A 225,723-nucleotide genomic window follows, 5' to 3' on the forward strand; every position below is an offset into this window, starting at 1 on the left:
GCTACGTTGACGAGTTGATGGCCTCGGGCAAACCGGTGCCGGTGACTTACTTCGAAGGTGACGCGCTCAAGACTTCAGAGGTACAGCCGCCCAAGGTGTTTACCGGCCAGGTCGAGCTGTTCAACAAGCTGATGGAGAATGGCATCGAGGTTTACGTGATGACGGCCGCCTCGGAAGAACTGGTGCGCATGGTCGCGGCAGACCCCAAGTACGGGTACAACGTCAAACCGCAGAACGTAATTGGCGTGAGCACCTTGCTCAAAGACCGCAAGACCGGCGAGCTGACCACGGCCCGTAAACAGATCAGCGCGGGTACCTACAACGAAAAGGCCAACCTTGGACTGGAACTCACGCCTTATCTCTGGACCCCGGCTACCTGGATGGCGGGCAAGCATGCGGCGATCCTGACCTACATCGACCAATGGAAAAAACCGGTGCTGGTGGGCGGCGACACCCCGACCAGTGACGGCTACATGCTGTTCCACGGGGTGGACGTGGCCAAAGGCGGGATTCATCTGTGGATCAACCGCAAGGACAAATACATGACCCAGCTGGAAGGCATGATGGCCCAAAACGCGGCGGCCCAGGCCAGGGAAGGGTTGCCGGTGACTGCGGACAAGAACTGGGTGATCGTCAAACCGGATCAGATCCAGTAACAGGCTTGCACAACCCTCGCTCGGATCGCGGTACTGCTATCGCCGGCAATCCGGCTCCCACAGTGGATTTATGCTGAACATAAAAGCAGGGACTCTGCCCTCCCTGTGGGAGCTGGCTTGCCAGCGATTTGGGCGCTCGGATCGCGGTACTGCTATCGCCGGCAATCCGGCTCCCACAAATGGATTTGTATCGGGCATAAAAAATCCCGGCACATGGCCGGGATTTTTGTTTGACGCGTCGGCTTATGGCACCAGCTTGTCCAGCAGGGCCTTATCACGTACCGCGCCTTTGTCGGCACTGGTGGCCAGCAAGGCGTAGGCCTTGAGGGCGGTGGTGACTTTGCGCGGACGCACTTCCACCGGCTTCCAGCCTTTGTGGTCCTGGGCGACGCGGCGAGCGGCCATTTCTTCGTCGCTGATCAACAGGTTGATCGAGCGGTTCGGAATGTCGATCAGCACTTTGTCGCCGTCCTGTACCAGACCAATCGCGCCACCGGCAGCCGCTTCCGGCGAAGCGTGACCGATGGACAGGCCCGAAGTACCCCCCGAGAAGCGGCCATCGGTGAGCAGGGCGCAGGCTTTGCCCAGGCCTTTGGATTTCAGGTAGGACGTCGGGTAGAGCATCTCTTGCATGCCCGGGCCGCCTTTCGGACCTTCGTAACGAATGATCACGATGTCACCGGCTTTGACTTCGTCAGCCAGGATGCCGCGCACGGCGCTGTCCTGGCTTTCGAAGATTTTGGCGTTGCCTTCGAACACGTGGATCGATTCGTCGACGCCTGCGGTTTTGACTACGCAGCCATCCAGCGCAATGTTGCCGTACAGCACGGCCAGGCCGCCTTCTTGCGAGTAGGCGTGCTCAACACTGCGGATGCAGCCGTTTTCACGGTCGTCATCCAGGGTTTCCCAGCGGGTCGACTGGCTGAACGCGGTTTGCGTCGGGATACCGGCCGGGCCGGCCTTGAAGAAGGTGTGAACAGCTTCATCGTCGGTCTGGGTGATGTCCCATTTGGCGATACCTTCGGCCATGGTCTTGCTGTGCACGGTCGGCAGATCGGTGTGCAGCAGGCCGCCGCGGGCCAGCGAACCGAGAATGGAGAAAATGCCGCCTGCGCGGTGCACGTCTTCCATGTGGTACTTCTGGATGTTCGGTGCCACCTTGCACAGCTGCGGTACGTGGCGCGAAAGACGGTCGATGTCTTTAAGGTCGAAGTCGATTTCGGCCTCTTGGGCTGCTGCCAGCAAGTGCAGGATGGTGTTGGTCGAACCGCCCATGGCGATGTCCAGCGTCATGGCGTTTTCAAATGCCTTGAAGTTGGCAATGTTGCGCGGCAGTACCGCTTCGTCGTTTTCGACGTAGTACTGACGGCACAGGTCGACGATGGTGCGGCCTGCCTGCAGGAACAGTTGCTCGCGATCGCTGTGGGTCGCCAGCGCCGTGCCGTTGCCCGGCAGCGCCAGGCCCAGGGCTTCGGTCAGGCAGTTCATCGAGTTGGCGGTGAACATGCCGGAGCACGAACCGCAGGTAGGGCAGGCGCTGCGCTCGTACTCGGCAACCTTCTCGTCAGAAGCGCTGGAGTCGGCGGCGATGACCATGGCGTCTACCAGGTCGAGACCGTGGCTGGCGAGCTTGGTTTTGCCCGCTTCCATCGGCCCGCCGGAGACGAAAATCACCGGGATGTTGAGGCGCAAAGAAGCCATCAGCATGCCAGGGGTGATTTTGTCGCAGTTGGAAATGCACACGATGGCGTCGGCGCAGTGAGCGTTGACCATGTACTCGACGGAGTCGGCGATGATCTCGCGGCTCGGCAGCGAATACAGCATGCCGTCATGGCCCATGGCGATGCCGTCATCCACGGCAATGGTGTTGAATTCCTTGGCAACGCCGCCGGCGCGCTCGATCTCGCGGGCTACCAGTTGCCCCATGTCCTTGAGGTGGACGTGGCCGGGTACGAACTGGGTAAAGGAGTTGGCAATGGCGATGATCGGCTTCTTGAAGTCGGCATCTTTCATCCCCGTGGCGCGCCACAAAGCGCGGGCACCGGCCATGTTGCGGCCGTGGGTGGAGGTTTTCGAACGATAGTCAGGCATGGAACAACTCCGGGCGGCTAATCAGGTAACAAACAGGGAAGTGAGCTTCTAATGACTGGCGGACTACACAGAAAATGACCACGTGTCAGCAAGCTGCCGTTAACGCTGCGGGATCGCCGCGCGTCAGGGCCTGAGCTCATAAACCCGCCGGGGATGATTGGCGATGAATCCGTCGATTCTACACGGCTGGCGGCGGGAGGGAATGGGGTAGAGGGTTGGCTGCCTGCGTGAGGAGTCATTGCATTTGGCGGGCCGGTAGGCGTTGGCAGTGTTCAGGCTATAGAGTGCAGGCATGATTTTTCGATAAGGACATTCGTATGCTGACCCTCAACCGATCCGTGCGAACCTGCCTGGTCATTGGCCTGGCGCAAGGGCTGCTGCTATGGCTGGCGAGCGCCCTGACCGAGCCGGGGCTCCAGTTTGCCCTGGCCACTGCGGTATTGGTCGGCGGTATCAACCTGGTGCTGCTGGGGCCAGACGTGCGTCAGCGCGGTACGGCCTGGCTGGTGCTTGGGCTGACGCTGGTGATGAGCGCCATCAGCGCCTGGGTGTACTGGGAGGGCGGCGACAGTTTGCGCAGCAGCAGCTGGCTGACCGGCACCTGGGTCTGCTTTGCCGTGGTGATCACTTATATAGTGACGGCTTTCATCCTCAGCTGGCCGAGCCGCGAAGGGCGCTTCCCGCGCTACGAAGACCTGTTCCGCCACGCCTGGGACACGGTGTTTATCGTGTTGCTGGGCTTGCTGTTGAACGGCGTGTTCTGGGCGCTGCTGCTGTTGTGGGGCAGCCTGTTCAAGATGCTCGGGATTGTGGCGCTCAATCAGTTGTTTTCCACCACCGGGTTTATCTGCATCAGTTCGATGATGGTGTTTGCCCTGGGCCTGCAGATGGGCCGCGACAACGATCGTGTCATCGGTCTGTTACGCGGCATTTTGCTGACCTTGTGCCGCTTTCTGCTGCCCCTGAGTTCGCTGATTGCCATTGTCTTCACCCTGGCCCTGCTATTTACCGGGCTGCAGCCCATTTGGGCCACCGGCTATTCGACGCCGATCATGCTGTGTCTGGTGGCGGCCAATCTGTTTCTGCTCAATGGCGTGTTCCAGGTCGGCGAGCAGAGCAGCGGTTATCCGCGATGGCTGTTGCGCATGGTTGACCTGTGCCTGCTGTGCTTGCCCGTACTGGTGCTGCTGGCGGGGTATTCGAGCTGGCTGCGAATCGAACAATATGGCCTGACCCCCAGCCGCATTCTGGCGATGTTGCTGGTGGCGGTGATGCTGGTTCATACCCTTGCCGCGGCCTGGGCGGTGGTGGTGCCTCAGCGTCAGTGGTTGTGGAGCCTGCGCATCAGCAACCCGCTGATTGCGTTGCTCAGCGTGGTACTGCTGTTGGCGATTCATACCCCGTGGTTCAGTCCGTTGCAGATCAGCGCCAGCAATCAGGTAAAGCGCGTGCTGGAGGCTAAAAGTCCGGTAGAGAGCTTTGATGCCGACACTTTGCTCTATCGCTTGGGGCCACCGGGCAAGCAGGCGTTCGAGGCATTGCTGGAGCAAGTCGAGCAGGGCCGGGTGTTGGCAGAACCCGCGCGCGAAGTTTTGTTGAAACGGCTCAAGGATGCCCAGGCCGGTAAAGGTGCGCGGGACTCCGATGGGCGGCTTCTGGAGTGGATCGGGCCTGTCGTGGAAGGCAGCGAGCAGTTCAACGACCCCGGCATTGGCGGGCAGCAGTGCCTGTACCCGGGATGTGCCATGTGGGCGGTCGATCTGGATCAGGACGGGCAGGACGAAGTGCTGCAGTTACCCAAATACAGCTGGTCTGATCCGCTGTACTTCTTCAAGCGTGATGCGCAGGGCAAATGGCAGCGTGCAGGCACCTATACAGGTGTCGAAAACCCGCTGGAGATGATTGAGATGATTCGCCAGGGCAAGGTGAAAGTGGTGAAGCCGCGTTATCAATCGCTGCAGGCCGGGGATGAACAACTGAGCCCGCAACCGGAGATACCGCCGCAGCCTTAACTAGGACACCCCTGTGGGAGCCGGATTTCCGGCGAGGCAGGCGACTCAGTTTGCAGGATGTTGAGTCATCGCCGGCAAGCCGGCTCCCACGAGATATGCTCAGGGCATTTCCACTGTGGGAGCTGGCTTGCCAGCGATTCAGGCGTCTTAGCTGTTAGGCAGCAAACGGCAGGTGATGCTCTTGATGTAGCGCGTTTCTGCAATCGCCGGGTGCACCGGGTGATCCGGGCCCTGGCCGCCGCGTTCCAGCAACTGGATGTTGCGGTCAAGGTGGCGGGCGCTGGTCAGCAGGATGTTCTGCAGGTCATCTTCCGGCAGGTGCATCGAGCACGATGCGCTGACCAGAATCCCGTCCTTGCTGAGCAGGCGCATGGCTTGCTCGTTAAGGCGGCGGTAAGCACCTTCGCCGTTCTTCAGGTCCTTTTTGCGTTTGATGAAGGCCGGAGGATCGGCCACGATCACGTCGAAACGCTCTTCGTTGGCCTTGAGCTCTTTCAGGGCTTCAAATACGTCGCCTTCCATGCAGGTGACTTTCTCGGCAAAACCGTTCAACGCAGCGTTGCGCTCAACACCGTCCAGGGCGAACGAGGAGGCGTCGACACAGGTCACTTCGCTGGCGCCGAAAGCGGCAGCCTGAATACCCCAGCCACCGATGTAGCTGAACAGGTCCAGAACCTTTTTGCCTTTAACGTACGGCGCCAGGCGGGCGCGGTTCATGCGGTGGTCGTAGAACCAGCCGGTTTTCTGGCCGGCCATGACCGGCGCTTCGAACTTCACGCCGTTCTCTTCCAGCGCAACCCACTCCGGCACCAGACCGAAGACGGTTTCGACATAACGCTCAAGGCCTTCAGCGTCACGGGCAGCCGAGTCGTTCTTGAACAGGATGCCGCTTGGCTTGATGACTTGTACCAGTGCCGCGATCACGTCGTCTTTGTGCTGTTCCATGGTGGCCGAGGCCAGCTGAACCACCAGAATGTCGCCGAAACGGTCTACGACCAGGCCCGGCAGCAAGTCGGAATCGCCGAAAACCAGGCGGTAGTAAGGCTTGTCGAACAGGCGCTCGCGCAAGGACAAAGCCATGTTCAGGCGGTGTACCAGCAGCGATTTGTCCAGCGGCAATTTGATGTCGCGCGACAGCAGGCGAGCGCAGATCAGGTTGTTCGGGCTCATGGCAACGATGCCCAGCGGCTTGCCGCCGGCTGTTTCGAGCACGGCCTGGTCGCCGGCCTTGAAGCCGTGCAGCGGGGTGTTGGCTACATCAATTTCGTTGCTGTAGACCCACAAGTGGCCGGCGCGCAGGCGTCGATCGGCATTGGCTTTAAGGCGCAGGCTTGGCAGGGACATGACGTCGCTCCGGGTATTGAAAAGGGCGCGATTATAGCCTTAGACGCACCCTGCAAGCTCAGCTGATTCGCGGTATTGCGTCGGATTACGTGCGCAAATGGCCAGAAATTTCCGCTAGACTCGCCGTCCAATTCAGAGTGCGTCGTTATGCCCCCAGAGCTTTCATCCGAACAGATCAGCCTTGCCCTGCAAGGCATCAGCGTGCCGCCCCAACCGCAAATCATGGTGGATTTGCAGATGGAGCAATACATGCCGGACCCGGATCTGGAAGTGATAGCCGGCCTGATCGCCCAGGACCCGGGGCTGTCCGGGGCACTGCTGAAAATCGTCAACTCGCCGTATTACGGCCTGAGCAACAAGATTGCCTCGATCCGCCGTGCAGTCACGGTGCTCGGCAGCCGGACCGTGATCAACCTGATCAACGCACAGTCGATCAAGGGCGAGATGACAGACGACACCATCGTGACCCTTAACCGGTTTTGGGACACGGCCCAGGACGTGGCAATGACCAGCCTGACCCTGGCCAAGCGCACGGGCACCCAGGCTCTGGATGAAGCCTATGCCCTGGGGCTGTTTCACGATTGCGGCATCCCGTTGATGCTCAAGCGCTTCCCGGATTACATGCGGGTACTGGAACAGGGCTACGCCAATGCCGGGACCGGCAGCCGTGTGGTTGACACTGAAAACCGGCATTTCAATACCAACCATGCGGTGGTCGGCTACTACACGGCAAAATCCTGGCGTCTGCCTGCGCATCTCACAGAGGCGATTGCCAATCACCACAATGCCCTGGCGATTTTCAGCGACGACTCTTCGCGCAACAGCCAGCTTAAAAACCTGCTGGCGATCCTCAAGATGGCCGAACATATCTGTGCCTCGCACACAGTGCTGGGCAACCAGCGTGAAGACCATGAATGGAACAGCATCCGGCACCTGGTGCTGGACTACATTGGTCTGTCCGACTACGACTTTGACAACCTTAAAGAAAGCATTCGCGAATTGGGTGCCCACTAGTCTCGCAGGAGCCTCCCGTGCCTGAATTACCTGAAGTCGAAACCACCCGCCGGGGCATTGCCCCGCACCTTGAAGGTCAGCGGGTCAGCCGGGTGATTGTGCGCGAGCGCCGTTTGCGCTGGCCGATCCCGGAAGACCTGGATGTGCGTCTGTCGGGGCAGAAGATCGTGCTGGTGGAGCGGCGCGCCAAGTATCTGCTGATTAACGCCGAAGTCGGGACGCTGATCAGCCATTTGGGCATGTCGGGCAACCTGCGCCTGGTAGAGGCCGGGCTGCCGGCGGCCAGGCACGAGCATGTGGACATCGAGCTGGAGTCGGGCCTGGCATTGCGCTACACCGACCCCCGACGTTTCGGTGCGATGCTCTGGAGCCTCGACCCGCTGAACCATGAATTGCTGCTGCGCCTCGGGCCGGAGCCACTGACCGATCTGTTTGACGGTGACCGGCTGTTTCAGCTGTCGCGCAAGCGTTCGATGGCCGTCAAGCCGTTCATCATGGATAACGCAGTGGTGGTGGGCGTGGGCAATATCTACGCGACTGAAGCGCTGTTTGCTGCCGGCATTGATCCGCGTCGCGAAGCCAAAAGCATCTCCCGGGCGCGCTATTTGAAGCTGGCGATCGAGATCAAGCGGATTCTGGCCGCGGCGATTGAGCGTGGAGGCACCACCTTGCGCGACTTTATCGGGGGCGACGGACAACCCGGCTACTTCCAGCAAGAGCTGTTTGTTTACGGGCGTGGCTACCAGCCCTGCAAGGTCTGTGGCACCGAGTTGCGCGAGGTCAAGCTGGGCCAGCGCGCCAGCGTGTTCTGCCCGCGCTGCCAGAGCTGACAGGTACACAGCAGGCGCTGGCCGGCAGTCATCGCGGGAGCTGGCTGGCCAGCGATTCAGGCACTGTGGCTTTTCAGGTTCGGCGCATTAAAACAATGGCCGACAAGGTCAGGCCTTGCCGGTGATTGCCTTGTATTTGGCCATCAGCTGTTCTTCGGTTTCCGGGTGGGCTTCATCCAGCGGGATGCAGTCAACCGGGCAGACCTGCTGGCATTGCGGCTCATCGTAGTGGCCCACGCACTGGGTACACAGGTTCGGGTCGATCACGTAGATCTCTTCGCCCTGGGAAATGGCAGCGTTCGGACACTCGGGTTCGCAGACGTCGCAGTTAATGCAATCGTCGGTGATGATCAGGGACATGGGTACTCCTGCCGGGGCGCTCGGCCCGGGCAACTGAAATCGAATGCGGCAATTGTGCCGCATTGGCGCCCGCAGTGCACGCGGGCGCCGCTTCAGCGGTCACTTCTTGCGAAAGCGTTCGGTGAGGGCATCGGCCACGGCCGGGTGCACGAATTTGTTGATATCGCCACCTAATGCCGCGATTTCCCGGACCAATGTCGACGAAATGAACGAATAACGCTCTGACGGCGTGAGGAACAGACTTTCGACGTCGGGGGCCAGTTGGCGATTCATGTTCGCCAGCTGGAACTCGTATTCGAAGTCCGACACGGCACGCAGGCCACGCAGAAAGACATTGGCGTTCTGTTCTTTGGCAAAGTGCGCGAGCAGCGTCGAGAAGCCGACTACCTCCACATTGGGCAGGTGCTTGGTGACTTCACGTGCCAGCTCCACACGCTGTTCCAGAGGGAATAGCGGGTTTTTTTTGGTGCTGGCAGCGACAGCAATGATCACGTGATCGAACAGGCGCGAGGCGCGTTCGACCAGATCGCCGTGGCCCTTGGTAATAGGGTCAAATGTACCTGGGTACAACACTCGGTTCATCGCGTCGTCCTGGCGGGAATCCGTTGGGGAGTCGGATGGTATCGCAGCATTCCCGGTCGGCCAAGTCGCCATTCGCAGAAGAAAGCACTATAGACGTGGCCAATTAACTACTTTTTCACGGATTTTTCAGGCGCGCGGCCAGCTCTGTTGCCAGTTTCGCCGTGAGCCCGTACACCGACAATTGCGGGTTGGCCCCAATGCTGGTGGGGAATAAAGAGCCATCGTGGACCGATACATTACCCAATTGATGATGGCGCCCAAGGCTGTCGGTAACCGCCAGTTGCGGGTTTTCGCCCATTGCACAGCCACCCATGACATGGGCACTGGCAAGGCGGGTGCGATACAACTCAAGGCTCAAACTGTCGATTCGGTCACGTGTCTGGCCAAGGCTGGTCATGTATTGCGCATCACTGTGCAGCGGCATGACGGCGCTGGCGCCTGCCGCGAACTGGATCTCGGCCATGCTGTGGAGGGCACGCTTGAGGCCGTCCCAGACATAGGGCGTGAGGTTGTAATCGAGCACCGGACTGCCATCAGCACGCAACTCGACACTGCCGCCGGGGCTGTCGGGATGAAAACCGTCGCGCATCAACGCCAGCATCATATGGGTATTGGGCAGTTGCGCCATGTGCCCGGCGCTGGTCTGGCCAAAGCTGGCAAAAATTGTGGCTGCCAGGGCCGGATGCAGCGGCGGCACCTCGAGTTTGTAGCCCATGGGCCCGCCGGTGCCGTCTTTCCACTGAAAATGATCGGAGTAAATCGATTGCGGGGCGCCGTAAAACGGATTGATGGCCGCAGGAAACTGCGCCGCAGAAAAGTTGACCAGGTGCAGAAACGTCCGTTTACCGAGTCGTCCGTGGGGGTCGGGTGCCTCGGAACGCAGCAGCAGGCCGGGGGTGTTGATGCCGCCGCCGGACAGCACATAGTGCCGGGCCTTGACCATGATTGTGCGGCCGGTGGGCGCCACGCAGCGGCTGTCCATGGCCTGGCACTCCAGCCCGGTAACCTGGTCGCCGCTGATCAGCAGCCGCCGGGCGCGGGTCAGATACAGCAATTCGCCGCCCTGTTCGAGGGTGGCGGGGATGGTGGTCACCAGCATCGATTGTTTGGCATTGGTCGGGCAGCCCATGCCGCAGTAGCCCAGGTTCCAGCAGCCGCGCACATTGCGCGGGATCACATGCCAGCTGTAGCCGAGCTTTTCGCAACCGGTGCGGATCACCTCGTTATTGGCGTTGGGCGGGATCAGCCAGGGCGCGACGCCAAGCCGCTGTTCCATCTGCTCGAACCATGGTGCCATCTGCGCCTCACTGTGGCCGGCGACCGCGTGTTCCCGGGCCCAGTGCTCCAGGGTGGGGGCGGGGGTGCGAAAGCTTGAAGTCCAGTTGACCAGGGTCGTACCGCCCACGGCCCGGCCCTGGAGGATGCTGATGGCGCCGTCTTTGCTCATGCGCCCGACGCCTTCCTGATAAAGACTGGAGTAGGCCTCGTCTTCCAGCAGCCTGAAATCACTGCTGGTCCTGAGCGGGCCCTCCTCGATCAGCAAGACCCTGTAACCGGCGGCACTAAGAATCTCGGCCGTGGTGCCGCCGCCTGCACCGCTACCGACAATCACTACATCGGCTTCGAGCGTCAGGTCGCTGTCGAGTTGCGAGCCATCCCGGGTTTTCCAGCCTCGGGCCATGCCTTCGCGGAACGGATCAGGTACGGGCATAAAGGACTTCCATGGTGGCAATGGGGTTTGTAGGAGCGAGCTTGCTCGCGAGCTCTTCGTCGCCGCGTTTAACAGCTCGCGAGCAAGCTCGCTCCTACGGGTTGTACGGGGTCAGTCAGATCTTCGGCGGGCCCGGATACCCGCACCCGGCCCAGGATTCGGGGCGTTCGTACCAGCTCATCATCACCAGTTGCACCAGCGAGCCGTGGCCCATGCGCAGCAGGTTCAGGCTGCTGTTTTGCCAGCGTTGCAAAAAATCCTGAATCTGTTCGGGGCTGGCACTCTCCCAGCCACCCCAGACCCCGGTCAACGGGCCCCGTGTTACCGGCATGGCCAGTACATCGAACAATTGCCGAGTCAGCTTGAGCAGTTCGGGGGACAAGTGAGCAAGGTTGTGGTCCAGCTGATGCAAGGTGGCATCGGCCGCACCGGGAACAGCCGGGGCGCCCACGCTACCCGCAAGCATCACCGGGATCAGTGCCCGCAAAAAAGTCAGATCACTGCTGCGCAACAAGGCGAAGCCGCTGGCGCTACTGCCGGGCGAGCAGCCACTCAGACTGGCGCCGAGCCCGGCGCAGGTCAAAAATGCACTGGCCCACAGGCCGACTTTGAGTACGCCCCGACGCGATAGCAGAACCTCTTCAACCCTCAATTCAGGCATGGGCCACCTTCGACTAGCGGATAAACAGCTTCTGGATCAGGCGTACCAGTTGGCGGCCATAAGGCGGGTAAATCATCAGCGAGCTGTTGAGGCGCTGTTTAACCAGCACCCCCTTGGCTTTGCTGAAGGTCACAAAGCCTTCATGACCGTGGTAATGGCCCATGCCGGAATGCCCTGCACCGCCAAACGGCAGGTCGTCGATGGCCACATGCAGCAGGGTGTCATTGATGCACACGCCGCCAGAGTGGGTGTGCAGGATGACCCGCTGCTGCTCGGGCTTGTTGTAGCCGAAGTAGTAAAGCGCCAGCGGGCGCGGTCTGGCATTGATGTAATCCAGCGCTTGCTGCAGGTCGCCGTAGGCCACGACGGGCAGTAGCGGGCCGAAGATTTCGTCCTGCATCACCTGCATCTCGTCGTTTACATCCAGCAGCAGGGCGTGGGGCATGCGCCGCCCCTGGCCTTGCTCGTACAGCGGTATCAGGCGTGCACCCTTCAGAGTGGCATCGGTTTGCAGGCGATCAAGGCGCGCCAGTTGGCGTTCATTGATGATTGCGGTGTAGTCCGGGTTGTCGATCAGGGTCGGATAAAAACTGTGCACGGCCTGGCGGTAGGCCTCAACAAAGTCATCGACCCGGTCTCGCGGCACCAGCACGTAATCCGGAGCGATGCAGGTCTGCCCGGCGTTGAGGGTTTTGCCCCAGGCGATACGTTGGGCAGCATCCTTGAGCGGTACATCGGCCGATACGATGGCTGGCGACTTGCCGCCCAGCTCCAGGGTTACCGGGGTCAGGTTGTCGGCAGCTGCCCGCATGACCTGCTTGCCTACGTGGGTCGAGCCGGTGAACAGCAAGTGATCAAATGCCAGACCGGAGAATGCCACCGCCACATCGGCTTCACCCAGTACTACGGCAACCATGTCTTCGGGGAAGATGCGCCCCAGCAAGTCCTTGAGCCAGTGCCCTGTGGCCGGGGTGAACTCGCTGAGTTTGAGCATTACCCGGTTACCCGCCGCCAATGCCCCGATCAAAGGGCCCATGGCCAGGTACAGCGGGTAGTTCCACGGCACGATAATGCCGATTACGCCCAGGGGCTGATACACCACTTTGGCGCTGGCCGGCTGGAACATCACCCCTACGCTGCGGGACGAGGGCTGCATCCAGCGCTTCAAATGCTTAAGGGTGTAATCAATGCTGTGCAGGCTGGGCATCAGCTCGGCAAACAGGGTTTCGTCAGGGCTGCGGTGGCTGAAGTCCTGGCTGATGGCGTCGATCAGCACTTCGCGCTCATCACTCAGTAACTTGCGCAAACTTTTCAACCATTGCTGGCGCTGGGCGAGTGGCGGATAGGGGTGAGCCGCATAAGCCAGACGTTGGGTGTCGAGCAGGGAATGGAGATCGCTCAGCACGGCTGAGGCGTCTTGGCGGGGGGCGCTGTCGACAGACATGGTTTGCTCCGGGCGGAAGGCTTGCGGGTTATTTTTATTTGAGAGCAATCATGCTTTTAGAGCCTATGCTCTAAGCTGTCAATGAGGGGCGCTTATCCGTGAGGTTTAACGATGACGGGTAAGGTCGTAAGATGTCTTTCGTTTTTCATTAAAGCCCAAGAAGCCCATGGCCCCACGAATAAAAACCAGCCAGCGCATCGTCAATAGCAGTCTGGAGCTGTTCAATCAGCTGGGCGAGCGCAGTGTGAGCACCAACCACATTGCCGCGCACATGGAAATTTCACCGGGCAATCTGTATTACCACTTCCCTAACAAGCAGGCGATCATCTCGGTATTGTTCAGCGAGTATGAGGCGTTGGTGTTGAGGTTTCTGCGCCCGCCCGAAGGGCGTATGGCCAGTGTTGAAGACAAGCGTCAGTACTTGCAGCAGTTGCTGGATGCCATGTGGCGCTATCGCTTTTTGTACCGTGATATCGAGCACTTGCTGCACAGCGACACTGAGCTTGCCGCCCGTTACCGGGTCTTTTCCCAGAACTGTCTGCGTCAGGCGCAAGCGATTTACCGCGGTTTTGTCGATGCCGGGCTTATGTGCATGACCCCCCTGCAAATCGAGTCGCTGACCCTTAACGCGTGGATCATTCTCACCTCATGGGTCAGTTTTCTGTGTACTACCCGGGAGAACAACGATCAGCTCAGTGAGCAGGCCATCAAGCGCGGGGTGTATCAACTGCTGGTCCTGGAATCGGGCTTTGTCACCGCTCAGGGCCGGGCAGACTTCGATGAACTGATCAAGGATTACTACGTCCCGCTGGAGCACGCGCTGCACGTTCAATAAATGCATTTCACCCCCTCACAGGAGTTCCCTATGCCCGTCGCGCAACTGATCAGCCCCCAAGCCCTGAGCGAACGCCAGGAACTGCCCGGTCTGGTTATTCTGGATTGCCGTTTCGCCCTTGAAGACCCCGACTATGGTCGTTGCAGCTATGCCGAAGGGCATATAGCCGGTGCGCAATTTGCTGACCTTGAACGTGATTTGAGCGGCCCCGTGATCAAAGGTGTAACGGGCCGTCACCCGTTGCCCGAGCCACAGGTGTTGCTTGAGCGACTGCGCGCATGGGGCATCAATGACGACAGCGATGTGGTGCTGTATGACGACGGTCCGGGGGTCTATGCCGCCCGGGCATGGTGGTTGCTGACCTGGCTGGGCAAGCGCGATGGAGTGTTTATCCTCGATGGCGGCCTCAAGGCCTGGCATGGTGCAGGTTTCCCGCTGAGTCTGGATGCTGTGGTCAAGCCCCGTGGCAACCTGGAAGGCAAGCTCGACAAGCGTTTGCTGGTCGATGCCGAGCACTTGCACAAGCGCCTGGGCGATCCGGACCTGACCTTGATCGACGCCCGTGCCCGACCACGTTTTCGCGGCGAAGTTGAACCTATCGACCCTGTTGCCGGGCATATTCCGGGTGCGCAATGTGCAGCGTTCAGCGAGAACCTCGACAGCAGCGGGCGTTTTTTACCTGCCGATCAACTCAAAAAGCGTTTCGCCGAGCAGCTCGGCGGTCGTTCTGCGCAAGAGCTGGTGGCCTACTGCGGCTCCGGCGTGACGGCGTGCCATAACCTGTTTGCACTGGGGTTGGCCGGTTATCCGCTGGGTAAGCTCTATGCGGGGTCGTGGAGCGAATGGATCAACGATCCTGAGCGGGGCATTGCTACCGGCGATTGATGCCCGCGCTGTCACCTGGTCGCTGCCCAGGCGCGAAGGCTGCGACTACGGGTGTTTATGGGCACTGGCTGCGCGATAGGCGCCGGGGCCCACACCGTAGACTTTCTTGAATTGCCGGCTCAGATGGCTTTGATCGGCAAAACCCAATTGCGTAGCCACTTGCAGCGGCAAACAACCCTTTTTCAGCAAGGCTCTGGCGTGGGCAATACGTTGCTGCATCAGCCAGGTGTGCGGTGGCATGCCCGTCGCGCGTTGAAACACCCGGGCCAAATGGAACGCCGACAGATTGACCGCCGCTGCCAGCTGTTCCAGGGAGGGTGGTTCGGCGAGACGGGCCTGCAGCAGCTCCTTGGCCTGACGTACGGCGCGATGTTCAATGCCCGGCTTGGCCGGCAATGGCAGGCGGGCATGGCGATTGAGCAGCGCCAGCATCATTTGTCGCCAGACCGTTTGTTGATGCAGTGCCGACTCCGGGCCTTCGAGCAATTGGTGCAGCCGGCACAAGCCGCTGAACAGGTCGGGGTCGTGAATCAGGGTGTCATTGAAGGTCGGCAAGTGCATGCCGGGCAAGCCGAGCTCTTCCAGCAGGCCGTGCAGTTGCGCGTTGTCGGGATAGAACGCCCGGTAGCGCCAGCCGGCATCATGGCCTTTGTGCCCGTTGTGCACTTCGTCCGGGTTGATCAGAACCAGAGTGCCGGAGCAGGCCAGATGCTCAGCCCCGCGATAACGATAGCGCTGGGCCCCGTCCATGATCATGCCGATCACAAAACCATCATGCACATGGGGTACGAAGCGGTGTTCGATATAGCGCGCGGTGAGCAACTCGACACCTGTCAGCGGTGGCGTTTGCCAGAACCGGATCGACTCACCCTGCTCGCTGCTCATTACCCGGGCCCGGGCCTGAGGCTCGCCAGCCATTGCGGGATGCGCCGCTCGAGGTAGTAGCCCGGGGTTTTAAGGGAGCCTTCGATAAATCCGACATGGCCCCCCCTGGCATGCAGCTCAAGTGTGGTGCACCCGGACAGTTCGCTGGCCTCGGGGATGCTGTGTTTGAACACGAACGGGTCGTCCACGGCGTGGATAATCAGGGTCGGAGTGTCGATGGCGGCCAAAAAGTATCGGCTGGAGGCGCGACGGTAGTAGTCATCGACATTCAGGTAACCGTTGAGTGGTGCGGTGACCCGGTCATCGAACTCCCAAAAGGTGCGCATTTTGCGCAGCGATTTCAGGGAGCCCAGGTTGTCCAGCGTGGCCAGCGGCTCATGCCGGGCATCGTGGCGAAACTGCCGCTGCTTGTTCGTGACATAGACCAGCATTTCACGCATGAAATGCGCCTGGTAGACCTTGGAGAAACCCTGGCCAATCCGGTCGGCGCACTGGTCGAGGCGAAACGGCACCGACACCGCCACCGCACCCTGCAAGCCACTCTCGTTGCCGCTTTCACCCAGGTATTTGAGCAATACGTTGCCGCCCAGTGAATAGCCGACGGCGAACAGCGGGGCCAGCGGATGGGCGGCGCGCAAGTGTGCCACGGCTGCCGCCAGGTCTTCGCTGGCGCCGGAGTGATAACTGCGCGCCAGCAGATTGGGTTCGCCGGAGCAGCCGCGCCAGTTCAGGGCGACACTGGTCCAGCCTTGCGTGGCGAGGGCCCGTTGCTGGCCGGCGACATAGTGCGACGCCGATGAGCCGGTCAGGCCATGCAATACCAGCACTATGGGTGCATCGGTTGAAGGGGTGCCGTGCCAGTCCAGATCGAGAAAGTCACCATCTGCCAGCCACAGGCGCTCGCGGCGGTGTTCAACCACCGGCCGTTTGCGCCACAGCGGGCCCCACAGGGTTTGTAAATGGGGATTGCGCAGGCCATGGGCCGCCATGAACGATTCAGGAAGTGATACAGGGGCAGCTAAGGATGGCACTGGAATTCTCTTGCGCTAACTGATGCAGTGATTGGCTAGCTTGCCACAACAGCGGCCCGAGACAGTAGTAGTCGACGAAGTAAGAGGCGGTGAACGCGCCTGATGCACCACGGGGTTTGAATAAACCCCGCGGGCATGGCGTTGTTACTCTGCGGCGGCTGTTGGCGCTGCTTCGCGCTCCCACAGGGCGTAATTCACGCCGCCGGCCTTTTGTTCACGGTGCAGGCGCCAGTTGGCAGGCAGGCCCAGCTCCGAAGGGCGGCGCTCGCTTTCGGTGTAGATCCAGGCGTTGTCAGCCAGCCAACCGTTCTGTTCCAGCAGGTCGCATGCCGGCTTGAGCAGGTCCAGGTTGAAGGGCGGATCGAGGAACACCACGTCAAACACTTCGGTCGCAGGCGTCGCCAGGTAGTTCAGGGCGTTGGTCTGCTGAACTTCGCCGGTGGTGCAGCGCAGGATGCCCATGTTTTCGCGGATGTTGGAAATCGCATCGCGGTTGCTGTCCAGAGCCACGCCCTTGGCTGCGCCGCGTGACAGGGCCTCCAGGAACAGCGCGCCGCTGCCGGCGAACACGTCCAGCACCTTGGCACCGACGATGTCCGGGGTCAGCCAGTTGAACAGGGTTTCACGTACACGGTCCGGCGTCGGGCGCAGACCTTCTACGTGGGGGAAGTCCAGCTTGCGGCTGCGCCATTCCCCGCCAATGATGCGTAACTGACCAGCACCCGAGTGCGATGTGTTTTTAGGCTTTGCCATTAATGCTCCGGAACCCCAAGAGGTTGCTCTGAAGGTTTATCGGTAGGAGGTGGCAGTGGTTTTTGCGGCACAGTTGGTCCGGCGGTCACCACGACCAGTTTGTCGGCGCTCAGGTGCTTGTTCATGGCGTCCTTGACCTGCTCTTTAGTCAGGCTTTGGGACTGCTGCATGAAGGTTTCCAGATAGTCCAGAGGCATATCATAGAAGCCCATTGCGCCCAGTTGGCCGACGATTGCCGCGTTGCTGGCATTTGACAGCGGGAAGCTGCCCGCCAATTCACGCTTGGCATCGTCGAGTTCTTTTTGCGTCGGACCGTTTTTCAGGTAGTCAGCCAGAATGTCTTGCACCAGTTTGAGCGTACCTTCGCTCAATTCGGCACGGGTCTGCAGGTTGATCATGAACGGCCCGCGTGCCTGCATCGGGCTGAAGCCGGAATACACGCCGTAGGTCAGGCCGCGTTTCTCGCGTACTTCAGTCATCAGGCGCGTACCGAAGCCACCGCCACCGAGAATGCTGTTACCCAGGGCCAGTGCGGCATAGTCCGGATCGTCGCGGTCAATTCCCAGCTGGGACAGCAGCAGGTGGGTCTGCTTGGACGGAAATTCGATGTGGGTCTGGCCGGCCTTGGGTTCGCCGGGCTCTACGGTTTTGGCGACTGCAGGGCCTTTGGGCAGCGCGGCCGACACTTGAGCGGCCATGGCTTCGGCTTCTGCGCGAGACAGATCGCCAACGATCGCGATCACCGCATTGCCGGCGGTGTAAGCCTTGTTGTGGAACGCCTTGAGCTGATCGATGGTGACCGCAGCGATGCTTTGAGCGTTGCCATCGCTGGCGTGGGCATAAGGGTGATTACCGTACAGACGCTTGAACAGTTCATCGCTGGCCAGCTTGCCAGGGTCCTGCTTCTGGTATTCAAAGCTGGCGAGCAACTGGTTTTTGATCCGCGCCAGGGAGTCGGCCGGAAAGGTTGGCTGGCCAACCACTTCGGCAAACAGGTTGAGCGCCGGTGTGCGCTTGGCCGGGTCACTCAAGCTGCGCAATGACACTACAGCCATGTCGCGATAGGCCCCGTTGCCGAAATCCGCACCCAGGCTTTCAAAGCCCTGGGCGATGGCCCCGACGTCCTTGCCTGCCACGCCTTCATTGAGCATGGCGTTGGTCAGCAGTGCCAGGCCCGGGGTGTTTTCGTCCTGGCTGCTGCCGGCGGCGAAGGTCAGGCGCAGGTCGAACATCGGCAGCTCGCGGGCTTCAACGAACAGAACTTTGGAGCCTTCGGCGGTTTTCCAGGTTTGTACATTCAATGCCCGATGGCTGGGGGCCTTGCCGTCGAGTTCGGTCAGAGACTCGAGCTTGTGCTCGGCCTTGGCCTGATCCAGTGCCTGGCTGGCCACGGAGACCGAGGGGCTGACGAAATAGTAGCCGAGTACGCCGGCCAGTATTGCAGCGCTCAGGCCGAGCAGGGCGTAGCGGGAACCTTTACGCTCACTCATGGGTTTTCTCCTCGGGCAGTACATGCGCAACGCTGAGGCGGTCGCGAGTGAAATAAGTGCGGGCGGCTTGCTGGATATCGGCCGGGGTGACCTTTTGCAGGTCTTGCAGCTCGGTATCCATCAGCTTCCACGACAGGCCCACGGTCTCCAGCTGGCCAATCGAGGTGGCCTGGCTGGTGATCGAGTCGCGCTCATAAACCAGGCCTGCGATAACCTGGGCGCGCACTCGCTCCAGTTCCTGTGGCGATGGCGGGGTTTTTTTCAGGTCATCGAGCATGCGCCACAAGCCGGCTTCGGCCTGGGCCAGAGTGACTTTTTTCTGGCTGTTGGGCATTGCCGAAAGCATGAACAGGCTGTCGCCACGGGTGAAGGCGTTGTAATTGGACGAAGCGCCGGACACCAGCTCTTCGCCGCGCTCCAGCTGGGTTGGCATACGTGCACTGTAGCCACCGTCCAGCAGTGCCGAAATGAGGCGCAGGGCGTTGGCAGTAACCGGGTCTTTGGCGGTGGCAATGCTTGGCACGTTGAAGCCCAGAATCAGGCTTGGCAGTTGGGTCTGCACGTGGATCTTGAGCAGGCGCTCACCGGGGGTCGGCAGTTCCAGCGGGACTTTGGCGACAGGCACTTCGCGTTTGGCCACCTGGCCGAAATAGCGCTGGGCCAAGGCTTTGACTTCATCCGGTGTTACGTCTCCCACCACCACCAGGGTGGCGTTGTTCGGTGCGTACCAATCCTCATACCAGGCGCGCAGTTCGCCAACGCTCATGCGCTCCAGGTCCACCATCCAGCCGATGGTCGGCGTGTGATAACCACTTGACGGGTAGGCCATGGCGCTGAACAGTTCGAAGGCCTTGCTCATCGGCTGATCGTCGGTACGCAGGCGGCGTTCTTCTTTAATGACCTCGATCTCGCGCTTGAACTCTTCAGGCGGCAAGCGAAGGCTGGCCATGCGGTCAGCTTCGAGCTCGAAGGCAACCGCCAGGCGGTCGCGGGCCAATACCTGGTAATAGGCGGTGTAGTCATCGCTGGTGAAAGCGTTTTCCTGGGCGCCGAGGTCGCGCAGGATCAACGAGGCTTCGCCGGGGCCGACCTTGTTACTGCCTTTGAACATCATGTGTTCAAGAGCATGGGACAGGCCGGTCTTGCCCGGGGTCTCGTAACTGGAACCCACTTTGTACCAGACCTGGGACACCACCACTGGCGCGCGATGGTCTTCGCGCACGATGACCTTCAGGCCATTGTCCAGGCGAAACTCGTGGGTGGGTTGCTGGTCGGCCGCCAGGGCCGAAAGCGGGAGCAAAACTGTGCTGAGCAACAGGCCAGCAGCGCGGCGGGCTAGAGCATTCATTCGTTTTTAAACCTGTTGGGCTGCCCGCTTGGCCTTAGCGTCAGCGGGTGAGGAGGTGCTAGGATACTGATCCGTTTTACTGGCGGCCACGCCTATCAGGCCTTTGACGATCAGACGACGATTGATCGGGCAGTATAGGAGCCAGCCTGGAAGTGTGAATGTATCCCGGTAAATTTAGCTTTTTTGCCGATTTTCCCGTTCCAGTTCCGAGTTAAGACGAAGTTTCAGGGGTGTGCTTTACCCTCTGATCAAGGTGCGTGCGAACGAGCTGACAAAAAAACAGTCTGTTTCACACCGAATATTATTTGCCGGGGCGCCACAGTGGCGCTTCGCTACGATGAGATAGCCGTCCTCCATGTTTGGTTCCAACGACGACAAGAAGAACCCAGCTGCGGCTGGCGAGAAAAAAGGCCTGTTCGGATGGCTGCGCAGAAAGCCGCAGGAAACCGTCGTTGAGCAGCCTGCACCCGCACCCGAAATCACCCCTGAGCCGTTGATTGAGGCCACTGCGGTGGTTGTCGAGCCAACGCCTGAAGTGGTTGTGGTTGCACAGGCGCCTGCTGTTGAATCGCCAGCCGCTGCCGAGCCATGGCCGCCGCTGCCAGTGCCCGAGGAACCCGTTGCGCTGGTCAAGGACCTGCAGGCGCCGTATATCGTGCCTTCCATTCCGGAACCGGAGATCGAGGTCGCGGTCAGCGCCCCGGTCATCGCGCCGGAGCCTGTGGTCGAAGTGCTTGAAGTGCTTGAAACCTTCGTCGAGCCTGTTGCACCAGAGCCAGAGCCAGAGCCAGAGCCAGAGCCGGTCGTAGTTGTCGAGCCGCAAGCTGTTGCTGCGCCTGTGGTCCCTGCTCCAGCAGTTGCGGCTCCGGTGGTGGTAGCTGAAGCTCCAGCTGCGCAAGCCAAGGTCGGCTTCTTTGCCCGCCTCAAGCAGGGGCTGTCGAAAACCAGCGCCAGCATCGGCGAAGGCATGGCCAGCCTGTTCCTGGGCAAAAAAATCATCGATGACGATCTGCTCGACGAGATTGAAACCCGCCTGCTCACCGCAGACGTTGGTGTTGAAGCCACCTCGGTGATTATCAAAAACCTGACTCAAAAGGTTGCGCGCAAGCAGCTGACCGACGCCGATGCACTGTACAAGTCGTTGCAGGCCGAGCTGGCTGCCATGCTCAAACCGGTAGAGCAGCCGCTGAAAATCGAAGCGAAAAACAAGCCATTCGTCATTCTGGTGGTCGGCGTCAATGGCGCGGGCAAGACCACCACCATCGGCAAGCTGGCGAAAAAGCTCCAGCTTGAAGGCAAAAAAGTCATGCTCGCCGCCGGCGATACGTTCCGTGCCGCCGCGGTCGAGCAGTTGCAGGTGTGGGGGGAGCGCAACAATATCCCGGTGATCGCCCAGCACACTGGCGCCGACTCGGCTTCGGTGATTTTTGACGCCGTGCAAGCCGCCAAGGCGCGGGGCATCGACGTGTTGATCGCCGATACTGCCGGACGCCTGCACACCAAAGACAACCTGATGGAAGAACTGAAAAAAGTTCGCCGGGTGATCGGCAAGCTCGACGAAGACGCCCCGCACGAAGTGCTGCTGGTACTGGATGCCGGCACCGGGCAGAACGCGATCAGCCAGACCAAGCAGTTCAATCAGACCGTGGCCCTTACCGGCCTGGCGCTGACCAAGCTGGATGGCACGGCCAAGGGCGGGGTGATCTTCGCCCTGGCCAAGCAGTTCAATATTCCTATTCGTTTTATCGGTGTCGGCGAAGGCATCGATGATCTACGGGACTTTGAGTCCGAACCCTTTGTCCAGGCTCTGTTTGCGGAGCGGGAGCGTCCATGATTCGTTTCGAGCAGGTCGGTAAGCGCTATCCAAATGGACACGTGGGCCTGCACGAGCTGAGCTTTCGGGTCCGTCGCGGCGAGTTCCTTTTTGTAACCGGTCATTCCGGCGCAGGTAAAAGCACCCTGCTCCGGCTGTTACTGGCTATGGAGCGCCCGACCACCGGCAAACTGCTGCTGGCGGGGCAGGATCTGGGGCAGATCAGCAACGCGCAAATTCCTTTCCTGCGCCGTCAGATCGGTGTGGTGTTCCAGAACCACCAACTGCTGTTTGATCGCACGGTGTTCAATAACGTGGCCTTGCCGCTGCAGATTCTCGGGCTGTCCAAGCCTGAAATCGCCAAGCGTGTCGACTCGGCACTTGAGCGTGTGGCGCTGTCGGACAAAACCGATCTGTATCCCGGTGACTTGTCCACGGGCCAGCAACAACGCGTCGGTATTGCCCGGGCCATCGTCCATCGTCCAGCCTTGCTGCTGGCCGACGAACCCACCGGCAACCTCGACCCGCGTCTTGCGGCGGAAATCATGGGCGTATTTGAAGACATCAACCGTTTGGGCACCAGCGTACTGATCGCCAGCCATGACCTGGCGCTGATTGCACGCATGCGCCACCGCATGCTCACCCTGCAGCGCGGGCGATTGATTGGCGACGGGGAGGCCGCGCAATGAGTGCGACACGCGGCTCCAAGGTTTCCGAACGTGTAGCACCCAAGGCCGCAGATCCGCAGCCGGCCAGGAAAAAGCATGACGATGACGATGGCCCTGGTTTCTCGATGTTGTTCCGGGCCTGGGTTGAGGCCCATCGCGCCAGTTTGCTCGACAGCCTGAAGCGTCTTGGCAAGCAGCCGATTGGCAGCTTCTTCACCTGCCTGGTGATGGCAGTCGCGCTGAGCTTGCCAATGGGGCTCTCGCTTTTGCTTAACAACGTCGAGCGTCTGGGCGGTTCGTGGCAGCGTGCGGCGCAGATTTCGCTGTACCTGCAACTGGATGCCGACAGCTCGCAAGGCGAGCAATTGAGTAATCAGATAAAAGGTATGGCTGGCGTGGCTGACGCTGAATTCATCAGCCGCGAAAAGGCCCTTGAAGAGTTCCAGCAGCAATCCGGCTTGGGGGAAGCGCTTAAAGAGCTTCCGGATAATCCGTTGCCGGGCGTGGTGCTGGTGACCCCCAATGAGGTCGATAAAGCCACCCTCGAGGCTCTGCGCGAGCGTCTTTCGGAGTTGCCGAAAGTGCAACAGGCGCAACTTGATCTAGTCTGGGTCGAGCGTCTGGCGGCCATTCTGAAATTGGGTGACCGCTTTGTGTTTGGCTTGACGGTCTTGCTGGTATCGGCTTTGCTGCTGGTTATTGGTAATACGATTCGTTTGCATATCGAGAATCGTCGTATCGAAATCGAAGTCATCAAGCTGGTCGGCGGCACTGACAGTTATGTGCGCAGGCCTTTTCTTTATATGGGTGCGCTTTATGGTTTTGGCGCCGGGGTGCTTTCCTGGGGCGTATTGGCATTCGGCTTGAACTGGCTCAACGACGCGGTAGTCGGGTTGGCCGGGTTGTATGGCAGCAGTTTTGCCCTGGCCGGTGTGCCAGTAGCCGATGGTCTGTCTCTCTTGCTTGGCGCGGTGCTGTTAGGGTATATCGGTGCATGGATTGCAGTAGCGCGTCACTTACGTGAGCTTTCGCCTAAGTAGTTTCTTTTTGCCTGTTGACCTTTTCAGCTTTTTTTGGGAACTTTTTCCTGAGTTTCCGGTCAACTTTCGCAGTGCTGAACTGCACGAGTTATGTGAGACGGAGGTTTATTCGTATGACCACTTCTTTGCAACCTGCGTATGCGTTGGTCCCTGGTGCGAACCTTGAGGCCTATGTAAACACGGTGAACAGCATTCCACTGCTGACACCGGAGCAGGAGCGTGAACTGGCCGAGAGTCTCTACTATGAGCAGGATCTTGGGGCGGCTCGGCAGATGGTGCTCGCCCACCTGCGTTTTGTTGTACACATTGCCCGTAGCTATTCGGGCTATGGCCTGGCTCAGGCTGACCTGATCCAGGAAGGCAATGTCGGCCTGATGAAGGCGGTCAAACGCTTTAACCCTGAAATGGGCGTGCGTCTGGTGTCGTTCGCCGTGCACTGGATCAAGGCAGAGATCCACGAGTTTATTCTGCGTAACTGGCGGATCGTGAAAGTTGCGACCACCAAGGCTCAGCGCAAACTGTTCTTCAACCTGCGCAGCCAGAAAAAACGTCTGGCCTGGCTGAACAATGATGAAGTTCATCGTGTGGCTGAAAGCCTCGGTGTAGAGCCTCGCGAAGTTCGCGAGATGGAAAGCCGTCTGACTGGCCATGATATGGCGTTCGACCCGGCAGCCGAAGCTGACGACGACAGTGCATTCCAGTCGCCAGCCAACTACCTGGAAGACCACCGGTACGATCCGGCACGTCAACTGGAGGATGCTGACTGGACTGATAACTCCACCAGCAACCTGCATGAAGCGCTGGAAGTGCTTGATGATCGCAGCCGCGACATTCTGTATCAGCGCTGGCTGGCTGAAGAGAAAGCTACGCTGCATGACCTGGCACAGAAGTACAACGTGTCTGCCGAGCGGATTCGTCAGCTGGAAAAAAGCGCGATGAACAAGCTCAAACTGTCGATCGCCGCCTAAACGGGCTCGACAAAAAAACGCCCCGGCTCTAACGAGTCGGGGCGTTTTTGTTTGTCCCTGCGGGAGCCGGCTTACTCGGCCCAGGGCGCCTTGCGCGAAGTGTTCAGGGTATCGAGGTAGCTGTCGCCGCCTAGCTGGCGCATTTGTCGCTGTATCCAGCTGGCGCGGCGGCTGACGTACGGGCTAGGTCGACCGGCACTCCAGTTGCGCGGATTGGGCAGTACGGCGGCCAGGTAGCTGGCTTGCTGACGGCTCAATCTGGCGGCACTCACGCCAAAGTGATGCTGGGCCGCGGCCTCTGCACCAAATACTCCCTCATCCCACTCTGCGCTGTTGAGGTACACCTCGAGAATCCGCTGCTTGGGCCAGAGTACCTCGATCAATCCGGTGAACCAGGCCTCCAGCCCTTTGCGCAGCCAGCTTCGACCCGACCATAGAAACAGGTTTTTCGAGACTTGCTGGCTCAGCGTGCTGGCGCCGCGTAACGTCCCGCCCCGTTCGTTATGAGCGAAAGCGGCGCGGATGGCGCTGAAGTCAAAGCCCCAGTGCTCGGCGAATTTCTGATCCTCGCCAGCAATGACCGCGACTTTAAGTTCGTCGCTGATTTCATCCCACGGTCGCCAGCTGCGTTGCAGGTCAATGGGCTCGCCGTCGAACCATGAATCGACCTTGCGCTCGACCATCAGCGCAGTGCCGGGCGGCGGGACCCAGCGAAAGATGAGGACCAGCAATGCGCTGCCCGCTGCGAACCAGAGCAGGGCTTTGAGAAAGCGATGAACAAGAATACGCAGCATAGATGGCTTGGCCGAACCCGTTGAGCGGGCCATTATACAGACCCTGCGCCATTCCATAGTCCTGACGGGAGTTATCCATGTTGCGCGTGTTTCTGATGCTGGCCGCCTTTTTCGGCTTCACCGGTGTGGCCCTTGGCGCATTCGCGGCCCATGGCCTGAAAAGCCGCCTGAGCGAGCAATACCTGGCCATTTTTCATACAGGGGTTACCTACCAGCTGGTGCATACCCTGGCCCTGCTCGGTGTAGCCCTGCTCGCCACTCAGCTGCCGGGTCGCCTGGTGACGTGGTCCGGTGTCTGTTTCGCCCTGGGCATCGTACTGTTTTCCGGCAGTTTGTATCTGCTGACCCTGACGGGTATCAGCAAACTGGGGATCATTACGCCCATCGGTGGTCTGGCTTTTCTGGCCGGATGGTTATGCCTGGGCATTGCCGCCTGGCGCTTGAGCTAAGTCCGCAAGATGAATGGCTTGGGTCGACCTGACTGATCGGGATAGAATGCTGGCCCCTTAAAATGAAGGCAGCGTCGCGCATGCGCATTCAGTTGAACGGTGAACCTTTTGAACTGCCGGACGGCGAGACCGTCGCCAGCCTGTTGGCGCGCCAGGAACTGACCGGGCGTCGAGTGGCTGTCGAGCTTAACCTGGACATCGTCCCGCGCAGTCAGCACGCGGGGACGGTGCTCAAAGAAGGTGACCAGGTCGAAGTGGTGCATGCCATCGGTGGTGGCTAGTCCCCCCGCTTGACCCATTCCCGCGGTGCACACAATTACAGAGGATTCCCGATGAGCAATGTTCGCAGCGACAAGCCTTTTATCCTGGCTGGCCGTACTTATCAGTCGCGCCTGTTGGTGGGCACTGGCAAGTACCGTGACATGGAAGAAACCCGCCTTGCCATCGAGGCATCGGGTGCTGAAATTGTCACCGTCGCCGTGCGTCGTACCAACATCGGGCAAAACCCTGGCGAGCCGAACCTGCTCGATATCCTGCCACCGGATCGCTATACCATCCTGCCGAACACGGCCGGTTGCTATGACGCGGTAGAAGCCGTACGCACCTGCCGCCTGGCCCGTGAGCTGCTCGACGGCCACAATCTGGTCAAGCTGGAAGTACTGGCGGATCAGAAAACCCTGTTCCCCAATGTGATCGAAACCCTCAAGGCCGCAGAGATCCTGGTCAAGGAAGGTTTCGACGTGATGGTGTACACCAGCGATGACCCGATCATCGCCCGCGAGCTCGAGGCCATGGGCTGCATCGCCGTGATGCCGCTGGCCGGGCTGATTGGCACCGGTTTGGGGATCTGTAATCCCTACAACCTGCGGATCATCCTTGAAGAAGCAAAAATTCCGGTGTTGGTGGATGCGGGCGTGGGTACTGCCTCCGACGCCACCATTGCCATGGAAATGGGCTGCGAGGCGGTGCTGATGAACTCGGCCATCGCCAATGCCCAGCACCCGATCATCATGGCCGAAGCCATGAAACACGCCATTGTGGCGGGCCGTCTGGCGTATCTGGCCGGACGCATGCCGAAAAAACTCTATGCCAGCGCCTCTTCGCCGCTGGATGGTCTGATCAAGTAAGAGCCACTGATGACTGAATCACTCGACACCCCAACCCCGGAAGAAGGCGAAGATCGCCAGCACCGTCGCATCAAGAGTTTTGTGATGCGCGCCGGGCGTATGACCGAAGGCCAGCAACGTGGCCTTGACCAGGGCACGCCGCTGTACGTGCTGCCGCTGGCTGATGCGCCTGTCGATTTCGACCAGGTATTCGGCCGCTCGGCGCCGCGGACCCTCGAAATCGGTTTCGGCATGGGCCACTCCTTGCTGGAAATGGCGGCTGCTTCGCCTGAGCAGGACTTTATCGGGGTTGAGGTTCACCGTCCGGGTGTCGGCGCGCTGCTCAATGGCGTACTGACCCAAGGGCTGACCAACCTGCGGGTTTACGATTGCGATGCGATCGAAGTACTGACCCGTTGCGTGGCCGACAACAGCCTGGATCGCCTGCTGCTGTTCTTCCCGGACCCGTGGCACAAGAGCCGTCACCACAAGCGCCGTATCGTGCAGGCGTCCTTTGCCGAACTGGTGCGTTCCAAGCTCAAGGTCGGCGGTGTGCTGCACATGGCCACCGACTGGGAACCCTATGCCGAATACATGCTGGAAGTGATGAACGTCGCGCCGGGCTATCGCAATCTGGCCGAAGATGGCCGTTGTGTACCGCGCCCGACCGAGCGCCCGGTGACCAAGTTCGAACGCCGCGGCGAACGTCTTGGGCATGGCGTGTGGGATCTGAAGTTCGAAAAACTGTAAGCACCAACCTTTGTGGGAGCTGGCTTGCCAGCGATGGCATCAACGCGGTCTGACGGTAAACCGCGTCGTCTGCATCGCTGCCAAGCCAGCTCCCACAATGTTTTCAGTCTTCGCATCAGCGCCGGTCAGCCACAACCCCGATCAACACCAGCACCACCAACAACACCGGCGCCAGGCTGTAGTTGTTGAACTGGCCGAGGCCGCGTTCGACCCAGGGCGTGGCGTAAATCAGAGCCGCACCGCTGCCCACCAGGCACAACAAGGCCATCAGGGGCACACGCAAGGCACCGGCAACACTTCCCAGACGTTGTTCGACCCAACCTTTGAAGTCGGCACCGAACAGCACCAGCAAGCAGCCGATCAGGGCCAGCGAGATCTCCGAGAGGTGGCTGCGGCTCCAGCGCGATACGGTAGCAAGCAGGTCTAGTACCAAGTCCATTCGAGTTCCTTAGATCAGAAAGTGCTGCAGCAAGTCGTTGAGAAACAGCTGGCCCCGGGCAGTTGCTGCCAGGCGTGACGGTTCGACCTGCAATAGGCCGCTTTGTTCGGCAGCATCGCGTCCGCTTTTCAAGCTTTCGAGTGCCAGCCCGGTACGCTCGGGGTAGAGCGCAGCATCGACGCCATCGGTCAGGCGCAAGGCGTTCATCAGAAACTCAAACGGTAGCTCTTCAGCAGTCAGAACTTTCTCGCCCGCCTGGAAGTTTTTGCTCGGGTTCAGGTAATCCTTCGGCAGGCGGGTTTTCCAGGTGCGGATTATGCGGCCATCGGGATGGCTCAATTTGCCGTGGGCGCCAGCACCGATACCGATAAAGTCGCCAAAGCTCCAGTAGTTCAGGTTATGCCGCGCCGGGCGACCCGGCTGGGCGTAGGCCGAAACTTCGTACTGGGCATAGCCGTGTTCGGCCAGCAGTGCCTGACCGGCTTCCTGAATGTCCCACAGAGTGTCGTCCTCAGGCAGGACCGGCGGCTGGTTCCAGAACACCGTGTTGGGTTCCAGCGTCAGTTGATACCAGGACAGGTGTGTCGGCTGCAGGGCGATAGCCTGGCGCAAGTCGCTCAGGGCGTCGTCCAGCGACTGATCGGGCAAACCGTGCATCAAGTCCAGGTTGAAGTTATCAAAGCCGGCCAGGCGCGCCATACCGGCCGCACGTACGGCCTCGTCACCGTTGTGGATGCGGCCCAGTGCTTCGAGCTTCTCTTGCTGGAAGCTCTGGATACCTATCGACAGTCGGTTGATCCCCAGCTTGCGGTAAGCCACGAACTTTTCCTGCTCGAAAGTACCGGGGTTGGCTTCCAGGGTGATTTCGATATCGCTGGCGAACGCAATTCGCGCTTCGACACCCTTGAGCAGGCGCCCCAGGGACCGGGCGCTGAACAGGCTTGGTGTGCCGCCGCCGAAGAAGATCGAACTCAGCTCGCGGCCATACACCGCGTGCAGGTCCTGATCGAGGTCGGCCAGCAGTGCGTCGACGTACTCGTCTTCAGGCAGCACCGGGCTGGCGGTGTGGGAGTTGAAGTCGCAATACGGGCATTTGCGCACGCACCACGGAATATGGATGTACAGCGACAGGGGCGGCAATTGCGTCAACGGCGCGCGTGGCGCCTGCTGAGTAAAGCCAGCCGCACCCAGATAGAGCGGCTGTGGAGGAGTGTCGTGGGTCATTTCAGGCCCAGACGCTGACGCAGCAAGACCATGGCACGGGCCCGATGGCTCAGCTGGTTTTTTTCGCCCGGGCTGAGGTCGGCACTGGAGCAATTGCGCTCCGGAACCCAGAACAACGGATCGTAACCGAAACCGTGCGCACCGCTGGCGGCAGGCAGGATGCGCCCGTGCCACAAGCCTTCGCAGATAATCGGCAACGGATCTTCGGCGTGCCGGACCAACGCCAGCACGCAGACAAATTGCGCGCCGCGTTCGGCTTCGGGTACGTCTTTGAGGGCCTCGAGCAGCTTGGCGTTGTTGGCCGCATCACCCTTGCCGTCGGCGTAGCGGGCCGAGTAAATACCCGGCGCGCCACCGAGAAAATCCACCGCCAGCCCGGAGTCGTCGGCCAGTGCCGGCAAACCCGAGATACGCGCGGCATTGCGCGCTTTAAGAATCGCGTTTTCAACGAACGACAAGCCGGTTTCTTCCGGTTCAACGCTGCTGAATTCTCCAATCGAGCGCAACTGCACCGACTCGCCGAGCATGGCCTGAAGTTCTTTGAGTTTGCCGGCGTTGTGGCTGGCCAGTACCAGTTGCGTGAAGTTGATCATTAGAGCGGAGCGACCTCTTGGGAGTAATCGATGGATTTGGTTTCGCCGTTGACCTTGAGCTCGATATCGAAAATGAAGGTGGCAGGCTGATTGACCGGGAATTGAGCGAAGTAGTCGATCGCACCCTTGTCATCAATCACTTGCTTGAAGGTCAGGGGCCGGGCCTTTTTCTCGCCTTCGACGCGCACGGTACCCTTGACGGTGGTGGCGACTTTTTTACCGGCGGTGTCCAGATTGATATTCAGGCCACCCAGTTGTTTGCTGCGTTCCAGTTTGTATTTGGCTGCAATTTCAGGCGACAGGAAGTCCGACATATAGGCGTTGTAATACACCTTGGTGCCGCCGACCGTGGCCTGGCCAGCCGCCATGGCCTGCATGGCGAAGCACATTGAAAGCATTAGTAATCCAATACGACCCATCGTCTTTCTCCTTGAGCGCTGATTTAAACCGCGACCTGATGATCCTGAAGGCCGGGGCTGCTGACACGATAAATGCCAATCTCGCCCAACAGGTTAGGCCATAACTTGCTGGCCCACCCGTGGCGGTGCTGCTGATCGACAGCAAGGCGGTTGATCACCCGGGCTTCGCGACCTCGGCACAGCTCTTCAAAGTCTTCGAAGGTGCAGAAGTGGATGTTCGGCGTGTTGTACCAGGTGTAGGGCAGAAACTCGGATACCGGCATCCGGCCCTTGCTGGCCAGGTACCAGCGGCAGCGCCAGTGGCCGAAGTTCGGAAAGGTAATGATGCACTGGCGCCCGACGCGCAGCATTTCGTCGAGAATCCGGTCGGGGTAGTGCACGGCCTGCAGCGCCTGGGTCATGACCACGATATCGAAACTGTTGCTGGCGAAGTTGCCCAGCCCCTTGTCCAGATCCTGCTCGATGACGTTGATGCCCTTGGCGACGCACTCGGCGATATTGTCCGGGTCGTTTTCCAGGCCATAGCCGGTGACTTGCTTGTTGTCGCGCAGCCAGCTCAGCAGTTCGCCATCACCACAACCGAGGTCGAGCACGCGGCTGCCGGCGGGGATCCAGTCTTGGATGATTTCCAGGTCGGCTCTCATGGCGTTCTCACAGTTCTATGCGGTTCATGTAATTACTGAAGGCTTGCAGGTAACGCGGGATCGGGATCAGGAAGGCGTCATGGCCTTGCGGAGCATCGATCTCCAGATAGCACACGTCTTTCTTCGCCGCCATCAGGGCATCCACCAGTTCCCGTGAGCGCGCGGGCGAGAAACGCCAGTCGGTGGTGAATGACATCACGCAAAAGCGCGCCTTGGCTGAGGCGAAGGTTTTGGCCAGGTCGTCATCGAAGTTGGCCGCCGGGTCGAAGTAGTCCAGCGCCTTGGTCATCAGCAAATAAGTGTTGGCGTCAAAGCGCCCGGAGAACTCTTCACCCTGATAACGCAGGTAGCTTTCAACCTGGAACTCCACGCTGTGGAAGTCGTAGTTGAGGTTTTCGTTCTTCAGGCCACGGCCAAATTTCTCGCCCATCGAGTCATCGGACAGGTAGGTGATGTGCCCGACCATGCGCGCCAGCATCAGGCCGCGCTTGGGAATTACGCCCTTTTCCTGGAACGAACCACCGTGGAACTCGGGGTCGGTGAGGATGGCCTGGCGAGCGACTTCGTTGAACGCGATGTTTTGCGCCGACAGTTTTGGCGCCGAAGCGATGGCCAGGCAATGACGCAGCCGGTCCGGGTAGCTGATGCTCCACTGCAGCGCCTGCATGCCGCCCAGGCTGCCACCGATGATGGCGGCCCACTGGTCGATGCCCAGCCGGTCAGCCAGGCGTGCCTGGCTGTGGACCCAGTCTTCAACGGTCAGTACCGGGAAATCGGCACCAAACGGGCGACCGGTTTCTGGATTGATACTGCTGGGACCGGTAGAGCCATTGCAGCCGCCGAGATTGTTCAGGCTGACGACGAAGAACTTGTTGGTATCGATAGGCTTGCCGGGCCCGATGCAACTGTCCCACCAGCCGGGCTTGCGCTCATCGATGCTGTGGTAGCCGGCAGCGTGATGGTGCCCGGAGAGGGCGTGACAGATCAGCACGGCATTGCTGGCCGTGGCATTGAGCTGGCCGTAGGTTTCGTAAATCAGGTCATAGGCAGGCAATGAACGGCCGCAGGCTAAAGCCAGGGGTTCGCTGAAGTGCGCCATTTGTGGCACAACCAGACCAACGGAATCGGGGGGAAAGGCGGCTGGCATCGACCCTGCTCTCTTTAAATGAGGCGTAAGTCTAATGAGCGGGGGAGTGGGCGGCAAGCAATGCTCCGGGCTGATTTCGGAGGCGCTCGAAGACTGCCTTTGCGGGAGCTGGCTTGCCAGCGATGCAGCCGACAACTTCGGCCTGGAAACCGCAATGATGCAATCGCCGGCAAGCCGGCTCCCACAGAAGAAACAGTATTCAGGCTGGCTTTGTCAGCCCCGGCAAATCCGGCAGTTTTTTCGGCGCGTGCAAACGCACGCGTTTCTGCCGGTTGAGTTCACCGCTGATCAGGCTGACCTGACTTTTGGCTATACCGAACGCCTTGGCCAGAAAGGCCAGCAGATGGGCGTTGGCCTTGCCTTCTACCGGTGGGGCGGTGAGGCGGATCTTCAGACGTTCACCGTGCAGGCCGGCGAACTCATCGCTGCTGGCCTTGGGTTGCAGGTGGCAGTCGAGAATCAGGTCCTCGCCGTCCCAACGGAAGTAGCTCATCAGATCAGGCCGAACAACACGACCGGCATGCCGACATACATGGCCAAAGGCGGGATCACGTAGCTCTGGATCAGCTGAATTACCATGAACGCCAGGATCGGCGAGATATCCAGCCCGCCCATGCTTGGCAGCATGCGGCGGAACGGCGCCAGGGCCGGCTCGGTGATCTGGTTCACCAGTTCGGCGCCCGGGCTGGTGCTACCAGGAGCAACCCAGGACAGGATCACGCTGATGATCAGGGCAAAGAAGAACACCTTCAAGAACAGCGCGGTCACGCCAATGATGGCCCAGGCCAGCAGCCCCAGAATGTTGAACGACATGTAGCTCAGGGTCAGCACTATGGCGAAGATCACCATTTGCACCAGAATCGCCAGCACCAGCGATGACATGTCCAGGCCAAACAGGCTCGGGATCACACGGCGCAGAGGCTTGAGCAGCGGCTGCGTGGCTTTGACCGTGAACTGGCACAGCGGGTTGTAGAAGTTGGCCCGTACCAGTTGCAGGATGAATCGCAGCAGGACGATCAGCAGGTAGAGGCTACCCAGGGTTTGAATTACGAAAATGGCAGCGCCATTAAGTCCAGACATCATGTGCTCCTTATTGACCCAGTTGTTCGGCCATTTCGGCCGAGCGGTGCGCGGCGGCACTCAATGCTTTTTCGACCGAGGCTGCAAAACCGTCGGCCTGGAATGATTTGATCGCAGCTTCGGTGGTACCGGCGGGCGAGGTTACGCGGCGGCGCAGCTCGGCGGCATCGACATCACTGGCCACGGCCATGTGCGCCGCCCCCAGCGCTGTCTGCTCGGCCAGTTGCTTGGCCACTTCGCGTGGCAGGCCGAGTTTGACCCCGGCGTCGGCCATGGCTTCGATCAGCAGGAAGAAATACGCCGGACCGCTGCCGGACACAGCCGTGACGGCATCGATCTGGACTTCGGTATCGACCCAGACCGCGATCCCGACGGCTGACAGCAAATCTTCAGCCTGCTGGCGCTGTTCGGTGGTAACGGCGGCAGTCGCGAACAGGCCGCTTACACCTTTACCGAGCAATGCCGGAGTATTGGGCATGCAGCGTACCAGCGGCTGGTTGCCCAGCCAGTTCTGCAGGCTGGTGCAGGTGATGCCTGCGGCAATCGAAATAAGCAACTGATGCGGTTCGAGATGCGCGCGCAGGTCCTGGCACACGGCTTTCATGACTTGCGGCTTGACCGCAATGACAATCACGTCAGCGTCCTGAACCGCCTGCGCGTTGTCGGCAAACAGTTCTATACCGTGCTCGGCCGAGACCCTGGCCCGGGTTTCGGCGCCCGGATCGCTGGCGCGGATCTGTGCGGCATCCAGACCTTTGGCCAGCAGGCCGCCGATCAGACTGGAAGCCATATTCCCGGCCCCGATAAAGGCAATACGCATGTTGCTCATAACAGATCCTTATAAAAATTGAGGTCGGTCTTATCAGGCCTGGCCGTAGTCGCGGGCACCAAACAGCGCGGTACCGATGCGTACCCAGGTGGCGCCTTGGGCAATGGCCGACTCCAGGTCGTGGCTCATGCCCATGGAAAGTGTATCGAGCCCCAGGTTCAGGCTTTGTTGCAGATCACGCACTGTTGCAAAGGCCGCGTCCTGCTCGGCCCGGTCCTCAGTGGGCTCCGGTATCGCCATCAAGCCGCGCAACTTCAGGCGCGGTAAGCCGTTGATGGCGGCTGCCAGTGCAGGCAAATCCTGCGGGGTACAGCCGGACTTGCTGGCTTCTCCACTGACGTTGACCTGGATGCAGATATTCAGTGGTTCCAGGTCTGCCGGGCGCTGTTCAGACAAGCGCTGGGCAATTTTCAGGCGGTCCACTGAGTGCACCCACGAAAAATGCTCGGCGATATCGCGGGTCTTGTTCGATTGAATGGGGCCGATGAAGTGCCAACTCAAGGGCAGGTCGGCTAATTCGACCTGTTTGGCACGGGCTTCTTGCAGGTAGTTTTCGCCAAAATCGCGAACCCCGGCGGCATAGGCCTCGCGCAGCGCTGCAGCGGGTTTGGTCTTGCTGACCGCGAGTAAGTGAATGCTCGTCACATCACGTTGCACAGCCAGTGCCGCGGCACGGATGCGTGCCTCAACTTCAGCGATGTTGTCAGCTATCGTGGACATTCGTTAAGCCCGCCGTTGTGAAAGTCTGCGGCATTCTACTGGAATTGGGAGGGGGGATGGATATCGCCGACCTGTTGGCATTGAGTGTCAGTAGTGGCGCTTCGGACTTGCACCTGTCAGCAGGTGTCGCACCCATGCTGCGGGTCGATGGTGAGATGCAGCAGTGCGGGCTGCCGGTGTTCGGGCCAGATCAGGTGCGGGGGCTTATCCACAGTCTGATGACAGACGCGCAGCGCAGCGCTTTCGAAACCGGGCATGAAGCCGATTTCTCTTGTGCACTTGCCGGGCTGGGCCGGTTCCGGGTCAACGCTTTCGAGCAACAGCGTGGCGCGGGGGCAGTGTTGCGCAGCATTGCCCAACGGGTACCGAGCCTTGAGTCACTGGGGCCGGGCGAGGTGTTTCGTCAGCTTTGTCGCCTGCCCCACGGCCTGATATTGGTCACTGGTGCCACCGGCTCCGGTAAATCCACGACCCTGGCCGCGATGATCGACCACCTTAACCGTAGTCGTCAGCAACACATACTCACCATTGAAGACCCGATTGAATTCATCCATCAGCCGGCCCGCTGCCTGATCAACCAGCGTGAAGTGCACCGTGACACCCACAGTTTTTCGGCAGCGTTGCGCTCGGCGCTGCGCGAAGATCCGGATGTGATCATGCTGGGCGAAATGCGCGACCTCGAGACCATCCGGCTGGCCCTGACGGCAGCTGAAACCGGACACCTGGTACTGGCCACGCTGCATACGTCTTCGGCGGCCAGAACCATCGACCGGATGGTGGATGTGTTCCCGGCAGAAGAAAAGGCCATGGTGCGCTCCATGCTGTCCGAGTCACTGCAGGCGGTAATTTCCCAGACGCTGGTCAAGAAGGTTGGCGGGGGCAGGGTAGCGGCTCACGAAATCATGCTGGCGACACCGGCAATCAGGAACCTGATACGGGAAAACAAGGTTGCGCAGATGGTCTCGGCGATCCAGACCGGTGGGGCGGTCGGCATGCAGACGCTGGAGATGAGCCTTGGCAGGCTTAGTGAGGCGAGGGTGATCGAAACGTTGTAGGGGCTGTGGATGAAAAAAGGCTGCGATCTTCAAGATCGCAGCCTTCGTGCCTCGACAGCTCCAGCGAGCAGGTTGGCGCTCTTAGCGCTGAACAACCTGCAGACTGGCTTTCTCTTTCGGCAGTACGCGCTTGGCGACTACGTAATGGCTCTGCCAGTAAGGCTTTTTCAGGGTGTCGATGGTGACCGACTTGCCGCGACGTGGCGCGTGGATGAACCGGTCGTTGCCCAGGTAGATGGCAACGTGGTTGACCTTGCGGCTCTTGATGTTGAAGAACAGCAGGTCGCCGGGTTTCAGATCCTTGCGTTCGACCTTTTGCCCGTGGCCGCTGGCCATTTCGCTGGAGGTACGTGGCAAATCAACCGCTGCAACGTCATTAAAGGCGTATTTCACCAGCCCGCTGCAATCAAACCCTTTACTTGGGCTGCTGCCGCCCCAACGATAAGGGGTGCCCAGCACGTTGACGGCGCGGCTCAATACCGTGCTGCTCTGCATGTTGGCGGCGGTCAGCGAAGCATTGGCGATTTTGCCGGGCGCTTTGCGATGAGCCTTGCTGGACGCAGGACGTGCTACGGTTTTGTTGCTGGTCTTGCTGTTAGAGGCGACATAAGCAGCACCCGCAGATGATTTTGCGGTGTAGCCGGTGAAGCCCGAAGGAAGATGTTGCTCACGATTGGTGGCGTGGGCGGCCAGTGGCATTAACAGGCAAATGGTTAGCCATGTCTTGAATAAAGGACGCATTCGGCAGGGCTCTATGGTGGTAAGCGCGAAACTTTATAACAGCTTTTTTGTCCTTTCTCAGGCCGTTTGTCGATTGGCCCTGGGGGTGAAAAAGCACAAAAGTACTGGCAAATTGTCCCATGGCTGCAGCGCAGGTCAGGTGGTACAAGGCTTTGCGCCATTTTTTGTAAGACACTTTTACCTGTTGCGTGACAGTAAAAAAGTCACAAAAAAATCCACAATATTTTTCTATCAGCACCAAAGAGGGCATTTATGAGCGGCTATCGAGACGATGTACAACGCGATACCCACAGCAAGGTGTTGGGTTATTTGCTGTGGATTTTCGGATTTCTGGGGGCGCATCGCTTCTATTACGGCAAGCCGGTGACCGGGACGATCTGGTTTTTCACCCTGGGCTTGTTGGGAATTGGCTGGCTGATCGACCTGTTCCTGATTCCGAGCATGGATCGCGAAGCCGACCTGCGTTTCACCTCGGGTGAAACCGACTACAGCGTGGCCTGGATTCTGCTGACCTTCCTGGGTGTGCTCGGTGTGCACCGCATGTACATGGGCAAATGGATCACCGGGATCATCTACCTGTTTACCGGCGGGTTCTTTCTGATCGGTATCCTTTACGACTTCTGGACCCTGAACGAACAGATTTCGATCAAGAACGCCGAGCGCCGTTAAGGCACAGCGCAAAACATGCAGAAGCGGTCTTGCTCGCGATCTTTTATGTGTTCAAAAGATCGCGAGCAGCCCGCTTCTGCAGATGCTTAGCCTTCGTAGCTGATCCGGCCATCCACCAGCGTGTAACGCACGGCACTTGGCAGGCAATGGCCAAGGAACGGGCAGTTGTCGCCTTTGGAAAGCCATTTCTCACCGGCCACGGTGGAAGCTGCCGGGTCGAACAGCACCAGATCCGCCGCGCAACCCACCGCCAGGCGTCCGGCCGGCAGGCGCAAGGCATCGGCCGGGCCAGCGCCCAGGCGAGCCAGCAAGGTCGGCAAGTCCAGCAAACCGTCTTCTACCAGGGTCATTGCCAGCGGTAATAACAGCTCAACGCTGCTCATGCCCGGCTCGGTGGCACCGAAGGGTGCAAGCTTGGCATCGCGTTCGTGGGGCTGGTGATGGCTGGAGATGGCTTGCACCACGCCCGACTTCACGGCTTCGCGCAGACCGTCACGGTCGGCCCGGGTCCGCAGCGGCGGTTGCACGTGGTACAGGCTGGAGAAGTCCACCAGCGCCTCATCCGTCAAAATAAGCTGATACAGCGCCACATCGGCCGTCACCCGCAAACCGCGAGCCTGGGCCTGGGCAATCAGGGCCACGCCCCGGGCGCTGGTCAGCTGGCTGAAGTGGGCGCGCACGCCACTTTGCTCAACCAGCAGCAGATCACGGGCCAGCGCTACGGTTTCGGCGGTTTCAGGGATGCCCGGCAAACCGCGGAAGGCGGCCATCGGACCGTCGTGGGCAATGCCGCCTTCAGCCAGATCGCGATCCTGGGAGTGGAAAATCACCGTCAGGTCGAATGTAGCCGCATATTCCAGCGCCCGGCACAGGGTGCGGGTGTTGGTGAAACTGCTGAGACCGTTGCCGAAGGCGACGCATCCGGCGTCACGCAGAGCGATCAATTCGGCCAGCTGCTCGCCTTCCAGGCCTTTGCTCAGGGCGCCAATCGGGAACACCTTGCAGTTTCCGGCTTCACGGGCGCGGTCGAGGATCAGCTCGGTGACGGCCGAGGTGTCCAGCACCGGTTTGGTCTGAGGCGGACAGCACAGGCTGGTCACGCCACCGGCAGCGGCAGCGCGGGTTTCGCTGGCGATGGTGCCTTTGCGGCTGTAGCCCGGCTCGCGCAGGGCAACGTTCAGGTCAACCAGCCCGGGAGCGGCCACCAGGCCTTTGGCTTCGATGGTTTGAGTCGGGGTAAAACCTGCCGGGGCAGCGCCAATGGCAATGATTTTGCCGGCTTCCAGATGCAGGTCGGTCACTTGATCCAGCTTGCTGCACGGATCAATCACGCGGGCGCCGAGAATGCTGAGCTTCACTGGGCGTTCTCCTGTTCGAATTGGCGCTGGGCCGTTTGCCCGCTCATGGTCATGGACAACACCGCCATGCGCACGGCGATGCCATAGGTTACCTGGTTGAGAATCACCGAATGCGGGCCGTCGGCCACCGCCGACTCAATCTCCACGCCACGGTTGATCGGGCCCGGGTGCATGACGATGCAATCGGGCTTGGCCCCCGCCAGGCGGGCCGTAGTCAGACCGAACAGGCGGTAGAACTCGCCTTCGCTCGGCAGCAGGCCGCCGGACATGCGCTCGCGCTGCAGGCGCAGCATGATCACCACGTCGACGTCTTTCAGGCCTTCGGTCATGTCGGTGTAGACCTTGACCCCGTATTGCTCGATGCCGATCGGCAGCAGGGTTTTCGGTGCAATCACGCGGATATCCGGGCAGCCCAGGGTTTTCAGGGCAATCATGTTCGAACGCGCGACCCGCGAGTGCAGGATGTCGCCGACTATGGCTACCGACAGGTTTTCGAAGCCGCCCTTGTGGCGACGGATCGTCAGCATGTCGAGCATGCCCTGGGTCGGGTGCGCGTGCCGGCCGTCGCCGCCGTTGATGATCGCCACCTGCGGGCACACATGCTCGGCAATGAAGTGCGCGGCCCCGGAGTCGCCGTGGCGTACCACGAACATGTCGGCGGCCATGGCTTCAAGGTTGCGCAGGGTGTCGAGCAGGGTTTCGCCCTTGCTCGCGGACGAAGTCGACACATTGAGTGTGATCACGTCGGCGGACAGGCGCTGTGCGGCCATCTCAAAGGTGGTGCGGGTGCGGGTGGAGTTTTCGAAGAACACATTGCACACGGTTTTGCCGCGCAGCAACGGGACCTTCTTCACCGCCCGGGCGCCGACTTCGAGGAACGAGTCGGCGGTATCGAGTATTTCAGTCAGCAGCTCGCGGCGCAGTCCGTCGAGGGACAGAAAGTGGCGCAGCTGGCCCTGATCATTGAGCTGTAGCGGGCGCTTGGCGTCTATGGGCGTCATCGCAAAGGTCTCTTAGGCAAGGTCTTGAAGTTCGAGGGTCAATGGCGCCGGGCCGGACAGTTTTACCCGCTCGGTCGGTTTCAGGGGCAGGGTCGCACCCACCACGTCGGGCCTGATCGGCAGTTCGGCCGCGTCCAGATCCAGCAGGCTGACCAGTGTCACGCTGGCTGGACGACCATAGTCGAACAGTTCGTTAAGCGCGGCCCGAATGGTACGACCGCTCATCAGCACGTCATCGATCAGGACCAGATGCTGGCCTTCAATTTCGAATGGCAGCTCGGAAGGGCGAACCTGCGGGTGCAGCCCGTTCTGGCTGAAATCGTCGCGGTAGAAAGACACATCCAGCGTGCCCAGTGGCGAGTCGCTGTCCAGCGCGCGCAGCAGTGCCTGGGCAACCCAGATACCGCCAGTACGAATGCCAATGAAGCGCGGCTCGGTGATGCCGCGCCGGGCGAGATGGGCCTTGAGGTCGAGGGCCATCTGGGAGATCAGTTCAGCGGGAACAGGCAGGATCATGGTGGCTCCTTAAAAGGCCCGCAAGGCGAAGCCTGCAGCGGCGGGCGCAAACAATGGGGCGCGTCAGTGATACAAACGCAGGGTCAGGCTTTGGATTGAGACTTGGCCAGGAACTCGTCGATCCAGCTTTGCAGCACCAGCCTGGCGGCAATGGCATCCACAGGGTTGTCACGAAAACTGCCGCGCTGGCCGCCCTGGGCGATACGCTCGCCCTTGGCCTCAAAAGTGGTCAGGCGTTCATCGTGCTCATAAGCGGGCAAATTGAAACGGCCATTGAGCCGATTGGCAAATTTTTTGGTCCGTGCGCACAGCGGGCTTTCGCTGCCATCCATGTTCAGGGGCTTGCCGACAATCAGCACGTCGGGTTTCCACTCTTTAATGAGCTTTTCGATCTCTTCCCACTTCGGAATGCCGTTCTCGGCTTTCAGGTTGCACAGTTCACGGGCCTGGCCGGTGATCATCTGGCCAACGGCGACCCCGATGGAGCGGGTGCCGAAGTCGAAACCGAGCACAAGACGAATGTCGTGCCCGGTCATCAGGAATGGCCTGCTTGGGTGCTTAACAAATTGAGGTTCACTCCGAGGTGTTTGGCGGCGGCGTCGAGGCGCAACTCGCTAGAGGTGTCAAACAGGACGTGGGTTGAGTAGGGGCAGGTCAGCCAGGCATTGTCGGCCAGTTCGGCCTCCAGCTGGCCGGCGTCCCACCCGGCATAGCCCAGGCAAATCAGGCTGCGTCGCGGCCCGTGCCCGTCAGCAATACTGAACAGCACGTCGGCAGAGGTGCTCAGGGCCAGTCCGTCCTCCAGCTCGACGGTGGCGTCAAAGCTCATGCCGACCGGGTGCAGGACAAAACCGCGATCAACCATCACCGGTCCGCCGCCGTAGATCGGCACATGCTGGCACAAGGGTGCGCAGGCCGTATCAGGGCGCAGTTGCTCAAGAATGTCCGCCAGACTCAGATCCATTGGCCGGTTGATCACCAGGCCCATGGCACCATTGGCCGTGTGCTCGACGATGTAGGTCAAGGTGTGTGCAAAGTTCGGGTCAGCCATGTGGGGCATGGCGATCAGGAATTGATGCTTGAGGTAGGTCGGTGCGTGCTTTTTCATGAGCCTTAGTGTGGCGCTGGCAAGGTGAACTGACAAGTTTGGCGGATGAAGATTGCTGACTCTGCAGGAGCGAGCCTGGCTCAATTGCTCGACAACCTGTCGCCCTGGGCAAACTTCCAGGTGCGGATGATCTCCAGCCGGTCGATGTCTGCCAGATCGCCAGTGAATGGCGCAAAAGGCGCCGCCAGCCTTACGATTCGTTGCGCCGCCTGATCCAGCAGCGGTTGCCCGGATGACTCAAGTACCAGCACTTCGTGCAGTGAGCCGTCGCGATTGATCGACACCAGCAGCCGCAGCTTGCCGTAGATCTTTTCGCGACGGGCCTGTTCGGGGTAGTTGAGGTTGCCGACGCGTTCGATTTTTTTGCGCCAGTCCTCTTTATACCAGGCACCCTTGTCGCGCATGGTCGAAGCGGCACTCATGCGGTAGATCTTCGGGCGCTTGGCGTACAGCTGCTGCTCGTTGGCCAGTTCGGCTTCGAGGCTGGAAATCTCGCTGGACAGCTGTGAGCTGTCGAACGTGGGAACGCTGGCCTTGGGCGCCGCTTCGGTTTTGACCTTTTGCGGTTCGCGCGGGGCCTTGTTCGGTTTCGGGGCGACGGTGGTGACTGCCGCCTTGGGCGCTGCCTTTGGCTGTTCGGGTCTGGCGGCGGGAGGCGGGGTGACCTTTTTGACCGTATTGTCCTGGAACGGAGCGACCTCTGTGGTCTTGGGCACGGCTTTCTTGTCCAGCGTACCGCTGCCTTGCTGGTTGTCCTGTGCCAGGAAGTCCGCTTTGTCCGGAGCTTTCTCGCTTTTGAACGTCGAGAGGGTGATTTCCAGGGTTTTACTGATTTTCCTGGGCTCGCTCATGCTGAAACCCACACCCAGAATCACTGCGATATGAATCAGCGCCGCGACCATCAGGGTAAAACCCAGGCGATCGGCCGCTCTCACGCCTTTATGGCTGAGTTCGGGGGGCAGGTCGCTGGGGAGTGTCATGACAGAAAGACCAACATTGCGCGTTACACAGGTCGCGCATGATAGCGCAATGTTGGTTTTTAGCTGCAAGGAGGGAAGGGGCAAGCCTCAAGCGGCAAGCTAAAAGCGATACGCCCCAAACTTGCCGCTTCGCTACATTGCGCCTTTAAACTTTCGGCTTGGCGCTTGAAGCTTGCAGCTTCGATGCAATCGCATCCATCAACAGGGCGCCGATATTGGTGCCGAAAGCATTGTCGATCTCGCGGATGCAGGTCGGGCTGGTGACGTTGATTTCGGTCAGGTGTTCACCGATCACATCCAGACCGACGAACAACAGGCCTTTCTCCCGCAGGGTCGGGCCGACCTGGGCTGCGATCCAGCGGTCCTTGTCACTCAGTGGCCGTGCTTCACCACGGCCGCCTGCGGCCAGGTTGCCACGGGTTTCGCCTGCGGCCGGAATGCGCGCCAGACAATAGGGTACGGGCTCGCCGTCGATCATCAGGATGCGCTTGTCGCCGTCCTTGATCGCCGGCAGGTAGCCTTGGGCCATGATTTGCTGAGTGCCGTTGGCGGTCAGGGTTTCGAGAATCACCGACAGGTTTGGATCACCCACCCGATGGCGGAAAATCGAAGTGCCGCCCATGCCGTCGAGCGGCTTGAGGATCACGTCACCGTGGGTGGCGGCGAATTCGCGCAGGACATCGGCGCGGCGGCTGACTACGGTCGGCGGCGTGCACTGGGTGAATTGGGTGGCGAACAGCTTTTCGTTGCAGTCACGCAGGCTCTGCGGCTTGTTGACGATCAATACGCCGTCGCGCTCGGCTTGTTCCAGCAAGTAGGTGGAGTACACGAACTCCATGTCGAAGGGCGGGTCCTTGCGCATCAGGATCACGTCCAGATCGCTCAGGGCGGTATCGGCTTCGGCGTCCAGCTCAAACCATTTTTGCGGATCGGCGAAGACCTTGAGCGGCTTCATCCGCGCCCGGGCCTTGCCTTCGCTCAGGTAGAGGTCTTGCTGCTCCATGTAGAACAGGGTCCAGCCGCGATCCTGTGCGGCCAGCAACATGGCCAGCGAGCTGTCCTTCTTGTAGGAAATGCCCGCAATGGGGTCCATGACAATCCCGACTCGAACGCTCATGGCGAATTCCTCATATAAAATTGGCGAAGATCTCACCCGTAGAAAAGTTCGCGAGCAAGCTCGCTTCTGCGGGTTAGTAAAAGGCTTTTAAAAGTGGCGCCAGAGTGGCGCTGAGCGGGGGCCCGGTCAAGGAAAAACCACCTGCCCCGCGTCACGCCGGGTCGCCCGATAGATTGCAGGTCGTGACTGTGCTAAAAAGGCTCGCACAGTACTTTCAGCCCTTGTCCATCAAGGAGTTGGGTTTTCAAGCCGCACATTTGTAACAAAACGGGTCGCCACGCGACGGTAGAGCACATATGGAAAAGCAGTCCAGCGCCTTGAAGGTGATGGTGATTGACGATTCAAAAACCATTCGCCGTACCGCCGAAACGCTGCTCAAAAACGTAGGGTGCGAGGTCATCACGGCCATCGACGGTTTTGATGCCCTGGCCAAGATTGTCGATCACCATCCGCATATCATCTTTGTCGATATCATGATGCCGCGCCTGGATGGTTATCAGACTTGCGCACTGATCAAGAACAACCGGGCGTTCAAGTCGACGCCGGTAATTATGTTGTCATCCAAGGACGGGCTGTTCGACAAGGCCAAGGGGCGGATAGTGGGTTCTGATCAATTTTTGACCAAGCCCTTCAGCAGGGACGAACTGTTGAGTGCGATCAAGGCTCATGTGCCCGGTTTCAATATTGTCCCGAACGCTCAATGATGCCCGGCCAGCCGGCCGCTTACCTTTTTTAATGGGGAACACCATGGCTCGCATTCTGATCGTCGATGACTCGCCGACTGAAATGTACAAATTGACCGGCATGCTGGAAAAGCACGGTTACGTCGTGCTCAGGGCTGAAAACGGCGCGGACGGCGTCGCCCTGGCGCGTCTGGAAAAACCCGATGCGGTCTTGATGGATATCGTGATGCCGGGCCTCAACGGGTTTCAGGCGACCCGACAGCTGACCAAAGACTCCGAAACCAGCCATATCCCGGTGATTGTCGTCACCACCAAAGACCAGGAAACCGACATGGTCTGGGCTACCCGCCAGGGTGCCAAGGACTATCTGACCAAGCCGATCGAAGAAGAAAAGCTGATTTTGACGCTCAAACAAGTACTCAAAGATAACCCTCCAAAATGACGGAGGCCCTGTGCCGGACTCTCTGACCGCCTTCGAGTTGCTGCTGGAGATAGATCAGCGCTGTCGCTCGCTGGCGGCGGGTCTGGCACCTGCACAAGTCCAGGCCGACAACTGGAGCGGTATCGGTTTCCGGATCGGCGAGCATTGTTTCGTGGCGCCGATGGGGGAAATCGCCGAAATCCTCCATGAACCGCGTTTTACCTTGCTGCCGGGAGTAAAACCCTGGGTCAAGGGCGTGGCCAATTTGCGCGGGCAGCTGCTGCCCATCCTCGATCTGTGCGGTTTCTTCGGCGTGGAACTGTCACCTTTGCGCAAGCAGCGCCGGGTGCTGGTGCTGGAATACCAGGAGATATTTGTCGGACTGCAGGTAGATGAGGTGCTGGGCATGCAGCACTTCGCCCAGGCCGACCTCGATACCGACGTGCAGGCATTGCCCCACCCCATGTTTGCGCCCTACGTGCAGGGGCATTTTGCCGGCAGCCCGGTATGGTGGGTCTTCAGCCCCTTTGCCCTGGCCCAGGCACCGCAGTTCTGGGCGGTGGCGGTGTGAGCCGCCGCCACTTTGTACCTTCAGCAATGACACGGGACCCCGGGACCTGATCGATGACCACAGCCAATACCGCTAAACCAATGGAAGGGTCGCGCAGTCGCTCCCAGATCATCGTGCTTTTTATCGCCCTGATCGTGTTCATCATGCTGTTGTTCGCCAACTTTGCTTACCTCAATACCCAGTCCAACTACGACAAGCAGTACATCAGCCATGCGGGTGAGTTGCGGGTGCTTTCGCAGCGTATCGCCAAGAACGCCACTGAAGCGGCTGCCGGCAAGGCGGCGGCGTTCCGCTTGCTCAGCGATGCGCGCAATGATTTCAGCCAGCGCTGGGGCTTCCTGAAAAAAGGCGACCCGGCCACTGGCCTGCCCCCGGCGCCCCATGCCGTGCACAAGGAAATGCAGGCGGTGCAGCGCGACTGGGAGCAATTGCTGGATAACACCAACGCCATTCTGGCAAGTGAGCAAACCGTCCTGTCGCTGCATCAGGTCGCCGCCACCCTGGCGGAAACCGTGCCGCAGTTGCAGGTCGAGTACGAAAAGGTTGTGGAAATCCTCTTGCAGCGTGGCGCTCCTGCCAGCCAGGTGGTGTTGGCTCAGCGTCAGTCCTTGTTGGCCGAGCGCATTTTGGGCGCGGTCAACACCGTACTGGCCGGTGATGAGAATGCAGCGCAGGCCGCAGGTGCCTTTGGCCGCGATGCCAACCGTTTCGGGCAAGTGCTCAACGGCATGCTGGAAGGGAGTGAGGGGCTGAGAATTACTCAGGTCGAAGACAAGGACGCACGTACCCGCTTGCTGGAAATCTCGGAGCTGTTCCAGTTTGTATCCGGTTCGGTGGACGAGATTCTCGAAACCTCCCCCCAGCTGTTCCACGTGCGCGAAGCGGCGAACAATATCTTCAGCTTGTCGCAGACCTTGCTCGACGAGGCGTCGAACCTGGCCAACGGCTTTGAAAACCTGGCCAGCGGACGCTCGCTGGACATCATCGGCGGCTATGTATTGGGCCTGCTGGCGCTGGCGTCGATCATCCTGATCGGGATGGTGATGGTGCGCGAAACCAATCGCCAGCTGCGGGAAACCGCTGAAAAGAACGAGCGCAATCAAAACGCGATCATGCGCCTGCTTGATGAAATCGAAGACCTGGCCGACGGCGACCTGACCGTGACGGCCTCGGTCACGGAAGACTTTACGGGCGCCATTGCCGACTCCATCAACTATTCCATCGACCAATTGCGCGGACTGGTGGCGACCATCAACCTGACTGCGGGTCAGGTGGCGGCGGCGGTGCAGGAAACCCAGGCCACTGCCATGCAACTGGCTGAAGCCTCGGAACATCAGGCGCAGCAGATTGCAGAGGCATCGGGGGCGATCCAGCAAATGGCCCACTCCATCGATCAGGTTTCGGCCAACGCCTCAGAGTCCTCGGCGGTGGCGGAGCGCTCTGTCGCCATTGCCAACAAAGGCAATGAAGTGGTGCACAACACCATTCACGGCATGGACAACATTCGTGAGCAAATTCAGGACACCGCCAAGCGGATTAAACGCTTGGGCGAGTCTTCCCAGGAGATCGGCGACATTGTCAGTCTGATTGATGACATTGCCGATCAGACCAATATCCTGGCCCTGAACGCGGCCATCCAGGCTTCGATGGCCGGTGATGCCGGACGCGGGTTTGCCGTGGTGGCTGACGAAGTCCAGCGCCTGGCAGAGCGCTCTTCGGCGGCCACGCGGCAAATCGAAACCCTGGTCCGGGCCATTCAGGCCGACACCAATGAAGCGGTTATTTCCATGGAGCAGACCACCACCGAAGTGGTGCGCGGTGCTCGTCTGGCACACGATGCCGGTGTGGCCCTGGAAGAAATCGAAGGTGTATCGCAAAACCTTGCCGATCTGATTCAAAGCATTTCCAACGCCGCCCAACAGCAGACCACCTCGGCGGCGCAGATTTCCCTGACGATGAACGTGATTCAGCAAATCACCAACCAGACCTCATCCGGTTCCACTGCCACCGCCGACAGCATTGGCAACCTGGCCAAAATGGCCAGCCAGTTGCGGCGTTCAGTGTCCGGGTTCACCTTGCCCGCCACGCAAAAACCACGTGAGCCACAGTAATGGTTGACCGGCACGACTACGTAGCCCTCGAATGGGTCAAAGGCGATATTGCCGACACCTTGAAACAGGCACGTGTGGCGCTGGGAGAGGACGGGCAGCCGCCCACTGCCCAGATGCTGGAACAGTGCCTGGACTGTATTCATCAGGTGCATGGCAGCCTGTTGATGGTGGAGTTCTACGGCGCCGCCTTGCTGGCCGAAGAGATGGAGAAACTGGTGATTGCCCTGCAGCAGGGCCGTGTCAGCCAGCTCGACGAAGCCTTGCGCCTGTTGCAGCAAGCGTTCAGGCAGTTGCCCTTGTATCTGGACCGTGTACACAGTGCCCGGCGTGACTGGCCGCTGGTGGTGCTGCCGCTGCTCAATGATTTGCGCACCGCCCGAGGTGAAGCACTGCTCTCGGAAACCAGCCTGTTCAGCCCGCCCTTGCAGCACTTGCCCGAGCTGGACCAGGCCGCATTGGCCCGCTTGCTGCCGCCACAATGGCCGCATCAGCTGCGGGCCCTGCGCCACACCTTGCAATCCGCGCTGCAGGGTTTGCAGCGTGAAGAAGAGGTGCAGGCCAGTCTGGAGCTGATGGCGGGGGTGTTCGCCCGCCTCGAAAGCATGTGCCACGGCGCGCCGCTCAATGCACTGTGGAAAATCTCCGCGGCGCTGGTGGATGGCATGCTCCGCGGGCGGGTGGCCAACAGCCCGGCGTTGCGCAGCCTGTTCAATGAATCGGACAAAGAACTCAAGCGCCTGCTGGAACAAGGCATAGACGGCATCAACCAGCCTGCGCCCGAAGAACTGCTGACCAGTTTGCTGTTTTACATCGCCAAAGCCGAACAGCCGACCACCAAAATGCTCGCGCTGAAAACCCGCTATGAGCTGGACGAAGCCATGCCCGACGCGGCCATGGTGGATGAAGAGCGTGCGCGGCTGGCGGGGCCCGATCGCGATGCCATGCGCTCAGTGGTGGCGGCATTGTGCGAAGAGCTGGTGCGGGTCAAGGAGCGTCTGGACCTGTTTGTGCGCAGCGACCGCTCCCACGTGTCGGAGCTGAGCAGCCTGATGGCGCCTTTGCGGCAGATCGCCGATACCCTGGCCGTGCTGGGTTTTGGTCAGCCGCGTAAAGTCATCATCGACCAGTTGGCCGTGGTCCAGAGCCTGGCCCAGGGGCAGCGTGAGCCCACCGATGCGGTGTTAATGGATGTCGCTGCGGCCTTGCTCTATGTCGAGGCCACGTTGGCCGGCATGGTCGGCAATGCTGAACCGTCGCAGCGCGAAGAGAGCCGTCTGCCCACCACCGATCTGATGCAGATCCATCAACTGGTGATCAAAGAGGCGCGCATCGGCCTCGAAGAAGTCAAAGACCTGATCAGCGACTACCTGGCGGCAGATTTTGATCGCCAGCATCTGCAACCACTGCCCGAACTGCTGACGCAAATCCGTGGCGCCCTGGCGATGATCCCGCTGACCCGTGCCGCCAGCCTGCTCGAGGCCTGCAACCAATACTTGGGCGAACAGCTACTGCTGCCAGCCAGACCGCCGTCTGCGCAGCAGCTTGAACAACTGGCGAATGTGCTGATCAGCATCGAATATTACCTGGAGCGCCTCTCCCAGGACCCCGGGGCCAGCGGCGAACAGGTGCTGGATCGGGCCGAGCACAGCCTCAATGAACTGGGTTATGCCCCGGCAGAGCGCCAGGTGCCAGTGCTCAATGACCGCCTCAGCCCGGCCGAAGTGCTGGCCATGCAGATCTCTCAGACCCTGGAAGGGCCCCTGGTGGCGCAGAGCCTGGCCGATGTTCTGGCCAGCCCGGTGTCAGCGCTCAACCCGCCGGCACAACATATTCCCGGCAGCTTGCTACCGCCCCCGGTAGACGAGGCAGCAGTCGATGAAGAACTGCTGGAAGTCTTTCTTGAAGAGACCGACGAGGTTCTGGTCGCCCTGCATGACTATTTGCCCCAGTGGATAGCCAACCCGGCCGACAGTGCTGCACTGGCCGAACTGCGGCGGGCCTTTCACACGCTTAAAGGCAGCGGGCGCATGGTCCGGGCGCTGGTGCTGGGTGAGCTGGCCTGGGCTGTCGAGAATCTACTCAACCGGGTGATTGAGCGCAGCGTGGCGCCAGGGCCGCAGATCTATCAGTTGCTGGAAGAGGTACTGGTGATTATCCCGGAGCTGGTGCAGGAGTTTGCCGAGCTTAGCCAGCGTCAGCGCGAAGATGTCGACCGATTGGCCGCACGGGCCCACAGCCTGTCAAAAAGTAAGCCGTTGCCGTTGCTGATCGAGCAGGACAGCAGCGGTACTGATCCGCAACTGCTGGATATCTTCCGACAGGAAGCACAAACCCACCTCGGCAGCCTTGACCATTTTCTCGATCAGGCCAGCCAGCAATTACCGTTGCCTGCCAGCGACGACCTGCAACGCGCCATGCATACCCTCAAGGGCAGCGCCCACATGGCCGGTATGTTGCCGATGGCGGAGCTGGCCACGGCCCTGGATCATCTGGTTCGCGAGTACAAGGGGCACCAAATCAGCCTGGACCGGGATGAAATCGAACTGCTGCTGGAGGCTGACAGCTTGCTGCATCGCGGCCTCAAGCAACTGGATGTCGACCCGCAGGCTGAAATCCATGGTGCCCGGCCCCTGATCAAGCGTATCGAGCAATTGATCGCCAGTCGTGTGGATGAATTGATCAATGCTCCCGGGGGCAGTCTGGAACCCAAGCGCGATCCTCAGCGCATCGCCGAGTTTCTGGCCGAAAGCATGGACAGCCTGTTTGACGCCGAAGACCTGCTATTGCACTGGCGCGAGAACCCGCACGAGCGTCAGGGGCTGGATGGGTTGCTCGAGCATCTGACCGGCCTGGCCGAGTCCGCGCATCTGCTGGACTTGCAGCCTTTCGACGCGCTGTGCGAAGCCTTGCTTGATCTGTATGGCGCCGTTGAAGAAAGCAGCTTGGCGGTCAGTGAGCGTTTTTTCACCGAGGCCAATAACGCCCATGAAGCACTGATCAACATGCTCGACCAGCTGGCGGCGGGGCAAGAAATCACCCCGCAGCCGGTGCTGATCCAGACCCTGCACGACCTGTTGCATGAAGGTCTGGCACCTGAAGCCACGGGCCTGATCCGTCGGGAGGGCACCAAAACCCTGGAGATTACCGAGTTGGGCGCCGCCACGGCGCAGCTGGGTGCCAGCCAGGGGCCGGCGAGCAGCATTCAGTCCGACGCGGCCCAAGGCAATGGCGACCCTGAGTTGCAGGACATCTTTCTGGATGAGGCTTTCGACATTCTCGAAAGCTCGGGTGCGGCCTTGGTGCGTTGGCAAGCCGACCCGCAGAACCATATGGAAGTCGAAAACCTGCTGCGGGACTTGCACACCCTTAAAGGGGGCGCGCGCATGGTTGAAGTTGCGGCCATCGGCGACTTTGCCCACGAGCTGGAAACCCTGTTCGAAGATATTTCCGTGGGTTTTCTGGCGCCCGGTGCGGACCTGTTCATGTTATTGCAGCGCTGTCATGACCAGCTGGCGCAAATGCTTGATGCCTTGCGCAGTGGTCAGCCGTTGCCCTCGCCACAGGTGCTGATCGAGCGCATCCGGCAGATCGAGCGCAGCACCCGGCAACCTGGCCCGAGTGCTGTGCCGAGCAAACCGGAGCCGGCTGGCGCGGTGGTGCCGGAAGGCGAGCGTACCGGGCTGGACACGGTCAAGGTGCCGGCCGAACTGCTGGAGGACTTGCTCAACCTGGCGGGGGAAAGTTCGATCATCCGCGGGCGTGTGGAGCAGCAAGTCAACGATGCCCAGGTTGCCCTCAACGAAATGCAGACCACCCTGGAGCGGATGCACGATCAGTTGCGCCGGCTCGACAGCGAAACCCAGGGGCGCCAGCATAATCGTCAGCACACCGAGGGTGACGGGGTGGCCTACGATGAGTTTGATCCGCTGGAAATGGATCGCCATTCGCTGCTGCAGCAATTGTCCCGGGCACTGTTCGAGTCGGCATCTGACTTGCTCGACCTCAAGGCCACCCTGGCCGCGCGCAATCGGGATGCCCAGGGCCTGCTGCAAAAGCAGGCGCGGGTGAACACTCAGTTGCAGGAAGGCCTGATGGGCACGCGCATGGTGCCGTTCGAGCGGGTGTTGCCGCGCCTTAAACGGATTGTCCGGCAAGTGGCCAGCGAGCTGGGCAAGCAGGTGGACTTCAGTGTCATCAATGGCGAAGCCGAGATCGACCGCAATGTGCTGGAGCGGATGGTGGCCCCCCTCGAACACATGCTGCGCAATGCCGTCGACCACGGCCTGGAGCCGGCGCACGTGCGCCGGGCCAGCGGTAAACCCGAGCAGGGGCTGATTACCCTTGAGCTGTCCCATGAAGGCGGCGATGTGGTGTTCGACATGCATGATGATGGCGCCGGAGTGCCCCTTGAAGCGGTGCGGCGCAAGGCCATCCTGCGCGGGCTGCTCGACCCGGCTTCCAGCATCTCGGACCGCGACGTGTTGCAGTTCATCATGCAGCCGGGCTTTTCCACGGCGGAAAAAATCACCCAGATTTCCGGGCGTGGCGTGGGCATGGACGTGGTGCACGAAGAAGTGCGCCAGCTGGGCGGTAGCATGACCATCGACTCGGTGGCCGGCCAGGGCGTGCACTTTCAAATCCGCCTGCCGTTCAGTGTCTCGCTCAATCGGGCGCTGATGGTGCAGTGCGCCGACGAGCAGTACGCCATCGCCCTCAATACTGTCGAGGGCATTGTGCGGGTCATGCCCAATGAATTGGAGGGCTACTACCAGCTCAACCCGCCGCTGTATCACTACGGCGGCCAAACCTACGAATTGCGTTATCTGGGTGAACTGCTGCAAACCGTGGGCAAGCCCAGGCTGGCTGGCGAAAACCATTCGGTACCGGTGTTGCTGGTGCATTGCCAGGACCAGCGGGTGGCGCTGCAAGTCGATGCGCTGGCAGGGTCGCGGGAAATCGTGGTCAAAAGTCTGGGGCCGCAATTCACCGGGGTTCAGGGCTTGTCCGGTGCCACCATTCTGGGTGACGGGCGAGTGGTATTGATCCTTGATCTGCTGGCCTACATTCGCGCCCACCAGGCGCGCCTGCCTTTGTTGCAGGCGCAACAGCGGGCGGTCGGTGCCCTGGAGTTCTCCCCGGCGTTGCGCCCGGCGCTGGTGCTGGTGGTCGATGATTCGGTCACCGTGCGTAAAGTCACTAGCCGTCTGCTGGAGCGCAACGGCATGAACGTGATCACCGCCAAGGACGGGGTTGATGCCATGAGCGTGCTCGAAGAACACACCCCGGACCTGATGCTGCTGGACATTGAAATGCCGCGTATGGATGGCTTTGAAGTCGCCACCCGCGTGCGCAACAACCCTCGTCTTAAAGACCTGCCGATCATCATGATCACCTCGCGTACCGGGCAAAAGCACCAGAACCGGGCCATGGCCATCGGCGTCAACGACTACCTGGGCAAACCGTATCAAGAGTCGGTGTTGCTGGAGCGCATCGCCTACTGGAGCAAGTTCAATGCTTGATCACCGTGTGGGCAGCCTGACCGGGCTGCTGCTGCCGCTGGTGGACCGTTACCTGCTATTGCCCAACGTTGCCATAGCGGAGCTGATCGACTGGCAGCGCGGCGAACCCAGCAGCGACTCGCCGCCCTGGCATCTGCGGCAGATCACCTGGCGCGACCGTGAATTGCCGCTGATCAGTTTCGAAGCCGCGTGCGGCAGCCCGCTGGTGATTGGCGAGCGGGCACGCATCGTCATTCTCAATACGTTGGGGGGCAATCCGCAGCTCAAGTTCATCGCCATGGTGGTGCAGGGCATCCCCCGCTCCTACAAAGTCGATAGCCAATTGAGCTTTGTCGACGTGCCGCTGTGCCCGCTGGAGCGTGCGGCGGTGCAAGTGGGAGATCACGTGGCCAGGATTCCGGATCTGCTGGCGCTGGAGAGATTGGTGATGGGGGAAGAGGTTTAACTGCGCCAGCAAAGTTTCAGCAGGAGCAGCCTTGCACTTCTCGACGATCGCCGCATTGCCCTTTAAGGTCGCAGCCTTGACCCTTATCTCGTAACAAGGTGACACGGTCGCACTATCGGATCTTGAGGGAGTTGCACATGTATCACGGTGAAAAACTCAACGCCTGGACTCATCTGGTGGGGGCGTTGCTGGCGACGGCAGGCAGTATCTGGTTGCTGGTGATGGCATCTCTGGACGGCAGCCCGCAAAAGATTGTCAGTGTGGCGATCTATGGCGTGACGCTGGTGTTGTTGTACAGCGTTTCGACTGTTTACCACAGCGTGCGCGGGCGCTCGAAAGTGATCATGCAGAAGTTCGATCACCTGTCGATTTACCTGTTGATCGCCGGCAGTTACACCCCGTTCTGTCTGGTCACGCTACATGGGCCGTGGGGCTGGTCGCTGTTCGGCATAGTCTGGGGCATGGCGGTGATCGGCATGCTGCAAGAGATCAAGCCGCGCTCCGAGGCGCGCATTCTGTCCATCGTGATTTACGCGGTAATGGGCTGGATTGTGCTGGTGGCGGTCAAACCATTGCTGGCGGCGCTGGGTACCGCCGGCTTTGTCTGGCTGGCCACGGGTGGGGTGATGTACACCGTGGGCATCATATTTTTTGCCCTTGATCACCGCCTGCGTCATGCCCACGGCATTTGGCATCTGTTTGTGATTGCCGGCAGCGTGCTGCACTTTGTGGCGATCGCGCACTACGTGATCTAGCCCTGATATCTGTAGGAGCGAGCTTTGCTGCTTTGAAAAAGCTCGCGAGCAAGCTCGCTCCTACAGGATTTGGCTCAGGTTTTTTGCGGTTTTTGGGTGTCGCTGCGGATTTGGGCGTGGCTGATCAGGGCGAAAATAAAACTTCCGCCGATGATGTTGCCGGCCAGGGTCGGGCCGGCAAAGATCAGCCAGAAATCTTTCCACGGCAACTCGCCGGCAAACACCAGGTATGAGACCTCGGCCGTACCGACCACGATGTGGGTGAAGTCACCCAGGGCCATCAGATAGGTGATGAGGATGATGATCCACATCTTGGCGCTCTCCATCGACGGGATCATCCACACCATGGTGGCAATCATCCAGCCCGAGATAATGCCTTTGGCGAACATCTGGCTGGAGTCGTTTTCCATGACCTTGCGCCCGATTTCGAGAAAGGCCTTATCGGTCTGACTGTCGAAAATCGGCAAGTGCAGCATCGTGTAGGCAACCAGCAGCGTGCCCAGCAGGTTACCCACCAGCACCACCGCCCACAGCCGGAACAGGCGTGCGAAATTATTGAGCGTGGGTTTGCTCATGATCGGCAATACGGCGGTCAGGGTGTTTTCGGTGAAGAGTTGCTGGCGGGAGAGGATGACGGCCAGAAAACCTGCGCAGTAACCGAAGCTGGCAATGACCTTGAACGCTTCGCCGTCCGGCAGGCGCGAGTTGAGCAAGCCCATGGCCATCAGCGACAGGCCCATGGTCAGTCCGGCAGCCAGTGCCGACCAGAACAGGGCGGCAATGCTGCGCTCCAGTTCCATGTCGCCCTGCAGGCGAATGATTTCATGCAGCACGGCTGCCCGTGGCGGCTGGTTTTTGGTGACGTCGTGCTCTTCTTCAGCCGACAGGTTGGGGGTTTTACCGCTTTTTTGAGTGTCCATCGGGCTCGTCACCGTAAGCGTGTGTAAAGCTACGACACGCTGGATTGCAAGCTGTTCACTCAGGGTGCTGCATGGCAGGTGGGAGCTGGCTTGCCAGCGATGCGGTCTTGATCATGCATTCGCCGGCAAGCCGGCCCCCACAAGGCCCGATGTCCGGTCAGGCCTGATCGTCATCCTGGAACTGGTCTTTGACGTATTTGATCTCGGTGCGCCCGTGGGGAGCCGGCAAGCCGTCCTCACCCAGGTTGACGAAGACCATCTTGTCGACTGTCAGGATGCTTTTACGGGTGATCTTGTTGCGCACTTCACAGGTCAGGGTGATCGAGGTACGGCCGAACTCTGTGGCGGTGATGCCCAGCTCGATGATGTCGCCCTGGCGCGAAGCGCTGACAAAGTTGATTTCGGAGATGTATTTGGTCACCACGCGCTGGTTGCCCAGTTGCACGATGGCGTAAATGGCGGCTTCTTCGTCGATCCAGCGCAGCAGGCTGCCACCGAACAGGGTGCCGTTGGGGTTGAGGTCTTCGGGTTTAACCCACTTGCGGGTGTGGAAGTTCATGGCGGCTCCAGGTTTGAGTGTGGCCCTCAGCTTCAAGTTTTAAGCGACAAGCTGCAAGTAGAAGCCGATTCGCTCTTGCTTGCAGCTTGCCACTACCCGGATAAAGACAGCTATAATCCCCCCCGCTTCAAAACGGTCATATTTACCCAGTACCGTTCCCGCCACCTGTCCGAGGGGCGCTGCAGCAGGTTCAACCTGTCAGGCTCGGATGGGGCGTTGTTTGTTCAGGGCTCCCTGTTCAGGCACTAAACGCACAACGGCGCCCATTCGCGATTAAACGAATGGAGGCTCTTGATGAGCGCTGTAAACACGCCTGCAGGTTTTACTGACTATAAAGTCGCTGATATGTCCCTGGCCCAATGGGGCCGCCGCGAAACTTTCATCGCCGAGTCCGAAATGCCGGCTTTGATGGGGCTGCGTCGCCGCTATGCAGCAGAACAACCGCTCAAGGGCGCGAAGATTCTGGGCTGCATCCACATGACCATCCAGACTGCCGTGCTGATCGAAACCCTGGTTGCCCTGGGTGCCGAAGTGCGCTGGTCGTCGTGCAACATCTTCTCGACTCAGGATCAGGCTGCTGCCGCTATCGCTGCTGCCGGTATCCCGGTATTTGCCTGGAAAGGCGAGACCGAAGAAGAGTACGAGTGGTGCCTTGAGCAAACCATCCTCAAGGATGGCGCGCCTTGGGATGCCAACATGATCCTCGACGACGGCGGCGACCTGACCGAGCTGTTGCACAAGAAATACCCGGACATGCTGAAAAAGATCCACGGCGTGACGGAAGAAACCACCACCGGCGTACACCGTCTGCTGGACATGCTGGCCAAAGGCGAGCTGATGATCCCTGCGATCAACGTCAACGACTCGGTGACCAAAAGCAAAAACGACAACAAGTACGGCTGCCGTCACAGCCTGAACGATGCCATCAAGCGCGGTACTGACCACTTGCTGTCCGGCAAGCAGGCGCTGGTGATCGGCTACGGCGACGTGGGCAAGGGTTCGGCTCAGTCCCTGCGTCAGGAAGGCATGATCGTCAAGGTTTCGGAAGTTGACCCGATCTGCGCCATGCAAGCCTGCATGGACGGTTTCGAAGTGGTTTCGCCGTTCATCAATGGCCAGAACGACGGCACTGCCGCCAGCATCGACGCTGCGCTGCTGGGCAAGATCGACCTGATCGTGACCACCACCGGTAACGTCAACGTGTGCGACAAGAACATGCTGGCTGCGCTGAAAAAACGCGCTGTAGTGTGCAACATCGGCCACTTCGACAATGAAATCGACACCGCTTTCATGCGCAAGAACTGGGCATGGGAAGAAGTGAAGCCACAGGTTCACAAGGTTCACCGTACTGGCCTGGGCGAATTCGACCCGCAGAACGACGACTACCTGATCCTGCTGGCCGAAGGTCGTCTGGTGAACCTGGGCAACGCCACCGGTCACCCGAGCCGCATCATGGACGGTTCGTTCGCCAACCAGGTTCTGGCCCAGATCTTCCTGTTCGCCCAGAAATACGCAGACCTGCCAGCCGAGCTGCAAGCCGAGCGTCTGACTGTAGAAGTGCTGCCGAAGAAACTTGACGAAGAAGTGGCCCTGGAAATGGTTCGCGGCTTTGGCGGCGTAGTTACCCAGCTGACCAAGCAACAGGCTGACTACATCGGCGTTACCGTCGAAGGCCCGTTCAAGCCGGACGCTTACCGCTACTAATAGCAGCTGCAAGCTTCAAGCCTCGAGTTGCCAGCAAAGCAGATTGCTTTGGCTTGTAGCTTGAGGCTTGGGGCCAGCTATTGAGTGTAAACAATAATAAGCAGTTGCAAATTGTAAGCCTGCAGCACAAGAGCCTGGCGCATCGCCCTCTTGGCGCTTGAAGCTTGTAGCTTGCCGCTGGAGGTTGCCTCCATGTCTCAAGACCGTCGTTACAGCTTCGAGTTCTTCCCGACCAAGACCGATGCTGGACATGAAAAACTGATGAACACGGCTCGCCAGCTGGCGACCTATAACCCGGATTTTTTCTCCTGCACTTATGGTGCCGGTGGCTCCACCCGTGACCGCACGATCAATACCGTGCTGCAACTGGAGAGCGAAGTAAAAGTACCTGCCGCCCCGCATTTGTCATGTGTGGGTGACAGCAAGGCTGACTTGCGCGGCCTGCTGACCCAGTACAAAGCTGCGGGTATCAAGCGCATTGTTGCGCTGCGTGGCGACCTGCCTTCGGGTATGGGCATGGCCAGTGGCGAGCTGCGCCATGCCAATGACCTGGTGAGCTTCATTCGTGAAGAGACCGCTGATCACTTCCATATAGAAGTGGCTGCCTATCCGGAAATGCACCCGCAAGCGCGCAACTTCGAAGACGATATCAACAACTTCGTGCGCAAGGCCCATGCCGGCGCCGATAGCGCAATCACCCAGTACTTCTTCAACGCAGACAGCTACTTCCGTTTTGTCGAGCGTGTGCGGGCGGCTGGCGTCACGATTCCAATCGTGCCGGGCATCATGCCGATCACCAACTACAGCAAGCTGGCGCGCTTCTCGGACGCCTGTGGCGCTGAAATCCCGCGCTGGATTCGCAAGCAGCTGGAAGCCTACGGCGACGACATCCAGAGCATTCAGGCATTTGGCGAACAGGTCATCAGCGAAATGTGCGAACGCCTGCTCGACGGCGGCGCCCCGGGCTTGCACTTCTACACCCTGAACCAGGCCGAGCCCAGCCTGGCGATCTGGAACAACCTCAAGCTGCCTCGCTGACACACCCCCCTGCGGGAGCGAGTGTGCTCGCTCCCGCAGGGAATGTGCCGTACAGCTCTGCAAAGCCGTTCAGCAGCATGAAATCGGCGCGCCGTGATTGCTCTGTTATACTCCGGGCTTTCCGCCAGGCTTACGCCCGGCCGCTCGTCCTTGTACAAGGCATTCAACCCGGCTACAGCGCAGCTTTCAGCCAGCGCGAGCAGTTTGAATGAGCCTTCAGGACTGGAGCAGGACCGGACGGGATTGCGTCACCTTAAACGCCATTCACGCCAGGCAAGACTATCCCTTTGGGCCAAGCCCTAACTAGAACAGGATTACTCATGTCCTTTGCTTCCCTCGGTCTCTCCGAGGCTTTAGTCCGCGCCATTGAAGCTGCGGGCTATACCGAGCCTACTCCGGTGCAACAGCGGGCCATTCCCGCCGTGTTGCAAGGTCGCGACCTGATGGTTGCGGCTCAGACAGGTACTGGCAAAACCGGCGGCTTCGCTCTTCCGATTCTGGAAAAGCTGTTTCCCAATGGCCACCCGGACAAATCCCAGCGCCACGGCCCACGCCAACCACGCGTGCTGGTCCTGACCCCTACTCGCGAACTCGCCGCCCAGGTGCATGAGAGCTTCAAGCTCTATGCCCGCGACTTGAAGTTCGTCAGTGCCTGCGTCTTTGGCGGTGTCGGTACGAACCCTCAGGTACAAGCACTGGCCCGCGGTGTCGACGTACTGGTTGCCTGCCCGGGTCGTTTGCTCGACCTGGCCGGCCAAGGCAGCGTTGACCTGTCCCACGTTGAAATTCTGGTGCTCGACGAAGCCGACCGGATGCTTGACATGGGCTTCGTCCATGACGTGAAAAAAGTCCTCGCCCGTCTGCCGTCCAAGCGTCAGAACCTGCTGTTCTCGGCGACGTTCTCCAAGGACATCACCGATCTGGCCGGCAAGCTGCTGCGCAACCCGGAACGCATCGAAGTTACGCCGCCGAACACCACGGTCGAGCGTATCGAACAGCGCGTTTTCCGTCTGCCGGCTACCCACAAGCGTGCCTTGCTGGCGCACTTGATTACCGCAGGCGCCTGGGAACAGGTTCTGGTCTTCACCCGTACCAAGCACGGTGCCAACCGTCTGGCTGAATACCTGGACAAACACGGCCTCAGCGCTGTGGCCATCCACGGTAACAAGAGCCAGAACGCACGGACCAAAGCCCTGGCCGATTTCAAGGCCGGTGCCGTACGCATTCTGGTAGCCACCGATATCGCCGCTCGCGGTCTGGATATCGATCAGCTGCCACACGTGGTCAACTTCGAGCTGCCAAACGTCGATGAAGATTACGTTCACCGTATCGGCCGTACTGGCCGTGCCGGTCGTTCGGGCGAAGCGATCTCGCTGGTCGCTCCGGACGAAGAAAAACTGCTGAAAAGCATTGAGCGCATGACCAAGCAGAAAATCGCCGATGGCGACCTGATGGGTTTTGACTCCAGCACAGTAGAAGCCGAAAAGCCTGAAGTACGTGAGCGTCCGGATGTGCGTAACCCGCGCAACCCGCCTCGCGGTCCACGTGGCGACGGTCCGGGTAACCCGGGCGGTGGCGGTGGTCGTAAAGACAAGGGCAAGGAAAAGAGCAAGGAAAAACCGGCAGCTGCTCGCGGCGAACGTCCTGCCCGTGAGCAAAAGCCACGGGAAGCGCAACCTGCCCGTGAACAGCGTCAGCCTGCTCCGCGTTCGGACGCCAACCGCGCGCCGGACGAGTTCCGTGATGACGACGTAGACAACTTTGGTAACCGCGCTGATTACGTCAGCCCGTACCAGAACAAGAACAACCAGAGCCGTGGTCGCCGTCCGGGCGCACCTGCTGCTGGCACCGGTGCTGCACCTGCCCGTACCGGTGGTGCTTCTCAGGGTCGCCAGAACGGCCCGCGTACCGGCAGCGGCGCCAGCACTGGCACTCCGCCAGCCAAGCGCAGCGGCCCACGCAGTGGTGCTCCGCGTGACGGTCAGGCCCGTCGCGAAAACCGTCCGGCCCGTGACGATGCCCGTCAAGAGCCAGCGGTTAAAGGCCCGCGCGAGAACCAGCCGAAGATCATGCACAAGGAGTCGAAAAGCGATCGCTTCCCGACACCTGAGCAGCTGGATCAATTGCCGAACCGCCCTCGTGGCGAGAAGCCAGCGCTGTTGACTCGCAACCGCTGAGTTAACACCGCCTGAAAAAATGCCCCCGATCGAGAGATCAGGGGCATTTTTTTATGCGCGTCTGGCGAGGGTTCTGCAGGAGCAAGCGCCTTTATTCTCCCCGCCATTGCGGGAGCCGGCTTGCCGGCGAATGCGTCAACAGGGTTTAACCTGCAGACCGAATGGGTACAGGTTTATTCCGTACACAAAAAAACGCCCCGGCTCTTGCGAGTCGGGGCGTTTTTTTTAGCCGTATGAAAGCGCGATTACTTGGCTTTCACGCCTTCCAGCGAGATGTCCAGGCTCAGAGTCTGGTCCTTGCTTGGGGATTTGATACCGAAGTCCTGCAGGTTGATGGTGGTGGTCGCGTTGAAGCCAGCGCGCTCGCCGCCCCATGGATCCTTGCCTTCACCGTTGAACGTGGCCTTGAACGTTACCGGCTTGGTCACGCCGTGCAGGGTCAGGTCGCCGGTCACGTCAGCAGTCGTGTCGCCGGTTGGCACCACTTTGGTCGACTTGAAGGTCGCTTCCGGGTACTTGCTCACGTCCAGGAAATCTTTGCTGGCGATGTGCTTGTCGCGTTCGGCGTGGTTGGAGAACAGGCTTGCGGTTTTCAGGGTAACGTCAATTTTGCTGTCTGCAGGCTTGGCTGCATCCCACGAAAAGGTGCCGCTCCAGTCCTTGAAAGTACCGTGAATGAAGCTGAAGCCCAGGTGGCTGATTTTCCAGTCGATGAAGGCGTGCTGGCCTTCCTTGTCGATGGTGTAGTCAGCAGCCATGGCCTGGCCGGCAGTCAGCAGAGCAGTACCGAGAGCCAGTGCAGCGAGGGTCTTTTTCAACATGCGTTCTATTCCTTTTGAGTTGAGGTTGAGCATCAGGCTTTGCGTCCCAGCATACGAGTCAGGGTCGCATCACGATCGATAAAGTGGTGTTTCAAGGCGACCAGGCCATGCAAACCGGCAAAAATCACCACGGCCCACGCCAGCCACAGATGCACGACACCGGCCACATCGGCCTGATCGGGCAAGTTGGAAATCAGAGCGGGTACTTCAAACAGGCCGAAAAACGGAATACCGACGCCTTCGGCAGTGGAAATAAGGTAGCCGGCAAACATCACGGCGAACAACCCCAGATACAACAAGCCATGGCCGAGTTTGGCACCAATGCGCGTTGCCCGGCTGTAGCTTTCAAGTGCCGGCGGAGCGGGGCTGATCCAGCGCCATAGCACCCGTAGCAACATCACGGCGAATAGCGTCAGGCCAATGCTTTTATGCAGGTCCGGTGCTTCCTTGCGCCATGGGCTGTAGTAGTCGAGGCCGACCATCCACAAGCCCAGGGCAAACAATCCGAACACCGCCAGCGCAACGGACCAATGCATGAAAATACTGACCGCACCATAGCGAGAAGACGAGTTACGTAACTGCATTACCGACATCCTGTGGGAACTTGCGCCTAAGACTAATGATTTACCTATCGAATGAAAGCGCATTTATTTGCTGTAAGGCATCGATAAATGCGATCAGTAGCCTGAGAGTGAAAAGTTAAGCAAACGTTAACGATGTTTTATGTCGCTCTTGTATGCCCGTGAGCGTCTCAAAGTTCAACACCCCGGGCTTTGGTGAATAGTAATGGGTTGTTACACGCACGCGCATTGCATAGGCTTGCGCGATTGTTTGCCCGCACACGCCGGGAGCCAGCGCCAGGAGAGTGGATATGGGCCTGAATAATCAGTGGATGCAGCGTGACCTTGCCGTGTTATGGCACCCCTGCACCCAAATGAAAGATCACGAGCAGCTGCCGCTGATTCCGATCAAGCGCGGCGAAGGCGTATGGCTGGAAGACTTCGAAGGCAAGCGCTACCTGGACGCGGTGAGTTCGTGGTGGGTCAACGTGTTTGGCCATTGCAACCCGCGTATCAACCAGCGCATCAAGGATCAGGTCGACCAGCTTGAGCATGTGATTCTTGCCGGCTTCAGCCATCAGCCGGTGATTGAGCTGTCCGAGCGCCTGGTCAAGATGACCCCTGAGGGCCTGACCCGCTGCTTCTACGCGGACAACGGATCGTCCTGTATCGAAGTCTCGCTGAAGATGAGCTTTCACTACTGGCTGAACCGTGGCCAGCCGCAAAAAAAACGTTTCGTGACCCTGACCAACAGCTACCACGGTGAAACCATGGCGGCGATGTCGGTGGGTGACGTGCCGCTGTTCACTGAAACCTACAAAGCGCTGTTGCTCGACACCATTAAAGTGCCGAGCCCCGATTGCTACCTGCGCCCCGAGGGCGTGAGCTGGGAACAACACTCGCGCACGATGTTTCTGGCCATGGAGCAGACACTCGCCGAGAACCACGACACTGTGGCTGCGGTGATTGTCGAGCCGCTGATTCAGGGCGCGGGCGGCATGCGCATGTACCATCCGGTATACCTGACGCTGCTGCGTGAAGCCTGCGACCGTTATGGCGTACACCTGATCCTCGATGAAATTGCAGTGGGTTTTGGCCGTACCGGCACCATGTTCGCCTGCGAGCAGGCCGGCATCACGCCGGACTTCCTGTGCCTGTCCAAGGCCCTTACCGGCGGCTACTTGCCGCTGGCCGTTTGTGTGACCACCGACGAGGTCTACAGCGCGTTCTACGATGACTATCCGACTCTGCGCGCCTTCCTGCATTCCCACAGTTATACGGGCAACCCGCTGGCTTGCGCGGCCGCTCTGGCGACGCTGGATATCTTCGAGCAGGACAATGTGATCGAGAACAACAAGGCCCTGGCCCAGCGCATGGCCAGTGCGACGGCGCATCTGGTTGACCATCCCCATGTCTCGGAAGTGCGTCAGACGGGTATGGTGCTGGCCATTGAAATGGTCCAGGACAAAGCCAGCAAAACCGCTTACCCATGGCAGGAGCGGCGCGGTTTGAAAGTCTTCCAGCACGCACTGGAGCGCGGCGCCTTGTTGCGCCCATTGGGCAGCGTGGTGTATTTCTTGCCCCCTTACGTGATTACTCCGGAGCAGATCGACTTTCTGGCCGAAGTGGCCAGTGAAGGGATCGACATTGCGACCCGCAGTGATATCACCGTGGCCGTGCCGTCGAACTTCCATCCCGACTTCCGTGACCCCGGCTAAGCCCTGTTTTGTAGCCGCTGGCGCAGACGGCGACAAGGGCCGAAGGACCTTCGTTTTTAAAACGGGGTCGCTGCGCAACCCATCGCAGCCTGCGGCAGCGGCGACATAAGTCATTTAATTTTCAGAGAACCTACATGAGATTGTCCCGCTTTTTTATCGATGCACCTTTGAGCCTCGGTGAACACGAATTGCCTGAAGCCCAGGCGCATTACATTGGCCGCGTGCTGCGCATGGCCGAGGGCGATGCCCTGCAGGTGTTCGATGGCTCGGGACATGAGTTCACCGGGCGCCTGCTGGAAGTCGGGAAAAAACGGGTGCGGGTGTTGCTCGACGAAAGCTTTGCCGGGCAAATTGAATCGCCACTGGCCATTCATCTCGGCCAGGGTTTGTCCCGTGGCGAGCGCATGGACTGGGCCATTCAGAAGGCCACCGAGCTGGGGGTCAACGAAATTACCCCGATCATGAGCGAGCGCTGTGAAGTGCGGCTCAAGGACGAGCGCGCCGAGAAGCGCCTGTCGCACTGGCGCCAGGTGGCAATCAGCGCGTGCGAGCAATGCGGTCGTTCGCGGGTGCCGGTCATTCACCCGCCGGTGTTGCTCAGTGAGTGGATCAAAACCACCGAGGCTGATCTCAAGCTGGTGCTGCACCCGGTGTCCGAGCCGTTGGCCAGCCACGCCAAACCCGGGCGTCTGGCGTTTCTGATCGGGCCCGAAGGCGGGCTGACCGACAACGAAATCGATCAGGCCCAGGCCTCGGGTTTCCAGCCTGCGCGCCTTGGTCCTCGGGTACTGCGTACCGAAACGGCACCGGTTGTGGCCCTGGCCGTGGCCCAACAGTTGTGGGGCGATTTCTGATTGCGCGCTGATCCCGGTTTTGGCGCGGACAAGCCTGCGCCTGTGGCTTAAACCATCGGTGCAAAATTCATCCGGAACTGCTGGGGCGATACCCCCAGCCGGCGCATAAATACGCTACGCATATGGTGGGCATCGCGAAAGCCGCATTCGTATGCCACCGTCTTGAGCGCCAGGGTGGCGTTTTCGAGCAGGGCCCGGGCAGCGTCCACCCGGGCTCCTTCCACGAACTGCGCGGGTGTGGTCCCTGTTTCCCGGGCAAATATCCGAGAGAAATTACGTGGGCTCATGGCGGCAGCCTGTGCCAGCTCGGCGATGCTCAGGTCGGTGCGCAGATTCTGCAGCACCAGGCCTTGTACTGCCGCGACCGCTGAAGCGGTATGGGGGGTTGCGGTCAGAAACGGGCTGAACTGCGACTGCCCGCCTGAGCGCTGGGTAAAGACCACCAAGCGTCTGGCCACATTCAGCGCCACCTGCGGGCCGTGATCCTGAGTCAGTACATATAACGACAGATCAATCCCCGCCGTGACCCCGGCCGAGGTGTACAAATTGTCGTCCTGCACATACAGGCGATCCACCTCCAGCACGGCGTCGGGGCACAGACGGGCGAGGGCCGCGACATCACTCCAGTGCGTGGTGACACGGCGCCCGTCCAGCAACCCGGTACGGGCGAGCATCAATGCGCCATTGCAGATCGAGCCATAGCGTCGCGACCGCCGGCATATACCGCGCAGCCAGGTGTAAAACTCCGCGCCGAAATCCTGCCCGGGCAAGGCCGGGCCTCCTGCACATAACACCAGGTCATAGCTGTCTGGTGCTGCAGAAAAATGCCGGTGGGCCTGAATCGACAGCCCGTTCGAGCACCTCAGCAGCCCTGACTCCAGCCCCAGTACGTCAAGCCGGTATTGCTTGTCGGGGGCCAGAAAGGCATTGGCTTCGGCAAACACATCCATGGGACCGGTCACGTCCAGTGCCTGTACGCCAGGAAACACGATCAATGCTACGGTCAGGGTCATCAGAGTCGGCCGTCAGGTGAGTAAGAGATGAAATACCGTAGTCCGCTGCTGTGGACAAGCGCCTGCAGGACGATGGCCGGCATTGCAACCTGATTGGCACGAATCGTCACTGTCCGCTGATTGTTGCCATTGGGGTATGCGCCCACACTAAACATCACGGCGCCAACCCGGCGCTCGCTCGAGGAGTTCGCCATGAGTCAGACCATCGCAGGCATCGTCATCCCGGACAGCGCCCTGGCCAAAGCTACCACCGAATACATCCGCGACGTCGAGTCCGATTTGCTCTACAACCACTCGCGCCGGGTATTTTTGTTTGGCGCCCTGAGCGGGCAGCGCCAGCAACTGGCCTATGACCCGGAACTACTTTATGTGGGGGCGATGTTTCACGACCTGGGGCTGGTCGAAGGCCACCGTACTGAAGACGAGCGCTTTGAAGTGGACAGTGCCAACAATGCCAAAGCCTTTATGAAACCGTTCGGCCTGAGCGATGACGATGTGGAGCAGGTGTGGTTATCCATCGCGTTGCACACCACGCCGGGCGTCACGCAGCACCTGCGTCCGACTGTGGCGCTGGTGACGGCGGGGGTTGAAATGGATGTGCTGGGCATCGACTACGCGGCGTTCCCTGCCGCGCAGCGTGAAGCCGTAGTCCATGCTCACCCGCGGGGCGAAGGTTTCAAAGAGTGCATTCTCTGCGCCTTCGCCAACGGCTTTAAGCATCGTCCGCAAACCACCTTTGGCACGGTTAACGCCGACGTACTGGTGGACTGCGACCCGGGCTTCAAACCGCTGAACTTCGTCGAAATCATCCGCAAATCGCCCTGGGCTTCCTGATCACGGAGAAAATGGAGTGGGGGCCGGCTTCTACTCCACCGGGTCACTCACCGGCGTGGCGATGATCTGTTTCAACTCGGCGGTCATCGGGAATTCGAGATTCAGGCCGTTGGGCGGGATTGGCTGTTCAAACCAGCGCTGGTAGATGCCGGTAATTTCCCCGGACTGGTATAAATCGGCCAGGGTTTTGTTCACCACTGCCAGCAACTGCGGGTCGTCCTTGCGCACCATGCAGCTGTAGATTTCCCGCGATTGCTCGTCACCCACCACGACCCAGTTGTGCGGGTCGCGGGCTTTGGCGCGTTCGCCGTAAAGCAGCGCGTCGTCCATATAGAACGCCGCAGCCCGGCCGGTCTCCAGCATCTTGAATGCTTCGCCGTGGTCCTTGGCACTGATCACGTTCATGTTCATCTTGTGGTCAGCGTTATAGCTTTTGATGAAACGTTCGTTGGTGGTGCCGGCGGTGGTCACCACGTTTTTGTCGCGCAAGTCATCAAAGCCTTTGATGCCACTGTCCTTGGCGGTCAGCAGCTGGCCTTTGACGTAAATGAAGCCGTATGAAAACGCCACCTGCTTTTGCCGCTCGGCAGTCACCCCCGTAGACCCGCACTCCAGGTCGACGGTGCCGTTTTGTACCAGCGGGATACGGGTTTGCGAGGTCACCAGGTTGTATTTGACCTTCAGCGGCTGGTCGCCCAACTGCTGCTGAATGCGCTGGACGATCTTGTTCGCCAGCTCCACCGAATAGCCCATGGGCTTGCCGCTGTTGTCGCCCACATACGAAAACGGCACTGAGGCGTCGCGATAACCCAGGGTAATGCTTCCCGAGTCGGCAATTTTCTTCAGCGTGCCCTGTAATGGCGCTTCGCTGGCGTGCAGTGAGTGGCTGAGCAACAGACCCAGCGTACAACTGATCAAAGTGAGTTTTTTCATCTTCTTGTTCTCCGGTTGCAAACAGGTCAGTGACGAACGGCAATCACGCTGATTTCTACCAGCACCTGAGGCCGCGCCAGTTCGGCTTGCAGGGTGGTGCGTGTCGGCGCCTTGCCCGCCGAGAGCCAGGCTGACCACACGGCATTCATGGCCGCAAAGTCGCGCTCGATGTTTTGCAGGTAAATCGTGGCGTTGAGGATGTGGTCTTTGTCACTGCCGGTCTCGGCCAGCAATGCGTCGATCTTGGCGAGAACTTCCTGAGTCTGCGCAGAAATATCTGTGCTTTGGGTGGGAACCTGTCCCGACAAAAATACCAGCGCCTCGAAGGTCGCAGCGGCGCTTAAACGGTCATTGCTGTTGAGGCGGTGAATCGTCATCGGGGATTTCCTTGTACGTTGAGTTAGGTATTCAGGCGCAGAGACCCTGCATGTCGATGGCGGGTTTACGTTGTCCGATCAGGTCGCTTAACAGGCGCGCGCTGCCGCAGGCCAGGGTGAAGCCCAGGGCTCCGTGGCCGAGGTTGAGCCACAGGTTGCGATATCCGCTGGCACCGAGGACAGGCACGCCGCCAGGTGTTGCAGGACGCATGCCGGCCCATTCGATGGCGTCGTGATAGTTGCCGGCATCCGGGAAGGTGCTGGCGGCCAGTTGGCGCATTTGTGCCAGACGCTTGGGGTCCAGGGAAGTATCGAAACCGACGATGTCGACCATGGCCGCAATTCTCAACTGCTCGCCAATGCGGGCGTAGACGATTTTACGGTCGTAATCGGTGATGCTCACATTCGGCGCTTTTTGCGGGTCGCTCAGGGGCAGGGTCAGGCTGTAGCCCTTGAGCGGGTAAAGCGGCAAATTCAACCCCGGCAAGCTCAGGGCCGGGCTGGTGTGTCCTGCTGAGAGCACCAGTTGATCCACTGGCAAATGCTCATCGCCCATTTGCACGGCACTGACTGCGCCGTTGGCGTGATGGATACGGGTGACGGTTTTACCCAGCAAAAAGGTGCAACGGCCGCTGGCTTGCAAACGGGCGACCAGTTGCTGGCAGAAAGCATGGCAATCACCCACTTCCTCGTCGGGGGTATAGATGCCGCCGATAAACGCCGAGTCCTTCAGGCCTGGTTCAAGGGTTGCGCATTCGCTGGCAGACAGTGCTTGTTGAAATGGGCTGTGGGCAACTCTGGCCCGCGCCTTGTCGAAGCTTTCCGGGTTGCGGAAGGTCACCAGCTTGCCGTTGCGCCGCCACTCAAAACCGCTCAATTGATCTTCTTCACGCCACTGCTGCAAGGTGGCCTGACTCAGGAGCGCCAAGCGCAGCAAGTGCGCAGCATTGCGCTGATTCACCGAGCCCCGGCAGGCGGCGATAAATGACGCCATCCAGCGCCATTGGGCCGGGTCCATGCGGGGCCGCAACTTGAGTGGCGAGTCGCCGCGCAACATCCAGCCCATCGCTTGCCAGGGCACCCCGGCATCGGCCAGCGGTGCCACATAGCGATAGGAAAGCTGGCCGCCATTGGCGAAGCTGGTCTGGCTGGCGAGCGTGGGCCGGGCTTCGATCAGGCTCACTGAAAATCCGTCGCGCACCAGCGCATACGCGGTTGCCAGCCCGATAACGCCACCACCGATGATGCAAACCCGCTGTCCCATGTCAGTCCTTAGCCCAATGTTGTTCGGGCTCAGATTAGGGGTAGGTGACAGAGGCTGAACAATGAATAAAGATGCCTTACCCATAAACAAAGGTTATGGACTACCGCCATGCGTTTGCGACATATCGAAATCTTTCAGGCCATCCGTCAAACCGGCTCGGTGAGTGCTGCCGCGCAACTGCTGCATGTCTCGCAACCGGCGGTGAGCAAGGTGCTGCAGCACGCAGAGCTGCAACTGGGGTTCCCGCTGTTTTTGCGGGTACGCGGCAAACTGCAGCCCACCCCTGAAGCCCTGCTGCTGGAACGCGAAGTCGAGAAGGTCAGCGAGAGCCTGCAAGGGGTTCAGCGACTGGCCGAAAGCCTGCGCCGTGCCCCCGGGCACCGCTTGCGCATCGGCAGTACGCCGGCATTGGCGCTGTCGCTATTGCCGCCGGTGATCAGCGAGTGGACCCGGCGCTACCCGGATATCAGTTGCGAACTGGCCAGTGCCCATAGCCGGGAGCTGGTGCAGAACCTGTTGATGCGCGAGCTGGACGTGGCCCTGACATTCAAGCTGCCTGACCATCCAGGGCTCAAGGCCCAGGCATTGGCCCACGGCGTATTGGTGGCGTTGGCGCCGCGGGGTTACTGGCCGGATGAGAGTGAGGGAGAACCGCTGGCGCTGCATGAACTGGCAGATGCGCCGTTGATCGGCCTGAGCAATGCCGACCCGTTATTCGCGCGTCTGGACAGTTATCTGAAAACCATTGAGCCGCCGCCGCGTATCAGCATTGCGGTGCAAACCTATTCTCTGGCGCGGGCGATGGTGGAGTCGGGAGCGGGGCTGGCGGTGATTGACCCGTTCACGGCGCTGGGTGCTTCGCGGGCGAGCACCCTGATTCGTCCGTTGAGTCCAGCATTGCCGATTACCCTGTATGCACTGACCCGTGCCGATGAAGCACCGGCGCATACGCTGGAGGGGTTGCTGGAACTGTTCGCCGGACGGGCCGGCGAACAGTTGCAGCGGTTGATGGGAGGAAACACATAACCTGTGGGAGCCGGCTTGCCGGCGATAGCATCGCTGGCAAGCCAGCTCCCACAGGGCTCGGTCAGGGCGTGTGGGAGCCCGGCATCATTTCGGCAGTGCGTAGACCACCACTTGATCGCCCACCTGATCTTTCATGATGGAGTTGCCGCCCGCGACAAACGCCACATATTGCCGGCCCTTGTACTCATACACCGCGGGGTTGGCGACAGCAGGTGCCATGACGTTATCCGACCACAGTTCCTTGCCGTCATCCAGGGAGTAGGCGCGCACCTTGGCATCCATCGAGGCACCAATGAACACTACGCCACCGGCCGTGATTGCCGGCCCGCCGATGGTAGGTGAGCCCATGCTTTCAGGCATGTACCAGCCATATTGCTGCACCGCGCCCATCGGACGACGCCATTTCACGTCACCGGTGTGCATGTCGATGGCGACGATTTCACCGAAAGGCGGCGCCCAGCACGGCATGCCGGCCCAGTTCTGCGCATTGAGCAAGGACATGCCATAGGGTGCGCCGATCTGCGGATAGAAGCCGTTTTCGTTGCCTGCTTCCTTGGGTTGTTTGTCATAGGAGGCGCGATCCCACAGCTTGATCATCTGCACGATGTGCGAGGTGTTAACCACTGCCACCTGGCTGACCGGATCGAAGGCTACGCCACCCCATTGCACGCCACCGGCGCTGTCCGGGTAGGCCAGTACGCCGTTACCTTTGGTGGAAGGTGGCGAGTACATGCCGTTGTATTCCAGGCCGTCCCACATTTTCGAACACTGGCCAAAGCCGACAATATCGGCGATTTTCCAGATTGCGGGCTTCTTGGACTGGTCCAGCAACGGAGCAGGTTTGGTCGGGAAGGGCTGCGTGGGTGAGTAGACTTCGCCATCGGCATCGCCTTTTGGCACCGGCCGCTCTTCAATCGGCCACACGTCTTCACCGGTACGACGGTCAACGGTGAACAGAAAGCCCATTTTGGTAGCTTGAACCAGCGCGGCTACAGGTTTGCCATCGACGGTGATGTCCATCAGGGTCGGGGCCGAGTTGATATCGTAGTCCCACAAATCGTGGTGAACCCACTGACGGGACCATACGACCTTGCCCGTATTGATATCCAGCGCGGTTGTTGAGGTACCCAAAGGAATCGCTTTTGGCCGGTTGCCGCCCCAGTAGTTGGGTGAAGGCGAGGAGACCGGGATGTACAGCAGGCCGAGTGCCGCGTCATAGGACATGGCGGTCCAGATATTGGCGGTACCGGTATTGCCGGCCTCATCATCGGGAATCGGTTTGAATTCCCACTCCAGCTCGCCGGTACGGGCGTTGAGAGCAAACAGCGAGCCTGGTGATTCGACTTCGTACTCCCAGTCCTTGCCGGCCCAGCCGACGATCAGCTTGTCACCGATAACGGTCGGCGGCTGCAGGACCGACAGCGGCCATTTGGCGTTGAGCTTGTTCCACTGGTTGATATCAACCACGCCGTTTTTGCCAAAGTTTTCGCATGGCTTGCCGGTGTCGGCATCCACTGCAAACAACTGGGCTGTCATATTCCCCAGGTACACGACTTTCTGACAGGCAACCCCGGGTTGCGGGTTTTTTTCCTGCCAGTAGGCTACGCCACGGGATTTCAAGGCCGGCTGGGTGAGGGCCTCCAGCGGCGACTTGGTGTCATAACTCCACTTTTCTTTACCCGTCTCAGGCTCAAGGGCAATGATCCGGTAAAAAGGCGTGCCGACGTACAGCGTGTCATTGGCAAAGATCGGGGTGGCGGACCATACAGTGGCAGGGGTTTTACCGGTCCCGTCCGACATGTCGCCGGTGAAATACTGCCAGACCTTGGTCAGTTTTCCGACGTTGTCCTTGTTGATCTGGTTCAGCGGCGAATATTTTTGCGAGCTTAACTGGCCATGGAACGAGTCCCACTCCTTGCCATTGGGCACGGGTATTCTGGCGTCTTCGGCGGAGATACTGGATGGCGCCAGCAGGGGCGTGGGCACTATGTAAGCGGTGTCAGCGTGTGCGGTTGAAATACCCGCGATCATGCAGATGACCGGTGCCGTGAAAAGATGTTTTTTTACTTTATCCATGTCACGCGCTCCTTGTTGGCTTGCCGCAAAAAGTTTCGATGACCACCCCTGCGGCGCACACCACCAGCACCAGAGCTGTCCACCAGCCATGCAAGAGGACCGCGCCAAACAGCGTCCCGATGACCGCGAGCCAGCTAAGAACAACGAAGAAACTTCTTAGTCCCCCGAATTCATGCTTGATCAGCAACAGGCCAAGAATGAACAGAACGAATTCGCCCAGCATCGTTACCATCGCGCCGCCGGAGTCAGTCACGCCCGACAGTGGCGTAAAAAATCGCCATGCCGTAATGGCCAGGGCGATCAGTGCGGTGATAACTATGATGTAGGCGCCTGTATGGCGCCTGGGCGGTGCATAGCCAGCAGAAGTACTCATCCCTTTCTCCTTTACGTTTTATGCTCTCAGGCATTAGGAAAAAGAGTGTAGCCAAGCTGGCAGGAAACGCCGGGACGAGGTGCCCCGACAGTTTCGCAGTCGCTACCGGGGGGGGGCGGTGGCAGCGAGATTGCGGGCTTCAGATCAATGCGCGGGATCCGTCTCGACCGGAGCCGGTGCATCTTTGGTCACATGCTTGACCAGTTTGCCGATGGTCAAACCCTGGAACAGGATCGACGACAGCACCACGATGTAGGTAATACTCAGGATCAGGTCGCGTTCCGGCCCCAGTGGCAAGGCCAGAGCCAGGGCTACCGAAACCCCGCCGCGCAAACCACCCCAGGTCAGGATGCGGATGGTGCCGCGGGGCACCGTACGCCAGCGGCGCAGCAGCACAATGGCCGGGGCCACGGTCAACAGGCGCGAGAGCAGGATGGCCAGGGCCAGCACGCTCGCTGCCAGCAAGTGCAACCATGAGAACGGCAGCAACAGCAGTTCCATGCCGATCAGGGCAAACAGCAGCGCGTTGAGCATGTCATCGAGCAACTCCCAAAAACCGTCCATGTAGCGCCGGGTCATCTCGTTCATGGCCTTGTTGCGGCCCAGATTACCGATGATCAGACCGGCGACCACCATCGCAATGGGTGCCGAGACATGCAGCTCGCTGGCCATGGCGGAGCCGCCGATCACCAGCGCCAGGGTCAGCATCACTTCGATCTGGTATTGCTCGATGCTTTTGATCATTCGATAGACCAGATAGCCGATCAAACCGCCAAACACCACGCCGCCAATGGCTTCATGGGCAAACAGCATCGCGGTGGCGCCCAGGCTCGGGGTTTCGCCCAGTTGCACAATGCCCAGCAATACGGTGAACACCACAACGGCGGTGCCGTCATTGAACAGCGATTCACCGACAATCGTGGTTTTCAGCGGTTTGGATGCGTTGGCGGTACGCAGCACGCCAAGCACGGCGATCGGATCAGTGGGCGAAATCAGGGCGCCGAACAGCAGGCAATACAGGAAGCTGATATGCCATCCAAACAGGCCAAAGATCCAGTACGCCAGGCTGCCGATCACGGTGGTGGCAATCAGCACACCGACGGTGGCCAGCAGGCCGATGGGCCAGCGGTAGCTGCGTACGTCGTTGAAGTTTACGTGCAAGGCGCCGGCAAACAGCAGGAAGGAAAGCATCCAGTTCATCAGCAGATCGCCGAAATCGATCTGGCCGATCAACTCCTGCACGCGATCTTCGAGACCGGGATAGCCAATAAAGCTCAAGCCTTGCAACAGCAGGGAAAACATGAGGGCGGTGACCATCACACCAATGGTTGGCGGCAGGCCGATAAAACGGAAGTTCACGTATGTCAGCAGTGAGGTCAGGCAGATAAACGCAGCAACAAGTTCAAGCATCCGGGATCCTGTAGTGGCGGGAGTCAGTGGAGACCCTGATCGGGTCAGGTCTTGTTTGATGAAAAAGCAGACGGCAGCGACACATATTCGCGGCACAGTCATGAATACCGTATAAAAAAGATGCCGATCCATAAAAATAAAGGAGGTAACGGTGCTGGCAACCACGTTGGTGCTGATCGCGGCTGTGTTACATGCGATCTGGAATACCCTGATTAAGTTCAGTGGCGAGCGTTTGCTGGTGATCGCGTGCATGGACACGGTTGCGCTGCTTCTGGTTGTTGCGCTGGTGGGGTTTGTGGCATTTCCGCCCATGGACATCTGGCCGTGGATTTTGGCATCTGCCGTATTCGAACTGCTTTACCGGGTGCTGTTGATTCGCGCCTATCGGGTGGGTGATCTGGGATTAGTCTATCCGCTGATGCGCGGGCTTTCGCCACTGGTGGTGCTGGCGTTGACCCTGACGTTTGCCGGCGAAGCCCTTACCGGTCAGCAAATCATCGGTATCCTGCTGATCCCGTGCGGCATGGCCTGCCTGCTGTGGCAGGGCGGTGGCGGTGATCGGTTGCCTTGGTCGCTGCTGCCAGTGGTTGCACTGATTGGCCTGTGCATCGGCTGCTATACCTTCCTGGATGGTCAGGCCCTGCGGCGCTGGTCGCACCCGCTGGATTATCTGGTTTGGGTAACCCTGATCAGCGCCTGGCCGTTCCCGTTGCTGGCGCTGACCCGCAGGCGTACCGCGTTTAGCCTGTTCTGGCGTACGCAATGGCGTTTGGGGGTGGCAGTAGGGATTTGTGTTCTGGCCAGCTATGGCCTGGTGTTGTGGGCCATGCAGCTGGGCTCGATTGCCGAGGCCGCGGCATTGCGTGAAGTCAGTGTGATTCTGGTGGTGCTGTTCGGTATGCGTTACCTCAAAGAACCTTTTGGTGGGCCGAGGCTCTTAGCCTGTGGGCTGGTGCTGATCGGCATGCTCGTGATGAAACTCTAAAAAGGAAATTCCAATGACGGTTGCCTTCTGGTGTGTACTGATTGCCCTTTGCCTGCCCTATGTCTGTACCGCCTTTGCCAAGTTCAGCGACGGCAAGTTCGGGCCGCGGCAGAACCATGATCCACGGACGTTTCTCGACGGTCTGCAAGGATTTGCCAAGCGCGCCCATAGCGCCCAGCTCAACAGCTTTGAAGTGACCCCGGCGTTTGCCGCCGCGGTGATCATTGCCGATATCGTGGGCAATGCGCAGCCCGTGACCATCGACGTGCTGGCGGTGCTGTTTGTTACCAGCCGCCTGCTGTACATCATCTGTTATCTGGCCGACTGGGCCATGATGCGTTCGGTGGTCTGGTTTATCGGCATGGGGCTGGTGGTCAGCTTCTTTTTTGTGTCGATGTAAGTTCAGGCTGAAAATGCAGGAGCGAGCTGTTCGCGATCACGGGACCATGTTGAAGCGCCCGCGAGCAAGCTCGCTCCTGCACCAGGTTACTGTGGCAACGCCGCGCCTTTAGGCCACAGCAGCCAGATATTGCCCTTTTGCTTCATGTCGCCGGCTATTTGCCCGGCCTGGGGGCCGGTGCCGACGAAGAAGTCCGCGCGAACCTCACCGGCAATTGCACCGCCGGTGTCCTGGGCCGCAACCGGCCGGACTATGGGTTGGCCGTCGGCCTGGGTGGTCGACAACCACAGCAGGCTGCCCAGCGGAATGACCTTGCGATCCACCGCCACGCTATAGCCGGCCGTGAGCGGCACGTTCAGTGAGCCGCGCGGGCCTTCGTTGCTGTCGGGGTTCTGGGTGAAAAATACATAACTCGGATTGCTGGCCAGCATTTCGTGAACGCGCTCCGGGTGCGCCATTGCCCAGGCGTGAATGGTACCCATGGTCACGTCTTCTTTTTTCAGCTCGCCTTGCTCTACCAGCCAGCGGCCAATGGGTTTGTACGGATGACCGTTCTGGTCGGCATAGCCGATGCGCAGCTGGCGACCATCGTCGAGTTGCACTCGGCCCGAGCCCTGGATCTGCAGGAACTGCAGGTCCATCGGATCAGTGAGCCACGCCAGCACCGGTGCGTTCAGACCTTTGCTGTTGATGGTTTCGGCGGTGTCGTAAGGCTTGAGTACGCGGCCTTCAAGGCGACCGCGCAGGCGCTTGCCCTTCAGTTCGGGGTAGATACTGTCCAGATTCACCACAATCAGGTCGGACGGAATGCCATAGATCGGCACATTCGCGGCCTGGGTGGGTTTCAGGCTTCCGGGGTAAACCGGCTCGTAATACCCGGTGATCAGCCCGTCACTGCTGCCTTCGGCCGAGCGCAGGCTGTACACATCGAGATGAGTCTGCAGAAAGCTGCTGATTTGCTCTACGCTCGGGCTGGCAGTCAGCTTGGCGGCATCGCTGCACACGCTTCCCCAGTTAGGGTCGGCCTTGAGTCGGGTACAGGCACTGCGCCATGAGGCAAACCCGCTTTGCAGGTCGCTGCCTGTCACTTGCGGCAGGGCACTCCATTCAGCTTTGCTGTAAGTGGTGTGGGGCTCCGGTTTGGTGCTGCCCTTGTCAGCATCCTTGTCGGTGCCATTGCATCCGGCCAGTAACATGACAACGGGCAGTGCCCAGGCCAGAGGCTTGAAAAATGTACTCATCAGCAGGTTCCTTCGAGATTTGCCGAGTGACCTTCAAGGCAAACCCTATATTCAATAGGGCTATTGGTCTTTGTGTGTGACGCGAGGATACTGGCGGCCGATTCCCGTGACGTGAGCCACCATGATTGTTAAACGACTGACTGTTGTATTACTGGCCTGCCTGACGTTATCGGCGTGTGGCGGGGTTGATCCCGATTCGCCGCTGGGCCAGCGTAAAGCGATTTTCAAGCAAATGCTCAAGACCAGTGAAGACCTGGGCGGCATGTTGCGTGGCAGGATCGCCTTTGACGGACCACGCTTTGCCGAGGGTGCAGTCAAGCTCGATGCCCTGGCTTACGAGCCGTGGAAGCATTTTCCTCAGGTGAAGGAATCCGATCAAACCAGCGCCACCGACGATGTCTGGCAAAAACAGGCACGTTTTCAGGAGTTGGCTCGCCAGTTGGAAGCTGCCACAGGCGAGCTGGTTGTCGCTAGCCGGATACAACCCTATAAAGCCAGCAACCTGACCCCTGCAATGCAAAAGGTCGAAGACACCTGCAGTGCGTGTCACAAGGAATTTCGTAATCACTGAGTGAACCGCAACTGCAATCCGTCCTGCAGGAGCGAGCTGTTCGCGATCACGCAGTCACGTGATCATGTTGAAGAGCTCGCGAGCAAGCTCGCTCCTGCAGAGGGGGCTTATTTATCCAGCTGATCCAGCGCCTCTTGCAGCTCTTTGCGCGACTCGGCCAGTTTGGTTTTGCGCTTGTCGATTTTTTCCGGATCGCCTTTCTTCATGGCTTTGTCCAGGTCGGCCTGGCGCTGGCTGACTTCGTGCTTGGCTTCCAGCACCTTGTTCTCGCGTTCTTTCTTCAGGCCCGCGTCGGTGCAATGTTCAGTGACTTCGCTCAGGGCTTTTTCCAGGCCGGCAATCTGGCCGGAATTGTTGTGGGCGCGAGCTTGTTCAAGCTGCAGGCTGATGGCCTGTTTCTTGGCTGCGCAGCCCGTCAGTTCCGGCGCAGGCTCTGCGGCCATCAGCGGAGCAGCCAGCAGGCTGCAGACAGTTAACAGGGCGAGCGGGGAAAGAAGTTTCATAAAGAGCTCCATGACAAAAGATGACAATAAACACAATTTTCAAAAGTAATGCTGCGGCCTGGGGTTTCTAGTCGAAACCGGCAATACCGGCAGCGCGTAATTCTTCACTCAAAGCCTGCACGTTCGGATCGCGAAAAAAAGAACTCAACTGCACCGCGCGACTGGCTCCAATGCCTGGTTGTGCCTGCCAGGCCAAGGTGTCACGTGCCGCCAGCGCTTGCCACGACTGGCCCAACGGCGCGTCTGCAGTCGGCGGCAGGCCAATGGCCCGCAGCCAGCGTTCGAACGGTTGTAACCGGGCTGCATGCAAACTGCCGAGCAAGCGGGCGGTGCTACGCTCGCCCAAGCCATCAATGTTAGCAAGCTGCGCGGCATCCAGGGTCAACCAATCGGTCAGGTTGTTGATTCGCCCTGCCTGAAGCAATGCATTCCAGGTTCCGGGGCCGACATGTTGCATGGCCAGACCTTTTTTACCGCTCAGCCAGCTCAAACGGGCCAAAAACTGGCCCTCGCAGCCTGGTGACAGCTGCCAGCAACTGAGGCCGTGGAAATTATCGGGATCGGGTGCCTGCACTTCAACCCTTTTACTGGTACGAAATACGACACTGTCCAGTCGCGGGATGGTCATGCCTGCCAGGCTGATGGCCACGTGATCCCCGGGGCGGATGTCCAGGGCCTGCCAGCGCTTGAAGGAACCGGCACTGATGCGTTTGATGGTGCGGTCGTCGAGGCGCACCGGGATCAATTCCAGCATCGGGGTTATGCGTCCGGTGCGGCCAATTTTGAAGGTCACCTTGCGAACTTCGCCCAGGGCTTGAGCGTGCGGGTATTTCCAGGCGGCAGCCCAGTTCGGCGGTTTTGCCTGCCAGCGTTCAGCCGCAGGGCGCCGGCTCTGGCGCAGCACCAGACCGTCGCTGGCGAACGGTAGCGGGTTGTTGTACCAGTGTTCGCGCCACTGCCGGGCCTGTTCGAAACTCTCTATCGGCTGGCTCAAGGCCTGGCTGTCGGCAAAACCCAGGGTGCTCAGTCGGGCGAGCCGCCCGTCCTGGGTGTCGGGGCCTTCAGGCCAGTCCCAGACAAACAGGCCGATGCCTTGCCCTTGCCCGGCACTCAATTGATGACGCGCCATAAGGCCGGCGACCGTGCTGCGGGCATTCACGCCGCCGGATCTGGCCTGGATATGTCCGGGCAGCCGCCAGTACAGTTCGCCTTGCAGCACGATATCCACAGGTTGCAGCAATTGCTGGGGGATGGCGCTGATGGCCCGTGCCGCCCGGTTCCAGTTTTGCCCGGTTTGCCCGTCTCCCCGGCTGATCACCTGGTGCAGTTGCCCTTGTCGATACACCAGGGTGACGGCTACGCCATCGACCTTGGGCTGAACCCAGAGCTCCTGGCGCCCCTGGATCCACTGTTTGACGGCCTTCTCATCGGGCAGTTTCAGCAGGCCGGTATGGATCACGGGGTGAGGCACACTGCCGCCCGCGGTTTTTAGCGGGTTATCCACAACAGCAAATTTGAAACAGTGCTGCCAGCCTTCAAAGCGCGTGCGGGACTGGTCGTAAACCGCGTCGCTGACCTGTGAAATACCCAGGCGGTGATAGCTGTCGTCCCAGGTTTCCAGCTGTTGCTGCAGAGCCTGGTATCGAGCCCGGTCGGGGCAGGTGTCAGCCAGTGCGTTGAGTGCCAGTAGCGCGAGCCAGAACCCGCAGATAAATCGAAGTGAGGCGAGCATCATGAGCGTCCTTGCCCGGGGTGAATGCTTAAGCCTAGTGAAGGTATTTTGCGTCTCGCACCAGGAGCTTTGCCGGGTATTTCAAACGAACCGGCTCCCGCGTGCAGATAACAAAAAGCCCCGGACAGTCACCTGTCCGGGGCTTTTGGTGCAGCAGGTTCAGTTAGAAACCGGCAGCGGTGCGCAGCTCTTCAGCACGGTCGGTACGTTCCCACGTGAACGTGGTGAAGGTATCGTCACCGACAGTCTTGACCTGCGGTGTACGGCCGAAGTGGCCGTACGCAGCAGTTTCCTGGTACATCGGGTGCAGCAGGTCAAGCATGGTGGTGATGGCGTATGGACGCAGGTCGAACACCTCACGTACCAGCTTGATGATTTTGTCGTCGGAGATTTTGCCGGTGCCAAAGGTGTTCAACGAAATCGAAGTCGGTTGAGCGACGCCGATAGCGTAGGAAACCTGAATTTCGCAACGCTCGGCCAGGCCGGCTGCCACGATGTTCTTGGCCACGTAACGACCGGCATAGGCCGCCGAACGGTCAACCTTGGATGGATCCTTGCCCGAGAACGCGCCGCCGCCGTGACGGGCCATGCCGCCATAGGTGTCAACGATGATCTTGCGTCCGGTCAGGCCGCAGTCGCCCACCGGGCCACCGATGATGAACTGGCCGGTCGGGTTGATGTGGAACTGGGTGTCCTTGTGCAGCAGCTCGGCTGGCAGCACATGCTTGACGATCAGCTCCATCACGCCTTCGCGCAGATCTTTGTAGGAGACATCCGGGTTGTGCTGGGTCGACAGTACGATGGCGTCGATCGCCACAACTTTGCCGCCTTCGTAGCGGCAAGTGACCTGGGACTTGGCGTCCGGACGCAGCCACGGCAGCAGGCCGGATTTGCGGGCTTCAGCCTGACGCTGAACCAGCTGGTGGGAGAAAGTGATCGGCGCCGGCATCAGCACGTCAGTTTCGTTGCTGGCGTAGCCGAACATCAGGCCCTGGTCGCCGGCACCCTGATCTTCAGGCTTGGCACGGTCAACACCCTGGTTGATGTCGGGCGACTGCTTGCCGATGATGTTCATCACGCCGCAGGTCGCGCCGTCGAAGCCAACGTCGGAGCTGTTGTAGCCGATGTCGGTGATCACATCACGGACGAGCTGCTCCAGGTCAACCCAGGCCGAGGTGGTGACCTCGCCCGCGATGATTGCTACGCCGGTTTTCACCAGAGTTTCGCACGCCACACGGGCGAACTTGTCTTCAGCAATGATGGCGTCCAGCACCGCATCAGAAATCTGGTCGGCGATTTTGTCCGGATGCCCTTCAGACACGGACTCGGAGGTGAAAAGGGAGTATTCGCTCATCTCGACGGTTTCCTAATATTTACCGATGGTGAGTGTCGCCAGCCGGCCGCTGAAAGTGGCGGACCTGAATCTGGAAACCATTACGTAAGCCTACATAGAGGCTTTCCCCGGGAACGAGTCCCGCAGCGGTGGCCCAATGGGCCAGATCATCTTGTTCAAAACCCAGCCACAGATCACCGCAGGCTTCGCGGGCCCATGCCTGATTATGGCTGCACAACTCTGTTACCAGCAGGCTACCGCCAGGGCGCAACAAGTTGGCCAGTTGCCTGAATGCTTCGGCCGGTGCGGCGAAATGGTGCAAGACCATGTTCACAACGACACAATCGGCTTGGATCTGTGCATCCTGCAAAGCGTCAGCGAGGATCAGGCTGACGTTCTCCAGTGACTCGCGTTCACACAACTGGCGGGCCAGTTCAAGCATCGCCGGGCTGTTGTCCAGTGCCGTGACCTGGTGAAAGCGACGGGCCAGGTCAGGCAAGAAACTGCCATCTCCGGGGCCCACTTCCAGGGCCGTGGCCGCTGGGTTGAAGCTTAGTTTGTCGAGCAAGGCCAGGACGCTATCCCGGTACTGCGGCAAACCTGCGATCAAATCCTGTTGAGCGCGAAACTTTTCGGCGACCCGCGAGAAAAAGTCCTGACTGGCCGCAGCACGTTGCCCATGGACGGCACTGATACGTGCCTGTACATCGGTGGGCAGGGTCAGGTTGTCGACTTCTTCCAGCAGCGCTGCGTGCAACTTCCCGCCCGGCAGTTCGGTGTGGGGCAGGGCACGGCGATAAAAAATGGCATTGCCTTCGCGTCGGGTTGCCACCAGTTGCGCCTGTGACAGCACCTTGAGGTGGTGGCTCATGCCTGACTGGCCGGTGGCGAAAATATGGGTCAACTCCAGCACGCCAAACGAATCATTGGCCAGCGCGCGCAACACATTCAGTCGCAGCGGATCGCCTCCGGCCTTGCACAGGGCCAAGAGCTCATCGCAATCGTCGTGGCGGATTGAAGGCGCGTGTAGGTTCATGGGGCCGCAGTCTAGTTACCCCGTTCGCGGCCCGCAAGTTCAATATCAAAACTTTTCGATATTGGGTGATGGATGGCGCGTTTGTCGGATGGGTTGTGTCTATTAACGAAACGAAATGTCCGATCCTTAACAGCTTGAACGGTTAAGCACAGGAAAAACGCCCCAAGTGACTATCTGTCATTGCCCCGAGGGCAGTGCCTGAGGGAAAATGCTCGCCTTTTTTGCGTTCCGTTTTATTTAAGTTCGTATTTACCAAACCTAGGAGAACAGCGATGCCCAGCCGTCGTGAGCGTGCCAACGCCATTCGTGCACTCAGCATGGATGCCGTGCAAAAAGCCAACAGCGGCCATCCCGGTGCCCCTATGGGTATGGCGGATATCGCCGAAGTACTGTGGCGCGATTATCTGAAGCACAACCCGAGCAACCCTTCATTCGCTGACCGTGACCGCTTCGTGCTGTCCAACGGCCACGGTTCGATGCTGATTTACTCGTTGCTGCACCTGACCGGCTATGACCTGTCGATCGAAGACCTGAAAAACTTCCGTCAACTGCACAGCCGTACCCCGGGCCACCCGGAGCTGGGCTACACGCCGGGCGTTGAAACCACCACCGGTCCTCTGGGCCAGGGTTTCGCCAATGCCGTGGGTTTTGCTCTGGCAGAAAAAGTCATGGGCGCGCAGTTCAACCGTCCTGGCCATAACATTGTCGACCACCACACCTACGTATTCATGGGTGATGGCTGCATGATGGAAGGCATTTCCCACGAAGTTGGCTCGTTGGCCGGCACCCTGGGCCTGAGCAAACTGATCGCGTTCTACGATGACAACGGCATCTCCATCGATGGCGAAGTTGAAGGCTGGTTCACCGACGACACGCCAAAGCGTTTCGAAGCCTACAACTGGCAAGTGATCCGCAACGTTGACGGTCACGACCCGGAAGAAATCAAAACCGCGATCGAGACTGCACGCAAAAGCGACAAGCCAACGCTGATCTGCTGCAAAACCACCATCGGTTTCGGCTCGCCGAACAAACAGGGTAAAGAAGACTGCCACGGCGCTCCATTGGGCCTGGAAGAAATCGCTCTGACCCGCAAGGCGCTGAACTGGAACCACGGTCCTTTTGAAGTCCCGGCCGATATCTACGCCGAATGGGATGCCAAGAAAGCCGGTGCTGTTGCCGAGTCCGAGTGGGACAAGCGCTTCGCCGCCTACGCCGCCGAGTTCCCGGAGCTGGCTGCAGAACTGTCCCGTCGCCTGAGCGGCAAGCTGCCAGCTGACTTCGATGCCAAGGCTACTGCCTACATCAATGAAGTGGCTGCCAAAGGCGAAACCATCGCCAGCCGTAAAGCCAGCCAGAACGCCCTGAACGCCTTTGGCCCGCTGTTGCCTGAACTGCTGGGCGGCTCTGCTGACCTGGCCGGTTCCAACCTGACCCTGTGGAAAGGCTGCAAAGGTGTTTCGGCTGAAGACGCCAGCGGCAACTACATGTACTACGGCGTACGTGAGTTCGGCATGAGCGCCATCATGAACGGCATCGCCCTGCACGGCGGCCTGGTGCCTTACGGCGCTACCTTCCTGATGTTCATGGAATACGCCCGTAACGCCATCCGCATGTCGGCCCTGATGAAGCAGCGTGTGATCTATGTATTCACCCACGACTCCATCGGTCTGGGCGAAGACGGCCCGACGCACCAGCCGGTGGAGCAACTCACCAGCCTGCGTACCACGCCGAACCTGGACACCTGGCGTCCGGCCGACGCGGTGGAATCTGCCGCGGCCTGGAAATTCGCCCTGGAGCGCAACGACGGTCCGTCCGCGTTGATCTTCTCGCGTCAGAACCTTAACCATCAAACCCGTGATGCTGCACAAATCGCAGACATCAATCGTGGCGGTTACGTGCTCAAGGACTGTGCAGGCGAGCCTGAACTGATCCTGATCTCGGCCGGTTCCGAAGTGGGCCTGGCGGTTCAGGCTTACGAGAAGCTGACCGAACAGGGCCGCAAGGTGCGCGTGGTTTCGATGCCATGCACCAGCGTTTACGAAGCTCAAGACGCAGGCTACAAGCAGTCGGTTCTGCCGCTGCAGGTCAGCGCGCGGATTGCGATCGAAGCTTCCCATGCAGACTACTGGTACAAGTACGTGGGCCTGGAAGGCCGCGTTATCGGCATGACCACCTACGGCGAGTCGGCGCCTGCGCCTGCCTTGTTCGAAGAGTTCGGTTTCACCCTGGAAAACATCCTGGGTCAGGCTGAAGAGCTGCTGGAAGACTAAAAGCGCCAGATCGCGAGCAAGCTCGCGCCTGCAGGATGGTTATTCATTCTGCAGGCGCGGCCTTGCTCGCGATGGCATTAGCGTCACCCGACAATTCGAGAACCCCATGCCTCAACCGCGTCCTTACAAAGTTGCACTCAACGGCTACGGCCGGATTGGTCGTTGCGTCTTGCGTGCGTTGTTTGAGCGAGGGGCCGCTGCCGGGTTTGAAATTGTTGCACTCAATGACTTGGCCGATATGGCCAGCCTCGAATATTTGACGCGCTTCGACTCCACCCATGGCCGGTTCCCCGGCGAGATACGGATCGAAGGCGACTGCCTGCATATCAATGGCGACTGCGTGAAAGTGTTCCGCAGTGCCACCCCGGAAGGGATCGACTGGGCCGCGCTGGGCGTTGACCTGGTGCTGGAATGCTCCGGCGTCTACAACACCCGCGCCGACGCCCAGCGCTTTCTTGATGCCGGGGCTCCCCGCGTATTGTTTTCGCAACCGATGGCCAGCGACGCCGATGTCGACGCCACCATCGTGTACGGCGTCAACCAGCACACGCTGACCGGCGAAGAGCGTCTGGTGTCCAATGCATCCTGCACCACCAACTGCGGCGTGCCGCTGTTGCGCTTGCTGGATCAGGCGTTTGGTCTGGAGTACGTGTCGATCACCACCATTCACTCGGCGATGAACGATCAGCCGGTGATTGATGCCTACCACCACGAAGACTTGCGTCGTACCCGTTCGGCGTTTCAGTCAGTGATTCCGGTCTCCACCGGCCTGGCCAAAGGCATCGAACGTTTATTGCCGGAACTTGCCGGCCGAATCCAGGCCAAAGCAGTTCGGGTGCCGACGTTAAACGTGTCGTGCCTGGACATTACCCTGGTCACGGCGCGCGACACCGACGCCGTGGAAGTCAACCGCGTGCTGCGCGAGGCTGCCACCAGCGGCCCGCTCAAAGGCTTGTTGGCCTATACCGAATTGCCCCACGCCAGTTGTGATTTCAACCATGATCCGCATTCGGCGATTGTTGATGCCAGTCAGACCCGGGTTTCCGGCCCACGGCTGGTGAACCTGCTGGCCTGGTTTGACAACGAATGGGGTTTTGCCAATCGAATGATCGATGTGGCAGAGCACTATTTGCACGTTACCCACCCCAACCCCGCTCTCTAACATTAGAAACTCAGGAACTGCGACCCATGACCGTGTTGAAGATGACCGACCTCGATCTGCAAGGTAAGCGCGTACTGATCCGCGAAGACCTCAACGTCCCGGTAAAGGACGGTGTAGTCACCAGCGATGCGCGCATCCTTGCTTCGCTGCCGACCATCAAGCTGGCGTTGGAAAAAGGCGCGGCTGTCATGGTCTGCTCGCACCTGGGACGTCCGACTGAAGGCGAGTTCTCGGCTGAAAACAGCCTCAAGCCTGTCGCCGAGTACCTGAGCAAAGCCCTTGGCCGCGACGTGCCGCTGGTCAGCGACTACCTCGATGGCGTCGACGTTGAGCCCGGCAACATCGTGCTGTTCGAAAACGTGCGCTTCAACAAGGGCGAAAAGAAAAACGCCGACGAACTGGCCAAGCAATACGCCGCCCTGTGCGACGTATTTGTAATGGATGCGTTCGGTACTGCGCACCGTGCCGAAGGTTCGACCCACGGCGTAGCCAAGTTCGCCAAGGTTGCAGCGGCAGGCCCGTTGCTGGCGGCCGAGCTGGAAGCACTGGGCAAGGCCCTGGGCGCCCCGGCCAAGCCAATGGCGGCGATCGTTGCTGGCTCCAAGGTGTCGACCAAACTTGAAGTGCTCAACAGCCTGAGCCAGATCTGCGATCTGTTGATCGTGGGTGGCGGTATCGCCAACACCTTCCTTGCCGCTGCGGGTCACCCGGTGGGCAAATCGCTGTACGAGCCGGATCTGCTGGACACTGCCCGCGCCATTGCGGCCAAGGTCAACGTGCCTTTGCCGACTGATGTGGTGGTTGCCAAGGAATTCGCTGAGTCGGCTGTAGCGACGGTCAAACTGATCGCTGACGTGGCAGCAGACGACATGATCCTGGATATCGGTCCGCAAACGGCCGCGCACTTCGCAGAACTGCTGAAGTCGTCCAAAACCATTCTGTGGAACGGCCCGGTGGGCGTCTTCGAATTCGACCAGTTCGGCGAAGGCACCAAAACGCTGGCCAAAGCGATTGCCGAAAGTTCGGCATTTTCCATCGCTGGCGGCGGCGACACCCTGGCGGCCATCGACAAGTACGGTATTGCCGATCAGATTTCTTACATCTCCACCGGCGGCGGTGCATTTCTCGAGTTCGTTGAGGGCAAGGTATTGCCTGCCGTTGAAATCCTGGAAAGCCGCGCCAAAGCCTGAACATGACTCAGGCCCTGAAAGGAAGCATCGACATGGTCAAGTTGTTACCGCTGTTAATGATTGCGGGCTTTTTGGCCGGTTGTGCCGGTTCGAGCAAGCCGACGCCCGAGGCTGCAACCCCTGAAGAGAGTGGTTGCTACCAGGCAGAATGGCAGGCGCAGAGTGTGCCGCTGGTGAATAAACGCTCAGGGCCGGAGGCGCTGGAGAAATACGAGTCGCCCCAACCTTCAAAAGAGCACGGGTGCCCGTAAAGCGGGTGAGAGATATTGTGGCAGCTGGCCTGCCAGCGATGGCATCGAGGCGGTTTGCCTGACAGACCGTATTACCTGCATCGCTGGCAAGCCAGCTCCCACATTAAATAGCGAGTAGCTATAGCTGAAGCTGTAACGTTTCAGCTCAACAGAATTCGCATTTCAGGGGCGCGCCCCCGATCTGCAATAACTTGAATAGCAGCCGCCGCTACGGCAGGCTTGCACGATTAACGACCCTCGTCCGGGAGAGACACACACAATGGCACTTATCAGCATGCGCCAGATGTTGGACCACGCCGCCGAATTCGGCTACGGCGTTCCAGCCTTCAACGTCAACAACCTTGAGCAGATGCGCGCCATTATGGAAGCCGCTGACAAGACTGACTCCCCGGTGATCGTTCAGGCTTCGGCCGGTGCGCGTAAATACGCAGGTGCACCGTTCCTGCGTCACCTGATCCTGGCGGCAATCGAAGAATTCCCGCATATCCCGGTGTGCATGCACCAGGACCACGGCACCAGCCCTGACGTCTGCCAGCGCTCGATCCAGCTGGGCTTCAGCTCGGTGATGATGGACGGCTCGCTCGGCGAAGACGGCAAAACGCCGACCGACTACGACTACAACGTGCGTGTCACTCAGCAGACTGTTGCCCTGGCTCACGCCTGCGGCGTATCGGTTGAAGGCGAGCTGGGCTGCCTGGGTTCCCTGGAAACCGGCATGGCTGGCGAAGAAGACGGCATCGGCGCAGAAGGCGTTCTGGATCACAGCCAGATGCTGACCGACCCGGAAGAAGCGGCTGACTTCGTCAAGCGCACCCAAGTGGACGCCCTGGCTATCGCCATCGGTACTTCCCACGGCGCTTACAAGTTCACCAAGCCACCTACCGGTGACGTGCTGGCCATCGACCGGATCAAAGAGATCCACAAACGTATCCCCAACACTCACCTGGTGATGCACGGTTCGTCGTCTGTGCCACAAGAGTGGCTGGCGATCATCAATGAATTCGGCGGCGACATCAAAGAAACCTACGGTGTGCCGGTAGAAGAAATCGTTGAAGGCATCAAGCACGGCGTGCGCAAGGTCAACATCGACACCGACCTGCGTCTGGCATCCACTGGCGCCATGCGTCGCCTGATGGCCACCAACCCGAGCGAGTTCGACCCGCGCAAGTTCTTCGGCGCAACCGTGACCGCCATGCGTGACGTGTGTATCGCACGTTACGAAGCCTTCGGTACTGCCGGTAATGCCTCGAAGATCAAGCCGATCTCCCTCGAAGCCATGTACCAGCGCTACCTCAAAGGTGAGCTGAACGCCAAGGTCAACTAAGACCCTGGCGTTTAAAAAAGCCCGCTGCGATTCGCAATGCGGGCTTTTTTGTGGGCGTCATCCGGGACGCTGTAATTGCTCCGGGTCGACGCCGTTGCCCTGGAGCAGTGCATCCACCAGCGAACGGGCCATTTCCACCGAGTGCACCAGCGACCACACCAAGCCGCGCTCGATGCCACTGGCCATTTCAGTGATCTCGTCCGAGACCTCTTCTGCGCTCTTGAGCATCACTGAGACATGCACCAGGGCCTCCAGTGCAGGGATGTCGGGCAACACTGCAAAGGGAGAGCGGGGGCTGATTTTCCGGGGCCGGGTAGGTTCAAGCTCATCGAGCAGGGCGGGCGCAGCGCGCAGGCGGTCGAGAATGCGCCGGGTTGCTTCATCGTATTGATGATCATCGCGCTTGATACGTTTGGGCTTGGAAGCTTTCATGGGTTTTCCACGCAGGCCATCATTCGAGCCAAGACTGAGGCGACTCAAGAAGATAGCCCCGTGACTTTCAACGCAGCAAGTGGCACTCGAGGCGAAATTACATTCTAGGAAACGTCCTACGCGTTTCAGAGTAAGTTCTGACTTTGCGGCCCGGATGTCAGAGCTTGTTGTGGTGAATATCCAGTTTGCTGAACGCTCAGGTTCCAGGTTGCCAAATCAATCATGACTAGCCTTTAAAAATGGCCAGTTGAAGTGATGGCACTGCTTAATCCTGAATTCGCTACACTGGCGCACCTTTACGTTGTACGTTGGCGCCCCATGACTGTCCTCAAATACCTCCAGGCTTATCCCCAGACCTTGCAAGATCAGGTGCGTCACCTGATTGAGCGCGATCAGCTGGGCAGTTACCTGAGCGAGCGTTATCCACAACGTCACGCGGTGCAAAGCGACAAGGCCTTGTATGCCTATGCGCTGGAACTGAAGCAGGAACACCTGCGCAATGCGCCGTCCTTCGACAAGGTGCTGTTTGATAACAAGCTGGATCTGACCCACCGTGCGCTGGGTTTGCACACCACCATTTCGCGGGTGCAGGGCGGCAAGCTCAAGGCCAAGAAAGAGCTGCGCGTAGCTTCGTTGTTCAAGGAGGCGGCGCCAGAGTTTTTGAAAATGATCGTGGTCCATGAGCTGGCACACCTCAAGGAGTCAGATCACAACAAGGCGTTTTACAAGCTGTGTGAATACATGCAGCCGGGCTACCACCAGCTGGAATTTGACCTGCGGGTGTATCTCACGTGGCGTGACATGCAGGCTGGTCGATGACAGCCTGCAGGCGCCTGCAGAAGTAGTCGCCAAGTACAGATATCAGGAGTTCTGAATGGAAGTCAGCAAAACCAAAAGCAGCTTTTACCGGCGCCTGTATGTGGCCTGGTTGATCGACAGCCAGACCGCCAGCAGTGTTCCAGCCCTGACCGAGGTCACCGGTATGCCGCGCCGTACCGCCCAGGACACCATCGCCGCGCTGGCCGATCTGGACATCGTCTGCGAATTCGAGCAGCAGGATGGTGCCCGCAATCATGCCGGCCGCTATCAGATTCACAGCTGGGGCCCGGTCGACAAGGCCTGGATCGGCCAGCATCTGGCGCAGATCAAGCAGGTACTCGGTTATCCCTGAGGTGTTTGATTACGGCGCATGCCGATATGCGGGATGTCATCTTCAAGATAGATTTCGCCCTCGGCGCTAAACCCGTGTTGCTCATAGAACGGCTGCAAATGAGCCTGGGCTGACATGAACACGGGTTGCCCGGGCCAGTAGTCATCGATATTTTCCAGTGCTTGAGCCAGCAGCTCGTGCCCCAGCTTTTGCCCGCGGCCCGCGGGGGCAATGATCACCCGGCCAATGACCACATCACCGCCCTGGGAATCAGGATCGAGCAGCCGGGCGTATGCCACCAGCTGGTTGTTCTGCCAGCCCATCAGGTGCAGGGTATCGCCACTGAGGTCTTGTCCATCGACGTCCTGATAGGCGCATTTTTGCTCGACGACAAATACCTCCGAACGCAGCTCCAGTATGGCGTAGAGCTGCTCCTTGCCCAGATCGGTGTGGTGTTTGCAGAGCCAGTCAGTGGTCACGGTCCAGTCCTTGTGCGAGAAAACGATCAGCGGATAGTAGGCCCGAAGCCCGGTGGCGCCAAGCGCTAAGGCGCTTTGATCAAATGCGCAGCCAGGGTCCGCAATGGCCCCAGCTGACGGCAAATCAGCGCCAGCTGGGTTTGCACCAGGCGCTGGCTTTCGTCGAGCTCATCCGGCATCTGTTCCAGCTCATTGGCCAGCGCTTCTTCTTCGTCACTCTGCACCGCCACGGCCTGTTTGGTGGTCAGGCCTTGAGCGATCAGGTCGATGCTGTCAGCGATCCTGCGCCCAGCGCCTTCGATCAAGTGCTCGCGAATGTCGCTGGGCAACCGGGTATCGCGGTGCGCGCCCAGGCCCGACAAATAGCTGAGCAGGGTGTGTGAAAGCACCAAAAAGCGGAAGCCCATATCGGCATCCTTTCGGAAGTGCCCCGGCTCCATCAGCATGTTGGCCAGTGTGGTCGACAGGGCAGCATCGGCGTTGTGGGCGTTGCGCCGCGCCAGACGATACGCCAGGTCGTCACTTTTGCCCTGGGCGTACTGGTGCATGATTTGCCGCAGGTATTGACTGTTGCAACTCAAGGTATTGGCCAGCACCTGATTCAGGCGTCGGCCCTGCCAGTCAGGCAAGAACAGGAACACCGCTGCGGCAGCAATCACGCTGCCCACCAGGGTATCGAACAGTCTTGGCAGAAACAGCCCGTAACCGTCGCCCACCTGATTGAAGCAAAACAGAATCATCAGGGTGATGGCGGCAGTGCTCAAGGTGTAGCGGGTAGTGCGGTTGATAAAGAACACCACCCCGGCCACCACCGCGAACATCGATTGCACCAGCGGGTTGGGGAACAGGTCGAACAGCGCCCAGCCCACGGCCAGGCCGATGGCCGTACCTATGATCCGCTGGCTGAACTTGCGGCGTGTCGCGCCGTAACTCGGCTGGCACACAAACAGCGTGGTGAGGATGATCCAGTAACCCTGGCTGGGGTGAATCCAGTGCACCATCGCAAAGCCGATGGACAACGCCAACGGCAGGCGCAGGGCGTGGCGGAAAATCAGCGAAGTGGGGGTGAGGTGCTGGCGCAAGCGCGACCACACATCCTTGAGGTTGCGCGGCGAACGATCCAGCAGGCTGCTGTCGGTGGCATCGGCAAGGCTGTCAGGGTTGCTGGCATCGCTTAGCAGGCGGTCCAGCGTACCGAGGTTGGCGGCCAGCGCCCGCAGTGAACGCAACAGCCCGCGCCAGGCCGGGTTGCTCTGGATGCGCAGATGCTCCAGGGAGGCGTGCAGATCGCCCAGGGCCTCGGCAAAGCTGTCGTCATAGACGAATGGCTGGCGCAGCTTGATCGACTCTGACAAGCGCTGGCAGGCCACGCCTTGCTGGCGCAACAGACGCTGGCAGCGGAACATCACATCGCTGTGAAAGAACGCCTCGGCCAGTGCGTTGTACGGGTAATGGGAGGAGCTGGCGCGCTCGTGGATGTCCTGCGCGAGGAAGTACAACTTGAGGTAGCGGCTGAGCTTGGACCCCGGCCTGGAGTTGCCGACCCGGTGCAAAATGATTTCCTTGGCGCTGTTCAGGGCGGCCACCACCTTGCCGTTCTGGCGTGCCAGTTCCAGCCGGCCGGCCTCGACATCCAGCTTGCGCACGGGCTCGAACAGCGAGGACTTGATCTTCAGATACAGGCCCAGCTCCCAGAACAGCCGCGCCAGGCTTTGCTGTACCGGCTGGTGGGAAAACAGGGCCTGCCACAGTACCGACAGCAGCCCGTACCAGGCCGCGCCCGCCACCAGCAGCAAGGGCTCGTGCCAGAAATTGAGCACTTCCCCGCCGCGCTGATCGACACCGATCATGGTGTACACGGCCAGAATCAGCGTGGCTGAGGCAATCGCCCCGTAGCGCTCGCCCAGCGCCCCGAGCATGGTCAGGCCGAAGCTGGCCAGCGCCAGTGCGCAGACCATCAACCAGGGGTAGGGGAAAAGTAATTCGACACTGAAGGCCGAGGCACTGAAACACACCAGGGTCACCAGCAACGCGTTCAGTCGGCCTTGCCAGCTGTCATCGGTCTCGGACAGGGCGCTGGCGATAATCCCCAGGAACAGCGGGATCAGCAGTGACATCTCGTCCTGATACCAGCAAAAAGCCATGCTGCCGGTCAGGGCGATAAATACGCGAACGCTGTAACTGAACTTGTCCCGTGCCCACAAGCGGCGCAGGGACTGACTGAAGGAGGTCGATGACATGGAGGTGGCGGTGCCTGGCTCGTATTTCGCTAAATTGAGCCAGATAAGACGACAGCGCAATGACACTCTTCACATCGGACACAAAATATTTTTTGACTCAGACTCTGTAGCCGCAGCCTTCGACAGCGGCCACAGGGTGACGTCGTCAGACGAACTGCGCCGCGGCGTACCCCGAAGCCCACGCCCACTGGAAGTTGAAACCGCCCAGATGGCCGCTCACATCCAGCACTTCACCGACAAAGTACAAGCCGGGGCTCTTCAGCGACTCCATGGTCTTGGATGACACTTCACGGGTATCGACCCCGCCCAGTGTCACTTCCGCGGTGCGATAGCCCTCGGTGCCGGCCGGTACCACTTTCCAGCACGCCAGCCTGTCAGCCACTTCCGCCAGCTCGCCCGGGGTGTATTGCTTCATGGGCTTGGACACAAACCAGTGCTCGGCCAGCAAGTTGGCCATCTTCTTGGTGAAAATCTCACCGAGCAGAGTCTTCAGTTCGCTGTTCGGGCGTTCGGCCTGCTGGGTGTGCAGCCAGCTCAGCGCGTCGAGGTCGGGCAGCAGGTTGATTTCAACCGTATCGCCGGAGTTCCAGAACGACGAAATCTGCAAGATCGCCGGTCCGCTCAAACCGCGGTGGGTGAACAGGATATTTTCCCTGAAGCTCTGATCGTTGCAGCTCACCAGGCAGTCCACCGAAGTACCGGAGAGCTCGGTGCAAATCTCTTTGAGCTGATCGGTGATGGTGAAGGGCACCAGACCTGCGCGGGTCGGCAGCAAGGTGTGACCAAACTGTCTGGCCACTTGATAGCCGAAACCGGTGGCGCCGAGGGTCGGAATCGACAGGCCGCCGGTGGCGATCACCAGCGACTGACAGTTCAACTGATCCAGGGTGGTGTTGAGGCTGTAGCCGGTTTCGGTTTTTTCGATCTGCTCCACCGAGGTGTCCAGGTGCAGGCTGACGCCGGCCTGTTGGCACTCGCTCAGGAGCATTTCGAGGATGTCGCTGGATTTGTTATCGCAAAACAGCTGGCCGAGTTTCTTCTCGTGGTAGGGCACGCCGTGCTTGCTGACCAGTTCGATGAAATCCCATTGGGTGTAACGCGCCAGCGCCGACTTGCAGAAGTGCGGGTTCTGCGACAGGAAATTGTTCGGTTCGGTGTACATGTTGGTGAAGTTGCAGCGGCCACCGCCCGACATCAGGATCTTCTTGCCCGCCTTGTTGGCGTGGTCAATCAGCATCACCTTGCGCCCACGCCCGGCAGCGCTCAGCGCGCACATCAAACCTGCGGCGCCAGCGCCAATAATCACAACGTCGGTAGAGCGCAAAGCGGTGTCCTCACAAAAATTCTCTGTTTAAAAGCACTGTGGGAGCTGACTTGCCAGCGATGCAGGCAACCCGGTCCGAGGTGCTGACATCGCCGGCAAGCCAGCTCCCACAATGAGTGTGTCGTTTGGGTTTACAAAACCCGGACGCGCAGTACGCGGCCTTTGATTTTGCCTTCGCTCAGGCGCTGGGCCGCTTGCTTGGCAATAGTGCGGTCAACGGCCACGTAGGCCTGGAAGTCAAAGATCGCGATCTTGCCGACCTGGGCGCCGGGGATGCCCGCGTCGCCAGTCAGGGCGCCAAGGATGTCGCCCGGGCGAACCTTGTCTTTACGGCCTGCACCAATCACCAGAGTGCTCATGGCCGGCAGCAATGGCGCGCCGCCCTGGGATTTCAGGGTGTCCAGGGTTTCCCAGTTCAGCGGGGCTTTCTGCAGTTGCTCGATGGCCTGGGCGCGGTGCGCTTCGGACGGAGCAACCAGGCTGATCGCCACCCCTTTTTCGCCCGCACGACCGGTACGGCCGACACGGTGAATGTGGATTTCCGAATCGCGGGCCAGTTCGACGTTGAGCACCATGTCCAGTGCATCGATGTCCAGACCACGGGCGGCAACGTCTGTGGCTACCAGTACCGAAGTCGAACGGTTGGCGAACATCGCCAGTACCTGGTCACGGTCGCGCTGTTCCAGGTCGCCGTGCAGGCCGACGGCGGAAATGCCCTTGGAGGTCAGGTGATCAACGGTTTCCTGAACCTGCTGCTTGGTGAAGCAGAAAGCCACGCACGATTGCGGACGGAAATGCGCGAGCACTTTGGTCACGGCGTCCATGCGCTCTTCAGGCGAGATTTCGTAGAAACGTTGCTCGATCTGGCTGTCAGTGTGCAAGGCCTCAGCTTTTACCTGCTGCGGGTTGCGCATGAACTTGGACGACAGTTGCTTGATACCGACCGGGTAGGTGGCCGAGAACAACAGGGTCTGACGGCGTTCCGGAGTCTGGCGGATGATGTCTTCGATGGCATCGTAGAAGCCCATGTCGAGCATGCGGTCAGCTTCGTCGAGTACCAGAGTGTTGAGGCCGTCGAGTTTCAGCGAGCCTTTGCGCAAGTGCTGCTGGATGCGCCCCGGGGTGCCGACGATGATGTGCGCGCCGTGCTCCAGCGAACCGATCTGCGGGCCGAAGGACACGCCGCCACACAGGGTCAGCACCTTGATGTTGTCTTCGGCGCGAGCCAGACGGCGGATCTCTTTGGCAACCTGGTCAGCGAGTTCGCGGGTCGGGCAGATCACAAGGGCCTGGCAACCGAAGAAACGCGGGTTGATCGGGTTCAGCAGGCCGATGCCGAAGGCGGCAGTTTTGCCGCTGCCGGTCTTCGCCTGGGCGATCAGGTCCATGCCTTTGAGGATCACCGGCAAGCTCTGCGCCTGGATCGGCGTCATCTGGGCATAACCGAGGGAGTCGAGGTTAGCCAGCATGGCGGCGGACAGAGGCAGAGAGTTAAAAGCGGTGGCAATGGTGGTCACGAGACTGGCCTGCAAAACAAAATGTCGCGCAGTGTAACAGCCCTATGCCCTTAGCCTGAACATTCTGGACGAGTTGTCATCTGAACCCTGACAACTCTGTAGGAGCGAGCTGTTAAAAAGCTCGCTCCTACAGGTGTTGCGTTCTTAATGCTCCAGGTCGTGCTCCGAGTTGGCCTTGGGCTTGCGCCCGTCCTTGGGTGACAGCTGCAGGAAGATCGCGGCCGCCAGCATTGCCATGATGCCCACTGTCAGGAAGGTCAGCTGGAATGCTCCAAGTACCGTATCCACCCCCTCATCGCCGCCATCGCCGGTAAAACCGCCGAGCAGGGCCCCGGCGCACGCCACACCCAGGCTCAAGGACAGCTGCGCGACCACCGACAGCAAACTGTTGCCGCTGCTGGCGCTGGCGTCGTCGAGGTCGATCAGGGTCACAGTGTTCATGGCCGTGAATTGCAGCGAGTTGATCGCGCCCAGAACGGCCAGCATCCCCAGCAGCAGCGGGTACGGCGTGTGCTCGGTGACCAGGCCCATGCTGGCCAGCATCAGGCCCAGGGCAAAGGTATTGGTCGTGAGCACGGTGCGATAGCCCACGCGCTCGATCAGCGGCCGCGCCACCCACTTGGCCAGCATTGCGGCGGCCGCCAGTGGCAGCATGCTCATCCCGGCCTGGGACGGCGAATAGCCCAGGGCGACCTGCAGCAGCAGCGGCACCAGAAACGGCAAGGCGCCGCTGCCGAGCCGGGCAAACAGGTTGCCCAATATACCCACGGCAAAGGTCCTGGTTTTAAACAGCACCGGCGAGAACAGCGGGTTGCTGATATTGCCTGCCCGCAGCCAATAGGCCGCCAGGCACGCCAGCCCCGCGAACAGCAGCAACATCACCCGCAGGTGCGGCATGTGCAATTCGCCCAGGCCTTCCATGGCAATGGTGATAAACACCATCGCGGCGCCAAACAGCACAAAGCCCAGGGTATCGAAGCGCGTACGCTCGCTGCCGCGCAGGTCCGGGATGAAGTGCCAGACCGCCCAGCAGCCGAGCATTCCGACGGGCAGGTTGATCAGGAAAATCCAGTGCCAGCTCAGGTACTGCACCATCCAGCCGCCCATGGTCGGCCCGATCAGGGGGCCGAGCAAACCGGGGATGGTGATAAAGCCCATGATCCGCACCAGCTCCGAACGCGGATAAGCCTTGAGCACCACCAGTCGCCCGATGGGCAGCATCAAGGCACCGCCCAGGCCCTGGACGATACGTGCGCCGATCAGCTCGTTGAGCGTGCCGGACAGCGCGCACAGCAACGAACCGAAACTGAACAGGAGGATGGCGCTGAAGAAGATCTTTTTGGTGCCGAAGCGGTCGGCGATCCAGCCTGATGCCGGGATCAGCAGTGCAACGGTAAGCATGTAGGCGACGATCACGCCCTGCATGCGCAGCGGGTTTTCTTTCAGGTCGCTGGCCATGTCGGGCAGTGCGGTATTGAGGATGGTGCCGTCGAGCGACTGCATGAAAAACGCGATGGCCACTACCCAGGGCAACCAGCGAAGGACTTCAGGACTTAGAACCGGACGTACGGGCATAGGACCTCTTTTTATGAACAGTCGAGAACCCGCTGCGGGGCCGGTTGGCCCCACTCTGTGGGAGCCGGCTTGCCGGCGATGGTCAGGAAAGCCCAGTTGCACCAATCGCCGGCAAGCCGGTTCCCACAGTGGGCAGGGGGGTTAAAGCGTCAATGTCAGTTTTTTTACCAGTGCCCCCGGCAACAGGTTTGACGCGGTCTGGCGCTGGTCATAGGTGCTGGCCGACAACAGCAGCTCGCGCTCCACGGTCAGTGCTTCAAGTTGTGAACCCAGCAGACTATAGACGCTGTCATCAAAGCGCATGGTGTTGACCGGTGCCTTGATTTCGCCGTTTTCCACCCAGAACGTGGCGAAGCGCGTCATGCCGGTCAGGCGTGCCGCCGACTGGTCGGAGTAGTTCAGGTACCACAGGTTGCTGATGTATAGCCCGGTACCCAACTGCTTGAGGATATCGGCCTGTTCCAGGCTGCCCGCTGCCATCGCCAGTGCGCTGGGCCCTTCACCCCAGGGCGCGCCGTTGACCTCGAGGCCGTACTCGGCAGCACTGCGCGAGCCCACCAGTTGCTGGTTGGCCTTGCCGTGCCTGACCAGCGACAGGTCCTGGCGCGGATAACCCTCAGCGGAAAACGCCGGGCTCAGGGACTGGCTGACCTGTTCGTCCAGCGACACCAGCGTGCTCAGCTGCGCATCGCCGGCGTAGAGTTTTTGCAGCGGGCTGTACTTGCTGGCCAGGGCCTGGGCCGAAAACCCACCCCAGCTCAACATGCTCATCACTTCTTCCAGTGCCGCCGGAGCCAGATAAGCACGGTATTCGCCGGGTGCCAGGGCATGTAACGGACGATCCAGATAGGCCAGCTGTTCGCGGGCCGATTGCATGCGCCGGGCAAAGCCCTCGCTGTCCCAGTCGGCCCCGGCGTAGCTGGCTTTGACCGCCTGGCCGTTGCTGTGGAACAGGCTCCAGTCAAAATTGAAACTGTTGGCCTGATGCCAGCCCAGTGCGCCTTCGGAGCTGGCGTAGCCATAGCTGATCGGGCCGCTGGCATAAAAGCCCACCAGATCGATGCCCTCGGCGGCGCGGCGGATTTCCTCCAGCACCCGGGCGGTGTCCGGCAACGGCTGGTCCTGCACATTGTGGCTTTGCCACGGCTCGGGGTTGAGCAGCAGCCAGGGATCAACCGGCAGCAGGGGCAGGGTGTCGCGCAATTGTTGCAGTGCTTCGGACAAGCGCTGCTGATCGACCTCCAGTTCACCGGCGAGGGTGATGCTGACGTCAGCGTGACGCCCGTTGTCGATCAGCTTCAGGCTCAGGCTCGCCTGCTGCACCAACCCTGCCTGGCGTACCTTGCCCTTGTTGAAACGAATAAATTCCGAGGCTTCGGCATTGTAGTCCAGGGTGAATTGCTCGGGACTGCGCAGCGCATCGCGCAGCCACTGCACCAGTGCCTTGAACTGCCCGGCCTGACTCATTGGGGTACTCATCAGGCATCACCTCCAAACACGTCGATATTACTGAACACGCAGGCCGGGGATGCATGGCCCACCCGGATCACCTGATTGGGTTCGCCTTTGCCGCAGTTGGGGGTACCCAGCACCTTGAACGTGCTGGCGTCGCCCACGGCGCTCAGGTTGCGCCAGAACTGCTCGGAGATACCGCGGTAGTTGGGGTTCTTGACCACGCCCTTGAGTTCACCGTTTTCGATCAACTGACCCCATTCGCAGCCGAACTGGAATTTGTTGCGCGCATCGTCAATCGACCATGAGCGGTTGGTGGCCATCAGGATTCCGTTTTCGATATTGCCAATCAGTTGCGCCATCGACTGGTCGCCGGGTTCGATATTGAGGTTGGCCATACGGTCTATCGGTGGACGATTCCAGCTGCAGGCGCGGCTGTTGGCTACGCCGTCGAGACCTGCGCGAAATTGCGACAGCGCTCCGCCCAAAGGCCGCAGCAGCAAACCTTCACGGATCAGGAACTCCTTGTGCGCCGGGGTACCGTCGTCGTCAAAGCTGTAGCTGGCCAACTGCTCGGCAATGGTCGGGTCGAAGGTCACGTTGAGCAGCCTGGAGCCGTATTGCAGGTTGCCGAAGTCACCGGCCTTGACGAAGCTGGTGCCCGCGTAATTGCGCTCGTCGCCCAGAATGCGGTCAAGCTCCAGCGGGTGGCCGATGGACTCGTGAATCTGCAGAATCATCTGATCGGGCAGCAACAGCAGATCGCGCTGGCCCTGGGGCGTGTTGGGCGCAAGCAGCAACTGCAGGGCTTGCTCGGCGACCTGGGGCGCGGCGCCGATCAAGCCGCAGCGGCCAATCACATCCACGCCGCCTTGCTGGCCAAAGTTTTCCCGGCCCAGGCTGCGGGTCTGGCTGTCATTGCCGTCATAGGCGGTGACGCTCATGCCCGGAAACACGAAGCGCTGGGCCCGGCGCAACTCGGCGCCGGCGCTGTTGAGATAAATCTGCTCGACGTGATTGAGTCCCAGGGACACGTCCCAGCTCACCAGTCGCGGGTCTTTGGGCACGGCTGCCGACTCGGCGCCCAGCAGCTCAAAGCACTGGCTGAGGGACGGGAATGTCTGGTCCAGATCGGGCGAGTAATAGTCGGCGCGTTCCCGGGATACCGGTTCCAGGGTCAGGTCGAGCAACGCGTGGGGCGTGATCAGGCGGGCCTGGGCCTCGGCACGATCCAGGGCGGCCTGCAAACCGGCCTGTGACAGGTCGTTGGTGGCGGCATAGGCTTCAACGCCCTTGACCCGCACGGTCAGCATCGCGCCCTGGTCGTGACTGAAGGCAGGAGGTTCTGCAACGTTCTTGCGTACCGACAGGTGTTGCCCGGACTCGCGCACATAACGCAACGAAAAGAACTCGGCCCGGGTGCGCAACGCGGCAAAGCGCTGCTTGAGCTGAGGGTAGAAATCGAACATGCACAGACCTCCGAACATCGGAAAGTGTATCGAAGCTTGGGTTTGGGAACTGAAGCGAGGCACTAGAGTAGGCCTGCGTTGAGGCCGGGACAAGCGGGGAGGGATGAAACTGCAGCGGTTGCGGGAGCGGGCTTGCCCGTGATGCGCACGACCCGGTACTTCAGGCAAATCGAGGTGATGCTATAGCGGGCAAGCCCGCTCCCACAGCAGCAGGAACGGGCTCAATCGCAATCGCGGTTACTGCGCGGTACGGCTCACATCACGCAGCGGCTTGCCGCGTACCGGTGCATCGCCTGCAACGTAGTAGCTGGCTGTGCTGCGCGGCAGTGGCGCACGACCACGGATCTTGTCGGCGATTTTCTCGGCGATCATGATCGTTGGTGCGTTGAGGTTGCCGGTGGTGATCAGCGGCATGATCGACGCATCGACTACCCGCAGACCCTGCATGCCATGCACCCGGCCTTCGCCGTCCACTACGGCCATTTCGTCGGTACCCATCTTGCACGAGCAGGAAGGGTGGAACGCCGTTTCCGCGTGTTCACGGATAAAGGTGTCCAGCTCTTCGTCAGTCTGCTTGTCGATACCCGGGCTGATTTCACGGCCACGGTAAGCGTCCAGAGCCGGTTGCTGCATGATTTCCCGGGTCAGGCGGATGCCGTCACGGAATTCCTGCCAGTCCTGCTCGGCCGCCATGTAGTTGAACAGGATGCTCGGGTACTCGCGCGGGTCCTTGGACTTGACGTTGATCCGGCCCCGGCTCGGCGAACGCATGGAACCCATGTGTGCCTGGAAACCGTGCTCTTTCACACCGTTGCTGCCGTTGTAGTTAATCGCAACCGGCAGGAAGTGGTACTGGATGTTCGGCCATTCGAACTCTTCGCGGGTACGGATAAAACCGCCTGCTTCGAACTGGTTGCTGGCGCCGATGCCTTTGCCCAGGAACAACCACTCGGCACCGATGGCCGGCTGGTTGTACCACAGCAAGGACGGGTACAGCGAAACCGGCTGGGTGCATGCGTATTGCAGATACAGCTCCAGGTGGTCCTGCAGGTTCTGGCCGACGCCCGGCAGGTCGTGAACCACCGGGATATCGAGGCTGTTGAGCAGTTCGGCCGGGCCGACGCCGGAGCGTTGCAGCACGGTTGGCGAACCGATCGCGCCGCTGCACAGCAGCACTTCTTTACGGGCCTTGGCCAGAATGCGGGTGTCGCTGTCGCCGACCATGTAGGAAACGCCAACCGCACGCTTGCCTTCAAACTCGATCTTGTCGGTCAGGGCGTGGGTGACGATGGTCAGGGTCGAACGCTGCTTGGCGGTGTCCAGGTAACCGCGAGCGGTACTGGCACGACGACCGTTTGGCGTGACGGTACGGTCCATCGGGCCGAAACCTTCCTGCTGGTAGCCGTTCAGGTCTTCGGTACGCGGGTAGCCTGCCTGTACGCCGGCTTCAACCATGGCGTGGAACAACACGTTGTTCCCCGCTTTTGGCGTAGTCACGCTGACCGGGCCATCACCGCCGTGGTAATCGTTGGCGCCGATGTCGCGGGTTTCCGCTTTACGGAAGTACGGCAGGCAGTTCAGGTAATCCCAGTCTTCGAGGCCTGGCAGTTTTGCCCAGCCGTCGTAGTCCATCGCGTTGCCACGGATGTAGCACATGCCGTTGATCAGGGAAGAACCGCCCAGACCTTTGCCACGGCCACATTCCATGCGGCGGTTGTCCATGTGGGGTTCCGGATCGGTTTCAAAGGCCCAGTTGTAGCGACGGCCTTGCAGCGGAAACGCCAGAGCCGCGGGCATCTGGGTCCGGAAATCTAAACGGTAGTCCGGGCCGCCTGCTTCGAGCAGCAGCACGGTGACGCCTTCGTCTTCAGTCAGACGGGTCGCCAGGGTGTTACCGGCAGAGCCGGCACCAATGATGATGTAATCGAATTCTTGGGACATAAAATGCACCCTCTTTGAAGTTGGTCAGGTCATGGCGAGCGCTTTGCCCTCGATCGCCGGCAAGCCGGGCTCCCACAAAGTGCGTGGGAGCTGGCGTGCCGGCGCTGGGGGCGCTGGCTTAGAACACCGAAACGTAATCGCCCAACTCAACCTGTACCGATTTGATCTGGGTGTACTGCGCCAAGGAGCTGATACCGTTTTCGCGGCCAATACCCGACTGCTTGTAGCCGCCTACCGGCATTTTTGCGTCGGACTCGCCCCAGGCATTGATCCAGCAAATGCCCGCTTCCAGCTGATGAATCACGCGGTGGGCGCGGTTCAGGTCTTTGGTCACGACACCGGCAGCCAGGCCGAACTCGGTATCGTTGGCGCGACGGATCACTTCTTCTTCGGTGTCGTAGGTGAGGATGCTCATCACCGGGCCAAAGATTTCTTCTTTGACGATGGTCATCTCATCGGTGCAGTCGGTGAACACGGTCGGTGCCACGAATGCGCCCTTGGCCAGGTCACCCTGGGTCAGACGTTCGCCGCCGCACAGGAGGCGGGCGCCTTCTTCCTTGCCCTTGGCAATGTAGCCCAGCACGCTTTCCATATGAGCAAAGCTGACCAGCGGACCGAAGTTGGTGTTTTCGTCTTCCGGGTTGCCGATACGAATACGGGCAACGCGCTCCAGAATCTTGGCTTCGAACGCTGCTTTCAGTGCGGTCGGTACGAACACGCGGGTGCCGTTGGTGCACACCTGGCCCGAGCTGTAGAAGTTGGCCATCATCGCGGTGTCAGCCGCGCGATCCAGGTCGGCGTCGTCAAAAATGATCAGCGGCGACTTGCCGCCCAGTTCCATGGTCACTTCTTTGAGCGAAGAGCTGGTGGCGCTGGAGGTGACTTTCTTGCCGGTGTCGGTGCCGCCGGTGAACGAGATTTTCTCGATGCGCGGGTGCTCGGTCAGCCAGGTGCCGACTTCGCGGCCGCTGCCGGTCAGTACGTTGAACACGCCGTCCGGTACGCCGGCAGCGGTGTAGATCTCGGCCAGTTTCAAGGTGGTCAGGGAAGTGACTTCACTTGGCTTGAAGATCATCGCGTTACCGGCGGCCAGTGCCGGTGCGGATTTCCACAAAGCGATCTGGATCGGGTAGTTCCATGCGCCGATACCGGCCACAACGCCCAGCGGCTCGCGACGGGTGTAAACGAACGAAGTGTTGCGCAGCGGGATCTGCTCGCCCTGAATGGCGGGCACCAGGCCTGCGTAGTATTCCAGTACGTCGGCACCGGTCACGATGTCCACGTAACGGGTTTCGGAGTACGACTTGCCGGTGTCCAGGGTTTCCAGGGCAGCCAGTTCATCGTTGCGCTCGCGCAGGATGTCCACGGCCCGGCGCAGGATGCGCGAACGCTCCACGGCAGTCATGGCAGCCCAGATTTTCTGGCCTTTTTCGGCGCTGACAACAGCGCGCTCAACGTCTTCTTTAGTCGCACGTTGCACTTGCGCAAGGACTTCGCCGTTAGCCGGGTTGATGGCATCGAAGGTTGCATCGCTGCTGGCGTCGGTGTAGCCGCCGTCGATGTAGAGTTTTTGCAGTTCGAAACGGGCCATAAAATCCTCGCAAGTGCATAAGTGGTTGGCGTTCATCGTGAACCTGGATGCCATCTAACTGGGGCAACTCAGATTCACGACAGTTCAGGGGTTAAGCATTGATTGAGGCCTAACTCACCTTTTTCGCCAGTTGTAGATCCATGTATTCGTAGCAGATGCGTTGTGCCTGTTCGGTGTCGAAAGCGTCTCCCGACAGGGCACCCCGCAACCATAGACCATCGATGAGAGCTGCCAGGCCCCGTGCTGCATTGCGGGCTTGGGCCTGCGGCAAAACCCGGCGGAACTGGCAGCACAGATTGGAGTACAAGCGGTGATCGTTGATCCGCTGCAATCTGTGCAAAGACGGTTGGTGCATGCTGGCGGCCCAAAAGGCCAGCCAGGTTTTCATTGCCGGGCCACTGACCTGGCTGGCGTCAAAGTTGCCTTCAACGATTACCTGCAGGTGAGCCCTGGGGCTGTCATCGCTCAGCGCCTGGCGGCGGGCGGTGACGTTGTCGATCAAGACGTTCATCAAGTACCGCATGGTGGCGGCAATCAGACCGTTCTTGTCGCGAAAGTAGTGACTGATGATGCCATTCGACACACCGGCCAAACGGGCAATCAGCGCAATGCTGGCATCGGCCATCCCGACCTGATCGACTGCCGTTAACGTGGCTTCGATCAACTGCTGGCGGCGTATGGGTTGCATCCCGACCTTTGGCATCTTGCAAATCTCCTTGGGCCTGCGAGCAGTGCAAATCGATCACTGAGCGAAGACCAGTCTATTTTGTTTTGATTGAACGTTCAATCAACAAAGAATAAGCTCTGCGACAAATCGTCGCGATTTATGCCGTTTGCCTGGGCATCAATGGCGCAAAACGACACAGCAAACATCGCTGGAACCCCGGTTTTGTGTAGGAGCGAGCTTGCTCGCGAGCCCTGTAACGCGATTAAAAAGCTCGCGAGCAAGCGCGCTCCTACAGAAACAGCAGGGTCCGGGCGGGTCCGGTTTTTTTAGCGGTGTCTTTATATCACTCGACCGTTGGTCGCTATCTAAGCGTTTGGTCGAGTGGTGCGTAGCCTCAAGTCTTTCTCTCGCGCTGCCTGGAGCATCCGTGCCATGAGTTCTGCTTCTCTTATAAAGACCCCACCGCAAAAGGTGACGGTCAACGGTTGGGTGTTTTACACCTCCACTGCCTTGATATTGTTGCTGACTGCCATTTTGATCATCGCCCCCGAAGAAGCAGGCCGCGTACTGGGTGTTGCCCAGGAATGGCTGTCGCGCAGTTTCGGCTGGTACTACATGGTGGTGATCGCCGCTTACCTGATTTTCGTCGTGGGGCTGGCGTTTTCGTCCTACGGCAAGCTGAAACTGGGGACCAAGCAAGACACCCCCGACTTCAGCTACGGCGCTTGGGCCGGGATGCTGTTCTCGTCCGGTATCGGTATTTCGCTGTTGTATTTCGGCGCTTCCGAGCCCCTGGATCACTACTTCAATCCCCCTGAAGGGGTATCGGGCAGCCACGAGGCCGCGCGCCAGGCGCTGCAACTGACTTTCCTGCACTGGGGTCTGCACGGCTGGGCGATTTACGCACTGGTCGGTCTGGCCGTGGCTTACTTCGCCTATCGTCACAACCAGCCGCTGGCCCTGCGCTCGGCGTTGTATCCGTTGATGGGTGAACGCTGGGTCAAAGGCGCTGCGGGCCACGCAGTAGACGGCTTCGGCATGTTCGTGACGTTGCTTGGCCTGGTGACCAATCTGGGCATTGGCTCGATGCAAGTGTCGTCGGGGCTTGAGAACCTGTTCGGCATGGAGCACAGCAACACCAACTTGCTGATCGTGATCATCGTGATGAGCACCGTGGCCACCATCGCGGCGGTCTCGGGCGTTGAGAACGGCATTCGCCGTCTGTCCAACCTGAACATCGTGCTGTTCAGTGGCTTGCTGATTTTCGTGCTGTTGTTCGGCCCGACCCTGCACCTGCTCAACGGCTTTGTGCAAAACACCGGCGACTACCTCAACGGTATCGTCATGAAAACCTTCGACCTGTATGTCTATGAAGGCGACACCAAGAAGACCGAAGGCTGGTTGGGTCTGTGGACCCTGTTCTACTGGGCCTGGTGGATTTCCTGGGCCCCGTTCGTCGGCATGTTCATTGCGCGTATTTCCCGCGGGCGGACCGTGCGTGAACTGGTAGCGGGCGTATTGCTGATTCCGTTGGGCTTCACCCTGGCCTGGCTGTCGATCTTCGGTAACTCGGCCCTGGACCTGGTGGTTAACCAGGGGGCGGTGGAGTTGGGTAAAACGGCGCTCGAACAGCCGTCGATGGCAATTTACCAACTGCTTGAGCACTACCCTGCCTCGAAAATCGTGATCGGCGTGTCGATCTTTGTCGGCTTTGTACTGTTCCTGACCCCGGCGGATTCCGGCGCGGTAATGATGGCCAACCTGTCCTGCAAAGGCGGCGATGTGGATGAAGACGCCCCGCACTGGTTGCGCATCTTCTGGTCGGTGGTGATTACCCTGGTGACCATCGGTCTGTTGTTTGCCGGTAACTTTGCCGCCATGCAAACCATGGTGGTGCTGGCCGGCCTGCCGTTTTCGGTGGTGCTGATCCTGTTCATGTTCGGCCTGCACAAAGCGATGCGCCAGGACACCCAGATGGAACAGGAACAGGCTGAACTGGCGGCCCGTGGTCGCAGCGGCTTTTTCAGCGAGCGTTTGACCGCCCAGGACCTGCAGCCGACCCAGGCAGTGGTGCAGCGCTTTATGGACAAGCACGTGACTCCGGCACTGGAAGAAGCCGCCACGCAACTGCGTGCCCAAGGCTTTGATGTACAGACCCTGCTGGGTAAAGCCAAGCGTTGCATGGGCGTGCGGGTCGAGATGGAAGAAGGCAACCCGTTTGTCTACGAAGTCAGCCTGGACGGCTACATGGCGGCACCGGGCGAGTCTGGTCAGGATGAAGTGCGCAACCGTTACTACCGGGCTGAAGTGTATTTGCATAACGGCAGCCAGGAATACGACCTGATGGGCTTCACCCCAGAGCAAATCAGCCGTGACGTGCTCGACCAGTTTGAAAGCCATCGCCAGCTCCTTGGGCGGGTTTACAGCTAAATTAACGTCCCTCCTGCAGGAGCGGGCCTGTTCGCGAGCCGGTTTGAACAGCTCGCGAGCAAGCTCGCTCCTACAAGGTCAGTTACGGGCACCTAGCCCAGGTTTTTGCCCAGCAGCGCGTGATACAGCTCGGTATCGCCGAGTATCCCCACCACTTTCTGATTGTCGTGCAGCACCAGCTTGTTGCCGGTCTGATAACGGATTTGCAGCGCGTCGCGCATGCCGATTCCCGAGTCCACCAGGGTCGGGCCACGCCCCAGTCCTTCCACTGCCTGCCCATGGCTCCAGTGCTGCAAGTCCACGTTGCTGGCACCCTGGCGCACGCCCTTGATGGTGTTGCCTTCTGCCAGATCAATCCACGAGTCGTCCCCCGGATCTATGCACACCGAGCCGTTGATGCGTTTGCAGTTGTCCAGCGTGCGCATCAGGCTGCGCCCGCACAGTACGTTCAGGGGGTTGGTATGGGCGACGAAGGTACGCACATAGTCGTCTGCCGGGTTGAGCACGATTTCTTCAGGTTTGCTGTACTGAATGATCTTGCCGTCTTTCATGATCGCGATGCGGCTCCCCAGTTTCAGGGCTTCGTCCAGATCGTGGCTGACAAACACAATGGTCTTGCTGAGCTTGCGCTGTAGCTCCAGCAATTCGTCCTGCAAGCCCTGGCGAATCAGCGGGTCCAGTGCCGAGAAGGGTTCATCCATCAGCAAAATATCGGCGTCCATGGCCAGTGCCCGGGCCAGGCCGACCCGCTGCTGCATGCCGCCGCTCAGTTCATCCGGCTTTTTGTTGCGCCACTGGGTCAGGCCCACCAGCTCCAGCTTTTCGTCCACCAGCGCGCGGCGTTCCTTCTCGGGCCGGCCCTGCATCTCCAGACCAAAACTGATGTTTTCGCGTACGGTCAGCCATGGCATCAGGGCGAACTTTTGAAACACCATGGCGATGCGCTGGGTGCGCATCATTTTCAGTTCGGCCGGGGTGCAGGATGCGATATCGATCTGCTTGCCTTCATGCTCCACATACAACTGGCCACGGCTTACGGTGTTAAGCCCGTTGATACAGCGCAGCAAGCTGGATTTACCCGAGCCGGACAAACCCATCAGCACGCAGATTTCGCCTTTGTCGATGTCCAGGCTGGCGCTCTCGACGCCGACAATCTGCCCGGTCTTTTTCAGGATCTGATCCCGTGACAGCCCTTGGTCCAGCAGGCCCAGGGCCTCGCGCGGATCTTTGGCAAAGATAACGTCAACCTTGTCGAAGCGGATAATGCTCATGCGTCAGCTCCTTTCTTGGCTTCCGGCTGCTTGCAGATCCGGTCGAGCATGATCGCCAGCAATACAATTGCCAGCCCGGCCTCAAAGCCCAGGGCGATGTCTGCGGTGTTCAGTGCGTTGACCACCGGTTTGCCCAGGCCGTCGGCACCCACCAGGGCAGCAATCACCACCATCGACAGCGACAGCATGATGCATTGGGTAATCCCGGCCGCGATGCTGGGCATGGCATGGGGCAGTTCGATGCGTGTGAGCAGCTGGCGGCGCGAACAGCCAAAGGCCTTGCCGGCATCGAGCAGTTCATGGGGTACATCGCGAATGCCCAGGTAGGTCAGGCGAATCGGCGCGGCAATGGCAAAGACCACGGTAGAGATCAGTCCCGGCACCACACCCAGCCCGAACAGGGTCAGGGTCGGGATCAGGTAAACGAATGTCGGCACGGTCTGCATCAAGTCCAGTACCGGGCGCATGAAGGTGTAGAACATGGGTTTGTGCGCCGCCAGAATGCCCAGCGGCACCCCGATGATCACGCAGACAAAGGTGGCGAACAGCACCTGCGCCAGGGTTTCCATGGTCTCTTGCCAGTACCCCAGATTGAGGATCAGCAGAAACGACAGTGCCACAAACACCGTCAGCCCCCACTTGCGTTGAATAAAGTGCGCGAGCAGTGCAATCAGTCCGATAAACACAAAGGGGTTGAACCAGGTCAGCGCGAACGTCACGCCATGGATCATGGTTTCCAGCGTCAGCGCAATGGCGTCGAAGGTGCTGGCGCCGTGTTTGGTCAGCCAGTCGACGAAGCTGGCGATGTACTCGCCCAGAGGGATCTTGTGATCAATCAGCATGGTAGTGAACGTCCGCATGCAGGGGAATTGAAACGGAGCCGGGCGAGCGTGCCGCCCGGCGCCCGAGCTTACTTCGCGAGACTGGCCTTGACGGCCTCAAGGCCCGGCTTGCCGTCGATAGTGGTCACGCCCGCCAGCCAGGTGTCGAGCACTTGCGGGTTCTGTTTAAGCCAGGCTCTGGCCGCCACGTCCGGTTTGGTCTTGTCATCGAGCACCTTGCCCATCAGGGTGCTTTCCATGTCCAGGGTGAACACCAGATTCTTCAGCAACTGGCCGACGTTCGGGCATTCCTGGGTGTAGCCCTTGCGGGTGTTGGTGTAGATGGTTGCCTGACCATAATTGGGGCCGAAGAACTCATCGCCACCGGTGAGGTATTTCATCTTGAAACGGGTGTTCATCGGGTGCGGTTCCCAGCCCAGAAACACCACCTCGGTGCCACGGCGCTGGGCGCGATCGACTTGTGACAGCATTCCGGCTTCGCTCGACTCCACCACCTTGAAGCCTGCGTCCTTAAGGCCGAAGGCGTTTTTGTCGATCATGGTCTGGATCATGCGATTGCCATCGTTGCCGGGTTCGATGCCGTAGATTTTGCCGTCCAGTTCCTTCTTGAATCTGGGCAGGTCGGAGAAGTCTTTCAAACCCTTGTCATACAGCGCTTCGGGCACGGCCAGGGTGTATTTGGCGTTCTCCAGATTGGCCCGTACGGTCTCCACCGTTCCGGCATCGCGGTAAGCCTTGATGTCGTTTTCCATGGTGGGCATCCAGTTGCCCAGAAACACGTCCATGTTCTTGCCATCGGCCAGTGACTTGTAGGTGACGGGTACTGAAATCATGGTGGTTTTGGTTTTGTAACCGAGGGCCTTGAGCACCTCGCTGGTGACGGCGGTGGTGACGGTGATGTCGGTCCAGCCGACATCCGAGAAGTTAACGGTGCTGCATTGCGCCGGCTCGGCAGCCTGGACGATCACGGGCAGACTCAACAGTGCAGCCAGCAACAGCGACGGGGAATGTTTCATGGAACGACTCCTGGGTGTCTGGGTGGCGGTTTCCGAATCGAAAAGCCGCACGTATCAGTTGCGGTTGGGCGATGCCCGGCAGGGGTTTGGCCGCGCATCTGGCAATCGAGTCGAGACTGATCATGTAACAGTGAAATTCAAACGCCTACAGGGTGCGTCGCATCCAGTACAGGGAGGGTCGTATCTGGTACTTGGGAGGTCGTATATGGAAAATTCCGCTGCTGAAACTGCCTTTTCCAGCTGTCTGCACCGTATAAAACGGCGAGGGCGCTGGCAGGCAAAGCCGGGTCGTAGCTGGACGTTTTAGCTGATTGAAAACCGCCCATAGTGCGGGCATTCACCCCCGAGGCTTTGTGCTCATGGCTATCAGCGTGTTTGACCTGTTCAAGATCGGCATCGGTCCCTCCAGCTCCCACACGGTCGGGCCCATGCGGGCGGCGGCGCTGTTTGTGCAGGGCTTGCGCGAACGCGGCCAGCTGCAACAGGTACGGCGTATCGAAGTGCAGCTTTATGGCTCGTTGTCTGCCACCGGGATCGGCCATGGCAGCGACAATGCAGTGATCATGGGCCTGATGGGCGAATGGCCGGACGTCATCGACCCGGCCTGCATTGGCCAACGCATCGAACAGTTGCGCGAGACCCGGACCCTGCTACTCGACGGTTATCTGCCAGTCCCGTTCGAGTGGGCGCAAGACATGCGCCTGATCGACGAAAACCTGCCGTTTCATCCCAATGCCATGACGCTGGTCGCCGCCAGTGAACAGGGCGAGCTGCATCGCGACAGCTATTACTCGGTGGGCGGCGGCTTTGTGGTGGACGCTGCGCAAGCGGCCAGCGGTGTGCTGGACATGGACCGGACCCTGTTGCCCTATGACTTCTCCAGCGCTGGCGAGCTGCTCGAACTGTGCGCCAGACATCACCTGAGCGTGGCGGCCCTGATGATGGCCAATGAACGCACATGGCGCAGTGAAGAGGAGATCCGCTGTGGCCTGATCAAGCTCTGGCGCGCCATGCAGGACTGCGTGGAGCAGGGGCTGAAGCATGAAGGCATCCTGCCCGGCGGTTTGTATGTGCGTCGCCGCGCGGCGCGCCTGCACCGCAGCTTGCAGGAATTGGGCAAACCCAATGTCATCGGCTCGACCCTCAGCGCCATGGAGTGGGTCAACCTGTTTGCACTGGCGGTCAACGAAGAAAACGCAGCGGGCGGGCGCATGGTCACGGCGCCCACCAACGGCGCGGCGGGCATCATCCCGGCGGTACTGCACTACTTCATGAAATTCAGCGACGAGGTCAGCGAAGCCCATGTGGTTGACTATTTATTAAGCGCGGCGGCGATCGGCATTCTGTGCAAAAAGAACGCCTCCATTTCCGGGGCCGAAGTCGGGTGCCAGGGCGAGGTCGGTTCAGCCTGCGCCATGGCCGCCGCCGGGCTGGCGCAAATCCTGGGTGCCACCCCCGAGCAACTGTGCAACGCGGCCGAAATCGGTCTGGAGCACAACCTGGGCCTGACCTGTGACCCGGTGGGCGGGCTGGTGCAAGTGCCCTGTATCGAGCGCAACGCCATCGCTGCAGTCAAAGCCATCAATGCGGCCCAAATGGCCTTGCGTGGCGATGGCCAGCACTTTATCTCGCTGGACCGGGTGATCCGCACCATGCGCGATACGGGTGCCGACATGCACGACAAATACAAAGAGACCTCACGGGGCGGGCTGGCCGTCAGCGCGGTGGAGTGCTGAGCACCGGATCACTGGGTCGCCCCCTCCTGTAGGAGCGAGCTTGCTCGCGAGCTTTCAAGATCAAAAGCTCGCGAGCAAGCTCGCTCCTACAGGTTTGTAGTCAGGTTTTCCGCGCGCTGTTTCAGCGCACACCGATCTCTTTTGGCGCATTCGTGCGCTTGGTGACATTCCGTCACGGCTCTGTTTCTGCCGCCTTCCCACAAGTGCTACCAATGTGCTCAAAAGCGCCGGGCTGTGCGTGTCGGGTCCTTTTAAACAATGCTTGTCAGCGGTTTGGTCAATACCCGCGCAGACACATTGCGACGTCGTTTTCAGGCTTAGTTGAATGGTCATTCAAGTTTAGGCATGGCATTTGCGTTGTGATTGCAAAGCCCCGTCAAACGAGGGCAATAACAAGAGCCTGTGCCTGGGGCCATCACCCGCATTGTGTGAGGAGATATCGCGATGACGTCGTTCAACTCCGGGGTTCAACCCCAGAACCGTACGCCTCAATCCATCGGCTTTCTGCTGCTGGACAATTTCACGCTCATTTCCCTGGCTTCCGCGATAGAACCCTTGCGCATGGCCAATCAGCTGTCCGGTCGCGAGTTGTATCGCTGGAGCACCCTCACCGCAGATGGCAGTCAGGTATGGGCCAGCGACGGCCTGCAAGTAACCCCCGATGCAAGCATGTACAAGGCCCCGGCACTGGACATGGTGATTGTTTGCGGCGGTATCGGTATTCAACGCACTGTTACCCGCGAGCACGTTTCATGGTTGCAAAGCCAGGCGCGCCAATCGCGCCGTCTGGGCGCCGTATGCACCGGCAGCTGGGCCCTGGCCTACGCCGGTCTGCTGGACGGCTTTGATTGCAGCGTGCACTGGGAATGTCTGGCCTCCATGCAGGAAGCCTTTCCGCGGGTCGCCATGAGTACCCGCCTGTTTACCCTCGACCGTAGCCGCTTTACCAGTTCGGGCGGTACCGCACCGCTGGACATGATGCTGCACCTGATCAGCCGCGATCATGGCCGTGAGCTGTCGGCGGCCATTTCGGAAATGTTTGTGTATGAACGCATTCGCAACGAACAGGACCATCAGCGGGTGCCGCTCAAGCACATGCTTGGCACCAACCAGCCCAAGCTGCAGGAAATCGTGGCATTGATGGAGGCCAATCTCGAAGAGCCCATCGACCTTGATGAGCTGGCGGTGTATGTCACCGTATCGCGACGTCAGCTGGAGCGCCTGTTTCAGAAGTATTTGCACTGCTCGCCATCGCGTTACTACCTCAAGCTGAGGCTGGTACGGGCGCGGCAGTTACTCAAGCAGACACCCATGTCGATCATTGAAGTGGCAGCGGTGTGCGGCTTTGTTTCTACCCCGCATTTCTCCAAGTGTTACCGCGAGTATTTCGGTATTCCGCCACGGGATGAGCGAGTGGGCTCCAACACCGCGCAACAGACAACCCTGATCCCGATTCCGCAGTCACTGCTGATGACGCCGCTGGCCGGCCCCATGTCTGCCTTGAATCAGGCGCGCAACGAATCGACCTTTGCCAGCGTACGACTGTAACGCCGCAAAGCCTTCTGCAGGAGCGAGCTTGCTCGCGAGCATTTCAGCGAAGAGCTCGCGAGGCAAGCTCGCTCCTGCAGAGGTTGGGGCAGGCAGAGGTGGGGTCAGGCCATTTTGCTTTGCTTGAATTGCGCCAGCCCCGGCAGCAGCTGTTGATCTATGGCCTGGCGCACCGCCGGCAAAATGGTCGCGCTGCCGGTGTAGAGTTTTTCTACCAGGCCCTTGAGTGCGCGAGCATTGGTTTCATTCAGTCCACAGACCACCGTCGTACAGGCTTGCTCGGCGCTGCCAGACACCTCAAACCCCAGTGAGCGCAGTTGGCCCAGCAGGTCTTGCTCATCAATCAAATCCGCGTGCATCATTTTTTTATCCTTCTACAGAGGCGCGATCGAACTCGATTCTGGTACGGCTTGGGCAAGGGGGCAAGGGGCGGTCTGACGATATGTCCGGGATGCCTAAGCGCAGGTCGTTTTCGGCTAAGTGCCGGTGCACTGGGCTGTGCACACTGACTTTCGCGGCATCGTCGATGGTTTGGTCACCCTCTCGGCATCACACAGAGTTAGCCCCGAACCTGTCACGGCAGGTCCGGGGCTTTTTTCATGCCCTGGCGGTGCCGGGCAAACCGATCACCCTGCCCACATAAGCCGGTTTGGGCAGGTCTCCCTGGCGGGTTTCTATTGCCTGCAACAACGCCAGTGAATGTTCGCTGAACGGTGCCGAGTGCGGACCTGCAAGGTCGACATGCAGCAGCATTTGCTCATTGCCGGCCAGGGTTTGCTCTTCGCCGATCAGGTGCAGGCTGTGATAAAGATGCAGGCGCTTTTTATCATGGCCGATGATCTGGGTGCGCACTTCGACCCGGGCGCCGAGCTTCACTTCGTGCAGGTAGTTCATGTGCACTTCCAGGGTGAACAGCGAATGGCCGCTGGCTTCGCGATTCTGGCTGTCGAGTCCCAGGTGGTCCATCAGCCCATCGGTGGCATAGCTGAAAATCAGCAGGTAAAACGCGTCCCGCAAATGGCCGTTGTAATCGACCCACTCTTCAAGAACGGGGGTGCTGTAGGTGGTGAGGATGGGCATGCAGAACCTCGCTCAATCGTTGATGGCAATGCCGTGTTTGAGTTTGGTCGCGTTCACCGCTTCCATCACCGCCAGCAGGCAATCGTCACGATAGCTCTCCAGCGCGGCAATGCTGTGGCTGCCCAGTTGTTCAGTTGTACCTTCAACCACGTCGTCGATCAGTTTTTCGCTGAGTTCCGGCGCCGGCAGGTAGGTCCACGGCAGTTTCAGGGCCGGGCCGAACTGGTTCATGAAGTGCCGCATGCCCGCATCGCCACCGGCCAGGGTGTAGGTGAGGAATGTGCCCATGAACGACCAGCGCAAACCGGCGCCAAAGCGAATGGCATCGTCGATCTCGCCAGTGGTTGCCACCCCGTCATTGACCAGGTGCAGCGCCTCGCGCCACAGGGCTTCGAGCAAGCGGTCAGCGATAAAACCCGGTACTTCCTTGCGCACATGCAAGGGGCGCATGCCCAGGGATTTATAGACCTCGATCGCAGCCGCAATGGCTTGTGGTGCAGTTTTTTGTCCGCCCACCACTTCCACCAGCGGCAGCAAGTACACCGGGTTGAACGGGTGGCCGACGATGCAGCGCTCGGGATGGGTAGATGTCTCGTAGAACTCGCTGGGCAGCAGGCCCGAGGTGCTGGAGCCGATCAGTGCATCGGGTTTGGCGGCAGCGCTGATTTTGCTGTGCAGCTCGAGTTTGAGATCGAGCCGCTCGGGTGCGCTTTCCTGAATGAAATCGGCGTCGCGTACACATTCTTCAATGGTGCTGACAAAGCGCAGGCGGTCCTGGGACGCGCCTTTGCCGAGGCCGCTTTTTTCCAGCGCCGGCCAGGCCTTGGCCACGCGCTTGCGCAGGGCGGCTTCGGCGCCGGGGGCAGGGTCCCAGGCCACCACGTCGAGGCCGTGGGCCAGTGCGCGGGCGACCCAGCCGCTGCCAATGACACCGCTGCCAAGGGCGGCGAAGGTTTTGATGTTAGTGATAAAGGTCATGGGCGATTCCTGATCAAAATTCGGTCGAAAACCTGTAGGAGCGAGCTTTTCGCTGTTTCGCTGTTTCGCTGAAGAGCTCGCGAGGCAAGCTCGCTCCTACAGGGGGGGCAGGTGGGCCGGGTAAAGATGGGTTAGTGGCGCTGGCTCAAACCCATCTTTACCCGGCCTTCAGCCGGGGTCAGCACCCTGGCGCCAAGGCGGCTGAGGATTTCTGCGGCACGCTCCACCAGCTGTCCGTTGCTCGCCAGTACCCCGCGATCCAGCCACAGGTTGTCTTCCAGCCCGACCCGGACGTTGCCGCCGAGCAAGACCGCCTGGGCAGCCATGGGCATTTGCATGCGACCAATGCCGAACCCGGCCCACACCGCATTGGCGGGCAGGTTGTCGACCATGGCTTTCATGCTGGTGGTGTCTGCCGGAGCACCCCAGGGGATGCCCAGGCACAGCTGGAACAGCGGATCGTCGAGCAGGCCTTCCTTGATCATTTGCTTGGCGAACCACAGATGGCCGGTGTCGAAAATCTCCAGTTCGGCTTTGACCCCCAGCTCCTGAATGCGCTTGGCCCCCGCCCGCAGCTGCGCCGGGGTAGAAACGTAAATGGTGTCGCCGTCACCGAAGTTCAGGGTGCCGCAGTCCAGGGTGCAGATTTCCGGCAGCAAGGCTTCGACGTGTGCCAGACGGGTCAGCGGCCCGACCAGATCGGTATTGGGGCCAAACTCCATCGGGTTCTCGCCGGGGCCGATGTGCAAGTCACCGCCCATCCCGGCCGTGAGGTTGACGATGATGTCGATGTCGGCCTCGCGGATGCGCTCCATCAGTTCGCGGTACAGCGCCACATCACGGCTGAACTGACCGGTTTTCGGATCACGCACATGGCAATGCACCACTGTGGCTCCGGCCTTGGCCGCTTCCACGGCGGCGTCGGCAATTTGCTTGGGCGTGATCGGTACCAGGTGGCTGCGGGCGCTGGTGTCGCCGGCACCGGTGAGTGCGCAAGTGATGATGACGTCGTGGTTCATGGGGCATTTCCTTTGGGCGTAGAGCGCCACGCCGCTGCCGTTGCAGGCGGCGGCCGTGGGGCTCGGTGTTGAATTATTTGGCGCTGAGTTTCAGGTTCCCTGCAGCGGGTTTGCCGTCCGCTGTGGTAACACCTTCGAGCCAGCGCTGCTGGTCTTGCGGGTGGTCCCTGAGCCACTGGCGGGCCGATGCCCGGGCGTCTTTGTGATCCAGCAACGGCTGCATCATGCGGCTCTCGTCATCGGCGCTGAAGGTCAGGTTGCTCAGCAAGCGGCTGACGTTCGGGCAGCGGCTGGCGTAGTCCGGCGTGGTCACTGTCCACACCGTGGCCAGGCCTTCATTCGGGCCCAGTGCGTCTTCACTGCCGGTCAGGTAGGTCATTTTCTGGTTGATGTTCATCGGGTGCGGGGTCCAGCCAAAGAACACAATCGGTTCATTGCGGTTGACCGCGCGGGTCACGGCCGAAAGCATCCCGGCCTCGCTGGATTCCACCAGCTGGAACTTGCCCAGGCCAAAGCGGTTTTGCTCGATCATGGCCTTGATCTGGGTGTTGGCACCGGAGCCCGGTTCAATCCCGTAAATCTTGCCCCCCAGTTCTTTTTCGAATCGGGCAATGTCAGCAAAGCTTTTAAGCCCCTTGTCGCTCATATAGGTCGGCACGGCGAGCATGGCCTTGGCATCTTTAAGGCTGGGCTCGGCCAGCACCGTCACCTGTCTGGCATCGACAAAGGGGGTGATGCTCTGGTTCATGATCGGGTTCCAGTAGCCCAGAAACATGTCCAGCCGGTTGTCACGTATCCCGGCGAAGATGATTTGCTGGGAGGCGCTGGTCTGTTTGGTTTTGTAGCCGAGACCGTCGAGCAGGGTTTGCGCCATGGCGCTGGTGGCGATCACATCGGTCCAGTTGACCACGCCCATGCGTACGTTCTTGCACGATGGATCTTCGCCAGCCAGCACATAGGGGCTGAGTACCAACAAGCAACAGCTGATCAGTCGTTTCATGGAGCGGGCCTCGGCAGGTTGTTATTAGGTAGCCGGTGTCTTTGTGCACCGTGACGCCAAGTTACCGAGGTCGGGTATTGCTTAACCGCACTGGAGCGACGGGCTTTTGCACTGTAGCGACCTGAGTGTGTTTCAATCCTGCGAACTGACTGCACGAGCGCCTCCATGCCCAAGGACTTCTATTTCCTGCTGCTGCCCGGCTTTTCCTCGTTGGGCTTTATTTCTGCGATTGAGCCGCTGCGGGTGGCCAACCGCTTTCGCGGCGAGCTGTACCGCTGGCACGTGCTGAGCAGCGACGGTGGCGCGGTACCGGCGAGCAACGGCATGTCGGTCAATGCCGAGGCAGGGCTGGAGGCGCTCACCGCAGGGGCGACGTTACTGGTGGTGGCCGGTTTCGAGCCACTGGCCCATGTCACGCCGGCACTGATTCACTGGCTGCGGCGTCTGGACGGCGAAGGGGTAAGCCTGGGCGGGATCGATACCGGCAGTTTTGTGCTGGCCGAGGCGGGCCTGCTCGACGGCTATCGTCTGACCCTGCACTGGGAAGCGCTGGAGGCGTTCAAGGAATCATGGCCGCGGTTACAGGTCACGCAAGAGCTGTTTGAAATCGACCGCCGACGGATTACCTGCGCGGGCGGTACGGCCTCTATCGACATGATGCTCGATCTGATTGCCCAGGCGCACGGCCCGGAACTGGCTATCGAGGTATCAGAGCAGTTCGTGCTCGGGCGTATCCGCCCGCGCAAGGATCACCAGCGCATGCAAGTTGCCACGCGTTACGGCATCCGTAACAAGAAGCTGGTGCAGGTGATTGGCGAGATGGAGCAGCACACCGAGCCGCCCCTGAGCATTTCGCAACTGGCACTGAGCATCAACGTCACCCAGCGCCAGCTGGAGCGCCTGTTCCGCCTGCACCTGAACGATACTCCGCGCAACTTCTACCTTGGCCTGCGCCTGCACAAAGCCCGGCAACTGCTGCGCCAGACCGACATGAGCGTGCTGGATATCAGCCTGGCCTGCGGTTTTGAATCACCGTCGTACTTCACCCGCAGCTATCGCGCGCGATTTGCCTGTGCACCGCGACAGGACCGGGTCGGTTAACCCTTGAGCAGCGCCGCACACGCAGCCTTGTACGCATCATGCTGATATTTGTTCAGCGAGGCGGGCAGCTCGAAAGCGTGCTTTTTGAATTGCGCGTTGAGGGTTTGCGGTGACAGCAATTGCACCTCACAAGCGTCCAGCAACTGGATGATGCCTTCGATTTTGAAGGTGGTCGGCCCGCCGGCGAACTCGCCTTTTTTGCTGCGCTTTTTAATCGCGATGCGGGTGATGGCGTTGGTCTTCACAAAGGCTGTGACCTGCGCGGCGAAGGCTTTGACGTTGAGGGCATCGTCATCATCGTCGAGGGCGATTTTCTTGGTCGCAATGGCTAGATGTTGAAGACCGTCGGGGCCCTGGGTGGCGACGGCGAAGATCGCTTCGCTGCCTTTGATATCGATACCGCAAATAGTCATAAAAACCCTGGATTTAAATAAGGCATCTGATCTGTGGGAGCAGGGTGGTTATTCCTGCCCGATCGATTCCAGAAACTCCGAACGATCATCGCTCATGCGGGCCATGCAGTCGTTCTGGGCAATGTTGAAGGTCTCGGTGCCGGATGTGGCAGGGAACACCACAATCGCGCAGTCGGCGTCACGCTGGTGCAACCACAGCGCCTGAGCGGTCTTGATCTTGCTGATGATGTTATTGAGCTGAGTTGCGTTTGAGCCGTACATCGAGTTCATTCGCGTCTGCAGGGCTTCGTAATTTTCGGTCAGCAACAGCTCGGCCGCATTCTTGCTGTACGCCGAACACGCCAGTGTTTGCTGGTCGTTTTCCACCGCATCGCACGGGTTGTAGTCGGCATCATCGGCTGCGTACGCACCGCTTGTGATCAACGCCAAGGCCAGGAGAATCGATTTCATTGCGGCTTCCTAATCCATAGATGGGACGGATTCTGGCTTAAGCGTGGGCCAAAGAACAGCCACGCAGCATAGGTCATTACTTTGGCGCCGAGGGCTTTGTCGCGGATTGACGCTTTCGGCAATTGCGCTGTCGCTTTTGCACCCGGCTGTTTTTAACCCCGAGCCTATGCTGGCCCCAAAGCGCCGGCAGACGATTCGGCGCCCATAAGGGGACGCCTGATGAGCCCAGCCGAGTTGCACGCAGACAGCATCGTTATCGACGGGCTGATCATTGCCAAATGGAGCCGCGAACTGTTCGAAGACATGCGTAAAGGCGGCCTCACAGCAGCCAACTGCACGGTGTCGGTGTGGGAGGGTTTTCAAGCCACGATCAATAATATTGTGGCCAGCCAGACCCTTATTCGCGAAAACAGCGACCTGGTGATCCCGGTAAAAACCACTGCGGATATTCGTCGGGCCAAGGAGCAGGGCAAGACCGGTATCATTTTTGGCTTCCAGAACGCCCACGCCTTTGAAGACCAGCTGGGCTATATCGAGATCTTCAAGCAGCTCGGAGTTGGCGTGGTGCAGATGTGCTACAACACGCAAAACCTGGTGGGCACCGGCTGCTACGAACGTGATGGCGGGCTCTCGGGCTTTGGCCGCGAAGTGGTGGCCGAAATGAACCGCGTCGGGATCATGTGCGACCTGTCCCATGTGGGTTCAAAAACCTCGGAAGAGGTGATCCTCGAATCGAAGAAACCGGTCTGCTACTCGCACTGTCTGCCGTCCGGCCTCAAAGAGCACCCGCGCAACAAATCCGACGCCGAACTTAAATTCATCGCCGACCACGGCGGGTTTGTCGGGGTGACCATGTTCGCGCCATTTCTGGCCAAGGGCATCGACTCCACCATTGACGACTATGCCCAGGCCATCGAGTACACGATGAATATCGTCGGCGAAGATGCGATCGGTATCGGCACCGACTTCACCCAGGGTCACGGTCAGGACTTCTTCGAAATGCTGACCCACGACAAGGGCTATGCCCGGCGTCTGACCAGCTTCGGCAAGATCATCAACCCGCTGGGCATCCGCACTGTGGGTGAGTTCCCCAACCTCACTGAAACCCTGCTCAAGCGCGGTCACCCCGAGCGCGTGGTGCGCAAAATCATGGGCGAAAACTGGGTCAACGTGCTCAAGGACGTCTGGGGCGAATAGCCGAACAGCTCCTCGTAGTCGCTGCCGAAGGCTGCGATGAGGACTTCTTGAAAAACGGGCTGCTTCGCAACCCTTCGCAGCCTGCGGCAGCGACTACATAGATTTGTTGAATTTCTGGAGTTTTGTTCCATGGCTAAAATCGCCCCGCAATTGCCTATCGAAGTCGACAGTGAAACCGGTGTCTGGACCTCTGACGCCCTGCCCATGCTCTATGTGCCACGGCATTTTTTCGTCAACAACCATATGGGCATCGAGGAGGTGCTGGGCGCTGACGCCTACGCCGAAATCCTCTACAAGGCCGGCTACAAATCCGCCTGGCACTGGTGCGAAAAAGAAGCCGAGTGCCACGGCCTGGAAGGGGTCGCGGTGTTCGAGCACTACATGAAGCGTCTGTCCCAGCGTGGCTGGGGCCTGTTCGAAATCCAGGACATCGACCTCGATAAAGGCACTGCCACCATCAAGCTCGAGCACTCCTGTTTCGTCTACGTGTACGGCAAGGTCGGGCGCAAGGTCGATTACATGTTCACCGGCTGGTTTGCCGGCGCCATGGATCAGATTCTGCAGGCCCGTGGCAGCCACATTCGCACCCGCGCCGAGCAGATTTATAGCGGATCGGAAGAGGGCCACGACCACGGCCTGTTTATCGTCAAGCCGTTGTAAGTCGAGGATCGGGATATGGCGTTCGAAGCAATGTTTGAGCCGATTCAAATCGGCAAACTGACCATCCGCAACCGCGTGCTCAGCACTGCCCACGCCGAGGTGTATGCCACCGATGGCGGCATGACCACTGAGCGCTACGTGCAGTACTACGAAGAAAAAGCCAAGGGCGGTATCGGCCTGGCGATTTGCGGGGGCTCATCGGTGGTGGCCATCGACAGCCCCCAGGAGTGGTGGAGCTCGGTCAACCTGAGCACCGACCGCATCATCCCGCATTTCCAGAACCTGGCCGATGCCATGCACAAGCACGGCGCCAAGATCATGATCCAGATAACCCACATGGGCCGCCGCTCACGCTGGGACGGCTTCAACTGGCCGACCCTGATGTCGCCGTCCGGGGTGCGCGAACCGGTGCACCGTGCCACCTGCAAAACCATCGAGCCAGAAGAAATCTGGCGCGTGATCGGCAACTACGCCAGTGCGGCAGGGCGCGCCAAGAAAGGCGGGCTGGACGGGGTCGAACTGTCGGCGGTGCACCAGCACATGATTGACCAGTTCTGGAGCCCGCGGGTCAACAAACGCACTGATGAATGGGGCGGCAGTTTTGAAAACCGCATGCGCTTCGGCCTCGAAGTGCTCAAGGCCGTGCGTGCCGAAGTCGGCCCGGATTTCTGCGTCGGCATTCGCCTGTGCGGTGACGAATTTCACCCCGATGGCTTGAGCCACGAGGACATGAAACAAATCGCCAAGTACTACGACGACACCGGCATGCTCGACTTTATCGGCGTGGTCGGCTCGGGTTGCGATACCCACAACACCCTGGCCAACGTGATCCCCAACATGAGTTTTCCACCGGAGCCGTTTCTGCACCTGGCCGCCGGGATCAAGGAAGTGGTCAAGGCCCCGGTGCTGCATGCGCAAAACATCAAGGACCCGAATCAGGCCACGCGGATTCTGGAAGGCGGTTACGTGGACATGGTGGGCATGACCCGTGCCCACATCGCCGACCCGCACCTGATCGCCAAAATCAAAATGGGCCAGATCGACCAGATCAAGCAATGCGTGGGCGCCAACTACTGCATCGACCGTCAGTACCAGGGCCTGGACGTGCTCTGTATCCAGAACGCCGCCACCTCCCGGGAATACATGGGCGTGCCGCATATCATCCAGAAAAGTACCGGGGCCAAACGCAAGGTGGTGATAGTCGGCGCCGGGCCTGCCGGCATGGAGGCGGCGCGGGTAGCCGCGGAACGGGGTCACGACGTGACCCTGTTCGAGAAAAAGGATGTCATCGGCGGGCAAATCACTACCGCCTCCAAAGCCCCGCAACGGGACCAGATGGCCGGCATTACCCGCTGGTTCCAGCTGGAACTGGCGCGCCTGAACGTTGATCTGCGCCTGGGTACTGCGGCAGACCCGGCGACCATTCTCGATCTGCGTCCCGACATCGTGGTGCTGGCCGTGGGCGGGCATCCGTTTGTGGAACAGAACGAACACTGGGGCGCTGCCGAAGGGCTGGTGGTCAGCAGCTGGGACGTGCTCGACGGCAAGGTCGAGCCGGGCAAGAACGTGCTGGTGTACGACACCATCTGCGAGTTTACCGGCATGTCCGTCGCCGACTTCATGGCCGACAAAGGTGCCCAGGTCGAGATCGTGACCGACGACACCAAGCCCGGGGTGGCGATTGGCGGCACCTCATTCCCCACCTACTACCGCAGCCTGTACCCCAAGGAAGTGATCATGACCGGGGACATGATGCTGGAGAAGGTCTACCGCGAAGGCGACAAGCTGATTGCCGTTCTGGAGAACGAATACACCGGCGCCAGGGAAGAGCGGGTGGTGGACCAGGTGGTGATCGAGAATGGCGTGCGTCCGGATGAAGAGTTGTATTACGGGCTTAAACCGGACTCGCGCAACAAGGGCCAGATCGACGTCGAAGCGCTGTTTGCGATCAAGCCGCAACCGTGCCTGAGCGAGCCGGGGGACGGTTACCTGCTGTTCCGCATCGGTGACTGCGTGGCCCAGCGCAACGTACATGCCGCGATCTATGACGCACTCAGGTTGTGCAAGGATTTCTAAGCACGTGTGAATAACTCCGGGAGCTGGCTTGCCGGCGATGAGGCATAGGCAACTGCCAGCAACATCGCCTGCAAGCCGGCTCCCACAGGATTTGCGCAACCCCTGAGGTCTTCGGGAGCTTCACCATGCTCAATATTGTTCTCCCAGTTCTGTTATTCGCTGCCCTCGGTCTGGCCGTCATCGGCGCCGTGCGGCGGATGCATATGTGGCGTCGTGGCCGCCCGGCCAGGGTCGATCTGCTCGCTGGCCTGCTGGCCATGCCCCGGCGTTATATGGTTGATCTGCACCACGTGGTCGCCCGTGACAAGTACATGGCCAATACCCACGTTGCCACTGCCGGGGGTTTTGTACTGGCGGCGTTGCTGGCGATTCTGGTGCATGGCCTGGGGCTGCATAACCGCATCCTCGGATACGCCCTGCTGGTGGCCACGGCGCTGATGTTTGTCGGCGCGCTCTTTGTGTTCAAACGTCGCCTCAATCCACCGGCCCGCCTGTCCAAAGGCCCGTGGATGCGGCTGCCAAAAAGCCTGCTGGCATTTTCGCTGAGCTTTTTTATCCTCACCTTGCCGGTCGCCGGTTTGCTGCCCCAGGACTTTGGCGGCTGGTTGCTGGCAACCCTGCTGGGGGTGGGAGTGCTGTGGGGCGTGGCGGAGCTGTTCTTCGGCATGACCTGGGGCGGGCCGATGAAGCACGCCTTCGCCGGGGCTTTGCACCTGGCCTGGCATCGGCGCGCCGAGCGCTTTGGCGGTGGCCGTTCTACCGGCTTGATGCCTTTGGACCTGGATGATCGCAGCGCGCCCCTGGGGGTGGAAAAACCCAAGGACTTCACCTGGAACCAGCTGCTGGGTTTTGACGCCTGCGTGCAATGCGGCAAGTGCGAAGCGGCGTGCCCGGCCTACGCTGCGGGCCAGCCGTTGAACCCGAAGAAACTGATTCAGGACATGGTGGTGGGGCTTGCGGGCGGTACCGATGCGCACTTTGCCGGCAGCCCGTACCCGGGCAAACCCGTTGGTGAACATGGCGGCAACACGCATCAACCCATAGTTGACGGTCTGGTGGATGCGGACACCCTGTGGTCCTGCACCACCTGCCGTGCCTGTGTTGAGGAGTGCCCGATGATGATCGAGCACGTGGATGCCATCGTCGACATGCGCCGCTTCCTGACCCTGGAAAAAGGTGCAACCCCGAACAACGGCGCCCAGGTGCTGGACAACCTGATCGCCACCGACAACCCCGGCGGTTTTGCACCGGGCGGGCGGATGAACTGGGCTGCAGACCTGAACCTTGATCTGATGCGCGATAAACCCTCGGTGGACGTGCTGTTCTGGGTCGGTGATGGCGCCTTCGACATGCGTAACCAACGCACCCTGCGGGCATTCGTCAAGGTACTGAAAGCCGCCGGGGTCGATTTTGCGGTACTGGGGCTCGAAGAGCGCGACAGCGGTGACGTGGCCCGGCGTCTGGGCGACGAAGCGACCTTTCAGGCGCTGGCCCGACGCAATATCCAGACCCTGGGGCAATACCGTTTCAAACGCATCGTGACCTGCGATCCCCACAGTTTCCACGTACTGAAAAATGAATATGGCGCCTTTGGCGGTGAGTACCTGGTGCAACATCACAGCACTTACATGGCCGAACTGATCGACCAGGGCGCTCTTGCCCTGAACGCGGATACGGGCGGCAGCGTGACCTATCACGACCCCTGTTATCTGGGGCGTTACAACGGCGAATACGAGGCTCCCCGCGCGGTATTGCGCGCGCTGGGCATTGAAGTCAAAGAGATGCAGCGCTCGGGCTTTCGCTCACGCTGCTGTGGCGGCGGCGGTGGTGCCCCCATTACTGACATCCCCGGCAAACAACGGATTCCCGACATGCGCATGGACGACATCCGCGAGACCGGCGCCGAGCGTGTGGCGGTGGGATGCCCGCAATGCACGGCCATGCTCGAAGGCGTGGTCGAGCCACGGCCGCTGATCAAGGACATTGCCGAACTGGTGGCTGAAGCTCTGATTGAACCGATCGTGCCCGCCAAAGCGCCCAGCCGCGCAGCCCCGGAGGTGATGGTATGAGTGACATTATCCGCCGCGACCCGCGGGCCGAGTGGATCGCCCGCAACCGCCTGCACCCGCTGCATGCCGCCATGCAGCCGGCATCCGCCAGCTGGATGGGGCCCAACGGGGTGCTGCGCAAAAATGTACATGGGCTGGGGTTTATCGGCCCCAACGGCATCAAGCGGATCGATCGCAGTGGCGCGCAACAGGGCGGCACGGTCAAACGCGCGGCCAGTGAGCAAGTGCAATTGCCGCTGCATCAGGTGCCGGCGCCGGCGTTTTATATCTGCGTGGTACCGGATATGGCCGGTGGCCGCCTCGCCAGTCACGACCGCGATGTGCTTGGCCTGGCCCGGCAACTGGCGGGCAGCGACGGCGCGGTGCTGGCAGTGGTGTTTGGCGAGTGCAAAGAAACGGCCTTTGCCAGGGCCGGGGTAGACCGTTTGTTGTTACTGGACAGCGAAGGTTATGCACCGGAGCAACGGGTTCACGATTTACGGGCTGTGGATAACCAGTTCGCGCCCAGACACTGGTTGCTGCCCGACAGCCGCAATGGCGGTGCAGAACTGGGCCGTCGTCTGGCTGCGAGCCTGGGCCAGCGCCCGGCCACCCGGGTGTGGCAAATCAAGGACGGAACCTGTCTGGGACGAGCCGGGGCCGGCTTGCAGGATCTGGCGCAGCCATTGCCACGGTTGATCCTGGCCGCTGCCGAGTGCGCCGAGTCGGTCAGTGAAACCCTGCATGAAGCATTGCCTGTGCAGTTATCCACAGATGCGCCGCGTTGCCTGCCCCGGATTGAAGACCTGGGTGCGGTTGCGGTGGATCCTGCGGCGACGCCCATGGCAGAGGCCGAGTTTATCCTCAGCGGCGGTAACGGGATCAAGGACTGGGGACTTTTCCACAGGGCTGCAGCAGCGCTGGGGGCCACCGAAGGCGCGTCACGGGTGGCGGTGGATGACGGCTTTATGGGGCGTGAGCGTCAGGTCGGGGCCAGCGGTACCTGGGTTACCGCCCGGGTCTATGTTGCGGTCGGCATCAGCGGCGCGATCCAGCATCTGCAAGGGATTGGCGGGTGCGACAAGGTGGTGGCGATCAACCTTGATCCGGGTTGCGACATGATCAAGCGCGCTGATCTTTCGGTGATTGGTGACGGTGCGGCAATTCTGCAGGCGTTGATTGCGGCTGTGGATAACTGGCGCAAGAGCGCCAGGCGCGATGCCGCCTGATTGTCCTGAACCCCTGTAGGACCGAGCTTGTCTCGCGAGCTTTTAAACAGATCGCGAGGCGAGCTCGCTCCTACAGTCTGTTTACAGTTTTGGAGATTCGCTTATGACCATTGCCACCGTTGCACTGGTTTCAATCGGCGCCCACCCGGCTTCCGGCCGGGCCCGCCGCGCTGAACAGGATGCCCGGGCTGTCGAACTCGGCCTGCAACTGGCTGGGGATAACCTGCATGTACTGCATGCGGGCAACCCCCATGAGCCGGCGCTACGCGCGTATCTGGGCATGGGCCTGGAAGAGCTTCACGTACTTGAGCAGGCGCACGGGGCCGATGCGCTGCCGGTATTGCGCGACTACATCCGCGAAGCCGGGGTGCAGGTGGTACTCGCGGGCAGCCAGGCGGAAACCGGCGAAGGCTCGGGCATGTTGCCGTATCTGCTGGCCGAGCAACTGGGCTGGCCGCTGGTGGTGGGGGTGGCTCAGGTTGAATCTATCCACAACGGTGTCGCGCTGGTGTTGCAGGGATTGCCCCGTGGTCAGCGGCGCCGGCTCAAGGTGCGCCTGCCGTTCATGGCCACTGTGGATAACGCCGCCCCCAAGGCCCGCCAAAGTGCCTATGGCCCGGCTACCCGTGGGGTGGTCGATGCCGAAGTGGTTGAGGTGATTGTTGATGAGTTATCCACAGTGGGTGCTTTCCAGCCCGCCAGACCCCGGCCAAAGCGTCTCAAAGTGATCAGGGCCAAAAGTGCCGCCGACCGTATGAAAGCAGCCACAGCCAAGGCCACTGGTGGTAGCGGTCAAATACTCAAAGGCTTGAGCAGCGAAGAGGGTGCACAGGCGATTTTGAAGTTATTGATCGAAGAAGGCGTGGTGCGCTGAGTTGCCCACAAAGTCTGTTAGCGCTTATGTGGATAAGTTGTTTGCTGTCGGCTAAGCGCTATACGGATCAAGGCTTACAGGCTTCTGATCAAAAAACACTCAATTGCTCCGGTTATCCACTGTTCGACACTCAAACCCTTTAAAAATCGGGACTTTAAAGGGTTTTCCACAGTAATGGGGGGCGGTGCATAAGTTGCGCACAATCTCTGTTGGCGGATATGTGGATAAGGTGTTTGCGGTTGCTTGCAGGCCATGTACCCCGTGGCCTGTAAGGTTTTGTACAAAAAATAGCCAATCACTGTTTTCGGGATAACTTACCCACTTCCCCACAATTGCTGTGGGTGTGACTGTGGATAAGATGTTGGTGAAGGGCTGCGGGCCTTTGATTGTATGGGGTGTAGCCAGCTGGTCAAAAAATAGCCAGTAGGAGCGAGCTTGCCTCGCGAGATTTCAACAGCTCGCGAGCAAGCTCGCTCCTACAGGTATGGTCGGACGGTTACTGGGCGAGCACGCCTTTGAGGTAGGGCGCCGGCTCCGCGCCCAGATTGCTCAACAGGCGCTCGCTGTACCAGTCGACGAAGTTGACCACGCCGAACTCATAGGTTTGTGAGTACGGCCCCGGCTGATAGGCCACGGAGTTGATGCCGCGCTGGTTCTCTTCAGCCAGGCGCCGGTCCTGGTTGTTGGTGGCGTCCCACACGTTGCGCATGCGCTCCACGTCGTAGTCCACGCCTTCTACTGCATCCTTGTGCACCAGCCACTTGGTGGTGACCATGGTTTCCTGGGCGCTGATCGGCCACACGGTAAAGACGATGATGTGGTCGCCCATGCAGTGGTTCCACGAGTGCGGCAGGTGCAGGATGCGCATCGAGCCCAGGTCCGGGTTTTTAATCCGCCCCATGAGTTTTGCGCAGCCCTGTTTGCCATCCAGGGTCATGGATACCGTGCCCTTGAGCAGCGGCATGCGCACGATGCGGTTGCGCAGGCCGAAGCTGGCGTGGGCGTAGGGGATTTTTTCCGCATCCCAGGCCGCTGCCGAAGCCGCCACATGGTCCTTGAAGGCCTGATCGGCCCGGGGATCGGTGACGTCGTCCCATTCCAGCAGGGTTTTCAGCAGCTCCGGGTGCGACGCGTTGCAGTGATAACACTCGCGGTTGTTTTCCAGCACCAGCTTCCAGTTGGCCTTTTCCACCAGGGTGGTATGAATCGCCACCTTGGTGTTTTCCATGTCGTAGGGTTCCATGTAGTGGTTCAGGGTGGCCAGGAACTCGTCGATTGCGGGCGGGTTTTCGGCCAGGCTGATAAAGATGTAGCCACCTGCGGTTTTGACATTCACCGGCTTGAGGCCGTATTGCTTCATGTCAAAGTCGGCGCCCATCTCGGTGCCGGCAAACAGCAGGCGGCCATCGAGCTCATAGGTCCACTGGTGGTAATGGCACACCAGCTTGGCAACCTTGCCCTTCTCGGAAGTGCATAGCCGCGAGCCGCGATGCCGGCATACGTTATGGAATGCATGGACCTGACCCTCGGCACCGCGAATCACGATGATCGGGTTGTTGCCCACTTGCAGGGTCAGATAATTGCCCTTGGTCGGGATCTCGCAGGTCATGCCTGCAATCAGCCACTCCTTCTGAAAGATCTCCTGCATGTCGATTTCGAACAGGCGCTCGTCGTTATAAAACGGCTGCGGCAGCGAAAAAGTACGCTCACGGCTCTGCAACATCTCGGCGGTGGCCTTGCGTGCGGGTTCCAGTGGATCGCCCAGGCTCAGGGTTGCGGTGATGTCCATCGTTGTAATCCTCATGGCCATTCTATGTGGCCGAAAGTAGCTGCTCAGGGGTGCGACGCAAGGCAAAGCAATTAACGCTATCAGTGGCGATGAGTGTGCGTTCCGGCCGGGCCGATGCCATATCTGCGGGCGACATGGCCCAATCTGTTCCCGACGCGCCAGCCCCTGTTTCAAGGGGCTGGTCGCGATAAGTATGTGAATGTCGCGAATAGGTAAATGGCCGCCCCGGGGCATGCGCAGAATCGCCAGCAAGAGGCCGGTTGTCGGCCGTGGAGAAGCCCATGTCCAACAGCTTTCTGAATCCGGTAACCACCCAGACCTGGGCCAACGGCCGACACATCGTGCGCTGCGTCAAAGTGATTCAGGAAACCTGGGATGTGCGCACCTTCTGCTTTATGGCTGACCAGCCGATCCTGTTCTTTTTCAAGCCGGGGCAGTTCGTGACCCTGGAGCTGGAAATCGACGGCGATCCGGTGATGCGCTCGTACACCATTTCCAGTTCGCCTTCGGTGCCGTACAGCTTTTCGGTGACCATCAAGCGCGTGCCGGGCGGGCGCGTCTCCAACTGGCTGCACGACACCTTGAGTGAGGGCCAGGAGCTGGCGGTACACGGCCCGGTCGGGCTGTTCAACGCCATCGACGCGCCGAGCCCCAAGGTGCTGTATCTGAGCGGCGGGGTCGGCATTACCCCGGTGATGTCCATGGCGCGCTGGTTTTACGACACCAACGCCAATGTCGACATGGTGTTTATCCACAGCGCCCGTTCACCGAAAGACATCATTTATCACCGCGAGCTGGAGCACATGGCTTCGCGCATCGACAACTTCAGCCTGCACCTGATCTGCGAGAAGCACGGCCTGGGCGAGCCCTGGGCCGGCTACCGCGGCTATTTGAATCACAAGATGCTGGAGCTGATGGCGCCCGACTTCATGGAGCGCGAGGTGTTCTGTTGCGGCCCCACGCCTTACATGAGCGCGGTCAAGCGGCTGCTGGAAGCCAACGGTTTTGACATGAGCCGGTACCACGAAGAGTCTTTTGGTGCGACCCCGCCCGAGGCCCGGGCCGATGCGGTGGAGCAGGCCGAACAGGCGGCAGATGCGCCGGAGCTGGATCTGGCGGACCTCAACCAGGTGGAGTTCACCGCGTCGGGCAAAAGTATCCGCGTGGGCCCGGCCGAAACCGTACACGCTGCGGCAGCCAAGCTGGGGCTGTTGATTCCCAAAGCCTGCGGCATGGGCATTTGTGGCACGTGCAAGGTGTTGAAGCTGGGCGGCGAAGTCGAGATGGAGCACAACGGCGGCATCACTGACGAAGACGTGGCAGAAGGCTACATCTTGTCTTGCTGCAGCGTACCCAAGGGCGATGTGCGGATTGAATTCTGATACCTGTAGGAGCGAGCTTTTTAAAACCACAGCTCGCTCCCACAGTGGGTGTTTGGGGGAGGACGGGAACAAAGATTGGAAACCACAGTCTTTAGGGGGCTTAAAGGCCGGTTGCCGCTAGCTTAGCCGGTGACTTTTCTTTATCGTACGCGCCCTCTGAAAACAGCTTGAGATCACCACCATGATGGAATCATCCCTTAGCAAACTGGAACAACTGGTCAGCGACCTGGTTCAACAAAAGCAGGAGCTGTTGGACACCAACGCTGCGCTGAACGCTGAACTGGCCCAGGCCAAAGACGACAACGAAAGCCTGCAACTGAGCCTGATGGAACAGGAAGAGAAGCAAGGTGCAACCGCTGCACGCATCCAGGCACTGGTTGAACGTGCGAGCACTGTCAGCGCATGAGCGAAGACAGAGACGGAATAAAAGTCGTCTCGATTCTGGGCAACGACTATTCGATCAAGGCGCCTGTGGGGGAGCTGCAAACCCTGGTGGCCGCATCGGTGATGTTGAACACTGCCTTGGCCGATACGAAAAGAAAGTACCCGAGCTTGATCGGGGACAAGTTGCTGGTGCTGGCCGCGTTGAATCTGTGTTCACAACAGATTGAACTCAAACAGCAGCACAAACAGGAAATCGACCGTTATCAAGAGCAAGTCAGCGCCACGGTCGAAGTGATTGAGCGGACTCTCGGGCAATCCTGAGTCTCGCAAAAAACAATCATCTTCTGTGGGCGCGAGCTTGTTCGTGAGCTGTTAGAAGCTCGCGAGCAAGCTCGCCCCTGCATTAATTTGCGCCCATCACTTCGCGGATATCCGCAGCCAGTTCCCGCACCCGCGCCTCTTCGGTGTCCCACGAGCACATGAAGCGTGCGCCGCCCTTGCCGATAAAGGTGTAAAAGCGCCAGCCCCTGGCTGTCAGCGCTGCCACAGCCGGTTCCGACAGTTGCAGGAACACGCCGTTGGCTTCCACCGGAAACATCAGCTCAACCCCCGGAATGTCACTGACCAGCTGGCTCAGCAATTGTGCGCAGTGGTTGGCGTGGCGTGAATGTTTGAGCCAGGCGTCGTTTTCCAGCAAGCCGACCCAGGGGGCTGACAGAAAACGCATTTTCGACGCCAGTTGCCCGGCCTGTTTGCAGCGATAGTCAAAATCCACTGCCAGGGCGTGATCAAAGAACAGAATCGCTTCGCCCACCGCCATGCCGTTTTTGGTCCCGCCAAAGCACAGCACATCAACCCCGGCCTTCCAGCTCAGTTCCGCAGGCGTGCACCCCAGAAACGCGCAGGCGTTGGAGAAGCGGGCGCCGTCCATGTGCAACAGCAGGCCCAGCTCCTTGCAGGTAGCGCTGATGGCGCGGATTTCTTCCGGGCGATACACGCTGCCGACTTCGGTGGCCTGGGTGATGGTGACGACCCGCGGCTTGGGGTAGTGAATGTCTTTGCGCTTGAGGGCGATTTCGCGGATCGACTCGGGGGTGATCTTGCCGTTTTCAGTACGGGCGAGCAGCAGCTTGGAGCCGTTGGAGAAGAACTCCGGGGCACCGCATTCGTCGGTTTCGACGTGGGCGGTCTCGGAGCAGATCACGCTGTGGAAACTCTGGCACAACGACGACAGGGCCAGTGAGTTGGCAGCGGTGCCGTTGAAGGCGAAGTACACCTCGCAATCGGTTTCAAACAGTTTGCGGAAATCGTTGGCGGCGCGCAGCGTCCACTCGTCATCACCATAGGAACGCTGGTGGCCGTGGTTGGCCAGCTCCATGGTGGCCCAGACTTCGGGACAGATACCGGAGTAGTTGTCGCTGGCGAATTGTTGGCTCTTGTCAGTCATTTCCCGGTTCCATGGTCGAAGATCGTGCTGCACTTTATCCAAGAATCCGGCGGGTGCACAGAATGCTCGACAGACTTCTTGTGGGAGCCGGCTTGCCGGCGATGGCAGATCAGGTATCGCCGGCAAGCCGGCTCCCACAGGGCATGAGTGATACCCGCTTTTGTCCCATGTCGTAAACGCACCTTTGTGTGGCGTCCATAGGCATTTGATCCGGGGGCGCCAGCTCTACCATCTGGCTCAAAGGGCAAGCCCTAACCGAGACCAAAGGCGCGCTGGCGCTGGGAGAACGCAATGTTCAGCAAGCAGGATCAGATTCAGGGCTACGACGATGCCTTGTTAGCGGCCATGAATGCCGAAGACCAGCGTCAGGAAGATCACATCGAACTGATTGCCTCCGAGAACTACACCAGTCGGCGCGTGATGCAAGCCCAGGGCAGCGGCCTGACCAACAAGTACGCCGAAGGCTACCCCGGCAAGCGTTATTACGGCGGCTGCGAGCATGTGGATAAAGTCGAGCAGCTGGCCATCGACCGTGCCAAACAACTGTTCGGTGCCGATTACGCCAACGTGCAACCGCACTCCGGCAGCCAGGCCAACGCAGCGGTGTATCTGGCGTTGCTCAATGCCGGGGACACCGTGCTGGGCATGAGCCTGGCCCACGGCGGTCATTTGACCCACGGCGCCAGCGTGAGTTTTTCCGGCAAGTTGTACAACGCCGTGCAATACGGCATCGACACCGCCACCGGCCTGATCGACTACGACGAAGTCGAGCGTCTGGCCGTTGAGCACCAGCCGAAGATGATCATTGCCGGGTTCTCGGCTTACTCCAAGTTTCTCGATTTTCCGCGCTTCCGGCAGATCGCCGACAAGGTGGGGGCTTACCTGTTTGTCGACATGGCCCACGTGGCCGGTCTGGTGGCGGCGGGCCTGTACCCGAACCCGCTGCCGTACGCTGACGTTGTGACCACCACCACCCACAAAACCCTGCGCGGGCCACGTGGCGGTCTGATTCTGGCCAGGGCCAACGAAGCGCTGGAGAAAAAATTCAACTCGGCGGTGTTCCCCGGCGGCCAGGGCGGGCCGTTGATGCACGTGATCGCCGCCAAGGCCGTGTGTTTCAAGGAAGCCCTGGAACCCGGCTTCAAAGCCTATCAACAACAGGTGATCGACAACGCCCGGGCGATGGCCGAGGTGTTTGTGAAGCGCGGTTACGACGTGGTTTCGGGCGGCACCGACAATCACCTGTTTCTGCTCAGCCTGATCCGTCAGGGCCTGACCGGCAAAGACGCCGATGCAGCCCTGGGCCGGGCCCATATCACGGTCAACAAAAACGCCGTGCCCAACGATCCGCAATCCCCCTTCGTGACTTCGGGCCTGCGCATCGGTACCCCGGCGGTCACCACCCGCGGTTTCAAAGTGGCGCAATGTACGGAGCTGGCCGGCTGGATCTGCGACATCCTCGATCACCTCGGCGATGCCGATATCGAGGCTGATGTGGCGCGCCAGGTAACGGCACTGTGCAAAGACTTCCCGGTTTATCGCTGAGCGCGGTTTTGGAGTAATCCCTATGCAACGGTATTCAGGCTTCGGCCTCTTCAAACACTCCCTCAGCCACCACGAAAACTGGCAGAAGATGTGGCGCACGCCGACCCCGAAAAAGGTTTACGACGTGATCATTGTCGGCGGTGGCGGCCACGGCCTGGCCACTGCTTACTATCTGGCCAAGGAGCACGGCATTACCAATGTAGCGGTGGTGGAAAAGGGCTGGCTGGGGGGTGGCAACACGGCGCGCAACACCACCATCGTGCGTTCCAACTATTTGTGGGACGAGTCGGCGCATCTCTACGAACACGCGATGAAGCTGTGGGAAGGCCTGTCCCAGGATCTGAACTACAACGTCATGTTCTCCCAGCGCGGGGTATACAACCTGTGCCATACCCTGCAAGACATCCGCGATTCCGAGCGCCGGGTCAGCGCCAACCGCCTCAACGGGGTGGACGGCGAGTTGCTGAATGCGAAACAGGTGGCAGACGAAATTCCGTACCTGGACTGTTCAAAAAACACCCGCTACCCGGTGATGGGCGCCACCGTGCAACGACGTGGCGGCGTGGCCCGGCATGACGCCGTGGCCTGGGGCTTTGCCCGGGCCGCCGATGCGCTGGGGGTGGACTTGATCCAGCAAACCGAAGTGCTGGGCTTTCGCAAGGAAAACGGGGTGTGCATCGGCGTCGAAACCAGTAAAGGTTTTATCGGTGCCAAGCGCGTAGGCGTGGTCACGGCCGGTAATTCCGGGCACATGGCACGCCAGGCCGGCTTCCGTCTGCCGATTGAATCGCACCCGCTGCAGGCACTGGTGTCGGAGCCGATCAAGCCGATTATCGACAGCGTGATCATGTCCAACGCCGTGCACGGCTATATCAGCCAGTCCGACAAGGGCGACCTGGTGATCGGTGCCGGTATCGACGGCTACAACGGCTATGGCCAGCGCGGCTCGTACCCGGTGATCGAACACACCATTCAGGCCATCGTCGAGATGTTCCCGGTGTTGTCCCGGGTGCGCATGAACCGCCAGTGGGGCGGCATCGTCGATACCACGCCGGACGCCTGCCCGATCATCTCCAAAACTCCGGTGCCGAACCTGTTCTTCAACTGCGGTTGGGGCACGGGCGGGTTCAAGGCCACACCGGGCTCGGGCAACGTGTTTGCCGCCAGCCTGGCCAAAGGCGAAATGCACCCGCTGGCTGCCCCGTTTTCCATTGACCGGTTCCACAACGGCGCCCTGATCGACGAACACGGCGCTGCCGCTGTCGCCCACTAACAGGAGAATCACCCATGTTGCACATCTTCTGTCCCCATTGCGGCGAGCTGCGTTCCGAAGAGGAATTTCACGCCAGTGGCCAGGCCCACATTCCGCGTCCGCTCGACCCTGGCTCCTGCACCGATGCCGAGTGGGGCGACTACATGTTCTTTCGCGACAACCCCCGTGGCCTGCACCACGAGTTGTGGAACCACGTGGCCGGCTGTCGCCAGTTTTTCAACGCGACCCGCAATACCCTGACCTATGAAATTCTTGAAACCTACCTGATCGGCAGCAAGCCGCAGTTCACCGAACAGGCTGCACCACTGACCACCACGGCCACTCGCGAGCTGGGAGAAAAGGTATGAGCCAGACCCACCGCTTGCCTAACGGCGGCCGCGTCGATCGCAACAAAGTGCTGACCTTCACCTTTAACGGGCAACAGTACAAAGGCTACGAAGGCGACAGCCTGGCCGCTGCCTTGCTGGCCAACGGCGTCGACGTGATCGGTCGCAGCTTTAAATATTCCCGGCCGCGGGGCATTTTTGCCGCCGGTGCCGAAGAGCCCAATGCGGTGCTGCAAATCGGCGCCACCGAAGCCACCCAGATCCCCAACGTGCGCGCCACACAACAGGCGCTGTATCAAGGGCTGGTGGCCACCAGCACCAACGGCTGGCCCAACGTCAACAATGACGTGATGGGGATTTTGGGCAAGGTTGGCGGCAAGCTGATGCCGCCCGGCTTTTACTACAAAACCTTCATGTACCCGCAGTCGTTCTGGATGACTTACGAGAAATACATCCGCAAGGCGGCGGGGCTGGGGCGTTCGCCAACCCAGAACGACCCCGATACCTACGACTACATGAACCACCATTGCGATGTGCTGATCGTCGGTGCCGGCCCGGCCGGACTGGCCGCCGCCCTGGCAGCAGCGCGCAGCGGCGCACGGGTGATAGTGGCCGATGAACAGGAAGAGTTCGGCGGCAGCCTGCTGGACAGCCGCGAAAGCCTGGACGGCAAACCGGCGATGGAGTGGGTAGCCGGGGTGATTGCGGCCCTCAAGGCGCTGCCGGACGTGTTGCTGCTGCCACGGGCCACGGTGAACGGCTATCACGACCACAATTTCCTGACCATTCACGAGCGCCTTACCGACCACCTTGGCGACCGCGCACCCATCGGCCAGGTGCGTCAGCGCATCCATCGGGTACGGGCCAAGCGCGTGGTGCTGGCCACCGGCGCGTGCGAGCGGCCGCTGGTGTATGGCAACAACGACGTGCCGGGCAATATGCTTGCGGGTGCGGTGTCGACCTATGTGCGCCGCTACGGCGTGGCTCCGGGTAAAAAACTGGTGCTGAGCACCAACAACGACCATGCCTATCGCGTGGCGCTGGACTGGCTCGACGCCAGTCAGCAAGTGGTGGCCATTGCCGATGCCCGCAGCAATCCCCGCGGTGCACTGGTCGAAGAGGCACGGGCCAAAGGCATCCGGATTCTGACCGGCAGCGCGGTGATCGAAACCCGCGGCAGCAAACATGTAATCGGTGCCCGTGTGGCGGCGATTGACCTTAAACAACACAGCGTCGCCAGCCCTGGCGAATGGCTGGAGTGTGATCTGGTTGCGACCTCCGGCGGCTACAGCCCGGTGGTGCACCTGGCCTCGCACCTGGGTGGCAAGCCGACCTGGCGTGAAGACATTCTCGGCTTTGTTCCCGGCGAAGCGCCGCAGAAACGCGTCTGCGTGGGCGGCATCAATGGCGTCTACAAGCTCGGCGACAGCCTGGCCGATGGCTTTGAAGGAGGCGTTCGGGCGGCCAGTGAAGCCGGGTTCAAGCCGGTTGAGGGCGTGTTGCCCAAAGCCCTGAACCATCATGAAGAAGCCACCCTGGCGCTGTTTCAGGTGCCCCACGAAAAAGCCACCGCACGGGCGCCGAAGCAATTCGTCGACCTGCAAAACGACGTCACTGCAGCGGCCATTGAACTGGCCACCCGTGAAGGCTTCGAGTCGGTGGAACACGTCAAACGCTACACCGCCCTGGGTTTTGGCACTGACCAGGGCAAGCTGGGCAACGTCAACGGGCTGGCCATTGCGGCGCGTTCGCTGAACGTGACCATCCCGCAAATGGGCACCACGATGTTCCGCCCCAACTACACGCCGGTCACATTCGGCGCGGTGGCGGGCCGCCATTGCGGGCACATCTTCGAGCCGGTGCGCTACACCGCGCTGCAGAGCTGGCACGTCAAGCAAGGTGCCGAATTTGAAGACGTCGGCCAGTGGAAGCGCCCGTGGTACTTCCCGCGCAATGGCGAAGATCTGCACGCGGCGGTCAAGCGCGAGTGCCAGGCGGTGCGTGACAGCGTCGGCATTCTGGATGCTTCCACCCTCGGCAAGATCGACATTCAGGGCCCGGATGCCCGGGAGTTCCTCAACCGCATCTACACCAACGCCTGGACCAAGCTCGATGTGGGCAAGGCCCGCTACGGCCTGATGTGCAAAGAAGACGGCATGGTGTTCGACGATGGCGTGACCGCCTGCCTGGCCGACAACCATTTTGTGATGACCACCACCACCGGCGGTGCGGCCCGGGTACTGCAATGGCTGGAGATCTATCAACAGACCGAGTGGCCGGAGCTTAAGGTGTACTTCACCTCGGTCACCGACCATTACGCGACCCTGACCCTGTCCGGCCCCAACAGCCGCAAGCTGCTGAGCGAAGTGACCGACATCGACCTGGACCGTGAGGCTTTCCCGTTCATGACCTGGAAGGAAGGTCTGGTGGGCGGCGTACCGGCGCGGGTGTTCCGTATCTCGTTCACCGGCGAGCTGTCGTATGAAGTCAACATCCAGGCTGACTACGCCATGGGCGTGCTGGAAAAAATTGTCGAGGCGGGCAAGCAGTACAACCTCACCCCGTATGGCACCGAGACCATGCACGTGCTGCGGGCCGAGAAGGGTTTCATCATCGTCGGTCAGGACACCGACGGTTCCATGACCCCTGACGACCTGAACATGGGCTGGTGTGTGGGCCGCACCAAAGCATTTTCATGGATCGGCTGGCGCGGGATGAACCGTGAAGACTGTGTGCGTGATCAGCGCAAACAACTGGTGGGCCTCAAGCCGGTGGACCCGACCAAATGGCTGCCTGAAGGCGCACAGCTGGTGTTCGACACCAAGCAGGCGATCCCGATGAGCATGGTCGGTCATGTGACCTCCAGCTACACCTGCGGCTCGCTGGGTTACTCGTTTGCCATGGGCGTGGTCAAAGGCGGCCTCAAGCGCATGGGCGAGCGGGTGTTCGCACCGTTGGCGGACGGCAGCGTGATCGAGGCTGAAATCGTGTCTTCGGTGTTCTTCGACCCCAAGGGCGAACGGCAGAATATTTGAATCAAGACCATCGCTGGCAGCCAGCTCCCACATGGGTTGCATTGCAAGTGTGGGAGCTGGCTTGCCAGCGATAGCGGTCGATCCTACATAACATTGCGAACGGGTGATTCATGACCACAGCCAACGTGTACCAACAACGCCCTGACTCGGGCGCGAAAGCCGAGTCATCGTTACACCACGCCAACCTCGCCGGGCTGATTGGCAAAGGCCGTAAAAATCCCGGTGTCATCGTGCGCGAGAAAAAACTTCTGGGGCATCTGACCCTGCGTGGCGACGCCAAAGACCCGGCCTTTGCCGAAGGTGTGCACAAGGCCCTGGGCCTGGAATTGCCGGTGGCCTTGAGCCTGGTGGCCAAGGATCAGACATCGCTGCAATGGATGGGCCCGGACGAGTGGCTGCTGATTGTGCCCGGTGGCCAGGAATTCGCTGTGGAACAAGCCCTGCGCGCAGCGCTGGCGGGGCTGCATATTTCGGTGGTCAATGTCAGTGGCGGCCAGCAACTGCTGGAGCTGAGCGGGCCCAACGTGCGTGAAGTGCTGATGAAGTCCACCAGCTATGACGTGCACCCCGACAACTTCCCGGTGGGCAAGGCCGTGGGTACGGTGTTCGCCAAATCGCAGCTGGTCATCCGCCATACCGGCGAAGACACCTGGGAACTGCTGATCCGGCGCAGCTTTTCGGACTATTGGTGGTTATGGTTGCAGGACGCAGCGGCGCAATACGGGCTGAGTGTCGAGGCCTGAGCAACGCGCGATCACATAACTGATTGTGGGAGCTGGCTTGCCAGCTCCCACAAGGGTTACGCCATTCCACACAATTACAAGGAACCCCCCCATGAGCCGCGCCCCGGATACCTGGATTCTCACCGCTGACTGCCCCAGCCTGTTGGGTACGGTGGATGCGGTGACGCGTTATCTGTTTGAGCACCGCTGCTATGTCACCGAGCACCATTCGTTCGATGACCAGCGTTGCGGACGGTTTTTCATTCGTGTCGAGTTCCGCCAGCCCGATGGCTTCGACGAGCACGAATTCCGCGCCGGCCTGGCCGAACGCGGCGAAGCCTTTGGCATGAGGTTCGAGCTGACCCCGCCTCACTACCGGCCCAAAGTGCTGATCATGGTGTCCAAAGCCGACCACTGCCTTAACGACTTGCTCTACCGCCAGCGCATCGGCCAGTTGTCGATGGATGTGGTGGCCGTGGTGTCCAATCACCCGGACCTTGAGCCGCTGGCCCAATGGCATGGCATTCCTTACCACCACTTCGCCCTCAACCCCGCCGACAAACCGGCGCAGGAGGCGAAGGTCTGGCAAGTGATCGAAGACACCGGCGCCGAGCTGGTGATTCTCGCCCGCTACATGCAAGTGCTGTCGCCTGAGCTGTGTCGCAAACTGGACGGCAAGGCGATCAATATCCATCACTCGCTGCTGCCCGGTTTCAAAGGCGCCAAGCCCTATCACCAGGCTTACGAGAAGGGGGTCAAGCTGGTGGGCGCCACTGCGCACTACATCAACAACGACCTGGATGAAGGCCCGATCATCGCCCAGGGGGTCGAGGTGGTGGATCACAGCCATTACCCCGAAGACCTGATCGCCAAGGGCCGCGACATCGAGGCGCAAACCCTGGCCCGGGGCGTGGGGTATCACATCGAGCGGCGCGTTTTCCTAAATGGAGGTCGTACGGTGGTGCTGTAACCGCAGCAGCCCGTTCTAAGCTGCAAGCTGCAAGTCACAGCAGACTGCTTGCGGCTTTTAGCTTGCCGCGTGCAACTGCCCTCAAATAACAACAAGGGTGAACTCGATGGCTGACAATCGCGGTGTGGTGTACCTGGGCAATGGCCAGGTGGAAGTGCAAAGCATCCCTTTCCCGAAGATGCAGAACCCGCAGGGCAAACAAATCAATCACGGCGTGATCCTGCGAGTGGTATCGACCAATATCTGCGGTTCCGACCAGCACATGGTGCGCGGACGCACCACGGCGCAAACCGGGCTGGTGCTGGGGCATGAGATTACCGGGGAGGTGATTGAGGCCGGACGCGACGTGGAGCATTTGAAAGTTGGCGACCTGGTATCGGTGCCCTTCAACGTGGCATGCGGCCGTTGCCGCAGCTGCAAGGAACAAAATACCGGGGTGTGCCTGACCGTCAACCCGGCCCGTCCCGGCGGCGCTTATGGTTACGTGGACATGGGCGACTGGGTCGGCGGCCAGGCCGAATATGTGCTGGTGCCCTATGCCGATTTCAACCTGCTCAAGTTGCCGAACCGTGACGCGGCGATGGAGAAGATCCGTGACCTGACCTGCCTTTCCGACATTCTGCCCACTGGCTACCACGGTGCCGTGACCGCCGGTGTCGGCCCTGGCAGCACGGTGTACATCGCCGGTGCAGGCCCGGTCGGTCTGGCAGCGGCGGCTTCGGCGCGACTGTTGGGCGCGGCCGTGGTGATTGTCGGCGACGTCAATCCGATTCGTCTGGCGCACGCCAAGGCCCAGGGTTTTGAAATTGCCGATTTGTCCAAAGACACTCCGCTGCACGAACAGATTGCCGAGCTGCTGGGCGAGCCCGAAGTGGATTGCGCGGTCGATGCGGTGGGCTTTGAGGCCCGTGGCCATGGGCATGACGGGGTCAAGCACGAAGCCCCGGCCACGGTACTCAACTCTCTGATGGGAGTGGTGCGGGTAGCGGGCAAAATCGGTATCCCTGGCCTGTACGTGACCGAAGATCCGGGTGCTGTGGATGCGGCTGCGAAAATGGGCAGCCTGAGCATTCGCTTTGGTCTGGGCTGGGCCAAGTCCCACAGTTTCCATACTGGCCAGACTCCGGTGATGAAGTACAACCGCCAACTGATGCAGGCCATCATGTGGGACCGGATCAAAATCGCCGACATCGTCGGCGTTGAAGTGATCAGTCTGGATGATGCTCCGCGTGGCTATGGCGAGTTTGATGCGGGGGTACCGAAGAAATTTGTGATCGATCCGCACAAACTGTTCAGCGGGGTCTGATCCCTGCACACACTGGCGCAGCGAACCGCTGCGCCAGTGATGCTTACAACGCAGCCAACGGGCCCTGGTACAACACTGGCCCGCTCGGCTGACCGGTGGTTGAGCCGCCCTTGGGCTCAAGACTCACGGCCAGCACAACATGGGGGCCAAGCAATTGCTGCTGGCTTTTGCTCAGACCGATCATACCGTCCCCGCCCGTGGGGATCAGGCCCAGTGATACAGGCTTGCCATCCACCGGAATCGCCCACAACTCCAGACTGCGCCCGGCATCGAGGGCTGCCAGTTGCAGCGGTTGAACCTGCAGATAGTCGGTGTGAGCTTCGATCCGCAAGCCCGGTAGCTCGGTGCCGCTGAGCAGGGTGGCCTTGTACTGGACGTTGTCGCGGGTATAGAGCAGGCCCACGGTGACGGCAATCAGCAAAGAGCAGATCACAGCCCCCGTGCGTAGCCAGGTCCAGAACGGACGCCTGGCCGGCACATGCAGTTTTTGTGGTTCGATGCGCGAGACGATGGCCTGCCATACGTGCTCGGGTACGGGCTGCGCAGACAGGGGTTCGGCCAGGCTGGCGAGATGGGTGTCCCACTGCGCCAGTTCGGCGCGCAAATGCGGGTCGTCCAGCAGCAGCTGTTCAAAACGTTTGCGGGCAGTGGGCGGCATCAGGCCAATGGCATAGTCGCCAGCCAGAGCCCGGCGCCGCTCGGCAGTTTGATAGTTCATGATTCGAGGCACCTGCGCAGACGTTCCATGCCCCGGCGAATCGAGGATTTGACTGTGCCCAGAGGCGCTGCCAGTTGCGTGGCCAGTTCGCTGGCACTGAAGCCATGGAAGTAGGCAATGGTAATGGTCTGGCGCTGCATGCCGTCCAGTTGCTCAAGGCAATGATTGAGGGCACGGGAGGAGCGGGCGCTGTCCAGTTGCTCATCGGCGCCCGGGGTGTCATCGGCCACGGCGTTCTGTTGCAGATCGCTTAACGGCAACTCCCGGTGTTTGCGCAGTTGGTCGATGGCCAGGTTGCGGGTGATGGTGATCATCCAGGTCAATGGCGCCGACAAATGAGCTTCATAACGTGAGGCGTTGTGCCAGATACGCACAAAGCTTTCCTGCACCACTTCTTCAGCAAGGTCGCGTCGGCCCATGCAACGCAGGGCTACGCTGTGCAAGCTGGGAGCAACGCTGCGGTAAAGGGTTTCGAAAGCGCGTCGATTGCCCAACGAGCATTGGGCCAGCAGCTGTCTCAGGTTCTCGGTGTTGGCAGTTAAAATACCGGTTCTCCCTACATGACTGGGGATGGCTCCATGCCAGTTGTCGGTTGAGATTAGTTGAGCATATAGAGTTATTCCATTCATAGCGGGGTTCCCATTGACCGGCCGCTTACCCTGGGTGCCCACCGGCCGGGCAGGCATGCACTATTCAGGCATCAGCACTTTGTCGACAGTTGCTGGCGGCAACAACCAGCCTCAGAAGGCTGGCAATCAACGGGGTTCTGATCGAGTTGCGTTTCATGGTCTGTGCCCTTGTCGGTTGGCAGGCGGTCAACAAGGTCTGTCCGTGCTTGATATACGCAGGCGAAGGCAAAGCGGATGCAGCGCGGGCAAACAATTTTTCAATTAAGATTGCGTGCCGTTTGATCCCGTAGTGGCATTTGGGAACATCTGCCGGTTTTTCGGGTCTTACACACAGTTTTGCCGTCGCGTTAATTGACGCGCGGCTCTTTGGATATAGAGGTTGATGCGATGAAAAAGTTGAGCGCAGTGGCACTGGCAACATTTATGACCGTGGCCGCAAGCCCGGTGTTTGCGGGTTTCAGCTTGAGCGATGTGGCTGGCGTCGCGGCTCAAATGCAGGGCGCCAACGGTAACGGCGCGACCACTGACAAGTCGGCACAAGCGGTACAGTTGCTGAGCAAGGTCAACGAACTTGGGGTCAAACCCGAGCAGGCGGCTGGCGGTGTTGGCGCGATGTTGAGCCTGGCGAAAAACCAGCTGACCTCAAGTGACTATTCCGAGCTGACCAAGCAAGTGCCGGGTGTTAACAAACTGGCTGGCGCCGGTGCTCTGGGTCAACTGAGCCAACTGGGCGGTTTGCTGGGCAAGACCAATGGTGTGTCCGAAACCGCGACCAGCGCTGTGAGCAACGTGGCCAATACCAGCCAGCTTGATGCTGCGTTCTCTGCGCTGGGCATGCAGGACGGAATGGTCGCCAAGTTTGCTCCGGTCCTGCTGGACTACTTCAAAGGCCAGAACGTCAGCACTTCGCTGCTGAGCAAACTGGGTAGCGCCTGGGGCGTTTAAGATCAATCGCGCTCGGCACGCAAGGTGCTGATGCGCTGATCTTTCTTGATCCAGAGCTGGTTGACCCAGCTCTGGATCTGCTGGCGAAACAGCGGATCATTCTCGTAATCCCCCTGACATAACGCCGGGTCCAGTTGGTGGATCTGAATGTCGACAATCACCTTGGGCACTTGCCCGCTGATCAATGCCCAAAAGCCCGGAATTTTTGCCTGTGGATAAACCACGGTCACATCGAGCACGGCATCCAGCTGTTCGCCCAGGGCGGCCAGTACAAACGCCACGCCGCCCGCCTTGGGTTTGAGCAGGTAGGTGTAGGGCGATTGTTGCCGGGCGCGCTTGGCCGGGGTGAAACGCGTGCCTTCAAGGTAATTGACCACGGTCACCGGCTGGCGCTTGAACAGCTCGCAGGCTGCCCGGGTGATTTTCAGGTCTTCACCTTTGAGTTCCGGGTGTCTGGCGAGGAAGGCTTTGGAGTAACGCTTCATGAACGGGTAGTCGAGCGCCCACCAGGCCAGGCCCAGAAAGGGCACCCAGATCAGTTGTTTTTTGAGGAAGAATTTGAAGAACGGCGTACGCCGGTTAAGGCCCTGCATCAGCGCCGGGATATCCACCCAGGATTGATGATTGCTGATCACCAGGTACGAGGTATCGCGGCTCAGGCCTTCAGCGCCGCGAATGTCCCATTGGGTGGGCAGGCACAGGGCGAAAATGCGTTTGTCGATTTCAGACCAGGTCTCGGCGATCCACATCACGGCCCACGAATTGTAATCGCGCAGGCGACCCGGCGAGATGAGTTTGAGCAGGGCAAACAGCATCAAGGGGCCAAACAGGATGAGGGTGTTGCACAGCAGTAGCAGTGTGACCAGACAGCCGGTGAGCAGGCGGCGCATAAGTAACTCTTGAACGTTTAATGACAGGCAATGATAAGCAGAGCCTTGCCGAACGCCAAATCGGCGTATCGACAAATGTTTCACGCGCCAGCCGCTATCGTTCAACCGACACTGTAGAAGCGGGCTTGCTCGCAATAGCATCACCACGGCAAATGAATTAAACGAGTTGCCAGCATCGCGAGCCAGACTCGCCCCTGCCGGCAGCGTCAAACCGAAGGAAACTGTCTTTATGAAGTCTGTTCTAGCCTTGCTCTCTGTATTGGCATTGCCGGTGATGGCCGCCGAGCCGACCCTGTACGGGCGCTACGAATACATCAAGTTGCCGGAAATCGGTGAAACCCTGAAAGCCAAGATGGACACCGGTGCCCTGACCGCGTCGCTGTCGGCCAAGAACATCCAGACCTTTACCCGCGATGGTGACGACTGGGTACGCTTCCAGCTGGCCACCGAAGGTGCGAGCAGCAAGGTGTATGAACACAAAGTGGCACGCATCAGCAAAATCAAAAGCCGCGCCGATGAAGACGAAGACAAGGACGCGAGCGAAAGCGCCAAGCGCCCGGTGGTCGATCTGGAAATGTGCCTGGGCAATGTCAAACGCACGGTTGAGGTCAACCTCACCGACCGCAGCAGCTTCAACTACCCGCTGCTGATCGGTGCCAAGGCGTTGCGCGAGTTCGGTGCCGCGGTTAACCCGGCCCGTCGTTATACGGCAGACAAGCCTGATTGCTGATGCAACCTGGCCCTACCCTGCGGGGTAGGGTCAACGCTTGAGCAAGCCTCGCAGGCTGATCCACGCCGGTATGCCCAGCCCTATCCAGCTCAGCGAATCCCAGGCGCCATCGTCCAGCAGTGCGCAGAACAACCCGGTGGCGCCCACCAGGGCTATCGCCAGCGGAATGGAAAACACCTTCCAGAAACTCGACTGACGCGGTTTCATCGGGTGCTCTCCTGTGCCGCGCGACGACGTACCCACCACAGGTACAGGCCACTGCCCAGGACCACGATGGTCAGCAGGTCGAGTGCCGCCCACAGGATTTTCATCGGCATGCCGCCGTAGTCGCCAAAGTGCAGCGGCTGCGACATGCCCATGGCATCCATGTACCAGGGCCGTCCGGCCACGGCGGTGACTTCAAGGTTACTGGCGTCGATCAGGACCGGAGTCAGCAGGTGTGAGGTCAGATGAGTACTGCCTTTCATGAACACCGAGTAATGGTGTTCGCTGGAGAACCGGGTGCCGGGGAAGGCGATAAAGTCCGGCTGCATGTCGGGTGCCGCCCTGGCAGCGATGTGCAATAGATCACTGGCAGGTGCCAGGTGAGTCAATGGCGGGGCGTCGCGGTAGGGTTCGATCATGGCGCTGAGGGTTTCAGCACGCCAGGCAGCGATGATCAGGTCGGCGCTGGCGCTGATCACCCCGGTCACGCCCACCACCAGTGCCCAGGTCAGGGTCACGACGCCAATCAGGTTGTGCAGGTCGAGCCAGCGCAGGCGCCGGGATTTGTCGGTGCGCACGGTGGCGAAGTCATGGCGGCGCATGAACGGCAAGTACAAAACGGTGCCCGAGATGATCGCCAGTACGAACAGGATGCCCATGAATGCCAGCAGCAGTTTGCCGGGCAGGCCGGCAAACATGTCCACGTGCAGACGCAGCATGACCATCATGATGCCGCCGTTGGCGGAGGGCACATCAATCGCCTCGCCGGTGCGTGCATCGAGCATGAAGGTATGGGACGAATTGGGTTCGGTACCTGCGGTGGGGGCCATGATGGTCAGGACGGCGTTGGGTTCATCGTCGTCCCAGCCGAAATACTGCATGACCTCGCCCGGCCGGTGGGCCTGCGCGGCGAGCACCAGTTGTTGCAGATCGAGGGTTGGAGTACCGGCGGGCAATTCCTTGACCTGCGGGGCGTCGCCCAGCAGATGGTCGATTTCATGGTGAAAAATCAACGGCAGGCCGGTCAGCGCCAGCATCAGCAAAAACGCGGTGCAAATCAGGCTGGTCCAGGTGTGAATGAAGGACCAGCGGCGGATGGTTTTGCTTTTCATGACATTCCCAAATGCAAAAACTCCCCTGCAGGAGCGAACTTGTCTCGCGATGCCGGCCCCTCGGTCGGGGGATGATTTCATCGCGAGGCAAGCTCGCTCCTGCAGGTGGGTATTGGTGTTGCGTTTAGCGGGTTACCACTTGTAGTTGACGCTGGCCATGATGTTGCGGCGGTCGCCGTAGTAGCAGTAGAAACCATCGCAGGTCGACAGGTATTGCTTGTCGAACACGTTGTTGGCGTTAACCGAAACCGTGGCGCCCTGCAGTGATTTGTTCATCTTGCCAAGGTCGTAATGCACCGCCGCATCGTAGACGGTATAGGCGTCTGTATGACCGTAGGAAGCGTCCGGTACATAGGCCATGCTGCCAATGGCGATGTTGTCGGTCTCGCCGATGTAGCGGGCACCAAAGCCTACGCCGAAGCCTTCCAGCGCGCCTTTGTGCCAGGTGTAGTCAGCCCAGATAGAAGCCTGATGCTCGGGGGTCAGCGGCAGTGGACGGTTCTTGTCCAGCGGGTCGGACACCTTGGTCATTTTGGTGTTGGCGTAGGTATAGGCTGCCGTCAACTTCAGGTTCTCGTTAACGTTGCCCACCGCTTCCAGTTCCAGGCCACGCACGTTGGCTTCACCCAGCGGACGGCTGACGCCCAGCGTATCGCTCAGCACAATGTTCTTGCGGGTCAGGTCATAGACTGCGGCGGTAAACAGCATGTCGCTGCCCGGTGGCTGGTACTTGAGGCCCAGTTCGTACTGCTTGCCGGTGCCGGGCTTGAATGATTTTCCGGCAAAACCGCCCGGTTCGGCCTGGAAGGATTCGGCGTACGAAACATAAGGCGTGAAGCCGGAATCGAATACATAGCTCAGTGCGGCATTACCGGTAAAGGCGCTGTCGTCACGTGTGTCGCGGGCATTTTTCTCGTTGTAGAACGTGGTGTCGGTGTGCAACCAGTCCTGACGTCCGCCAAGGGTCAAGCGCCAGTTGTCCAGAGCCATCTGGTCTTGCAGGTAAAGACCGGTGTCGCGGGTTTTCTGGTTGTAGTCGTTGTAGGTGGTGTATTTGACGTTGCTGAAATCCTGCCCGTAGATCGGGTTGATGATGTTGCTGGCAGGCGCGGCGCCGTAATCCCATTTGTAGTTGGTATTGACGCGCTGATGGTCGAGACCGATCAACACGGTGTGCTTGATTGCGCCGGTGTCGAAGTCGGCCTGGAAATTGTTGTCCACGGCGAACTGGCTGATGTCTTCATCCACCACGTTGGCCCCGCGCTCAACCGTGCCATCGTCTGCCACCGAGCCGTAGTAACCGCCCGCCGTGATGCCCTGGAAGGCCAGATCGCTTTTGGTGTAGCGCAGATTTTGACGGAACTGCCACACGTCGTTCAGGCGGTGCTCAAACGCATAGCCCAGTGCGTAGTAGGTCTTGTCGTAGAACTCCCACTTCGGATCACCGAGGTTTTCGTGATACTTCACTTTGCCCGCAGGCGTGGACACCTTGGTGCCTTGCAGCGGCAAGAACTGGCTGGTGATCCCGGTGTCATCACGGTTGAACTGGCTGAGGAAGGTCAGCTTGGTGTCTTCGTCAATGTTCCAGGTCAGGCTCGGTGCAATGTTGTAGCGCTTGTCTTCGTTGTGGTCGATGGCGGTGTTGCTGTCACGCACCACGCCGCTGACGCGGTACAGGAAACGTCCTTCATCATCAATCGGGCCGGTGCTGTCGAAGCTGATCTGCTTGCGCTGATAGCTGCCGATCTGCATCTGTACTTCGTGGCTGGCGCTGTCTTCCGGGCGCCGGCTGACCATATCCAGCAGGCCGCCGGCAGGTGTCTGGCCGTAGACCGATGACGCCGGGCCGCGGAGCAGGGCCACGCGTTCCAGGTCCCAGGTTTCAAGCTTGGGCATGGCATAGGTGCCCTTGGGCAATGGCAGGCCATCGAGGAACTGGGTTGGCTCGAAACCTCGCACCTTCAGCCATTCTGCACGGCTGTCGCTGCCATAGCTGCTGGCCGTTACGCCCGGCATGTAACGCACCGCATCATCCAGGTTCTGCACTGCCCGGTCCTGCATCTGGCTGCGGGTGGCGACGGAGATCGAGCGCGGGGCTTCGAGCAGGGACGTATCGGTCTTGGTGCCGGCGGCGGTACGTTGGGCGAGGTAGCCGTCCACCGGGCCCCACGGGCTTTCATAGCTGCTCTGGCCGCTGATGGTGGTGGCTTCCAGCGCCACCACCCCTTCAGGAATGGCGATCAGGCTGAAGCTGCCGGCGCTTCCCGGCACCAGTTGCAGGCCACTGTCGCGCAATGCCTCGCGCAATGCAGTGCTGGCCTCGAACGAACCCTGGACCGGGGCTGACGTTTTACCTGCAACCAGGGCCGGATCGATGGCCAGGGTTATACCCGACTGGCTGGCGATCTGGTTCAGGGTGGCGGCCAGCGGTCCGGCGGGCAGGTTGTAGCTGCGCGCAGTCGGGGCCTGTTCGGCGGCGATGACGCAGGTGCTGGTCAGCGGGATGCTGAGGGCGATGGCTACGGCTAACAGGCCAGGGCGCAAAAAGGTGTCGAGGGAGCGGGACATTCGGCGGGTTCCTGAATGGAAATGTTTCTCAATGACTATCTGCCGAACGAGATCCGAAAAGTGATAGGGCTGATTGAAAATAATTTAGATTTAGTTTTTTTCCGGCCTGGCGCTGATGGTGACCCACCACGGGGTGTGCTGTTCAATCTTCACCGGCAAGGCGGGCAGCAGGGCATTGAGGGCCAGCTCGACGTTGTTCAGCGCGAAGCTGCCGCTGATGCGCAGGTCGGCGACGTCGGGGTCGACGCCCAGGTGGCCGCGTCGATAGCGCTTGAGTTCGTGCACCATGTCGGCCAGGCGTACGTTGTCGAGCACCAGCATGCCGCGGGTCCAGGCGTCTGCCCCGGGGTTGACGGCGAGCATCTGGCCCAGGTAATCGCGGTGCATCAGCACTTGCTGACCTTCGGTGTAGATGATTTCGTCGACGCTGTTTTCGGGATGCGCTGCAACCCGCGACTGCAGCACGCTGAGGCGGGTGCCGTCGTCTTCGCGCCGGACCAGAAACCGCGTGCCCAATGCTCGCAAGCTGCCATCACGGGTTTGCACGACAAAAGGCCGGGGGTCGCCATGGCCGGTCTCGACCATGATTTCGCCTTCTTGCAGGACGATGCGTCGCGTCGTGCCATCAAAGCGCACATCGACTGCGCTGTGGGTGTTGAGGTTCAGCAGGGTGCCATCGGCCAGGCGTAACTGGCGTTGCTCGCCGGTGGCGGTGCGGTGATCGGCCATCCAGTAATCAACCGGCAGGTAGTCTTTGCTGGCGAACAAGGTCAGCCCGCACACCAGCGCAATACTGGCCAGGCCGCCGCCGATTTTGCGCACCTGTTGCTGTACGCCGCTGCGGGCCTTGAGCAAGGCGTTACGCGCCGGGACACTGGTGCTGCTGAAGCGGTGATCGAGCATGCCCAGTTGCATCCAGGCCCGCGCGTGCTCTTCGCTGGCGCTGTACCACTTGTTGAATTCGGCTTGCTCCAAGGCGCTGCCATTGCCGCAGTCCAGGCACAGTTGCCAGGCAATGGCAGCATCCAGCACGGGTGCCGATACCGGTTTGGAGCTGACCGGGCTCATGCCGGCTCGCCATACAGGGCGATGTAGCACTGGCGGATGCCCTGGGCCAGATACTGGCGCACGCGGGGCACCGATACGCCGAGGCGTTGGGCAATTTCAGCGTGGGTCAGGCCGTCGATACGGCTATAGAGGTAGGCCGCCCGGGATTTGCTCGAGAGTTTGGCCAGCAGGCGGTCGATGGCTTTGAGGTCTTCGAGGATCAGTTGCTGCTCTTCGGGCGAGGGTTGCTCGGCATCGGGGATCAGCATCAGCTCGTTGAGGTAGGCCTGTTCCAGGGCAGCGCGGCGAAAATGGTCAAACAGCAGGCCTTTGGCAATGGCGGCCAGAAAAGCCCGGGGTTCGCGGGGGGCCTTGAGGTCTTCACGGCCTAGCAGGCGCACGAAAGTGTCCTGGCTCAAGTCTTCCGCCCGTTGCGGGCAGGCCACATTGCGTCGCAACCACGCCAGCAGCCAACCGCGATGGTCGCGGTAAAGCGCTCCAACCAGTTCACTGTGGGGGGTTTGGACTGACGACAAGGGCATCACCGAATACATGCATTAACTAACGATAACTATTCGCGATTGTGTCAGAGGCAATGGGCATGCGCAATTGACACTCATCGGAAGGTAAACAGCCTGCAGGCGCGAGCTCTTTGGCGCAGCCATGAAAGGCGCGCGAGCAAGCTCGCTCCTACAGGTGTGAAGTCAGCTGTGGTGTCGGTTCAGGAGTCGAGTCCGGTGTCAGAAGCTATGGGCTTGTTTGCGTCGCTGCCATTGGTTTAGCCGCTGCTGCAGGGCCAGGGGGCTGTCGATCTGTTGCGTGCGTGCGCGGTTGAACAGGATCAACGCCAGTTCGGCTGTGACCAGGGCGTCGGCGCTGGCGTTGTGGCGGTCTTCGACTTGCAGGTTGAAGTGCCGGATCCAGTGATCAAGCCCCGCCTCTCGCGGATTGACCTGCGGGCACAGCATCGGCGCCAGGGCCGCCACATCCAGAAACGGGTGCTGCAGGCGGTAGCCCAGGCTGTCTTTAAGGGCACGCCCCAGCATGTGCTGGTCAAATGGGGCGTGAAAGGCCAGCAGCGGGCTGTCACCGACAAAGGCCATAAAGTCCAGCAGGGCATCCACCGGATCACTGCCCGCGGCAATTGCTTCCGGGCTCAGACCATGCAGCAACACGCTGGGGTTGAGGGTGTTGTCGGGGCGCAACAGGGTGCGTTCGAACGCCTGGCCCAGATCGATGGCACCATCTTCGATGACCATCGCGCCAATCGACAGCACCTGGTCGCGATTGAGGTTCAGGCCGCTGGTTTCCAGGTCGACCACCACCCAGCGCTGTTGGCGCAGTGAGGCCTCGCTCAGCCCGGGTGGTGCCGGCAGTTGCAGCACCCGTTGTTGTTGCTCAGGGCTCAAGACCGGCTTTTTACGCGGCAGCAACCAGGACAGCAGGCTCATAGTTGATACCGCAGGGCCAGGCTGCTCTGCAGGCGCTGGGCCTGGCGCAGGGCTTCACGCAGGATGCGCCGGTCCAGCTGGTTCAGGCTGTCCGGGTCGACACGGTTGGAATACGGGCGGTTTTCCCGGGTTTGCAACTGGTGCTGTTGCATGCGGGTTTGCTGGATGAAGTGGTAGGCCTCTTCATAGGCCGCGCCGTCCAGTGCCTCGATCACTTCCTGGGTCACCAGCTGGCGCAGGCGTTCCAGGGTGTTGTTGGCTTCCACGCCGTGGGCCAGTGCCAGCAGCCGTGCACCGTCGACGAACGGCGTGAGGCCCTGCACCTTGAGGTCCAGGGTGGCTTTGTCGCTGCCTTTGCGCTCCAGTACAAACTCACGGAAACGCCCCACCGGCGGGCTATGGCGCAGGGCGTTGGCGGCCATCATGCGCTGGAACAGGCGGTTGTCGGCCACTTGTTCGAGAATGCCGCGGCGCAGTTGCTGGCAGCCCTGTTCGTCACCCCAGACCACCCGCAGGTCGAAATAGATGCTCGAGGCCAACAGGTTTTCGGGGGTTGCCTCGCGAATGAAGGCGGCGAAACGGCGGGCCCATTCGGCGCGCGACAAGCACAGTTCCGGGTTGCCGGCCATGACATTGCCCTTGCACAGGGTAAAGCCGCATGCCGCCAGATGATGGTTGATCTGCTGTGCGATGGGCAGCAGGCGCTGGCGGATTTCAGCGGCCTGGGTGGCGTCCCTGGCCTCGAATAAAATGCCGTTGTCCTGGTCGGTATGCAGGGTTTGCTCGCGTCGCCCTTCGCTGCCAAAGCACAGCCAGCTGAAGGGCACGCCAGGATCGCCACGGTCGGCCAGCACCAGCTCGATGACCCGGCACACGGTGTGGTCGTTGAGCTGGGTGATGATATGAGTGATCTGGGTTGAGGACGCGCCGTGGGCCAGCATGCGTTCCACCAGTTGCCCGATCTCGCCGCGCAGGCTGATCAGGTTTTCCAGCCGGGGGGCATGGCGGATGGTGCGGGCCAGATGAACCAGGTCAACCCGTTGCAGAGAAAACAGATCGCGCTCGGAGACTACGCCGCACAGGCGCTGATCCTTGACCAGGCACACATGGGCAATATGGCGCTCGGTCATGGCGATGGCGGCGTCGAAGGCGCTGTGATCGGGGGACAGGTAAAACGGCCCGGGGGTCATGTACAGGTCGATGGTTTGGGCGAAATCCTGAATCCCGCTGGCCACCACCTGGCGCAGGTCGCGCAGGGTGAAGATGCCCAGCGGCGCTTTGTGCCCGTCCACCACCACAATGCTGCCCACCTGCTGTTCGTGCATCAGGCGCACAGCTTCACGCAGCGCGGTGTCCGGCAGACAGGTCACCGGGTGGCGCATGGCCAGTTCACCGAGGCGGGTGTTAAGTGAATATTGCGTGCCGAGGGTTTCTACGGCTTTTCGCTGCACCTGTTGATTGACCTTGTCGAGCAAGCTGCTGACGCCACGCAGGGCAAAGTCGCGGAACTCGTCGGACAGGGCGAACAATTTGATAAATGCAGGCTTGTTCAGTTGCAGGCAAAAGGTGTCTTCGGCGGCCAGATGTTCGGTACGGGTGGCGCGCTCGCCCAGCAACGCGGCCAGCGGAAAGCACTCGCCGGCAGTGATTTCAAAGGTGGTCTCGGCGTCTTCACGGCCTACATGGGTCCGTTCACCCACCACCCGGCCCTGCTTGACGATATAGAAGTGATCCACCGGCCCGTCAGTCGGTCGGATGATGCTCTCACCGGGCCCGTAGAAGCGCAGCTGGCACTGCTCCACCAGGAATGCCAGGTGCGTATTTTCCATTTGGTTGAAGGGCGGGAATCGCTGCAAGAATTGCATGGTGCCGTGAATGTTCTGCAGCACCGCAGTTTTCCCTGCCTGGAGAAATGCATCCGATTTACTCATTACCATTACCGCATTGTTGTTATGACGGGACGGGGCGGGCCCATGGCGTGTTGTGACCCTCATGCTCGGTTGTCTGGGCGCGGGTGCCCATTGGACGTAAGTCTATGGGGAAGAGGCCTGTTGAAGTTTTTGCGAATGCTTACAGACTATTTCCTTGTTTACCCTGATGCCGGACTTGGAATTACTCTGATCTGGGTGCACATTGATCCGATCAAGGATTAACCGACTTTAACGCTGGGATATTTGACCGGCAGGACAGTTTACGAGAGCCGCATGACTGAACACGACATATTGACCGACGCCGAACGCGAGGCCTTGAACGAGGTGATGCGAACACCTGTGCCGGAGCAGCATGGGGTGTTGATTGTTGACGATGATGAGTTGGCCTGCGAGTTGCTGGCGGAGTTTTTGACCTTGAGCGGCATTGAGTGTGTGACCGCAAGAAATGAACGTCAGGCGCTGGCGTTGTTGAAGTCTGAACACTCCATCGGGCTGATACTCACCGATTTGCGCATGGTGCCCCACGATGGCCTGCACCTGATCCGCAAAGTGCGCGCATCCGAGCGGGCAAGCTTGCCGATCATCATCATGTCGGGCGATGCAGGAGTGCGTGATGCCATCGATGCGATGCACCTCAACGTGGTGGATTTCCTGCTCAAACCTATCGACACCGCCAAGTTGCTCAAGCTGATCAAGCAGGAACTGGCGTTGTAGCCCGGCACATGGCCGCAATGCGGTTCGCTTGAACAACGGCGATCTCAACTGCAGGGGCGAGCTGGTGCGGGAGGGCTTTAAACAATAACGCCGTGTTTACAGGGTAAACACGGCGTTATTGAGAATATCCCGGGACCCGCAAGCCCCTGCAAAGACAGCGCTCTGCAGGGGCTTGCGGTTTTCGGGGTTTGTTACAAACCATTCCTGGCTTTGAACTCGCGACGACGACGGTGCAGAACAGGCTCGGTGTATCCGTTTGGCTGTTTGCTGCCTTCGATCACCAGTTCAACCGCTGCCTGGAAGGCGATGTTGCTGTCGAAGTCCGGTGCCAGCGGACGGTACAGCGCGTCGTTGGCATTTTGACGGTCGACCACCGGAGCCATGCGCTTGAGGCTTTCAAGTACCTGGGTCTGGTTGACGATGCCATGGCGCAGCCAGTTGGCGATGTGCTGGCTGGAAATGCGCAGCGTCGCACGGTCTTCCATCAGGCCGATGTCATTGATGTCCGGTACTTTCGAACAACCAACGCCCTGGTCGATCCAGCGCACCACGTAACCGAGAATGCCCTGGGAGTTGTTGTCCAGTTCGTTCTGGATCTGCTCGGGCGTCCACTGCGGGCTAACGGCCAGCGGGATGGTCAGGATGTCGTCCACGGAGGCCGGGGCGCGTTTGGCCAGTTCGGCCTGACGGGCGAACACGTCAACCTTGTGGTAGTGCAGCGCATGCAGGGCGGCTGCCGTCGGCGAAGGTACCCAGGCGGTGTTGGCGCCGGCCAGCGGGTGAGCGATTTTCTGCTCCAGCATGGCAGCCATCAGGTCGGGCATGGCCCACATGCCTTTACCGATTTGCGCACGACCTTGCAGGCCAGTACTCAAGCCGACATCGACGTTGTTGTTTTCGTACGCGCTAATCCATTTTTCGGACTTCATGTCCGCCTTGCGCACCATTGGCCCGGCTTCCATCGAGGTGTGAATCTCGTCGCCAGTACGGTCCAGGAAGCCGGTGTTGATAAACACCACCCGCTCGCTGGCGGCCTTGATGCAGGCCTTGAGGTTGATGGTGGTGCGGCGCTCTTCGTCCATGATCCCGACTTTGAGCGTGTTGCGTGGCAGCTTCAGGACATCTTCGATGCGGCCGAACAGCTCGTTGGTGAACGCCGCTTCTTCAGCGCCGTGCATTTTCGGTTTGACGATGTACACCGACCCGGTGCGGCTGTTGGTGCGGGTCGCTTTGCCATTGAGGCTATGGATCGCTGCCAGGCTGGTCAGCAGGCCGTCGAGAATGCCTTCAGGTACTTCGTTGCCGTCTTTGTCGAGGATCGCATCGATGGTCATCAAGTGACCCACGTTACGCACGAACAACAACGACCGGCCGTGCAGGCTGACAGTGCCGCCGTCGGGCGCGGTGTATTCGCGGTCCGGGTTCATGGTGCGGGTGAAGGTTGTGCCGCCCTTGGATACTTGCTCGCTCAGGTCGCCCTTCATCAGACCGAGCCAGTTGCGGTAGATCACCACCTTGTCGTCAGCATCGACGGCGGCGACTGAGTCTTCGCAGTCCATGATGGTGGTCAGCGCGGCTTCCATCAGCACGTCTTTGACCCCGGCAGCGTCGGTCTGGCCGACCGGGCTGGCAGCGTCGATCTGGATTTCGAAGTGCAGGCCATTGTGTTTGAGCAACACGGCGGTCGGTGCCGCGGCCGCGCCGTGGTAGCCGGTCAGTTGCGCAGTGTCGCGCAGGCCGCTGCTGGCGCCGCCCTTGAGGCTCACCTGCAAGGCGCCGCCAACAATGGCGTAGCCTGTGGCGTCAACGTGGGAACCTGTTGCCAGGGGCGCGGCGTCGTCGAGGAAGGCGCGGGCGAAGGCGATCACTTTGTCGCCACGGACCTTGTTGTAGCCTTTGCCCCGGGTGGCGCCATCGGTTTCGCTGATGGCATCGGTGCCGTACAACGCGTCATACAACGACCCCCAGCGGGCGTTCGAGGCGTTGAGGGCAAAGCGCGCATTCATCACCGGGACCACCAGTTGGGGACCTGCCATGCGGGCGATTTCGTCGTCGACGTTCTGTGTCGTTGCCTGGAAATCCGCCGCTTCTGGCTGCAGATACCCGATGTCTTGCAAGAAGGCTTTATAAGCCACGGCGTCATGGGCCTTGCCGGCCTGAGCCTGGTGCCAGGCGTCGATCCGCGCCTGCAAATCATCGCGTTTGGCGAGCAGTGCTTTGTTCTTGGGTGCCAGGTCATGAATAACCTTGTCGGCACCGGCCCAGAACTGGTCGGCGTCGAGGCCGGTACCGGGAATGGCTTCGTTGTTTACGAAGTCGAACAGGACTTTGGCGACCTGCAGGCCACCGACGTGAACGTGTTCAGTCATTGCTTGCCTCACTCATTTTTATTTAAAGCCTGGAGCGCTTCTTAAAACACCGCGTTAGCTCATGCTGGCGGGGTTGTGCGGGGTGTAGCAGACGCCTTGGCGAACCATATTACAAATTATGTAGTGGTCGCCAAGGGATACTACATGATCAATTGCAGATGTGAAAATCAGACTAATCACGTCGTTCTGCGACCATTTGTACGCTATCGGTCATACAGAAGAACAGGATGTTCTCAAGAATTGTACAGCTTGTTCCAGATAATTCTAAAAACAGTACACAATTTGTTTTTTCGAGGTGTTTTTGTGGCACCTGAAGTGGCACCCGAGGTCTTGCCTATACTCATCCGACCCCTAACAAGAGAGTCCCCGCCATGAACCATCTTGTGATTACGGTCTTTGCCCCGGACAAGGCCGGGCAGGTCGAACGTATTGCCCAATGCATCGCCGAGCATGGCGGCAACTGGCTGGAAAGCCGGATGTCACGGATGGCCGGGCAATTCGCCGGGATCTTGCGCGTAGGCGTGCCGGCTGAAGCCCATGATGAATTGATCGCTGCGCTGCACGGCCTGGCGCCGGACGGGATTCGGGTGTTGATCGCCGAAAGCGGGATCGAGCAGTCTTGCACCTGGAAGCCGATTGCCATGGACCTGGTGGGAAATGACCGTCCGGGCATAGTGCGCGACATTACCCGGGTGCTGACGGAGCAGGGAGTGAATCTGGAGCGTCTGGTGACGGATGTGCGACCCGCGCCCATGAGCAACGAGCCGCTGTTTCATGCCGAGGCCATTCTGGCGGTACCGCTGACGCTCTCGCTGGAGGTGTTGCAGGCGCGCCTGGAAACCCTGGCCGACGAGTTGATGGTCGGGCTCGAGTTGCGCCCCGAGGACTAGGGGCCGGCCCTGCTGTTGCGCAGGGCCGTGTTGCGCGAAGCTGGTTTGGAATGATTCAGCCTCGCTTCCCGCGCTGCACAACAGCAGAACCTGCGTGCTGTGGAAACTGATTGGGCACGCCCCCTATCCCCGGCGCAGGGTCAGCACTGCATCAAGGGTATAGATCGCCAGACCGGCCCAGATAAACATAAAGGCCATCAGTGTGGCTTCTGACAGATGCTCGCCAAACACCCACACCGCCAGAATCAGTACCAGTGTCGGCGCGATGTACTGCATAAAGCCCAGGGTGGTGTAAGGCAAGTGCCTGGCGGCGGCGTTGAAGCTCACCAGCGGGATCAACGTTGCCGGACCTGCAGCCACCAGTAGCCAGGCTTCCTTACTGCTCCAGAACTCTGTATGGGCACTGTTGGCCTCGGGGTGCATGAGCAGCCAGCCAATGGCGATGGGCACCAGAATCCAGGTTTCGACCACCAGCCCGGGCAGTGCCTTGACGGGCGCCTGTTTGCGTATCAGCCCGTAAAAGCCGAAGCTCAGCGCCAGCACCAGGGACACCCACGGCAGGCTGCCCACTTGCCACACCTGCTGCGCCACGCCAAGGGCGGCAAGCCCTACGGCCAGCCATTGCAGGCGGCGTAAACGCTCCCCCAGCAGCAGCATGCCAAGCAATACATTGACCAGCGGGTTGATGTAGTAGCCGAGGCTGGCTTCCAGCATGCGGTCGTTATTGACCGCCCACACATAGGTCAGCCAGTTGACCGCAATCAACAGCCCGCTGATGGCCAGCACGCCGAGGCGCCTGGGGTTGTCGCGCAGTTCCTGCCACCAGCCGGGGTGTTTCCAGAACAGCAGCAACAAAGAGCCGAACAGTGCGGACCAGAGCACCCGGTTTACGATGATCTCGGCCGCGGGGACAGTGGCCAGGAGTTTGAAGTAGAGCGGGAAGATGCCCCAGATGATATAGGCGGTGAGGCCTAAAATGTACCCGCGACGCGGGTTGGCGGCTTGCATGCAGAGTCCTTGCTTAGGCAACTAACGGATACGGAACAGGCCAAGAGTGTAAGCAGGTTTTACAGATTGCGAGCAAAGTTTTTGTAGGTCCGGGCTGTTCGTTTACCGGGTAGTTAAAAACCCGCGAACAAGCTCGCACCTACAGAGAACGGAGGGGGTCAGAACAGCTTCAGCGGTTCTTCATTGAGCGCTGACAGTTGCTCGCGCAAAGCCAGCACCTGGTCGCCCCAGTAACGCTCGGTGCCAAACCACGGGAAGCTGTGGGGGAACGCCGGGTCGTCCCAGCGGCGCGCCAGCCAGGCGCTGTAATGCATCAGGCGCAAGGCCCGCAGCGGTTCGATCAACGCCAGTTCCCGCGGGTTGAAGTCATGGAACTCGCTGTAGCCGTCCATCAATTCTGACAACTGGCCCAGGCATTCCTGACGATCACCTGCAAGCATCATCCACAGATCCTGCACCGCAGGCCCCATGCGGCAGTCGTCGAGGTCGACGATATGGAACACTTCATCACGGCACATCATGTTGCCGGGGTGGCAATCACCGTGCATGCGGATGTTGGTGTGCGGGGTGGCGGCGTACACGTCTTCGACACGCTTTAGCAGGTCACGGGCCACGGACTCGTAGGCCGGCAGCAGGCTGCGCGGGATGAAATTGCCTTCGAGCAGGGTGGTGAGGGAGTCGTGACCAAAGTTCTTCACCCCCAGCGCTTCGCGGTGTTCAAACGGCTTGGTTGCCCCCACGGCATGCAGGCGCCCCAGCAGTTGCCCCAGACGGTACAGCTGGTCGAGATTGCCGGGCTCCGGCGCACGGCCGCCCCGGCGCGGAAACAGGGTGAAGCGAAAGCCTGCGTGTTCAAACAGGCTCTGACCGTTGTGAATCATCGGTGCGACCACCGGGACGTCAAGGTCGGCGAGCTCGAAGGTGAAGCGGTGTTCTTCGAGGATGGCTTCGTTGGTCCAGCGTTGCGGTCGGTAGAATTTGGCGATCAGCGGTTCCGAGTCTTCGATGCCGACCTGGTACACGCGATTTTCGTAGCTGTTGAGCGCGAGCACGCGGGCATCGCTCAGGAAACCGATGCTTTCGACGGCGTCGAGCACCAGATCAGGGGTAAGTGTTGCAAACGGATGAGACATGCTGACTCCTGCGCGCAGCAGGCTGCCGCGTCCGGCCATGCATGTTAGCGCAGACCGGGAACGATCTGGCACTAAACCTGTGGCTACCGGCGATTGAGGCACAACGCCGGCTCCCACAGATGGGCCTGCGGTCATCAGGCGCCGATGATGCCGCCATCTTCGCGACTGATGGCCATGACCGAAGAGCGTGGCTTGCCGTTGGGCAAGTGCTCGGGGAAGGTCGATCCACCGTTTTCACCGGGATGCTGGATGCCGACGAACAGGGTTTTCTGGTCTGGCGAGAAGCTGATGCCGGTCACTTCGCAACCGATCGGCCCGACCATGAAACGGCGGATTTCACCGCTTGCCGGGTCGGCACAGAGCATCTGGTTATTGCCCATGCCGGCGAAGTCCCCGCTATTGCCGGAATCGCCATCGGTCTGGATCCACAGGCGTCCGGCGTCGTCGAAGCCCAGACCGTCGGGGCTGTTGAACATGTTTTGCGGGGTGATGTTGGACGAGCCGCCCTTGGCTTTTCCGGCATGCACCAGCGGGTTGCCGGCGACTACAAACAGGTCCCAGTCGAAGGTGTCGGTGCCGTGATCGTCGTTGTGGGCTTTCCAGCGCAGGATCTGTCCGTAGACATTCTTCTCCCGGGGGTTGGGCCCGCCGACCGGTTGCCCGTCTTCGCCGCGCTTGGCGTTGTTGGTCAGGGTGCAATAGACCTGCCCGTCCTTGGGGCTGACCACTATCCATTCCGGGCGGTCCATGCGCGTGGCATTCACCGCGCTGCCTGCCAGGCGTGCGTGAATCAGTACTTCGCCCTGGTTGGCGAAGCCGCCGGCGGAATCGATGCCGTTTTTGCCATGGCTCAATTCAACCCACTGACCCTGCCCCCTGGGCAGGTCGGGGTTTTTGTCGCCGCCGTCAAAGCGGGCAACGTAAAGGGTGCCGTGGTCCAGCAGGTCGCGATTGGCCTTGGGGTCTTTATGGTTGATCCGGTCGCGGCTGATGAATTTGTAGATAAATTCGCCGCGTTCGTCATCGCCCATATAGACCACCGCCCGGCCATCGGCGGTTTCGGCCAGGGCGGCGTTCTCGTGCTTGAAGCGGCCCAGCGCTGTGCGTTTGACGGGCATCGAGTGCGGGTCGAACGGGTCAATTTCCACCACCCAGCCGTGGCGATTGAGTTCGTTGGGGTTGACCGCCAGATCGAATCGCGGGTCATGGGGGTGCCAGTTGATTTCTTTGCTGGCGGCCACGGCGCCATAGCGTTTTTGCGCGGTGTCGAAGGCTTGCCTGGGGTCAGAACTGCCGAAACAGTCGGTGAAGTTCTCTTCACAGGTCAGGTAGGTGCCCCATGGGGTTTTGCCATTGGCGCAGTTCTGGAAGGTGCCCAGGGCCAGGGTGCCGGTGTTGTCGGCCCGGGTGCGCAGCAAGGCATGACCGGCCGCCGGGCCACCCAGGCGAATTGGTGTATTGCCATGTATGCGCCGGTTGAACGGTGAGCCCTGGGCAAACGCCCATCCGTTGCCGGTGCGGCGGATTTCAATGACCGATACGCCTTCACTGGCCTGGGCTTTATGCACTTGTTCAAGGGAGGCGGGCATGCCGCCGTGGGGGTACAGATAGCGGTAGTTGGTGTACTCGTTGTTGATGGCCATCAGGGCGCGGTTCGGGTCATCGGCGAAGGCGAACAGGCTCATGCCGTCATTGTTGTCGCCGAATTGCACTTCCTGGTCCCTGGCCGAGCCGTTACCGTCGGGGTCGAACGCCGGGCCTGCGGCGTGCAGTGGCTGACCCCAGCTGATCAGTACGCTGGAGCGATAGCCGGGTGGCAGGCTGATACTGTCAGTGGTGGCCGCCTTGATACTGTCAAAACCCAGCAACGGGCTGGAGGCGGCGCTGATGCCGGTAGCCAGGGCGCTGCGGCTCAGCAGGCCGCCGCCCAAAAACATGGCAGCACCGCACAAGGCGCCGGCGCCGATAAAGCCACGTCGACTGAGGCCGATGATCTGCTCAAGGTCGGTGGGTTGGTCTTCTTTTAACAGGGTCATGTCAGGCTCGGCTCGCAGACGATTTTGCCAGCCACCATAAGCCGCGGGTATGACAGCCGTGTTGCAAACGGCCGTGGTGGCGTTACAGCGGGGTGCCCAACAACACCAGCGACGGCGAGAACTGCACCTGGGTTGCATCCCCCGTCTTTGCGCCAAGTATTTCAAGGTGTTGCGGCTCGCTCAGGGCGCACAAAACCTGGCCGCCGGACAGGCTGATGCGCACTTCGCTGGGGCCATCGTCGGCGTGGAGGATTTGCTCAATGCGCCCCTGCAGATGATTGTGCCCCGGGGCGGGCACCTGTTTGGCAGCCACCAGTTGCAGCCAGCCGGCCTTGATCAGGGCGACCACCGGGCTGCCGATCTGCAGTTCCAGGCGCAGGGTACTGTCGCGGGTGATTTGCGCGTGCAGGCTCAGATCGCCCGCCAGGGCGAGCTCAATCATGTCGTTATGGCCATGGCTGGATATGGCAGTCACGTTGCCGTGCAACTGGTTGCGGGCGCTGGTTCTGAGCATCAGGCGCCCCAGCAGGTCGAGGTCTTCGGTGTCTTCGGCGGCATCCAGCACCTGGCTCTGTAGCACCTGCAAGCGCTGGTAAAGACGCAGTACCCGCTCTCCGGCAACGGACAGCCGCGCCCCGCCCCCGCCTTTGCCGCCAACGCTGCGCTGAACCAGTGCGGTTTGCGCCAGGTTGTTCAGTTCATCAATGGCATCCCATGCTGCCTTGTAGCTGATGCCCGCACTTTTGGCCGCCGCAGTGATCGAGCCCTGTTCGGCAATGTGCTGTAACAGCGCAATACGCTGCGGGCGGCGGACCATGTGTTGTGCAAGCAAGGAGGGCAGGTGCATGACGGCGGATTCGCAAGGCGGCTGGAAGCCCGGAAAGTGCCTGTTCAACCCGGGCCCGTCAAGGCGCTCCGTCAGGTTTCGGGGTGCGGGCCAGGCAATATACGTCGACCCGCCGCGCCCCGGCTTTGAGCAGCAGGCGCGCCAGGCTTTCAGCGGTGGCGCCGGTGGTCAGTACGTCATCAATCAGCGCCAGGTGCAGGCCCTGGACCTGCGCTCCCGGGCTCAGGCCGAAGGCTTGCAACAGATTGCGCTTGCGGGCTTTGGCGTCCAGCGCCTGTTGCGTGGGGGTGTCCTGGGTGCGCAGTAACCAGTGTTCACGGCACGGGATGTTCAACCGGGCACTGAGCCAGTGACTGAGCATGGCTGCCTGGTTATAGCCACGTTGGCGCAGGCGCTGAACGGACAGCGGAACCGGCAGCAAGAAGTCGGGTCGCTCTTGGCCGCAGTTGAAGCTATCAAGCAGGCATTGGCCGAGAAGTTCGGCCAACAGCCGGCCATAGGGCCATTTACTGTTGTGTTTGAAACCCACGATCAGGCTGTCGACCGGAAAGCCGTACGCCCAGGCCGCATGCACCTGCTCGAACGCAGGCGGTTGCTTGAGGCAGTCACCGCAGGTCAACCGGGCCGCCGGGAGTGGCAAGGCGCAGCGCAGGCAGCAATCACCCAGCCAGGGCAGCTCAGGCTCACAGGCACGGCAGATCGGTAAAACGCCCTTGAGCGCCTCATCGCACAATAAACAGGTCTGGTTGTTAAATAACCAGATGTCAACCAGTCTAATCAAGTGTGGTTGACAGTTCATCTTGCATCCTTAAACATGCCGGGCATCCGTGCCGTGTCTGAAGCCCTTGCTTCAGGTTCAAGTCAAAGCATAAATCAAGAGAAACGCCGATGAGCGCCAGCACCCTTGCCAACTTGCGACATGATTGGTCCTTAGCCGAAGTTCGCGCATTGTTTGTTCAGCCATTCAATGATCTGTTATTCCAGGCACAGACCGTTCACCGCGCACATTTCGACGCCAATCGGGTGCAGGTTTCGACGCTGCTTTCGATCAAGACCGGGGCCTGCCCGGAAGATTGCAAATATTGTCCGCAGTCAGGCCATTACAACACCGGCCTGGCCAAAGAGAAGTTGATGCAGGTCCAGGCAGTGCTGGAAGAAGCGGCACGGGCCAAGTCGATCGGCGCCACCCGTTTTTGCATGGGTGCAGCCTGGAAACATCCTTCGGCCAAGGACATGCCCTACGTGCTGGAAATGGTCAAAGGGGTCAAGGCGCTGGGGCTGGAAACCTGCATGACCCTGGGCAAGCTCGACCAGGAGCAAACCAGCGCGCTGGCCCACGCCGGGCTCGATTACTACAACCACAACCTCGACACCTCGCCCGAGTTCTACACCAGCATCATCACCACCCGCACTTACAGCGAGCGCCTGCAAACCCTGAGTTACGTGCGTGATAGCGGGATGAAAATCTGCTCCGGCGGGATCCTGGGCATGGGCGAGTCGCTGGATGACCGGGCCAATCTGCTGATCCAGCTGGCCAACTTGCCCGGGCATCCGGAATCGGTGCCGATCAACATGCTGGTGAAAGTGGCCGGTACGCCGATGGAAAACGCGGAAGATATCGACCCGTTTGATTTCATCCGCATGCTGGCGGTGGCGCGGATCATGATGCCGCAGAGCCATGTACGGCTATCGGCGGGGCGTGAAGCGATGAACGAGCAGATGCAGGCACTCGCGTTCTTTGCCGGGGCCAACTCGATTTTCTATGGCGATAAATTGCTGACCACGGCCAACCCCCAGGCCGATAAGGACATGCAGCTGTTCAGCCGCCTGGGCATCTTGCCCGAGGCCGGTGAGGACCACGCTGACGAAGTGCATCAGGCAGCCATTGAGCACGCGCTGATGGATCAGAAATCCAGCGAACAATTTTATAACGCTGCGGTTTAAACCCGAGCCCCACCCTCTGTAGGAACGAGCTGTTTCAGGTTGTTTAAAAGCTCGCGAGCAAGCTCGCTCCTACAGGGGGCAGCTCGCTCCTGCAGGTTGTGCGCCATCTGTTTTCGAGGCCAGCATGTCTTTTGATCTAAGCGCCCGCCTGGCCGCGCGTCGGGCCGACCACTTGTATCGCCAGCGCCCGTTGCTTGAGAGCCCGCAAGGGCCACAGGTAGTGGTCGACGGCCAGCCGTTACTGGCTTTTTGCAATAACGACTATCTCGGTCTGGCCAATCATCCCCAGGTCATCGAAGCCTGGCAGGCCGGGGCATCGCGCTGGGGCGTGGGCGGCGGGGCATCCCATCTGGTGATCGGCCACAGCACACCTCATCACGAACTGGAGGAGGCGCTGGCCGAGTTCACCGGTCGCCCGCGGGCGCTGTTGTTCAGTAATGGCTATATGGCCAATCTGGGCACGGTCACGGCATTGGTGGGGCAGGGCGATACGGTGCTGGAAGACCGTCTCAATCACGCTTCGCTGTTGGATGCCGGTTTGTTGAGCGGCGCGCGTTTTAATCGTTATCTGCATAACGATGCGCTCAGTCTGGCCGCGCGGCTGGAGAAGGCTTGCGGTAATACGCTGGTGGTGACTGATGGCGTGTTCAGCATGGACGGTGATCTGGCTGACCTGCCTGCCCTGGCCCGCCAGGCCAGAGCCAAAGGCGCATGGCTGATGGTCGATGATGCCCATGGTTTCGGCCCGTTAGGCGCCAATGGCGGCGGGATTGTCGAGCACTTCGGCCTGAGCGCGGACGATGTTCCGGTGCTGGTCGGCACCCTGGGCAAGGCATTTGGCACCAGCGGTGCGTTTGTGGCCGGCAGCGAAGAGTTGATCGAAAGCCTGATCCAGTTCGCCCGGCCTTACATCTACACCACCAGCCAGCCACCGGCGCTGGCCTGTGCCACGCTGAAAAGCCTCGAGCTGTTGTGCACCGAACACTGGCGCCGTGAACACCTCAAGCAATTGATTGGTCAGTTCCGCCGTGGTGCCGAGCAGATTGGCCTGCAACTGATGGACAGCTTTACTCCGATCCAGCCGATCATGATTGGCGACAGTGGCCGGGCGATTCGCCTGTCACAGATGCTGCGCACACGCGGATTGATGGTGACCGCGATTCGTCCGCCAACGGTGCCGGCAGGCAGTGCGCGATTGCGCGTGACGTTGTCGGCCGCTCACACAGAGGCGCAGGTGCAGCTATTGTTAAATGCACTCGCTGACTGTTGGCGCAAGCTGGAGCCCGACCATGCGTGACCGTTTGATTTTGCTGCCGGGCTGGGGCCTTGGGGTTTCACCGCTGGAGCCCCTGGCCGCAGCGTTGCGAGGCCTGGACGAGCACTTTCGGGTTGAAATCGAACCGCTGCCGGTGCTGGCGTCGACCACGTTGCAAGACTGGCTCGATGAGCTGGATGCAACACTGCCCGACAACGTCTGGCTGGGCGGCTGGTCGCTGGGCGGCATGCTTGCCACGGAGCTGGCCGCCCGCCGGGGTGAACGTTGTTGCGGGCTGGTGACCCTGGCCAGCAACCCCAGCTTTGTCAGCCGTGACGACTGGCCCAGTGGCATGCCGGCAGCTACCTTCGAGCTCTTTCTTGGCGGTTTTCGCGAAGCACCCAACACCACCCTGAAACGCTTTTGTCTGTTATGCAGCCAGGGCTCGGCCGAGCCCCGTGCATTGGCCAGCCAGCTGTTGGGCGGCGCGCCCAAAGCGCAGCCGGACATCCTGCTCGCAGGCCTGGAATTACTGGGCAAGCTCGATACGCGCAGTGCCTTGCAGGCGTTCAACGGTCCGCAATTGCATTTGTTCGCCGGGCTTGACGGCTTGGTGCCGGTGCAGGCCGCAAGCGATGTGCTGGCGCTGTTACCAGATGTCGAAGTGGGTCTGATTGAACAGGCCTGTCATGCATTCCTGCTGGAAGCCCCCCACGAATTGGCGGCGGCGATCCAGGGTTTTTTACATGAGTCGGGCGATGACTGATTTGAGTGTTGCAACCCACGCCAATCCCTTGCCGGACAAGCGTCAGGTGGCCGTTTCGTTTTCCCGGGCGGCAGCCAGCTACGACAGCGTGGCTGAACTGCAGCGTGCAGTAGGTCATGAACTGGCCAGCCGCTTACCGGCAGATCTCAAGCCTGAGCGGTGGCTGGACCTGGGCAGTGGCACGGGCTATTTCAGCCGGGTGCTGGGGCAGCGTTTTGCTCACAGTGAGGGGCTGGCGCTGGATATCGCCCAGGGCATGCTGGCGTTCGCCCGGCCCCAGGGCGGTGCCCAGCATTTTATTGCAGGGGATGCCGAAAGCCTGCCGCTGCAGTCCGGCAGTTGTGACTTGATTTTTTCCAGCCTGGCGTTGCAATGGTGTGCCGATTTCAATGCCGTGCTCAGCGAAGCCCGGCGGGTGCTCAAACCCGGAGGCGTGTTTGCCTTTGCCAGTTTGTGCGTGGGTACATTGCGCGAGTTGCGTGACAGCTGGCGGGCGGTGGATGGTCAGGTTCACGTCAATCGCTTCCGTGAATTCGAGACCTATCAACAGCTGTGCGCCGGTAGCGGCCTGGCTGTACTCGGCCTGCACAATCAGGCGCATGTGCTGCACTACCCGCAAGTGCGCCAGTTGACCCATGAGCTGAAAGCTCTGGGGGCGCATAATCTCAACCCCGGTCGCCCCGAAGGGCTGACCGGCAGGGCACGGCTTCAGGGATTGGTGGGTGCCTACGAGCAGTTTCGTCAACCTGCGGGACTACCGGCAACCTATCAGGTGGTCTACGGGATTCTGGAGAAAGCGCGATGAGCCCTGGGTACTTCATTACTGGCACCGACACCGACGTTGGCAAAACCACGATCGCAGCAGGTTTGTTGTATGCCGCACGCGAGGCCGGATTGAGCACGGCGGCGGGCAAGCCGGTGGCTTCGGGCTGTGACAACACCCCTGAAGGTTTGCGTAACGCCGACGCGCTGGCACTGATGGCAGAGTGTTCAATCAAGCTCAGCTATGACGAGGTCAACCCCGTGGCATTCGAACCGGCCATCGCTCCGCACATTGCTGCGCGCGAAGTCGGGGTGGTGCTGACGGTGAAATCGTTGTTGTCGCCCATGCGCCAGATTTTGGCCCGGCAGGCGGATTTCACTCTGATTGAAGGCGCCGGAGGCTGGCGCGTGCCGCTGTCCGGGCAAGACAGTTTGTCGGATCTGGCCCAGGCACTGGATCTGCCGGTGATTCTGGTGGTGGGCGTACGCCTGGGTTGCATCAGCCACGCCTTGTTGACGGCCGAGGCGATTGCCCGGGATGGCCTGCAACTGGCCGGTTGGGTGGCCAACATCATTGGTCCGAAGACCTCCCGCCTTGAAGAAAACCTCGCCACCCTGGCCGAGCGTCTCCCGGCTCCCTGCCTGGGCCGTGTGCCAAAGCTCAAGAGCGCCTCGGCGCAGGCTGTGGCCGAGCATCTGCAGCTGGATTTGCTGGACTAAGCTCTGTTCCCCATGTGACTGCTCCCTTCAGGCGCTGGCTAGCCAGCGATCCTGGGGACGGGTGCGCCTGTGGCAATACGCTGAAGCGATGGCCGGCAAGCCGGCTCCCACAATTTGCTGCCGGGCCCGATATAAAAGGGTATCGATCATGCCCAAGACGAACGGCGGCATAGCGCTGCTTGACAATAAATGGGCGTAAACGTATGTTTCAAACAACTGTTTGACCGCTATAACAAATTCACGCGGTTGTTCATCCCCGGATTCATCAGCAGAGGTTTATCGCTATGCCTGACTACAAGGCCCCCTTGCGTGATATTCGCTTCGTTCGTGACGAACTGCTCGGTTACGAAGCGCATTATCAGAGCCTGCCGGCTTGCCAGGACGCTACTCCAGATATGGTTGACGCCATTCTTGAAGAAGGCGCCAAGTTTTGTGAGCAAGTGCTGGCACCGCTGAACCGCGTGGGTGACATCGAAGGCTGCACCTGGAGTGAATCCGGGGTTAAAACGCCTACCGGCTTTAAAGAAGCCTACAAACAATTCGTTGAAGGCGGCTGGCCTAGCCTGGCTCACGACGTAGAACACGGCGGCCAGGGCCTGCCGGAGTCTCTGGGTCTGGCAGTCAGCGAAATGGTGGGTGCGGCCAACTGGTCGTGGGGCATGTACCCGGGCCTGTCCCATGGTGCGATGAACACCATCTCTGAGCACGGTACTCCCGAGCAGCAGAATACCTACCTGAGCAAGCTGGTTACCGGCGAGTGGACCGGCACCATGTGCCTGACCGAGTCCCATTGCGGTACCGACCTGGGTCTGCTGCGGACCAAGGCTGAACCTCAGGCTGATGGTTCCTACAAAATCTCCGGGACCAAGATTTTCATCTCGGCCGGCGAACACGACATGGCCGACAACATCGTCCATATCGTTCTGGCGCGCCTGCCGGATGCACCGGCGGGTACCAAAGGTATTTCGCTGTTTATCGTGCCCAAGTTCAACGCTAACGCCGATGGCAGCCTCGGTGAGCGCAACGCGGTGTCCTGTGGCTCCCTTGAGCACAAAATGGGGATCCACGGTAACGCCACCTGTGTGATGAACTTCGACGGTGCAACAGGTTTCCTGATCGGCCCGCCGAACAAAGGGCTGAACTGCATGTTCACCTTTATGAACACGGCCCGTCTGGGCACTGCCCTGCAGGGTCTGTCCCACGCCGAGATCGGTTTCCAGGGCGGCCTGAAGTACGCTCGCGACCGCCTGCAAATGCGTTCGTTGACCGGGCCCAAGGCACCTGAAAAGGCTGCTGACCCGATCATCGTTCATCCGGATGTACGTCGCATGCTGTTGACCATGAAGGCATTCGCCGAAGGCAACCGTGCGATGGTTTACTTCACCGCCAAGCAAGTCGACATCGTGAAATACGGCGTTGATGAAGACGAGAAAAAGAAAGCCGATGCGTTGTTGGCGTTCATGACTCCAATCGCTAAAGCGTTCATGACTGAAGTCGGCTTTGAATCCGCCAACCATGGCGTACAAATCTATGGCGGCCACGGCTTTATCGCTGAGTGGGGCATGGAGCAGAACGTTCGCGACAGCCGCATTTCGATGCTGTACGAAGGCACCACCGGTATCCAGGCACTCGATCTGCTGGGCCGTAAAGTGCTGATGACTCAAGGCGAAGCGCTCAAAGGCTTCACCAAGATCGTGCACAAGTTCTGCCAGTCCAATGAAGGTAACGAAGCCGTTCAGGAGTTCGTGACACCTTTGGCTGCACTGAACAAGGAATGGGGCGAGCTGACCATGAAGGTCGGTATGGCAGCCATGAAAGACCGCGAAGAAGTGGGTGCGGCCTCGGTCGACTACCTGATGTATTCCGGTTATGCCTGCCTGGCGTATTTCTGGGCTGACATGGCGCGTCTGGCGGCTGAAAAGCTGGCAGCGGGCACGTCCGAAGAAGCGTTCTATAAAGCCAAGTTGCAAACGGCACGTTTCTACTTCCAGCGCATCTTGCCGCGTACCCGTAGCCACGTTGCCACCATGCTTTCGGGCGCAGGCAACCTGATGGACATGAAAGAAGAAGACTTCGACCTGGGCTACTAAGCCCGGCGAGTCATCTGAAAAAGCCGCTTCTCCCCAGGGGACGCGGCTTTTTTATTGTGCGCCATCCACATCCCCCCTTGTAGGAGCGAGCTTGCTCGCGAGCTTTTTATAAAAACGCCTCGCGAGCAAGCTCGCTCCTGCAGGGCATGACTTAAATATTATGTCTGGTCACAGCTTGACCCTATGTATCACTATCGTCGTTAAGCTAGACTGAGTGCCGGTTTCAATTGCCCTACGGGCTCCAACGTTTACAGATTACGAGGTTTGCCATGGCTGATTACAAAGCGCCCCTGCGCGATATGCGCTTCGTCCTCAATGAGGTTTTCGAGGTCGCCTCTCTTTGGGCGCAATTGCCTGCATTAGCAGAAACCGTCGATGTTGAAACTGTTGAAGCCATTCTTGAGGAGGCGGGCAAAGTAACTGCCAAAAGCATCGCGCCGTTGAGCCGCAGCGGCGACGAAGAAGGCTGCCACTGGAAAGACACCGTAGTCACGACGCCAGCCGGTTTCGTCGATGCCTACAGGACCTACGCTGAAGGCGGTTGGGTCGGCGTGGGCGGCGCCCCCGAGTTCGGCGGAATGGGCATGCCCAAGTCGGTATCGGCCCAGGTTGAAGAAATGATCAACTCCTCCAGCCTGGCTTTCGGCCTGTATCCCATGCTGACGGCCGGGGCCTGTGTATCGATCAACGCTCACGCCAGTGAAGAGTTGAAAGCCACTTACCTGCCCAATATGTATTCGGGGGTGTGGGCGGGCTCCATGTGCCTCACCGAGCCACATGCCGGTACCGATCTGGGGATTATTCGCACCAGGGCCGAGCCTCAGGCTGATGGTTCCTACAAAGTCAGTGGCACCAAGATTTTCATCACCGGTGGCGAGCACGACCTCACCGAAAACATTATCCATCTGGTCCTGGCCAAACTGCCGGATGCTCCGGCGGGGCCCAAAGGCATTTCGCTGTTTCTGGTGCCCAAGTTCATGGTGCATGCCGATGGCAGCCTGGGTGAGCGCAACCCGGTTACCTGTGGTTCCATCGAACACAAAATGGGAATTCAGGCTTCAGCCACTTGCGTCATGAACTTCGACGAAGCCGTGGGTTATCTGGTGGGCGAGCCCAACCGTGGATTGGCCGCGATGTTCACCATGATGAACTACGAGCGTCTGGGCGTCGGTATTCAGGGCCTGGCCTCGGGCGAACGCTCGTATCAGAACGCGGTGGAATACGCCCGCGACCGCCTGCAAGGGCGTGCTGCAACCGGCGCTCAGGCCAAGGACAAAGTGGCTGACCCGATCATCGTTCATGCTGACGTACGCCGCATGCTCCTGACCATGAAAGCCTGCAACGAAGGCGGACGTGCATTTTCCACCTATGTCGCCAATCAGCTGGATATTGCCAAGTTCAGCGAAGACCCGGCGGCGCGTGAACGGGCCGATGCCCTGGTGGCGTTACTGACCCCTGTGGCCAAGGCCTTTTTGACCGATCTGGGGCTGGAAACCACCGTGCATGGCCAGCAAGTGTTTGGCGGCCATGGCTATATTCGTGAGTGGGGTCAGGAGCAACTGGTGCGCGATGTGCGTATCACCCAGATCTACGAAGGCACTAACGGCATTCAGGCGCTGGATCTGATGGGCCGCAAGGTGGTTGGCAACCGCGGGGCTTACTACCGGATGTTTGCCGATGAAATCCGCCAGTTCATCGCAGCGCAATCCAGCGACTTGAGCGAGTTTACCCAGCCCCTGGCGGCCGCTCTGGACACCCTTGACCAACTGACAGCCTGGGTTCTGGACCGCTCGCAAAATAATCCCGATGAAATCGGCGCGGCATCGGTCGAGTACCTGCAGGTTTTTGGTTACACGACCTATGCCTACATGTGGGCATTGATGGCCAAGGCTGCTTTGGGCAAAGAGTCCGAAGAAGCCTTTTATGTCAGCAAACTGGGCACTGCACGCTTCTACTTCGCGCGTTTGCTGCCACGTATTCACTCGCTGAGCGCCTCGGTCAAGGCTGGTAGCGAGTCGCTTTACCTGCTGGATGAAGCGCACTTCTGAAATCATTTCAGAGCCATGTAAGCATTTGCTTACATGGCGTACTGCCATTCGCCCATATCGCCAGATTGGATCCATGGGTAATCTACTTATCAGGGACGTAGAGCAGGAAGCTCAAAGCAACAACAGGGACACGTAGGATTCTGCCAGGAAGGCGGAGTGAAAAGGATGTCAGGGAAACAGTCTGCAAAACCCCGCCTAGGCGGGGTTTTCTTTTTTGTGCGTCTGAATTTTGCTGGGCCCCGGCCGACAATAGATGTCCTGCGGGAGCCGGCCTGGCGGCGATGGCATCATCGTTTTTGTTCAGATGGCCGCCCTTGCTGCACCGCTGCAAGCCGGTTTGCACTACAACAGCGCTGCATCCTTGGGATGCCTCACGTCTTCCAGCAATGTGCGCAGTAATTCGAGCGTCGCTTGCTGGCGCTGTACATCGCGACACACCAACCCCACCTTCAGCGGCACCCGCGGTTCACTGAGGGGCTTCCAGAGCAGTACTTGATTTTCATGTTCCTGGCGCGAGCGCCCCGGCAGTACGGTCGCCAGCCTGGTATGGGGCAGGCTTTCGAGAATTCCGGCCATGGTGTTCAGCTCAGCCTGAACCTGTGGCCGACGGCCCAGGCTCGCGAGCTGGCTCTTCCAGATTTGCCGCACCTGAAACTCCTCCCCCAGCAGCAACATCGGCAGTTCGGCAGCCTGGGTCAGTGACACCTTCTTGAATTCGCGTAACGGATGGTCGGCCGGAATCACCAGTTGCAACTCGTCTTCGTACAGCAACATGCCGTTCAGCCCCGGCTGACGTGGCGGCAGATAGCTGATCCCGATGTCGAGGGAACCATTGAGCAGGCGCCGTTCAATCTCGATGCCGGTCAGTTCGTAGATTTGCACCACCAGATGCGGCTGGGCCTGACGCACGCGTTCGAGCATTTGCGGCACCAGGCTGGTATGCACGGTTTGCAGCACGCCGATGGCAATGGTGCGCAGGGCCTGGCCCTGGAAGTTGCTTAGAGCCTCTTTGGCCCGTTGCAGACCATCGAGTAGTGGCAAGGCGTGGTTGTACAAGGTATGCGCAGCGAGCGTCGGTAGCAGGCGTTTACTGCTGCGCTCAAAGAGGCTGACGTCGAGGTTGTGCTCCAGGTGGCGTATCTGTTGCGAGAGCGCCGGTTGCGAGATGGACAAACGCTCGGCAGCACGGCCCACATGGCCTTCTTCGTAGACCGCGACGAAATAACGCAGTTGCTTGAAATCCATAAGTAATGCTTATCGAAAATGCTTAAAAAACGAAATGGCTCAAAGGCCCGACGACGCCTAGTCTACCCCCATTCCACAAGGGCCGTAGAGCCTGAGAGCCAGAAGATTACTGATTTGCACGAGGTTTTTTGCATAGGAAAGGCAATAGGTTTTGCCGGTGGCGTTGTCACCCATGCACAAGACTCACGGTTGCAAATCGGATCTGCTTATGAGCACAAGGTCTGCCTGCATGAACCTGTTCAACCTGCGTCGCCCCCGATCCAGCCATCACCTGCTGGAGGCTGAGTCCGTTCCGTCAGTTCATGACAGCCGCCAGTCCCGGGCCTGCCTGATGCCCAGCGTGGAGCGCGCGGCTCAAGTCTTTGTGCGGGGCCAGGGGTCGTGGCTGTGGGACAGTGAAAGCCGTGCTTATCTGGACTTTTACCAGGGCGGTGCAGTCAATAGCCTGGGGCATAGCCCGGCCGTATTGATCAAGGCGATGGCAGATCAGGCGCAGGCACTGATCAATCCCGGGTCGGCTTTTTACAATCCGGGCATGTTGGGCCTGGCCGAGCGCTTGTGCGCAAGCACCGGCAGTGACCAGGTGCATTTTCTCAATACCGGAGCCGAGGCCAACGAGGGCGCGATCAAACTGGCGCGCAAGTGGGGCCAGTTGCATCGTGGCGGTGCCCACCGAGTTATTACCGCCACCCAAAGTTGCCACGGTCGCAGCTTTGGCGCGATGTCCGCCTCAGGCTGCGGCACCTTTGATAATCGCTTTGAACCGCAATTGCCGGGCTTTATCAACGTACCGTTCAACGACCTGCCGGCGCTGCACGCCGCCGTCGATGCGCAGACCGTGGCCATCATGCTGGAGCCGGTACAGAGCGATGCCGGTGTGATTCCGGCGACCGGGCATTACCTCAAGGGCGTCGAACGCCTGTGTCGCGAGTTGGGCATCTTGCTGATTCTGGATGAAGTCCAGACCGGTATGGGCCGCTGTGGCACCTTGCTGGCAGAACAGAACTACGGCGTACGTGCCGACATCGTAACCCTGGGCAAAGGCCTGGGCGGCGGCGTGCCATTGGCCGCGTTACTGGCGCGGGGCAAGGCCTGTTGCCTGGAACCGGGAGAGCTGGGTGGCACCCATCATGGCAATGCATTGATGACCGCTGCCGGTGGTGCGGTGCTTGAGACGCTGCTGGAAAAAGGTTTCTTGCAACAGGTGCGGGACACTGGTCACTACTTGCGCGAGGGGCTGGCCCGTCTGGCAAGCCGTTATGCCCAGGGCGAACTGCGTGGTCAGGGCATGTTCTGGGGGCTGACCCTGTCGGATGATTCGGCGCAGGCAGTGGTAAAGGCGGCGTTATACGAAGGTTTGCTGATCAGCGCTCCGCAGCCCGATTGTCTGCGCTTCACCCCTGCGCTGTGTGTCAGTAAAGGCAACATCGATGAGATGCTGCTGCGTCTGGCCCGGGCGTTTGCCCGGGTACGGACAGCACAATTGCAGTGCCGCAGAACCTAGAGCCATACAGAATTTAATGAACCGTCTCGCGGTGTACCGCGCGCCCTGTGCCAGTTTTGTTTGGCACGGGGCGTTTTTTTGTCCCGGATGAGTGCCGACTGAACCTTTTAATCACGTGCGCAGTCGATTAACTGTAGGGCCCGATTGGGCCCGCTATTAATTGGGAGCTGAACTCATGGACCTTATTAAAATCATTTTTGCGATCTTGCTCCCTCCACTTGGCGTGTTCATGCAAGTGGGATTTGCCGGCGCATTCTGGCTGAATATTCTGCTGACCTTGTGCGGATACATCCCGGGGATCGTGCACGCGGTGTGGATCATCGCCAAGCGCTAACCTGTGGCCGGAACTTCCTGATGCGCCGCTGACGTTGCAGGAGCGAGCAAGCTCGTTCCTGCAGGTGGTGTGCAGTCCAAGGGTTATCTGGCCAGCAACTCGTTATAAAACAACCATTCCTGTTCCAGTGCGTGTTCCTGGTTTTTGGCCTTGCGAAACCCGTGGTGTTCATCGGGATAGTAATGCGCCCGGGCCGGGATGCCGTTGTCTTGCAGCGCCTCGAGCATGTCCCGGGTCTGCTGCGGGACCACCACGGCGTCCAGCTCGCCCTGGAAGAAAATCACCGGCACGCGGATCTGGCTGGCGTGCAGTAACGGGGTGCGGGCCGCGTAGCGTTCGGCATCCCGTTGCGGGTCGCCGATCAGCCAGTCGAGGTAATCGCCCTCAAACTTGTGGGTGCTGCGTGCCAGGGCGACCGGATCGCTGACCCCGTACAGACTGGCGCCCGCGCGGAAGACATTGTGGAATGCCAGCGCGCACAAGGTGGTGTAGCCACCCGCGCTGCCGCCACGAATAAACGCGCGTTCGCCATCGATCAAGTCCTGTGCCGCGAGGTAGCTGACCACGGCGCAGGCGTCTTCAACATCCACTTCACCCCATTGCAGATGCAGGGCCTGGCGATATTCCCGGCCATAGCCACTGCTGCCGCGATAGTTCAGGTCGGCGACGGCAAAGCCGCGTTGGGTCCAGTACTGGATACGCGGGTCAAGCATCGGGTAGCAGGCCGATGTCGGGCCTCCGTGAACAAACACCAGCAATGGCGGTTTGGTTTCGCCGTGCATTGCCGGGTAGAAAAAGCCATGGGCTTCGCCGCCCCCGGACGGGTAGCGTAGGGTATGTGGCCGGCTGATTTGCCCGGGGGGGAGCGGCGCAATGCCACCGGCCAAAACGTTGATCTGTTTGTCGTGGCGGCGGATGGCAATGACGGCCGAGGGGCTGACCGGTGATGCGGCAATGCAATAGATGAACTCATCATCCAGCGCCAGGGAGCGAAAGCGGCTGTAGTCTGCGGTGTAATCTTCAAGATGGCCGTCAGGCGTATGGATGCCCAGGCGTCCGAAACCGGCCTCGGTCCAGCTGGCCAGATAGGCCTTCTCGCCCAGGGGCAGCCAGGTACTTGCGCCCAGTTGCCAGGGTGCCGGGGCGTGATCGGCAGCGGCACTTGGCGCAGGTATCAGGCCTTCGGCAAATTGTGCCCAGGGCTGCCAGAAGCCGGCGCGATCGGTAAGGCAATACAGGCGACTGTATTCGTCGAAGCGCGGCTGTTGCAGTGACTCTTCGCGCAGATCTCCGGCGATGCAGCGTGGGGTATTCCAGTGCCCATCGATGTTGCCTTCCGCCAGCATCAGGCGGGTCGACGTCCACGGCTGATGCGGCCGGCTCCATTCGATCCAGGCCAGGCGTTGACCGTCTGGGCTCAGGGTGGGCGCCGCGTAGAAATCGGCGCCTTCAGCCAGTACCCGGCGCTCAAGGGTCTTGAGGCTGATGCTCACCAGTCGATGGGTTTCGACATTTTCCTCGACGGCCAGTATGTGCCCGTCAGCGTATTGCACATCGCCATAGCGGCAAATGCCCCGGGTCAGGGCCTGGGGGGCCTTGTCATCCAGGGTTTGCAGATACAGTTGCTGGTCGGATTCGTTGACGAACACCACCCCGTTATCGCTCAGGCAGAACGCGCCGCCGCCGTACTCGTAGACCCGGCTGCGAACACTGAAACCGTCGGGTGTCAGGCAATGTGCCTGGCCGTCGCGCCAGTGCCAGATGCGACAGGCCGCGTCGGTGGGGCGGTACTCATTCCAGAACAGCCCTTTTGGGCCGACCCGCAGCTCTGCGAAATCGACCCCGGCGGCTACGGCGAGTGCGGCACTGAAAGGTTCAGCCTTTTGCGATGAGACGTGAGTTTCGATCATTTCGGAACGCCAGTTGTTCGATGGTCTGGGTGGCGTGCTCGGCTTCTTCGCGCGCCTTGAGAATCAAGTCGTGTTGTGGCGATTTGCTGCAAACCGGGTCCGCATTGCTGGCATCGCCCGTGAGCATGAAGGCCTGGCAACGACAACCGCCAAAGTCCTTTTCCTTCTCGTCGCACGAGCGGCAAGGCTCGGGCATCCAGTCATAGCCTCGAAAACGATTGAAGCCGAAGGAGTCATACCAGATGTGTTGCATGCTGTGGTCGCGTACGTTGGGGAACTCGACCGGCATCTGCCGTGCACCATGACACGGCAAGGCGGTGCCGTCAGGTGTCACGGTCAAAAAGATGCTGCCCCAGCCATTCATACAGGCCTTGGGTCGCTCTTCGTAATAGTCCGGGGTGACGAAAATCAGTTTGCAGGGATGGCCTTCGGCGGCCAGTTTGGCCCGGTATTCATTGGTGATGCGCTCCGCCCGCACCAGCTGTTCTTTGGTCGGCAGCAGTCCGACCCGGTTGAGCTGGGCCCAGCCGTAGAACTGGCAGGTGGCAAGCTCGACGAAGTCGGCCTCAAGGGCGATGCACAGCTCGATAATGCGATCTATCTTGTCGATATTGTGCCGATGGGTGACGAAGTTCAGCACCATCGGGTAGCCGTGGGCCTTCACGGCGCGGGCCATTTCAAGTTTTTGCGCGAAGGCTTTTTTCGAACCGGCCAGCAGGTTGTTCACCTGTTCGTCACTGGCCTGGAAACTGATCTGGATATGGTCCAGGCCGGCCTTTTTGAAGTCGCTGATTTTCTGCTCGGTGAGGCCGATGCCGGAAGTGATCAGGTTGGTGTAGAAGCCCAGCTTGCGGGCTTCGGCGATCAGCTCGGCGAGGTCCTGACGCACCAGCGGTTCGCCCCCTGAAAAACCGAGCTGGGCGGCGCCCATTTCCCGGGCTTCACGGAACACCTTGAACCATTGCTCGGTGCTTAGCTCTTTGCCCTGCTGGGCGAAGTCCAGCGGGTTGGAGCAATAGGGGCATTGCAGCGGGCAGCGGTAGGTCAATTCGGCCAGCAGCCAGAGCGGCAGGCCGATTTCCGGTTTGGGCGGGATACGGCTGTCAGGCAAGTTCGATCCAGTGCTCTGCACGAGCGACCTCCATAAATTGCTCGATGTCTGCGCCGAGCTCGGGTACGCCGGGGAACTGTTGGTCCAGTTCACCAATAATGGCGGCTACGTCACGCTGGCCATCTATCAGGCCACCGATCAATGCCGCGCTGTCGTTGAGTTTGATCATGCCTTCGGGGTACAGCAGCACATGGCCTTTTTGCGCGGGCTCGTATTGAAAGCGATAGCCCTGGCGCCAGGTCGGGATTTTGCTGCGATCGAAGCTCATAGGGTGATTCCTTTGTGCCAGACCCGTTGGTCGGTCACGCTGTGATAGGGCGGGCGGTCCAGCTCGTAGGCCATGGTCATGGCATCGAGCATGCTCCAGAGAATGTCCAGTTTGAACTGCAGAATCTCCAGCATGCGTTGCTGACCCTGGTAAGTGGTGTAGTGCTGCAAGGTAATCGCCAGCCCATGTTCCACATCGCGCCGGGCCTGGCCCAGGCGGGTGCGGAAGTACTCGTAGCCGGCAGGATCGATCCACGGGTAGTGCTGCGGCCAGCTGTCGAGCCGTGACTGGTGGATCTGCGGCGCGAACATCTCGGTCAGGGAGCTGCTGGCGGCTTCTTCCCAGCTGGCGCGGCGGGCGAAATTGACATAGGCATCCACGGCAAAGCGAACGCCGGGCAGGACCAGTTCCTGGGAACGCAGTTGCTCCGGGTCCAGCCCTACTGCCTGGCCCAGCCGCAGCCAGGCTTCGATACCGCCGTCTTCGCCGGGGGCGCCGTCGTGGTCGAGCATGCGCTGAATCCACTCGCGGCGTACTTCCCGGTCGGGGCAGTTGGCTAGAATCGCGGCGTCCTTGAGCGGGATATTCACCTGATAGTAGAAGCGGTTGGCGACCCAGCCCTGAATCTGCTCGCGGGTCGCGCGGCCTTCGTACATCGCCACCTGATAAGGGTGATAGATGTGGTAATAGGCGCCCTTGGCCCGCAGGGCGGCTTCGAATTCGGTGGTGCTGAGAGGGGCGTGGGTCATGGTGCCTCCAGAAAATATGTTTTTGCAGTCGCTGCCGCTGGCTGCGACTACAGGGTTTTGCGGGTTAGAGCTCGATACTCATGCCGTCAAAGGCCACTTCAACCCCCCGGCGGGCCAGTTCGGCACGTTCGGCAGAGTCTTCGTCGAGGATCGGGTTGGTGTTGTTAATGTGGATCAGGACTTTGCGCTGCCCGGGCAATTGCTCAAGCACTTCGAGCATGCCACCGGGGCCGTTTTGTGCCAGATGGCCCATTTCACGACCTGTACGGGTGCCGACGCCACGGCGCTGCATTTCGTCGTCGTCCCACAGCGTGCCGTCCACCAGCAGGCAGTCGCTGCCGGCCATGATGTCCAGCAATGGCCCGTCGACCTTGCCCAGCCCCGGGGCGTAGAACAGTTTGCCGCCGGTGCGCAGGTCTTCGACGATCAGGCCGATGTTGTCGCCGGGGTGCGGGTCGAAGCGATGCGCAGAATAGGGCGGCGCAGCACTGCGCAAGGGCAGTGGACTAAAGCGCAGGTTCGGGCAGGCCGGGATGGTGAACGTGCCTTCAAGCTCGATGCGGTGCCAGTTGAGACCGCCGTTCCAGTGCTTGAGCATGTTGAATAACGGGAAGCCGGTGCTCAGGTCTTCATGAACCATGTCGGTGCACCACACGTCATGGGGACAGCCTTCGCGCAGGCTCAGCAGGCCTGTGGTGTGGTCAATCTGGCTGTCCATCAGAACAATGGCGCTGATCCCCGTGTCACGCAGGGCGCGGCCTGGCTGCATGGGGGCAAAACTTTGCAGTTGCGCACGAATGTCGGGTGACGTGTTGCACAGAACCCAGTTCACGCCGTCATCGGAGATTGCAATCGAGGACTGGGTTCGGGCCTTGGCGTTCAGCGTGCCATCGCGAAAACCCGCACAGTTGACGCAGTTACAGTTCCACTGCGGGAAGCCGCCGCCAGCGGCGGAACCTAGAATCTGGACAAACATGGCATGCTCTCTTGCAATTCTGAAAATAAAAACGCCCCGGCGAACCGAGGCGTTGGGTTGCTCTGCTCAGCTCTGTTGTGCACAGAAGCAGCGCAGATCAACGGCTAGCGAAATACATGGTGACTTCGAAGCCAATACGCAGATCAGTGTAAGCAGGTTTTGTCCAAGCCATGAGGTAACTCCTTCAGCGGTAGTGGGTGGGGTCTCTAACGTTAGTCCGGCTCCCGAGGGAGTCGTTCCTGTGCTTAGGCGATCATGTTACTAAATCAGACCGTTCTTGAACGACCAATGTCGGAAAAAGCTCGTTACACAGATGGTAACGATCAGCTTCTCCCCTGATAAAACGTTTCAGTTGCAGTGTGTGTTGCGAGGCACAAGTAGCCGATATCAGCCTGGGCAATGTGCTGTGCCGCTTTCAGTGTAGTGCCTGGTTCCAGCGCCAGAAGCGCGGCGTAGAGGGCCTCGAGGTAATCCGACGGGTGGCCTGCCAGTTTGGCTTGCCACAACAGCTTAGCGGCCTGGAGCGCGCCCAGGGCCTCGGTCGAGAATTGCCGTGCCAAGGCATCACGAGCCTGGGTGAAAGAAGTTTCATCCAGCGAGCTGACCAATTGCGGCAAATCGGCGAGAAAGGTCCGGATGTGCCCGAAGATTTCAGCCGTTGAGGCGTGGGGTGATTGCACGCCGAACAGCAGGCCGGTCTGGCCATTGATTTGGCGCAAACCACTGAACACCGCGTAGCCCAATTGCAGCTCGCCCCTTAGCCGCTGATAGAACGGGGTTTGGGCGATATGGGCCAGCAGGCGCCAGGCCGCTTCAGCGCCAAGGTTGCCCACTGGCGAAGGACAAAATAGTAGCAGGGCCTGTTCGCTGGAATCGCAGGGTTCGGTGCGCCAGAAGTGCCGGTTTGCAGATTCGGGCTCCTGCCTGATCTGTGCATCCGGGGTGCCGGGAACTCTGGCCAGTGCCGCTGTGATCAGCGACTGGGTGGCGGCGGGCAAACCGACAGCCAGCCCGTCCCACTGCGCCGTGGCCCAGCACTGCTGCAGATCGCCGGCCACATAGTCGCTACCAGGCTGGCAGACCTCTGGCAGGCGCTTGAGCAATTGGCGAATGGGTATCAATGGCCTGGCAGGGGGGGCGTTAGTCAATGGCCCGGTCGAGGGCGTAGCCAGTGCGCGCAGAGCGTGTTCGAGAATGGCGGGCATGGGCATCTGAAAGCCCTGCAGTTTCAGCAGCCAGTCATTGCCGCAAGGGCTGAACGACAGTTCGACACCGGCCGCGCGGGCATCTTGCTGCAGTGGGCGCAGGCTGTTTTCCAGGCCTGACAGCACGCCTTCTGCAGGTGTTGCGTGCAAGCGCCAGCGCAGGTAAATCGCTGCTTCGCCGTTATGGGCAGGCACCGCCGAACTGAAGTTCATTGCGGACATATCGCGACGGCTGCGCAAACGGTCCTGGGCAAAGGTGCGCAAGCCACGGTGAGCACTGGTTTGCCCGCGAATCAGGCCGGCACTGACCGGCTCTTTTGGTGCGCGCAAAAATGGATTGGCCGCCGGCAATTGCCAGGTGTACCGGCAGGTCGAGACCGGCACGGGCTGCATCTGCCCCAGTATGGCTTTAAGGACCGCCACGGCTTGATCCGACAACGGCCCCTCAGCTTGCTCGCAGTCCAGGCGGGCCAGTTCCATTGCGCCACAAACTTCCATCTGACGCTGCTGCAGTAAACGAAACTCCTCCCGCAGAGCGGGCCAGTCTTGTTGAGTGCTGAAGAACGCCAGCCAGTCGTAGAACATCTCGCTTATCTGTGTTGCGGTCTGAGTGATCTCGGCAGCTGCGCTGAACTCGATTTGCAACAGGGCCTGCCCCTTGAACTGATACAGCACCGCAGCTTTCAGGTTAGTGATCAGTTGCTCCTGGCATAGCCGGGCCACCAGGCCGTCGGGTTTATCGGCATTGATCCAGTGGCACAGAAAGTCCAGGGCCTGTCTGGAGGCGGGCGGCAGCTGCTCGAAGGCGAACATCAGGTTCAGGTGCTGGCCGTCGATGTGTTGATAGCCCGGCCCGGCATCAGTCATCAATTTGGGGGGCGCACTCTGTACAACGGTTTCTGCACGTCGTAGATCGGCGCAGCTATGTTCAGCCAGTGCGGTCAGTTGGTCTACGGATAACGGCCCCGTCAGGCTGAGGCTCATTTGCCCGGTTTGATAGAACGCTTGGTAAAAGTCCTGCAGCGCCTGCTGAAAACTCTGGCGAGGTATTGGCAGGCTGTAACGGTTACCGGCATGGAAAGCCCTGAGCGGATGTGCCGGATTAAGGGGTTGCAGCAGTTTTAGCTGGTGCTGTGCCGAGGGCTCACGAGCCCAGGCGATAAATTCGGCATGCAGTACTTCGCGTTCGCGCAGTTGCTCATCCAGATTCATGCGCGGATGCGCGAGCATGTCGCACAAGCGCTCAACACCGCCGGCAAAGGTATCGGCTGACAGCTCAAAGAAGAAGTCGGTGTGACGCTCGCTGGTTCTGGCATTCACTTGGCCGCCATGGCGTTGCACGTAGGCCATGAGGTTGTCTTGTGCCGGGAAGCGCTCCGTGCCGAGGAACAGCAAGTGCTCCAGAAAATGCGCGAGGCCGGGCCAGGCGGCGGGCACATCGTGACTGCCTGCGGCAACGCGCAATACGGCCGCGCAACGCTTGAGGCGCGGCTCATGGCGTACAGAAAGACTCAGACCGTTGTTCAGGGTCGAGCGTTGGGTGTGAGGGTGGTTCAGCGCAGGCATGGGCACTTCCGGAACAGAGAAGCGCTCATGCTAGCGGATTACGGGCAATTAGCGCTTGGTCAGCTCGTTGTAAAGTTCTGGGCGGCGATCGGCGAGGTAGGAATTGGCGGTTTTGGCAGCCAGCAGTTGCGGGTGTTCGAGGGTCGCAGCAATCAAGGTTTCGTCCTGTTTTGCCAGGGCAACCTGCCGGCCGTTGGGGGCGGCGATACTGCTTTGACCACAGTAATGGATATTTCCTTCATGCCCGCAATAGTTGGCGTAAGCCACGAAGCACTGGTTTTCGAAGGCGCGGCAGCGCACGGTGACATCGGCGATAAAGTCGTAGGGCACCATGTTGGCAGTGGGCACCACAATCAGTTCTGCACCGGCCAGGGCCAGACGCCGGGCATTTTCCGGGAACTCCAGGTCATAGCAAATCAGCAGGCCGAGCTTCCAGCCATTGAGCTCGACAACCGGGAACGCATCGGGACCCTGGCTGAACATGGAGTGATCCAGTTCACCGAAAAGATGGGTCTTGCGGTAGTTGCACAGGCTTTTGCCATGGGCATCGATCAACTGCACGCTGTTATAGATGTGCCCGTCGGCACCGCGCTCGGGGTAGCCGTACACGATCGCCTTGTTGGTGGTTTTGGCCAGCTCGGCAATTTGCTGCGCAGCGTCGCCGTCGTGGGTCTGTGCGAGTTCGGCCACGGCCCTGGCGCCGATGTTGTAGCCCGTGAGGAACATTTCGGGCAGCACCAGCAAGTCGACATCTTTGGATTGCCGCGCAATATTGCCTAAGCGCTGCAGGTTGCCCGCGATATCCAGCGGCAGGGGCGGGCATTGATAAAGGGCGACGCGCATGGGGTTCTCCGGTGTAAGTGCTGACTGTTTGTGGCGGTGACTTCCATAACCCTTGGGTCAGCCAGACTCAAGGGTCATGGGAGTATCACGGCGGTGTTCAGTCCGGAAGGGCGATCGGGCCGATTTCATGGAATACATCGCCTGGCCCCGGGTTCTCGGCATGGGTGCTGCCGCCGAAGTGGGTCATGATGCCCCATACCGCATTCAATGAGGTCTGCACCGCGCCTTCCACCCAGGCGGGGGTCCAGGACACATCATCGCCGGCAATGAAGATTCCGCGCTGCTCGTCGGGTAAATCCTGCTGCATGAAGTGTGCATACATGCGCTGGTTGTAGCGATAGTGCCCTGGCAGCGCCCCTTTGAAGGCGCCAAGGAAGTGCGGATCGGCTTCCCAGGACACGGTGATCGGGTCACCAATGATGCGGCTGGCGATATCCACCTTGGGGTAGATTTTCTTCAGCGAGTCGAGCGCCAGTTTCACGCGCTTTTCTACGGGGTGTGGCAGCATTTTAAGTGCATCGCTCATCCACGAATACGACAGGCAGATGACCCCCGGCTTGTTGTCGCCGTTATCAAACAGGTAGGTGCCACGGGTCAGGCGATCGGTGAGGGTCATGCTCATCAGGTCGCGGCCGGTCTCCGGGTCTTTGTCTTTCCAGAACGGGCGGTCAACCATGACAAAAGTTTTCGAGGACTGCATGTAGCGTGTGCGGTCCAGGGCCATCCACACTTTTTGCGAGAACAGCGATTCTTCGCATTCGATCTGGGTGGTCAGCAGCCAGCTTTGGCAGGTGATCAAAATGGCTGCATGGGAGCGCACTACACCGAGGTTGTCGGTGACGCAGAACTGTCCGTCAGATGCGCGGGAGATGGCTTTGACTCCGGTGCGCGGGGCACCGTTATGCAATGAGCTGAGGCTGGTGCCCTCGGGCCAGTGGGCGCAGCGCTCGGGTGCATGACGCCAGATGCCCAGCGGGACTTGCTCAACTCCGCCAACCACCAGGTGTTGATGGTCGTCACAGTTGGTCATCACGACACGAAAGATCTCGAGCATCGAATTCGGGAAGTCGGAGTCCCATCCGCCAGTGCCAAAGCCGACCTGGCCAAATACCTCACGGTGCTGGAACGACAGTTTGGCGAAGGCTTTTGACGTGGCGACAAAGTCGTAGAACGTGCGGTCGTCCCACAGCGGAACCAGAGTGTTCCACAGCTCTTTGAGGCGAGGTACGTCACGGTCGCGGATGGCTTGCTGAATATCACCAAAGCGCGAACCTGACTCAAGCGCATCGGCCCAGGCGTCGGCGACTTCCTGGAACAGTGCAGGCAAGTCCGCCATTTTCTGTGCGTAGAAAGTCTGGCCTTCGAGGTCGATAACGGTGCTGCCCGACGCGGGCGTCAATGGGTTGGGGAACGGTTTGGTTTCCAGTCCCAGCTTGTCGACGTAGTGGTAAAACGCGGTCGAGGACACCGGGAAACGCATACCGCCCAGCTCGGCGATCACCCCTTCACTGCCTTCAAAGGCCTGCGAGCGCAGGCGTCCACCCATCTTTGAGGCTTCATACACTACGGGTTTGAGGCCCAGCTTCATCAGTTCGTATGCCGCTACCATTCCGGCCATGCCGGCGCCGACGATCGCGACTTCGGTCCCCAGCTTGTCGGCCGGGATACTGCCCAGGCCAGCCGGGTGTTCAATCCAGTCATCAAAGGCAAACGGAAAGTCCGGGCCGAAGATGGTGATGGGTTTTTTTCCGTCGATGGGGTGGCGATTATTCTTGTTCATGGCTGACCTGCTGGCGACCCGCGTTTAACGCTGAGTATAGGAAAAGACAGGCACCATGATAGGGAGCGCAGAACACGTTAATAAGGCGCAATGTGTCGTCGTTATGACTGTTTATTGGTCAATGTGACGAATATGGACTGCATATTGCTGTGTATGACGGTTGAAAAGTTACCCGCGGTCGACTTTGCTGCTGAGAATGATCGAGGTGGTGGTTTTTTCAACACCTTCGACATTGCCAATCTGATCCAGCAATTGATCCAGCTGCTCGGGAGAGTCGCTGCGAAGCCAGGCCACATAATCGAACTCGCCACTGACTGCACACAGTTGCTGGACCTGGGCCATGGCGCTCAGGCGTCTGACCACCTCTTTGCCCGCGCGCGGCTGCACGGTGATGCCTACATAGGCCTGCAGTCCGCCATCAATCAGTCGCTGGCCCAGGCGAACGCCATAGCCGGTAATCACTCCGGTTTTCTCCAGTCGTGCCAGGCGCGAGGTCACCGTGGTGCGCGCGATCCCCAGCTGGCGAGCCAGCATTGCCACGCTTTCGCGGGCATTGAGTTGCAGGGCCCCGATCAATTGGCGGTCGGTTTCATCCAGCGCGGGCGGGTGGGCATCAGACAAGGGAGGGCTCCTGTGGCATTGGTGACGCGGGTGGTCATGGTACATGGCCTGACGGCTCGTGGTTGCAGGCGCCATAGATCAGCCTGTTGTTTTAAGCGCCCGGGACTTTCAGATGGCGGAAGAAGTGTTGGCCGCAGGCGAGCCAGCGCTGCTGCGCTGGAGCCAGAAACACGAAAGCCGCGCAGTGCGCGGCTTTGAGTATGGTGGGCCCAGTAGGACTCGAACCTACGACCAAGGGATTATGAGTCCCCTGCTCTAACCAACTGAGCTATAGGCCCTCAGTAGGTCGCGGATTATAACGATGGTTTCTCGTGAGTGCTATCCGAAAAGTCTGAAATAGAGGCGTGAACAATGGTCTCTGCGATTTTTTGCGGTTTGCGCCGTGCTGGCGATGTGGGTCTGTGTCTGTTCGCAGCTTTGTGCAGCAAGAAAATCCTGTGAACCCAGGTCTCGGCACTCGTCGCTAATGATGGTTTTGTCGGGGGTTTCTTCGCAGGCAGGGGGCAAGAGGTTGCAGTCGTGGAGTGGTCTGCGGACGTGACATGCGCCTGGCAGGCGAAAGAACGGGGAGGGCAGGTTGCTATAAAGCAAAACCCCCGGCAGGGCCGGGGGTTTTGGTATCACTCGTCGAGGAAGGAGCGCAGATGCTCGCTTCTCGTCGGGTGGCGCAGCTTGCGCAACGCCTTGGCTTCGATCTGACGAATCCGTTCACGGGTAACGTCGAACTGCTTACCAACCTCCTCAAGGGTGTGGTCGGTATTCATGTCGATGCCGAAGCGCATGCGCAGTACTTTGGCTTCACGTGCGGTGAGGCCGGAGAGTACGTCGCGTGTCGCTTCTTTAAGGCTCTCAACGGTGGCTACATCGATTGGCGACTGCATGGTCGAGTCTTCGATGAAGTCGCCCAGATGGGAGTCTTCGTCATCACCGATCGGGGTTTCCATGGAGATCGGCTCTTTAGCGATCTTCAATACCTTGCGGATTTTATCCTCAGGCATTTCCATGCGTTCGCCCAGCTCTTCCGGGGTCGGTTCACGACCCATTTCCTGCAACATCTGGCGGGAAATGCGGTTGAGCTTGTTGATCGTCTCGATCATGTGCACCGGAATACGGATGGTGCGGGCCTGGTCGGCGATCGAGCGAGTGATCGCCTGACGGATCCACCAGGTGGCATAAGTCGAGAATTTGTAGCCGCGGCGGTATTCAAACTTGTCTACCGCTTTCATCAAGCCGATGTTGCCTTCCTGGATCAAGTCGAGGAACTGCAAGCCACGGTTGGTGTACTTCTTGGCGATGGAGATCACCAGACGCAAGTTGGCTTCAACCATCTCTTTCTTCGCGCGGCGGGCCTTGGCCTCACCGATCGACATGCGACGGTTGATGTCCTTGATCTCGGCAATCTTCAAGCCGGTTTCAGCTTCCAGTGCAGACAGCTTCTGCTGGCAACGGATGATGTCCGGTTGCAGGCGACCAATGGCTTCAGCGTATTTGCTTTTGCCTTTGGCCAGCGCGTCGCTCCAGCTTTCGTCGACTTCGTTACCCGGGAACAGGCGCAGGAAGTCGGTGCGCGGCATGCGTGCATCACGTACACACAGCTGCATGATGGCGCGCTCTTGTGCACGCAGACGCTCCAGGGCGCTACGAACACGCTCAACCAGGCCTTCGAATTGCTTCGGGACCAGTTTGATCGGCATGAACAGCTCGGCCAGTGCAACCAGCTCGGCAATTGCCTGCTTGCTGCCGCGACCGTGCTTTTTCAGTGCCTTGCGAGCGATTTCCATCTGATCGGAAACGGCGCCGAAACGCTGAGCCGCGATGATCGGGTCAGGGCCGCTTTCGACCTCTTCCTCTTCTTCGGTGGACTCTTCCTTTTCGTCCTCTTCGTCGTCACCTTCGGCTTTCACCTTTGGGTCGACAGGAGGCGGTACTTCGGCTGCGGGCGGCGCAATACCGTCGTCCGGGTCGATATAACCGCTCAGAACGTCGGACAGGCGGCCACCTTCGGTGGTGACGCGAGTGTACTCGGAGAGAATATGGTCAACCGTGCCAGGGAAGTGCGCAATTGCGCCCATCACTTCGCGGATGCCTTCTTCGATACGCTTGGCGATTTCGATTTCGCCTTCACGTGTCAGCAGTTCTACCGTGCCCATTTCACGCATATACATGCGTACAGGGTCGGTAGTACGACCAATGTCGGTCTCTACTGCCGCCAACGCGGCAGCTGCTTCTTCAGCAGCTGCTTCGTCGGTGTCAGCATCGGCCAACATAAGGGCGTCCGCATCCGGAGCACTCTCGTGTACGGGGATCCCCATGTCATTAATCATGCGGATGATGTCTTCCACTTGCTCCGGATCTGAAATATCTTCGGGCAGGTGGTCGTTGACCTCTGCGTAAGTCAGATACTTCTGCTCACGGCCGAGGGTGATCAACTCTTTGATACGAGACTGCTGTTGCGCTTTTCCGGACATAACACCCTATCCACTGAAGGTCTTGGCGGGCAAAAAACAAGCCGAGGATTATACCTTAGCTATGACCTCACGCGCCAGTTGAGGTCGGGTTTGATGCGGGATTATTGCGACTTAGAAGGTCGCGTAACTGATTTTTCTCCTCGGTACTGAGCTCGCCTTGACGTGCTTTTCGAAGAAGTTGCTCTAGATTTCGCTCGCGTTGGCGAGCTGACAGGCTAGTTATAGTGTCGAAAAACTGTTGTTCAAGGTTGTCGGCATCAATTAACCATTCCTTTTCCAGCAATCTTTGCAATAAACGACCCTGTTCAGTCCCGTGCCAACGGGATAACAACTGAATAGAGCTTAGCTTAGGATTTTTCTGTACGGCCTCGACCAGAGCGATCAGCAGTTGATTATTAGTCTGGTCTTCTGCGGCAAAGTGCCCGGCATCTTCAACTTTCGCAGCCAGTTGCGGGTGATGCAGCAGTGTGCGCAGGGCGGCCAGGGTTGGCGGCTCGACCGCTGCCGGGATGCGTGGCCCGCGGGGCTGGTCATTGTCGCCGCCGCGCTTGGATTTTTTGTCCCAGGGCTTGTTTTCCCACTTCTTGCCGCCAGCGCCAGGTTTTTTCGGCGCCCACTCCTGTTGGGGGAGGTAGGTGTCCGGTTGCTGGAAGTCGCTGTAGTCAGGCATGCCGTCGTAATCAATGCCCGGGTCATAAGCAGGTTGCGCCTGCGCCTTTGCGGGTGCGTTCTGCGCCAGCTGGCTGACGGTTTCACTGGTGAGGCCGGTTATCTCGCTCAGGCGTTGGCGCATCAGGGTCCGCAGGTTGGTCCCCGGGACTTTATCGATCAGCGGTGCTGCCAGGGTTGCCATGTGGGCCTTGCCTTCAAGCGAGCGCGGGTCGGACTCTTCTGTCAGTTGCTGGAAGAAATAATCGGCCAGCGGCTGTGCATGCTGGTTGATACGCGCCTTGAAGGCGTCAGTGCCTTCGGAACGCACCAGCGTGTCCGGATCTTCGCCTTCGGGCAGGAACAGGAAGCGCGCGCGACGGCCGTCCTGCAGGCAAGGCAGGGTCGCCTCCAGTGCGCGCCAGGCAGCGTTGCGGCCGGCCTGGTCACCGTCAAAGCAGAACAGGACGCTGGGCACCACGCGGAACAGGCGCTTCATGTGTTCTTCGCTGGTTGCCGTGCCGAGTGTGGCCACGGCATTGCGCAGGCCTTGCTGGGCGAGAGCGATAACATCCATGTAGCCTTCGACGACGATGATTTCGTCGAGGCTGCGGTTGAATTTGCGCGCTTCGAACAGCCCGTACAGTTCCTGGCCTTTATGGAAGACCGGGGTTTCGGGGGAGTTCAGGTATTTTGGTTTGTCGTCGCCCAGTACCCGGCCGCCGAAAGCAATGATGCGGCCACGACTGTCGCGGATCGGAAACATGACTCGATCGCGAAAGCGGTCATAACGTTTGCCGGTTTCGGCATTTTCGACCAGCAGGCCGGCGTCGATCATGGCCTTTTGTTGCAGCGTGTCGCTGCTCAGGTGCTTGTACAGGTTGTCCCAGCCGGGCGGGGCGAAGCCCAGTCCGAAGTCGCGGGCTATTTCGCCGGTCAGGCCGCGTCCCTTCAGGTAGTCCACGGCCGCTTTGCGTGCCGGATGGCCTTTTAGGGCCTGGCGATAAAAGTCGGCTGCGGCTGTCAGAAGCGGGTAGAGCGGAGAGTCGGTGGGCTGCCTTGGCTTGTGTGGGCGGCCGCTTTCTTCCCGGGGGATTTCCATGCCCGCGGCTTTGGCCAGTTCCTCTACAGCCTGGGGGAAGTCCAGGTTGTCGTGGTCCATGATAAAGCCTAGGGCATTGCCTCCTGCGCCGCATCCGAAGCAGTAATAGAACTGTTTGTCGGGGCTGACGCTGAAGGATGGTGTTTTTTCTTTGTGGAAGGGGCAGCAGGCGGTGTAGTTCTTGCCGGCTTTCTTCATTTGCACGCGTGAGCTGACGACATCGACGATATCGGTACGGTTAAGAAGGTCGTCAATGAAGCTCTGGGGGATTAACCCGGCCATGGCGTTCTCGTCATCTCTGCGCAGAAATTAACCCGCATGAGGGCTTGGTCGTCGTACGTGCAGGCAAGTGTGCTGCCAGATCGCGGGACGTCTGCTCAATCATGTTGGGGGAGTGTATCTGTCGAAACGTCACTGATTTATTTTTAATCAGGGTAAATGGCTTCGATAGGTGTCGCGCTCTGAGTCCGGCATTGACCAATGGCTGGTCTCGGATAGCTCATAAGCAGGTACTGGAGAGGTACCTTGGGCTGATCGTCTTTGGGAAAATCAGAGGGGTGTGCTCGTCGGTAGCCTTGGAAGGCTCGTCAGTAAAGACGTGCACCGCTGGCTATTAGGCCAGGTCTGACGTGATGTAGCGTTTTGTCGCGGTCGCATCTGCGGCCTTGACAATAAAACATGTAACTAAAGCTGCAACTGCCTACGGCCCGGCTTTAGGCCGGGCTTGGCAGAAGCGTGCTTCGAACGTCTGTGTATTAGTACAGACGAACGGCGCGGCGCTGCTCGCGCTGAACTTTCTTCGCGTGACGCTTAACAGCAGCTGCTGCTTTACGCTTACGCTCAGAAGTCGGCTTCTCGTAAAATTCGCGGCTGCGAACTTCAGCCAGAACACCGGCTTTTTCGCAGGAGCGCTTGAAACGACGCAGAGCTACGTCGAAGGGTTCGTTCTCTTTTACTTTGACGGCTGGCATCCAGAGCTACCTTCATTCATTACCGGGGTCAACGTCTCAAGGCAAAATCGCGTTGGAAGACGTCGGTTTTTAAGGGTTGCGGATGTTAACCCCTCATCGCCCGGAATGCAAAGCCTCTGATCGAAAACCGCTGGCCGGGGGCGGGAGTGGCGACTATTATGCGCGCCTTCGAATTTAGCCTCTACAAGGCGTAAACCCATGCTAGTACTGGGATTAGAAACCTCCTGCGACGAGACCGGCGTCGCGCTTTACGACAGTGAACGCGGGCTTTTGGCCGACGCACTGTTCAGTCAGATCGACTTGCACCGCGCTTATGGCGGTGTGGTTCCGGAGCTGGCTTCAAGGGATCACGTCAAGCGCATGCTGCCCTTGATTCGTCAGGTGCTGGCTGAGGCTGGCTGTGTGCCTACAGAGATTGATGCGATCGCCTACACGGCAGGGCCTGGATTGGTCGGAGCCCTTCTGGTTGGGGCTTCATGTGCCCAGGCGCTGGCGTTTGCCTGGGGTATTCCGGCCTTGGGTGTGCACCACATGGAGGGCCATTTGTTGGCTCCAATGCTGGAAGAGCAGCCCCCGGAATTCCCGTTCGTCGCTTTGTTGGTGTCGGGCGGTCATACGCAGTTGGTGCGTGTGGATGGCATCGGCCAATACGAGTTGTTGGGCGAGACCCTGGACGACGCGGCCGGAGAAGCATTCGACAAGACGGCGAAGATGATGGGGCTCAACTACCCGGGCGGCCCTGAGATTGCGCGACTGGCCGCTCAGGGCGTTGCGGGGCGGTTTGTGTTCCCCAGGCCCATGACTGACCGTCCGGGGCTGCAATTCAGTTTCAGCGGCCTTAAAACCTTTGCCTTGAATACCTGGCAGCGCTGTGTGGCGGCTGGTGATGACACAGAGCAGACCCGTTGCGATATCTCTCTGGCGTTCCAGCAGGCGGTGGTCGAGACCTTGACCATCAAGTGCAAGCGGGCTTTGAAGCACGCAGGCATGAAGCGTCTGGTGATTGCGGGCGGGGTCAGTGCCAATAAGGCGCTGCGGGTTTCGCTCGAAAAAATGCTCGGCGAAATGAATGGCAATGTTTACTACGCCCGACCGGAGTTTTGTACGGACAACGGCGCAATGATTGCCTTTGCCGGCTGCCAGCGGTTGCAGGCCGGTCAGCATGAAAGCCTGGCGATCAGTGTGCAGGCGCGCTGGCCGATGGAGCAATTGAAGCCGCTGTGAGTGCGGGGCGTAAGGCATGAGTCGGTGTTGCGTGAGCGTATTTCATGCGCGCTATTCAGAAATGCCGTTCGCGCCCGGCCATCAGGTCGCGTAAATTGCTGCGGTGGCGCCATACAATCAGCGCCGTCAAGGCGCACATGGGCAGCAGGGCAGCAGGCTCTTGCCAGGCCAGCAATGGCAGGGTCAGAGGTGTGGCTATCAACGCTGCCAGTGAGCTGGTGCGGCTTAGCTGGAAGGTCAGTAGCCATGCGGCAACGGCCAGCAGGGCGGCAGGCGGGTAGAGTCCCACCAGCATGCCTGCGGCAGTGGCAACGCCTTTGCCGCCGCGAAAGCGGAAGTACAACGGGTACATGTGGCCGAAGACGGCGCAGATACCGATCCAGGCTTGTTGCTGGAGCGGGAGACCGAGCTGGTTGGCCAAAAGTACAGGCAGCAAGCCTTTGCACAGGTCGCCGAGCAGAGTCAGGACGGCGAGCTTTTTGCCGGCAAGGCGCAACATATTGGTCGCGCCGGCATTGCCCGAGCCACTCATTCGCGGGTCGGGATTTCCCGTCAGGCGGCTGAGCAAAATGGCGAAGGACAGAGAGCCAAGCAGGTAGGCGAAAATCGCCAGTAACCAAAACATGCTAACTATTCCGGGCGAGGACGCCCTGATTCTAACGGCGCATTGCGCCCTTGTCGTGCTGCGGAGAAAAGTGCTTGGACAGAGTGTTTATCGAAGGCCTGGAAGTTGACACCGTGATCGGTGCTTATGACTGGGAGCGTGGCATCCGCCAGTGCTTGCGGCTTGACCTGAGTTTCGCGTGGGATAATCGCCCGGCTGCGGCCGGTGATGACCTGACGCTGGCCCTGGATTACGCGAGTGTTTCTTCGCGAATCCAGGCATTTGCCGAGGCAGCTCAGTTCCAGTTGGTGGAGACTTTTGCTGAGCGTCTGGCCGAAGTGCTGATGACTGAATTCAATATTCCGTGGTTGCATCTGAAGCTGACCAAGCCCGGCGCCGTTTCGGCGGCCACCGGTGTGGGCGTGGAGATTGAGCGCGGATGTCGCTAACTCAGGTTTTCCTCGGGCTGGGCAGTAATGTCGAGCGTGAAAAGCATTTGTGCGCCGGGCTTGACGCCCTTGCTGGATTTTTGCAGGACATGAGCTGTTCTGCAGTGTTTGAAAGTCAGCCGGTGGGCATCAGGAGCGGGCCTTTTTTCAACCTGGTGGTGTCGGCAAAAACTGACTTTCCGCTGGCTGAACTAAGTCGACGTTTGAAGTTGATCGAGGCGGATAACGGACGTTATGCCCAAGATCGCAAAGGTTTGCCTTTGGATATCGACGTGTTGTTTTACGGTGATCTGGAAGGCAACTTTGATGGCTTGATTTTGCCCCGTGCAGAGATTCTCAAAAATGCTTTTGTCTTGTGGCCCTTATCGTTGATAGCGCCAGACAAGGTGCATCCGGGCGTGGGCAAGACTCTGGCTCAGATGTGGGCAGAAGCACAGATCGATCAAGTTCTGGCGCCTGCAGCATTTGAATGGCGGGGGGAGCAGTTGACCCCGGCCGGGATGCTTTTGCCTTAGTAGTCGCTGGTGCAGGCTGCGATGGGTTGCCTGGCGACCCTGCTGTGAAGGTCCTTCGGCCCTTAGCGCAGCCTGCGCCATCGACTACAAGAGCGATGTCTCAGGCTTTTGCTGCTTCTTTGTAGGCTTGCAGCGCCTTTAGCCGTTCGTGCTTTAGCGCTTCCCCGAGTTCAGGGCCTTTGAAACCCTGCTCAAGTAAAGGCTGGACGGCCACGGCCTGGGCAGCCTTGGCAGCTCCGCGCAGGTAATCGGCCTGTGGATACGGGCGATTCTCCAGTCCCAGGCGCCCTTTGGCGTCCATCTCGCAGGCTACGATAAACTCCTCAAAACGCTGCGGTCGACGATATACGTCAAAGCGCTGCAGCAGTTCCAGTAGCGTTGATGCCTTGAGTTCCAGAGCGCGGTGGCCGTGGGTGTGATATTCGCCCACAAGGAGTGCCAGTTCCTGACAGTCGCGCGGCACTTTGTAGCGCTCGTTGACCGCTTTGATCAGGCGCAGCCCTTTGTGCTCGTGGGCAATGTGTCTTGGCCAGTCCTTTTCAGGTGTAAGCCCTTTGCCCAGATCATGCAGCAGGCAGGCCCAGCGCACGGTCAGTGGCTGATTGTGCAGGGCTGCCTGCTCAAGCACGCTCAAGGTGTGTACGCCGCTGTCGATCTCCGGGTGATGTGCAGCAGGCTGGGGTACACCAAACAGGGCATTGATCTCCGGTAGCAGCACTTCCAGAGCCTCGCAGCTGCGCAGTACTTCCAGGAATACCTGAGGCTGATCTTCCATCAGGGCCCGGGAGATTTCTTTCCAGCAACGCTCCGGGGTCAGCGCTTGCAGTTCGCCTGAGCGAGACAGTTGGCGCATCAGCTCCAGGGTCTCGGGTGCGATGCTGAAACCGAGTCCGGCATAGCGCGCGGCGAACCGGGCAACTCGCAATACCCGGAGGGGATCTTCGGCGAATGCGGGTGAAACATGGCGTAAAATCCGCGCCTCAAGATCGCGTTGACCATGGAAAGGGTCGGTCAAATTGCCTGAGTCGTCCTCAGCCATTGCGTTGATGGTCAGGTCGCGCCGGATCAGGTCTTGTTCAAGGGTAATGTCGGGGCTTGCATGAAAGATGAAGCCGCCATAGCCCTGGCCGCTTTTGCGCTCTGTGCGGGCCAGTGCGTATTCCTCCCCGGTTACAGGGTGAAGAAATACCGGAAAGTCCGAGCCCACGGGGCGAAACCCTTTGCTGAGCATTTGTTCGACTGTTGCGCCGACCACTACCCAATCTATATCTGTGACGGGCTTGCCCAGCAGGCGATCCCTTACGGCACCGCCAACTTTATAAATCTGCATAAAAAACCTCCGTTAGCACGACAGGATAACGCTTGCGCCGTGAGAGCGGAGGTTCCCGTGTTACAGGTGAATGGCGCTCATATCCAAACGCCCGTAGTCAGAGTCTGAATGTTCTCCTTTTGGCGGGACATGGTGGACTTTCATGACCTGGTCGCCTTGAAGGGTTTCAAGATGAATATCGAACCCCCACAGGCGATGCAGGTGTTTGAGCACTTCGTCAGTGGAGTCGCCCAGGGGTTTGCGGTCATGTTGCTGGTGACGCAGGGTCAGAGAGCGATCGCCGCGGCGGTCGATGCTCCAGATTTGCACGTTGGGTTCACGATTGCCCAGGTTGTACTGAGCCGCCAGGGTTTCACGAATGGTGCGGTAGCCGTTCTCGTCATGAATGGCAGGTACTAGCAGGTCGTCCTTTTGATCATCGTCCATGATGCTGAACAGTTTCAGGTCGCGGATGACCTTGGGTGACAGGTATTGCAGGATGAAACTTTCGTCCTTGAAGCTGCTCATGGCGAATTTGATGCTCGATAGCCAGTCGCTGCCAGCCATGTCCGGGAACCAGTGGCGGTCCTCGTCAGTTGGATGTTCGCAAATGCGCCGGATGTCGCAATACATTGCAAAACCCAGTGCGTAGGGGTTGATCCCGCTGTAGTGAGGGCTGTCAAAGCCTGGCTGGAACACCACGCTGGTATGGGAGATGAGGAACTCCATCATAAAGCCCTCGGTAACCAGGCCTTCATCGTAGAGGTCGTTCATCAAGGTGTAGTGCCAGAACGTCGCCCAGCCCTCGTTCATTACCTGGGTTTGTCGTTGTGGATAAAAGTACTGGGCAATCTTGCGCACGATGCGTACGACTTCACGCTGCCAGGGCTCGAGCAGGGGAGCGTGTTTTTCGATGAAGTACAGGATGTTTTCCTGGGGCTCGTCGGGGAATCGTGCGCTGTCCTTTTCGCTGAACTTGTCTGCACCTTTGGGAATGGTGCGCCACAGATCATTGATCTGTTTTTGCAGGTGTTCTTCACGGTCCTTCTGCCGCCGACGTTCTTCTTCGGCTGAAATCGGATAAGGCCGTTTGTAACGATCAACGCCGTAATTCATCAGGGCGTGGCAGGAGTCGAGCAGGTCTTCAACGGCATCGATACCGTGGCGCTCTTCGCATTGCATGATGTACTGCTTGGCGAACACCAGATAGTCGATGATCGAACTGGCATCGGTCCAGGTGCGAAACAGGTAGTTACCCTTGAAGAAGCTGTTATGGCCATAGCAGGCATGGGCCACCACCAGGGCCTGCATGCAGATGGTGTTTTCTTCCATCAGATAGGCGATGCATGGATCTGAGTTGATCACGATCTCATAGGCGAGTCCCATCTGGCCGCGGCTATAGGACTTTTCGGTGCTCAAGAAATGTTTGCCGTAGGACCAATGGTGGTAGCCCAGCGGCATGCCCACAGAGGCATAGGCATCCATCATTTGCTCGGCGGTAATCACCTCGATCTGGTTGGGGTAGGTATCCAGGGCATAGCGTTCGGCCAGGCGGCCGATTTCGCGGTCGTAAGCCTGGATCAGTTCAAAGGTCCACTCGGAGCCAGTGGAAATGGGATGGCGTTTATTCTCTTTGGCGGTCATGTCACTAACCTGCGCTGGAAGAGTTCACGGAAGACCGGATAGATGTCGCCGGCCGAGACCAGTTGCTGTTGGGCGAAGGTATCTGAATACGCTTCGCTGATACGTTCGTACTCGTACCAGAGGGCCTGATGTTCGCGCGGGGTTATTTCTACATAAGTGTAGTACTGCACGAACGGCATGATCTGATTGATCAGAATATCCCGGCAAATGGGTGAATCATCGTTCCAGTTATCGCCGTCTGAAGCCTGCGCTGCATAGATATTCCACTCATTTGTGGGATAGCGCTCAGCCATGATTTCCTGCATCAGTTTGAGTGCGCTGGAAACAATGGTGCCGCCGGTCTCCCTCGAATAGAAAAACTCCTCTTCATCAACCTCCCGTGCACTGGTGTGATGGCGAATAAACACTACGTCAATCTTGTCGTAGTTACGCTTCAGGAACAGGTACAGCAGGATGAAAAAACGCTTGGCGATGTCCTTGGTGGCTTGGGTCATGGAGCCGGAAACGTCCATCAGGCAGAACATGACGGCCTTCGAGCTGGGGTTGGGTTGCTTGACCAGCAAGTTGTACTTGAGGTCAAAGGTGTCGAGGAATGGCACGCGATGGATGCGTGCGCTGAGTTTCTCGATTTCAGCCTCTACTGCCTTGATATCGCCGAAGTTGTCCGGTTCTTCGCGCTTCAGTCGTTCAAGTTCGGCTTTGGCTTCCTTGAGTTTTTTCCGGCTGCTGCCGGACAGGGCAATACGCCGTGCGTGAGCCGAGCGCAGGGTTCGAATGATGTTGATGCGCGACGGGTTGCCTTCGTTGCTGATGCCCGCACGCACCGTTTTAAAGGTGTCGGTCCCCGTAAGGTTGCGTTTGACCAGGTTGGGCAGTTCGAGGTCTTCGAACATGAATTCCAGAAACTCTTCCTGGGTGATTTGAAACACGAACTCATCCATGCCTTCGCCGGAGTTGCCTGCCTTGCCGGGGCCGCCACCCCCTCCCGCGCCACCTTGTGGGCGTTGAATGTGTTCGCCGCTGGTGAACTCCTTGTTGCCAGGGTGCACCACCGTTTGCTTGCCACCGCGGCCGTGGTGAAGCACCGGCTCATCGATATCGCGGCCGGGAATGCTGATTTGTTCGCCATGTTCCATGTCGGTAATGGAACGGCGGCCCACGGCCTCTTCTACGGCCTTCTTGATGTGGTCACGGTAACGTCGCAGGAAACGCTGGCGGTTCACCGTGCTCTTGTTCTTGCCATTGAGGCGTCGGTCGATCACATAGCTCATTAGGCCCTCCGGGCAGCTTCAAGTTGTGAGCTGCAAGCTGCAAGTCGAAGCGGTAGCGCGTGCTTCTTCTTGCAGCTTGAGGCTAGAGGCTTACAGCTGCCTCACTGCGACTTTCTGACCCGCAGGTACCACTCGGAGAGAAGCCGTACTTGTTTGTCGGTGTAGCCACGTTCGACCATTCGAGTAACGAAGTCGTTGTGCTTTTGTTGATCCTCTTTGCTTGCCTTGGCGTTGAAGCTGATAACCGGAAGCAGGTCCTCGGTGTTTGAGAACATTTTTTTCTCGATAACCACCCGCAGTTTCTCGTAGCTGAGCCAGGTCGGGTTTTTGCCGTTGTTGTTGGCGCGGGCCCGCAGTACGAAGTTGACGATTTCGTTGCGGAAATCTTTCGGGTTGCTGATGCCGGCCGGTTTTTCGATTTTCTCCAGCTCCTCGTTGAGGGCTACGCGATTGAGGATTTCTCCGGTCTCCGGATCGCGGTATTCCTGATCCTGAATCCAGAAGTCTGCGTAGAGCACATAGCGGTCGAAGATGTTTTGCCCGTACTCGCTGTAGGACTCCAGATAAGCGGTCTGGATTTCTTTGCCGATGAATTCAATGTAACGCGGTGCCAGGTACTCCTTGAGGAAGCGCAGATAACGCTCGCGGGTTTCCGCCTGGAACTGCTCTTGCTCGATCTGTTGCTCCAGGACATAAAGCAGGTGCACTGGGTTGGCTGCAATTTCGTGCGGGTCGAAGTTGAAGACCTTGGACAGGATCTTGAAGGCGAAACGGGTGGAAAGGCCATTCATGCCTTCGTCGACGCCTGCGCTGTCGCGGTATTCCTGGATCGATTTGGCTTTCGGGTCGGTGTCTTTAAGATTTTCACCGTCGTAGACCCGCATTTTCGAGTAAATGTTCGAGTTTTCCGGCTCTTTAAGACGCGACAGAACCGTGAACTGGGCAAGCATTTTCAGGGTGTCGGGCGCGCAGTGGGCTTTGGCCAGCGAGCTGTTGAACAACAGTTTGTCGTAGATCTTCACCTCGTCACTGACGCGCAGGCAGTACGGAACCTTGACGATGTAGATCCGGTCGATAAACGCTTCGTTGTTCTTGTTGTTGCGGAAGGTGTGCCACTCTGACTCGTTGGAGTGGGCCAGCAGGATGCCGGTAAACGGGATAGCGCCCAGACCTTCGGTACTGTTGTAGTTGCCCTCTTGGGTTGCGGTCAGCAAGGGGTGCAGGACCTTGATCGGCGCCTTGAACATCTCCACGAATTCCATCAGGCCCTGGTTGGCCCGGCACAGTGCGCCTGAATAGCTATAGGCATCGGCGTCGTTCTGTGGGTACTCCTCGAGTTTGCGGATATCGACCTTGCCCACCAGTGCCGAAATGTCCTGGTTGTTCTCGTCTCCCGGCTCGGTTTTGGCCACGGCGATCTGATTGAGAATCGAAGGATAGAGCTTCACCACGCGGAACTGGCTGATGTCGCCACCAAATTCGGCCAGGCGCTTGGTTGCCCACGGCGACATGATGGTGCTCAGGTAGCGTTTCGGGATGCCGAAGTCTTCTTCGAGAATTGCGCCGTCTTCGGTGGCATTGAACAGCCCCAGTGGCGATTCAAAGACCGGCGAGCCCTTGATTGCATAAAAGGGGACTTTCTCGATCAGTTGCTTCAGTTTTTCTGCCAGCGATGATTTACCGCCGCCCACCGGGCCCAGCAGATAGAGAATTTGTTTTTTCTCTTCCAGGCCCTGCGCAGCGTGGCGGAAGTAGGAAACGATCTGGTCGATGCATTCTTCCATTCCGTGGAAGTCTTCAAAGGCCGGATAGCGGCGAATCACTTTGTTGGAGAAGATTCGCGACAGGCGAGAGTTGTTGGAGGTGTCCAGCAGTTCCGGTTCACCAATGGCCAGCAGCAGCCTTTCAGCGGCAGAGGCGTAAGCGCTTTTGTCTTGTTTGCACAGTTCAAGATATTCCTGAAGGGTCAGTTCTTCTTGGCGTGTGGATTCAAAGCGTTGTTGGAAGTGGCTAAAAATACTCATGACGTCACCTCGCTCGATACGTGGAGCCGGCGATAGATCGGTCAGTTCGAGTGCTGGCATGCAGCAGCATTTCAGCTGCTGTGTACCCCCCAGGACACCATCAAGGTGGTTAACTCCTTGAACTTACTACTGATAATCCATACGCCGGAGTACCGGCTCTCCCCAGATTCGGATGGCCTGATCTAAAGGATAGTTGGTAATCGGAGAGGTCAAGGCGCGATGCGAGATTTGTTACGTTCGACCGTTGGTCAGGCAGGGCGCCAGCCCGCGGATAACGGGGGCTGGCGCTGATAAAAAATTATTCTGCGGGGAGCTGGGAGGTTTCTTGCGGATAAGTCGCACGCCACAACTCGAAACCGCCATCAAGGCTGTACACCTCGCTAAAGCCCTGGCTCACCAGGTAAGCCGCAGCGCTCTGGCTGGAGTTGCCGTGATAGCAAGCAACGATCAGAGGGGCATCGAGATCGGCGTGGGTGATGAAATCGTGCAGCGAGTGGTTATCCAGATGTTTCGCACCGCTGATGTGGCTGGCAGCGAAAGCCTGCGGGTCGCGGACATCGACCACCACGGCGCCTTTTTCGCGCAAGGCCTGTGCTTGTTCGGGCGGGATACGTTTGAATTCGGTCATGGAGGATTCCTGTGGCCTGACTGCGGGCGCGGCTAGACGGCGCCCAAGGGTTGGGAAGGTTGGTCGGGGAGCGCGATGGTCGAGTGGGCTGCAAGGCCAAGGTCGTCGCAATCACAGCTGAGGCGCTGGCCAGAGTCGACGTTGAGCAGGGTCATGGCTCCTCCCCAGACACAGCCGGTGTCGAGGGCGAAAATCCCGGGCTCCTTGCAGTTGCCTTCAAGTGCCGCCCAATGACCAAAGATGATCTTCAGGTCCTGGGTCTTGCGTTCTTTATAGCTGAACCACGGGGCATAGCCGGGGGGAGCGCTGCCCACGCCTTCTTTGCTTTTGAGGTCGAGTTTCCCGTCGCGGGTACAAAAACGCATACGGGTGAAATAGTTGGTTATCACCCGCAGACGGGCGACACCGGTGAGGTCGTTGTCCCACTTGGCAGGTTCGTTGCCGTACATGCCATCCAGATAGGGGCCAAGCAGGTTGTCGTCACGCAAAGCGTGTTCGACTTCGCTGGCGCACTTCAGGGCCTTTTTCAGGCTCCATTGCGGCGGTATTCCTGCATGTACGAGGGCGACGTTGCGTTCGGCATCGTAATGCAGCAAAGGTTGCTGGCGCAGCCAGGACAGCAGTTCATCGCAATCGGGAGCTTGCAGAATTTCACGCAGCGTATCGCCTTTCTTCAGACGCTCGATATTGTGCGCTGCGGCCAGCAAGTGCAGGTCATGGTTGCCCAGTACGCACACCAGCGATTCGCGGATGCGGTATAGAAAGCGCAGCGTTTCCAGCGATTCGGGGCCACGGTTTACCAGGTCACCCACCAGCCACAGTTTGTCTTTGGCAGGATCGAAAGCTACGCGTTCCAGCAGGCACCTGAGTGGCTGCAGGCAGCCTTGCAGGTCGCCAACGGCGTACACCGGCATCAGTGCAGTGCCCCGGGCACGGCGAGGCGGAAAGGGGCAATGATGGCTTTGAACTCGTGACCATCTTCGGCATGCATCAGATAGCTGCCTTGCATGGTGCCGACTTTGGTGGTGATCACCGAGCCGCTGCTATAGACATGCTGCCCGTCCGGCTCGATCAATGGCTGCAGACCGACGACGCCAGCGCCACGGACTTCTTCGACATGACCGTCGCCATCGGTGATCACCCAATGCCGGGACAACAGCTTCGCGGCTATCGATCCCTTGTTGTGCACCGTAATGGTGTAAGCAAAGGCGAAGCGCTGAAGTTCAGGTTGGGATTGTTCTGGCAGGTAACGCGTGACGACGTTGACGTCGACCAGATAGCGGGGATCGGGCATGCGAGAGGCCTTACTTGAAAGCGTAGACACAGTTCGGGATAAAACTGATGCCTGAGTCTAGGCCAAGTAATGGTGACTAGGCCAGCCGGTTAAGGCGTGGCAGCTGCAGGAGTCGCCGGTTGACGCTCCTGCACAGGCCTGGCACTTGGCCCGGAGATGATCAGTCTTTTTCTTGGCTTGCCACAGCTTGTTCGCTGAGTACGTCGGCCAGGCGCACAAAGGCGGCGAGGTCGAGTTGCTCTGGACGCAAGCTGCCGTCAACACCAGCCGCTTCGATCTCGGCGTTGCTGAGCAAGGCCTTGAGGGTGTTGCGCAGGGTTTTGCGGCGCTGGTTGAAGGCTTCCCGAACCACGCGCTCAAGCAGGCGATGGTCTTTGGCCGGGTGTGGCAGCACTTCGTGTGGCACCAGGCGGACAATTGCCGAATCTACTTTAGGCGGCGGATTGAACGCGCCTGGACCTACGTTGAACAGGTGTTCCACGCGGCAGTGATACTGAACCATGATTGACAGACGGCCCCAATCGCCACCGCCCGGGCCGGCAGCCATGCGCTCAACCACTTCTTTTTGCAGCATGAAGTGCATGTCACGGATTAGGCCGGCATTTTTCAGCAGGTGAAAAATCAGCGGAGTGGAGATGTTGTACGGCAGGTTGCCGACAACCCGCAGGGTGCGTGGTGCAGCGCCCAGGCTGTTGAAATCGAACTTCAGGGCATCGCCCTGGTGCAGGGTGAAGTTGCTCATGCCTGCGAATTGTTGCTTGAGGATCGGGATCAGGTCTTTGTCGAGCTCCACGACATCAAGCTGGCCGCCACTGTTAAGGATGCCTTTGGTCAGAGCGCCCTGTCCCGGACCGATTTCCAGCAAACGGTCAGTAGGCTTGGCGTTGATGGCGCGCAGGATACGGTCAATGACACCCGCATCGTGCAGGAAGTTCTGGCCAAAACGCTTACGCGCCTTGTGTTGGAATTGCTCGTTCATATACGGGTCTCGGACATCTGATAGGCGGTTTCCAGCGCGACTTGCAGGCTGCCGGTATCGATCTTGCCGCTGCCTGCCAGATCCAGGGCGGTGCCATGGTCGACAGAGGTGCGGATGATCGGCAAGCCCAGGGTGATGTTGACAGCGGCACCAAACCCTTTGTATTTCAGTACGGGCAGGCCTTGGTCGTGGTACATCGCCAGCACTGCATCGCAGTGCTCCAGATATTTGGGGGTAAACAGAGTGTCGGCGGGCAGCGGGCCATGCAAATCCATACCTTCGCTGCGCAGGCGCTCCAGAGTTGGTTCAATAATGTCGATTTCTTCATGGCCCAAATGGCCGCCTTCGCCGGCGTGGGGGTTGAGCCCACAAACCAGGATGCGGGGCCGGGCAATGCCGAATTTTTGTTGCAGGTCGGCGTGCAGAATGCGGGTAACCCGCATCAGTCGCTCAGGGGTGATTGCGTCGCTCACCTGGCGCAGGGGCAGGTGAGTGGTAACCAGGGCTACGCGCAGGCCGTGCGTGGCGAGCATCATCACAACCTGCCCGGTGTGGGTCAGGTCTGCGAGGAATTCAGTGTGACCGGAAAATGGAATCCCGGCCTCATTGATGATGCCCTTGTGTACAGGGGCGGTAATCATGCCCGCGAAGTGCCCGTCGACACAACCCTGGGCAGCCCGGGTCAGGGTTTGCAGGACAAACCCGGCGTTGGCTTTGTCCAGTGTGCCGGCAATTACCTTCGCTTTCAGCGGGGTATCCCACACATACAGGCTGCCTGCAGGGGCTGGCTGATCAGGCCAGTTGTCCGGGCTCACCGGCAGCAGGTTGACAGCCACGCCCAGTTGCACGGCCCGCTCAAGGAGCAGGTCGTGGCTGGTAATGGCAATCAGGGGGTGCGGCTGGCGTTGTGAGGCGAGTAGCAGGCACAGGTCTGGACCTATGCCTGCCGGCTCGCCGGGTGTCAGTGCAAAACGCTGTGTTTTCACTGCGCTGCCTGGTTTCCGCTCTCTTGCGAGGTGGCGCCAGGAAGTTTGATCTCTACATAGGCTTCGTCACGGATCTGACGCAACCAGGTTTGCAGCTCTTCGTCGTACTTGCGGTTACGCAGTGCGTTCATTGCTTGCTGTTCACGGGCCTGGGTGGTGCTGTCGGTGGCGCGGCGGCCAAGGACTTCCAGAACATGCCAGCCGTATTGAGTCTGGAACGGCTTGGACAATACGCCCTGGGGCGTGTCGGCCATGGCCTCACGGAACTCGGGTACCAGAGAGTCCGGATTGACCCAGTTCAGGTCGCCGCCGTTAAGGGCAGAACCCGGATCCTCGGAGTAAGTTTTGGCCAGGGTGGCAAAATCTTCGCCCGACGTGATGCGCTCGTAGATTTTGTTGATCAGTTCCTTGGTCTGCGCTTCGCTACGGATTTCGCTCGGCTTGATCAGGATGTGACGAACATGGACTTCGTCCACCACCACGGTTTCGCCGCCGCGTTTGCCGTTGAGCTTGAGGATGATAAAGCCGCCCGGTGTACGTACCGGAGGCGTCACTTCTCCTACTGGCATTTTGCTCAGCATGCTGTCGAACGGTGGTGGCAATTGAGCGGCTTTACGCCAGCCCATGTCACCGCCTTCCAGTGCGGTATCGCTGCCGGAGCGGGCGATGGCCATTTGACCGAAGTCGGCGCCTTTCTTGAGCTGGTTGTAGATCTCTTCAGCCTGTTTGTAAGCCGTCTGGACTGCTTCCGAATTCGCGCTTTCCGGCGTTGGAATCAGAATATTGGCCAGATTGAATTCTTCGGACATTTGCATTGCGCCCATAGGCGATGCGAGGAAGTTCTTCACTTCCTGTTCTGTCACCTGAATGCGCTCGCCCACACGACGCTGGCGCACACGGCTGATGATCATCTCGCGACGAACCTGCTCGCGGGCATCTTCATAGGACAGGCCGTCGTGAGCCAGTGCCTGGCGGAACTGGTCAATGGTCATGTTATTGCGCTGGGCAATGGTGCCAATGGCCTGGTTCAGCTCTTCATCCGTGATCCGGATGCCTGAGCGTTCGCCGAGCTGCAGTTGCAGGTTTTCGACGATCAGACGCTCAAGTACTTGCTGATCCAGAACGCTGGCAGGCGGCACGCCCTGGCCACGCTTGGCAATGGTCTGCTGAACTTCGTGGACACGCTGGTCCAGCTGGCTCTGCATGATCACGTCGTTGTCGACGATGGCCACAACCCGGTCAAGGGGTTGTACTGCAGCGTGTACTGCAGTACCCAGAAACAACGCGCCCAGCACTAGCGGGCGCAGACACTCAGAAAGCTTGATCTTCACGTTCACGATAACCTTGGATGCCTTTGTCGAGGAAGCTCTCTACTTTGGTGCCGACTACGCCACCGAGACCTTTCAACACAACTTGGAGGAAGAGACCATGATCGCCCTTCTCGTTTTGAGGGGCTTCTTGGGTGTACTCGTCGTTGGATACCCAATAACGGCTGATCAGACGAAGCTTCCAGCAGCAGTTGTCGTATTCAAAGCCACCGAAGGCTTCCAGAGTACGGTTGCGGTTGTAGTCGTACTGCCAGCGGCTGATGGCGCTCCACTGCGGCACGATCGGCCAGATAACCGAGAAGTCGTGCTGCTGGATCTTGTAGTAATCCTTGATGTAACCGTTTTGCCCCGGGGTCAGGTAATCACCGCCCATTTGCCACTTGCCGGTGTACTGGTTGTAAATCACCTGGTCGTTGCGATAGCGATAGCCCAGGTTGACCACCTTGTTCGGGTTGTCTTCAGGCTGGTAGTGCATCATCGCGCTGCCGGAACGCGGGCTGCGGGTTTCCGGATCCCAGTTGTAGTCGGCAGTGGCGCGCCAGTCGCGGTTGAAGCGATAGGCGTATTCCAGAGCATAAGGCGAGACGCTGGAGGTTGAATCCTTGCGATCGTCGGCAATGCCCGGCAATTGAACCTTGCGATCCTGGAAATAATACGCCTGGCCGATGCTGACACGCTGGCGCTCAAAGCCGTTGTCTTCGATCCAGCGGCTGGTCAGACCCAGCGACAGCTTGTTCTCGTCGCCCACGCGGTCGGAACCGCTGAACCGGTTGTCACGCCACAGCGAGGAATAGCTGAAGGTGTTTTCGCTGGTGTCGAAAACAGGAATGTCTTCCTGATTGCGCTCAGGGACATACAGATAGAAAGCGCGCGGTTCCAGGGTCTGGCGGTAGTTGGTGCCGAACCAGTTGGTATTGCGGTCGAAATACAGGCCGCTATCGACGCTGGCAATAGGCACGCTACGGTTTTGCGAGCTCTTGTAGTCCTCACCGGCGAGCAAGGTACTTTTGCCCTGGCTATCCAGATCAAGATCGTACTGGGTGTACATGTACTTCAGGGTTGGAGTCACAAAGCCGTAGCTTGACGTCATCGGCAGGCTCATGCTCGGCGCCAGATTCAGACGTGTGCCGTTGGCTCGTGCCAGACCAACAATATTGTTGTCGAGTCGCGGGGCAGTAGTGCCGTCTTCGTTGGTGTAATTACCGTTTTCCAGACTGCGCTCAAACCGCACCAGTTCGGAGCCGTAGCTGAAGTTCACGCCGCCAGGGTGAAACGGCAGCGCACCGTCGAGGGTGAGTTGCGGCAACTTGTTGTAAGGCGTGACCTGGGTAACAGTGGCCAGTTGATAGGCCTGGGCATTCAACCGGGCGGTGTAGCTGTCGCCCCGATAGCTGACGGCAGCTTGCTGGTTCAGGTAGTCGCGGTTTTCGACGCCGATCTGATCAGTTTGCAGATCCTGGAAGTAATACGGATCGCTGATCTTGGTGTAGTCGACTTCTGTCAGTACCCGCGAATCCAGGCCACCCTTGTGCTGCCAGTTAAGCATGTAGCGCTTGTCGGAGTAGTCGGTTTGACCCTTGCGCTTGGTGTCGTCGTCGTTGAGGTAAGCGGCGCCGAACTGCCCTTCGCTGGACTCGGTCAGGTAGCGGAACTCGCCTTCCATCAACAGGCCGCGCTTGGTCATGTAGCGCGGGTACAACGTGGCATCGTAGTTCGGCGCCAGGTTGAAGTAGTACGGGGTCACGAGCGTAAAGCCGGTGTCGGTACTGCTGCTGAAGGATGGCGGCAGGAAACCGGACTGGCGGCGATCGTCGATCGGGAAATAGATGTACGGGGTGTAGAAGATCGGGATGTCTTTAACCCGCAACGTCACGTTGGTCGCCGTACCGAAACCGGTGGCAGGGTTCAGCGTGATGTTGTTGCCCTTGAGCTGCCAGGCGTTGCTGCTCGGCTCGCACGTGGTGTAAGTACCATCCTTGAGACGGATGATGGCGTCTTCGGCGCGCTTGGCATACAGCGCGCTGCCGCGGATGCGCGACTTGTGCAAAACGTATTCGGCGTTGTCGACCTTGGCCGCACCAGTGTCCAGCTGCACATCGGCGTGGTCGCCAACGATCAGTGCACCGTTGTCCCGCAGACGGACATTGCCATTGAGTTCGCCACGGCTTTCAGCCTGATACAGGCTGGCCTCGTCGGCCTCGACCTGCATGCTGCCCTGACGCATGACGACATCGCCGGCCAGGGTCGCGACCTGTTCTTCCTGCTGATAGCGGGAAGCTTTAGCGCCAACAAAGGTCGGGGCATCGCTTTTACTGGTGGGGTCGTTCATGCCCGGACGGATGGGCTCGACGTACGAGCCGGAGCAATAAGGTCCGGTTTCGGCCAGTTGCGCCGGTGTCAGCTTCTCCCGGGGCACCCAGTCCAGGTGGCTGTAGTCGGCGCTGCGCGCGCTCAGCCCACGGCCCTTGGCTTCAGTAACCAGCGGGATGGGCGCGACTTGCTCGCTGGCCTCACCGCTGGCTTCCGCCAGGACACCCTGGTGCGCCGGACGCGGCGGCAATTGCGCGGCGTTGGTTTTTGGCGTGCAATCCCAGCCACCCGTAGCCGACACGGAACAGTCATACTGTTCCTCGGCAACAGCGAACGGCATGGCTAGAGGTTGCATGGCCAGCAAACTGCCGGTTACCAGCAACGGAAATTTTTTACGAAACGCGGGGGATTTCAATGCCATCTTATTAGTCCGGGCTTCCTGCGTGCCATCAGCCCGCGGTGGGGGACCGCAACGCCTATCGATGGTCTGGAAAAGATGCTGGATAATAAAGCATGACCCGCTTGACGGCTAGCACCGTCGGAGACCCTTGTAATGCCTGACCAAGATGTACGCCTGCAACACCTGAAAGTTTGGCTGGATGAGCAGTTGGTAACCTTGTATGAGGACCAGGGTTGGGGTGTCGTACCCCCGGCCACGTTGACTTCGGCCAGTAGCGACGCGAGCTTCAGACGCTATTTTCGCTGGGAGGGCGAGGGTCGGACTTTTGTCGTCATGGACGCGCCGCCCCCCCAGGAAAACTGTAAGCCATTCGTCGATATCGCTGATTTGCTGCGTATCAGCCAGATAAATGTGCCAAAAATTTATGCCCAGGACCTCGAGCGCGGTTTTCTTTTGCTCAACGACCTGGGCAATAAAACATTCCTCGACGTGATTAACAGCACCAATGCCGATGAGTTGTTCAAAGACGCCATTGAAGCCTTGCTGGCTTTTCAGCAACTGCCGATGAAAGCACCTTTGCCCAGCTATGACGTTGCTTTGCTGCGTCGCGAACTGGAGTTGTTTCCCGAGTGGTACGTGCGCCGTCATTTGGGGGTAGAGCTCGATGAGCAGCAACAGGCTGCCTGGCAGCGGGTCAGCGCGCTGTTGATCGACAGTGCGTTGCAGCAGCCCCAGGTACTGGTCCATCGCGACTTTATGCCGCGCAACCTGATGCTCAGTATCCCCAACCCCGGGGTTCTGGATTTCCAGGACGCGGTGTATGGCCCGGTCACTTACGACATTACCTGTCTGTTCAAGGACGCCTTTCTCAGTTGGCCAGAAGAGCGTGTGCGCGCCTGGCTGCGCGACTACTGGGAACTGGCCTTGCCACTGGGCATCCCGGTGGGGGCGGATTTCGAGGCGTTCCTGCGAGCCAGTGATCTGATGGGTGTGCAGCGACACCTGAAGGTGATCGGTATCTTTGCGCGCATCTGCCATCGTGATGGCAAACCACGCTATCTGGCTGACGTGCCGCGGTTCTTCTCTTATATAGAAGCGGTGCTGGCACGCCGTCCTGAACTGGCGGAACTGGGCGAGCTGTTCCACAGCCTGGGCCTGCGTGCCGGGGCGGACCTATGAAGGCCATGATTCTGGCAGCGGGCAAAGGTGAACGCCTGCGGCCGCTGACCTTGCATACTCCCAAGCCGTTGATACGGGCTGGCGGCGTGCCTTTGATCGAGTACCACCTGCGGGCGCTGGCGGCGGCGGGCTTTACCGAGATCGTAATCAACCACGCCTGGCTGGGTCAGCAAATAGAAGATCATCTGGGCGATGGTTCGCGTTTTGGCGTGAGTATCCAGTACTCCGCTGAAGGCGAACCGCTGGAGACCGGCGGCGGCATTTTTAAAGCATTGCCGTTACTGGGCGACCAGCCCTTTGCAGTGGTCAATGGCGATATATGGACCGACTACGACTTTGCAGGCTTGCGTCAGCCGCTCACAGGCCTGGCGCATCTGGTTCTGGTCGATAACCCGGCACACCATCCGGGCGGTGACTTTTACCTGCAGGGCGCGCAAGTTCTCGATGCGCTGCCGGGTGTCGACGCCCTGACCTACAGTGGCATCGCAGTGCTTAGCCCCGGCTTATTCGCGGGGGCTACGCCTTGCGCATTCAAACTCGCCCCCTTGCTGCGCAAAGCCATGGCCGACGGACAGGTGACGGGCGAGCGTTTACAGGGGCATTGGGTCGATGTGGGGACCCATGAGCGTTTGGCCGAAGTTGAATCGTTGATCAAGGGCAAACACTAAAATGTTGTGGCCAGGGACTCTTGTCGGAGCCGGTGCCGGCTTTTTCATTGCCAGCATTCCGGGGGCCATGCTCGGTGCTTTACTGGGGCAGGCGCTGGACCGGCGTCTGCAGTTGCACAGCTGGGCGCAGTTGCGTGAACGCTTGGGCGGTCGCCCGGCGTTGCGCAACGACGAGTTGTTGTTTGTGCTGCTTGGACGGCTGGCCAAAAGCGGCGGCAGGGTGGTGGACAAGCACATTGAGCAGGCGCGCCAGGAAATGCGTCAGCTCGACATGTCCGGCCCGGCGCAGCAGCGGGCCATTGCCGCGTTCAATCGTGGCAAATCGCAGAATGACTCCCTGCGCGGCTATCTACGACGCCTGAAAGCCCAGCCCCATGCAGCAGAAGGTGTGCTGCGCGCCGGGTGGAGGATGATTTTGGCTGACGGTCGTATCGATCCCCGGGAGCGCGAGTTGATCGTGTTGTGGGGGCACTGGCTGGGCTGGACGGCGCAACAGGTGCAGGCGCTGGGCCCAGACTATGAACCGCATAGAAAACCACTGGCCACCCGTGATGGCACCTACCAGCAATCGTTAGTCCTGCTGGGGGTAACGGCGAGTACGGAGCCGGATCAGATCAAACGCGCCTATCGGCGTTTGCTCAGTCGTCATCACCCGGACAAGGTTGCCGGCAGCGGCGCGAGTCCGGCCCAGGTGCGCGAGGCCACGGAAAAAACCCGCGAACTGCACCACGCCTACGCCATGATTCGCGAGCAGCGCGGGTTTCGTTAACGGCCTGGCGGCTACTTGTAGGCAGGCTGCGGGCTGAGCCAGCCGCGTACTCGGCGAAACAGCTGTTCCTGCTCGGCTTCCTTATTGCCCGGGATGGCGTTCAGGGCAACTTGAGTGAAATTCGTACGGCTTACCCGTTGGCTGGCCTGTCGTCGTTGCAAGGCGGCCTTGCGGGCCAGCGGCTGGTCTTTGTAGAAGATATCCAATTGCGCCAGCGAGAGATTCGGCGTCAATTGGCTCAAATCAGGTTCAACTCCGGTCGGTGTCTGCGCGGCGATCAGGATCAGTCTGGGCAGCTGGGCTGGTTGCTTTTCGCTCACATAGCGCGCAGCCCAATAGGCGCCGGTACCGTGGCCAAGCAGCACCAGGCTGCGCATGTTTTGCTGTTGGGCGAAGGCAATGGCAGCGTCAATACGGGCGTAGATCCGCTCGGCATCCGCTTTGCTCATGGCCTCAAACGTCTCGGCCGGTGGTGCTTCAGTCGTGTTTTCGGTGCCGATACTGGCCGCCTGCTCGATGGGTTTGGCTGTGGTGCTGGCCTCTTTGCTGCTAGTGTTCGGCGCCGGGGGTGCGGGAGGTGCCTGTGGTTCGGCCTGGCGCGGCTGGCTGGCCTGGCTTTGCATGTCCGGCAAGCTCAGACTCAGGCTGGCCCAGTTGGCATCCGGCAGTTTGTTGCGCAGCGGGCCCACAGTCAGTGGCCAGTCTGCACTTTCGCCTGCTCCCGGTACGATAATCACCGCGCCACTGGGGTCGCTGCTATTGGCGGGCTTCCAGAGTGCGAGAAAACTGTCTTGCCCGGCCTGCAGTTGTTGTTGCTGGTTTTTCGGTAGCTGGCGCTCAAGAGCCGTTTCGTCTTCCATGCTGCGTTCGGGCAGCTGTGGGCGTATTTCCGGCTGAGCTTGTGCAGGCTCTGGCGCCGGCTCCGGATCAGCCGCCAGTACCGGCAAGGCGTGTGGCAGGAACAACCACAGGCACAGCGCTGCAAGTGCCGGGCGCAAAGAAGACATAGGTGATTCCAGGCCAGAAGTAATCCAGGCAGCCTAATGGGTTGATCAGCATTTGTCAGGGTATGAGTGTTCCGATGAAGCGTTTTTGCTATCTGTTAATGATCGGCTGGTTATCGTTGCCCTTGATGGTCAATGCCGCGTCCATGCCTGCGGCGCAGTTGAGCCCGGAGCAACAGCAATGGCTGGCGCAGCACGGGCAGCTGCGCGTCGGCCTGGTGTTACAGGCGCCCTATGCCAAATTTGATCAACGTTTGCAGCGATTGTCCGGGGCCAACGTCGAATTGATGAAATGGCTGGCGCAGAGTCTGGGCATCGACCTGGTCTGGCATAACTATGCCGATCTGGCGCAACTGGAGCAGGCCGCCCGAGCCGGCGAGATCGACCTGGCGCCCGGGCTGACGCAGACCCCGGCGGGCTTGCGGCTGTGGCTTTTTTCTGACCCTTACATGCGGGTTCCGCATTTGTTGGTGGGCGAGCGCAACGCCGGCGGCTCTGTGGACCTGGAGCGGGTGGACAGCCAGGTCCGGGTCGCGGTGCGAATGCCCAGTTCTGCCGCCGATTATCTGCGCAGCAGCTATCCCGGTCTCAATCTGCAGGGCGTGCCCCTCGAACGCCAGGCCTTGCAGTTGTTGTTGAGCCAGCAAGCGACCTACGCGGTGGTTGATGAAGCGCAACTGACCCGGCTGTCGGCCGAGCCCGAGTTCGCCGGGCTGGCGGTGGTCGGTGATATTGGTTTGCCACAGTTGTTGCGGGTGGCCACCCGCCGCGACTGGCCGCAACTGGCCGGTATCGTGGAGCGCGGGCTGCATGCCATTCCTGCACGGGACATGGAGCAACTGCACAGCCACTGGCTGCAACCCAAGTACCCTAAACTCGGCCCGTCTCCCGGCTTCTGGCAGAACCTGTGCTTGTTGATCGGTGTGCTATTGCTGGCCTGCATGGCAATCATGTTCTGGCAGCGTCGCCAGCAGACGGCCCTGGAGCGAGCACTGCTCCGTGCCCGTGAAGACATTGCCTTGGGCACCGCCAGTGCTGAAGCCTTGCGCTTGACTCAGTTTTCTATCGATCAAAGCCCGATGGGGATTTTGTGGGTTAACTGGGACAGTCATGTGCGCTATGCCAATCAGGCGGCAGAAGACATGCTCGGGTATCCGCCGGGGGCCGTGCTGGATCGCCCCCTGAGAGATTTTGAGCCGGGCCTGGACATGGACCGCTGGTTGACTTTATGGCGCCGCGCCCGTGCCAGCGAAGAAGCAGTGCAACGGATCGAAACCCATTGCATCCGCGCCGATGGCAGCGAGTTTCCGGCCGACGTGACCTTGAGTTTTCTGCGCTTCAAAGATGCTGAATACCTGGTGGTTTACCTGAATGACATCACCGAACGCCGCCGGGTACAGGCTGCCTTGCAGGAAAGTGATGCGCGTTTGCAGGGTATTGCCGCCAATGTCCCGGGACTGGTCTTTCGCCTGGAGCGTTCGTTGCTGACCGGCGAGCTGGACTTCCCCTACATCAGCGAAGGCAGCGAGAGCCTGGCGGGGTATTCCCCGACTACCTTGCGTCAGCGTGAAGTGGGGCTGCGCAGCCTCGTGCATCCGGATGACCGGGCGGATTACCACCGGGTTCAGGACCTGGCGCTGGACAGCGACAGCGACTGGTCATGGCAGGGCCGCATCCTGACCCGTCAGGGCCAGCAACGCTGGGCCGAGATCAAGGCCATCACCCGCAGCCTGGAAGATGGCACCGTGGTCTGGGACGGCATCGTCTGGGACATCAGCGAGAGCAAACGCATTGAGCTGGAACTGGATAGTTCGCGCGGACAGCTGCGAGAGCTGTCGGCCCACCTTGAAAGTGTGCGCGAAGAGGAAAAGGCCCATATTGCCCGTGAGGTTCACGATGAGCTGGGGCAGATGCTGACGGTCCTCAAGCTGGAGACCTCAATGTGCGAGCTGGCCTATGCCGAGCTGGATCCGGGGCTGCGCGAGCGCCTCAACAGCATGAAAAAGCTGATTGCGCAGTTGTTCCAGCTGGTACGTGATGTGGCCACGGCCCTGCGTCCACCGATCCTGGATGCCGGCATCAGTTCCGCCATCGAATGGCAGGCCCGGCGTTTTGAAGCGCGCACGCAAATCCCTTGCCTGGTGCAGGTGCCGGAATATTTGCCGGCGCTGGGGGGGGCCAAGGAAGTCGGCCTGTTCAGAATCATGCAGGAGGCCCTGACCAACGTAATGCGCCACGCCCACGCCCAGACGGTAGAGTTGACCTTGAGCCTGGAGGGCAACGACTTGTGCCTGAGCATCAGCGATGATGGCCAGGGTTTTGTGCCCGCCACCGGCAAGCCGACTTCATTCGGCCTGGTCGGTATGCGCGAGCGCGTCCTGATGTTGGGCGGTACCCTGACTTTGCACAGTGTGCCGGGTGAGGGGACGCTGTTGAGTGTGCGGGTGCCGCTGCTTCCGGCGTCTTGAGTGACCTTTGAATAAGGAAATATCCGTGATTCGAGTACTGGTAGCTGAAGACCACACCATAGTGCGCGAGGGCATCAAACAGTTGATTGGCCTGGCCAAGGATCTGCTGGTGGTGGGCGAGGCGAGCAACGGCGAACAGTTGCTGGAAACCCTGCGCCATGTGCAGTGTGAGGTGGTGCTGCTGGATATATCCATGCCCGGGGTCAACGGCCTGGAAGCTATTCCGCGGATTCGCGCCCTGAACAACCCGCCGGCCATACTTGTGTTATCGATGCATGACGAAGCGCAAATGGCGGCCCGCGCCCTGAAGTTCGGTGCCGCCGGTTATGCCACCAAAGACAGTGATCCGGCGCTGTTGTTGATGGCGATTCGCAAGGTTGCGGCGGGCGGGCGCTATATCGATCCGGACCTGGCCGACCGCATGGTATTTGAGGTCGGATTGACAGATGAAAGGCCATTGCACGCCTTGTTGTCCGAGCGTGAGTTTTCTGTTTTCGAGCGCCTGGCCCAGGGCGTGAATGTCAACGAAATCGCCCAGCAACTGGCCCTGAGCAGTAAAACCATCAGCACCCACAAAGCGCGCTTGATGCAAAAGCTGCATATCAACTCATTGGCGGAGCTGGTGAAATACGCCATGGAGCACAAGTTGCTCTGAATGTAACCTGGCCGGTCGCGGTACTGCCGATCGCAGCTTGCGGCCGCGACGGCATATCTCGCGCATACCTGATTACGACACTTTCATGAGGTGTCTTTGCCCAGCCACTGGGCCCGCCCCAATCAACCATCCAAATCGCGACAACCCTGTAGGGCTATCCCTACAAGAAGCCTTCCAGCCTCCTGATGTGAATCTCTCCTGCGCCCCGATTTCTGTGGGCTGGCGCCTTCTTTAGTCTTGGGCTACGGCAGTCCAAAACAAAAGGTGTGGCTATGAGTGAGGTCGGTGCAAGCGCTGGGGCGAGTGAGATACTGGTCAGCTTCCGTGGCGTGCAAAAAAGCTACGACGGCGAAAACCTGATCGTCAAGGATCTCAATCTGGATATTCGCAAAGGCGAATTTCTGACCTTGCTCGGGCCGTCCGGTTCGGGCAAAACCACCAGTCTGATGATGCTGGCCGGTTTCGAAACGCCAACCGCCGGCGAGATTTTACTGGCCGGGCGCGCGATCAATCACGTGCCACCGCACAAGCGCGACATCGGCATGGTGTTCCAGAACTACGCACTGTTCCCCCATATGACCGTGGCGGAAAACCTTGGTTTTCCGCTGTCGGTGCGCGGCCTCAATCGAACCGATATCAGCGAACGGGTCAAGCGCGTGCTGAGCATGGTGCAGCTGGATGCCTTCGCCCAGCGTTACCCGGCCCAGTTGTCCGGTGGTCAGCAACAGCGGGTCGCGCTGGCGCGGGCGCTGGTGTTCGAACCGCAGCTGGTGCTGATGGATGAACCGCTGGGGGCTCTGGACAAACAACTGCGCGAGCACATGCAGATGGAGATCAAGCATCTGCATCAACGTCTGGGCGTGACGGTGGTCTATGTCACCCATGACCAGGGCGAAGCCTTGACCATGTCCGACCGGGTAGCGGTATTCCATCAGGGTGAAATCCAGCAGATTGCCCCGCCCCGTACTCTCTACGAAGAGCCGAAAAACACCTTTGTCGCCAACTTCATCGGCGAAAACAACCGCCTCAGTGGCCGTCTGCACAGTCAGGACGGTGAGCGCTGCGTGGTCGAGCTGGGGCGCGGTGAGAAAGTCCAGGCACTGGCGGTAAACGTGGGGCGAACGGGTGATCCGGTGACCCTGTCGATACGGCCTGAGCGCATCTGTCTCAATGGTTCCAGCGAAGCCTGCGCCAACCGTTTCTCGGGCCGCGTCGAAGAGTTTATTTATCTGGGCGATCACGTCCGGGTGCGCATGGAAGTGTGCGGCAAGACCGATTTTTTTGTGAAACAGCCGATTGCTGAACTGGACCCCTCCCTGGCCGTCGGTGACGTCGTGCCGCTGGGCTGGCAGGTCGAACATGTACGTGCGCTGGACCCTCTCTTAGAGGCGAATTAATCGCCCCGGCTTCACCAACCCTGCACAGTGGAGAACAAAAAATGCATACATCCCTGAAGTTCACGGCCTTGAGTCTGGGTCTGATGTTCGCAGCCAATGCCCTGGCCGCAACCGATCTGACCGTGGTGTCGTTTGGCGGTGCGAACAAGGCGGCTCAGGTCAAAGCCTTCTATGCACCCTGGGAAGCCAAAGGCGAGGGCAAAATCATCGCCGGTGAATACAACGGCGAAATGGCCAAGATCAAGGCCATGGTCGACACCAAAAGCATTTCCTGGGACCTGGTAGAAGTCGAATCGCCGGAGCTGTCCCGCGGTTGCGATGAAGACATGTTCGAAGCGCTGGACCCGGCCCTGTTCGGTAATCCTGAGCAGTACGTCAAAGGGGCGATTCAGACCTGCGGTGCCGGCTTCTTCGTCTGGTCCACCGTCCTGGCCTACAACGCCGACAAGTTGAAAACTGCGCCCACCAGCTGGGCAGACTTCTGGGACACCAAAACCTTCCCCGGCAAACGCGGCCTGCGCAAGGGCGCCAAGTACACCCTGGAATTTGCCTTGATGGCCGACGGTGTAGCGCCCAAGGATGTGTACAAGGTGCTGGCGAGCAAGGAAGGGCAGAACCGCGCCTTCAAAAAGCTGGATGAACTCAAACCGAGCATCCAGTGGTGGGAAGCAGGCGCACAGCCGCCGCAGTACCTGGCTTCCGGTGATGTGGTGATGAGTTCGGCATACAACGGCCGCATCGCAGCCGTGCAGAAAGAAAGCAATCTGAAGATTGTGTGGAACGGCGGGATTTATGACTTTGATGCATGGGCCATTCCCAAAGGCCTGAGCAAAGACAAGGCCGAAGTGGCGAAGAAGTTCATCGCTTTCACCCTGCAGCCGCAACAGCAGAGCCTGTACTCGCAAAACATCGCCTACGGCCCGGCCAACAAGGAGGCCATGCCCCTGTTGCCTGAAGCCGTACAGGCAGACATGCCGACCGCTGCACAAAACATCGCCAATCAGGTGCAGATCGACGTCACCTTCTGGGCTGACAACGGCGAGCAGCTGGAGCAGCGCTTCAACGCTTGGGCTGCCAAGTAAGCAGTGCTGACATGCGGCGCAGCTGATCAGGGCGCGCCGCCATCGTTTAAAGATTTTCGGAGTTCGCCATGGCCATCGCCGTTCCCCTGAACGAGGTCTCCAGCCCCACGTTGAAGAAGCGCCTGGCGCATGCCGAGCGGATTAACCGCTGGAAAGCGCAGGCGCTGATTGCACCGTTGGTTATTTTTTTGCTGCTGGTGTTCCTGGTACCAATCGCGGCCCTGCTCTACAAAAGTGTCGGCAACCCGGAAGTAGTTGGGGGATTGCCACGCACGGTAGTGGCGGTGGCCAGTTGGGATGGCAAAGGCCTGCCCGCGGAACCGGTCTACCAGTCCCTTAGCGAAGACCTGGCCGAGGCCCGCAAGAATCAGGTTCTGGGCGACTTGTCCAAGCGCCTGAACATGGAGCTGGCCGGTTATCGCAGTTTGCTGATGAAAACCGCCAAGGCGCTGCCGTTCAAGGCGGTACCCGAGTCATATAAAGACGCGATGGAAGCCCTCGACGAGCGTTGGGGCGACCCGGCGTACTGGCAGGCGATCAAGCGCAACACTTCAAGCGTGACCCCGTTTTATCTGCTGGCGGCTGTCGATCATCGGATCGATGACCTGGGCGAAATTGCTCCCGCCACACCGGACCAATCGATCTATCTGGATATTTTCGCCCGTACCTTCTGGATGGGCCTGGTGATCACCTGTATCTGCCTGGTGCTGGCCTATCCGCTGGCGTATTTGCTGGCCAATCTTCCCGCTCGGCAAAGCAACCTGCTGATGATCCTGGTGCTGTTGCCATTCTGGACCTCGGTACTGGTGCGGGTCGCGGCCTGGATTGTGCTGCTGCAGTCAGGGGGGCTGATCAACAGTGCGCTGATGAGCCTGGGGGTGATCGATCAGCCGCTGGAGCTGGTGTTCAACCGTACCGGGGTGTACATCTCGATGGTGCACATTCTGCTGCCGTTCATGATCTTGCCGATTTACAGCGTGATGAAAGGTATTTCACCGACCTATATGCGGGCGGCGATCTCATTGGGCTGTCATCCATTTGCGAGCTTCTGGCGGGTGTATTTCCCGCAAACCTATGCCGGAGTCGGGGCGGGCTGCTTGCTGGTCTTCATCATCGCCATCGGTTACTACATCACCCCGGCGTTGCTCGGCAGCCCGAATGATCAAATGGTCAGCTACTTCGTGGCGTTCTACACCAACACCAGTATCAACTGGGGCATGGCGACGGCCCTGGGCGGTTTGTTGTTGCTGGCGACCGTGGTGCTGTATCTGATTTACAACTGGCTGGTGGGCGCTAGTCGCCTGCGTTTGAGTTAAGGAGACCGCCATGCTTAGCCCTTATATGTCACCTGTCGAGCGGGTCTGGTATTACAGTTTGCGCATTCTTTGCGGGCTGATTCTGTTGTTTCTGATCTTGCCGGTGCTGGTGATCATTCCGTTGTCGTTCAACTCGGGCAGCTTTCTGGTGTATCCGTTGCAGGGGTTCTCGCTGCACTGGTATCAGGACTTTTTCGCTTCGTCAGAATGGATGCGGGCCTTGCGCAACAGCATCATCGTGGCGCCGGCGGCCACGGTGCTGGCAATGGTCTTTGGCACGCTGGCGGCCATTGGCCTGACCCGCAGCGACTTCCCCGGCAAGGCGCTGGTCATGGCGCTGGTGATATCGCCCATGGTGGTGCCGGTGGTGATTATCGGTGTGGCCAGCTACCTGTTCTTTGCACCGCTGGGGTTTGGCAACAGCTTCCTGTCCCTGATCGTGGTGCATGCGGTGTTGGGAGTGCCATTCGTGATCATCACGGTCTCGGCCACTTTGCAGGGGTTCAATCAGAATCTGGTGCGCGCTGCAGCCAGTCTGGGGGCTTCACCTCTGACCGCCTTTCGCCGGGTGACCTTGCCGCTGATTGCGCCGGGAGTCATTTCGGGCGCGCTGTTCGCTTTTGCAACCTCGTTCGATGAGGTAGTGGTCACCCTGTTCCTGGCGGGTCCGGAGCAGGCAACGTTGCCGCGGCAGATGTTCAGCGGCATCCGTGAAAACCTCAGTCCGACCATTGCTGCGGCAGCTACCTTGCTGATCGCGTTCTCGGTGGTATTGCTGCTGACGCTCGAGTGGTTGCGCGGGCGCAGCGAGAAACTGCGCACGGCCCAGGCCTAGCCCTTAGATCCAGCAGGCATCCCACAGGGGGTAATCCCCGATCCGCGTGGCGAGACCTGCGCGGATCGGGTTTTTGACGATATGACGGGCGGCAGCCTTGAGGTCTTCCTCCTGGCGTAATGCTCTGTCGTGATATCCCTTTTGCCATAGACGACCGCTGGATTGAGCGGCCTGATTGATTGCCACGCAACTGCGTGACTTGATCCGGCACATCAGTTCGCCCAGTGTTTTGCTGCGTAATTCGATTAACCAGTGACAATGATCTGGCATGACCACCCAGGCAATAGAGTTGACGATGCCTTCGTCGTGGGCGTCCCTGAGTTGATTGACCAGCAGGCGCCCTGACTGAAAGTTTTCGAATACCGGGCGCCGATTGTCGGTGACTGTTGTGAGCAGATAGATCCGGCCATGTTCTGAGTAGCGACCTTTCAATAGTTGATGACTGCTAAATGAGTGTGGCATTCCTTTGCCCTCATGATGGTGGGTGTTGTTTAACTTAAGACTGCAACACAACAGACGACCGCTTCTTGGTTCACAAGATATTTCTGGAAGGTTCTTCGGCCCTTTTCGCAGCAGGTTAATGATCGGTTACGGCTCTGTAGTTGCTGCCGAAGGCTGCGATCGGGTGCGAAGCGGCCGTATGAGATGCGTCGTCACGCAGTCAATCATCACCGCCCGGTGTTCGGGGCTCGGGTCGGCGGTATACAATGCGCGCCACCGTGTTTTGCTCACTAAAGGTGCGTTATGCAGCCCTTCGCTATTGCCCCATCGATTCTTTCCGCCGATTTCGCCCGTCTTGGCGAAGAGGTCGACAATGTGCTCGCCGCTGGCGCTGATATCGTGCACTTCGATGTCATGGACAATCATTACGTGCCCAACCTGACCATCGGCCCGATGGTTTGTGCTGCCTTGCGCAAGTACGGCATCACCGCTCCCATCGATGCTCATTTGATGGTCAGCCCGGTAGACCGGATCATCGGCGACTTTATTGAAGCCGGCGCGACTTACATCACGTTCCACCCGGAAGCCACGCAACACGTTGACCGTTCCCTGCAACTGATCCGTGAAGGCGGCTGCAAGGCGGGGCTGGTGTTTAACCCGGCAACGCCACTGGACGTGCTCAAGTACGTGATGGACAAGGTCGACATGGTCTTGCTGATGAGCGTCAACCCTGGCTTCGGGGGGCAGAAATTCATCCCCGGCACCCTCGACAAATTGCGCGAAGCCCGTGCCCTGATTGACGCCAGCGGACGTGACATCCGCCTGGAAATCGACGGCGGCGTCAACGTCGGCAACATCCGTGAGATCGCTGAGGCCGGTGCCGACACATTCGTCGCGGGTTCGGCGATTTTCAATACACCTGACTACAAAGAAGTCATTCAAAAAATGCGCGCCGAGCTTGCGTTGGCCCGTCCATGAGTGGCTTTGAGCAGCTGCTTCAGGGGCAGCTGCCAAAACTGGTGATGTTCGATCTGGACGGAACCCTGATCGATTCGGTGCCGGATCTGGCAGTCGCCGTGGAGACCATGCTGCTCAAGCTGGGCCGCCCGCCCGCAGGTATAGAGAACGTGCGGATGTGGATTGGCAACGGTGCGCCCATGCTGGTGCGCCGTGCTCTTGCCGGCAGCCTGGAGGCTTCGGGGGTCGATGACCCTGAAGCCGAACAGGCGCTGGAAATTTTCATGGACGCCTACGATGGTGGCCATGATCTGACCAGGGTTTACCCTGGTGTACGCGAAAGCCTCAAATGGCTGCAGAAGCAGGGCGTCGAAATGGCGTTGATCACTAACAAGCCCGAGCGCTTTGTGGCGCCGTTGCTGGATGAGTTGAAGCTGGGCCGGTTTTTCCGCTGGATCATTGGCGGAGACACCCTGCCACAAAAGAAACCTGATCCCGCCGCGCTGTTGTTTGTGATGAAAATGGCCGGTGTGGCACCTGAGCAGGCATTGTTTGTCGGTGATTCGCGCAATGACGTGCTGGCAGCCAAAGCCGCAGGCGTGAAGTGTGTAGCCCTGAGTTACGGTTACAATCACGGCCGGCCGATTGAAGAAGAGTCACCCGATATGGTGATCGGTAACCTTCATGAGCTTATAGCCGGTTGCTTAGATTCTGCGCCTGAGATAACGTTGGGCAATTCTGTTCACCCCTCTCGAAGAGATTCCATCGTGGTGGTCACTCGCAAACTCTGGATGAAAGTTATCAAGGCCCTGGCCCGTTGGCGTTGGCGCGCCTGACTTGAATCTGGCCGGAGATCCGGCACGTTTGCATACCTGACTGTTTGACCCTCAGACCACGAGGCACCTCATGATCCGCGAAGAATTCCTGCGTTTGGCCGCTGCCGGCTACAACCGTATCCCCCTTGCACGTGAAACCCTTGCTGACTTCGACACACCCTTGTCGATCTACCTGAAACTGGCTGACCAGCCCAACTCCTATTTGCTGGAGTCGGTGCAGGGCGGCGAGAAGTGGGGGCGTTATTCGATCATTGGCTTGCCATGTCGCACTGTACTTCGCGTGCATGAGCAGCAGATCCGGGTGACCCATGACGGCGTCGAAATCGAGTCTCTTGAAGCGGATGATCCACTGACCTTCGTTGAAGAGTTCAAGGCCCGCTACAACGTACCGACCATCGCCGGGCTGCCACGCTTCAACGGCGGGCTGGTGGGCTATTTCGGTTATGACTGCGTGCGCTACGTGGAGAAACGTCTGGGCAAGTGCCCGAACCCGGACCCGCTGGGGGTGCCCGATATTTTGCTGATGGTGTCCGACGCGGTGGTGGTGTTCGACAACCTGGCCGGCAAGATGCACGCCATCGTACTGGTCGACCCTGCGCAGCCTGATGCCTACGATGCAGGCCAGGCCCGCCTTGAGGCGTTGCTTGAACAGTTGCGCCAGCCGATTACGCCGCGTCAAGGCCTGGATTTCACCAGGCAGCAAGCAGCCGATCCGGTGTTCCGTTCCAGCTTCACCCAGTCTGATTACGAAAAAGCCGTCGACACCATCAAGGACTACATCCTGGCGGGCGACTGCATGCAAGTAGTGCCGTCGCAGCGGATGTCCATCGACTTCAAGGCTGCGCCGATCGATCTGTACCGCGCGCTGCGTTGCTTCAACCCGACGCCTTACATGTACTTCTTCAACTTTGGCGACTTCCACGTGGTGGGCAGTTCGCCGGAAGTGCTGGTGCGGGTCGAAGACAACCTGATTACCGTGCGCCCGATCGCCGGTACCCGTCCCCGTGGCGCAACCGAAGAGGCTGACCTGGCGCTGGAGCAAGACCTGCTCAGCGACGACAAGGAAATCGCCGAGCACTTGATGCTGATCGACCTTGGGCGCAATGACACAGGGCGTGTTTCGGAAATCGGCTCGGTCAGGCTCACCGAGAAAATGGTGATCGAGCGTTACTCCAACGTGATGCACATTGTGTCCAACGTCACCGGCCAGCTCAAAAGCGGGCTGACGGCGATGGATGCGCTGCGGGCGATTCTGCCGGCGGGAACCTTGTCAGGTGCGCCGAAAATCCGCGCGATGGAAATCATCGACGAGCTGGAGCCGGTCAAGCGCGGTGTATATGGCGGCGCAGTCGGTTATTTCGCCTGGAACGGCAATATGGACACGGCCATCGCGATTCGTACTGCGGTGATCAAGAACGGTGAATTGCATGTGCAAGCCGGCGGCGGCATTGTCGCCGACTCGGTACCGGCCCTGGAGTGGGAAGAGACGCTGAACAAACGCCGCGCGATGTTTCGTGCCGTAGCGCTCGCTGAACAAACCCCCGCATCCGACGCCTGAGGAGCTTTGCCATGTTGCTGATGATCGATAATTACGACTCTTTTACCTACAACGTTGTGCAGTACCTCGGCGAGCTGGGTGCAGAGGTCAAGGTGGTGCGCAACGATGAGCTGAGCATTGCTCAGATCGAAGCGCTGAAACCTGAGCGCATTGTGGTCTCGCCCGGCCCGTGCACGCCGAACGAGGCGGGTATCTCGCTTGAAGCCATCAAGTATTTTGCCGGCAAGCTGCCGATTCTGGGGGTATGCCTGGGCCATCAGTCCATCGGGCAGGCCTTCGGTGGTGATGTGGTTCGCGCCCGGCAAGTGATGCACGGTAAAACCAGTCCGGTGTATCACCTGGATACCGGGGTGTTCCAGGGATTGAACAACCCGCTGACCGTGACCCGTTACCACTCGCTGGTGGTCAAGCGTGAAACCTTGCCTGAGTGCCTGGAGCTGACGGCCTGGACGCAACACGCCGATGGCTCGGTGGACGAGATCATGGGCTTGCGCCACAAAACGCTGAACATCGAAGGGGTGCAATTCCACCCCGAGTCGATCCTGACCGAACAGGGTCATGAACTGTTTGCCAACTTTCTTAAACAAACCGGCGGCACGCGCTAAGGACTTTATATGGATATCAAGACTGCCCTGAACCGTATCGTCGGTCATCTGGACCTGACCACCGAAGAAATGCGCGATGTGATGCGCGACATCATGACCGGTCAGTGCACCGAGGCGCAGATTGGCGCGTTCATGATGGGCATGCGCATGAAAAGCGAAAGCATCGACGAGATTGTCGGTGCTGTGACGGTGATGCGCGAGCTGGCGGACAAGGTTGAACTCAAGACCCTGGACGGTGTGGTCGACATTGTTGGCACCGGCGGCGATGGTGCGAATATTTTCAACGTGTCCACGGCTTCCGCTCTGGTAATTGCGGCCGCAGGCTGCACTGTAGCCAAGCACGGTAACCGCGCCGTGTCGGGTAAAAGCGGCAGCGCTGATTTGCTGGAGGCCGCCGGTGTGTACTTGAACCTGACGCCCGTGCAAGTCGCCCGTTGTATCGACAGCGTGGGCATCGGTTTCATGTTTGCCCAGTCCCACCACGGTGCCATGAAGCACGCGGCCATTCCGCGTCGCGATCTGGGCCTGCGGACTTTGTTCAATATGCTTGGCCCGCTTACGAATCCGGCCGGCGTAGTGCATCAGGTCGTAGGTGTATTCAATCAGGCGCTGTGCCGACCGCTGGCTGAAGTGCTGCAGCGTCTGGGTAGCAAGCATGTGCTGGTGGTGCATTCGCAAGATGGTCTGGACGAGTTCAGCCTGGCGGCCCCGACCTTTGTTGCGGAACTGAACAAAGGCGAGATTACTGAATATTGGGTGCAGCCTGAAGATTTGGGTATCAAGAGCCAGAGCCTGTTCGGTCTGGTGGTCGATAGTCCGGAACAATCGCTGGAGCTGATCCGCGATGCCCTGGGCCGACGCAAGACAGAAGCAGGCCAGAAGGCCGCCGAGATGATCGTGCTCAATGCCGGGGCCGCGTTGTATGCCGCTGATCTTGCCTACACTCTCAAAGAGGGTGTGGCTTTGGCTCACGATGCGCTGCATACAGGTCTGGCTCGGGAAAAACTCGAAGAGCTGGGTGCCTTTACCGCCATCTTCAAACAGGAGAACCAAGCATGAGTGTGCCTACCGTTCTGGAAAATATTCTGGCGCGTAAAGTTCAGGAAGTGGCCGAGCGTAGCGCTCGTGTGAGCCTGGCCGAACTTGAACGTATGGCAGCTCAGGCTGATCCGGTGCGCGGCTTCGCCAGGGCCATGCTGGCGCAGGCCAAGTTGAAACAGCCAGCGGTCATCGCCGAGATCAAAAAGGCTTCGCCAAGCAAGGGCGTAATTCGCGAGCACTTTGTGCCTGCCGAAATTGCCCAGAGTTATGAAAAAGGTGGCGCTACCTGTCTGTCGGTACTCACCGATATTGATTTTTTCCAGGGCGCCGATCTGTACCTGCAGCAGGCTCGCGCTGCCTGCAAGCTGCCAGTGATCCGCAAAGACTTCATGATCGATCCGTACCAGATCGTCGAAGCCCGGGCCTTGGGCGCAGACTGCGTGTTGTTGATCGTCTCTGCGCTGGATGACGTGAAAATGGCCGAGCTGGCTGCCGTTGCCAAAAGCGTTGGGCTGGATGTCCTGGTCGAAGTGCATGATGGCGATGAGCTTGAGCGTGCACTCAAGACCCTGGACACGCCATTGCTGGGGATCAATAACCGTAATCTGCACACTTTTGACGTCAGCCTGGAAACCACCCTGGATCTGTTGCCGCGTATCCCGCGGGATCGACTGGTGATTACCGAGAGCGGGATTCTCAACCGGGCAGACGTGGAGCTGATGGAAATCAGCGACGTGTATTCGTTCCTGGTGGGCGAAGCCTTTATGCGTGCAGAAAACCCGGGTAATGAACTGCAGCGTCTGTTCTTCCCGGAGCGGGTTGTGCAGGTAACGGGCTCTACCCTGGATTAACCGGCGCTCTGCAGGCATCGGTTGCCTGCATCGCAAGACGATTTGGTCGGTGCTGGACAAGGACACCTATGACACTCATCCAGCAACTCAGTGTAGAAGCCTGCCTCAAGGCCGAGCAGGATTTACTGGCTTCGGTATGCGCCGCAGAGCTGGAGGCGGGTGTCTTGTTCTGGCAACCCACGGACCGTGCGCTGGTGATGCCGCGGCGCTTGAGCCGGTTACCGGGTTTCGAGCAGGCCAGTGCAGAACTGGCGGCCAGCGGCTGGCCCATTCTGTTGCGCGAAACCGGTGGTGAGCCTGTCCCTCAGTCAGCAGCGACGATCAATATCGCTCTGGTCTACGCACCGGCGCGTACTGAAGGTGATCAGGGACGTATCGAAACGGCCTATCGACGGTTGTGTGAGCCGATCTGCGATTTACTGACAGAGCTGGGGGGCGTGGCGTCTTTGGGGGAAGTCGAAGGCGCGTTTTGCGATGGTCGCTTCAACGTCAACCTGAATGCGCGAAAGCTGGTGGGAACTGCGCAGCGTTGGCGGCAGAGCCAGGGCGGGCAGCGGCCTGTGGGCCTGGTTCACGGAGCATTACTGGTTGAAAACGAGCGCGACTCGATGGTGGCTGCAGTCAACCGCTTCAATCAGTTATGCGGGCTGGAGCAGCACTGCCGTGCCGAGAGTCATATCGCAC

At 59.7% G+C, this 225,723-nt stretch carries 206 protein-coding genes, 1 tRNA gene and 1 riboswitch (2 of these 208 cut by a window edge); of the genes, 92 read left to right on the top strand and 115 right to left on the bottom strand.

Annotation, left to right across the window (positions count from 1 at the left end; genetic code table 11):
- Window positions 1-656, top strand: the 3' portion of a protein-coding gene (locus tag FEZ21_RS04820; RefSeq protein WP_160626565.1) for a haloacid dehalogenase-like hydrolase. It extends 400 nt beyond the left edge of the window; only the last 656 of its 1,056 coding nucleotides appear in the window; its start codon lies off the left edge, out of view; its stop codon occupies window positions 654-656.
- Between the two features lie 243 nt (window positions 657-899).
- Here the strand turns inward: FEZ21_RS04820 and ilvD are convergent, their stop codons facing one another.
- Window positions 900-2,747 carry a dihydroxy-acid dehydratase gene (gene ilvD / locus FEZ21_RS04825; RefSeq protein WP_004419765.1) on the bottom strand — a complete coding sequence of 616 codons (1,848 nt, stop codon included), beginning with the start codon at window positions 2,745-2,747 and terminating at the stop codon, window positions 900-902.
- Window positions 2,748-3,064: 317 nt separating this feature from the next.
- Here ilvD and FEZ21_RS04830 point away from each other — a divergent pair, with 317 nt between their 5' ends.
- Window positions 3,065-4,759: a DUF4153 domain-containing protein gene (locus FEZ21_RS04830; protein ID WP_004419764.1), complete on the top strand. Its 1,695-nt coding sequence runs from the start codon at window positions 3,065-3,067 to the stop codon at window positions 4,757-4,759.
- A gap of 147 nt (window positions 4,760-4,906) precedes the next feature.
- On the opposite strand, the gene FEZ21_RS04835 is transcribed toward FEZ21_RS04830, so the two are convergent.
- Complete coding sequence (locus FEZ21_RS04835) at window positions 4,907-6,103, bottom strand: class I SAM-dependent rRNA methyltransferase (RefSeq protein WP_004419762.1); 1,197 nt, start codon at window positions 6,101-6,103, stop codon at window positions 4,907-4,909.
- Window positions 6,104-6,304: 201 nt separating this feature from the next.
- Between FEZ21_RS04835 and FEZ21_RS04840 the strand changes: the two genes are divergently transcribed.
- On the top strand, window positions 6,305-7,117 hold the full coding sequence (locus FEZ21_RS04840) for an HDOD domain-containing protein (protein WP_177412988.1): 813 nt from the start codon (window positions 6,305-6,307) through the stop codon (window positions 7,115-7,117).
- 17 nt (window positions 7,118-7,134) lie between these two features.
- Complete coding sequence (mutM, locus tag FEZ21_RS04845) at window positions 7,135-7,947, top strand: bifunctional DNA-formamidopyrimidine glycosylase/DNA-(apurinic or apyrimidinic site) lyase (protein WP_160626567.1); 813 nt, start codon at window positions 7,135-7,137, stop codon at window positions 7,945-7,947.
- A 108-nt stretch (window positions 7,948-8,055) separates the two neighbouring features.
- Here the strand turns inward: mutM and FEZ21_RS04850 are convergent, their stop codons facing one another.
- The 5 genes from FEZ21_RS04850 to FEZ21_RS04870 form a co-directional block, all read right to left on the bottom strand.
- A complete protein-coding gene (locus FEZ21_RS04850) occupies window positions 8,056-8,307 on the bottom strand; it encodes a YfhL family 4Fe-4S dicluster ferredoxin (protein ID WP_004419756.1) in 252 nt (83 codons plus the stop codon).
- A gap of 99 nt (window positions 8,308-8,406) precedes the next feature.
- Window positions 8,407-8,889, bottom strand: coding sequence for a pantetheine-phosphate adenylyltransferase (gene coaD / locus FEZ21_RS04855; protein WP_004419754.1), 483 nt, complete (start codon window positions 8,887-8,889; stop codon window positions 8,407-8,409).
- 115 nt (window positions 8,890-9,004) lie between these two features.
- Entirely contained in the window at window positions 9,005-10,600 is a 1,596-nt protein-coding gene (locus FEZ21_RS04860) for a GMC family oxidoreductase (protein WP_160626570.1), read from the bottom strand.
- Between the two features lie 115 nt (window positions 10,601-10,715).
- Window positions 10,716-11,261 carry a twin-arginine translocation pathway signal protein gene (locus FEZ21_RS04865; protein WP_160626573.1) on the bottom strand — a complete coding sequence of 182 codons (546 nt, stop codon included), beginning with the start codon at window positions 11,259-11,261 and terminating at the stop codon, window positions 10,716-10,718.
- Window positions 11,262-11,274: 13 nt separating this feature from the next.
- Complete coding sequence (locus FEZ21_RS04870) at window positions 11,275-12,705, bottom strand: coniferyl aldehyde dehydrogenase (protein WP_160626575.1); 1,431 nt, start codon at window positions 12,703-12,705, stop codon at window positions 11,275-11,277.
- Between the two features lie 166 nt (window positions 12,706-12,871).
- Between FEZ21_RS04870 and FEZ21_RS04875 the strand changes: the two genes are divergently transcribed.
- Window positions 12,872-13,540, top strand: coding sequence for a TetR/AcrR family transcriptional regulator (locus tag FEZ21_RS04875; RefSeq protein WP_004419748.1), 669 nt, complete (start codon window positions 12,872-12,874; stop codon window positions 13,538-13,540).
- A 30-nt stretch (window positions 13,541-13,570) separates the two neighbouring features.
- Window positions 13,571-14,425 (top strand): sulfurtransferase, encoded by an 855-nt coding sequence (locus FEZ21_RS04880; protein WP_004419746.1) that lies wholly within the window; start codon window positions 13,571-13,573, stop codon window positions 14,423-14,425.
- A 45-nt stretch (window positions 14,426-14,470) separates the two neighbouring features.
- Here FEZ21_RS04880 and FEZ21_RS04885 read toward each other — a convergent pair whose 3' ends face one another.
- The 5 genes from FEZ21_RS04885 to FEZ21_RS04905 all read right to left on the bottom strand — a co-directional run bounded on the left by FEZ21_RS04885 (window position 14,471) and on the right by FEZ21_RS04905 (window position 19,932).
- Entirely contained in the window at window positions 14,471-15,310 is an 840-nt protein-coding gene (locus FEZ21_RS04885) for an AraC family transcriptional regulator (RefSeq protein WP_178092362.1), read from the bottom strand.
- On the bottom strand, window positions 15,310-16,299 hold the full coding sequence (locus tag FEZ21_RS04890) for a hydrolase (RefSeq protein ID WP_160626659.1): 990 nt from the start codon (window positions 16,297-16,299) through the stop codon (window positions 15,310-15,312). The genes FEZ21_RS04885 and FEZ21_RS04890 overlap by 1 nt, the downstream gene beginning before the upstream one ends.
- A 186-nt stretch (window positions 16,300-16,485) precedes the next feature.
- Window positions 16,486-17,094, bottom strand: a complete 609-nt coding sequence (rsmD, locus tag FEZ21_RS04895) for a 16S rRNA (guanine(966)-N(2))-methyltransferase RsmD (protein WP_004419741.1) — start codon at window positions 17,092-17,094, stop codon at window positions 16,486-16,488.
- Window positions 17,094-18,584: a pitrilysin family protein gene (locus FEZ21_RS04900; RefSeq protein ID WP_010656713.1), complete on the bottom strand. Its 1,491-nt coding sequence runs from the start codon at window positions 18,582-18,584 to the stop codon at window positions 17,094-17,096. Before FEZ21_RS04900 ends, rsmD begins: the two co-directional genes overlap by 1 nt.
- Entirely contained in the window at window positions 18,577-19,932 is a 1,356-nt protein-coding gene (locus tag FEZ21_RS04905; protein WP_160626579.1) for a pitrilysin family protein, read from the bottom strand. The genes FEZ21_RS04900 and FEZ21_RS04905 overlap by 8 nt, the downstream gene beginning before the upstream one ends.
- Window positions 19,933-20,287: 355 nt before the next feature.
- Here FEZ21_RS04905 and ftsY point away from each other — a divergent pair, with 355 nt between their 5' ends.
- The 4 genes from ftsY to rpoH all read left to right on the top strand — a co-directional run bounded on the left by ftsY (window position 20,288) and on the right by rpoH (window position 24,421).
- Window positions 20,288-21,766, top strand: a complete 1,479-nt coding sequence (gene ftsY / locus FEZ21_RS04910) for a signal recognition particle-docking protein FtsY (RefSeq protein ID WP_160626581.1) — start codon at window positions 20,288-20,290, stop codon at window positions 21,764-21,766.
- Window positions 21,763-22,434, top strand: coding sequence for a cell division ATP-binding protein FtsE (gene ftsE, locus FEZ21_RS04915; RefSeq protein ID WP_004419735.1), 672 nt, complete (start codon window positions 21,763-21,765; stop codon window positions 22,432-22,434). The genes ftsY and ftsE overlap by 4 nt, the downstream gene beginning before the upstream one ends.
- The gene (ftsX, locus tag FEZ21_RS04920) at window positions 22,431-23,453 is read left to right on the top strand and encodes a permease-like cell division protein FtsX (RefSeq protein ID WP_004419734.1); all 1,023 of its coding nucleotides are present in this window, start codon (window positions 22,431-22,433) and stop codon (window positions 23,451-23,453) included. Before ftsE ends, ftsX begins: the two co-directional genes overlap by 4 nt.
- Before the next feature lie 113 nt (window positions 23,454-23,566).
- Window positions 23,567-24,421, top strand: coding sequence for an RNA polymerase sigma factor RpoH (gene rpoH / locus FEZ21_RS04925; RefSeq protein ID WP_004419731.1), 855 nt, complete (start codon window positions 23,567-23,569; stop codon window positions 24,419-24,421).
- 71 nt (window positions 24,422-24,492) lie between these two features.
- Here the strand turns inward: rpoH and mtgA are convergent, their stop codons facing one another.
- Window positions 24,493-25,248, bottom strand: coding sequence for a monofunctional biosynthetic peptidoglycan transglycosylase (mtgA, locus tag FEZ21_RS04930; protein ID WP_004419728.1), 756 nt, complete (start codon window positions 25,246-25,248; stop codon window positions 24,493-24,495).
- Between the two features lie 44 nt (window positions 25,249-25,292).
- On the opposite strand from mtgA, the gene FEZ21_RS04935 reads away from it, so the two are divergent.
- The 4 genes from FEZ21_RS04935 to trmB all read left to right on the top strand — a co-directional run bounded on the left by FEZ21_RS04935 (window position 25,293) and on the right by trmB (window position 27,520).
- A complete protein-coding gene (locus FEZ21_RS04935) occupies window positions 25,293-25,664 on the top strand; it encodes a DUF423 domain-containing protein (protein WP_004419725.1) in 372 nt (123 codons plus the stop codon).
- An 80-nt stretch (window positions 25,665-25,744) separates the two neighbouring features.
- Window positions 25,745-25,945 (top strand): sulfur carrier protein ThiS, encoded by a 201-nt coding sequence (gene thiS, locus FEZ21_RS04940; protein WP_004419723.1) that lies wholly within the window; start codon window positions 25,745-25,747, stop codon window positions 25,943-25,945.
- Between the two features lie 51 nt (window positions 25,946-25,996).
- On the top strand, window positions 25,997-26,791 hold the full coding sequence (locus FEZ21_RS04945) for a thiazole synthase (protein WP_004419719.1): 795 nt from the start codon (window positions 25,997-25,999) through the stop codon (window positions 26,789-26,791).
- Between the two features lie 9 nt (window positions 26,792-26,800).
- Window positions 26,801-27,520 carry a tRNA (guanosine(46)-N7)-methyltransferase TrmB gene (gene trmB / locus FEZ21_RS04950; protein WP_004419716.1) on the top strand — a complete coding sequence of 240 codons (720 nt, stop codon included), beginning with the start codon at window positions 26,801-26,803 and terminating at the stop codon, window positions 27,518-27,520.
- A 115-nt stretch (window positions 27,521-27,635) separates the two neighbouring features.
- Here the strand turns inward: trmB and FEZ21_RS04955 are convergent, their stop codons facing one another.
- The 10 genes from FEZ21_RS04955 to FEZ21_RS05000 form a co-directional block, all read right to left on the bottom strand.
- Window positions 27,636-27,959: a DUF3392 domain-containing protein gene (locus FEZ21_RS04955; RefSeq protein ID WP_004419711.1), complete on the bottom strand. Its 324-nt coding sequence runs from the start codon at window positions 27,957-27,959 to the stop codon at window positions 27,636-27,638.
- A gap of 9 nt (window positions 27,960-27,968) precedes the next feature.
- Window positions 27,969-29,183 carry a radical SAM family heme chaperone HemW gene (gene hemW, locus FEZ21_RS04960; protein WP_160626583.1) on the bottom strand — a complete coding sequence of 405 codons (1,215 nt, stop codon included), beginning with the start codon at window positions 29,181-29,183 and terminating at the stop codon, window positions 27,969-27,971.
- Window positions 29,180-29,776 (bottom strand): RdgB/HAM1 family non-canonical purine NTP pyrophosphatase, encoded by a 597-nt coding sequence (gene rdgB / locus FEZ21_RS04965; RefSeq protein WP_004419705.1) that lies wholly within the window; start codon window positions 29,774-29,776, stop codon window positions 29,180-29,182. The genes hemW and rdgB overlap by 4 nt, the downstream gene beginning before the upstream one ends.
- Window positions 29,776-30,195 carry a DUF4426 domain-containing protein gene (locus FEZ21_RS04970; RefSeq protein ID WP_010656710.1) on the bottom strand — a complete coding sequence of 140 codons (420 nt, stop codon included), beginning with the start codon at window positions 30,193-30,195 and terminating at the stop codon, window positions 29,776-29,778. Before FEZ21_RS04970 ends, rdgB begins: the two co-directional genes overlap by 1 nt.
- A 23-nt stretch (window positions 30,196-30,218) precedes the next feature.
- Complete coding sequence (metW, locus tag FEZ21_RS04975; protein WP_004419699.1) at window positions 30,219-30,839, bottom strand: methionine biosynthesis protein MetW; 621 nt, start codon at window positions 30,837-30,839, stop codon at window positions 30,219-30,221.
- Window positions 30,840-30,846: 7 nt separating this feature from the next.
- On the bottom strand, window positions 30,847-31,986 hold the full coding sequence (locus FEZ21_RS04980) for a homoserine O-acetyltransferase (protein WP_004419696.1): 1,140 nt from the start codon (window positions 31,984-31,986) through the stop codon (window positions 30,847-30,849).
- Between the two features lie 199 nt (window positions 31,987-32,185).
- Entirely contained in the window at window positions 32,186-32,479 is a 294-nt protein-coding gene (locus tag FEZ21_RS04985; RefSeq protein ID WP_004419693.1) for a DUF167 domain-containing protein, read from the bottom strand.
- Window positions 32,479-33,066: a YggT family protein gene (locus FEZ21_RS04990; RefSeq protein ID WP_004419690.1), complete on the bottom strand. Its 588-nt coding sequence runs from the start codon at window positions 33,064-33,066 to the stop codon at window positions 32,479-32,481. The genes FEZ21_RS04985 and FEZ21_RS04990 overlap by 1 nt, the downstream gene beginning before the upstream one ends.
- A 10-nt stretch (window positions 33,067-33,076) precedes the next feature.
- Window positions 33,077-33,895 (bottom strand): pyrroline-5-carboxylate reductase, encoded by an 819-nt coding sequence (gene proC / locus FEZ21_RS04995; protein ID WP_160626585.1) that lies wholly within the window; start codon window positions 33,893-33,895, stop codon window positions 33,077-33,079.
- Between the two features lie 33 nt (window positions 33,896-33,928).
- Complete coding sequence (locus FEZ21_RS05000) at window positions 33,929-34,615, bottom strand: YggS family pyridoxal phosphate-dependent enzyme (RefSeq protein WP_004419686.1); 687 nt, start codon at window positions 34,613-34,615, stop codon at window positions 33,929-33,931.
- Window positions 34,616-34,671: 56 nt separating this feature from the next.
- On the opposite strand from FEZ21_RS05000, the gene FEZ21_RS05005 reads away from it, so the two are divergent.
- Window positions 34,672-35,670 carry a type IV pilus twitching motility protein PilT gene (locus tag FEZ21_RS05005; protein WP_004419683.1) on the top strand — a complete coding sequence of 333 codons (999 nt, stop codon included), beginning with the start codon at window positions 34,672-34,674 and terminating at the stop codon, window positions 35,668-35,670.
- Window positions 35,671-35,751: 81 nt separating this feature from the next.
- Here FEZ21_RS05005 and FEZ21_RS05010 read toward each other — a convergent pair whose 3' ends face one another.
- Entirely contained in the window at window positions 35,752-36,411 is a 660-nt protein-coding gene (locus tag FEZ21_RS05010) for a C40 family peptidase (protein ID WP_004419681.1), read from the bottom strand.
- A 252-nt stretch (window positions 36,412-36,663) separates the two neighbouring features.
- Here FEZ21_RS05010 and FEZ21_RS05015 point away from each other — a divergent pair, with 252 nt between their 5' ends.
- Window positions 36,664-37,080, top strand: a complete 417-nt coding sequence (locus FEZ21_RS05015; protein WP_004419677.1) for a TM2 domain-containing protein — start codon at window positions 36,664-36,666, stop codon at window positions 37,078-37,080.
- Window positions 37,081-37,166: 86 nt separating this feature from the next.
- On the opposite strand, the gene FEZ21_RS05020 is transcribed toward FEZ21_RS05015, so the two are convergent.
- The 7 genes from FEZ21_RS05020 to gshB form a co-directional block, all read right to left on the bottom strand.
- A complete protein-coding gene (locus FEZ21_RS05020) occupies window positions 37,167-38,438 on the bottom strand; it encodes a dihydroorotase (RefSeq protein ID WP_004419675.1) in 1,272 nt (423 codons plus the stop codon).
- Window positions 38,435-39,439, bottom strand: coding sequence for an aspartate carbamoyltransferase catalytic subunit (locus tag FEZ21_RS05025; RefSeq protein WP_004419674.1), 1,005 nt, complete (start codon window positions 39,437-39,439; stop codon window positions 38,435-38,437). The genes FEZ21_RS05020 and FEZ21_RS05025 overlap by 4 nt, the downstream gene beginning before the upstream one ends.
- Window positions 39,440-39,451: 12 nt before the next feature.
- Window positions 39,452-39,955, bottom strand: coding sequence for a bifunctional pyr operon transcriptional regulator/uracil phosphoribosyltransferase PyrR (pyrR, locus tag FEZ21_RS05030; RefSeq protein ID WP_004419672.1), 504 nt, complete (start codon window positions 39,953-39,955; stop codon window positions 39,452-39,454).
- Window positions 39,956-40,038: 83 nt separating this feature from the next.
- Window positions 40,039-40,491 carry a Holliday junction resolvase RuvX gene (gene ruvX / locus FEZ21_RS05035; RefSeq protein WP_160626587.1) on the bottom strand — a complete coding sequence of 151 codons (453 nt, stop codon included), beginning with the start codon at window positions 40,489-40,491 and terminating at the stop codon, window positions 40,039-40,041.
- Complete coding sequence (locus FEZ21_RS05040; protein WP_160626589.1) at window positions 40,491-41,063, bottom strand: YqgE/AlgH family protein; 573 nt, start codon at window positions 41,061-41,063, stop codon at window positions 40,491-40,493. The genes ruvX and FEZ21_RS05040 overlap by 1 nt, the downstream gene beginning before the upstream one ends.
- A gap of 80 nt (window positions 41,064-41,143) precedes the next feature.
- Window positions 41,144-42,043 (bottom strand): energy transducer TonB, encoded by a 900-nt coding sequence (locus FEZ21_RS05045; protein ID WP_004419668.1) that lies wholly within the window; start codon window positions 42,041-42,043, stop codon window positions 41,144-41,146.
- Window positions 42,044-42,188: 145 nt separating this feature from the next.
- Window positions 42,189-43,160 carry a glutathione synthase gene (gshB, locus tag FEZ21_RS05050; RefSeq protein WP_004419666.1) on the bottom strand — a complete coding sequence of 324 codons (972 nt, stop codon included), beginning with the start codon at window positions 43,158-43,160 and terminating at the stop codon, window positions 42,189-42,191.
- 296 nt (window positions 43,161-43,456) lie between these two features.
- Here gshB and pilG point away from each other — a divergent pair, with 296 nt between their 5' ends.
- The 7 genes from pilG (at window position 43,457) to FEZ21_RS05085 (ending at window position 53,665) form a co-directional block, all read left to right on the top strand.
- On the top strand, window positions 43,457-43,864 hold the full coding sequence (pilG, locus tag FEZ21_RS05055) for a twitching motility response regulator PilG (protein WP_004419664.1): 408 nt from the start codon (window positions 43,457-43,459) through the stop codon (window positions 43,862-43,864).
- Between the two features lie 43 nt (window positions 43,865-43,907).
- On the top strand, window positions 43,908-44,285 hold the full coding sequence (gene pilH / locus FEZ21_RS05060; RefSeq protein WP_004419663.1) for a twitching motility response regulator PilH: 378 nt from the start codon (window positions 43,908-43,910) through the stop codon (window positions 44,283-44,285).
- Window positions 44,286-44,295: 10 nt separating this feature from the next.
- Window positions 44,296-44,835 carry a chemotaxis protein CheW gene (locus tag FEZ21_RS05065; protein ID WP_004419661.1) on the top strand — a complete coding sequence of 180 codons (540 nt, stop codon included), beginning with the start codon at window positions 44,296-44,298 and terminating at the stop codon, window positions 44,833-44,835.
- 53 nt (window positions 44,836-44,888) lie between these two features.
- Window positions 44,889-46,946, top strand: coding sequence for a methyl-accepting chemotaxis protein (locus tag FEZ21_RS05070; RefSeq protein ID WP_004419659.1), 2,058 nt, complete (start codon window positions 44,889-44,891; stop codon window positions 46,944-46,946).
- Window positions 46,946-52,465, top strand: coding sequence for an Hpt domain-containing protein (locus FEZ21_RS05075; RefSeq protein WP_160626591.1), 5,520 nt, complete (start codon window positions 46,946-46,948; stop codon window positions 52,463-52,465). The genes FEZ21_RS05070 and FEZ21_RS05075 overlap by 1 nt, the downstream gene beginning before the upstream one ends.
- On the top strand, window positions 52,458-52,910 hold the full coding sequence (locus tag FEZ21_RS05080) for a chemotaxis protein CheW (protein ID WP_160626593.1): 453 nt from the start codon (window positions 52,458-52,460) through the stop codon (window positions 52,908-52,910). The genes FEZ21_RS05075 and FEZ21_RS05080 overlap by 8 nt, the downstream gene beginning before the upstream one ends.
- 137 nt (window positions 52,911-53,047) lie before the next feature.
- Window positions 53,048-53,665 (top strand): hemolysin III family protein, encoded by a 618-nt coding sequence (locus FEZ21_RS05085; RefSeq protein WP_004419653.1) that lies wholly within the window; start codon window positions 53,048-53,050, stop codon window positions 53,663-53,665.
- Between the two features lie 74 nt (window positions 53,666-53,739).
- Here FEZ21_RS05085 and FEZ21_RS05090 read toward each other — a convergent pair whose 3' ends face one another.
- Window positions 53,740-54,585, bottom strand: a complete 846-nt coding sequence (locus FEZ21_RS05090; RefSeq protein WP_127196529.1) for a formate/nitrite transporter family protein — start codon at window positions 54,583-54,585, stop codon at window positions 53,740-53,742.
- A 157-nt stretch (window positions 54,586-54,742) separates the two neighbouring features.
- Complete coding sequence (locus FEZ21_RS05095; RefSeq protein ID WP_004419651.1) at window positions 54,743-55,144, bottom strand: acyl-CoA thioesterase; 402 nt, start codon at window positions 55,142-55,144, stop codon at window positions 54,743-54,745.
- Window positions 55,145-55,309: 165 nt separating this feature from the next.
- A riboswitch (S-adenosyl-L-homocysteine riboswitch) is annotated at window positions 55,310-55,416 on the top strand.
- A gap of 22 nt (window positions 55,417-55,438) precedes the next feature.
- Here FEZ21_RS05095 and ahcY point away from each other — a divergent pair.
- From ahcY to FEZ21_RS05110, 3 genes are all read left to right on the top strand, one after another.
- Window positions 55,439-56,848: an adenosylhomocysteinase gene (gene ahcY / locus FEZ21_RS05100; RefSeq protein ID WP_004419650.1), complete on the top strand. Its 1,410-nt coding sequence runs from the start codon at window positions 55,439-55,441 to the stop codon at window positions 56,846-56,848.
- A gap of 192 nt (window positions 56,849-57,040) precedes the next feature.
- Window positions 57,041-57,886 (top strand): methylenetetrahydrofolate reductase [NAD(P)H], encoded by an 846-nt coding sequence (metF, locus tag FEZ21_RS05105; RefSeq protein ID WP_004419648.1) that lies wholly within the window; start codon window positions 57,041-57,043, stop codon window positions 57,884-57,886.
- Between the two features lie 320 nt (window positions 57,887-58,206).
- Window positions 58,207-60,063 (top strand): DEAD/DEAH box helicase, encoded by a 1,857-nt coding sequence (locus FEZ21_RS05110; RefSeq protein WP_004419646.1) that lies wholly within the window; start codon window positions 58,207-58,209, stop codon window positions 60,061-60,063.
- Window positions 60,064-60,308: 245 nt separating this feature from the next.
- On the opposite strand, the gene FEZ21_RS05115 is transcribed toward FEZ21_RS05110, so the two are convergent.
- On the bottom strand, window positions 60,309-60,884 hold the full coding sequence (locus FEZ21_RS05115) for a YceI family protein (RefSeq protein ID WP_004419644.1): 576 nt from the start codon (window positions 60,882-60,884) through the stop codon (window positions 60,309-60,311).
- A 32-nt stretch (window positions 60,885-60,916) separates the two neighbouring features.
- On the bottom strand, window positions 60,917-61,468 hold the full coding sequence (locus FEZ21_RS05120) for a cytochrome b (RefSeq protein WP_004419642.1): 552 nt from the start codon (window positions 61,466-61,468) through the stop codon (window positions 60,917-60,919).
- A 287-nt stretch (window positions 61,469-61,755) separates the two neighbouring features.
- On the opposite strand from FEZ21_RS05120, the gene FEZ21_RS05125 reads away from it, so the two are divergent.
- Window positions 61,756-63,162, top strand: coding sequence for an adenosylmethionine--8-amino-7-oxononanoate transaminase (locus FEZ21_RS05125; protein ID WP_160626595.1), 1,407 nt, complete (start codon window positions 61,756-61,758; stop codon window positions 63,160-63,162).
- Window positions 63,163-63,296: 134 nt separating this feature from the next.
- Entirely contained in the window at window positions 63,297-64,016 is a 720-nt protein-coding gene (locus FEZ21_RS05130; RefSeq protein WP_004419638.1) for a 16S rRNA (uracil(1498)-N(3))-methyltransferase, read from the top strand.
- Window positions 64,017-64,063: 47 nt separating this feature from the next.
- On the opposite strand, the gene FEZ21_RS05135 is transcribed toward FEZ21_RS05130, so the two are convergent.
- Window positions 64,064-65,029 carry a GlxA family transcriptional regulator gene (locus FEZ21_RS05135; protein WP_004419635.1) on the bottom strand — a complete coding sequence of 322 codons (966 nt, stop codon included), beginning with the start codon at window positions 65,027-65,029 and terminating at the stop codon, window positions 64,064-64,066.
- 192 nt (window positions 65,030-65,221) lie between these two features.
- Here FEZ21_RS05135 and FEZ21_RS05145 point away from each other — a divergent pair, with 192 nt between their 5' ends.
- Window positions 65,222-65,863: an HD domain-containing protein gene (locus FEZ21_RS05145; RefSeq protein WP_004419632.1), complete on the top strand. Its 642-nt coding sequence runs from the start codon at window positions 65,222-65,224 to the stop codon at window positions 65,861-65,863.
- Window positions 65,864-65,893: 30 nt separating this feature from the next.
- Here the strand turns inward: FEZ21_RS05145 and FEZ21_RS05150 are convergent, their stop codons facing one another.
- The 3 genes from FEZ21_RS05150 to FEZ21_RS05160 are packed head-to-tail and all read right to left on the bottom strand — an operon-like array spanning window position 65,894 to window position 68,437.
- On the bottom strand, window positions 65,894-66,796 hold the full coding sequence (locus tag FEZ21_RS05150) for a transporter substrate-binding domain-containing protein (RefSeq protein ID WP_004419631.1): 903 nt from the start codon (window positions 66,794-66,796) through the stop codon (window positions 65,894-65,896).
- 26 nt (window positions 66,797-66,822) lie between these two features.
- The gene (locus tag FEZ21_RS05155; protein ID WP_004419629.1) at window positions 66,823-67,173 is read right to left on the bottom strand and encodes a RidA family protein; all 351 of its coding nucleotides are present in this window, start codon (window positions 67,171-67,173) and stop codon (window positions 66,823-66,825) included.
- 31 nt (window positions 67,174-67,204) lie between these two features.
- A complete protein-coding gene (locus FEZ21_RS05160; protein ID WP_127196525.1) occupies window positions 67,205-68,437 on the bottom strand; it encodes a D-amino acid dehydrogenase in 1,233 nt (410 codons plus the stop codon).
- Between the two features lie 108 nt (window positions 68,438-68,545).
- On the opposite strand from FEZ21_RS05160, the gene FEZ21_RS05165 reads away from it, so the two are divergent.
- The gene (locus FEZ21_RS05165; RefSeq protein ID WP_004419625.1) at window positions 68,546-69,463 is read left to right on the top strand and encodes a LysR family transcriptional regulator; all 918 of its coding nucleotides are present in this window, start codon (window positions 68,546-68,548) and stop codon (window positions 69,461-69,463) included.
- A gap of 84 nt (window positions 69,464-69,547) precedes the next feature.
- Here FEZ21_RS05165 and FEZ21_RS05170 read toward each other — a convergent pair whose 3' ends face one another.
- The 3 genes from FEZ21_RS05170 to FEZ21_RS05180 all read right to left on the bottom strand — a co-directional run bounded on the left by FEZ21_RS05170 (window position 69,548) and on the right by FEZ21_RS05180 (window position 73,322).
- On the bottom strand, window positions 69,548-71,539 hold the full coding sequence (locus FEZ21_RS05170) for a pyrroloquinoline quinone-dependent dehydrogenase (protein ID WP_010656700.1): 1,992 nt from the start codon (window positions 71,537-71,539) through the stop codon (window positions 69,548-69,550).
- 1 nt (window position 71,540) lies between these two features.
- Window positions 71,541-71,912 (bottom strand): hypothetical protein, encoded by a 372-nt coding sequence (locus FEZ21_RS05175; RefSeq protein WP_004419622.1) that lies wholly within the window; start codon window positions 71,910-71,912, stop codon window positions 71,541-71,543.
- A gap of 144 nt (window positions 71,913-72,056) precedes the next feature.
- Window positions 72,057-73,322, bottom strand: coding sequence for a sodium:proton antiporter (locus FEZ21_RS05180; RefSeq protein WP_004419620.1), 1,266 nt, complete (start codon window positions 73,320-73,322; stop codon window positions 72,057-72,059).
- A 151-nt stretch (window positions 73,323-73,473) separates the two neighbouring features.
- Here FEZ21_RS05180 and FEZ21_RS05185 point away from each other — a divergent pair, with 151 nt between their 5' ends.
- Entirely contained in the window at window positions 73,474-74,307 is an 834-nt protein-coding gene (locus tag FEZ21_RS05185) for a DMT family transporter (RefSeq protein ID WP_160626599.1), read from the top strand.
- A 13-nt stretch (window positions 74,308-74,320) separates the two neighbouring features.
- Entirely contained in the window at window positions 74,321-74,707 is a 387-nt protein-coding gene (locus FEZ21_RS05190) for an MAPEG family protein (protein ID WP_004419617.1), read from the top strand.
- Window positions 74,708-74,793: 86 nt separating this feature from the next.
- Here the strand turns inward: FEZ21_RS05190 and FEZ21_RS05195 are convergent, their stop codons facing one another.
- Window positions 74,794-75,948: a murein transglycosylase A gene (locus FEZ21_RS05195; protein WP_160626601.1), complete on the bottom strand. Its 1,155-nt coding sequence runs from the start codon at window positions 75,946-75,948 to the stop codon at window positions 74,794-74,796.
- 121 nt (window positions 75,949-76,069) lie between these two features.
- Here FEZ21_RS05195 and FEZ21_RS05200 point away from each other — a divergent pair, with 121 nt between their 5' ends.
- Window positions 76,070-76,519 carry a cytochrome c gene (locus FEZ21_RS05200; RefSeq protein WP_004419615.1) on the top strand — a complete coding sequence of 150 codons (450 nt, stop codon included), beginning with the start codon at window positions 76,070-76,072 and terminating at the stop codon, window positions 76,517-76,519.
- A 107-nt stretch (window positions 76,520-76,626) separates the two neighbouring features.
- Here FEZ21_RS05200 and FEZ21_RS05205 read toward each other — a convergent pair whose 3' ends face one another.
- From FEZ21_RS05205 to FEZ21_RS05220, 4 genes are all read right to left on the bottom strand, one after another.
- Window positions 76,627-77,022, bottom strand: coding sequence for a DUF1090 domain-containing protein (locus FEZ21_RS05205; RefSeq protein ID WP_004419614.1), 396 nt, complete (start codon window positions 77,020-77,022; stop codon window positions 76,627-76,629).
- A gap of 67 nt (window positions 77,023-77,089) precedes the next feature.
- Complete coding sequence (gene ligB / locus FEZ21_RS05210) at window positions 77,090-78,754, bottom strand: NAD-dependent DNA ligase LigB (RefSeq protein WP_160626603.1); 1,665 nt, start codon at window positions 78,752-78,754, stop codon at window positions 77,090-77,092.
- 163 nt (window positions 78,755-78,917) lie between these two features.
- Window positions 78,918-80,108, bottom strand: a complete 1,191-nt coding sequence (metK, locus tag FEZ21_RS05215; RefSeq protein ID WP_004419612.1) for a methionine adenosyltransferase — start codon at window positions 80,106-80,108, stop codon at window positions 78,918-78,920.
- Between the two features lie 19 nt (window positions 80,109-80,127).
- Complete coding sequence (locus FEZ21_RS05220) at window positions 80,128-81,123, bottom strand: metalloregulator ArsR/SmtB family transcription factor (RefSeq protein ID WP_004419611.1); 996 nt, start codon at window positions 81,121-81,123, stop codon at window positions 80,128-80,130.
- A gap of 272 nt (window positions 81,124-81,395) precedes the next feature.
- Here FEZ21_RS05220 and tkt point away from each other — a divergent pair, with 272 nt between their 5' ends.
- The 5 genes from tkt (at window position 81,396) to fba (ending at window position 87,320) form a co-directional block, all read left to right on the top strand.
- The gene (gene tkt, locus FEZ21_RS05225; protein WP_010656696.1) at window positions 81,396-83,393 is read left to right on the top strand and encodes a transketolase; all 1,998 of its coding nucleotides are present in this window, start codon (window positions 81,396-81,398) and stop codon (window positions 83,391-83,393) included.
- A 106-nt stretch (window positions 83,394-83,499) separates the two neighbouring features.
- A complete protein-coding gene (gene epd / locus FEZ21_RS05230; protein WP_010656695.1) occupies window positions 83,500-84,555 on the top strand; it encodes an erythrose-4-phosphate dehydrogenase in 1,056 nt (351 codons plus the stop codon).
- 26 nt (window positions 84,556-84,581) lie between these two features.
- Window positions 84,582-85,745, top strand: a complete 1,164-nt coding sequence (locus tag FEZ21_RS05235; protein ID WP_004419608.1) for a phosphoglycerate kinase — start codon at window positions 84,582-84,584, stop codon at window positions 85,743-85,745.
- A 32-nt stretch (window positions 85,746-85,777) separates the two neighbouring features.
- Window positions 85,778-85,996, top strand: coding sequence for a hypothetical protein (locus FEZ21_RS05240; protein ID WP_004419607.1), 219 nt, complete (start codon window positions 85,778-85,780; stop codon window positions 85,994-85,996).
- A 259-nt stretch (window positions 85,997-86,255) separates the two neighbouring features.
- Window positions 86,256-87,320: a class II fructose-bisphosphate aldolase gene (fba, locus tag FEZ21_RS05245; protein WP_004419605.1), complete on the top strand. Its 1,065-nt coding sequence runs from the start codon at window positions 86,256-86,258 to the stop codon at window positions 87,318-87,320.
- A gap of 57 nt (window positions 87,321-87,377) precedes the next feature.
- Here fba and FEZ21_RS05250 read toward each other — a convergent pair whose 3' ends face one another.
- On the bottom strand, window positions 87,378-87,752 hold the full coding sequence (locus FEZ21_RS05250; protein WP_010656693.1) for a hypothetical protein: 375 nt from the start codon (window positions 87,750-87,752) through the stop codon (window positions 87,378-87,380).
- Window positions 87,753-88,070: 318 nt separating this feature from the next.
- Between FEZ21_RS05250 and FEZ21_RS05255 the strand changes: the two genes are divergently transcribed.
- Window positions 88,071-88,571 carry a M48 family metallopeptidase gene (locus FEZ21_RS05255; protein WP_004419601.1) on the top strand — a complete coding sequence of 167 codons (501 nt, stop codon included), beginning with the start codon at window positions 88,071-88,073 and terminating at the stop codon, window positions 88,569-88,571.
- Window positions 88,572-88,626: 55 nt separating this feature from the next.
- A complete protein-coding gene (locus tag FEZ21_RS05260; RefSeq protein WP_004419599.1) occupies window positions 88,627-88,923 on the top strand; it encodes a helix-turn-helix domain-containing protein in 297 nt (98 codons plus the stop codon).
- Here FEZ21_RS05260 and FEZ21_RS05265 read toward each other — a convergent pair.
- The 10 genes from FEZ21_RS05265 to betI form a co-directional block, all read right to left on the bottom strand.
- On the bottom strand, window positions 88,914-89,381 hold the full coding sequence (locus tag FEZ21_RS05265; RefSeq protein ID WP_004419598.1) for a GNAT family N-acetyltransferase: 468 nt from the start codon (window positions 89,379-89,381) through the stop codon (window positions 88,914-88,916). The two genes, FEZ21_RS05260 and FEZ21_RS05265, sit on opposite strands and share 10 nt — an antisense overlap.
- Before the next feature lie 65 nt (window positions 89,382-89,446).
- The gene (yccS, locus tag FEZ21_RS05270) at window positions 89,447-91,621 is read right to left on the bottom strand and encodes a YccS family putative transporter (RefSeq protein WP_004419597.1); all 2,175 of its coding nucleotides are present in this window, start codon (window positions 91,619-91,621) and stop codon (window positions 89,447-89,449) included.
- A 145-nt stretch (window positions 91,622-91,766) separates the two neighbouring features.
- A complete protein-coding gene (locus tag FEZ21_RS05275; protein WP_010656692.1) occupies window positions 91,767-92,945 on the bottom strand; it encodes an NAD(P)/FAD-dependent oxidoreductase in 1,179 nt (392 codons plus the stop codon).
- A 131-nt stretch (window positions 92,946-93,076) separates the two neighbouring features.
- Window positions 93,077-94,414: an ATP-dependent RNA helicase DbpA gene (gene dbpA, locus FEZ21_RS05280; protein ID WP_232286864.1), complete on the bottom strand. Its 1,338-nt coding sequence runs from the start codon at window positions 94,412-94,414 to the stop codon at window positions 93,077-93,079.
- Window positions 94,415-94,606: 192 nt separating this feature from the next.
- A complete protein-coding gene (mdtD, locus tag FEZ21_RS05285) occupies window positions 94,607-96,037 on the bottom strand; it encodes a multidrug transporter subunit MdtD (protein WP_004419591.1) in 1,431 nt (476 codons plus the stop codon).
- Window positions 96,038-96,178: 141 nt separating this feature from the next.
- Complete coding sequence (locus tag FEZ21_RS05290) at window positions 96,179-97,516, bottom strand: TldD/PmbA family protein (RefSeq protein ID WP_160626605.1); 1,338 nt, start codon at window positions 97,514-97,516, stop codon at window positions 96,179-96,181.
- Window positions 97,516-98,958, bottom strand: a complete 1,443-nt coding sequence (locus FEZ21_RS05295; protein WP_010656690.1) for a TldD/PmbA family protein — start codon at window positions 98,956-98,958, stop codon at window positions 97,516-97,518. Before FEZ21_RS05295 ends, FEZ21_RS05290 begins: the two co-directional genes overlap by 1 nt.
- Window positions 98,959-99,195: 237 nt before the next feature.
- Entirely contained in the window at window positions 99,196-100,899 is a 1,704-nt protein-coding gene (gene betA / locus FEZ21_RS05300) for a choline dehydrogenase (RefSeq protein WP_004419586.1), read from the bottom strand.
- Between the two features lie 118 nt (window positions 100,900-101,017).
- A complete protein-coding gene (betB, locus tag FEZ21_RS05305) occupies window positions 101,018-102,490 on the bottom strand; it encodes a betaine-aldehyde dehydrogenase (protein WP_160626607.1) in 1,473 nt (490 codons plus the stop codon).
- A 109-nt stretch (window positions 102,491-102,599) separates the two neighbouring features.
- Window positions 102,600-103,193: a transcriptional regulator BetI gene (gene betI / locus FEZ21_RS05310; RefSeq protein WP_004419582.1), complete on the bottom strand. Its 594-nt coding sequence runs from the start codon at window positions 103,191-103,193 to the stop codon at window positions 102,600-102,602.
- Between the two features lie 453 nt (window positions 103,194-103,646).
- Here betI and FEZ21_RS05315 point away from each other — a divergent pair, with 453 nt between their 5' ends.
- Window positions 103,647-105,587, top strand: coding sequence for a BCCT family transporter (locus FEZ21_RS05315; RefSeq protein ID WP_232286863.1), 1,941 nt, complete (start codon window positions 103,647-103,649; stop codon window positions 105,585-105,587).
- Between the two features lie 92 nt (window positions 105,588-105,679).
- Here FEZ21_RS05315 and choV read toward each other — a convergent pair whose 3' ends face one another.
- The 3 genes from choV to FEZ21_RS05330 all read right to left on the bottom strand — a co-directional run bounded on the left by choV (window position 105,680) and on the right by FEZ21_RS05330 (window position 108,716).
- Entirely contained in the window at window positions 105,680-106,858 is a 1,179-nt protein-coding gene (gene choV / locus FEZ21_RS05320; protein ID WP_004419578.1) for a choline ABC transporter ATP-binding protein, read from the bottom strand.
- The gene (choW, locus tag FEZ21_RS05325) at window positions 106,855-107,700 is read right to left on the bottom strand and encodes a choline ABC transporter permease subunit (protein ID WP_004419575.1); all 846 of its coding nucleotides are present in this window, start codon (window positions 107,698-107,700) and stop codon (window positions 106,855-106,857) included. The genes choV and choW overlap by 4 nt, the downstream gene beginning before the upstream one ends.
- Window positions 107,701-107,768: 68 nt before the next feature.
- The gene (locus tag FEZ21_RS05330) at window positions 107,769-108,716 is read right to left on the bottom strand and encodes a choline ABC transporter substrate-binding protein (RefSeq protein WP_004419573.1); all 948 of its coding nucleotides are present in this window, start codon (window positions 108,714-108,716) and stop codon (window positions 107,769-107,771) included.
- Between the two features lie 359 nt (window positions 108,717-109,075).
- Between FEZ21_RS05330 and FEZ21_RS05335 the strand changes: the two genes are divergently transcribed.
- Both FEZ21_RS05335 and FEZ21_RS05340 read left to right on the top strand, forming a co-directional pair.
- Window positions 109,076-110,452 carry an L-serine ammonia-lyase gene (locus tag FEZ21_RS05335; protein ID WP_160626609.1) on the top strand — a complete coding sequence of 459 codons (1,377 nt, stop codon included), beginning with the start codon at window positions 109,076-109,078 and terminating at the stop codon, window positions 110,450-110,452.
- A gap of 444 nt (window positions 110,453-110,896) precedes the next feature.
- A complete protein-coding gene (locus FEZ21_RS05340) occupies window positions 110,897-112,000 on the top strand; it encodes a GlxA family transcriptional regulator (RefSeq protein WP_004419569.1) in 1,104 nt (367 codons plus the stop codon).
- 104 nt (window positions 112,001-112,104) lie between these two features.
- On the opposite strand, the gene FEZ21_RS05345 is transcribed toward FEZ21_RS05340, so the two are convergent.
- From FEZ21_RS05345 to choX, 5 genes are all read right to left on the bottom strand, one after another.
- Complete coding sequence (locus FEZ21_RS05345; protein WP_004419567.1) at window positions 112,105-112,362, bottom strand: hypothetical protein; 258 nt, start codon at window positions 112,360-112,362, stop codon at window positions 112,105-112,107.
- Window positions 112,363-112,597: 235 nt separating this feature from the next.
- Window positions 112,598-113,080, bottom strand: a complete 483-nt coding sequence (locus FEZ21_RS05350; protein ID WP_004419565.1) for a thioesterase family protein — start codon at window positions 113,078-113,080, stop codon at window positions 112,598-112,600.
- A gap of 12 nt (window positions 113,081-113,092) precedes the next feature.
- Window positions 113,093-114,058 (bottom strand): L-carnitine dehydrogenase, encoded by a 966-nt coding sequence (locus tag FEZ21_RS05355; protein ID WP_004419563.1) that lies wholly within the window; start codon window positions 114,056-114,058, stop codon window positions 113,093-113,095.
- A gap of 131 nt (window positions 114,059-114,189) precedes the next feature.
- On the bottom strand, window positions 114,190-115,077 hold the full coding sequence (locus tag FEZ21_RS05360; protein WP_004419561.1) for a 3-keto-5-aminohexanoate cleavage protein: 888 nt from the start codon (window positions 115,075-115,077) through the stop codon (window positions 114,190-114,192).
- A gap of 73 nt (window positions 115,078-115,150) precedes the next feature.
- A complete protein-coding gene (gene choX, locus FEZ21_RS05365) occupies window positions 115,151-116,077 on the bottom strand; it encodes a choline ABC transporter substrate-binding protein (protein ID WP_004419560.1) in 927 nt (308 codons plus the stop codon).
- A 165-nt stretch (window positions 116,078-116,242) separates the two neighbouring features.
- Between choX and FEZ21_RS05370 the strand changes: the two genes are divergently transcribed.
- Window positions 116,243-117,178, top strand: coding sequence for a GlxA family transcriptional regulator (locus FEZ21_RS05370; RefSeq protein WP_127196517.1), 936 nt, complete (start codon window positions 116,243-116,245; stop codon window positions 117,176-117,178).
- Here the strand turns inward: FEZ21_RS05370 and FEZ21_RS05375 are convergent.
- Both FEZ21_RS05375 and FEZ21_RS05380 read right to left on the bottom strand, forming a co-directional pair.
- Complete coding sequence (locus FEZ21_RS05375; RefSeq protein ID WP_004419555.1) at window positions 117,175-117,591, bottom strand: DUF3010 family protein; 417 nt, start codon at window positions 117,589-117,591, stop codon at window positions 117,175-117,177. The two genes, FEZ21_RS05370 and FEZ21_RS05375, sit on opposite strands and share 4 nt — an antisense overlap.
- Window positions 117,592-117,639: 48 nt before the next feature.
- On the bottom strand, window positions 117,640-118,041 hold the full coding sequence (locus FEZ21_RS05380) for a lysozyme inhibitor LprI family protein (protein WP_004419553.1): 402 nt from the start codon (window positions 118,039-118,041) through the stop codon (window positions 117,640-117,642).
- Between the two features lie 219 nt (window positions 118,042-118,260).
- On the opposite strand from FEZ21_RS05380, the gene FEZ21_RS05385 reads away from it, so the two are divergent.
- The 6 genes from FEZ21_RS05385 to FEZ21_RS05410 all read left to right on the top strand — a co-directional run bounded on the left by FEZ21_RS05385 (window position 118,261) and on the right by FEZ21_RS05410 (window position 126,125).
- Window positions 118,261-119,238, top strand: coding sequence for a dipeptidase (locus tag FEZ21_RS05385; protein WP_004419552.1), 978 nt, complete (start codon window positions 118,261-118,263; stop codon window positions 119,236-119,238).
- A gap of 129 nt (window positions 119,239-119,367) precedes the next feature.
- Window positions 119,368-119,898, top strand: a complete 531-nt coding sequence (locus FEZ21_RS05390) for a 4-vinyl reductase (RefSeq protein WP_004419551.1) — start codon at window positions 119,368-119,370, stop codon at window positions 119,896-119,898.
- A 15-nt stretch (window positions 119,899-119,913) separates the two neighbouring features.
- Window positions 119,914-121,974 (top strand): dimethylglycine demethylation protein DgcA, encoded by a 2,061-nt coding sequence (gene dgcA, locus FEZ21_RS05395; RefSeq protein ID WP_004419549.1) that lies wholly within the window; start codon window positions 119,914-119,916, stop codon window positions 121,972-121,974.
- Window positions 121,975-122,099: 125 nt separating this feature from the next.
- Window positions 122,100-124,043 carry a dimethylglycine demethylation protein DgcB gene (dgcB, locus tag FEZ21_RS05400; protein ID WP_160626611.1) on the top strand — a complete coding sequence of 648 codons (1,944 nt, stop codon included), beginning with the start codon at window positions 122,100-122,102 and terminating at the stop codon, window positions 124,041-124,043.
- Window positions 124,040-125,251 carry an electron transfer flavoprotein subunit alpha/FixB family protein gene (locus tag FEZ21_RS05405; protein WP_160626613.1) on the top strand — a complete coding sequence of 404 codons (1,212 nt, stop codon included), beginning with the start codon at window positions 124,040-124,042 and terminating at the stop codon, window positions 125,249-125,251. Before dgcB ends, FEZ21_RS05405 begins: the two co-directional genes overlap by 4 nt.
- Before the next feature lie 103 nt (window positions 125,252-125,354).
- On the top strand, window positions 125,355-126,125 hold the full coding sequence (locus FEZ21_RS05410) for an electron transfer flavoprotein subunit beta (RefSeq protein WP_004419540.1): 771 nt from the start codon (window positions 125,355-125,357) through the stop codon (window positions 126,123-126,125).
- Between the two features lie 496 nt (window positions 126,126-126,621).
- On the opposite strand, the gene gbcA is transcribed toward FEZ21_RS05410, so the two are convergent.
- A complete protein-coding gene (gene gbcA / locus FEZ21_RS05415; protein ID WP_004419538.1) occupies window positions 126,622-127,914 on the bottom strand; it encodes a glycine-betaine demethylase subunit GbcA in 1,293 nt (430 codons plus the stop codon).
- Window positions 127,915-128,195: 281 nt separating this feature from the next.
- Between gbcA and gbcB the strand changes: the two genes are divergently transcribed.
- From gbcB to FEZ21_RS05430, 3 genes are all read left to right on the top strand, one after another.
- Complete coding sequence (gene gbcB, locus FEZ21_RS05420; RefSeq protein ID WP_004419536.1) at window positions 128,196-129,296, top strand: glycine-betaine demethylase subunit GbcB; 1,101 nt, start codon at window positions 128,196-128,198, stop codon at window positions 129,294-129,296.
- Window positions 129,297-129,477: 181 nt separating this feature from the next.
- Window positions 129,478-129,702, top strand: a complete 225-nt coding sequence (locus FEZ21_RS05425) for a hypothetical protein (protein ID WP_004419533.1) — start codon at window positions 129,478-129,480, stop codon at window positions 129,700-129,702.
- Entirely contained in the window at window positions 129,699-130,001 is a 303-nt protein-coding gene (locus tag FEZ21_RS05430; RefSeq protein WP_004419530.1) for a cell division protein ZapA, read from the top strand. Before FEZ21_RS05425 ends, FEZ21_RS05430 begins: the two co-directional genes overlap by 4 nt.
- Before the next feature lie 82 nt (window positions 130,002-130,083).
- On the opposite strand, the gene FEZ21_RS05435 is transcribed toward FEZ21_RS05430, so the two are convergent.
- A complete protein-coding gene (locus FEZ21_RS05435; protein ID WP_004419528.1) occupies window positions 130,084-131,127 on the bottom strand; it encodes a low specificity L-threonine aldolase in 1,044 nt (347 codons plus the stop codon).
- A 291-nt stretch (window positions 131,128-131,418) separates the two neighbouring features.
- Between FEZ21_RS05435 and glyA the strand changes: the two genes are divergently transcribed.
- From glyA to fdhA, 7 genes are all read left to right on the top strand, one after another.
- Entirely contained in the window at window positions 131,419-132,672 is a 1,254-nt protein-coding gene (gene glyA / locus FEZ21_RS05440; RefSeq protein ID WP_127196515.1) for a serine hydroxymethyltransferase, read from the top strand.
- A gap of 22 nt (window positions 132,673-132,694) precedes the next feature.
- Entirely contained in the window at window positions 132,695-133,945 is a 1,251-nt protein-coding gene (locus tag FEZ21_RS05445) for a sarcosine oxidase subunit beta (RefSeq protein ID WP_004419522.1), read from the top strand.
- 14 nt (window positions 133,946-133,959) lie between these two features.
- A complete protein-coding gene (locus FEZ21_RS05450; RefSeq protein ID WP_160626614.1) occupies window positions 133,960-134,292 on the top strand; it encodes a sarcosine oxidase subunit delta in 333 nt (110 codons plus the stop codon).
- Window positions 134,289-137,306, top strand: a complete 3,018-nt coding sequence (locus FEZ21_RS05455) for a sarcosine oxidase subunit alpha (protein ID WP_160626616.1) — start codon at window positions 134,289-134,291, stop codon at window positions 137,304-137,306. The genes FEZ21_RS05450 and FEZ21_RS05455 overlap by 4 nt, the downstream gene beginning before the upstream one ends.
- Window positions 137,307-137,416: 110 nt before the next feature.
- Window positions 137,417-138,049: a sarcosine oxidase subunit gamma gene (locus FEZ21_RS05460; RefSeq protein ID WP_004419513.1), complete on the top strand. Its 633-nt coding sequence runs from the start codon at window positions 137,417-137,419 to the stop codon at window positions 138,047-138,049.
- A gap of 91 nt (window positions 138,050-138,140) precedes the next feature.
- Window positions 138,141-138,998 (top strand): formyltetrahydrofolate deformylase, encoded by an 858-nt coding sequence (purU, locus tag FEZ21_RS05465; protein ID WP_004419510.1) that lies wholly within the window; start codon window positions 138,141-138,143, stop codon window positions 138,996-138,998.
- Between the two features lie 106 nt (window positions 138,999-139,104).
- Window positions 139,105-140,304: a formaldehyde dehydrogenase, glutathione-independent gene (gene fdhA / locus FEZ21_RS05470; RefSeq protein WP_160626618.1), complete on the top strand. Its 1,200-nt coding sequence runs from the start codon at window positions 139,105-139,107 to the stop codon at window positions 140,302-140,304.
- Window positions 140,305-140,347: 43 nt separating this feature from the next.
- On the opposite strand, the gene FEZ21_RS05475 is transcribed toward fdhA, so the two are convergent.
- Window positions 140,348-141,022, bottom strand: a complete 675-nt coding sequence (locus FEZ21_RS05475; protein WP_160626620.1) for an anti-sigma factor domain-containing protein — start codon at window positions 141,020-141,022, stop codon at window positions 140,348-140,350.
- On the bottom strand, window positions 141,019-141,651 hold the full coding sequence (locus FEZ21_RS05480; RefSeq protein WP_160626622.1) for an RNA polymerase sigma factor: 633 nt from the start codon (window positions 141,649-141,651) through the stop codon (window positions 141,019-141,021). Before FEZ21_RS05480 ends, FEZ21_RS05475 begins: the two co-directional genes overlap by 4 nt.
- A 387-nt stretch (window positions 141,652-142,038) precedes the next feature.
- Here FEZ21_RS05480 and FEZ21_RS05485 point away from each other — a divergent pair, with 387 nt between their 5' ends.
- Window positions 142,039-142,596, top strand: coding sequence for a DUF2780 domain-containing protein (locus FEZ21_RS05485; RefSeq protein WP_004419500.1), 558 nt, complete (start codon window positions 142,039-142,041; stop codon window positions 142,594-142,596).
- A gap of 2 nt (window positions 142,597-142,598) precedes the next feature.
- Here FEZ21_RS05485 and FEZ21_RS05490 read toward each other — a convergent pair whose 3' ends face one another.
- Window positions 142,599-143,486, bottom strand: coding sequence for an acyltransferase (locus FEZ21_RS05490; protein ID WP_004419497.1), 888 nt, complete (start codon window positions 143,484-143,486; stop codon window positions 142,599-142,601).
- 229 nt (window positions 143,487-143,715) lie between these two features.
- Between FEZ21_RS05490 and FEZ21_RS05495 the strand changes: the two genes are divergently transcribed.
- Complete coding sequence (locus FEZ21_RS05495) at window positions 143,716-144,216, top strand: ATP-dependent zinc protease (RefSeq protein ID WP_004419495.1); 501 nt, start codon at window positions 143,716-143,718, stop codon at window positions 144,214-144,216.
- A 30-nt stretch (window positions 144,217-144,246) separates the two neighbouring features.
- On the opposite strand, the gene FEZ21_RS22455 is transcribed toward FEZ21_RS05495, so the two are convergent.
- From FEZ21_RS22455 to FEZ21_RS05525, 7 genes are all read right to left on the bottom strand, one after another.
- Entirely contained in the window at window positions 144,247-144,423 is a 177-nt protein-coding gene (locus FEZ21_RS22455) for a hypothetical protein (RefSeq protein WP_004419493.1), read from the bottom strand.
- Entirely contained in the window at window positions 144,420-145,532 is a 1,113-nt protein-coding gene (locus FEZ21_RS05500; RefSeq protein ID WP_004419491.1) for a PepSY domain-containing protein, read from the bottom strand. Before FEZ21_RS05500 ends, FEZ21_RS22455 begins: the two co-directional genes overlap by 4 nt.
- A gap of 132 nt (window positions 145,533-145,664) precedes the next feature.
- Window positions 145,665-148,100 carry a TonB-dependent siderophore receptor gene (locus tag FEZ21_RS05505; protein ID WP_010656678.1) on the bottom strand — a complete coding sequence of 812 codons (2,436 nt, stop codon included), beginning with the start codon at window positions 148,098-148,100 and terminating at the stop codon, window positions 145,665-145,667.
- A 90-nt stretch (window positions 148,101-148,190) separates the two neighbouring features.
- On the bottom strand, window positions 148,191-149,168 hold the full coding sequence (locus FEZ21_RS05510) for a FecR domain-containing protein (protein ID WP_160626624.1): 978 nt from the start codon (window positions 149,166-149,168) through the stop codon (window positions 148,191-148,193).
- Window positions 149,165-149,689, bottom strand: a complete 525-nt coding sequence (locus FEZ21_RS05515) for an RNA polymerase sigma factor (RefSeq protein ID WP_165439574.1) — start codon at window positions 149,687-149,689, stop codon at window positions 149,165-149,167. Before FEZ21_RS05515 ends, FEZ21_RS05510 begins: the two co-directional genes overlap by 4 nt.
- Before the next feature lie 198 nt (window positions 149,690-149,887).
- On the bottom strand, window positions 149,888-150,598 hold the full coding sequence (locus tag FEZ21_RS05520) for a PolC-type DNA polymerase III (RefSeq protein WP_160626626.1): 711 nt from the start codon (window positions 150,596-150,598) through the stop codon (window positions 149,888-149,890).
- Window positions 150,595-152,529 (bottom strand): putative nucleotidyltransferase substrate binding domain-containing protein, encoded by a 1,935-nt coding sequence (locus tag FEZ21_RS05525; RefSeq protein WP_160626628.1) that lies wholly within the window; start codon window positions 152,527-152,529, stop codon window positions 150,595-150,597. The genes FEZ21_RS05520 and FEZ21_RS05525 overlap by 4 nt, the downstream gene beginning before the upstream one ends.
- A gap of 273 nt (window positions 152,530-152,802) precedes the next feature.
- On the opposite strand from FEZ21_RS05525, the gene FEZ21_RS05530 reads away from it, so the two are divergent.
- Window positions 152,803-153,243, top strand: coding sequence for a response regulator (locus FEZ21_RS05530; RefSeq protein ID WP_004419482.1), 441 nt, complete (start codon window positions 152,803-152,805; stop codon window positions 153,241-153,243).
- A gap of 191 nt (window positions 153,244-153,434) precedes the next feature.
- Here the strand turns inward: FEZ21_RS05530 and FEZ21_RS05535 are convergent, their stop codons facing one another.
- The gene (locus FEZ21_RS05535) at window positions 153,435-155,612 is read right to left on the bottom strand and encodes a malate synthase G (protein ID WP_004419480.1); all 2,178 of its coding nucleotides are present in this window, start codon (window positions 155,610-155,612) and stop codon (window positions 153,435-153,437) included.
- Between the two features lie 371 nt (window positions 155,613-155,983).
- Between FEZ21_RS05535 and FEZ21_RS05540 the strand changes: the two genes are divergently transcribed.
- Window positions 155,984-156,502: a glycine cleavage system protein R gene (locus FEZ21_RS05540; RefSeq protein ID WP_004419479.1), complete on the top strand. Its 519-nt coding sequence runs from the start codon at window positions 155,984-155,986 to the stop codon at window positions 156,500-156,502.
- A 123-nt stretch (window positions 156,503-156,625) separates the two neighbouring features.
- Here FEZ21_RS05540 and rarD read toward each other — a convergent pair whose 3' ends face one another.
- From rarD to FEZ21_RS05565, 5 genes are all read right to left on the bottom strand, one after another.
- Window positions 156,626-157,510, bottom strand: a complete 885-nt coding sequence (rarD, locus tag FEZ21_RS05545; protein ID WP_160626630.1) for an EamA family transporter RarD — start codon at window positions 157,508-157,510, stop codon at window positions 156,626-156,628.
- A gap of 158 nt (window positions 157,511-157,668) precedes the next feature.
- On the bottom strand, window positions 157,669-158,643 hold the full coding sequence (locus FEZ21_RS05550) for a serine/threonine protein kinase (protein ID WP_004419476.1): 975 nt from the start codon (window positions 158,641-158,643) through the stop codon (window positions 157,669-157,671).
- A 134-nt stretch (window positions 158,644-158,777) separates the two neighbouring features.
- Window positions 158,778-160,679 (bottom strand): PhoX family phosphatase, encoded by a 1,902-nt coding sequence (locus tag FEZ21_RS05555; protein WP_004419475.1) that lies wholly within the window; start codon window positions 160,677-160,679, stop codon window positions 158,778-158,780.
- 82 nt (window positions 160,680-160,761) lie between these two features.
- Entirely contained in the window at window positions 160,762-161,526 is a 765-nt protein-coding gene (locus FEZ21_RS05560; RefSeq protein ID WP_160626632.1) for a TOBE domain-containing protein, read from the bottom strand.
- 58 nt (window positions 161,527-161,584) lie between these two features.
- The gene (locus FEZ21_RS05565) at window positions 161,585-162,325 is read right to left on the bottom strand and encodes a ComF family protein (protein WP_160626634.1); all 741 of its coding nucleotides are present in this window, start codon (window positions 162,323-162,325) and stop codon (window positions 161,585-161,587) included.
- An 89-nt stretch (window positions 162,326-162,414) separates the two neighbouring features.
- Between FEZ21_RS05565 and bioB the strand changes: the two genes are divergently transcribed.
- The 7 genes from bioB (at window position 162,415) to FEZ21_RS05600 (ending at window position 171,111) form a co-directional block, all read left to right on the top strand.
- Window positions 162,415-163,470: a biotin synthase BioB gene (bioB, locus tag FEZ21_RS05570; RefSeq protein WP_004419470.1), complete on the top strand. Its 1,056-nt coding sequence runs from the start codon at window positions 162,415-162,417 to the stop codon at window positions 163,468-163,470.
- Window positions 163,471-163,594: 124 nt separating this feature from the next.
- On the top strand, window positions 163,595-164,767 hold the full coding sequence (bioF, locus tag FEZ21_RS05575) for an 8-amino-7-oxononanoate synthase (RefSeq protein ID WP_160626636.1): 1,173 nt from the start codon (window positions 163,595-163,597) through the stop codon (window positions 164,765-164,767).
- Window positions 164,760-165,491, top strand: coding sequence for an alpha/beta fold hydrolase (locus FEZ21_RS05580; RefSeq protein WP_004419465.1), 732 nt, complete (start codon window positions 164,760-164,762; stop codon window positions 165,489-165,491). Before bioF ends, FEZ21_RS05580 begins: the two co-directional genes overlap by 8 nt.
- The gene (gene bioC / locus FEZ21_RS05585) at window positions 165,484-166,296 is read left to right on the top strand and encodes a malonyl-ACP O-methyltransferase BioC (RefSeq protein WP_004419463.1); all 813 of its coding nucleotides are present in this window, start codon (window positions 165,484-165,486) and stop codon (window positions 166,294-166,296) included. The genes FEZ21_RS05580 and bioC overlap by 8 nt, the downstream gene beginning before the upstream one ends.
- Window positions 166,293-166,973: a dethiobiotin synthase gene (gene bioD, locus FEZ21_RS05590; protein ID WP_127196508.1), complete on the top strand. Its 681-nt coding sequence runs from the start codon at window positions 166,293-166,295 to the stop codon at window positions 166,971-166,973. Before bioC ends, bioD begins: the two co-directional genes overlap by 4 nt.
- 284 nt (window positions 166,974-167,257) lie before the next feature.
- Window positions 167,258-169,063: a phenylacyl-CoA dehydrogenase gene (locus FEZ21_RS05595; protein WP_160626638.1), complete on the top strand. Its 1,806-nt coding sequence runs from the start codon at window positions 167,258-167,260 to the stop codon at window positions 169,061-169,063.
- Window positions 169,064-169,332: 269 nt separating this feature from the next.
- A complete protein-coding gene (locus FEZ21_RS05600) occupies window positions 169,333-171,111 on the top strand; it encodes an acyl-CoA dehydrogenase C-terminal domain-containing protein (protein ID WP_010656670.1) in 1,779 nt (592 codons plus the stop codon).
- A gap of 342 nt (window positions 171,112-171,453) precedes the next feature.
- Here the strand turns inward: FEZ21_RS05600 and FEZ21_RS05605 are convergent, their stop codons facing one another.
- Window positions 171,454-172,356, bottom strand: a complete 903-nt coding sequence (locus FEZ21_RS05605; RefSeq protein WP_004419455.1) for a LysR family transcriptional regulator — start codon at window positions 172,354-172,356, stop codon at window positions 171,454-171,456.
- A gap of 229 nt (window positions 172,357-172,585) precedes the next feature.
- Between FEZ21_RS05605 and FEZ21_RS05610 the strand changes: the two genes are divergently transcribed.
- On the top strand, window positions 172,586-173,860 hold the full coding sequence (locus FEZ21_RS05610) for an aspartate aminotransferase family protein (RefSeq protein ID WP_010656669.1): 1,275 nt from the start codon (window positions 172,586-172,588) through the stop codon (window positions 173,858-173,860).
- 175 nt (window positions 173,861-174,035) lie between these two features.
- Window positions 174,036-174,194 (top strand): YqaE/Pmp3 family membrane protein, encoded by a 159-nt coding sequence (locus tag FEZ21_RS05615; protein ID WP_004419451.1) that lies wholly within the window; start codon window positions 174,036-174,038, stop codon window positions 174,192-174,194.
- 83 nt (window positions 174,195-174,277) lie between these two features.
- On the opposite strand, the gene FEZ21_RS05620 is transcribed toward FEZ21_RS05615, so the two are convergent.
- The 14 genes from FEZ21_RS05620 to rpsU all read right to left on the bottom strand — a co-directional run bounded on the left by FEZ21_RS05620 (window position 174,278) and on the right by rpsU (window position 190,412).
- Window positions 174,278-176,104 (bottom strand): S9 family peptidase, encoded by a 1,827-nt coding sequence (locus tag FEZ21_RS05620; protein ID WP_160626640.1) that lies wholly within the window; start codon window positions 176,102-176,104, stop codon window positions 174,278-174,280.
- On the bottom strand, window positions 176,070-177,215 hold the full coding sequence (gene pqqE / locus FEZ21_RS05625; protein WP_004419448.1) for a pyrroloquinoline quinone biosynthesis protein PqqE: 1,146 nt from the start codon (window positions 177,213-177,215) through the stop codon (window positions 176,070-176,072). Before pqqE ends, FEZ21_RS05620 begins: the two co-directional genes overlap by 35 nt.
- Window positions 177,208-177,483 (bottom strand): pyrroloquinoline quinone biosynthesis peptide chaperone PqqD, encoded by a 276-nt coding sequence (gene pqqD / locus FEZ21_RS05630; protein ID WP_004419445.1) that lies wholly within the window; start codon window positions 177,481-177,483, stop codon window positions 177,208-177,210. Before pqqD ends, pqqE begins: the two co-directional genes overlap by 8 nt.
- Complete coding sequence (pqqC, locus tag FEZ21_RS05635; protein ID WP_004419443.1) at window positions 177,480-178,232, bottom strand: pyrroloquinoline-quinone synthase PqqC; 753 nt, start codon at window positions 178,230-178,232, stop codon at window positions 177,480-177,482. Before pqqC ends, pqqD begins: the two co-directional genes overlap by 4 nt.
- A 64-nt stretch (window positions 178,233-178,296) precedes the next feature.
- The gene (gene pqqB / locus FEZ21_RS05640) at window positions 178,297-179,208 is read right to left on the bottom strand and encodes a pyrroloquinoline quinone biosynthesis protein PqqB (protein ID WP_160626642.1); all 912 of its coding nucleotides are present in this window, start codon (window positions 179,206-179,208) and stop codon (window positions 178,297-178,299) included.
- Between the two features lie 97 nt (window positions 179,209-179,305).
- On the bottom strand, window positions 179,306-179,380 hold the full coding sequence (gene pqqA / locus FEZ21_RS05645) for a pyrroloquinoline quinone precursor peptide PqqA (protein WP_003444522.1): 75 nt from the start codon (window positions 179,378-179,380) through the stop codon (window positions 179,306-179,308).
- 151 nt (window positions 179,381-179,531) lie between these two features.
- Window positions 179,532-181,979 carry a pyrroloquinoline quinone biosynthesis protein PqqF gene (gene pqqF, locus FEZ21_RS05650; RefSeq protein WP_160626644.1) on the bottom strand — a complete coding sequence of 816 codons (2,448 nt, stop codon included), beginning with the start codon at window positions 181,977-181,979 and terminating at the stop codon, window positions 179,532-179,534.
- A 48-nt stretch (window positions 181,980-182,027) separates the two neighbouring features.
- Window positions 182,028-182,822, bottom strand: coding sequence for a carbon-nitrogen hydrolase family protein (locus FEZ21_RS05655; protein WP_160626646.1), 795 nt, complete (start codon window positions 182,820-182,822; stop codon window positions 182,028-182,030).
- A gap of 97 nt (window positions 182,823-182,919) precedes the next feature.
- A complete protein-coding gene (locus FEZ21_RS05660) occupies window positions 182,920-184,602 on the bottom strand; it encodes an NAD(P)/FAD-dependent oxidoreductase (RefSeq protein WP_010656666.1) in 1,683 nt (560 codons plus the stop codon).
- Window positions 184,603-184,770: 168 nt separating this feature from the next.
- Window positions 184,771-185,223: an Lrp/AsnC family transcriptional regulator gene (locus FEZ21_RS05665; RefSeq protein ID WP_010656665.1), complete on the bottom strand. Its 453-nt coding sequence runs from the start codon at window positions 185,221-185,223 to the stop codon at window positions 184,771-184,773.
- Between the two features lie 201 nt (window positions 185,224-185,424).
- A tRNA-Ile gene (locus FEZ21_RS05670) sits at window positions 185,425-185,501 on the bottom strand.
- Between the two features lie 342 nt (window positions 185,502-185,843).
- Window positions 185,844-187,691, bottom strand: a complete 1,848-nt coding sequence (rpoD, locus tag FEZ21_RS05675) for an RNA polymerase sigma factor RpoD (protein WP_003444517.1) — start codon at window positions 187,689-187,691, stop codon at window positions 185,844-185,846.
- Between the two features lie 67 nt (window positions 187,692-187,758).
- Entirely contained in the window at window positions 187,759-189,723 is a 1,965-nt protein-coding gene (gene dnaG, locus FEZ21_RS05680; protein WP_160626648.1) for a DNA primase, read from the bottom strand.
- 473 nt (window positions 189,724-190,196) lie between these two features.
- Window positions 190,197-190,412: a 30S ribosomal protein S21 gene (rpsU, locus tag FEZ21_RS05685; protein ID WP_002551877.1), complete on the bottom strand. Its 216-nt coding sequence runs from the start codon at window positions 190,410-190,412 to the stop codon at window positions 190,197-190,199.
- A 198-nt stretch (window positions 190,413-190,610) separates the two neighbouring features.
- On the opposite strand from rpsU, the gene tsaD reads away from it, so the two are divergent.
- Window positions 190,611-191,636 (top strand): tRNA (adenosine(37)-N6)-threonylcarbamoyltransferase complex transferase subunit TsaD, encoded by a 1,026-nt coding sequence (tsaD, locus tag FEZ21_RS05690; RefSeq protein ID WP_003444515.1) that lies wholly within the window; start codon window positions 190,611-190,613, stop codon window positions 191,634-191,636.
- A gap of 55 nt (window positions 191,637-191,691) precedes the next feature.
- Here tsaD and plsY read toward each other — a convergent pair whose 3' ends face one another.
- The gene (plsY, locus tag FEZ21_RS05695; RefSeq protein WP_003444514.1) at window positions 191,692-192,261 is read right to left on the bottom strand and encodes a glycerol-3-phosphate 1-O-acyltransferase PlsY; all 570 of its coding nucleotides are present in this window, start codon (window positions 192,259-192,261) and stop codon (window positions 191,692-191,694) included.
- A 74-nt stretch (window positions 192,262-192,335) separates the two neighbouring features.
- Between plsY and folB the strand changes: the two genes are divergently transcribed.
- Complete coding sequence (gene folB / locus FEZ21_RS05700; RefSeq protein WP_003444513.1) at window positions 192,336-192,689, top strand: dihydroneopterin aldolase; 354 nt, start codon at window positions 192,336-192,338, stop codon at window positions 192,687-192,689.
- Window positions 192,680-193,204, top strand: a complete 525-nt coding sequence (gene folK / locus FEZ21_RS05705) for a 2-amino-4-hydroxy-6-hydroxymethyldihydropteridine diphosphokinase (protein ID WP_003444512.1) — start codon at window positions 192,680-192,682, stop codon at window positions 193,202-193,204. Before folB ends, folK begins: the two co-directional genes overlap by 10 nt.
- A gap of 100 nt (window positions 193,205-193,304) precedes the next feature.
- Here the strand turns inward: folK and FEZ21_RS05710 are convergent, their stop codons facing one another.
- The 11 genes from FEZ21_RS05710 to FEZ21_RS05760 all read right to left on the bottom strand — a co-directional run bounded on the left by FEZ21_RS05710 (window position 193,305) and on the right by FEZ21_RS05760 (window position 207,398).
- Window positions 193,305-194,534 carry a multifunctional CCA addition/repair protein gene (locus FEZ21_RS05710; protein WP_003444511.1) on the bottom strand — a complete coding sequence of 410 codons (1,230 nt, stop codon included), beginning with the start codon at window positions 194,532-194,534 and terminating at the stop codon, window positions 193,305-193,307.
- 60 nt (window positions 194,535-194,594) lie between these two features.
- Window positions 194,595-196,157: a SpoVR family protein gene (locus tag FEZ21_RS05715; protein WP_003444510.1), complete on the bottom strand. Its 1,563-nt coding sequence runs from the start codon at window positions 196,155-196,157 to the stop codon at window positions 194,595-194,597.
- Window positions 196,154-197,428 (bottom strand): YeaH/YhbH family protein, encoded by a 1,275-nt coding sequence (locus FEZ21_RS05720; protein WP_010656647.1) that lies wholly within the window; start codon window positions 197,426-197,428, stop codon window positions 196,154-196,156. The genes FEZ21_RS05715 and FEZ21_RS05720 overlap by 4 nt, the downstream gene beginning before the upstream one ends.
- Window positions 197,429-197,529: 101 nt before the next feature.
- Window positions 197,530-199,452, bottom strand: a complete 1,923-nt coding sequence (locus FEZ21_RS05725; RefSeq protein ID WP_003444505.1) for a PrkA family serine protein kinase — start codon at window positions 199,450-199,452, stop codon at window positions 197,530-197,532.
- A gap of 298 nt (window positions 199,453-199,750) precedes the next feature.
- The gene (gene glpE, locus FEZ21_RS05730; RefSeq protein WP_003444504.1) at window positions 199,751-200,080 is read right to left on the bottom strand and encodes a thiosulfate sulfurtransferase GlpE; all 330 of its coding nucleotides are present in this window, start codon (window positions 200,078-200,080) and stop codon (window positions 199,751-199,753) included.
- A gap of 32 nt (window positions 200,081-200,112) precedes the next feature.
- Window positions 200,113-200,994, bottom strand: a complete 882-nt coding sequence (locus FEZ21_RS05735; RefSeq protein ID WP_003444503.1) for a symmetrical bis(5'-nucleosyl)-tetraphosphatase — start codon at window positions 200,992-200,994, stop codon at window positions 200,113-200,115.
- Window positions 200,994-201,374, bottom strand: coding sequence for a Co2+/Mg2+ efflux protein ApaG (gene apaG, locus FEZ21_RS05740; RefSeq protein WP_003444502.1), 381 nt, complete (start codon window positions 201,372-201,374; stop codon window positions 200,994-200,996). Before apaG ends, FEZ21_RS05735 begins: the two co-directional genes overlap by 1 nt.
- A 160-nt stretch (window positions 201,375-201,534) precedes the next feature.
- Window positions 201,535-202,353, bottom strand: coding sequence for a 16S rRNA (adenine(1518)-N(6)/adenine(1519)-N(6))-dimethyltransferase RsmA (gene rsmA / locus FEZ21_RS05745; protein WP_160626650.1), 819 nt, complete (start codon window positions 202,351-202,353; stop codon window positions 201,535-201,537).
- The gene (gene pdxA / locus FEZ21_RS05750) at window positions 202,350-203,339 is read right to left on the bottom strand and encodes a 4-hydroxythreonine-4-phosphate dehydrogenase PdxA (protein ID WP_160626652.1); all 990 of its coding nucleotides are present in this window, start codon (window positions 203,337-203,339) and stop codon (window positions 202,350-202,352) included. Before pdxA ends, rsmA begins: the two co-directional genes overlap by 4 nt.
- Complete coding sequence (surA, locus tag FEZ21_RS05755; RefSeq protein ID WP_177412985.1) at window positions 203,336-204,676, bottom strand: peptidylprolyl isomerase SurA; 1,341 nt, start codon at window positions 204,674-204,676, stop codon at window positions 203,336-203,338. Before surA ends, pdxA begins: the two co-directional genes overlap by 4 nt.
- On the bottom strand, window positions 204,651-207,398 hold the full coding sequence (locus FEZ21_RS05760; RefSeq protein ID WP_003444498.1) for an LPS-assembly protein LptD: 2,748 nt from the start codon (window positions 207,396-207,398) through the stop codon (window positions 204,651-204,653). Before FEZ21_RS05760 ends, surA begins: the two co-directional genes overlap by 26 nt.
- Window positions 207,399-207,530: 132 nt before the next feature.
- Between FEZ21_RS05760 and FEZ21_RS05765 the strand changes: the two genes are divergently transcribed.
- The 3 genes from FEZ21_RS05765 to FEZ21_RS05775 are packed head-to-tail and all read left to right on the top strand — an operon-like array spanning window position 207,531 to window position 209,993.
- A complete protein-coding gene (locus FEZ21_RS05765; RefSeq protein ID WP_010656644.1) occupies window positions 207,531-208,556 on the top strand; it encodes an aminoglycoside phosphotransferase family protein in 1,026 nt (341 codons plus the stop codon).
- The gene (gene murU / locus FEZ21_RS05770) at window positions 208,553-209,224 is read left to right on the top strand and encodes an N-acetylmuramate alpha-1-phosphate uridylyltransferase MurU (RefSeq protein WP_160626654.1); all 672 of its coding nucleotides are present in this window, start codon (window positions 208,553-208,555) and stop codon (window positions 209,222-209,224) included. Before FEZ21_RS05765 ends, murU begins: the two co-directional genes overlap by 4 nt.
- A gap of 1 nt (window position 209,225) precedes the next feature.
- Window positions 209,226-209,993 carry a TerB family tellurite resistance protein gene (locus FEZ21_RS05775; RefSeq protein WP_003444495.1) on the top strand — a complete coding sequence of 256 codons (768 nt, stop codon included), beginning with the start codon at window positions 209,226-209,228 and terminating at the stop codon, window positions 209,991-209,993.
- Window positions 209,994-210,004: 11 nt separating this feature from the next.
- Here the strand turns inward: FEZ21_RS05775 and FEZ21_RS05780 are convergent, their stop codons facing one another.
- Window positions 210,005-211,000, bottom strand: a complete 996-nt coding sequence (locus tag FEZ21_RS05780; RefSeq protein WP_003444494.1) for an alpha/beta hydrolase family protein — start codon at window positions 210,998-211,000, stop codon at window positions 210,005-210,007.
- Window positions 211,001-211,074: 74 nt separating this feature from the next.
- Here FEZ21_RS05780 and FEZ21_RS05785 point away from each other — a divergent pair, with 74 nt between their 5' ends.
- The 6 genes from FEZ21_RS05785 (at window position 211,075) to FEZ21_RS05810 (ending at window position 218,750) form a co-directional block, all read left to right on the top strand.
- A complete protein-coding gene (locus FEZ21_RS05785) occupies window positions 211,075-213,465 on the top strand; it encodes a PAS domain S-box protein (RefSeq protein WP_003444493.1) in 2,391 nt (796 codons plus the stop codon).
- A gap of 25 nt (window positions 213,466-213,490) precedes the next feature.
- On the top strand, window positions 213,491-214,120 hold the full coding sequence (locus tag FEZ21_RS05790) for a response regulator transcription factor (RefSeq protein ID WP_003444492.1): 630 nt from the start codon (window positions 213,491-213,493) through the stop codon (window positions 214,118-214,120).
- A gap of 272 nt (window positions 214,121-214,392) precedes the next feature.
- The gene (locus FEZ21_RS05795; protein ID WP_160626656.1) at window positions 214,393-215,517 is read left to right on the top strand and encodes an ABC transporter ATP-binding protein; all 1,125 of its coding nucleotides are present in this window, start codon (window positions 214,393-214,395) and stop codon (window positions 215,515-215,517) included.
- Between the two features lie 41 nt (window positions 215,518-215,558).
- Window positions 215,559-216,599, top strand: a complete 1,041-nt coding sequence (locus FEZ21_RS05800) for an ABC transporter substrate-binding protein (protein ID WP_003444490.1) — start codon at window positions 215,559-215,561, stop codon at window positions 216,597-216,599.
- Between the two features lie 68 nt (window positions 216,600-216,667).
- On the top strand, window positions 216,668-217,915 hold the full coding sequence (locus FEZ21_RS05805) for an ABC transporter permease (protein ID WP_003444488.1): 1,248 nt from the start codon (window positions 216,668-216,670) through the stop codon (window positions 217,913-217,915).
- Window positions 217,916-217,925: 10 nt separating this feature from the next.
- Window positions 217,926-218,750, top strand: coding sequence for an ABC transporter permease (locus tag FEZ21_RS05810; RefSeq protein WP_003444486.1), 825 nt, complete (start codon window positions 217,926-217,928; stop codon window positions 218,748-218,750).
- Window positions 218,751-218,753: 3 nt separating this feature from the next.
- Here the strand turns inward: FEZ21_RS05810 and FEZ21_RS05815 are convergent, their stop codons facing one another.
- On the bottom strand, window positions 218,754-219,212 hold the full coding sequence (locus FEZ21_RS05815; protein WP_003444484.1) for a transposase: 459 nt from the start codon (window positions 219,210-219,212) through the stop codon (window positions 218,754-218,756).
- 282 nt (window positions 219,213-219,494) lie between these two features.
- On the opposite strand from FEZ21_RS05815, the gene rpe reads away from it, so the two are divergent.
- The 7 genes from rpe to FEZ21_RS05850 form a co-directional block, all read left to right on the top strand.
- Entirely contained in the window at window positions 219,495-220,169 is a 675-nt protein-coding gene (gene rpe / locus FEZ21_RS05820) for a ribulose-phosphate 3-epimerase (protein ID WP_003444482.1), read from the top strand.
- A complete protein-coding gene (locus FEZ21_RS05825) occupies window positions 220,166-220,984 on the top strand; it encodes a phosphoglycolate phosphatase (protein WP_003444480.1) in 819 nt (272 codons plus the stop codon). Before rpe ends, FEZ21_RS05825 begins: the two co-directional genes overlap by 4 nt.
- A 70-nt stretch (window positions 220,985-221,054) precedes the next feature.
- Window positions 221,055-222,542, top strand: coding sequence for an anthranilate synthase component I (trpE, locus tag FEZ21_RS05830; protein WP_003444478.1), 1,488 nt, complete (start codon window positions 221,055-221,057; stop codon window positions 222,540-222,542).
- A gap of 11 nt (window positions 222,543-222,553) precedes the next feature.
- A complete protein-coding gene (locus FEZ21_RS05835; protein WP_010656639.1) occupies window positions 222,554-223,147 on the top strand; it encodes an aminodeoxychorismate/anthranilate synthase component II in 594 nt (197 codons plus the stop codon).
- A gap of 9 nt (window positions 223,148-223,156) precedes the next feature.
- Entirely contained in the window at window positions 223,157-224,206 is a 1,050-nt protein-coding gene (gene trpD, locus FEZ21_RS05840; protein ID WP_003444474.1) for an anthranilate phosphoribosyltransferase, read from the top strand.
- A complete protein-coding gene (gene trpC, locus FEZ21_RS05845; protein ID WP_003444473.1) occupies window positions 224,203-225,039 on the top strand; it encodes an indole-3-glycerol phosphate synthase TrpC in 837 nt (278 codons plus the stop codon). Before trpD ends, trpC begins: the two co-directional genes overlap by 4 nt.
- A 68-nt stretch (window positions 225,040-225,107) precedes the next feature.
- A protein-coding gene (locus FEZ21_RS05850) for a lipoate--protein ligase family protein (RefSeq protein WP_160626657.1) crosses the window boundary here: on the top strand, window positions 225,108-225,723 show its 5' portion. It continues 86 nt past the right edge of the window; only the first 616 of its 702 coding nucleotides appear in the window; its start codon is at window positions 225,108-225,110; the stop codon falls past the right edge of the window.

The organism is Pseudomonas sp. 9.1(2019), assembly GCF_009910445.1.
Classification (GTDB): domain Bacteria; phylum Pseudomonadota; class Gammaproteobacteria; order Pseudomonadales; family Pseudomonadaceae; genus Aquipseudomonas; species Aquipseudomonas paraversuta.

Bases quoted from the DNA above. Each gene is read 5' to 3' on its own strand.
- ilvD (WP_004419765.1), bottom strand. From the start codon at position 2,747: ATGCCTGACTATCGTTCGAAAACCTCCACCCACGGCCGCAACATGGCC.
- FEZ21_RS04830 (WP_004419764.1), top strand. From the start codon at position 3,065: ATGCTGACCCTCAACCGATCCGTGCGAACCTGCCTGGTCATTGGCCTG.
- FEZ21_RS04835 (WP_004419762.1), bottom strand. From the start codon at position 6,103: ATGTCCCTGCCAAGCCTGCGCCTTAAAGCCAATGCCGATCGACGCCTG.
- FEZ21_RS04850 (WP_004419756.1), bottom strand. From the start codon at position 8,307: ATGTCCCTGATCATCACCGACGATTGCATTAACTGCGACGTCTGCGAA.
- coaD (WP_004419754.1), bottom strand. From the start codon at position 8,889: ATGAACCGAGTGTTGTACCCAGGTACATTTGACCCTATTACCAAGGGC.
- FEZ21_RS04860 (WP_160626570.1), bottom strand. From the start codon at position 10,600: ATGCCCGTACCTGATCCGTTCCGCGAAGGCATGGCCCGAGGCTGGAAA.
- FEZ21_RS04865 (WP_160626573.1), bottom strand. From the start codon at position 11,261: ATGCCTGAATTGAGGGTTGAAGAGGTTCTGCTATCGCGTCGGGGCGTA.
- FEZ21_RS04870 (WP_160626575.1), bottom strand. From the start codon at position 12,705: ATGTCTGTCGACAGCGCCCCCCGCCAAGACGCCTCAGCCGTGCTGAGC.
- FEZ21_RS04875 (WP_004419748.1), top strand. From the start codon at position 12,872: ATGGCCCCACGAATAAAAACCAGCCAGCGCATCGTCAATAGCAGTCTG.
- FEZ21_RS04880 (WP_004419746.1), top strand. From the start codon at position 13,571: ATGCCCGTCGCGCAACTGATCAGCCCCCAAGCCCTGAGCGAACGCCAG.
- FEZ21_RS04885 (WP_178092362.1), bottom strand. From the start codon at position 15,310: ATGAGCAGCGAGCAGGGTGAGTCGATCCGGTTCTGGCAAACGCCACCG.
- FEZ21_RS04890 (WP_160626659.1), bottom strand. From the start codon at position 16,299: ATGGCGGCCCATGGCCTGCGCAATCCCCATTTACAAACCCTGTGGGGC.
- rsmD (WP_004419741.1), bottom strand. From the start codon at position 17,094: ATGGCAAAGCCTAAAAACACATCGCACTCGGGTGCTGGTCAGTTACGC.
- FEZ21_RS04900 (WP_010656713.1), bottom strand. From the start codon at position 18,584: ATGAGTGAGCGTAAAGGTTCCCGCTACGCCCTGCTCGGCCTGAGCGCT.
- FEZ21_RS04905 (WP_160626579.1), bottom strand. From the start codon at position 19,932: ATGAATGCTCTAGCCCGCCGCGCTGCTGGCCTGTTGCTCAGCACAGTT.
- ftsY (WP_160626581.1), top strand. From the start codon at position 20,288: ATGTTTGGTTCCAACGACGACAAGAAGAACCCAGCTGCGGCTGGCGAG.
- ftsE (WP_004419735.1), top strand. From the start codon at position 21,763: ATGATTCGTTTCGAGCAGGTCGGTAAGCGCTATCCAAATGGACACGTG.
- ftsX (WP_004419734.1), top strand. From the start codon at position 22,431: ATGAGTGCGACACGCGGCTCCAAGGTTTCCGAACGTGTAGCACCCAAG.
- rpoH (WP_004419731.1), top strand. From the start codon at position 23,567: ATGACCACTTCTTTGCAACCTGCGTATGCGTTGGTCCCTGGTGCGAAC.
- mtgA (WP_004419728.1), bottom strand. From the start codon at position 25,248: ATGGCCCGCTCAACGGGTTCGGCCAAGCCATCTATGCTGCGTATTCTT.
- FEZ21_RS04935 (WP_004419725.1), top strand. From the start codon at position 25,293: ATGTTGCGCGTGTTTCTGATGCTGGCCGCCTTTTTCGGCTTCACCGGT.
- thiS (WP_004419723.1), top strand. From the start codon at position 25,745: ATGCGCATTCAGTTGAACGGTGAACCTTTTGAACTGCCGGACGGCGAG.
- FEZ21_RS04945 (WP_004419719.1), top strand. From the start codon at position 25,997: ATGAGCAATGTTCGCAGCGACAAGCCTTTTATCCTGGCTGGCCGTACT.
- trmB (WP_004419716.1), top strand. From the start codon at position 26,801: ATGACTGAATCACTCGACACCCCAACCCCGGAAGAAGGCGAAGATCGC.
- FEZ21_RS04955 (WP_004419711.1), bottom strand. From the start codon at position 27,959: ATGGACTTGGTACTAGACCTGCTTGCTACCGTATCGCGCTGGAGCCGC.
- hemW (WP_160626583.1), bottom strand. From the start codon at position 29,183: ATGACCCACGACACTCCTCCACAGCCGCTCTATCTGGGTGCGGCTGGC.
- rdgB (WP_004419705.1), bottom strand. From the start codon at position 29,776: ATGATCAACTTCACGCAACTGGTACTGGCCAGCCACAACGCCGGCAAA.
- FEZ21_RS04970 (WP_010656710.1), bottom strand. From the start codon at position 30,195: ATGGGTCGTATTGGATTACTAATGCTTTCAATGTGCTTCGCCATGCAG.
- metW (WP_004419699.1), bottom strand. From the start codon at position 30,839: ATGAGAGCCGACCTGGAAATCATCCAAGACTGGATCCCCGCCGGCAGC.
- FEZ21_RS04980 (WP_004419696.1), bottom strand. From the start codon at position 31,986: ATGCCAGCCGCCTTTCCCCCCGATTCCGTTGGTCTGGTTGTGCCACAA.
- FEZ21_RS04985 (WP_004419693.1), bottom strand. From the start codon at position 32,479: ATGAGCTACTTCCGTTGGGACGGCGAGGACCTGATTCTCGACTGCCAC.
- FEZ21_RS04990 (WP_004419690.1), bottom strand. From the start codon at position 33,066: ATGTCTGGACTTAATGGCGCTGCCATTTTCGTAATTCAAACCCTGGGT.
- proC (WP_160626585.1), bottom strand. From the start codon at position 33,895: ATGAGCAACATGCGTATTGCCTTTATCGGGGCCGGGAATATGGCTTCC.
- FEZ21_RS05000 (WP_004419686.1), bottom strand. From the start codon at position 34,615: ATGTCCACGATAGCTGACAACATCGCTGAAGTTGAGGCACGCATCCGT.
- FEZ21_RS05005 (WP_004419683.1), top strand. From the start codon at position 34,672: ATGGATATCGCCGACCTGTTGGCATTGAGTGTCAGTAGTGGCGCTTCG.
- FEZ21_RS05010 (WP_004419681.1), bottom strand. From the start codon at position 36,411: ATGCGTCCTTTATTCAAGACATGGCTAACCATTTGCCTGTTAATGCCA.
- FEZ21_RS05015 (WP_004419677.1), top strand. From the start codon at position 36,664: ATGAGCGGCTATCGAGACGATGTACAACGCGATACCCACAGCAAGGTG.
- FEZ21_RS05025 (WP_004419674.1), bottom strand. From the start codon at position 39,439: ATGACGCCCATAGACGCCAAGCGCCCGCTACAGCTCAATGATCAGGGC.
- pyrR (WP_004419672.1), bottom strand. From the start codon at position 39,955: ATGATCCTGCCTGTTCCCGCTGAACTGATCTCCCAGATGGCCCTCGAC.
- ruvX (WP_160626587.1), bottom strand. From the start codon at position 40,491: ATGACCGGGCACGACATTCGTCTTGTGCTCGGTTTCGACTTCGGCACC.
- FEZ21_RS05040 (WP_160626589.1), bottom strand. From the start codon at position 41,063: ATGAAAAAGCACGCACCGACCTACCTCAAGCATCAATTCCTGATCGCC.
- FEZ21_RS05045 (WP_004419668.1), bottom strand. From the start codon at position 42,043: ATGACACTCCCCAGCGACCTGCCCCCCGAACTCAGCCATAAAGGCGTG.
- gshB (WP_004419666.1), bottom strand. From the start codon at position 43,160: ATGAGCGTTCGAGTCGGGATTGTCATGGACCCCATTGCGGGCATTTCC.
- pilG (WP_004419664.1), top strand. From the start codon at position 43,457: ATGGAAAAGCAGTCCAGCGCCTTGAAGGTGATGGTGATTGACGATTCA.
- pilH (WP_004419663.1), top strand. From the start codon at position 43,908: ATGGCTCGCATTCTGATCGTCGATGACTCGCCGACTGAAATGTACAAA.
- FEZ21_RS05070 (WP_004419659.1), top strand. From the start codon at position 44,889: ATGACCACAGCCAATACCGCTAAACCAATGGAAGGGTCGCGCAGTCGC.
- FEZ21_RS05075 (WP_160626591.1), top strand. From the start codon at position 46,946: ATGGTTGACCGGCACGACTACGTAGCCCTCGAATGGGTCAAAGGCGAT.
- FEZ21_RS05080 (WP_160626593.1), top strand. From the start codon at position 52,458: ATGCTTGATCACCGTGTGGGCAGCCTGACCGGGCTGCTGCTGCCGCTG.
- FEZ21_RS05085 (WP_004419653.1), top strand. From the start codon at position 53,048: ATGTATCACGGTGAAAAACTCAACGCCTGGACTCATCTGGTGGGGGCG.
- FEZ21_RS05090 (WP_127196529.1), bottom strand. From the start codon at position 54,585: ATGGACACTCAAAAAAGCGGTAAAACCCCCAACCTGTCGGCTGAAGAA.
- FEZ21_RS05095 (WP_004419651.1), bottom strand. From the start codon at position 55,144: ATGAACTTCCACACCCGCAAGTGGGTTAAACCCGAAGACCTCAACCCC.
- ahcY (WP_004419650.1), top strand. From the start codon at position 55,439: ATGAGCGCTGTAAACACGCCTGCAGGTTTTACTGACTATAAAGTCGCT.
- metF (WP_004419648.1), top strand. From the start codon at position 57,041: ATGTCTCAAGACCGTCGTTACAGCTTCGAGTTCTTCCCGACCAAGACC.
- FEZ21_RS05110 (WP_004419646.1), top strand. From the start codon at position 58,207: ATGTCCTTTGCTTCCCTCGGTCTCTCCGAGGCTTTAGTCCGCGCCATT.
- FEZ21_RS05115 (WP_004419644.1), bottom strand. From the start codon at position 60,884: ATGTTGAAAAAGACCCTCGCTGCACTGGCTCTCGGTACTGCTCTGCTG.
- FEZ21_RS05120 (WP_004419642.1), bottom strand. From the start codon at position 61,468: ATGCAGTTACGTAACTCGTCTTCTCGCTATGGTGCGGTCAGTATTTTC.
- FEZ21_RS05125 (WP_160626595.1), top strand. From the start codon at position 61,756: ATGGGCCTGAATAATCAGTGGATGCAGCGTGACCTTGCCGTGTTATGG.
- FEZ21_RS05130 (WP_004419638.1), top strand. From the start codon at position 63,297: ATGAGATTGTCCCGCTTTTTTATCGATGCACCTTTGAGCCTCGGTGAA.
- FEZ21_RS05135 (WP_004419635.1), bottom strand. From the start codon at position 65,029: ATGACCCTGACCGTAGCATTGATCGTGTTTCCTGGCGTACAGGCACTG.
- FEZ21_RS05145 (WP_004419632.1), top strand. From the start codon at position 65,222: ATGAGTCAGACCATCGCAGGCATCGTCATCCCGGACAGCGCCCTGGCC.
- FEZ21_RS05150 (WP_004419631.1), bottom strand. From the start codon at position 66,796: ATGAAAAAACTCACTTTGATCAGTTGTACGCTGGGTCTGTTGCTCAGC.
- FEZ21_RS05155 (WP_004419629.1), bottom strand. From the start codon at position 67,173: ATGACGATTCACCGCCTCAACAGCAATGACCGTTTAAGCGCCGCTGCG.
- FEZ21_RS05160 (WP_127196525.1), bottom strand. From the start codon at position 68,437: ATGGGACAGCGGGTTTGCATCATCGGTGGTGGCGTTATCGGGCTGGCA.
- FEZ21_RS05165 (WP_004419625.1), top strand. From the start codon at position 68,546: ATGCGTTTGCGACATATCGAAATCTTTCAGGCCATCCGTCAAACCGGC.
- FEZ21_RS05170 (WP_010656700.1), bottom strand. From the start codon at position 71,539: ATGGATAAAGTAAAAAAACATCTTTTCACGGCACCGGTCATCTGCATG.
- FEZ21_RS05175 (WP_004419622.1), bottom strand. From the start codon at position 71,912: ATGAGTACTTCTGCTGGCTATGCACCGCCCAGGCGCCATACAGGCGCC.
- FEZ21_RS05180 (WP_004419620.1), bottom strand. From the start codon at position 73,322: ATGCTTGAACTTGTTGCTGCGTTTATCTGCCTGACCTCACTGCTGACA.
- FEZ21_RS05190 (WP_004419617.1), top strand. From the start codon at position 74,321: ATGACGGTTGCCTTCTGGTGTGTACTGATTGCCCTTTGCCTGCCCTAT.
- FEZ21_RS05195 (WP_160626601.1), bottom strand. From the start codon at position 75,948: ATGAGTACATTTTTCAAGCCTCTGGCCTGGGCACTGCCCGTTGTCATG.
- FEZ21_RS05200 (WP_004419615.1), top strand. From the start codon at position 76,070: ATGATTGTTAAACGACTGACTGTTGTATTACTGGCCTGCCTGACGTTA.
- FEZ21_RS05205 (WP_004419614.1), bottom strand. From the start codon at position 77,022: ATGAAACTTCTTTCCCCGCTCGCCCTGTTAACTGTCTGCAGCCTGCTG.
- ligB (WP_160626603.1), bottom strand. From the start codon at position 78,754: ATGCTCGCCTCACTTCGATTTATCTGCGGGTTCTGGCTCGCGCTACTG.
- metK (WP_004419612.1), bottom strand. From the start codon at position 80,108: ATGAGCGAATACTCCCTTTTCACCTCCGAGTCCGTGTCTGAAGGGCAT.
- FEZ21_RS05220 (WP_004419611.1), bottom strand. From the start codon at position 81,123: ATGAACCTACACGCGCCTTCAATCCGCCACGACGATTGCGATGAGCTC.
- tkt (WP_010656696.1), top strand. From the start codon at position 81,396: ATGCCCAGCCGTCGTGAGCGTGCCAACGCCATTCGTGCACTCAGCATG.
- epd (WP_010656695.1), top strand. From the start codon at position 83,500: ATGCCTCAACCGCGTCCTTACAAAGTTGCACTCAACGGCTACGGCCGG.
- FEZ21_RS05235 (WP_004419608.1), top strand. From the start codon at position 84,582: ATGACCGTGTTGAAGATGACCGACCTCGATCTGCAAGGTAAGCGCGTA.
- FEZ21_RS05240 (WP_004419607.1), top strand. From the start codon at position 85,778: ATGGTCAAGTTGTTACCGCTGTTAATGATTGCGGGCTTTTTGGCCGGT.
- fba (WP_004419605.1), top strand. From the start codon at position 86,256: ATGGCACTTATCAGCATGCGCCAGATGTTGGACCACGCCGCCGAATTC.
- FEZ21_RS05250 (WP_010656693.1), bottom strand. From the start codon at position 87,752: ATGAAAGCTTCCAAGCCCAAACGTATCAAGCGCGATGATCATCAATAC.
- FEZ21_RS05255 (WP_004419601.1), top strand. From the start codon at position 88,071: ATGACTGTCCTCAAATACCTCCAGGCTTATCCCCAGACCTTGCAAGAT.
- FEZ21_RS05260 (WP_004419599.1), top strand. From the start codon at position 88,627: ATGGAAGTCAGCAAAACCAAAAGCAGCTTTTACCGGCGCCTGTATGTG.
- yccS (WP_004419597.1), bottom strand. From the start codon at position 91,621: ATGTCATCGACCTCCTTCAGTCAGTCCCTGCGCCGCTTGTGGGCACGG.
- dbpA (WP_232286864.1), bottom strand. From the start codon at position 94,414: ATGCTGGCTAACCTCGACTCCCTCGGTTATGCCCAGATGACGCCGATC.
- mdtD (WP_004419591.1), bottom strand. From the start codon at position 96,037: ATGCCCGTACGTCCGGTTCTAAGTCCTGAAGTCCTTCGCTGGTTGCCC.
- FEZ21_RS05290 (WP_160626605.1), bottom strand. From the start codon at position 97,516: ATGAGTACCCCAATGAGTCAGGCCGGGCAGTTCAAGGCACTGGTGCAG.
- FEZ21_RS05295 (WP_010656690.1), bottom strand. From the start codon at position 98,958: ATGTTCGATTTCTACCCTCAGCTCAAGCAGCGCTTTGCCGCGTTGCGC.
- betA (WP_004419586.1), bottom strand. From the start codon at position 100,899: ATGTCCCAAGAATTCGATTACATCATCATTGGTGCCGGCTCTGCCGGT.
- betB (WP_160626607.1), bottom strand. From the start codon at position 102,490: ATGGCCCGTTTCGAACTGCAAAAACTCTACATCGACGGCGGCTACACC.
- betI (WP_004419582.1), bottom strand. From the start codon at position 103,193: ATGCCAAAGGTCGGGATGCAACCCATACGCCGCCAGCAGTTGATCGAA.
- choV (WP_004419578.1), bottom strand. From the start codon at position 106,858: ATGAGCATTATCCGCTTCGACAAGGTTGACGTTATCTTTGCCAAAGAT.
- choW (WP_004419575.1), bottom strand. From the start codon at position 107,700: ATGCTGATTGATCACAAGATCCCTCTGGGCGAGTACATCGCCAGCTTC.
- FEZ21_RS05330 (WP_004419573.1), bottom strand. From the start codon at position 108,716: ATGAAACATTCCCCGTCGCTGTTGCTGGCTGCACTGTTGAGTCTGCCC.
- FEZ21_RS05335 (WP_160626609.1), top strand. From the start codon at position 109,076: ATGGCTATCAGCGTGTTTGACCTGTTCAAGATCGGCATCGGTCCCTCC.
- FEZ21_RS05340 (WP_004419569.1), top strand. From the start codon at position 110,897: ATGACGTCGTTCAACTCCGGGGTTCAACCCCAGAACCGTACGCCTCAA.
- FEZ21_RS05345 (WP_004419567.1), bottom strand. From the start codon at position 112,362: ATGATGCACGCGGATTTGATTGATGAGCAAGACCTGCTGGGCCAACTG.
- FEZ21_RS05350 (WP_004419565.1), bottom strand. From the start codon at position 113,080: ATGCCCATCCTCACCACCTACAGCACCCCCGTTCTTGAAGAGTGGGTC.
- FEZ21_RS05355 (WP_004419563.1), bottom strand. From the start codon at position 114,058: ATGACCTTTATCACTAACATCAAAACCTTCGCCGCCCTTGGCAGCGGT.
- FEZ21_RS05360 (WP_004419561.1), bottom strand. From the start codon at position 115,077: ATGAACCACGACGTCATCATCACTTGCGCACTCACCGGTGCCGGCGAC.
- choX (WP_004419560.1), bottom strand. From the start codon at position 116,077: ATGAAACGACTGATCAGCTGTTGCTTGTTGGTACTCAGCCCCTATGTG.
- FEZ21_RS05370 (WP_127196517.1), top strand. From the start codon at position 116,243: ATGCCCAAGGACTTCTATTTCCTGCTGCTGCCCGGCTTTTCCTCGTTG.
- FEZ21_RS05375 (WP_004419555.1), bottom strand. From the start codon at position 117,591: ATGACTATTTGCGGTATCGATATCAAAGGCAGCGAAGCGATCTTCGCC.
- FEZ21_RS05380 (WP_004419553.1), bottom strand. From the start codon at position 118,041: ATGAAATCGATTCTCCTGGCCTTGGCGTTGATCACAAGCGGTGCGTAC.
- FEZ21_RS05385 (WP_004419552.1), top strand. From the start codon at position 118,261: ATGAGCCCAGCCGAGTTGCACGCAGACAGCATCGTTATCGACGGGCTG.
- FEZ21_RS05390 (WP_004419551.1), top strand. From the start codon at position 119,368: ATGGCTAAAATCGCCCCGCAATTGCCTATCGAAGTCGACAGTGAAACC.
- dgcA (WP_004419549.1), top strand. From the start codon at position 119,914: ATGGCGTTCGAAGCAATGTTTGAGCCGATTCAAATCGGCAAACTGACC.
- dgcB (WP_160626611.1), top strand. From the start codon at position 122,100: ATGCTCAATATTGTTCTCCCAGTTCTGTTATTCGCTGCCCTCGGTCTG.
- FEZ21_RS05405 (WP_160626613.1), top strand. From the start codon at position 124,040: ATGAGTGACATTATCCGCCGCGACCCGCGGGCCGAGTGGATCGCCCGC.
- FEZ21_RS05410 (WP_004419540.1), top strand. From the start codon at position 125,355: ATGACCATTGCCACCGTTGCACTGGTTTCAATCGGCGCCCACCCGGCT.
- gbcA (WP_004419538.1), bottom strand. From the start codon at position 127,914: ATGGACATCACCGCAACCCTGAGCCTGGGCGATCCACTGGAACCCGCA.
- gbcB (WP_004419536.1), top strand. From the start codon at position 128,196: ATGTCCAACAGCTTTCTGAATCCGGTAACCACCCAGACCTGGGCCAAC.
- FEZ21_RS05425 (WP_004419533.1), top strand. From the start codon at position 129,478: ATGATGGAATCATCCCTTAGCAAACTGGAACAACTGGTCAGCGACCTG.
- FEZ21_RS05430 (WP_004419530.1), top strand. From the start codon at position 129,699: ATGAGCGAAGACAGAGACGGAATAAAAGTCGTCTCGATTCTGGGCAAC.
- FEZ21_RS05435 (WP_004419528.1), bottom strand. From the start codon at position 131,127: ATGACTGACAAGAGCCAACAATTCGCCAGCGACAACTACTCCGGTATC.
- glyA (WP_127196515.1), top strand. From the start codon at position 131,419: ATGTTCAGCAAGCAGGATCAGATTCAGGGCTACGACGATGCCTTGTTA.
- FEZ21_RS05445 (WP_004419522.1), top strand. From the start codon at position 132,695: ATGCAACGGTATTCAGGCTTCGGCCTCTTCAAACACTCCCTCAGCCAC.
- FEZ21_RS05450 (WP_160626614.1), top strand. From the start codon at position 133,960: ATGTTGCACATCTTCTGTCCCCATTGCGGCGAGCTGCGTTCCGAAGAG.
- FEZ21_RS05455 (WP_160626616.1), top strand. From the start codon at position 134,289: ATGAGCCAGACCCACCGCTTGCCTAACGGCGGCCGCGTCGATCGCAAC.
- FEZ21_RS05460 (WP_004419513.1), top strand. From the start codon at position 137,417: ATGACCACAGCCAACGTGTACCAACAACGCCCTGACTCGGGCGCGAAA.
- purU (WP_004419510.1), top strand. From the start codon at position 138,141: ATGAGCCGCGCCCCGGATACCTGGATTCTCACCGCTGACTGCCCCAGC.
- fdhA (WP_160626618.1), top strand. From the start codon at position 139,105: ATGGCTGACAATCGCGGTGTGGTGTACCTGGGCAATGGCCAGGTGGAA.
- FEZ21_RS05475 (WP_160626620.1), bottom strand. From the start codon at position 141,022: ATGAACTATCAAACTGCCGAGCGGCGCCGGGCTCTGGCTGGCGACTAT.
- FEZ21_RS05480 (WP_160626622.1), bottom strand. From the start codon at position 141,651: ATGAATGGAATAACTCTATATGCTCAACTAATCTCAACCGACAACTGG.
- FEZ21_RS05485 (WP_004419500.1), top strand. From the start codon at position 142,039: ATGAAAAAGTTGAGCGCAGTGGCACTGGCAACATTTATGACCGTGGCC.
- FEZ21_RS05490 (WP_004419497.1), bottom strand. From the start codon at position 143,486: ATGCGCCGCCTGCTCACCGGCTGTCTGGTCACACTGCTACTGCTGTGC.
- FEZ21_RS05495 (WP_004419495.1), top strand. From the start codon at position 143,716: ATGAAGTCTGTTCTAGCCTTGCTCTCTGTATTGGCATTGCCGGTGATG.
- FEZ21_RS22455 (WP_004419493.1), bottom strand. From the start codon at position 144,423: ATGAAACCGCGTCAGTCGAGTTTCTGGAAGGTGTTTTCCATTCCGCTG.
- FEZ21_RS05500 (WP_004419491.1), bottom strand. From the start codon at position 145,532: ATGAAAAGCAAAACCATCCGCCGCTGGTCCTTCATTCACACCTGGACC.
- FEZ21_RS05505 (WP_010656678.1), bottom strand. From the start codon at position 148,100: ATGTCCCGCTCCCTCGACACCTTTTTGCGCCCTGGCCTGTTAGCCGTA.
- FEZ21_RS05510 (WP_160626624.1), bottom strand. From the start codon at position 149,168: ATGAGCCCGGTCAGCTCCAAACCGGTATCGGCACCCGTGCTGGATGCT.
- FEZ21_RS05515 (WP_165439574.1), bottom strand. From the start codon at position 149,689: ATGCCCTTGTCGTCAGTCCAAACCCCCCACAGTGAACTGGTTGGAGCG.
- FEZ21_RS05520 (WP_160626626.1), bottom strand. From the start codon at position 150,598: ATGAGCCTGCTGTCCTGGTTGCTGCCGCGTAAAAAGCCGGTCTTGAGC.
- FEZ21_RS05525 (WP_160626628.1), bottom strand. From the start codon at position 152,529: ATGAGTAAATCGGATGCATTTCTCCAGGCAGGGAAAACTGCGGTGCTG.
- FEZ21_RS05530 (WP_004419482.1), top strand. From the start codon at position 152,803: ATGACTGAACACGACATATTGACCGACGCCGAACGCGAGGCCTTGAAC.
- FEZ21_RS05535 (WP_004419480.1), bottom strand. From the start codon at position 155,612: ATGACTGAACACGTTCACGTCGGTGGCCTGCAGGTCGCCAAAGTCCTG.
- FEZ21_RS05540 (WP_004419479.1), top strand. From the start codon at position 155,984: ATGAACCATCTTGTGATTACGGTCTTTGCCCCGGACAAGGCCGGGCAG.
- rarD (WP_160626630.1), bottom strand. From the start codon at position 157,510: ATGCAAGCCGCCAACCCGCGTCGCGGGTACATTTTAGGCCTCACCGCC.
- FEZ21_RS05550 (WP_004419476.1), bottom strand. From the start codon at position 158,643: ATGTCTCATCCGTTTGCAACACTTACCCCTGATCTGGTGCTCGACGCC.
- FEZ21_RS05555 (WP_004419475.1), bottom strand. From the start codon at position 160,679: ATGACCCTGTTAAAAGAAGACCAACCCACCGACCTTGAGCAGATCATC.
- FEZ21_RS05560 (WP_160626632.1), bottom strand. From the start codon at position 161,526: ATGCACCTGCCCTCCTTGCTTGCACAACACATGGTCCGCCGCCCGCAG.
- FEZ21_RS05565 (WP_160626634.1), bottom strand. From the start codon at position 162,325: ATGAACTGTCAACCACACTTGATTAGACTGGTTGACATCTGGTTATTT.
- bioB (WP_004419470.1), top strand. From the start codon at position 162,415: ATGAGCGCCAGCACCCTTGCCAACTTGCGACATGATTGGTCCTTAGCC.
- bioF (WP_160626636.1), top strand. From the start codon at position 163,595: ATGTCTTTTGATCTAAGCGCCCGCCTGGCCGCGCGTCGGGCCGACCAC.
- FEZ21_RS05580 (WP_004419465.1), top strand. From the start codon at position 164,760: ATGCGTGACCGTTTGATTTTGCTGCCGGGCTGGGGCCTTGGGGTTTCA.
- bioC (WP_004419463.1), top strand. From the start codon at position 165,484: ATGACTGATTTGAGTGTTGCAACCCACGCCAATCCCTTGCCGGACAAG.
- bioD (WP_127196508.1), top strand. From the start codon at position 166,293: ATGAGCCCTGGGTACTTCATTACTGGCACCGACACCGACGTTGGCAAA.
- FEZ21_RS05595 (WP_160626638.1), top strand. From the start codon at position 167,258: ATGCCTGACTACAAGGCCCCCTTGCGTGATATTCGCTTCGTTCGTGAC.
- FEZ21_RS05600 (WP_010656670.1), top strand. From the start codon at position 169,333: ATGGCTGATTACAAAGCGCCCCTGCGCGATATGCGCTTCGTCCTCAAT.
- FEZ21_RS05605 (WP_004419455.1), bottom strand. From the start codon at position 172,356: ATGGATTTCAAGCAACTGCGTTATTTCGTCGCGGTCTACGAAGAAGGC.
- FEZ21_RS05610 (WP_010656669.1), top strand. From the start codon at position 172,586: ATGAACCTGTTCAACCTGCGTCGCCCCCGATCCAGCCATCACCTGCTG.
- FEZ21_RS05615 (WP_004419451.1), top strand. From the start codon at position 174,036: ATGGACCTTATTAAAATCATTTTTGCGATCTTGCTCCCTCCACTTGGC.
- FEZ21_RS05620 (WP_160626640.1), bottom strand. From the start codon at position 176,104: ATGATCGAAACTCACGTCTCATCGCAAAAGGCTGAACCTTTCAGTGCC.
- pqqD (WP_004419445.1), bottom strand. From the start codon at position 177,483: ATGAGCTTCGATCGCAGCAAAATCCCGACCTGGCGCCAGGGCTATCGC.
- pqqC (WP_004419443.1), bottom strand. From the start codon at position 178,232: ATGACCCACGCCCCTCTCAGCACCACCGAATTCGAAGCCGCCCTGCGG.
- pqqB (WP_160626642.1), bottom strand. From the start codon at position 179,208: ATGTTTGTCCAGATTCTAGGTTCCGCCGCTGGCGGCGGCTTCCCGCAG.
- pqqF (WP_160626644.1), bottom strand. From the start codon at position 181,979: ATGCCTGCGCTGAACCACCCTCACACCCAACGCTCGACCCTGAACAAC.
- FEZ21_RS05655 (WP_160626646.1), bottom strand. From the start codon at position 182,822: ATGCGCGTCGCCCTTTATCAATGCCCGCCCCTGCCGCTGGATATCGCG.
- FEZ21_RS05660 (WP_010656666.1), bottom strand. From the start codon at position 184,602: ATGAACAAGAATAATCGCCACCCCATCGACGGAAAAAAACCCATCACC.
- rpoD (WP_003444517.1), bottom strand. From the start codon at position 187,691: ATGTCCGGAAAAGCGCAACAGCAGTCTCGTATCAAAGAGTTGATCACC.
- dnaG (WP_160626648.1), bottom strand. From the start codon at position 189,723: ATGGCCGGGTTAATCCCCCAGAGCTTCATTGACGACCTTCTTAACCGT.
- rpsU (WP_002551877.1), bottom strand. From the start codon at position 190,412: ATGCCAGCCGTCAAAGTAAAAGAGAACGAACCCTTCGACGTAGCTCTG.
- tsaD (WP_003444515.1), top strand. From the start codon at position 190,611: ATGCTAGTACTGGGATTAGAAACCTCCTGCGACGAGACCGGCGTCGCG.
- plsY (WP_003444514.1), bottom strand. From the start codon at position 192,261: ATGTTTTGGTTACTGGCGATTTTCGCCTACCTGCTTGGCTCTCTGTCC.
- folK (WP_003444512.1), top strand. From the start codon at position 192,680: ATGTCGCTAACTCAGGTTTTCCTCGGGCTGGGCAGTAATGTCGAGCGT.
- FEZ21_RS05710 (WP_003444511.1), bottom strand. From the start codon at position 194,534: ATGCAGATTTATAAAGTTGGCGGTGCCGTAAGGGATCGCCTGCTGGGC.
- FEZ21_RS05715 (WP_003444510.1), bottom strand. From the start codon at position 196,157: ATGACCGCCAAAGAGAATAAACGCCATCCCATTTCCACTGGCTCCGAG.
- FEZ21_RS05720 (WP_010656647.1), bottom strand. From the start codon at position 197,428: ATGAGCTATGTGATCGACCGACGCCTCAATGGCAAGAACAAGAGCACG.
- FEZ21_RS05725 (WP_003444505.1), bottom strand. From the start codon at position 199,452: ATGAGTATTTTTAGCCACTTCCAACAACGCTTTGAATCCACACGCCAA.
- glpE (WP_003444504.1), bottom strand. From the start codon at position 200,080: ATGACCGAATTCAAACGTATCCCGCCCGAACAAGCACAGGCCTTGCGC.
- FEZ21_RS05735 (WP_003444503.1), bottom strand. From the start codon at position 200,994: ATGCCGGTGTACGCCGTTGGCGACCTGCAAGGCTGCCTGCAGCCACTC.
- apaG (WP_003444502.1), bottom strand. From the start codon at position 201,374: ATGCCCGATCCCCGCTATCTGGTCGACGTCAACGTCGTCACGCGTTAC.
- rsmA (WP_160626650.1), bottom strand. From the start codon at position 202,353: ATGAACGAGCAATTCCAACACAAGGCGCGTAAGCGTTTTGGCCAGAAC.
- FEZ21_RS05760 (WP_003444498.1), bottom strand. From the start codon at position 207,398: ATGGCATTGAAATCCCCCGCGTTTCGTAAAAAATTTCCGTTGCTGGTA.
- FEZ21_RS05765 (WP_010656644.1), top strand. From the start codon at position 207,531: ATGCCTGACCAAGATGTACGCCTGCAACACCTGAAAGTTTGGCTGGAT.
- murU (WP_160626654.1), top strand. From the start codon at position 208,553: ATGAAGGCCATGATTCTGGCAGCGGGCAAAGGTGAACGCCTGCGGCCG.
- FEZ21_RS05775 (WP_003444495.1), top strand. From the start codon at position 209,226: ATGTTGTGGCCAGGGACTCTTGTCGGAGCCGGTGCCGGCTTTTTCATT.
- FEZ21_RS05780 (WP_003444494.1), bottom strand. From the start codon at position 211,000: ATGTCTTCTTTGCGCCCGGCACTTGCAGCGCTGTGCCTGTGGTTGTTC.
- FEZ21_RS05785 (WP_003444493.1), top strand. From the start codon at position 211,075: ATGAAGCGTTTTTGCTATCTGTTAATGATCGGCTGGTTATCGTTGCCC.
- FEZ21_RS05795 (WP_160626656.1), top strand. From the start codon at position 214,393: ATGAGTGAGGTCGGTGCAAGCGCTGGGGCGAGTGAGATACTGGTCAGC.
- FEZ21_RS05800 (WP_003444490.1), top strand. From the start codon at position 215,559: ATGCATACATCCCTGAAGTTCACGGCCTTGAGTCTGGGTCTGATGTTC.
- FEZ21_RS05805 (WP_003444488.1), top strand. From the start codon at position 216,668: ATGGCCATCGCCGTTCCCCTGAACGAGGTCTCCAGCCCCACGTTGAAG.
- FEZ21_RS05810 (WP_003444486.1), top strand. From the start codon at position 217,926: ATGCTTAGCCCTTATATGTCACCTGTCGAGCGGGTCTGGTATTACAGT.
- FEZ21_RS05815 (WP_003444484.1), bottom strand. From the start codon at position 219,212: ATGCCACACTCATTTAGCAGTCATCAACTATTGAAAGGTCGCTACTCA.
- rpe (WP_003444482.1), top strand. From the start codon at position 219,495: ATGCAGCCCTTCGCTATTGCCCCATCGATTCTTTCCGCCGATTTCGCC.
- FEZ21_RS05825 (WP_003444480.1), top strand. From the start codon at position 220,166: ATGAGTGGCTTTGAGCAGCTGCTTCAGGGGCAGCTGCCAAAACTGGTG.
- trpE (WP_003444478.1), top strand. From the start codon at position 221,055: ATGATCCGCGAAGAATTCCTGCGTTTGGCCGCTGCCGGCTACAACCGT.
- FEZ21_RS05835 (WP_010656639.1), top strand. From the start codon at position 222,554: ATGTTGCTGATGATCGATAATTACGACTCTTTTACCTACAACGTTGTG.
- trpD (WP_003444474.1), top strand. From the start codon at position 223,157: ATGGATATCAAGACTGCCCTGAACCGTATCGTCGGTCATCTGGACCTG.
- trpC (WP_003444473.1), top strand. From the start codon at position 224,203: ATGAGTGTGCCTACCGTTCTGGAAAATATTCTGGCGCGTAAAGTTCAG.